The organism is Comamonas sp. CMM03 (assembly GCF_019218715.1).
Classification (GTDB): Bacteria; Pseudomonadota; Gammaproteobacteria; order Burkholderiales; family Burkholderiaceae_C; genus Comamonas; species Comamonas terrigena.
The window spans coordinates 509,677-695,483 of the sequence record NZ_JAHUXB010000003.1; the positions used below are offsets into that span (position 1 = coordinate 509,677).

Below are 185,807 nucleotides of genomic sequence, written 5' to 3' on the forward strand. Positions count from 1 at the left end.
GACGCAAGATCAGCAAGGTGGTGCTGGATCTGGGCAGCGGCGTGCAGGTGCAGGTGGATCTGACTGTGCGCTCGCGGCGCAGCTACAAATCCTTTTTGCTGGGCGAGCAGGTCATGGTGGGTTGCAGCCTGGAAGGCATGACCGACGAGGTGCAGACCGCGCTGGCGCGCATCATGCAGGAGCGCCGGGTCTAGGGCTGCCAGGCTGCGGCATGGGTGCCGTGGCGCTGTATGCGCATGCAAAAAGCCAACCTTGCGGTTGGCTTTTTTTCGTGGCGCGCAAGGGCGCGGGCCCTTGCCGAACTGCGCAGCTTATTGCAGCAGCGAAGCCACCATCTGGCTCATGCTGGAGGATTGTTTCAGCATGGCGGTGGAAGCTTGCATCAGCATTTGCTTGCTGGTCATGTTCGAGGTTTCGGTGGCGTAGTCCACGTCCATGATGCGGCCCTTGGAGGCTTCGGTGTTCTGGATCATGTTGCCCAGGTTGTTGTACACGTGTTCCAGGCGGTTGGCGGCGGCACCGAACGAGGAGCGCAGCGTGCCCACGGCAGCCGAAGCGAGGTCAGCCAGGTTGATGGCGGCGTTGGCGGTGGTGCCGCTCACGGCGCCAGCCTTCAGGTTGGTGATGGCGGTATTCAGTGCCGTCAGATCGGTCGAAGCGTTGAACGCATAGGTTTCGGAGTTCGAAGCGCCGATCTGGAAGGTGGACGCTGCGGTGAAGGTGCCTGCAGCGGAGAACAGTGCCTGGCCACCGAACTTGGTGTTGGCCATGATGTTGTCGATTTCAGCGGACAGTGCCGTGAATTCAGCCTGCATGGCGGTCTTGTCGGCATCGGTGGAGGTGGCGTTGGCTGCCTCGGTGGCCAGATCCTTCATGCGCAGGATCATGTTGTTGACTTCGGCCAGGGCGCCTTCACCGGTTTGGAGCAGGGAGATGCCGTTCTGGGTGTTCTTCTGGGCCACGGACATGCCGCGGGTTTGGGCTTCCAGGCGGGTTGCGATCTGCAGGCCGGCAGCGTCGTCCATGGCGGAGTTGACGCGGTAGCCGGTACCCAGGCGGGTCATGGAAGTGGACAGGGCCTTGTTGGTGTTGCCCAGGGAATTTTGGGTGCTCAGGGCAGCGGCGTTGGTGTGCAGGCTCAGCATGGAGGGGCTCCGTAAATCAATGTCGGTACGACGTTGCGAGCACCACCATGGCGCTCTTGCCTGTACTAAGCGACGGCGCCGTGTGGGAACTTAAATGGCATCTGCAAAAAACTGCGGGCACGGGGCACTGGTGGGCACCGGCCAGGCGGAGGGCGGCGGCAGGTGCAGCCGCAGGCTAGGCGATGCTGGCCTTCAGATAATGGGCCCCGGCGATGGGGTTGTGGTAGTAGGGCGGAATGCTTTCAAAGCCGAGCTCGGTGTAGAGCGCGCGGGCGGATTCCATGTCGTCCAGGGTGTCCAGCAGCACATGGTCATAGCCCATCTGGCGCGCCGCATTGAGGGCGGCTTCGGCCAGTTCACGGCCCAGGCCAAAGCCGCGGAAGGCCTTGCGCACATACAGGCGCTTCATTTCGGCGGCGTTGGGGTAGTCGCTGGTATCGAGCGGGCGCAGTGCGCAGCAACCGGCCAGGGCGCCATCCACATGGGCCAGCAGCAGGCCCCCGCGGGGCGCAGCGTAGTCGCCGGGCAGGGTGGCGAGTTCGCGTTCGAAATCCTGGAATTCCAGGTCAATGCCCAGGCCGCCGGCATATTCCGCAAACAACAGGCGCACAGCCTCCAGATCGTGCGGGGATTCGGCCAGCAACAGGGCCACGGTGGGCTTGTCCACAGGCGGTAGGTGGCGCACAGGCGCCAGGGTTGACAGAGGTCCAGTGTAAACGGCGGCGCAAAGACCGCCTATCGGGGATGGACCCAGGCCGGGGATCCACGCCGCCGGGAATCAGAAACCGGGTGTGCTGCCCAGGCCGTAGACCCACCAGGCCGCCGCGGCGCAGGCCGCGATCAGCAGCAGGGCCAGCAGCCGGGCGGCCAATCCGTCGCGAGAAGCGGCGGTGCCGGCGGGGGCAGGCTGGTTGCCGTGCAGCATGGCCTGCACCAGGGGCTTGCGGCGCACCACGGCATAGAAAGCGACGGCGCACAGGTGCAGGGCCAGCAGGCCCAGCAGCAGCCACTGGCCCCAGTCCTTGTGCCAGCCGGTGGCCCAGGCGACGGTGTCGCCACCGACAAAGCGCGTCAGCGGTCCGGCAAAGGCAATTTCATCGTCGCTGAGCAGGCCGGTGCCCACCTGCAGCCCCAGCACCAGCAGCAGGGCCAGCACCGACAGCGCTCCCAGCGGGTTGTGGCCGACCGTGGTGTCGGCCGCCGGCTGGCGCAGGTAGCGCAGCAGGCGCGCGGGCCCGGGAATGAAGGTGGCAAAGCGTGACCAGTGGCCGCCCACCACGCCCCAGAGGATGCGAAACACCAGCAGGGCCAGCACCACGTGGCCCAGGCGCAGGTGCCATTCCATGGCATTGCCGCCGACTTTGGCTGTGACCACCAGGGCGATCACGCAGGCCGCCAGCAGCCAGTGGAACAAGCGGGTGGGAAGGTCCCAGATGCGGGTGGTTGCATTGCTCATGGACTTCAATGTATGCGGATGCAGGCCGAGGCCGCAGGGAGTCCGCGCAAAAAAGTGCGGCTTTGCGTTGAACGGAGGCACTGCCATACTGGGCCGCAGGCACCTGGTGCCGCGACTGCGTTTCCCCACAACCCAAGGAAAAAAAACCATGAAGAAGATCCTGCCTGCGCTGCTGGTGGCGGCCTCGGCGGCGCTGTTGGCTGCGCCTGCCTCGGCCCAGTTTGCCAAAAGCGAAGACGCCATCAAATACCGCCAGGGCGCTTTGTTCGTGATGAGCCAGCATTTCGGCCGCCTGGGCGCCATGGCGAACGGCAAAGCGCCTTTTGATGCGAAAGTGGCGCAAGAGAACGCCGCGGTGCTGGAAACCATGGCCAAGTTGCCGTGGGCGGCCTTCGGTGACGGCACGGAAGGCGGCAAGGCCAAGCCCGAGGTGTGGAAGGAGAAGGCCAAGTTCACGGAACATGCCGACAAGTTCCAGGCAGAAAGCGCCAAGCTGGTGGCTGCGGCCAAGACCGGGGATCTGGCGCAGCTGAAGAATGCCTTCGGCCCTGCCGCACAGTCCTGCAAGGCCTGCCACGACGCGTTCCGCAACCGTTGAAGCGGCGCGGCGGGTGCCAGGCGACTGGCGCCAGACCGCTGCCCTGCGCGCACAAAAAAGCCAGCACGGGTGCTGGCTTTTTGCATGGCGGAAAGAACCGAGCGCGCGAAGGCTGCGCGGCGCGGCTGGCGGGCCTTCAGGCCTCGGCCAGCAGCTTTTCGATCAGCTTGTGCAGCTCGGCAAAGTCGGGGGCGCCGACATAGGTCTTCACGATCTCGCCGCGCTTGTTGACGATGTAGGTGGTGGGCGTGATGCGGATATCGCCCCAGGCCTTGGCGGCGGCACCGGTGTTGTCCAGCGCCACCTTGAAGGGCAGCTGGCGCGACTGGACAAAGTTCACCACATAGCTGGGGGGGTCGTAGCTCATGGCCACGGCCAGAGTGTCGTAGCCCTTGTCCTTGTACTTGTCGTAGGTCTTGATGATCTCGGGCATTTCCGCCACGCAGGTGGTGCAGCTGGTGGCCCAGAAGTTCACCAGCGTCACCTTGCCCTTGAGGTCTTCGGTGGTGCGGGTGCTGCCGTCGAGCAGCACAAAGGACGACTGCGGCGCAGCCGCGCTATGACCGCCCCAGAACACATAGGCCCCCAGGCCGGCGAATGCGGCAAGCGCCACGCCTGCCATCCAATGTTTGATTGCCATGTTGTGATTGTGTACCAAGCGCCGGAACCGATGCCGGCGTGCAGGTTTGGAGCCTGATCCCGGACAAAAGTTCTGTCAGGGAGAAAGGGGCGAGCCACCCTGTCGGGAGCTGTGTCCGCAGCGCGTGGAAATGCCCGGCAAGCATCGGCTTTCTTGCGCGTTTGTGCGCGTACACAAAACGCGGGGGCTGCCGATAATGGGAGCATGACCACATTCGCTGCCCGTTGCGCTTCTCTTTTTGCGGTGTGCGCTGCTGTTGCTGCGCTTTCGGCCTGTGACCACAAGCCGGAGCTGACCTGGCACGACGTCGTGCTGCGCGATGCGGAACTGCATGCCCGTTTCCCCTGCGAGCCTGATGTGGCCCAGCAGAAAGTGGATTTCGGCATGGAGCAGGGCCCGGTGAATGTGACCATGATGGGTTGCGATGCCGTGGACGCCACCTACGCCGTCTCGCACTGGCTGCTGGACGATGTGCGCCAGGCCGACGATGCACTGGCCTACTGGGAAGCCGCCGTGCTGACCAAGCTCAAGGCCGTGGACAGCAAGGAGGGCAAGAGCGGCGCACCTTTTGTGCCGGTCGGGGCCATGAACCTGTCGCGCTCCATCCGCGCCACGGTGCAGGGGGAAGGGCCGTCGGGCTGGACCATCACCACGCATGGCGTGTGGTTCGCCAAGCAGGAGGGCGACAAGGCCCGCATCTACCACGCGGTGATCTACGCGCCCAAGCCCCAGCACGAAGTGGCCAGCCAGTTCTTCCAGGCCTTGCAACTGCAGAACTGAAGGCTGGAGGCAGTCGAGGACCAGGGTGGTGCACACGGAGGTGCCCGGAGGTACGTCGACGCCTGCGGTCTCAATCCGGCGTTGTGACGGGCGCGGTGCATGCAGGCGCTGGCGTGGTGTGGCCTCGCCGTGCCACGGGAACCATGCATTGTTGTCAGCGCACCACGGACTGTCCCTGTCACGGCCCTGGCGGGCATGCCAGCACCCGTGAGCGGGGTGACCGGGCGCGCCATAATGGTCGGAACAATCGCGCTCCATGAAACCTGTTCGCATTCTCCTCATTGCCCACGCGCCCCTGGCGCACGCCTTGCGCGAAGCGGCACTGCATGTCTTCAATGACTGTGGTGGCGATGTGCTGGCGCTGGACGTGCAGGCCCATGCCGAACCCGAAGACACCCTCCAGAAAGCGCGGGCCCTGTTGCCGGCGCAGTCCGAAGAGGGCCCCCTGCTGGTGCTGACCGACGTCTTTGGCGCCACCCCCAGCAATGTCGCCCTGCGCCTGGTGGAAGGCCGCAATGCACGCGTGGTGACGGGGGTGAACCTGCCCATGCTGCTGCGTGCCTGGTGCTACCGCGCGGAGTCTTTGGAAAACCTGGCCGCCCGTGCGCAAGCCGGCGGCACGCAAGGCATCATGCTGGCCGGTGGTGGCAGCGCGCCCCAAAACCAGCGTCCCCGTTTGCACCATGATTCAGACCACAGTCACCATCAGCAATAAGTTGGGCCTGCACGCCCGCGCGTCCGCCAAGCTCACCAAACTGGCGGGCAGTTTCCCCTGCGAAGTCTGGCTCTCGCGCGGCGAGCGCCGTGTCAACGCCAAAAGCATCATGGGCGTGATGATGCTGGCCGCCGGCCTGGGGGCCGAAGTGGTGCTGGAGACCGATGGCGAGCAGGAGCAGCAGGCATCGGACGCCTTGCTGGCCTTGATCAACGACAAGTTTGGTGAAGGGCAGTGAGTGCTTGCTCTCCATATTGCTGCGGCGCAGCAATATGGAGCAGCACAGGCCAAAGCTTGCCTTGCATCAAGAGAGGCCGACCCGGCGTCTGTGATGTAGGCCGGAATCGCTGGCGCTGGGCTGACAATAGCGGCCTGCGCAACGCGCCTTGCAAGGCGCACCAGAAGAAGGATTGACCGCATGACGTTCGCTATCCATGGCCTGGCCGTTTCCCGGGGAATTGCCATTGGACGTGCCGTCGTGGTGGCCTCCAGCCGCATGGAGGTGCGGCACTATTTCATCCAGCCCGAGCAGGTGGAGAGCGAAATCGCCCGCACCCGCGCCGCGCGCAATGCGGTGGTGACCGAGCTGTCGCGCCTGCTGGAGAGCATGCCGGTGGATGCCCCGGGTGAGGTGGCGGCCCTGCTGGAAGTCCACCTGATGCTGCTGCAGGACGAGCTGATGGTCAACGGCGTCAAGCAGTGGATCACCGAGCGCCTGTACAACGCCGAATGGGCGCTGACCACGCAGCTGGAAGTGATCTCGCGCCAGTTCGACGAGATGGAGGACGACTACCTGCGCGAGCGCAAGTCCGATATGGAGCAGGTGGTCGAGCGCATCCTGCGTCACATGCGCGGCGTGGCCAGCCCGGTCTCGCCCGAGGCCTGCGCCGCCAAACCCCGGCGTGCCCCCGATGCGCAGCAGACACTGTCCGACGACATGACCGATGCCCCGCTGGTGCTGGTGGCCCAGGATCTGTCGCCGGCCGACATGCTGCAGTTCAAGCGCAGCGTGTTCGAAGGCTTTGTGACCGCCGTGGGCGGCAAGACCAGCCACACCGCCATCGTGGCGCGCAGCATGGACATTCCCGCCGTGGTGGGCGCACGCGCCGCCAGCCAATTGGTGCGCCAGGACGACTGGGTCATCATCGACGGTGACGCCGGCATCCTGATCGTCGATCCGTCGCCCATCGTGCTGGAGGAATACCAGTTCCGTCGCCGCCAGATGCTGCTGGAGCGCGAGCGCCTGACCCGTTTGCGGCACACCCCGGCGCAGACGCTGGATGGCCAGACGATCGAGCTGCTGGCCAACATCGAGCAGCCCGAGGACAGCCCCGCCGTGGTCAAGGCCGGCGCCGTGGGCGTGGGGCTGTTTCGCAGCGAATTCCTGTTTATGGGCCGGGGCGGAAAGCTCCCCGGCGAAGAAGAGCAATACCAGGCCTACCGCGCCGCGCTGGAAGGGCTGGAAGGCATGCCGCTGACCATCCGCACCATCGATGTGGGGGCGGACAAGCCGCTGGAAGGCAAGATCAATGCCTCGCTCAACCCGGCGCTGGGCCTGCGCGCCATCCGCTGGAGCCTGGCCGAGCCGGTGATGTTCCGCACCCAGCTGCGTGCCATCCTGCGCGCAGCGGCCCATGGCAAGGTGAACATGCTGTTCCCCATGGTGGCGCACCGCAGCGAGATCACGCAGATCCTGGCCCAGCTGCGGCTGGCGCAGTCCGAGCTGGACGCGCGCGGTGTGGCCTACGGCAAGGTGGAGCTGGGCGCGATGATCGAGATCCCGGCGGCGGCGCTGATGGTGCGCACCTTTTTGCAGTACTTCGACTTTCTGTCCATCGGCACCAACGACCTGATCCAGTACACGCTGGCCATCGACCGCGCCGACGAGGCCGTGGCCGAGCTGTACGACCCACTGCATCCGGCCGTGCTGCAACTGGTGGCCCAGGTGATCCGCGAGGCCAATGCCGCCGGCAAAAGCGTCTGCGTGTGCGGCGAGATGGCGGGCGATGTGGCGTTCACCAAGCTGCTGCTGGGCCTGGGACTGCGCAGCTTTTCCATGCACCCGGCGCAGGTGCTGGCGGTCAAGCAGGAAGTGCTGCGCACCGACACCCGCAAGCTGCATGACTGGGCGCAGGCGGTGCTGGATGCCGACGATCCGACGGCGGCGCTGCAGCAGACCGCAGACAGTCTGACGTCGCTGGCGGCGGTGGTGCCGGCGATGCGCTGAGGCCTGTCCCCGGTGCCTGCGCAAGATGCGCTGTGCGGGGTGTCAGGCAGGCGTGCGGGGGGGGGTGCAGGTGGTGGAAATAAAACACCCTTCAGATAAAAAAAGTGATTGAGATTAATTCGCATTCAATGTTATAGTTCAACCCATGGAAGCAGCCGACACCGTCCTGGTGGGAGCTTGAAGGTCGAGGCGGCTTCCCATGGTTTCATCGTGGGGCGACCTAAGGCCTGTAAAGCCTGAAAGTCGTTTTTTGCCAGCCAGCGGAATGCCCGGTTAGCCACGCAATTTTTTCGCGCTGAAACCCGTGTGATCGAGAATTTTGACTGCGCCTTGCAGGCTGTTGCCGCAAGGCGTCTTTGTTTGTGCAAGGCATTGGTGACGGTGGCGCGCAGCGCGCCGCAACCAGCGTCGCACGGCCGCAGCCCTGCAGGCAGTGCAAGCCTCTGGGCGGCCATCTTCGTATGCCTTGGCGCGGTGCCGCGCGGCCAAGTGCTGCGGGCCTGTTGCCCGCTGCGGCCTAAAAAAAGCCATTGCCCGCGGGCAATGGCTGATCGGCAGATTGGTTGGACGCCGGCAGCGCCGCGGGCTTACACGCCGGCGGCGTGGGCCTGCTGGTCGGCGTGGTAGCTGGAGCGCACCATGGCGCCCACGGCGGCGTGCGTGAAGCCCATCTTGTAGGCTTCTTCCTCGAACATCTTGAAGGTGTCCGGGTGCACATAGCGGCGCACCGGCAGGTGGCTGTTGGTGGGCGCCAGGTACTGGCCGATGGTCAGCATGTCGATGTTGTGGGCGCGCATGTCGCGCATCACCTGCAGGATTTCCTCGTCCGTCTCGCCCAGGCCGACCATAATGCCGCTCTTGGTGGGCACCTTGGGGTGCAGCGCCTTGAACTTCTTGAGCAGGTTCAGGCTGAACTGGTAGTCCGAACCCGGGCGTGCTTCCTTGTACAGGCGGGGCGCGGTTTCCAGGTTGTGGTTCATCACATCGGGCGGTGCCGAGGTCAGGATTTCCAGCGCGCGGTCATCGCGGCCGCGGAAGTCGGGCACCAGGATTTCGATCTGCGTGGTGGGTGACAGGGCGCGGATGTTCTGGATGCATTCCACAAAATGGCCCGAGCCGCCGTCGCGCAGGTCGTCGCGGTCCACGCTGGTGATCACCACATAGTTCAGCTTCAGGGCGGCAATGGTGCGCGCCAGGTTCAGCGGCTCGTCCTTGTCCAGCGGGTCGGGGCGGCCATGGCCCACGTCGCAGAACGGGCAGCGGCGGGTGCACTTGTCGCCCATGATCATGAATGTGGCCGTGCCCTTGCCGAAGCATTCGCCGATATTGGGGCAACTGGCTTCCTCGCAGACCGTGTGCAGCTTGTTGCTGCGCAGAATGTCCTTGATCTCGTAGAAGCGCGTGGTCGGGCTGCCGGCCTTGACGCGGATCCACTCGGGCTTCTTCAGCACTTCGGCCTGCTCCACCTTGACGGGGATGCGCGCCAGCTTGGCGGCCGCCTTCTGCTTGGCCAGCGGGTTGTAGTTTTCGGCGGACTGCGCTTCGCGCACGACTTCGTTGCTGCTCATGGTGTGCGTTTTTTCAGGGGGCGAGGCGGGCAATCAGCTGGTGGCCGAGCACGTGGGCAACCTCGTCCCAGGTTGTCTGGATGCCTATTGTAGAAAGGTCCACTGTGGGCAGCCCTGCATAGCCGCAAGGGTTGATGCGGGAGTAGGGCTCCAGGTCCATGTCCACGTTCAGCGCCAGACCGTGGTAGCTGCAGTGGCGGCTGACCTTGATGCCCAGGGCGGCAATCTTGCCCAGGCCGGTGAAATCGGGTTCGGGCGCGGCGCTGCCGGGCGCGCGCAGCTGGGGGCGCTGTTCCAGCCGGGCGTGGCTGCGCGGGTCGTCCAGGCGCACATAGATACCGGGGGCGCCGGCCACACGGTGGCCGGTCACGCCAAAGTGGTCCAGCGTGCGGATGGCGGCCTCTTCCAGGCGGTAGACATATTCCTTGACGAAATAGCCCAGGCGCTGCAGATCCAGGAGCGGATAGGCCACGACCTGTCCCGGTCCGTGGTAGGTCACCTGGCCGCCGCGGTTGGTGGCCACCACGGGAATGTCGCCTGTATGCAACAGATGGTCGGATTTGCCGGCCAAACCCTGGGTGAAGGTGGCGGGATGCTCGCAGATCCAGAGCTGGTCAGGTGTGTGCGCAGTGCGTGTGCGCGTGAATTCCTGCATGGCCTGCACCGTGGGTGCGTAGGCCGCCCGCCCGATCAGGCGGGCATCCAGCACCGGGGCGCAGGCCACGGCGGCCTGCGCCGTGGCGGTGGTCACAGCACCACCTTGACCATGGGGTGGGAGGTCAGGGCGCGGTAGAGGTTGTCCAGCTGCTCGCGGCTGGTGGCCGTGACGGTGATGGTCACGCCCAGGTACTTGCCGGTGCTGCTCGGGCGCAGTTCCACGGTGGAGGCGTCGAACTGGGGGTCGAACTCTTCGGCCACCTTGGTGATGGCGTGAACGAGGCCGTCCGTCTTGATGCCCATCACCTTGATGGGGAAAAGCGAGGGGTATTCGATCAGCGAATCCTTGCGCGGATCCTGTTCGTCTGGCGTGCTGTTGTCAGTCATAGTGCGTTATTCCCAGTTGTAAGCGGCGCAAGCACAGGGCTTTGCTTGGCTATGGGCGGCATTGTGCGGTATCGTTGCGCCCGTTTTCCGGGCAGGGTTGGCTTACAGCCGGCTGGCTGCACACAAATTCCCGAGTGCAAGAGGGTTCGCCCTAACGAATCGGACGGGTTTCTACTTATAATCAGAGGCTTTGTGAAAAAGTTTAGGTCTGCTGCGGGCGCTCCACGATGAAAAAAAATGCACCCTGGCAGGACGAACTTGAGGCCGAAGAAGAGGATTTCAAGCCTCTGAGCCCGGAAGAGGCGCAGGCCTGGCGTCGGCGCAATCCGTCGCTGTCGGTCTGGCGCATTGTGCTAGGCCAGGTGGCAGTCGGTGTGCTGGTGGCTGTGCTGGCATGGTGGATCAGCGGTCAGGCCCGTGTGGGCTGGTCGGCCGCGTACGGCGCCCTGTGCGTCGTGGTCCCGGCGGTGGTCTTTGCGCGTGGCGTCACGCGCGGTGGTCCGGCCGCTGGTGCAGGTTCCGCGATGACGCGCCTCTTTGGATGGGAATTGGTCAAGCTGGTGTTGTGCGTTGCCATGATGGCCGCCGCGCCGAGCTTGGTGAAAGACCTGAGCTGGCTGGCACTGCTCGCCGGCATGGTCGTAGTGATGAAAACGTATTGGATCGCGCTGCTGGTGCGATCCGGTGTCCGAAAAACTGAAGTTTGAGAAGAGAGTTGACGATGGCCGCTGATGCGAACGCCCCAACTGCAAGTGAATACATCGTTCACCACTTGCAACACCTGCAAAACATCAAGCAGAAGTCCGTCATCGATTTCTCGGTAGTCAACTATGACTCCGTCGCGGTCGCTGCCATCCTGGGCCTGCTGGGCATCTTCGTGATGTGGCTGGCCGTGCGCAAGGCCACCTCCGGTGTGCCGGGCCGCTTCCAGGCTGCGGTGGAAATGCTGGTCGAAATGGTGGACAACCAGGCCAAGGCCAATATCCACAACGCCCAGTCGCGCAAGTTCATCGCTCCGCTGGCACTGACCGTGTTCGTCTGGATTTTCCTGATGAACGCCATGGACATGCTGCCCGTGGACCTGCTGCCCGTGCTGTGGCAAGGCGCTACCGGTGACCACCACGCCTACCTGCGTGTCGTGCCCACCGCCGACCTGTCCACCACGCTCGGCCTGTCGTTCGCCGTGCTGGTGCTGTGCCTGTACTACAGCGTCAAGATCAAGGGCCTGGGTGGCTGGGGCCACGAGCTGGTGACCGCTCCCTTCGGTACCTCCAAGAATCCCGTCTTCGCCCTGATCCTGGGCGTGGTCAATCTGCTGATGCAGATCATTGAATACGTTGCCAAGACCGTGTCGCATGGCATGCGACTGTTTGGCAACATGTACGCTGGTGAGTTGGTGTTCATGCTGATTGCCCTGATGGGTGGCGCAGCGGCTATGTCGCTCTCTGGTGCGTTGCTCCCTGTGGGGCACATCATTGCAGGCACGATCTGGGCGATCTTCCACATCCTGGTGATCACCCTGCAGGCCTTCATTTTCATGATGCTGACGCTGATTTACCTCGGCCAGGCTCATGAAGCTCACTGACCCTTCCCCTTTCAACCTTTCAACTTTCCTTTAATCTCTAGGAGTCATCATGGAAAACATTCTCGGTCTCGTCGCTCTGGCTTGTGGTCTGATCGTTGGTCTGGGTGCTATCGGCGCTTCGATCGGTATCGCTCTGATGGGCGGCAAGTTCCTGGAATCCTCGGCTCGCCAGCCTGAGCTGATCAACGAACTGCAAACCAAGATGTTCATCTTGGCCGGTCTGATCGACGCTGCTTTCCTGATCGGTGTGGCTATCGCTCTGCTGTTCGCTTTCGCCAACCCCTTCGTCCTGGCCTAAGCTCCGATCAACGCCCTAGATAGAAAGGTGTTGCCGTGAGTATCAACGCGACCCTGTTCGTTCAGGCCATTGTTTTCCTGATCCTGGTGCTGTTCACGATGAAGTTCGTGTGGCCCCCGATCGCGAAGGCACTGGATGAGCGAGCCCAGAAAATCGCCGATGGCCTCGCTGCTGCCGACAAGGCCAAGTCCGAACTGACCGCTGTGAACAAGCGCGTCGAGCAGGAACTGAGCCAGACGCGCAACGAGACAGCATCGCGGCTTGCGGACGCCGAACGCCGCGCCCAGGCCATCATTGAAGAGGCCAAGGCCCGCGCGACAGAAGAAGGCAACAAGATTGTTGCCGCTGCCCGCGCCGAAGCTGAGCAGCAAGCCGTTGCCGCCCGTGAAGCCCTGCGCGAGCAAGTGGCTGCATTGGCTGTGAAGGGTGCCGAGCAAATCCTCCGCAAGGAAGTGAACGCCGGCGTCCATGCTGATCTGCTGAACCGCCTGAAGACAGAGCTGTAAGGAAAGCAAAATGGCAGAACTCGCCACCATTGCCCGCCCTTACGCCGAAGCATTGTTCAAAGCCAGCGCCGACAAGGGCGCTGATTTGGGCAGCACTGTCGCTTGGGTGGAGGAATTGGCGGCGATTGCCGCCGATCCGCAATTGCGCCAACTGGCCGACAACCCCAACGTGTCGAAGACGCAAGTGTTCGATCTGATCGCGGGTGTGGCCAAGTCGGCATTGCCCGAGGCCGCACGCAACTTTCTGCGTGTGGTCCTCGAAAACGGCCGTCTGGACGCGCTGCCCGAAGCGGCAGCACAGTTCCGCAGCCTCGTGAACAGCAAGAGCGGCTCTTCGGACGCCGTGGTGTTCAGCGCTTTCCCCATTGCGGATGCAGCGCTGGCCGAGCTGGGCGCTTCGCTGGAAAAGCGCTTTGGCCGCAAGCTGAATCTCACTGTGAAGCCGGATGACTCGCTGATCGGTGGCGTTCGCGTCGTGGTGGGCGACGAGGTGCTGGACACCTCCGTCAAAGCCCGTCTGGAACAAATGAAAGCGGCCCTCATCGCGTAATGCGCGCTTGAGGTCTCGGCTAAACACAAGAAAGAAGGAAAGAGTCATGCAACTCAATCCCGCAGAAATTTCTGAATTGATCAAGAGCCGCATCGAAGGTCTGGCTGCGAGCACCGACGTCCGTAACCAAGGCACCGTGGTGTCGGTGACCGACGGTATCGTGCGCGTGCACGGCCTGTCCGACGTGATGGCTGGCGAAATGCTGGAATTCCCCGCTGGCGCCGATGGTCAGGCTTCGTTCGGCCTGGCGCTGAACCTGGAACGCGACTCCGTGGGCGCCGTGATTCTGGGTGCTTACGAGCACATCAAGGAAGGCGACGTCGTCAAGTGCACGGGTCGTATTCTGGAAGTGCCCGTGGGCCCCGAACTGGTCGGCCGCGTGGTGAACGCCCTGGGTCAGCCTATCGATGGCAAGGGCCCCATCAACGCCAAGATGACCGACGTGATCGAAAAGGTTGCGCCTGGTGTGATCGCACGTCAATCCGTGGACCAGCCGCTGCAAACCGGTATCAAGTCCATCGACTCGATGGTGCCCGTGGGCCGTGGCCAGCGTGAACTGATCATTGGTGACCGTCAGACCGGCAAGACCGCCGTTGCCATCGACGCGATCATCAACCAAAAGGGTCAAGGCGTTACCTGCATCTACGTGGCAATTGGTCAGAAGGCTTCTTCGATCAAGAACGTGGTGCGTGCCCTGGAACAAGCTGGCGCGATGGAATACACCATCGTGGTGGCTGCGACCGCTTCCGAATCCGCTGCCATGCAGTACGTGTCGGCCTACTCCGGCTGCACGATGGGCGAATACTTCCGCGACCGCGGTGAAGACGCCCTGATCGTTTATGACGATCTGTCCAAGCAAGCTGTGGCTTACCGCCAAGTGTCGCTGCTGCTGCGCCGTCCCCCAGGACGTGAAGCTTTCCCTGGCGACGTGTTCTATCTCCACTCGCGTCTGCTGGAGCGTGCCGCTCGCGTGAACGCCGACTACGTCGAAGCTTTCACCAAGGGTGAAGTGAAGGGCAAGACCGGTTCTCTGACCGCTCTGCCTATCATCGAAACCCAAGCCGGTGACGTGTCCGCCTTCGTGCCTACCAACGTGATCTCGATCACGGACGGCCAGATCTTCCTGGAAACCAACCTGTTCAACGCTGGTATCCGTCCCGCTATCAACGCCGGTATCTCGGTGTCCCGCGTGGGTGGTTCTGCACAGACCAAGCTGGTGAAGGGCCTGTCCGGCGGTATCCGTACCGACCTGGCACAGTACCGTGAACTGGCTGCGTTCGCGCAGTTCGCTTCCGACCTGGACGAAGCCACCCGCAAGCAGCTGGACCGCGGTGCCCGCGTGACCGAACTGCTGAAGCAAGCCCAGTACAGCCCGCTGTCCACTGCGCTGATGGGTGTGTCGCTGTTTGCCGTGAACAAGGGTTTCATGGACGACATCGAAGTCAAGCAAGTGCTGCCTTTCGAAGCTGGTCTGCACCAGTTCCTGAAGTCCAGCCACGCTGCCCTGCTGGACCGTCTGAACGAAAAGCGTGCTTTCGACAAGGAAGGCAAGGACGAGGCCGAATTGACCGCTGCCGTCGCTGCGTTCAAGAAGTCGTTCGCTTAAACCGGACGAGGAGCCATCATGGCAGCAGGTAAGGAAATACGCGGCAAGATCAAATCGGTGGAAAACACCAAGAAGATCACCAAAGCCATGGAAATGGTGGCTGCATCCAAAATGCGCAAGGCGCAGGACCGGATGCTGGCTGCCCGTCCATACAGCGAAAAAATCCGCAACATTGCAGCCAACCTTGGTCAAGCCAACCCTGAGTACGTGCATCCGTTCATGCAAGTGAACGATGCCAAGAAGGTCGGCGTCATCGTGGTGACGACCGACAAGGGCCTGTGCGGCGGCATGAACACCAACGTGTTGCGTGCCGTCACGACCAAGCTGCGTGAACTGCAGGATGCGGGTATTACGACAGAAGCAGTGGCCATTGGCGGCAAGGGACTGGGTTTCCTGAACCGTGTCGGTGCCAAGGTGGTTTCCCACGCTACAGGCCTGGGTGACACGCCGCATCTCGACAAGCTCATTGGGCCTGTCAAGGTGCTGCTGGACCAATATGCTGAAGGCAAGCTGAGCGCGGTGTACGTGGCGTACACCAAGTTCATCAACACCATGAAGCAAGAGTCGGTGGTGGAGCAGCTGCTTCCCCTGTCGTCCGAAAAAATGCAAGCCGAGAAGACGGGTGCATCGTGGGAATACATCTACGAACCTGACGCCCAGAGCGTCATCGACGAACTGCTGGTTCGTTACGTGGAATCCCTCGTGTACCAGGCGGTGGCGGAAAACATGGCGTCCGAGCAATCGGCGCGCATGGTGGCCATGAAGGCCGCAACCGACAATGCCGGCAACGTCATCAGCGAGTTGAAGCTGGTCTACAACAAGACGCGTCAGGCAGCGATTACGACCGAGTTGTCGGAAATCGTGGCAGGCGCCGCCGCTGTGTAAACGGCTTTAACGCACAAACAGATTGGAGCAAAGAATGGCTCAAGTACAAGGCAAGATTGTTCAATGTATCGGCGCCGTGGTGGACGTGGAGTTCGCCCATGGTGAAGTGCCCAAGGTCTACGATGCGCTGAAGCTCGAAGGCTCGGCCCTGACGCTGGAAGTTCAGCAACAGCTGGGCGACGGCGTGGTGCGTACCATTGCGCTGGGTTCTTCGGACGGTATCAAGCGTGGCCTGATGGTCACCAACACGGGCAACCCCATCACCGTGCCCGTGGGCAAGGCCACTCTGGGCCGCATCATGGACGTGCTGGGCAACCCCATCGACGAGCGCGGTCCCGTGGACCAGACTCTGACGGCTGCCATCCACCGCAAGGCTCCTGCGTACGACGAACTGTCGCCTTCGCAGGAACTGCTGGAAACCGGCATCAAGGTGATCGACCTGGTCTGCCCCTTCGCCAAGGGCGGTAAGGTGGGCCTGTTCGGTGGTGCCGGTGTGGGCAAGACCGTGAACATGATGGAACTCATCAACAACATCGCCAAGGCCCACAGCGGTCTGTCGGTGTTCGCTGGTGTGGGTGAACGTACCCGTGAAGGTAACGACTTCTATCACGAAATGTCGGACGCCGGCGTGGTGAACCAAGAGTCTCTGAACGACTCCAAGGTTGCCATGGTGTACGGCCAGATGAACGAGCCCCCAGGAAACCGTCTGCGCGTGGCGCTGACCGGCCTGACCATGGCTGAAGCGTTCCGTGATGAAGGCAAGGACGTGCTGTTCTTCGTGGACAACATCTACCGCTACACCCTGGCCGGTACCGAAGTGTCCGCTCTGCTGGGCCGCATGCCTTCCGCCGTGGGCTACCAGCCTACCCTGGCCGAAGAAATGGGCAAGCTGCAAGAGCGTATCACCTCCACCAAGGTGGGCTCGATCACCTCCATCCAGGCCGTGTACGTGCCTGCCGATGACTTGACCGATCCTTCGCCTGCCACGACCTTCGCTCACTTGGACTCCACCGTCGTGCTGTCCCGTGACATCGCTTCGCTGGGTATCTACCCTGCCGTGGATCCCCTGGACTCCACCAGCCGTCAGCTGGACCCCCAAGTGGTGGGTGAAGAGCACTACAACGTGGCCCGCTCCGTGCAGGGCACGCTGCAGCGCTACAAGGAACTGCGCGACATCATCGCCATTCTGGGCATGGACGAACTGGCACCGGAAGACAAGCTGGTGGTGGCACGTGCCCGTAAGATGCAGCGTTTCCTGTCGCAGCCTTTCCACGTGGCTGAAGTGTTTACCGGCGCTCCCGGCAAGTACGTGCCTCTGTCTGAAACCATCCGCGGTTTCAAGATGATTGCCAACGGCGAAGCCGATCACCTGCCCGAACAGGCCTTCTACATGGTTGGCACCATCGACGAAGCCTTCGAGAAGGCCAAGAAGCTGGCCGCCTAAGGTGAACTGCGGGCACGGGACGCGTCAGCGTCTCCTGCCTGTTCACCCCAAGCCCAGATTCCCACCTTTTCCTAGGAGCAAAGATGAACACCATCCACGTTGATGTGGTCAGTGCCGAAGAGTCCATCTTCTCCGGTGAAGCGCGCTTTGTCGCCTTGCCCGGTGAAGCGGGCGAGTTGGGCATTTATCCCCGCCACACACCGCTGATCACCCGCATCAAGCCGGGTTCGGTGCGCATCGAAATGCCGGACGGCAGCGAAGAATTCGTCTTCGTGGCCGGCGGCATTTTGGAAGTGCAACCCAACTGCGTGACCGTGCTGTCCGACACCGCGATCCGCGGCAAGGATCTGGACGACGAGAAGGCTCAGAAGGCCAAGGCTGCTGCCGAGGAAGCCCTGAAGAACGCCAAGAGCGAGCTGGACCTGGCCAAGGCCCAGTCCGAGCTGGCTGTCATGGCGGCCCAGATCGCTGCCCTGCGCAAGTTCCGCCAAAAGCGCTGATCTCCCGCGGGAGTTCTGCATGAAAGCCACCGCAAGGTGGCTTTTTTATTGCCGTGGCGTGGTGCCGGTGGACAACAGGTGCTCCGGCCTGACTGAAACGGGCTTTTCAGCGCCGGCGTGCGGCTGCGCAGTGCAGTCGCAGTTCCGGGTGGGGTGCGTTGCGGCAGTTGAAAAACTATTTTCTTTCCAGGCCCGGCCCCAAGGATGTGGATATGCGGTGCAGCGGTCGTCTGGTGCAATGGAATGAGGCCCGGGGTTTTGGCTTGGTGCAGATCGATGGCAGCGGCGAGCGGGTGTTTGTGCACATCAGCGCCTGGCAGCCCCGGCCCGCTGCGCAGCAGCGCCCGCAGGTCGGCATGCCGCTGACCTTTGCGCTGGGCATGGTGCAGGGCAAGCCGCGGGCCCTGGCCGTGGCATGGCAGGAGCCCCATCGGCGCGCGCCGGTGCAGGGTCGGGCCCGGGCGGCAGGCGCCACGGCGGTACCGGGGCAGGTGCGGCGATCGCAAGGGGCACGCACGCCAGCCCACCACCGTGGCGTTTCTATGCCGCTGCTGGTCTTGGTCCTGTGGTGGGTGGCGGTCGCAGCGGTGTGGGGGGTGTCCGAATGGGTGGTGTTGGCCTATGCGGGGCCGAGCCTGTGGTGTTTCGGCGCCTACTGGCATGACAAGCACCAGGCGCAGTCGGGGGGCTGGCGTACGCCCGAAGCCACCTTGCATGCCCTGGCGCTGCTGGGAGGCTGGCCGGGCGCTTTGCTGGCCCAGCAGTGCTTGCGGCACAAGTCGAGCAAACCGGAATTCCGCCAGGCGTTCTGGGCCACGGTGGTGCTGAACATGCTGGCATTCACCGGTTTGCATGCACCCGCAGTGCAGGCGTGGCTGCTGCAGCGCTGAGGCGCAGCAGCGCAGCGCGTGACAGATCTGGCGCCGTGCCGCAGGTGGGCCGCTGCTGAAACTCGGTGTGGCCGCTTACATATCCTTGAAGAACCGGCCTTGGACCACCGGCGTATCGGGCAGGCTGGCGTCATGGCCGGTGTGGTGCGCGGCGTCGGCGGGGAAGTGCACCGCCAGCAGGTCGGAGACGCGCAGCAAGGCGGTTTCCATTCCTTGCGCATAGGCATCGCGGCGGAAATCCTGCTGCATGCCCTCCAGCACGGCCTGCCAGCTGGCGGCCGGCACGGCGCGGTGCAGTGCGCGGTCGGCCACGATCTCGATGGCGTGGTCTGCCATCAGCAGGTAGATCAGCACGCCGTTGTTCTGCTCGGTGTCCCACACGCGCAGCTTGCCGAACAGCGCCACACCCCGCTCGCGCGCCGTCGCGTCGCGCCAGATGTAGCTATAGGGCAGGCCGCCTTCCACGCACAGGCGCACCTGGCCGCTGTGGCGCGCTTCGCTGGCGGCCACCTGGCGCTCCAGGCGCAGCAGGACTTCGGGCGGGAAGGCGCGGCGAACCTGGCCCTCGGTCCAGCGGTGGTGCAGCAGGCGCTGCAAACGGTTCCACAAGCCTGCCATGTCACCAACTCCCCGAGGCGCCGCCGCCCCCAAAACTGCCACCACCGCCGGAGCTGAACCCTCCGCCGCCACCGAAACCGCCACCGCCGCCAGAGCCTCCGCCCCAACCACCGCCACCGATGAAGGGGCCGCCTCCACCGCCCCCGCCCCCGCGGCTGTTGGACAACAGGGTGAACAACAGGGCCAGCACGCCGGCACCGCCAGCCAGCAGCAGGCTGGTGGTCAGCACATAGGCCAGGAAGCCAGTGCCGCCACCCATGATGACGGCCCCCAGTTTGTTGCCGAAGATGCCGCGCACGATGGGGCCGGCGACCATTACGCCGAAGAACAGGAAGATGGCCAACTCTTCCAGGTCCCAGCCCCGGTCTTGCTGGCGTGCGGGTTGGCTGGGGGCCGGGAGGGCTTCACCGGCGATGCGCGCAGCGACCTGGTCCAGCGCGGCCAGAATGCCGCCGGCGTAGTCGTTCTGGCGGAAATGCGGGGCCATCTGCTGGTCGATGATGCGGGCCGCCGCCAGATCGGGGATGGCGCCTTCCAGGGCACGCGCTACCTCCATGCGCATGCGCCGGTCGTTCTTGGCGACCACGATCAGCAGGCCATCGCCCACGTCCTTGCGACCGATCTTCCAGCTGTCGGCCACGCGCCAGGCGTAGGCCGCAATGTCTTCCGGTGCCGTGGTGGGCACCATCAGCACGACCACCTGGGAGCCGGATTTTTCCTCGATGCCCCGCAGCCGGTTTTCCACGGCCAGGGCCTGCTCGGCCGACAGGGTCTGGGTCTGGTCCATCAGCCGTGCCGTCAGGGCGGGCACGGGCTGCAGCGGCTGCGCGACGGCAGGCTGCCACAGCAGTGCAAAGACGAGGAGGAAGAGAGCGCCCAGCGCGCGCCTGCAGTGCGTCAGAGGCATGGTGGATCCCGCTCCGGACGGCTGCACTTACTTTTTGCCGCTGGAGAAGTCCACCGTGGGAGGACGCGAGATTTCGGCCTCGTTCTGCACCGTGAAGTTGGGCTTGGGCTTGTAGCCAAACACCATGCCGGTCAGGTTGGTGGGGAAGCTGCGCGCCAGCACGTTGTAGTCCTGCACGGTCTTGATGTACTGGTTGCGGGCCACGGTGATGCGGTTTTCCGTGCCTTCCAGTGTGACGCGCAGGTCACGGAAGCCCTGGTTGGCCTGCAGCTTGGGGTATTGCTCGGCCACCACCATCAGGCGCGACAGCGCGCCGGACAGCTCGCCCTGGGCCTGCTGGAATTTGTTGAAGGCCTCGGGGTCGTTGATCAGCTCGGGCGTGGCCTGGATGGAGGTGGCCTTGGCACGGGCCTCGATCACCTTGGTGAGCGTGTCCTGCTCGAAGCTGGCTTCACCCTTGACCGAGGCCACGATGTTGGGCACCAGGTCGGCGCGGCGCTGGTACTGGTTCAGCACCTCGCTCCAGGCGGATTTGGTCTGCTCGTCCAAACGCTGGAAATCGTTGTAGCCGCAGCCGCTGAGGCCAAGGGCAAGGGCGAGAATGGCAAGCAGACGTTTCATGGCAGACCTCGTAGGCAATGTTCAGCAAAAGGCGCAAAGAAGCACAGATTGTGCAACAGAGCGACCGTTGGTCGGTGTAGGGCAGCAGGCACAGCGTGCGAGAGCACAGCGGCGTAGGGCCCTGCACAAAATCCCTGGGTTCTGGTGCACGGGTATGCTCCGCACATGCAGGCGCCCACTATCATGACGCATTCAGGCTGCTTGTTGGTTGCGCAGAGGTGTGCGGGGCCGGGGTGAACGGAAGAAGGAAGCGTTGCGCTATGGATGACATCGTGAAGCAGGCCCTGGCTAAATGGCCCAACGTGCCCGATTGCTACGGTTGGCTGGCCCTGGACGCGCGCGGGCGCTGGTTCCTGCGTGACCACGCCACCCAGGCATGCGGCTTTTTCCCCAGCAGCAAGGGATCGCTGCTGCAGCATGAAAAGCTGCTCGACTTCATCGGCCGCAATTACGAGGTGGATGCGCGGGGCTGCTGGTATTTCCAGAACGGGCCGCAGCGTGTGTATGTGGAGCTGGAAGACACGCCGGTGGTGTGGCGGGTGGACGAGGATGGCAGCGTGCGCACCCACACCGGTCGGTCGGTCCAGCCGCAGCGCTGCCTGGTGGACGAGCAGGGCCATGTCTATCTGGTGGCCGACGGTGTGCTGGGCCTGGTGCACACGCAGGATGTGATGCGCATGGCGGCATTGATTGAAGCCGGGCGCTGGGAGCCGCACGAGGTGTGCAGTGCAGCCCTGGAGGCCCAGTTCCGGTTTGTGCGCAGCCCGCAGCAGCTGGTGGCCGACGCACCCTCCGCAGCGGCCTGATCCACCCAGGGGGCGCCCAAGAGCGTGCGCCCGGGCGGGCAGACCGGAGTGCGCCGGAGCAACAAAAAAGGACCGCAGCGCGGTCCTTTTTTGATGGGCGGAGCACAGAGGGCTTACTTGGCCTCGGCGGTCTCTGCCGCTGCAGCGGGAGGCTGGGGCTCGTCGAACTTGCCGCCGCCGGCATTGGCCATGAACGCCACGCCGCGTGCAATTTCCAGGTCATTGAAATCACCGCCACCTTGCGGTGCCATGGCGCCCTTGCCCTTCAGTGCCGACTGGACCAGGGTCTCAAAGCCCTGGGCCAGACGAGGGCCCCAGGCGCCGGCATCGCCGAACTTGGGCGCGCCCGAAACGCCGGTGGCGTGGCAGGCTGCGCACTGGCCCTTGTACACATCTTCACCGCCGCGCAGGGGACGGTTGGCATCGCGGATCTCGACGGAGCCGATCTTCTGGATGCGCATGGCCTGCGCCATATCGTGGTTGCCTGCCCCCGGGCCGGTCTTGTTGGAAGAACTCACGAATTGCACCAGGCCGATGATGACGAACACCGGGATGACAAACGAGAAAAAGACCGCGATCAGCAATTGCTTGGGATTTTTGACCGGGCCCGTATGGGCTTCTTCGTGGGAGGTGGCGCTCATGAAGACCTCAATTTTTGTGTGGGCTTAAAGGAACTGCGGATTATATCGACCGCCTATGCGCTAGCCACTGGCAACGCCACGGGTTGACGCGGTGGCCGCACTTGTCGTGAGGTAGATCAAGAAGCCGGCATCTGGGCCATAAAACAACAAGGCCCTGGCGGGTGCCAGGGCCTTGTCGGGGCCTGCCTGCGGGCAGGCTGTGCAGTGGCGCTGCTGCGCCTTATTGCGCCGGTGCTGCAGCGGCGGGGGCTGCTGCGGTCTGGGAGGCTTCGGTCCAGCCGCCGCCCAGCGCCTTGTAGAGCAACACCTGGTTCTGCAGCTGTGCCAGTCGCACCTGCACCACAGCCTGCTCCAGCGTGAACAGGGAGCGCTGGGCATCCAGCAGATCCAGGTAGCTGGCCACCCCGTTGGTGTAGCGCAGATTGGACAGATTCAGGCGCGAGGACTCGGCTTCCAGCTGGGCTTGTTGGGCGCGCAGCTGTTCCACCAGGGATTCGCGGCTGACCAGGGCATCCGAGACTTCGCGGAAAGCGGTCTGGATGGCCTTTTCATACTGCGCCGCTGCAATCTTCTTGCTGGTTTCAGCCACCTCCAGATTGGCCTGGTTGCGGCCTGCCGTGAAGATCGGCAGGTAGATGGACGGCGCAATGCTGAACGTGGTGGAGCCGGACTTGAACAGGTCGGACAGCTCGGTGTTGGCAAAGCCGGCGGCGGCGGTCAGCGACACGTTCGGGAAGAACAGTGCGCGGGCCGCACCGATGCTGGCGTTGGCGGCCACCATGCTCTGTTCGGCCTGGCGAATGTCCGGGCGGCGCAGCAGCAGATCGGAAGGCAGGCCCGCAGGCACATCGGCCAGCGCCGGCAGATCGGCCAGCCGCTTGCCTTGCAGGCTGGCCAGCAGCTCGGCAGGCACCTGCTGCCCCACCAGCAGGGTCAGCGCATTGATGTCCAGATCGCGCTGGCGGGTCTGCTGGGCCAGTGTGGCGCGGGCATTCTCGGTCAGCGAGCGGGCTTGCTGGAAGTCCAGTTCCGACGAGGCGCCCGCATCGAAGCGCAGCTTGGCCAGGCGCACCGATTCTTCGCGCGTCTGCAGCGTGCGCTGCGAGATGGCGCGCAGTTCCTCATCGGCCTGCAGGCCCAGCCAGGCATTGGCGACCGCGGCCACCAGACTGATCTGGGTCGACTTGCGGCCTTCTTCCGTGGCCAGGTACTGGGCCAGGGATTGCTCCTTGAGGCTGCGGATGCGGCCCCAGAAGTCAATCTCCCAGCTGGGCATGGACAGGCCCACCATGTAGGTGTTGACGTAGCCGGAACCGTCGGTGCTGGCAGCACGGGACCCTTGGGCGGCCACCCCCAGCTCCGGAAACTGCGCGGCGCGCTGGATCTGGTACTGGGCGCGGGCCTGCTCGATATTGAGCACGGCCACGCGCAGGTCGCGGTTGTTGTCCAGCGCCAGGGTGATCAGCTGCTGCAGACGGGCGTCCGCGAAGAAGTTCTGCCACGGAATGTCGGCCGCAGCCGTGCTGGTGCTGGCGGCGTTGGCGGCCGGGTAGCTGGCAGCCACGGGCGCCGCCGGGCGCTCCAGTTGCGGGATGAAGGAGCAGCCGGAGGCCAGCAGCGCGCTGACCAGCAGGGTGGGAACAAGTCGCTTAGTCATGGTGAGAGCCTCCGTCAGTCACCGCAGCGGTGGATGCGGGAGGGGTCTTGTCTTGGTCGAGCTTCTGGCCAAACAGCTTGAAGACGCCGATGAAGAAGATGGGCACCAGGAAGATCGACAGCGGCGTGCCGATCACCATGCCCCAGAACACGCCGGTACCGATTTCACGCTGGCTGGCCGCGCTTGCACCGGAGGCGATGTACAGCGGCACCACGCCCAGAATGAACGCCAGGGACGTCATCAGAATCGGGCGGAAGCGCAGATGGGCGGCTTCCAGCGCCGCGTCGTAGGCACTCATGCCCTGGGCGTGCAGGTCCTTCGCAAATTCCACGATCAAGATCGCGTTCTTGGCGGACAGACCGATCACGGTGATCAGCGCCACCTGGAAGTAGATGTCGTTGGGCATGCCGCGGATGAACATCCCGGCCAGCGCACCCAGCACACCGAGCGGCACCACCAGCATCACGGACAGCGGAATGCTCCAGCTTTCATACAGCGCAGCCAGGCACAGGAACACGGCCAGGATGGAGAAGGCGTACAGCAGCATGGCCGAGGAGCCGGACTTCTTTTCGTCCAGCGACTGGCCGGTCCACTCGTAGCCAAAACCTTCGGGCAGGTCCAGGGCGAGCTTTTCCATCTCGGCCATGGCCTGGCCGCTGGTGTAGCCGGGCTTGGCGGAGCCGGTGATGCTCATGGAGGGGTAGCCGTTGTAGCGGGTCACCTGCATGGGGCCGGAGATCCACTTGGCGCTCACCATGGTGGAGAGCTCCACCAGCTTGCCATCCGCATTGGGCACGGTCAGACGCATCACGTCTTCCGGCTGCATGCGGCGGTGGGCATCGGCCTGGATGGTCACGCGCTGCATATAGCCCTGGTTGGGGAAGTCGGTGGAGTTCGACGAACCCAGGGCCGTGGCCAGCGTGGACGCCAGATCTCCCATGCTGACGCGCTGTGCATACACGGCGTCGCGGTTGATGTTGACCTGCCACTGTGGCGCATCGTCCACGCCGTCAAAGCGCACACCGGTCAGGATGGGGCTCTGGTTGGCCTTGCCCATCAGCATGTTGCGCGCTTCCAGCAGGGCCGCGTGGCCCTTGGCGCCACGGTCCAGCAGGCGGAACGTGAAACCATCGCTGTTGCCCAGTTCCGGAATCGACGGCGGCACCAGGGTGTAGATGAAGCCGTCGCGCAGCGCCATCATGGCACCCATGGTGCGGCCGGCAAACGATTGCGCATCCGAGCCCGCACCACTGCGCTGCGACCAGTCCTTGAGGGTGGTGAACGCCAGACCCATGTTCTGTCCCTGGCCGGAGAAGCTGAAGCCCAGAATGCTCACGATGTGGTCGGTTTCGGGCTGGCTCAGCACAAACTTTTCCAGCTCGGCCACGGCATCACCGGTACGGTCCAGCGTGGCGCCGGGCGGCAGCTGTGCCAGCGAGATCACATAGCCCTGGTCTTCCGTCGGCAGGAAGGCGCTGGGCAGCTTCATGAACATGAAGGCCACACCGGCGATCACCAGCAGATAGACCACCACGGCCTGGAACGAGCGCTTGACCACGGAGTTCAATGCACCGTGGTAGCGCTTGGTGCCGGCGTCAAACTTGCGGTTGAACCAGTTGTAGAAGGGGCCCAGCGGGCCGGTCTTCTTGTCATGCGCATGGCCCTTGGGGATGGGCTTGAGCATGGTCGCGCACAGCGCGGGGGTCAGCGTCAGCGCAAAGAAGCCGGAGAAGAAGATGGAGATGGCCATCACCAGCGAGAACTGGCGGTAGATGTTGCCGGTGGCGCCGGAGAACATGGCCAGCGGCAGGAACACGGTGACCAGAATCACCGTGATGCCGACCACGGCGCCCTGGATCTGGCCCATGGCCTTGATCGTGGCTTCCTTGGGCGGTATGCCTTCCTCGGCCATGATGCGCTCGACGTTCTCCACCACCACGATGGCATCGTCCACCACGATACCGATCACCAGCACCATGGCGAACATGGCCAGGATGTTGATGGTCAGCCCCGCAGCCAGCATGACGCCGAAGGTCCCCAGCAGGGCGATGGGCACCACGATGGTCGGGATCAGGGTGTAGCGGATGTTCTGCAGGAAGACCAGCATCACGATGAACACCAGCACGATGGCTTCGAGCAGGGTGTGCACCACTTTCTCGATCGAGATCTTGACGAACTTCGAGGTGTCGTACGGCGCGGACCAGTTCACGCCCGGGGGCAGGAAGGGCGCCAGCGTGTCCATCTTTTCATAGACCAGCTTGGCCGTGGCCATGGCGTTGGCGGTGGAGGTCAGCTGCACCGCCATGGCGACGGCAGGCTTGCCGTCCAGGCGCGAGTTGAAGGCATAGGACTCGGTGCCCAGCTCCACGCGGGCCACGTCCTTGATGCGCACGGTCGAGCCGTCGGCGTTGGAGCGCAGCACCACGTTGCCGAATTGCTCGGGCGTCGTGAGCTGGCCGGGGACCACGATACTGGCGCTCATGGTTGTGCCGGGGACGTTGGGGGTGTCACCCAGTGCACCGCCGGAGATCTGCTGGTTCTGTGCGGCGATCGCGGCATTCACCGAGGCAATGGGCAGGCCATAGCCTTGCAGCTTGATGGGGTCGACCCAGATGCGCATGGCGCGGCCGGCCGCGAACAGCTGGGCCTTGCCCACGCCTTCCAGGCGCTGGACTTCGGGCAGCACGTTGCGGTTGACGTAGTCGGCAATGTCGTCGCGCGACGTTTCCCCGGACTCGGCTTGGAAGGCCAGAATCATCAGGAAGTTGCTCATCGCCTTGTCGACCTTCACCCCCAGTGCCTGCACCACGCTGGGCAGACGGGGCTCGGCCCGCGCCAGGCGGTTCTGCACGTCCACCTGGGCCAGGTCGGCATTGGTGCCGGGCTTGAAGGTGAGGGTCAGGGTGCCCTGGCCCCCGGCGGGGGCCTTGCTTTCCATGTACATCAGGCCGGCGGCACCGTTCATCTCACGTTCAATGAGCTGAAGCACCGAATCGGTCATGGTCTCGGAGGTGGCTCCGGGGTAGGTGGCCGTGACTGTGATCGTGGGCGGTGCCACGGACGGGAACTGCGCCACTGGCAGCTGGGTGATCGAGATGATGCCGGCCAGCACCACAAAGATCGCAATCACCCACGCAAAGATAGGGCGGTGGATAAAAAACTTCGACATAGAAATCTGTCCCGTTTATTGGGCCGCCGCAGGCTTGGCGTCTGCGGCAGCTTCCGGCTTGGCGGCGGGGGCTTTGTCTGCGGCCGGAGCGGCTGCTGCGGGAGCGGCCTTGGCGTCGGCTTGCCATGGCACCGGGGTCACTTTCTTGGCACCCATGCCGACCTTGATCACGCCGTCCACCATGACTTTTTCGCCCTCTTTGAGGCCACCCGTCACGATCCAGTTGTTGCCTTGTGAACCATTGATCTGCACGGGACGCGGGGCCACGGTGCCGTCTTCCGCCACCACCAGCACGAAGTTACCCTTTTCATTGCGGGTCACGGACTGCTGGGGAATGACAGCGGCGTTGTCCACCTGGGCCTGTTCCAGCTGCACGCGCACATACATGCCGGGCAGCAGCAGACCATTCGGGTTGGGCAGCTCGGCACGGACGCTGACCTGGCCGGTGTTCTCGTCCACGGTCAGATCGGTGAACAGCATGCGGCCGGTGTGGCCGTATTCCTTGCCGTCTTCGGTGAAGACATGGACCTTGGCGGCGTTCGCGCCGTCACGGGTGAGCTTGCCGGCGGCCAGCGCTTCCTTGAGCCGCAGGATGTCGGTCGAAGACTGCGTCAGGTTGACGTACAGCGGATGGATCTGCTGGATGGTGGCCAGCTGGGTGGCTTCGCCCTGGCCGACCAGCGCGCCCTCGGTCACCATGGCGCGGCCAATGCGGCCGGCGATGGGGGCGGTGACTGTGGCATAGCCCAGGTTGACATTGGCGTTGGTCACACCGGCCTTGCCGGCGGCCACTTGGGCCAGTGCCGCTTTTTCGGCCGCGATCGCGGCGTCGTAGTCCTGCTTGCTGATGGCATTGGCTTCCACCAGGGGCTTGTAGCGGCGTGCGGTGGCGGCCGCCTGCACCAGGCTGGCTTCGGCCTGGGCCAGGGTGGCTTGCGCGCTTTGCAGATTGGCCTGGTAGGGCGTGCTGTCGATCTGGAAGAGTTTCTGGCCGACCTTGACGTCCGAGCCTTCCTGGAACAGGCGCTTTTGCAGGATGCCGGCCGCGCGTGCGCGGACCTGGGCGGTGCGGAAGGCTTCCAGGCGACCGGGCAGATCGGTCACCAGGGGAACGCTGCCCAGCTTCACGGTCACCACACCGACTTCCGGAGGCTTGGCCTGTGCGGCTGCTTGCGCATTCTGCGCACCGTCATTTTTGTCGCCACATGCAGCCAGGCTCAAGGCCGACACCACTGCCACGCCCAGGGCGATGGCGCGCAAACGGGCGTGGGGGGCGAAGAGGGGGGCCTTGGCCGCACGGCTTGCTTCATACACGGGATGCATGAAAGTCCTTCCGGTAGTTTGTTGGATGCAAAAAAGGGCGCGATGCCTGTGCGTCGCGCCAAAAACAGAGTCTCATGCCCTGGAAATCGATGTCGCAATTATACATACATCCATGAATGTATAATGACACTTGAGGCTGCTGACAGCATCCTCCGAGTCTGTGGGATGAATGTCAAACCCTGTGTGGGAAGGAGTACAGCGTGGCGCGTCGGACAAAGGAAGATGCTTGCGCGACCCGCAACAGTCTGCTGGATGCGGCGGAGCAGGTGTTCTATGAGCAAGGGGTGGCGCGCGCCTCGCTCAATGAAATAGCGCAGCGCGCGGGGGCCACGCGGGGCGCGGTCTATTGGCACTTCAAGGACAAGCTGGATCTGTTCTACGCCATGCTGGAGCGGGTCACGCTGCCGCTGGAGCAGGCCGCCTATGGCGAGGATGTGGGTGGCGCCCGGCTGGAAGGCCTGGCGCGGGTGCGGCATGTGATTGCGTCCGTCTTTGTGCGGCTGGAAGAGGATTCGCAGACCCGCAAGGTGTTCGAGGTGCTGCTGCACAAGGTGGAATACGTAGGGGAGCTGGTGTCCGTGCAGGAGCGCAATGTACAGGCGATGGCAGAGTTCGGCGCCAAGCTGGAAGCCGCGCTGGTGCATGCGCAGGGCGAGCAGCAGATCGAGCTGCCGGTCAGTGCGGGCGAGGCGGCGCTGGCTTTGCGCTGTCTGTTTGATGGGGTGATCCAGAGCTGGCTGCTTTCGCGCGGCGGTTTTGGGCTCTCGGCAGTGGGCATGCGCGCCGTGGATGCGTACCTGCGGGGTCTGGGGTTTGCCTTGGCTGCGTGATGCTGCGCTGACTGCGTGGGAAAGTCATGCCACAATAGCGGGCTTGAGACGTTGAATTGTGTCTGTAGCGGCTGTAGCTCAGTGGATAGAGTATTGGCCTCCGAAGCCAAGGGTCGTGGGTTCGATCCCCGCCAGCCGCGCCATCTTCTGCTGCACTTTGTGTGGGGAGGAGGAAGAAAAAATCACCGATTTCTTTTTGCGAGAAAAAACGGTGCTACAATTCAAATCTCTTCGGAGGGGTGCCCGAGTGGCTAAAGGGGGCAGACTGTAAATCTGTTGGCTTACGCCTACACTGGTTCGAATCCAGTCCCCTCCACCAGTAATGGTTGCAAGAGATGTGTCGCCTAGGGCGATGCGCGCAAACGCAAGGTTTGCGGGAGTAGTTCAATGGTAGAACCCTAGCCTTCCAAGCTAATGACGCGGGTTCGATTCCCGTCTCCCGCTCCAGGTTTGAAATTCCAACATTGCGCATTCGTGCGTGGTGTTTGCCCATGTGGCTCAGTGGTAGAGCACTCCCTTGGTAAGGGAGAGGTCGGCAGTTCGATCCTGCCCATGGGCACCATCTTTCTGGTGCTTCTTTCAGATGGTAGCGCCCAGAGCAAGTTAGAGCATTTGATTTTTTTCGGAGTCGAAAAAATGGCAAAAGAAAAGTTCGAGCGCACCAAGCCCCACGTGAACGTGGGCACCATCGGTCACGTGGACCACGGTAAGACCACCCTGACGGCTGCTATCGCTACCGTTCTGTCGAAGAAGTTTGGCGGCGAAGCCAAGGCCTACGACCAGATCGATGCTGCACCCGAAGAAAAGGCCCGCGGTATCACCATCAATACCGCTCACGTCGAGTACGAAACGGCTAACCGCCACTACGCTCACGTGGACTGCCCTGGTCACGCCGACTATGTGAAGAACATGATCACCGGCGCTGCCCAGATGGACGGCGCTATCCTGGTGTGCTCGGCCGCTGACGGCCCCATGCCCCAGACCCGCGAACACATCCTGCTGTCGCGTCAGGTGGGCGTGCCTTACATCATCGTCTTCCTGAACAAGGCTGACATGGTGGACGACGAAGAACTGCTGGAACTGGTCGAAATGGAAGTGCGCGAGCTGCTGTCCAAGTACGACTTCCCCGGCGACGACACCCCCATCATCCGCGGCTCTGCCAAGCTGGCCCTGGAAGGCGACCAATCCGACAAGGGTGAACCCGCTATCCTGCGTCTGGCCGAAGCTCTGGATAGCTACATCCCCACGCCTGAGCGTGCTGTGGACGGTGCTTTCCTGATGCCCGTGGAAGACGTGTTCTCGATCTCCGGTCGTGGTACCGTGGTGACCGGCCGTATCGAACGCGGCATCATCAAGGTCGGCGAAGAAATCGAAATCGTCGGTATCAAGGACACCCAGAAGACCACCGTCACGGGCGTGGAAATGTTCCGCAAGCTGCTGGACCAAGGTCAAGCTGGCGACAACGTGGGTCTGCTGCTGCGCGGCACCAAGCGTGAAGACGTGGAACGTGGCCAAGTGCTGTGCAAGCCCGCTTCGATCAAGCCCCACACCCACTTCACCGCTGAGGTGTATGTGCTGTCGAAGGACGAAGGCGGTCGCCACACTCCTTTCTTCAACAACTACCGTCCCCAGTTCTACTTCCGTACCACCGACGTGACCGGTTCCATCGAGCTGCCCGCCGACAAGGAAATGGTGATGCCTGGTGACAACGTGTCGATCACTGTGAAGCTGATCGCCCCCATCGCCATGGAAGAAGGTCTGCGTTTCGCTATCCGCGAAGGTGGCCGTACTGTGGGTGCAGGCGTGGTTGCTACCATCCTGGCTTAAAATTTAAGGGTTTAGGGGTATAGCTCAATTGGCAGAGCGTCGGTCTCCAAAACCGAAGGTTGTAGGTTCGATTCCTACTGCCCCTGCCACCTCTAGGTGGTAAAGATAAGCCCGCCAGACTCTGGCGGGCTTCAGTGTCTTGTGCTCGGCCATTGTGCTGTGCGAATGAAGATTAGGTATGGCTACATCGCAAGTTGAAACAGTAAGCTCTGGCGCCGACAAGGCCAAGCTGGCTGCAGTGCTGGTTCTGGTGATTGCATCCATCGCCGGCTTTTATTTTCTGGGCGCCCAAGGCCCTGTTGCGCAATGGGGCGTGCTGTTGGTCGGCCTGGTGGCCGCTGCGGCCGTGTTCCTGGTCTCCGAGCAAGGCAAGCAGTTGATTGCGTTTGCCAAGGATTCTTGGAAAGAAGTCAAAAAGGTTGTCTGGCCCTCGCGCAAAGAGACCTTGCAGATGACGCTTTATGTGTTCGCCTTTGTGGTGATCATGGCTTTGTTCCTCTGGTTGACCGACAAGACCGTGGAGTGGGTGTTGTATGACCTCATTCTGGGCTGGAGAAAATAATGACTGATGCGATGGACGCAGGTGCATCGGGCGCTCAAGTGGCGCCCGCTGCTGCAGTGAATCCTGATTTGCGCTGGTATATCGTGCATGCCTATTCGGGCATGGAAAAAGCGGTGGAGCGCAACATCACGGAGCGCATTCAGCGTTCTGGTATGCAGGAAAAATTCGGCCGTATCCTGGTTCCCACCGAAGAAGTGGTGGAAATGAAGAATGGCCAGCGCAAGACCACCGAGCGTCGCCTGTTCCCGGGTTATGTGTTCGTCGAGATGGTGATGGACGACGACACCTGGCACCTGGTCAAGCACACCAGCAAGGTGACCGGCTTTGTGGGAGGCGCCAAGAACCGCCCTGCACCGATCTCGGAAGAGGAAGTGCAGAAGATCGTGAGCCAGATGCAGGAAGGCTCCGACAAGCCGCGCCACAAGATCGAGTTCATGGTGGGCGAGCTGGTGCGTGTCAAGGAAGGTCCGTTCACGGACTTCAACGGCACGGTCGAAGAAGTCAATTACGAGAAGAACCGCCTGCGGGTGTCCGTGGCGATCTTCGGTCGCTCCACTCCGGTGGAACTGGAATTTGCGCAGGTCGAAAAGACCTGATGCCGATCGCACGTTGTGGGACTCGCGTGCTGAAATAAGAGTCCTTTAACACGGGGAGCCATGTACTGCATGGCGCTATACCCGTAAGGAGTAAATCCATGGCGAAGAAAATCGTCGGTTTTATCAAGCTGCAAGTGCCAGCTGGTAAGGCCAATCCTTCCCCTCCCATCGGTCCTGCGCTGGGTCAGCGCGGCCTGAACATCATGGAATTCTGCAAGGCATTCAATGCGCAGACCCAAGGTGTTGAGCCCGGTCTGCCTCTGCCTGTGGTGATCACGGCCTTTGCTGACAAGAGCTTCACGTTCGTCATCAAGACCCCTCCCGCCACCGTGCTGATCAAGAAGGCCATCAAGCTGGACAAGGGTTCTTCGAACCCTCTGAAGGCCAAGGTCGGCAAGATCACCCGCGCTCAGCTGGAAGAGATCGCTCAGACCAAGCTGAAGGACATGAATGCCGCTAACGTTGACGCCGCCGTGCGCACGCTGGCTGGTTCTGCCCGTTCGATGGGCGTGATCGTGGAGGGTTTGTAAAATGGCCAAGTTGACCAAGAAGCAAAAAGCTCTCCAAGGCAAGGTGGACTCCACCAAGCTGTACGCCTTCGGCGAAGCCGTGGTGCTGGTGAAGGAAGCTGCAACCGCCAAGTTCGATGAATCCATCGATGTGGCCGTGCAACTGGGCGTGGATGCCAAGAAGTCGGACCAAGTGGTGCGCGGCGCTGTCGTGCTGCCTCACGGTACCGGCAAGACCACCCGTGTGGCCGTGTTCGCACAAGGCGCCAAGGCTGAAGAAGCCAAGGCCGCTGGTGCTGACATCGTCGGCATGGACGATCTGGCTGCCCAAGTCAAGGCTGGCGACATGCCCTTTGACGTGGTGATCGCTGCTCCCGACGCTATGCGTGTCGTGGGTCAGCTGGGTCAGATCCTGGGCCCACGTGGCCTGATGCCCAACCCCAAGGTGGGTACTGTGACTCCCGACGTCGCTACGGCCGTGAAGAACGCCAAGGCTGGTCAGGTGCAGTTCCGCGTGGACAAGGCTGGTATCGTGCACTCGACCATTGGCCGCCGCTCGTTCGACAACGACAAGCTGCAAGCCAACCTGGCCGCCCTGGTGGACGCGCTGAACAAGGCCAAGCCTGCTTCCAGCAAGGGTCTGTACCTGCGCAAGGTGGCGGTTTCCTCTACGATGGGTGTGGGTGTTCGCGTCGAGCCCCAATCCATCGCAGCGTAATTCGCTAAAATCTTCTGCCCGGATTTGTCCGGGCTGATGTGGTGGGCTGTCCATGTGCGCATGGACAGGTCATCCAAGACCGCTGGTGTGGCTTGCCACTTAATTGCATAGCCAGCGCAGATGGCGATCCCGCTGCAGATGGATGAATGTCCTCTAACAGTTGGTCGCTGCAACAAGAGCGCGCACAAGGGGCTTGCCCTGCGTGCGCATTTGAAGGAGTAGACCTTGAGTCTTAATCGCAGTGAGAAAGAAGCGGTCATCAACGAAGTGACCAGCCTCGCCGCTAAAGCTCAAACGCTTGTGATCGCGGAATACCGTGGCATCACGGTCGCCGACATGACCAAACTGCGTAGCGAAGCGCGCAGCAAGGGTGTGAGCCTGAGCGTGTTGAAGAACACCCTGGCCCGCCGTGCTGTCGCCGGTAGCGCGTTTGAAGTGGTGGCTGACCAGATGACTGGTCCCCTGATCTATGGCTTCTCTGAAGACGCAGTGGCTGCCGCCAAGGTGGTGGCCGACTTCGCGAAGACCAACGACAAGTTGGTGATTCGCGGTGGCGCGTTTTCGGGCAAGGCCCTGGACGTGAACGGCGTGAAGCAGCTGGCAAGCATCCCCTCGAAGGAAGTGCTGCTGGCCCAAGTGTGTGGCTTGCTCATGTCGCCTATGTCGCGTACAGCCGTTGTGCTGGGTGCGCTGGCGGCAAAGAAGAGCGAAGGCGCAGAGCAACCTGCCGCCGAAGAAGCCGCTGCAGCTTAATTGCGGCAACAAACAACCAACAAATTGTTAGGAAATTAACATGGCATTCGATAAAGACGCATTCTTGACCGCCCTGGACAGCATGACTGTTCTGGAACTGAACGACCTGGTCAAGGCAATTGAAGAAAAGTTTGGCGTGAGCGCTGCCGCTATGGCTGCTCCTGCTGCTGCTGGCGGCGGTGCTGCTGCTGCTGCTGAAGAAAAGACCGAGTTCAACGTGGTGCTGGCTGAAGCCGGTTCCAACAAGGTTGCCGTGATCAAGGCCGTGCGCGAAATCACCGGCCTGGGTCTGAAGGAAGCCAAGGACCTGGTCGACGGCGCTCCCAAGAACGTGAAGGAAGGCGTGGCCAAGGCCGACGCTGAAGCCGCAGTGAAGAAGCTGACCGAAGCTGGTGCTAAGGCTGAACTCAAGTAATTGAGTCCAATCCTGAGGCTGGAGTGCTCGCAAGGGCCTCCAGCCTTTGGTGCTTGTGGAACTGGCTTCCAGAGCACACCAGAAAACGGGCAAATCGCCTTTTTTCTAGTGTCTTCTGACAACCCGACAGCAGAAGATGCCTTGGTTCGGGCGATGTGCAACGCATCGCCGTCCGCCATGGTTGGTAGTGGCCAACCGCCAAGCCGGCAAAAGGAGCGCGCCCTTCTTGCCGGACAGTGTCGTCGCAGACCCAGGACTCAAGTCTTTGCCCGGAGATCTCATGGCCTATTCTTACACCGAACGTAAGCGAATTCGCAAAAGTTTCGGCAGCCGCGATAGCGTGCTCGAAGTGCCTTACCTGCTGCAGATGCAAAAAGATGCATACACCGCATTCCTGCAGTCAGACGTAGCCCCCAAAAAACGCACCATTGAAGGCCTGCAAGCGGCTTTCAACTCTGCTTTCCCCATCGTCTCCCACAATGGTTTTGTGGAGATGAAGTTTGTCGAGTACAACCTTGCCAAGCCCGCTTTCGACGTGCGCGAGTGCCAGACCCGTGGTCTGACCTTCGCCTCGGCCGTGCGTGCCAAAGTGCAGTTGATCATCTATGACCGCGAGTCCTCGACTTCGCAGTCCAAGGTGGTCAAGGAAGTGAAGGAGCAAGAGGTCTACATGGGCGAAGTGCCCCTGATGACCGACAAGGGCTCGTTCATCATCAACGGTACCGAGCGTGTGATCGTCTCGCAGCTGCACCGTTCGCCTGGCGTGTTCTTCGAACACGACAAGGGCAAGACCCACAGCTCGGGCAAGCTGCTGTTCTCGGCGCGCATCATCCCTTACCGCGGCTCTTGGCTGGACTTCGAGTTCGACCCCAAGGACCTGCTGTACTTCCGCGTGGACCGTCGTCGCAAGATGCCCGTGTCCATCCTGCTGAAGGCCATCGGCCTGACCCCCGAGTCCATCCTGGCGAACTTCTTCGTCAACGACAATTTCCGCCTGATGGACAGCGGCGCACAGATGGAATTCGTGGCCGACCGCCTGAAGGGTGAAGTCGCACGTTTCGACATCACCGACAAGTCCGGCAAGGTCGTCGTGGCCAAGGACAAGCGCGTCACGGCCCGCCACACCCGCGAACTGGAACAATCCGGCACCAAGTACATCAGCGTGCCCGAAGACTTCCTGATCGGTCGTGTGCTGGCCAAGAACATCGTGGACCCGGACACCGGCGAAATCATCGCCAAGGCCAACGAAGAGCTGACCGAAGCCCTGCTGAAGAAGCTGCGCAGCGCCGGCATCCAGGACATCCAGTGCATCTACACGAACGAACTGGACCAGGGCGCCTACATCTCGCAGACCCTGCGCACGGATGAAACCGCCGACGAGTTCGCTGCACGTGTGGCGATCTACCGCATGATGCGTCCCGGCGAGCCTCCCACCGAGGACGCCGTGCAGGCCCTGTTCCAGCGCCTGTTCTACAACGCCGACACCTACGATCTGTCGCGCGTGGGCCGCATGAAGTTCAACGCCAAGGTAGGCCGCGACGATCCGACAGGCCCCATGGTGCTGTCCAACGAAGACATCCTGGCCGTGGTCAAGATCCTGGTGGATCTGCGCAACGGCAAGGGCGAAGTCGACGATATCGACCACCTGGGCAACCGCCGCGTGCGTTGCGTGGGCGAACTGGCCGAAAACCAGTACCGCACCGGTCTGGCACGTATCGAAAAGGCTGTGAAGGAACGTCTGGGTCAGGCAGAGCAAGAGCCTCTGATGCCCCACGACCTGATCAACTCCAAGCCCATTTCTGCGGCGCTGAAGGAGTTCTTCGGTGCATCGCAGCTGTCGCAGTTCATGGACCAGACCAACCCTCTGGCCGAAATCACCCACAAGCGCCGCGTGTCGGCCCTTGGCCCGGGCGGTTTGACCCGCGAACGTGCCGGCTTTGAAGTGCGTGACGTGCACGTGACCCACTACGGTCGCGTCTGCCCCATCGAAACGCCTGAAGGTCCGAACATTGGTCTGATCAACTCGCTGGCTCTGTACGCCCGCCTGAACGAATACGGTTTCATCGAAACCCCGTATCGTCGCGTGGTGGACGGCAAGGTCACGATGGAAATCGACTACCTGTCGGCCATCGAAGAAGGCAAGTACGTGATCGCCCAGGCGAATGCTGAACTGGACGCCGAAGGCCGTCTGGTGGGTGAGCTGGTGTCGGCCCGTGAAGCCGGTGAGTCCACACTGCTGTCCCCCGAGCGCGTGCAGTACATGGACGTGTCGCCTGCACAGATCGTGTCGGTGGCCGCCTCGCTGATTCCGTTCCTCGAACACGATGACGCGAACCGCGCATTGATGGGTGCCAACATGTCGCGCCAGGCCGTGCCTGTGCTGCGTCCTGAAAAGCCCATGGTCGGTACCGGTATCGAACGCGTTGCCGCGGTCGACTCGGGCACCGTGGTGACGGCCACCCGCGGCGGTATCGTGGATTACGTCGATGCAACCCGCATCGTGATCCGCGTGAACGACGAAGAGGCTGTGGCTGGTGAAGTGGGTGTGGACATCTACAACCTGATCAAGTACCAGCGTTCCAACCAGAACACCAACATCCACCAGCGTCCCGTCGTCAAGCGCGGCGACAAGCTGGCCAAGGGTGACGTGATCGCCGACGGCGCATCGACCGACCTGGGCGAAATCGCCATCGGCCAGAACATGCTGATCGCCTTCATGCCCTGGAACGGCTACAACTTCGAAGACTCGATCCTGATCTCCGAACGCGTGGTGTCCGAAGACCGCTACACCTCGATCCACATCGAGGAACTGGTGGTGATGGCACGCGACACCAAGCTGGGCGCGGAAGAAATCACCCGCGACATCCCCAACCTGTCCGAGCAACAGCTGAACCGCCTGGACGAGTCCGGCATCATCTACGTGGGCGCGGAAGTGCAACCCGGCGACACGCTGGTGGGCAAGGTCACTCCCAAGGGCGAGACCACGCTGACTCCGGAAGAGAAGCTGCTGCGCGCCATCTTCGGCGAGAAGGCTTCCGATGTGAAGGACACCTCGCTGCGTGTGGACCAGGGTTCGTCCGGCACCGTGATCGACGTTCAGGTCTTCACCCGTGAAGGCATCCAGCGCGACAAGCGCGCTCAGCAGATCATCGATGACGAGCTGAAGCGTTTCCGCCTGGACCTGAACGACCAGCTGCGCATCGTGGAAGCCGACGCGTTCGACCGTATCGAAAAGCTGCTGATCGGCCGCGTGGCCAACGGCGGCCCGAACAAGCTGGCCAAGGGCGCCAAGCTGGACAAGGCCTATCTGGACGGCGTGGAGAAGTTCCACTGGTTCGATATCCGTCCTGCAGAAGACGAACTGGCTGCGCAACTGGAATCCATCAAGAACGCCCTGGAGCAGACGCGCCACGAGTTCGACCTGGCTTTCGAGGAAAAGCGCAAGAAGCTCACGCAAGGCGACGAGCTGCCTGCTGGCGTGCTGAAGATGGTCAAGGTGTACCTGGCCGTCAAGCGTCGCCTGCAGCCTGGTGACAAGATGGCCGGCCGCCACGGTAACAAGGGTGTGGTTTCCCGCATCGTGCCCGTGGAAGACATGCCTTACCTGGCTGACGGCACCACCGCCGACATCGTGCTGAACCCGCTGGGCGTGCCTTCGCGTATGAACATCGGTCAGGTGCTGGAAGTGCACTTGGGCTGGGCCGGCAAGGGTCTGGGCCAGCGCATTGGCGACATGCTGCAGGCCGAAGCCAAGATGGCCGATCTGCGCGCCTTCCTGGAAGAGGTCTACAACAGCCGCGGTCGCAAGGAAGACCTGTCGCTGCTGAGCGATGACGAAATCCTGCGCATGGCCAACAACCTGAAGACCGGTGTGCCTTTCGCCACCCCGGTGTTCGACGGTGCTTCCGAACAGGAAATCAAGGACATGCTGAAGCTGGCATATCCCGATGAACTGAAGGAGCGCAAGGGGCTGACCGACAGCCGCACCCAGGCCTACCTGTTCGACGGCCGTACCGGCGAGCAGTTCGAGCGCCCGACCACCATCGGCTACATGCACTACCTGAAGCTGCACCACTTGGTCGACGACAAGATGCACGCACGTTCCACGGGTCCGTACTCGCTGGTGACGCAGCAGCCTCTGGGCGGTAAGGCCCAGTTCGGTGGCCAGCGTTTCGGTGAAATGGAAGTGTGGGCGCTGGAAGCTTACGGCGCCGCCTACGTGCTGCAGGAAATGCTGACCGTGAAGTCCGATGACGTGGTGGGCCGTACCAAGGTGTACGAATCCATCGTCAAGGGCGAGCACGCCATTGAAGCCGGCATGCCTGAATCGTTCAATGTGCTGGTCAAGGAAATTCGTTCCCTGGGCCTGGACATCGAACTCGAGCGTTCCTGAGACCTTGTAAAAAACGTGAGCGCCTTCTGCGCATGAACAAAGGATCTGCATCGATCGAATTGAGGATTCGATGCAGATCCCGCAGAGGCAGCTATTAATTTGGATGAAAGGGAAAGAGTCTATGAAATCGTTACTCGACCTGTTCAAGCAATTCACGCCGGATGAGCACTTCGATGCCATCAAGATCGGCCTGGCTTCGCCCGAGAAAATTCGTTCCTGGTCTTTCGGTGAGGTGAAGAAGCCCGAGACCATCAACTACCGTACGTTCAAGCCCGAGCGCGATGGTCTGTTCTGCGCCAAGATCTTTGGCCCGATCAAGGACTACGAGTGCCTGTGCGGCAAGTACAAGCGTCTGAAGCACCGCGGCGTGATCTGCGAGAAGTGCGGCGTGGAAGTGACCCAGACCAAGGTGCGCCGTGAGCGCATGGGCCACATCGACCTGGCTGCACCTTGCGCCCACATCTGGTTCCTGAAGTCCCTGCCTTCGCGCCTGGGTCTGGTGCTGGACATGACGCTGCGCGACATCGAGCGCGTGCTGTACTTCGAAGCCTATGTGGTGACCGATCCCGGTATGACCCCGCTGAAGAAGTTCAGCATCATGTCCGAAGACGACTACGACGCGAAGCAGCGTGAATTCGGCTACGACGAGTTCACCGCCAAGATGGGCGCCGAAGGTATCAAGGACCTGCTGGAAGGCATCGATATCGACAGCGAAATCGAGCGTCTGCGTGGCGATCTGACCGGCTCCGAAGTCAAGGTCAAGAAGAACGCCAAGCGCCTGAAGCTGCTGGAAGCGTTCAAGAAGTCCGGCATCAAGCCCGGCTGGATGGTCATGGAAGTGCTGCCCGTGCTGCCTCCCGACCTGCGTCCGCTGGTGCCGCTGGACGGCGGCCGCTTTGCGACCTCCGACCTGAACGACCTGTACCGCCGCGTCATCAACCGCAACTCGCGTCTGCGCCGTCTGCTGGAGCTGAAGGCTCCCGAGATCATTGCGCGCAACGAAAAGCGCATGTTGCAGGAAGCCGTGGACAGCCTGCTGGACAACGGCCGCCGTGGCAAGGCCATGACGGGCGCCAACAAGCGTGCCCTGAAGTCGCTGGCCGACATGATCAAGGGCAAGAGCGGTCGTTTCCGCCAGAACTTGCTGGGCAAGCGCGTGGACTACTCCGGTCGTTCCGTGATTACCGTGGGTCCTTACCTCAAGCTGCACCAGTGCGGTCTGCCCAAGCTGATGGCGCTGGAACTGTTCAAGCCTTTCATCTTCTCCCGTCTGGAGCAGATGGGCATTGCCACGACCATCAAGGCCGCCAAGAAGGAAGTGGAATCCGGCAGCCCCGTGGTGTGGGACATTCTGGAAGAGGTCATCAAAGAACACCCGATCATGCTCAACCGTGCGCCTACGCTGCACCGTTTGGGTATCCAGGCGTTCGAGCCCATCCTGATCGAAGGCAAGGCCCTGCAACTGCACCCGCTGGTCTGCGCGGCATTCAACGCCGACTTCGACGGTGACCAGATGGCTGTGCACGTGCCCCTGTCCGTGGAAGCACAGATGGAAGCCCGCACGCTGATGCTGGCCTCCAACAACGTGCTGTTCCCCGCTTCGGGCGAACCCTCCATCGTTCCTTCCCAGGACGTGGTGCTGGGTCTGTACCACGCGACCCGCGACAAGATCAACGGCAAGGGCGAAGGCATGGTGTTCATGGACACCAACGAAGTCCAGCGCGCGCTGGATTCCGGTGAAGCCGAGCTGCATGCCAAGATCAGCGTGCGTCTGCCCCAGTGGACCAAGGACAAGGAAACCGGCGAATTCGTCAAATCCGTGAGCCTGGTGCACACCACGGTGGGCCGTGCCCTGCTGTCGGAAATCCTGCCCAAGGGCCTGGACTTCAGCAACATCAACAAGGCGCTGAAGAAGAAGGAAATCTCCAAGCTCATCAACGCTTCGTTCCGCAAGTGCGGTCTGAAGGCCACCGTGGTGTTTGCCGACAAGCTGCTGCAGAACGGTTTCCGTCTGTCGACGCACGCCGGTTTCTCCGTGGCCATCGACGACATGCTGGTGCCCCCGCAAAAGGCCGACATCCTGGCCCGCGCGGAAGCTGAAGTGAAGGAAATCGAGCAGCAGTACGTCTCCGGTCTGGTGACGGCTGGCGAGCGCTACAACAAGGTGGTGGACATCTGGGGCAAGGCCGGTGACGACGTGTCCAAGGTGATGATGGACCAGCTGAAGGTCCAGAAGACCACCGACCGCGACGGCAACCAGGTGGACCAGGAGTCGTTCAACGCCATCTACATGATGGCCGACTCCGGTGCCCGGGGTTCTGCAGCGCAGATTCGCCAGCTGGCCGGTATGCGTGGCCTGATGGCCAAGCCTGACGGCTCCATCATTGAGACGCCTATTACCGCGAACTTCCGCGAAGGCCTCAATGTGTTGCAGTACTTCATCTCGACCCACGGTGCCCGTAAGGGTCTGGCCGACACGGCGTTGAAGACCGCGAACTCGGGTTACCTGACCCGCCGTCTGGTGGACGTGACCCAGGACCTGGTCGTGAACGAGCAAGACTGCGGCACCTACAACGGTTATCTGATGCGCGCCATCGTCGAAGGCGGTGAAGTGATCGAATCCCTGCGCGACCGCGTGCTGGGCCGTTCGACCGCCGAAGACGTGCTGCATCCCGAAACCCGCGTGGTGCTGCTGCCCGCCGGTACGCTGCTGGACGAAGACACGATCGAAGAGCTGGAAGCCCAGGGCGTGGACGAGATCAAGGTGCGTACGGCGCTGACCTGCGAAACCCGTTTCGGCCTGTGCGCAACCTGCTACGGCCGTGACCTGGGTCGCGGTGGCCTGATCAACATGGGCGAAGCGGTGGGCGTGATCGCTGCGCAGTCCATCGGTGAACCCGGTACCCAGCTGACCATGCGTACGTTCCACATCGGTGGTGCGGCTTCGCGTGCAGCCGTGGCCTCGAGCGTGGAAGCCAAGTCGAACGGTTCGATCAGCTTCAACCCGACCATGCGCTATGTGAGCAACACCAAGGGTGAGCTGGTCGTGATTTCGCGTTCGGGCGAGATCGTGATCTCCGAAAACGGCCGTGAGCGTGAGCGTCACAAGGTGCCTTATGGCGCCATCCTGACCGTCAAGCCCGATGAAGCCATCAAGGCCGGCAAGATCCTGGCGAACTGGGATCCGTTGACCCGCCCCATCATTACCGAATACGCCGGTCAGGTGAAGTTCGAGAATGTGGAAGAAGGCCTCACCGTGGCCAAGCAGGTCGACGAAGTGACGGGTCTGTCCACCCTGGTGGTGATCGACCCCAAGCGCCGTGGTTCTGCCAAGGTGGTGCGTCCCCAGGTCAAGCTGATCGATGCCAACAACCAGGAAGTCAAGATCCCTGGTACCGACCACGCCGTGACGATCGGCTTCCAGGTCGGCGCGCTGATCCAGGTGCGTGACGGTCAGGACGTGGGCCCCGGCGAAGTGCTGGCCCGTATCCCTGTGGAAGGTCAGAAGACCCGCGACATTACCGGTGGTCTGCCCCGTGTGGCCGAGCTGTTCGAAGCCCGTACGCCCAAGGACAAGGGCACGCTGGCCGAGATGACCGGCACGATCTCCTTCGGCAAGGAAACCAAGGGCAAGATCCGCCTGCAGATCACCGATCTGGAAGGCAAGGTCTGGGAAGAGCTGGTGCCCAAGGAGCGCAACATTCTGGTCCACGAAGGCCAGGTGGTGAACAAGGGTGAATCGATTGTGGACGGCCCGGCCGATCCGCAGGACATCCTGCGCCTGCTGGGTATCGAAGAGCTGTCGCGCTACATCGTGGACGAAGTGCAGGACGTGTACCGTCTGCAGGGCGTGAAGATCAACGACAAGCACATCGAAGTGATCGTGCGCCAGATGCTGCGTCGCGTCGTGATCGAGAACCCTGGCGATACCACCTACATCCAGGGTGAACAGGTCGAACGCTCCGAAGTGCTCAACACCAACGAAGCGGCGCAACGCGACGGCAAGATCCCTGCCACGTACTCCAACGTGCTGCTGGGTATCACCAAGGCTTCGCTGTCGACCGACTCCTTCATCTCTGCGGCTTCCTTCCAGGAAACCACCCGCGTGCTGACCGAGGCTGCCATCATGGGCAAGCGCGACGAGCTGCGCGGTCTGAAGGAAAACGTCATCGTGGGTCGTCTGATCCCCGCTGGTACCGGTCTGGCCTACCACCAGGCACGCAAGGCCAAGGACGCCATGGACGAGGCCGAGCGCCGCGCCATCGCCGAAGCCGAAGCGGCCGAGCTGGCTGGCGTGACGGCTGACGAGTCCGTCGCAGGTGACGACAGCGCCGCGTAAGCGCGCGCTCTTGCGTCACTGACCACGCTCCCCGCTTGCTGCAAGGCAGGTGGGGAGCGTTTTTATTTGGGCGGCGCTGGCAGGGGCCGGCGCCGTACACATGGCGTGTAATTTCATGACGACTTCATCTGCTTCCCGCGCTGCTGGAAAACCGGCGCAGCCCGTGGCCTTGTCACGGCTGCTGGACCAGGTGGCGCAGGCCCTGCAGGCCATCCGCGCCGGACAATCGGGCACCGGCCTGCTGCAGGCCGTACCGGCCGCGCTGCGCCCGGGTGTCCAGGCGCTGCTGTTCCAGGTGCTGCGCAATCTGGGCCGGGCCCAGGCCTTGCGCGCCCAGCTGGCGCCCAAGGCCCCGGCCCCCAAGGTGGATGCCTTGCTGTGCACGGCACTGGCGCTGGCGTGGAATGAAGCCCAGGCACCGTATGCGCCCTTCACGCTGGTCAACCAGGCGGTGGAAGCGGCCAAGCGCGGTCCCGCTGCACGGCAGGCCGGCTTCATCAATGCCTGCCTGCGCCGTTTTCTGCGCGAGCGGGATGCGCTGGTGGCGCTGACCGACGCGGACCCCCAGGCCCGCTGGAACCACCCCCGCTGGTGGATCGAGCGCCTGCAGCGCGAATACCCCGCGCAGTGGCAGCAGATTCTGGAAGCCAACAACGCCCATGCGCCGATGGCGCTGCGGGTGCATGCCCGGAAATCGACGCCTGCGCAGTACCTGAGCGCCTTGCAAGCCGTCCACTTGGAAGCGACGGTGTTCGGCGCGCATGGCGTGCAGCTGGCCAAGCCCCAGCCGGTCGATGCCTTGCCCGGCTTTGCCGAGGGCGTGGTGTCGGTGCAGGACGGTGCCGCACAGCTGGCTGCGCCCCTGCTGCTGCAAGGTCTGGAACTGTCCCGGCCCTTGCAGGTGCTGGATGCCTGCGCCGCGCCGGGGGGCAAGACGGCCCACCTGCTGGAGCTGGGGGGCGAGGCCCTGCAGGTCACCGCCCTGGAAGTCGATGCGCAGCGTGCCGAACGCATTCACCACACGCTGGCGCGGGTGGGCGCGCAGGCCAAGGTGCTGGTGGCCGATGCCGGCCAGCCCGCACAGTGGTGGCAGCAGGCCAATGGAAGCCAGAAGTTCGACGCCATCTTGCTGGACGCCCCATGCACCGCATCGGGCATCGTGCGGCGCCACCCGGACGTGCGCTGGCTGCGCCGCGAAAGCGATGTGGCGCAGCTTGCGGCCATCCAGACGCAGCTGCTGGACACCCTGTGGCCCTTGGTGCAACCCGGTGGACGGCTGCTGTATTGCACCTGCTCGGTGTTCAAGGCCGAGGGGGATGCGCAGGTCAAAGCGTTTCTTGCACGCAACACTGATGCCACACATCAGCCATCGCCTGGGCATTTAATTCCCGGAACCACACCGATCCGCGATGCACTCCCGGACAATGGTGCAGGTGACCATGACGGCTTTTTCTACGCCCTGTTTACCAAGGCGCTCTGACCTTGTCGCCGCGCTGCAGCTGTGCGGTGCACTGCTGCTGGCGTTGGCCCTGTTCTGGGCGTTGCCCGGCGCGCAGGCCCAGACACTGGCCAGTGCGACCAGTACCGAGCTGCTGCTGGAGCCCGCGGCCGACACGGCCGTGCCGGTGGATGGGCTGTTGCTGCGCCCGGCGGGCGACAAGCTGCAGCTCAGCGCATCCCTGCATTTCGAGCTGCCTTCCCTGGTGGAAGACGCCTTGTACAAAGGCATTCCGGTGCACTTTGTGCAGGAAGTGCGCATGGTCAGCGAGCGCTGGTACTGGAGCGACAAGGTGGTGGCCGAGGTGGAGCGCCACATGCGACTGAGCTACCAGCCGCTGACGCGCCGCTGGCGCCTGTACACCGGTGCATCCCCGTTGAGCGAGCGGGGGCAAGGCGGTGTCTCCCTGGGTGTGACCTTTGATACGCTGGAAGACGCGATGTCGGCGCTGCGGCGCATTACCCGCTGGAATGTGGCCGAGCTGTCGCAGCTGCCCTCCAGCGGTGAGCTGCAACTGGAGCTGCAGATGCGCATCGACACGGCGCAGCTGCCTCGGCCGCTGCAGATCGGCAATCTCGGGCGCTCCGGCTGGAGCATGCTGGTATCCCGCAGCAAGCGTGTGGACGCGCATGAATGGCGATGACGACTGAATCCGGTGCGCCGGCGGCCCTGCCGGCCGGCAAGCATGCCCCCAGCGCCCGTACCGTGCGCTGGACCGTGGGAATTGTGGCCGCCGTCATGTGCGCCATCGGCATGGTGCTGCTGTTCCTGCTGACGCTGGCCACCAACAACCGGGTACTGTACGAGCGCCACTACCAGTGGCTGTTCGGCCTGAACGTGCTGGTGGCGGGCATTTTGCTATGCGTGCTGCTGTGGATGGCGGTGCGCCTGCTGGTGCGCTGGAGGCAGAAGAAATTCGGCAGCCGGCTGCTGCTCAAGCTGGCGGCGGTCTTCGGCATTGCGGGCCTGGTGCCGGGCCTGCTGATCTATGTGGTGTCCTACCAGTTCGTCTCGCGCTCCATCGAAAGCTGGTTTGACGTCAAGGTGGAAGGGGCACTGTCCGCCGGCGTCAGTCTGGCCAGCGTGACGCTGGAGACGGTGGCCCAGGACATGGCCAACAACACGCGCACGGCCAGTGCGCAGCTGGTCCAGGTGCCGGATGCGGCAGCAGGGCTGATCCTGGAGCGCATCCGCGACCAGCTGGGGGCCAGCGATGTGGTGCTGTGGAACAGCAACGGCAAGGCCGTGGGCACGGCAGGGCAGTCCTTGTTTGCGCTGCAGCCCGAGCGGCCCAGCAGCCAGCAGCTGCGGACCGTGCGCAGCCAGCGGCCGCTGGCCACCATCGAAGGCCTGGACGATATCAACCCCAACGATGCCCAGGCGGTGCAGCAGGTGCGGGTGCGCACGCTGGCGCTGGTGAGCAACCCCAGCGTGGGCCTGCTGGAAGAGCCCCGCTATCTGCAGGTGGTGCTGCCCTTGCCCCAGGCCCTGGTGACCAATGCACTGGCCGTGCAGGGGGCCAACCGGGAATACCAGGAGCGTGCGCTGGCCCGTGAAGGCCTGCGCAGCATGTACATCGGCACCTTGACGCTGTCGCTGTTCCTGGCCGTGTTCGGCACGGTGGTGCTGGCGGTGCTGCTGGGCAACCAGCTGGCCCGTCCGCTGCTGCTGCTGGCCCAGGGCGTGCGCGATGTGACGCAGGGCGATCTGCGGCCCAAGGCCGTGCTGCAGACCAATGACGAGCTGGGGGGACTGACCCGCTCGTTTGCGCTGATGACGCAGCAACTGGCCGATGCCCGCACGGCGGTGGACAAAAGCATGGTGGAGGTGCAGTCCGCGCGCACCAACCTGCAGACCATTCTGGACAATCTGACGTCCGGGGTGCTGGTGCTGGATGCGCAGGGCCGCGTGCTGTCGACCAACCCGGGGGCGACCCGGATCCTGCGCCTGCCGATGGCGGCGCACCTGGGGGATGCGCTGAGCGAGCTGCCGGGGCTGCAGGGCTTTGCGGCCATGGTGCAGGAACAGTTTGCGCTGTTCCTGGGCGAGCAGGGCGCCTCCATGGGGCGCGAGCGCTGGCAACTGGTGTTCGAGCTGGGCGCTGGCGACCAGGCCGATGGCCCGCGTGCCGGCGAAGTGCTGCACGACAAGACCAGCCTGGTGGTGCGCGGGGCCGAGCTGCCCGGCCAGCGCCGGCTGCTGGTGTTCGACGATATTTCCGAAATCGTCTCGGCCCAGCGTTCCCAGGCCTGGGGCGAAGTGGCCCGGCGTGTGGCGCACGAGATCAAGAATCCGCTGACTCCGATCCAGCTGTCGGCGGAACGCCTGGACATGAAGCTGTCGGGAAAGCTGCCGGAAGCCGAACAGGCGCTGCTGCAGAAATCGGTGCGCACCATCGTTGAACAGGTGGGCGCGATGAAGCGGCTGGTCAATGAATTCCGCGACTATGCGCGCCTGCCCGCGGCCGAGCTGCAGGCGCTGGACCTGAACGGCCTGGTGCAGGATGTGATGCACCTGTACGGCGAAGAAAATGCCCGCGTCCCGGTGAAGGTGGAGCTGGACCCCCAGTGCCCGCGCATTGCCGGCGATGCGCAGCAGCTGCGCCAGGTCATCCACAACCTGTTGCAAAACGCCCAGGACGCGACCGAGCAGCACGCCCAGAATCTGGGCGTGGCACCACCGCCGGTGCGCATCAGCACCCAGTGGCTGGAAACCGCACGCCGGGTGCGGTTGACCATCAGCGACAGCGGCGGGGGCTTTCCTCCCCATATCCTGCAGCGTGCCTTCGAGCCCTATGTGACGACCAAGGCTCGGGGTACGGGTTTGGGCTTGGCCGTGGTCAAGAAAATTGCAGATGAGCATGGGGCTCGCATCGATTTGGCCAACCGCACCGAAGAGGGCGTGGCGCAAGGTGCACAAGTGTCGCTATCATTCGTCCCTGAAAACAACGCTGCGGCGTCAGAAGGGATGGCGACCGCGCACCGCAGTACATAGGCTTCAAGACACATGGCAAACATACTGGTGGTCGACGACGAACTGGGGATCCGCGATCTGTTGTCGGAAATCCTCAACGACGAGGGTCACAGTGTGGACCTGGCGGAGAACGCGACCCAGGCCCGGGAGGCCCGCAACGCGAGTTCGTACGATCTGGTCCTGCTGGACATCTGGATGCCCGATACCGATGGCGTTTCCCTCCTCAAGGAGTGGGCCACGGCCGGGCAGCTGACCATGCCCGTCATCATGATGAGTGGCCATGCCACCATCGATACGGCCGTGGAAGCCACGCGCATCGGGGCGCAGTCCTTCCTGGAAAAGCCCATCACCTTGCAGAAGCTGCTCAAGGCGGTCGAGCAGGGGCTTGCCAAGGCGGGCAGCGCGCCTGCGCCTGCCGCCTCGGCATCCACGGTGTATGTCGAACGCCGCGACATGGCCGGCAGCGACCTGCCGGCATCTGCCGCTGTGCCCAGCATGGTGGCGCCCCTGTCCAGCCGCGCCGGCCTGCATGACGCGGCACTCAGCGCGCACCAGGGCTTCGATCTGGACCGCCCCTTGCGTGAGGCGCGGGATGGTTTCGAGAAGGCCTATTTCGAGTTCCACCTGGCACGCGAAGGCGGCTCGATGACCCGTGTGGCCGAAAAGACCGGGCTGGAACGCACCCACCTCTACCGCAAGCTGCGCCAGCTGGGCGTGGACCTGGGCCGCAACAAGCGCAATGGTTGAAGAATTTGGCGCAACTTTCCTGGTGGCCCCAAATTTGTGTATATAATCGAGAGCTTCAGGCCCGGTAGCTCAGTCGGTAGAGCAGAGGATTGAAAATCCTTGTGTCGGCGGTTCGATTCCGTCCCAGGCCACCAAAATTGAAAAAGCGGACGGTGCAAACCTTCCGCTTTTTTCATGCCGAAGTCCGCGTTGCGCAGTCCTGTGCATTGCGCGGGAAACTGGCCGAAAAGGCCTTCGGCAGGCCCTATAATTGCCCAGATGCGGCCCGGTAGCTCAGTCGGTAGAGCAGAGGATTGAAAATCCTTGTGTCGGCGGTTCGATTCCGTCCCAGGCCACCAGATACAAAGCCCCAGATCAGCCATGGTCTGGGGCTTTTTGCATGGCGCCTTCCGTGGCCCCGGACGGTGGCGGCCTCGTAAATCTCCGGTAAACGGTGTCGTATCGGTGCTGAAGCCGGGTGTGCCTCCAGGGGTAAATACTTAAAATAAGAATAATTATTATTTGCAGTTTGTGAGGAATGGTCGTGCAAGTGCAGCCACACCAGGGGGCCGGGTTGGGCCATCGAGGAATGACGGTGCCACGCCGGGTGCGCGGAGGCCTGCGGTGAGCGCCCCGGCCGGCAAGCAGGTGCCGCTGGCGCCGATGTGGCGCTACCGTGGGGAAGTGTTGCTGCGCGCGGTGTTCGCGCTGGGCGGGGGCTATGCCCTGAGCGCAGCCTGGGCCGCCGCAGCCGGTCTGGCTGCCGTGCAATGGCTGTCCATGTCCCGGATGGATGCCGTGATGTGGTCCACCGTGCTGTCGTTCGTGGTGTATGCCGTGGTGGTGCTGTGGGCGTTTGCCTGCGGCAGCACGCGCAAGGTGTGCGCCGCCATCGGCGGGGGCACCGCGCTGCTGGTGGCCGCCGCGTGGCTGCTGTCGGGAGGTCAGGCATGAGGCTGGACGGTAAACCCGAAGGACTGCGCCAATCGATGTCGTGGTTCCATACCTGGAGCGGACTGCTGCTGGGCTGGTTGCTCTATGCGGTGTTCTTCACCGGCACCTTGAGCTACTTTGTGGACGAGGTGAACGACTGGATGCGCCCCGAGCTGCATGTGTCCGTGCCCCAGGCCGACACGGCGGAAAAAGCGCTGGCGGGCATGCAGAAGCTGGCGCCGGATGCCAGCACCTGGACCATCAGCCTGCCCAGCGTGCGGCAGACGGCGGTGGCCGTGTCCTGGCGCCCGCAAGGGGCTCCGCAGGGACGTGAAGGGCTGCAGCGGGCCTATCTGGATGCGGCCACGGGGGAGGTGATTCCCGTGCGCGAAACACGTGGCGGCAGCTTTCTGTACCGCTTCCATTTCGAGCTGTATGCCATGCCCCGGATCTGGGGGCGCTGGATTGTGGGCATCGCCACATTCGTGATGCTGGTGGCCATCCTCAGCGGGGTGATCACGCACAAGAAGATCTTCACCGATTTCTTCACCTTCCGCCCGCGCAAGGGACAGCGCTCCTGGCTGGATGCGCACAATGCCACGGCCGTGCTGGCGCTGCCGTTTCACATTGTCATCACGTTCAGCGGCCTGCTGCTGCTGATGACCATGCTCATGCCCTGGGGCGTGCATGCCGTGTATGACGGCGACACGCAGCGCTTCAACGCGGAACGGCGCGGCGTGGTGCAGAACGCGCCACCGCAAGGCGGCGCCCGCGAAGCCGGGCGCGAGGGCCGCGAAGGGCGTGCAGGACGTGCGGGGCAGGCGGACGCCGGTCCGGTCGCACTGGCGCCCCTGGCCCCCATGCTGCAGGCCGCGCAGGCCCAGTGGCAGGGGCGCAGCGTGGCCGCCATCACGGTGCAGAACCCCCATACCGCCCGTGCCAAGGTGGAGCTGCGGGAAGAAGGCTCCTCCAGCCTGAGCAACCGCGGCAGCGGCCAGCGCCTGGTGTTTGACGGAGTGACCGGCCAGCTCCAGGAGGCGCCCGCGCCGCGCGTGCCGTCGGCCATCAACACCTTCATCGGCAGCGTGTCCGGGCTGCACCTGGGGCGCTTTGCCGACCCGGCCGTGCGCTGGCTGCTGTTTCTGTCCGGGGTGGTGGGCACGCTGATGGCGGCCACCGGCATGGTGCTGTGGGTGGTCAAACGCCTGCCGGAACGCCGCAAGCGCGGTTTCACGCCCAGGGGCCATCGCCTGGTGGAGGTGCTGAATGTGGCCTCGATCGCCGGTCTGTCCGTGGCGGTGGCGGGCTACTTTGTGGCCAACCGCTGGGTGCCGGTCGGCATCGCCGAACGCGCGGAAGCCGAGATCCACTGGTTCTTCGGCATCTGGCTGGCCTGCCTGGTGTATGCGGCGCTGCGCCCCCATGCCAAGGCGTGGCTGGAACAGCTGGCGCTGGCGGCAGTGGCATTTGCCGCACTGCCGCTGCTCAATGCCGCCACGGGCGGCGCAGGCCTGTGGCACACGCTTGCCCGCGGGCAGTGGAGCGTGGCCGGCTTTGATTTGATGATGTGGGCGCTGGCGCTGCTGCACGCCGCGGTGGTCTACCAGCTGTGGCGGCGCCAGCGTGCGGCGCAGCCGGCCAAGCCCGCAGCGGTGGCATCGGGTGGTTCGGCACTGCCCAAGACTGCGCTGCAGGCACCGGAGCAACAGCCATGAACACCTGGATCGCGTTGTTGTGGGGCGTGCCTGCGTTTGCGGCCCTGAGCCTGGCCATGGAGCGCCACCATGAGCAGATGCTGGGAGAAGAGCTCGGCGTCCGCGGCATGTGGCTCTGGCGGGCGGTCGGTACCGCCTTGCTGCTGGGCTCGCTGCTGGTGTGTCTGCACGGCTGGGGCGCATCGGTGGCGGTGGCCGCATGGCTGGGGGTGCTGACGTTCGCGGCCCTGTTCACCGGCCTGATGCTGACCTATGCACCGCGCCAGCTGCGCACCGTGGCCACGGTCTGCACCGTACTGGCCGTAGCGGGGCTGGGTCTGCTGCGCTGAGGCGCTGCTGCAGGGCAATGGCCGGGGGCGGTGCGCTGGCGCATCCGGCCCGGCCGGCGCGTGGGACACGGTAAGCTCTCGGCTTTGACCAGCAGGCAGGGGCCTGCTGGCATCTGCAGGAGAGCATGTGGCAGCAGCGCAGCAAGCACCAGACACAGCATGGCAGCCGGGCCTGATCGCCCTGCACGGCAACCAGACCGAGGCCCTGGCCGATACGGTGCTGGCGTGGCTGGCGGCGCACCCGCTGCAGGCGCTGGAGCCCGAGACCGTGCTGGTGCAAAGCAATGGCATGGCCGAGTGGTTCAAGATGCGCATGGCCGACACGTTGGGGGTCTGTGCCGCCGCGCGGGTCGAGCTGCCGGCGCGCTTTGTCTGGCGCAGCTACCGCCAGATCCTGGGCAAGGAGGCAGTACCCCGTGAATCGCCGCTGGACAAGACGCCGATGATCTGGCGGCTGATGCGCCTGCTGCCCCAATGCCTGGCGCTGCCGGAATTCGCCCCCATTGCCAACTTTCTGCGCCCCGGCGAACCCCAGCGCCTGCTGCAGCTCGCCGAGCGCCTGGCCGATCTGTACGACCAGTACCAGATCTACCGTGCCGACTGGCTGGAGGCCTGGGCTGCCGGGCAGGATGTGCTGCGCAACCCTGGCCGCCCGGATGTGCCCGTGCCCGCCGTGCAGCAATGGCAGCCGGCGCTGTGGCGTGCAGTGCTGGCCGAGCTGGAGCCACATGAACGTGCCGCCACCCGCCCGGCGCTGCTGGCGCGGGTGCTGGGCGCATTGCAATCCGGCCAGCCGCCGGTGAGTCCGCTGGCGCGCCGTGTGGTGGTGTTCGGCATGGGCCAGATGCCGCTGTCGCTGATGCAGTTCCTGAGCGGGATTGCGCAGCACAGCCAGGTGCTGATTGCGGTGCCCAATCCCTGCCGTTTTCACTGGGCCGATGCCATCGACGGGCGCGAGCTGCTGCGCCAGGAACGCCGTCGCCATGCGCACAAGGGCGGGCGCGATCTGGCGCAGATCCCGCTGGAAGCCATGCACGCCCATGCCCATCCGCTGCTGGCCGCGTGGGCCCGGCAAAGCCGGGACTATGTGCGCCAGCTCGATGCCTTCGATACCACCAGCAGCACCGCCGCCCAATGGAACTGGCCGCGGGTGGATGTGTACGACGAAGCCGACGCCCAGGATCTGGCCCAGGCACCGCTGCTGACCCAGGTGCAGCAGCGCATCCGCGACCTGGTACCGCTGGCGGAGCACCCGCCGCTGGCGATTGCGGCCAGCGACCGCTCCATCGTGTTCCACACAGCGCACGGCCTGGTGCGGGAGCTGGAGGTGCTGCACGACCAGTTGCTGCAGCTGCTGGCCCAGCCGCCGGGTGCAGGCCAGGCCGCGCTGGCACCACGCGATGTGGTGGTCATGCTGCCGTCGATTGAAGAGGCCGCGCCGGCGGTGCGCGCCGTGTTCGGCCAGTACGGCCGCCACGATGCGCGCCATATACCGTTTGACATTGCCGATGTGGGGGCCCGCGCCAGCAGTCCGCTGGTCACGGCCCTGCAATGGCTGCTGCACCTGCCACAGCAGCGCTGCCGTCTGAGCGAGCTGTGCGACCTGCTGGATGTGCCGGCCGTGGCCGACCGCATGGGGCTGGCGGCCGATGCACTGCCCCAGCTCACGCAGTGGATGGCCGGGGCGGGCATCCGCTGGGGGCTGAACCATGCCCAGCGTGCCCAGCTGGGGCTGCAGGCCTGCGGTGACCCCAACAGTGCCTGGTTTGGCTTGCAGCGCATGCTGCTGGGTTACGCCAGCGGCGGGGCCGTGGATGTACCGGCCCAGGCATTCTCCGGGATCGAGCCCTACGATGAAGTGGGGGGGCTGAGCGCCGAGCTGGCCGGCAGCCTGGCCAGCCTGCTGCAGCGCATGCTGCAATGGTGGCAGACGGCGCAGCAACCCGCCGCGCCGGCGGTGTGGGCCCAGCGCTTTCGCATGCTGCTGGAGGACTTCTTCCGCAGCCGCAGCGATGAAGACCAGGCCTTGCTGGCCGCGTTGGACCAGGCCCTGGTGCGCTGGCAGACCGCGTGCGAGCAGGCCGGATTCGAGGCCGACCTGCCGCTGGTGGTGGCGCAGGAGGCCTGGCTGCAGGCGCTGTCCGAGCCGGCGCTGGAACAGCGCTTTCGCGCCGGTGGCGTCACCTTCTGCACGCTGATGCCGATGCGCGCCATCCCGTTCGAGGTGGTGTGCCTGCTGGGCATGAACGACGGCGACTATCCGCGCCGCGCCAGCCGGTCCGATTTCGACCTGATGGCCCAGCCCCAGCAGCAACGCCCGGGCGACCGCGCCCGGCGCGACGACGACCGCCAGCTGATGCTGGATGCACTGCTGTCCGCACGCCGCATGCTGTACATCAGCTGGGCCGGGCGCCATGTGCGCGACAACAGCGAGCAGCCGCCGTCGGTGCTGGTATCCCAGCTGCGGGACTACCTGGCACAGGGCTGGCAGGGCGATGCCGCGGCGCAAGGGGATTTGCTGGCGCAGCGTACCCGGCAGCACCCGTTGCAGCCGTTCAGCCGCCGGTATTTCGAGGACGGCTCGCCGCTGCACACCTATGCCCGGGAATGGCATGCGGCCCATGCCGCGGACAGTGCCGCCACGGCACCCGGCATGCCGCCGCTGGAGCTGGACCCGGACGTGCCCTTGAATCTGGCGCGCCTGGCAGACTTTCTGCGCCACCCCGCCCGGGCGTTTCTGCGCCACCGGTTGTTGGTGCGCTTTGAGCAGGAAGACAAGGTGGTGGTGGACGACGAACTGTTCCAGGTGGACGGCCTGACCGCCTACCAGCTGGTGCAGCAGCTGCAGCAGGATGTGGTGGCCCTGATGGCCGGTGCTGCACCGGTGGATGTGCCGCAGCAGGTGGCCCGGCAGGTGCAGCGGCTGGCACGTGCCGGTCGCCTGCCACTGGCGGGGCTGGGCGCGCGGGAGGCCGAAGCCCTGCAGCAGCAGGTCATTCCCTCGCTGCGCTGCTGGCAGGCTTTGATGCAGGACTGGCCGCAAACCGCGCCCCGGCAGCGGGTGCTGCTGCGCGAAGGCGAGGTGGTGCTGGACGACTGGCTGGACGGCCTGCGGCAACGGCCCGATGCCATCTCCCTCGGGGACGGCGAACGGGGCGGGCATTTCGACCAGGCCTGGTTTGCCATGGACCCGCGCACGCTGCTGGACAAAGAGGGGGCGGTGCGGCCCGACAAGCTGCTGGGCTTTTATGTGCGCAGTCTGGCGCTGTCGGCCACGGGCAGCCCGGCGCTGGGCTGTGTGGTGGCCCGCGACACGGTGCTGTGGGCACTGCCCATGGCCCAGGCCGACGCCCAGGCCCGGCTACAGCAGCTGATGCAGCTGTGGCTGCAAGGCCAGAACGCCCCGCTGCCCTTGCCCCTGCGCACCGCCATGGCGGTGGCCGCCGGCGATCTGCAGGCGGCCGAGCAGGCCTATGCCGGCAGCCATGTGCTGGACGGCGAATGCCAGGGCCCGAGCTGGGCGCGCTGCTACCCGGGCTGGGACGATCTGCTGGCCAGCGGGGCGCTGGACACCCTGGCGCTGGCCGCCTATGGGCCGCTGCTGGACTGGAGCAGCACCTGCCTGTGGGTTGATAGAGGCACACATGGCGTGCACGCTGGGGAGCCGTCCGCATGAGCACCGTGAACGCCTCTTACACGTCCAGCGGCCATGTGCTGGACGCCATCCGCTTTCCGCTGTGGGGCTCGCGCCTGATCGAGGCCAGCGCCGGCACCGGCAAGACCTGGACCATTGCCGCGCTGTATCTGCGCCTGGTGCTGGGCCATGGCGGAGAGCAGGGCTTTGTGCGGCCGCTGATGCCGCCCGACATTCTGGTGATGACCTTCACCCGGGCGGCCACGCGCGAGCTGTCGGACCGCATCCGGGCGCGCCTGATCGAGGCCGTGCAGTGCTTCCGCGGCGAGGCCGAACCGGCAGCGCACGACCAGTTCCTGCGGGAGCTGCGCGACGCCTATCCGCAAGGGGCCGTGCGCGAGCAGGCGGCCTGGCGGCTGGACATGGCGGCGCAGTGCATGGATGACGCGGCCATCCACACCATCGATGCCTGGTGCCAGCGCATGCTGCGCGAACACGCGTTCGACAGCGGCAATCTGTTCGATGAGGTGCTGGAGCCGGATGAAAGCCAGCGCCAGATCGAAGCCGCCCACGATTACTGGCGCCAGCAGTGCTACCCGCTGTCGGGCGAGTTGCTGGAACAAGCCCTGGCCGTGTGGCCCCATGTGGGCGCACTGGTGGCCGATATGCAGGCCTTGCTGCGCGAGCCCGTGCCACCGGCGGCCGGGGCGGGCACGCTGGCGGCCTGCATTGCCGCTGCCCAGGCGCAGCAGACACAGACCTTGCAGGCCCTGGCCGCCGGCTGGGAGCAAAAAGCTCAGGACCTGGAAGACTGGCTGGACGGCCAGCTGGCCCACCACAAAGCCGCCTGGAACGGGCTGAAGCTCAAGCCGGCCAACTACAAGGGCTGGCTGCAGACCGTGCGCCGCTGGGCTGCCGCGCCCCACCCGGATCTGGCGGCGCAGCTGAAAACCGGGGCCACCCGGCTGGTGCCCGCCGGTCTGGAGGAGGCGCGCAAAAGCGATACGCCGGTGGATCTGCCGCCGGCATCGCAGGAACTGGCCGAGGTGCTGCAGGCCCTGGCGCAGCTGCCCAGCCTGCGCAGCAGCTTGCGCCTGCATGCGGCGGCCCAGGTGCAGCTGCGCCTGCAATGGCTCAAGCAGCAGGCCGGCACCTTCGGCTTTGCCGACATGCTGCAGCGCCTGGACACGGCACTGGCCGGCGACAACGGCCCGGCGCTGCGCGCCAGCATCCAGGCCCAGTACCCGGTGGCGCTGATCGACGAGTTCCAGGACACCTCGCCGCTGCAGTACCGGTTGTTCGACCAGATCTACCGCACCCGGGACAACAGCGCAGACAGTGCGCTGCTGCTGATTGGCGATCCCAAGCAGTCCATCTACGGTTTTCGCGGTGCCGACATCTACAGCTACCTGCAGGCGCGGCAGGCCACGGCCGGGCGGCACTATGTGCTGGGCACCAACTACCGTTCCACCCAGGCGCTGGTGCAGGCCATCAACCACTGGTTTGCCGGTGCGGAGCAGCGCCCGGGCGAGGGTGCTTTCATGTTCCGCACCAGCAGCGCGCAGAACCCGCTGCCGTTCGAGCCGGTGGCCGCCCAGGGCCGGCGTGAGGTGCTGATGCAAGGCCCGGTCCCGATGCCCGCGCTGACCGTGGTCTGGGATGGCGAGGTTAGCGCGGAGCCGCTGAGCAGCGATGCCATCCGCCGGCGTTTTGCCGTGCATTGCGCCGACCAGATCGTGCGCTGGCTGATGGATGCCTCCACCGGCTATGCCGAGGGCACCCAGCCTTTGCAGCGCCTGCGCCCGGCCGATATTGCGGTGCTGGTGCGCACCGGCAAAGAGGCGGCAGCCGTGCGCCGTGCGCTGGCGCAGCGCGCCGTGGCCTCGGTCTATCTGTCGGACCAGGATTCGGTGTTCGCCAGCGACGAGGCACAGGACCTGCTGTACTGGCTGCGTGCCGTGGCTGCCCCACTGGATGCCCTGGCCGTGCGCGCCGGCCTGGCCACCCGGCTGATGGGCTGGTCGCTGGAAGCCCTGGCCCAGCTGGCCGCCGATGAAGAGGCTTTCGACGCCCACAGCGAACAGCTCAAGGAGCTGCATGGCATCTGGCTGCGCCAGGGGGTGCTGGCCATGCTGCGGCAGACGCTGTACCGCTTCCAGCTGCCGGCCCGCTGGCTGGCCGGCCTCGGGGGCGAGCGGCGGCTGACCAACTACCTGCACCTGGCCGAGCTGCTGCAGACGGCCAGCGCCCAGCTGGAAGGCGAACAGGCCCTGATCCGCTGGCTGGCCACCGAGGTCGACAGCCCGGGCGGCGGCGGTGAAGCGCAGATCGTGCGGCTGGAAAGCGATGCCGATCTGGTCAAGGTGGTGACCGTGCACAAGAGCAAGGGGCTGGAGTATCCCGTGGTCTGCCTGCCGTTCGCGGGCAGCTTCCGTGCGGTGGAAAAGCGGGGCACGGCCTATCTGTCGCTGCCGGTGCAGGGCGAAGCCGGGCCGGCGCGGGAACTGGTGCTGGACTTTGACAGCACCCAGCTGGCCCAGGCCGACAGGGAGCGCCTGCGCGAAGACCTGCGCCTGCTGTACGTGGCGCTGACCCGGCCACGCCATGCGCTGTGGATGGGCATGGCGCCGATGAAACGCGGCAATGGCAAGGCCTGCGTCAACGAACAGGGTGCGGCCGGCTATGTGCTGGCCGGCGATGCCGTGCATTCCGTGCAAGGCTGGCGTGCCCAGCTGCAGGCCCTGGCACAGGGCTGCCCGGAGATCCGCGTGGTGGATGCCCCGGCCGAGCTGCCGGCGGTGCAGCGCTGGCAGCCTCCAGCGGCTGCGCCGGCCTTGCGCCCGGCGCAGCCGTATGCGGCGGAATTCGACCGCCGCTGGGGCATTGGCAGCTTTTCGGCGCTGACCCGTGCCATGGCCGCCGCCAGCGTGCCGGTGCTGCCGGTGGTGGCGCTGCACCCGGCCGATGACGAAGTGCCGTCCACGGCCGGCGATGCCACGCCACCGCCATCCGACCTGGGGCTGGAGGGGCTGCCGTTGCCTTCCGCCGACACCGGTACCGCCGCCGTATGGCACCGCTTCATGCGCGGCCCGGTGGTGGGAAATTTTCTGCACGACCAGCTGGAATGGCTGGCTGGCGAAGGTTTTGCCCTGCCGCCAGCGCCACCTGACGAGGGCGCTGCGCCGGACGAGCTGGAAACCCGGCTGTTGCGCCGCTGTGAACGCGCCGGCCGCAAGGACCAGGGGCTGGATGTGCTGCGCTGGCTGCGTGCCGTGGTCCACCAGCCGCTGGTGCCGCTGCCGGTCAGCCTGGTGCAGCTGGGTCAGGAAGGGACGGTGCTGGCCGAGATGGAGTTCTGGCTGCCAGTGCAACAGCTGTCGGCGCCGCGCATCGACGCCCTGTGCCGCCAGTTCATCCTGCCCGGGATGGAGCGCCCGGCGCTGCCGCAGCGCGAGCTGCACGGCATGCTGATGGGCTTTGCCGACCTGGTGTTCTGCCATGCGGGCCGCTACTGGGTGCTGGACTACAAAACCAACCACCTGGGGGCGGACGCCCGCGCCTACAGCGCCGAGGCCCTGGCGCAGGCCATGCTGGAGCACCGCTATGACGTGCAGGCTGCGCTCTACCTGCTGGCGCTGCACCGCTTGCTGCGCAGCCGCCTGGGCGATGCCTATGTGCCGGCGCAGCAGCTGGGCGGGGCCCTGTATTACTTTTTGCGCGGCATCGATGGCGTGACACAAGGCATGCAGGTGCTGCCGCAGTCCCCGGATCTGCTGCGCCTGCTGGATGCGCTGGATGCCGAGCTGGGCGAGGAGGTGCAGCCATGAAGGCCAAACGCGTGCGCGATGTGCAGACCCTGGACCTGTTTGCAGCGCCGGAACTGAGCGTGGCCGACAGCCTGACGGTGCTGGACCGTTTCAGCGATGCCGGCCTGCTGCGCCGGCTGGATACGGCCCTGGCCCGCTTTGTGCACAGCCAGGATGCGGCGGCCGAGCCGGCCTTGCTGGTGGCGGCCGCCGTGCTGGCGCAGATGGAAGGGCGCGGCCACAGCTGCCTGCCGCTGCAGGCGCTGGTGCAGGCCCCCAACAGCGTGCTGGCCTGGCCGGCCGAGGCACTGGCGGCGCAGCAGGCGCTGTGGGCCCAGCTGCCCTCGGATGTGGCGCCGTGGCTGGCGACGCTGGCGCGCAGCCCGGTGGTGCGCGTGGTGGGGCGCGACGCCGATGCCGGCCAGCCCCTGGTGCTGCTGCCCGGCGCCGAGCCGCTGCTGTATCTGCGCCGCTACTGGGATTACGAACGCACCGTGGCCGAGCACCTGGCCCGCCGCACGGCGGTGGAAGCCCAGGCCGTGGACGACACGGCTGTGCGCCACTGGCTGGACCGGCTGTTCGGGCCGCCGCAGCCGCAGGCACCCCTGGACTGGCAGAAACTGGCCTGTGCGCTGGCGCTGCGCGGGCGGCTGTCGGTCATCACCGGGGGGCCGGGCACGGGCAAGACCTATACCGCCGCGCGCCTGCTGGCGCTGCTGTTTGCCACGGCGCCCGACGCGCAGCAGCTGCGCGTGGCGCTGGCGGCGCCCACGGGCAAGGCGGCCGCGCGGCTCAAGCAGTCCATCGATGCGGCACTGCTGCAGTTGCACGACGCGGTGCAGCCCGGGCTGGATCTGAAGACGCTGGTGCAGCGCATGGGCGCTGCCCGCACCTTGCACGCGCTGCTGGGCGCACGGCCGGACACGCGGCATTTCCGCCACCATGCAGGCCACCCGCTGGATGTGGATGTGCTCATCGTCGATGAGGCGTCCATGGTGCACCTGGAAATGATGGCGGCGGTGCTGCAGGCGCTGCCGCCCACCGCGCGGCTGGTGCTGCTGGGCGACAAGGACCAGCTGGCCTCGGTGGAGGCCGGCGCCGTGCTCGGAGACCTGTGCCGCGGCGCGCAGGACGGCGGCTACCTGCCCGACACCGTGGCCTATGCCCAGCGCGTGGCGGGGCAGACCATTGCACCCGCCTTCACCACGGCACAGGCCGCCATGCCCCTGGCCCAGCACACCGTCATGCTGCGCGAAAGCCGGCGTTTTGGCGGGCCTATCGGCCAGCTGGCGCTGGCCGTGAATGCGGGCGATGCGGCGCAGGCGCAGCACCTGCTGCTGGAGCAGACCCGCAGCGGGCTGGACGGTGCGCTGTGGGCCCACCAGGGCGGTCCGGCCACGGCCATTGCCGCCATGGCGGTGCAGGGCCGGGGTACGCAGGCCGGCTATGCCGCCTACGCCCGGCAGCTGCAGGCCGGGCGTGCCGCGCGCTGGGACAATGAGGCCGCGTACCAGGACTGGGTGCGCTCGGTGCTGGCGGCGTTCGACCGCTTTCGCCTGCTGTGTGCGGTGCGCGAGGGCGACTGGGGCGTGGCGGGACTGAACCGTGCCATCGAACAGGTGCTGGAGCGGCAGGGCCTGCTGCGCAAGGATGGCGAGTGGTACCTGGGCCGCCCGGTGATGGTGACGCGCAATGACGCGCAGCTGGGCGTGTCCAACGGCGACATCGGCATGGCCCTGCCCAGCTGGGCCGATCCTTCGCGCTTGCGCGTCTACTTCGCGCAAGGCGAACAGTTGCATGCGGTCAGCACCGCGCGGCTGGCGCAGGTGGAGACCGCGTTTGCGATGACAGTGCACAAAAGCCAGGGCTCGGAGTTCGAACACACGGCCCTGGTGCTGGCCGCGCAGGGCGGCCATGTGCTGAACCGCGAACTGGTCTACACCGGCATCACGCGTGCGCGCCAGGCGTTTTCGCTGTGGTCCGAAGGGGCAGGGCTGCTGGCATCGGCCATTGGCAGCCCCACCCAGCGCAGCAGCGGCTTGCTGCGGTTTCTGGGGGCCCCGCCGGCTGCGTGAGTGCAAGGCGGGTGCAGGCATGCACCGCCTGCAGTCCTGTGGGGCGGAATGCAGAGCGTCCGCAGGCCGCCGCGGGGTCAGTGGGCGTAGACCGCGTCCCAGCTGGTGAAGCCTTTGACTTCGATGGGGTTGCCGCTGGGGTCGTAGAAGAACATGGTCCACTGCTCGCCGGGTTCGCCTTCGAAGCGCACCTGGGGCTCCAGCACAAACTGCGTGCCGGCGGCCTTCAGGCGCTCGGCCAGGGCCAGCCATTCCGGCTTGAGCAGGATCACGCCCAGGTGGGGCATGGGCACCATGTGGTTGCCGACCTTGCCGGTGTTGGCCACCGCAAAAGGCTGGCCCAGGTGCAGCGAGATCTGGTGGCCAAAGAAATCGAAATCGACCCAGGTGTCGGTGCTGCGGCCTTCGCGGCAGCCGAGCACGCCGCCGTAAAAGCGGCGCGCGGCGTCCAGGTCGGTCACATGGTAGGCAAGGTGAAACAGGCTTTGCATAGTGGGCCGAAGATAGCACCCCCGGCCGGGCCTGCCGGGCAGATCTTGTCATGCCGGTGTCAACTGGCTTGGGGTCGTGCAGGTGCTGCTGCACCCCTGGGCGCAGGGCGGCAGGCCCTGCTGCGGCGAGCGCCCGGCATGCCCCGCACGCCCGTGCGGAGGGCCCCGGGGCGCGCTGGGCCGTTGCGGGTCAGGCCAGCGTGTAGGCGGTCTTGACCGTGGTGTAGAACTCCTGGGCGTAGCGGCCTTGCTCGCGCGGACCGTAGCTCGAGCCCTTGCGGCCGCCAAACGGCACGTGGTAGTCGACCCCGGCCGTGGGCAGGTTGACCATCACCATGCCGGCCTGGCTGTGGCGCTTGAAGTGGGTGGCGTACTTCAGGCTGGTGGTGGCAATGCCGGCCGACAGCCCGAAAGGCGTGTCGTTGGACACGGCCAGGGCTTCGTCGTAGTCCTTGACGCGGATCACGCTGGCCACCGGGCCAAAGACCTCCTCGCGGTTGATGCGCATGCCAGCCTCGGTGTCCACGAACAGCGTGGGCGCCATGTAGAAGCCGTCCTTGCCGCTGCCCGTGTGGCAGGCCACGCGGCTGCCGCCGGCCGCCAGGCGCGCGCCTTCGGCCTTGGCGATTTCCACATACGACAGGTCCTGCTCCAGCTGGGCCTGGCTGACCACCGGGCCCATGTCGGTGCCGGCGGCGCGCGCATCGCCGACCTTGATCTTGGCCATGCGTGCCTGCAGGGCTTCGATAAAGGCGGGGTAGATCTTGTCGGTCACGATCAGGCGGCTGGATGCCGTGCAGCGCTGGCCGGTGGAGTAGAAGCCGCTTTGGGCCGACAGTTCCACGGCCTGGTTCAGGTCGGCATCGTCCAGCACGATCTGGGGGTTCTTGCCGCCCATTTCCAGCTGCACCTTCTTGCCGTTCTTCACGCAGGCTTCGGCAATGCCGCGGCCCACGCCCACCGAGCCGGTGAAGCTGATGGCCGCCACGCCAGGATGGTTGACCAGAGCCTCACCGATCACGCGGCCGCGGCCCATGACCAGGTTGAACACGCCGGCGGGGATACCGCTGCGGTGGATGATGTCGGCCAGGGCCCAGGCGCTGCCGGGCACCAGGTCGGCCGGCTTCAACACCACGCAGTTGCCAAAGGCCAGGGCCGGGGCGATCTTCCAGGCGGGGATGGCGATGGGGAAGTTCCAGGGGGTGATCAGGCCGACCACACCGATGGGTTCGCGCGTGATCTCCACGCCGATGCCGGGGCGCACCGAAGGCACGGTCTCGCCGGACAGGCGCAGGCATTCGCCAGCAAAGAACTTGAAGATCTGGCCGGCGCGGCCGACTTCGCCAATCGCTTCGGGGCGGGTCTTGCCTTCTTCGCGGGCCAGCAGCTCGCCCAGCTCTTCCTTGCGTGCCAGGATTTCGCTGCCGATCTTGTCCAGCGCGTCGGAGCGGGCCTGGATGCCCGAGGTGGACCAGGCCGGGAAGGCGGCCACGGCGGCGGCCACGGCGGCCTGCACGTCCTGCGCATCGCCCTGGGCGTAGTCGCCGACCACATCGGACAGGTCGCTGGGGTTGGTGTTGGGGCTGTAGGTGGCGGCGGCCGTCCATTGGCCGTTGATGAGGTTGTCGTAGCGGGACATGGGGTTCTCCGTAAGAAAAAGAGGCAAAGGGCAGGGCGGTAGCCGCTGGCGCGGTCCAGGTGGGGGCGCCAGGCAAGGGCCGCCCCGCAGCGTTGGCGCCGTCCCCCTCCCGCGCAGCGAGAGAGGGGGAAGCGGCGCCAGCCGCTCAGGGGGTGCTTAACGCACCATGCAGGGCCGCTTGTTGTCGAACTTCCAGCCGGGGATCAGGTACTGCATGGCAATGGCGTCGTCGCGTGCACCCAGGCCGTGCTGCAGATACAGGGCGTTGGCGCGCTGCAGCGCGGCGCGGTCCACGGTCACCCCCAGACCCGGGGTCTGGGGCACTTCGACGAAGCCGCCACGGATCTGCAGCGGGTTCTGCGTGAGGTACTGGCCGTCCTGCCAGATCCAGTGCGTGTCGATGGCCGTGACCTTGCCGGGCACGGCGGCGGCCACGTGGGTGAACATGGCCAGCGAGATGTCGAAGTGGTTGTTGGAGTGCGAGCCCCAGGTCAGGCCCCAGTCGCGGCAGGTCTGGCCCACGCGCACGGAGCCGGCCATGGTCCAGAAATGGGGGTCGGCCAGCGGGATGTCCACGGACTGCAGCGACAGGGCATGCACCATCTGGCGCCAGTCGGTGGCGACCATGTTGGTGGCCGTGGGCAGACCGGTGGCGCGACGGAATTCGGCCATGACTTCACGGCCCGAGAAGCCGCCTTCGGCGCCGCAGGGGTCTTCGGCATAGGCCAGCACGCTGTGCATGTCGCGCATCAGGCGGATGGCATCCTTGAGCAGCCAGCCGCCGTTGGGGTCCAGGGTGACGCGGGCTTCGGGGAAGCGCCGGGCCAGCGCGGTCACGGCTTCGACCTCCTGCTCTCCGGCCAGCACGCCGCCCTTGAGCTTGAAATCGTTGAAGCCATAGCGCGCATGGGCGGCTTCGGCCTGGCGCACGATGGCCTCGGGGGTCATCGCCGTCATGTGGCGCACCTGGGTCCAGCTGTCCGTGCCCAGCGTGTCTTCGCCGGGTTTCACATAGGGCAGGTCGGTTTGGTCGCTGGGGCCCACAAAGAACAGATAGCCCAGCATTTCCACGCGGTCGCGCTGCTGGCCTTCGCCCAGCAGGGCGGCGACGGGCACGCCCAGGTGCTGGCCCAGCAGGTCCAGCAGCGCGGATTCGATGGCCGTGACCGCATGCACGCCGATGCGCAGGTCGAACGTCTGCAGACCGCGCCCGCCGGTGTCGCGGCCTTCCAGGGATTTCTGCACCGCCTGCAGCAGCTGCAGGTGCTGGCCGATGGAGCGGCCGATCAGCACCTGCTTGCTGTCCTCCAGCGCCTGGCGAATGCCTTCGCCGCCGGGGACCTCACCCACCCCGGTGTGGCCTGCGCTGTCGTGCACCAGCACGATGTTGCGGGTGAAGTAGGGCGCGTGCGCGCCGCTGAGGTTCATGAGCATGCCGTCGCGGCCGGCGACGGGGATGACTTCGATCTCGGTGATGGTCGGGGTAGTGGACATGGAGGGCTCTTCAACAGACGCAGGGAAAAAAGGGACCGCAGGACATCACTGTGCGGCGGACCAGGGCACCTCGGCTGCGGGGCGCCCTGTGGCGATGAATTGGTCCAGGTTGTGCAGCACGAGGTCTGCCATGGCGCGGCGGGTTTCGTGCGTGCCGCTGGCGATGTGCGGAGCCAGCACCACGTTGTCCAGGGCCAGCAGCGCGGGCAGGGGGTGGGGCTCGTCCTCGAACACGTCCAGTCCGGCGCCGGCGATGCGCTGGTGGGCCAGGGCATCGGCCAGGGCGGCCTCGTCCACCACGCTGCCGCGGGCCACGTTGACCAGGAAGCCTTGCGGACCCAGGGCAGCCAGCACCTCGGCATTCACCAGGTGGCGCGTGCCTTCGCCGCCGGCGGCGGTGATGACCAGGATGTCGGCCCAGCGTGCCAGCTCCAGCAGCGAGGGCAGGTACAGGTGGGGCGAGCCTTCGACCGGGCGGCGGTTGTGGTAGGCCACTTCCATGTCGAAGCCTGAGGCACGCCGCGCCACGGTGGAGCCGATGCGGCCCATGCCGAAGATGCCCAGGCGCTTGCCGCTGGCGCGCGTGCGGATGCCGAAACGGCCCTGGCGCCAGTCACCGCGGCGCACGAAGCGGTCGGATTCGCTGAGGCCGCGGGTCGCATCCAGTAACAGGGCAAAGGCCAGGTCGGCCACGCAATCGTCCAGCACGCCGGGGGTGTAGCCCACGCGCGCGCCGCGTTGCAGCAGGGTGTCCTTGTCCAGGGAGTCGAAGCCCACGCCGAAGCTGCTCACGAACCTGAGGTTGGGCAGGGCCTGGACCACGCGGGCGGGCAGGCCCATGGCGGCCGAGGTGACCGCATATTCGAACTGCGCGCCGTGCTCGGCCAGGAAACGGTCGGGATCGGCCTGCTGGGACAGGATGTGCACGTCGTAGCGCTGGGCCAGTTCGGTGTCAAGCTGGGGCAGCGGCATCTTGCCGTACTGGAGAACGCGTGGTCGGGAGAGCGCCATGCCGGGGAATCCTTGAGATGGTTTGGCAGCGCCGGGTCAACGGTGGGCTGCCACGGTGAGAGGGGGCGGCCAGAAGCCGCCCCGTGGTGGTGCGCTCGATCTGGCCGTTCAATCGGCGGTGATCTTGCGGGTTTGGATCAGCTGCTTCCAGCGCTCGTTTTCCTGGGCTTGGAAGCGGGTGAACTCCTCGGGAGTGTTGCCCACGATTTCCAGCCCCTGCTCCATGAAGCGCTTGCGGAGTTCGGGCTGCTGCACGGCCGCGATGGCCGCCTTGGCCAGCTTGGCCTTCACGTCCGCCGGCAAGCCCTTGGGCGCGGCCATGCCCTGCCAGGAATACACCTCGGCGCCTTTGACGCCGGCCTCGGCCAGGGTCGGCACATCGGGCAGCACCGGAGAGCGCTGGGTACCGGTCACGGCAATGGCGCGCAGCTTGCCGCTGCGCAGGTGCGGCAGCACCGCGTTGACGTTCTGGAACGAGAAGTCCACCTGGCCGCCCAGCAGGTCGGTGATGGCCGGAGCGCCGCCCTTGTAGGGCACGTGCATGGCTTCGGTGCCGGTCTGCTGCCAGAACAGCTCGGCCGACAGGTGGTCGGAGGAGCCGTTGCCGGAGCTGGCGAAGCTGAGCTTGCCGGGCTGGGCCTTGAGGGCGGCAATGACCTCGGCCACGGTGCGCGCCTTCTGCGATGTGCTGGCGACGAGGACGTTGGGCGCCTGCACCGGGATGGTGATGTAGTCGAAATCCTTGGTGGCGTCGTAGGGGACGTTCTTGATCAGGTGGGGCGCCACCACAAACGGGCCCAGCGAGGCGACGAGCAGGGTGTAGCCGTCGGCCGGGGCGCGCTTGACGGCGCCGGCACCGATGGTGCCGGTGGCACCGGGGCGGTTTTCCACCACAAAGGGCTTGCCCAGCTGTTCACCCATGCTCAGGGCCACGGCACGGGCCACCATGTCGGTGGAGCCGCCGGCGGGGAAGGGCACGATGACGTTGATGGGCTTTTCGGGGAAGTTGCCGGAGGCCTGGGCGGTGAGCGAGAGCGCGCAGCCCAGCGCAATCAGTATTTTTTTCATGTCTTTGTCTCCTGGGGCCGGCGGCTGCACGCAGCCGCCGGGGCCGGTTTATTGGGGACCGAGCTTGTCGATCAGGGCCTTGAGCTCTTCCATCTCATGGGGCTTGAGGTCCGACAGCGGCGCGCGCACGGGGCCGGCATCATGGCCGACGATCTTGGCGCCGGCCTTGATGATGCTGACGCCGTAGCCTTCCACGCGGTTGCGGATCTTCAGGTAGGGCATGAAGAATTCCTTGAGCAGCTTGTGCTGCGTGGCCTGGTCGTCGGTGCGCACGGCTTCGTAGAACTGCATCGCCGTCTTGGGGATGAAGTTGAAGACGGCCGAGGAGTACACGGGCGTGCCCAGCGCCTTGTAGGCGGCGGCATAGACTTCGGCCGTGGGCAGGCCGCCCAGGTAGGCGAAGCGGTCGCCCATCGCCATGAAGATGGAGGACATGGTTTCGATATTGCCCATGCCGTCCTTGAAGCCCACCAGGTTGGGGCAGCGCTCGGCCAGGATGGCCAGCGATTCGGGCGTGAAGCGGGTGCGGTCGCGGTTGTAGACGATGACGCCGAACTTCACGCTCTTGCAGACCTGTTCCACATGGGCGATCAGGCCTTCCTGGCCGGCTTCGGTCAGGTAGTGGGGCAGCAGCAGGATGCCGTGGGCACCCAGGCGCTCGGCTTCCTGGGCGTGGGCGATGGCGGTGCGGGTCGGGCCGCCGGCGCCGGCAATGATGGGCACCTTGCCGCGGCAGGTGTCCACGGCGGTCTTGATGATCTGGCCGTATTCCTCGCCGTACAGCGAGAAGTATTCACCGGTGCCGCCGGCGGCGAACAGTGCGCTGGCACCGTAAGGGGCCAGCCACTCGAGACGTGCGGCATAGCCCTTGGCATTGAAGTTTCCCTGGGCGTCGAAGTCCGTCACGGGGAAGGACAGCAGGCCGGAGCTCATCACGTTTTTGAGGTCTTGGGGAGTCATGGTCATCCTTGAAAAAGCAGACAAAAAGATCTGGCAGCTCAATCGAGCTGCAGTTGCGCGGTTTGCACCACGGTGCGCCAGCGGGCACGCTCGGCGTTGAAGAACTTGTCGGTTTCGGTGGGGGTCATGGTGACCACCTCGGCGCCCTGGCCGGTCAGGCGGGCACGGACTTCAGGGGAGCGGATGGCGGTCAGCAGCACCTGGTTCACGCGCTGCACCACGGCTTCCGGTGTCTTGGCCGGCAGGACCACGCCCTGCCAGGTGCCGGACGCAAAGCCCTGGGCCCCTTGTTCCGCCAGGGTGGGCACATCGGCAATCAGCGGCATGCGGGTGCTCTTGGAAATGCCCAGCAGCTTGAGCTTGCCGCTTTGCACATGCGGGTAGGTGGCCAACATGCCGTTCATCAGCACCTGGGTCTGTCCGGCCACGGTGTCCTGCACCGATTGCACGCCGCCCTTGTACGGCACATACACCCATTTGGCGCCGGTGAGGCGGGCCAGCTCCACGCCCGCCAGATGGGGGGCGCTGCCGTTGGCGGTGACGGCGAAATTCAGGTCCTGCTTCTTGGACAGTGCGACCAGCTCCTGCAGATTGCTGGCCTGCACCGAGGGGTGGACGACCAGCATGTGGGGCGAGTAGGCCAGCATGGCGGCGCCACGCAGGTCCTTGGACGGGTCGAAGCTGAGCTTGGTGTAGACCGCCGGGGAAATGGCCAGGGCCCCCAGGTCGCAGAGCAGCCAGGTGTAGCCATCGGGCTGTGCACGGGCGACGAATTCCGCGCCCAGATTGCCGTTGGCGCCGGGCTTGTTTTCAATCACCACGGTCTGCTTCAGTTCCTGCGAAATCAGCTGGCCGATGGAGCGGGCAATGATGTCGGAGCTGCCGCCTGGCGGGTAAGGCACCACCAGCCGGATCGGCTTGCTGGGCCAGTTATCGGCAGCCAGCAAAGGGCTTGCCAGCAGGCTTGCTGCTGTCAGTGCCAGCAGTGAGCGCAGAACGCGAGAGCGACGGACCATGGTGCTTGTCTCCTTTTTGTGGTCAGTCATCATACAACTCAAGACGGTGTGCTTCCAAGCGGTTTGGTACTAGGGGAAACACGGAATCGGCGGGTGTGCCGCGGGGTGGTGCACGCAGACGGGGCTGCGGGCGACGTGCCCCGTCCGGTGCGGGCTGCGGGTCAGGTGTCGGAGGGCAGGTTGGCGGCCTGGCTCAGGCGCTGGGCCAGGCGCAGGCGTTCGCGCGAATTGGTCAGGTGGATGCGCATGGCGGCGCGGGCCGAGTCTGCATCCTGGCGCTCGATGGCGGAAAAGATTTCCTCATGCTCCCGGTTCACGCGGCGCAGGTAGTCGGGGTCGCGCGGGGAGGTGTGGATGGAGGTGATGCGGTTGCGCGGAATCAGCAGGGTGCCGAAGTGTTCCAGGATGTCCCGGAAGTAGCGGTTGCCGGTGGCCTGGGTGATGCTCAGGTGGAAGGCCAGGTCATGCTCCACCGTGTCGTTGCCTTGTGCGAAATGGTATTCAAAGGCCTGCAGCGCTGCGCGCATGGCCTCCAGGTCCTGCGGCTGGCGGCGTTGTGCCGCCAGGCCTGCAGCCTCGGTTTCCAGGCTGATGCGCAGCTCCAGCACGGCCAGCACGTCGACCGATTCGCTGAGTTCGTGGGCGCTGAGCACGGGGCCCGGGTTGTGCTGGGCCGGCAGCACAAAGGTGCCGATGCCGTGGCGGGTTTCGACCAGGCCCGCCGCCTGCAGCTTGGACAGCGCTTCGCGGACCACGGTGCGGCTGACATCGTAGTTGCGCACCAGCTCGGACTCGGTGGGCAGCTTGTCGCCCTCGCGCAGCAGGCCCTGCCGGATCTTGTGGCCGAACTCCTCCGACAACAGGCTGGCCAGGTTGCGGTTGCCACGCCCGGCCTTGCTGCGCAGGGCGGCGCCCTCTGGCAGAACCGAAGGGGGGGAGGCTTGGGGTAATTCCGATGTCAGGCTGCGCATGGCCATGATGATAATCGTTTTATGTTGTATGACAACGTACTACATGGCCGCGCCATCCGGCGTGCCGCAGGGCCGTAACGGACCGGACCCTGGCGTGCAGCACCGGGCCTGCGAACACGCAGGCCGGTCAGGCCGCACTTCTTCTTTGTGAATGGAAAGATTCTGATGGGGCAAGCTCTCTATATCCGCATGCATGCGCAAGACAATGTGGCGATTGTCGTAAACGACGGCGGTTTGCCTGCGGGGACGGTGTTTGACGACGGCCTGACCCTGGTGCAGAAGGTGCCGCAGGGCCACAAGGTGGCGCTGGTGGACCTGGCCAAAGGCGCTGCGGTGCGGCGCTACAACGTCACCATCGGCTATGCCAGCCAGGATCTGCCGCGCGGCAGCTGGGTGAACGAGCAGGTGCTGCAGATGCCGGAGGCCCCCGAGCTGGAAGGCCTGCCCATGGCCACGGTGCGCCCCGACCCGCTGCCGCCGCTGGAGGGCTACACCTTTGAAGGCTACCGCAACGCCGATGGTTCGGTGGGGACGCGCAACATCCTGGCCATCACCACCACGGTGCAGTGCGTGGCGGGGGTGGTCGATGTGGCGGTGCAGCGCATCAAGGCGGAACTGCTGCCTCGGTATCCGCAGGTCGATGACGTGGTCGGGCTGGAGCACACCTACGGCTGCGGCGTGGCCATCGACGCGCCGGATGCGGTGATTCCGATCCGGACCCTGCGCAACATCAGCCGCAACCCCAATTTCGGGGACGAGATCATGGTGGTCAGCCTGGGTTGCGAAAAGCTGCAGCCCGAGCGCCTGCTGCCCGCCGAAGCTCCGCTGCGGCCCATGCCGCACCCGGGCGTGGCGTCCGCGGCCGGGGCTGCTCCTGCGCCTGTGCTGGATGTGGTCTGTCTGCAGGCGGAAGAGCACACCGGCTTCATGAGCATGATCGACAGCATCGTGCGCCAGGCCGACGTGCACCTGCAACGGCTCAACCGGCGCCGCCGCGAGACGGTGCCGGCCAGCGAGCTGGTCGTGGGCGTGCAGTGCGGCGGCAGTGATGCCTTCAGCGGCGTCACGGCCAATCCGGCCGTGGGCTTTGCCTCCGACCTGCTGGTGCGCGCCGGTGCCAGCGTGATGTTTTCCGAAGTGACCGAAGTGCGCGACGGCATCGACCAACTGACCGCGCGGGCCAGCAGTCCCGCCGTGGCCCAGGCCATGGTGGACCAGATGGCCTGGTACGACGCCTATCTGGCGCGTGGCCGGGCGGACCGCAGCGCCAACACGACCCCCGGCAACAAGAAGGGCGGCCTGTCCAACATCGTGGAAAAGGCCATGGGCTCCATCGTCAAGTCAGGGTCCGCGCCCATCAGCGGGGTGCTGGCGCCCGGCGAGAAGCTGCAGCAAAAAGGGCTGATCTATGCCGCCACTCCGGCCTCCGACTTCATCTGCGGCACCTTGCAGCTGGCGGCCGGCATGAATCTGCACATCTTCACCACCGGCCGCGGCACGCCCTATGGCCTGGCAGCCTGCCCGGTGATCAAGGTCGCCACGCGCAGCGATCTGGCGCGCCGCTGGCACGACCTGATGGACGTGAATGCCGGGCGCATCGCCGAGGGCAGCGAGACCATCGAGAGCCTGGGCTGGGAGCTGTTCCACCTGATGCTGGAGATCGCCAGCGGCAAGAAGACCTGGGCCGAGCACTGGAAGCTCAGCAACGCGCTGGTGCTGTTCAACCCGGCCCCTGTGACCTGAGAGCGAGAGGGAGCCGGGCAGCGCGTTCCGGCCCCGCTGAACCCCTGCACGCCGGAATCCACCGGCGGCATTTTTACCAAGGAGACAACTCATGCAACGTCGACAGCTTTTGAAGGCGGCCGCTGCCCCGCTGGTGCTGGCGGGCCTGCCCGCTGCGGTCCAGGCCCAGGGCAATTGGCCCGCCGCAAAGAACATCACCTACATGGTGCCGTTTGCCACCGGTGGCACCACCGACACCCTGGGCCGCCTGATTGCCCAGCAGCTGGGCCCGGCGCTCGGCACCACGGTGATCGTGGAAAACCGCGGCGGCGCCGGCGGCAGCGTCGGTTCGGAACTGGCGGCACGGGCCCAACCCGACGGCTACACGCTGCTGGGCGGCACCATCAGCTCGCATGCCATCAACATCAGCCTGTATCCCAAGCTGGGCTATGACCCGGTGAAGTCCTTCACCCCCATCACCCTGATCGGCACCAACCCCCTGGTGCTGGTGGTGGCCGCCAACAGCCCCTACAAGAGCCTGCAGGACGTGCTGGAAGCCGCCAAGAAACGCCAGGGCGGGCTGTCGTCCGCATCGGCCGGTGCCGGCACATCGCAGCATCTGGCGCTGGAGATGCTGGGCTGGAAGTCTGGCGTCAAGTTCACCCACGTGCCCTACAAGGGCAGCGGCCCGGCCATCCAGGACGTGATGGGCGGGCAGGTGGACATGATGTTCGACACCACGGTGGTGGCGGCCCCGCACATCCAGAGCGGCAAGCTGCGTGCGCTGGCCGTGACATCGAAGCAGCGCCTCGAGGCACTGAAGGACGTGCCGACCGTTGCCGAGTCGGGCGTCAGCAGCCTGGCCAATTTCGAGGTCACCTCCTGGCAGGCGCTGTTTGCCCCCTCCGGCACACCGGATGCCATCGTGCAGAAGCTGCACCAGGAAGTGGCCAAGATCATTGCCACGCCCGACATGAAGGCCCGCCTGAAAACCATGGGCATGGAGCCATCCACCCTGAGCCCGGCGCAGATTGCCGAATTCCAGAAGACGGAAGTGGCGAAATGGGCCGCCGTCATCAAGGAAGCCAAGGTGAAGGTGGACAGCTAAGCCACCACAGGGGGACAGGCACCTCCTGCGGCCCGTCGAGGCCCGAGGCGTCCGTCGCTGCCTTGGGGGTCCGGGATACCGGGACGCCGCTGCCGGTGCCGCAGCAAGCACAGGCTGGGGCGATCCCGTGTCGCCCCGCCGGGGGGCTTGCCTACAATGTCGCCATGCGCCCTCTTGCCCCTCATGCACTGCACCGCTGGACCCGTTGGGTGCTGGCGGCATGGCTGTGTGTGGCCTTGGGCGCTGCGCTGTCGCCGCTGGCCCGGGCGCAGGCCGGGGCGGGCGCGCTGGAGCCGCTGTGCGGCCTGGACGGTGCACGGCACTGGGTGGCCAGCCCGGCAGCGCAGCTGCTGGGTGACGATGCCGCGGCCACCGGGCACGGCCTGGATTGCCCGCTGTGTCTGCCGCTGCTGGCGCCACCACCGCCCGTTACCGGCCAGCCCGCCGCGCTGGCGCCGGGCATGGCCCAGCCAGCGGGCCTGCGCTCCATTCCCTGGGTCTACCGCGTCGCCGCCGCGCTGCCGGCCAGAGGGCCGCCGCATTCCTGAGCCATTACCGCAACCCGCGCCGCTGCCATCCGCCGGATGGCGTGCACTGCCACTCACCCTGAAAGGCATGCCGCGGCGCAGTGACTTTTGTCTGCAGGCGCGCGCGCACCACGCTGCCGCAGCGGACCCTGTATTCCCTGTTTGGAGCTTTTGAATGTTTGCAACCTCTTTGACCCGCCGCGTGGCCCTGGCCGCCGGCCTGCTGGCTACCACCTCTCTGGCCTGGAGCCACGCCGATGCCGCCCATGTGACGGCGGAAAATGCCTGGGCCCGCGCCAGCGTGCCGGGGCAGCAGGCCACGGGCGCTTTTGTGCGCCTGACCGCCAAGGAGCCGCTGCGCCTGGTCGGCGTGGAAACCCCGGCTGCCGCCGTGGCCGAAGTGCACGAGATGAAGATGGAAGGCGATGTGATGCGCATGCGTGCCATCGACAGCCTGGACCTGCCCCAGGGTGTGGCCGTGGAGCTCAAGCCCGGCGGCTACCACATCATGCTGCAGCAGCTCAAAGCCCCGCTGCTCAAGGACACGCAAGTGCCCATCACCCTGGTGTTCAAGGACGGCAAGGACGCCGTCTCGCGCCTGAGTCTGCAGGTGCCGGTGCAGGCCATGGCCCCCAAGGGCGCCGCGGCAGCGCCGGCGGGCCATGCCGGCCACGGCGGACACCAGCATTGAACGGGTGCCCCCTTGGCAGCGCGGATTGCTGCAGCCAGGGTGGGGGTACACAAAGAAAAAGGGGCTGAGGCCCCTGTTTCTTTGTGCGCAGTTTCAGTGGTCCTGCTGTTCGGCAGGGTTGGCCAGCACCGGCTGGTTGGCCGTAGGGCGCTGCATGGCCAGCAGCTCGCGCTTGGTGGACTGGATGTGTTCTTCCAGGTACTGGACCACGGTCGCGGTGTCATGGCGGCGGCAGGCGGCCACGATCTTGTAGTGGTCTGACTGTGGACCTTCCTTGCCCGTGGCCTGCGAGATCAGCACATGGGTGTAGCGGTCGGTGTTCAGGCAGAACTCTTCGATCAGCTGGTGCAGGCGCCGGTTGTTGGAGGCTGCCGACAGCGCCAGATGGAAGCGTCTGTTGTATTCACCCCACGCCTGCGCCGTGGTGGCGGCGTCATAGGCCGCCAGGATCTGCTCCATGGCCTGGAAGTCGCGTTCCACCATGTTCGGCACGCCCAGCTTGGCGGCGTGGCATTCCAGCGCAATGCGGATGTCCAGCATGTCGCAGATCTGCAGCAGGCTCATGCCTGCGACCACGGCCCCCCGGTTCAGCTGGTGAGTGACCAGTCCCTCCGCTTCCAGCTGGCGCAGTGCCTCGCGCACGGGGATGCGGCTGGCGTGGAAGCGGGTGGCAAGAGCATCCTGCTTCAAAGGCTGACCAACAGGCAATGCGCCGCTCAGGATTTCGTAGCGGAGCTGATCGCGGATGGTCTGGTGCAGGGCTTTGGCGTTGCGTGTCATGGGAATTTTTGGCTTTTTCGGGTTCAACCCTATCAGATGCGTATTGTGCCAATGGATACTTGTTTGCATAATTGGATCCAATCTTGTTTTGTTTGGATCACTTCTTCTATGTCTTGTATCAACTCCAGCTATATCGCCGTCAATGAACCGGTGTTGTCGTACCTGCCGGGATCGGCTGAGCGCACGCAGCTGCAGGCCGCGCTGGAACAGCAGCACGCCCAGTGCATGGACATTCCGCTGGTGATCGCCGGCCGCCACCAGCAGCGCAGCGACACCGTGGAGGTTGTCAGCCCCCATGCCCACCAGCACCAGCTGGCCCGCCTGAGCCAGGCCTCCCCCGCCGATGTGGAGCAGGCGGTGCAGGCCGCGTGCGCGGCACAGCGGGATTGGTCGCAGTGGAGCCTGGATGCACGCTGCGAAGTGTTTCTGAAGGCCGCCGACCTGCTGGCCGGCCCCTGGCGCCAGAAGCTCAATGCCGCCACCATGCTGGGCCAGAGCAAGACGGTGCAGCAGGCCGAAATCGATGCCGCCTGCGAGCTGATCGACTTCCTGCGCTTCAACGTGCAGTTCGCCCAGGAACTGGTCGCGCAGCAGCCCCTGTCCAGCCCCGGCGTGCGCAACCGCATGGACTGCCGCCCGCTGGAAGGCTTTGTCTACGCCATCACCCCGTTCAACTTCACGGCCATCGGCGGCAATCTGGCGACGGCCCCGGTGCTGATGGGCAATACCGTGGTGTGGAAGCCATCGGCCACGGCATCGCTGAGCAATTACCTGTTCATGGAACTGCTGGAAGAAGCTGGTCTGCCGCCGGGCGTGATCAACTTCGTGCCCGGCGATCCCCAGGTGGTGAGTGGCGCCGTGCTGTCCAGCCCGCATCTGGCAGGTATCCACTTCACCGGCTCCACAGCAGTGTTCGACAGCCTGTGGCAGCAGACGGCGCAGCATCTGCCGCACTACCGTGCCTATCCGCGCCTGGTGGGCGAGACCGGCGGCAAGGACTTTGTGCTGGCCCACCCCTCGGCCGACGCCGCGGCACTGGCCGCCGCCCTGGTGCGCGGTGCGTTCGAGTTCCAGGGGCAGAAGTGCAGCGCCGCCTCGCGCGCCTACATCCCGTCCTCGCTGTGGCCCCAGGTCAAGGAGCGCATGCTGGCCATGCTGGCCGAGATCCGCATGGGCGATGTGCGCGACTTCAGCAACTTCATGGGCGCGGTGATCGACCGCAAGGCATTCCAGCGCATCAAGGGCTACATCGACGCTGCCCGGACCGACAGCCGCTGCCAGCTGGTGGCTGGCGGCACGGCGGATGACAGCGAAGGCTTCTTCGTCGCCCCCACGGTGATCCAGGTCAGCGATCCGCAGCATGCGCTGATGCGCGAGGAAATCTTCGGCCCCGTGCTGGCGGTCTATGTCTTCGACGACGGGCAATGGGATGCCGTGGTGCAGCTGGTGGACCAGACCAGCCCCTATGCGCTGACGGGCGCCGTGTTTGCGCGCGACCGCCAGGTGCTGGCGCAGCTGGGCCAGGCCTTGCGTTTTGCCGCCGGCAACTTCTACATCAACGACAAGCCCACGGGCGCCGTGGTGGGGCAGCAGCCCTTCGGTGGTGCGCGCCGCAGCGGCACGAACGACAAGGCTGGATCGGCCTGGAATCTGCTGCGCTGGGTGTCACCACGCACGGTCAAGGAGACGCATCTGCCCCCCACGGGCCATGCCTATCCCCACATGCAGCGCTGAGCGCAGATCGCTGAGGTGGCATGTGTCTTGCGGGGTACATGCCATGCGAACCGGGTCAGGCATATTCGCCTGCCATTTATCTGAAGGAGGAGTAAACATGACGTTCAAAATGCACAGTTTTTACGCAGCCGCGGCCCTGCTGGGCACGCTGTCGGTCACCCCTGTGGTGCAAGCCCAGGAAACAGTCAACATGGGGGCCGTGCTGTCGCTGACTGGCGCCAATGCCACCGTGGGCGAAGACGTGCGCCGTGCAGTGATGCTGGCGGTGGACAAGGTCAACGCCGACGGCGGCGTGCTGGGCAAGAAGTTCGGCGTGATCGTGGAAGACTCGGGCGGCAACCCGACCACGGCGTTGAACGCGGCACGCAAGCTGGCCAGCGTGGACAAGGTGCCGGTGGTGATCGGCGAATACTCTTCCGGCATCACGCTGCCCATGGCGCAGTACCTGGTCAAGGAAGGCGTGGGCCATATCAACGTGGCCAGCACCAGCACCAAGGTGCGCGAACTGGGCGCTTCCTCCTTCAACCTGATCGGTCTGGAAAACCTGGGCAACCAGTTCTCGGCCGCCGACACCTGGGCGCTGGGCTACCGCAAGGTCGCAATGATCGCCCCCAACAACGCCTACGGCCAGGGCGTGGCCCACGGCTTCAAGCAGGAATTCGAAAAGCTGGGCGGCAAGGTGGTGACCGAGCTGCTGTACACCGCCGGCCAGTCCACCTACCGCCGCGAACTGCAGCAGGTGTCGCGCTCCGCGCCGGATGCCTATATCTACACGGCCTACGGCCAGGAATCGGCGGTGCTCAACCGCGAAGCCTATGAGCTGGGCCTGCGCAAGAGCCCCTGGTACGCCATCCTGCTGTCCATGAGCCTGTCCGACACGCCGGCCAACATCGCCAATGGCCAGCTGGGCATGGAAGTGGGCAATGTCTACGGCGATGCCGGCAAGGCCTACCAGGCCGCTTTCAACGCCAAGTACAAGGAAGGCACCAAGACTTCCTACACCGGCTACGCCTATGACGCGGTGCTGATGACGGCCGCCGCCATGAACAAGGCCAAGTCCACCGACACCGACAAGGTGCAGGCCGCGCTGAAGGACCTGGGCAAGGGCGGTTATGTGGGTGTGACCGGTCCCATCGTGTTCGATGCCGAGCGCCAGCGCATCGACCCGCCCTACGCCAAGCTCAAGTACGACGGCAAGGTGGTGCCGCGCTGATCCGCTGATGGTCTGAACCCTCTGCCGGCTCCGATGCGTCGGAGCTGGCGGACTGTTTCTCTCTGGATTCTCAAGATGCTTCAATTTCTGGTGGACACGCTGCTGCGTGCTTCGGACCTGGCGCTGATCGCCCTGGGCCTGAGCATGGTGTACGGGCTTGTCAAATTTCCCAACATCGCCCATGTGCAGTACGCCATGTTCGGTGCGTACGTAACCTATGCCATGCATGCCAGCGGCGTACCCCTGGTGCTGGCGATTGCCATTTCCTGTGCCGTGACCGGGGCCCTGACCCTGGGACTGCACCTGCTGGTGTTCCGCCGCCTGCTGCGCGCCGGACCCGCGATTGCCATGATCGGCTCGCTGGCCGTGGCCATGCTGGTGGTGGCGTTCATGCAGGGTTTTGCGGGCTCGTTTCCGCGCATGTTCAACCTGCCGCTGACGGAGCCCATCCTGATCGGTGAGGCCCGCGTGACCGCCACGCAGCTGTACTTTGTCGGTACCACCGTGGTGTTGCTGCTGCTGTTTGCGATGCTGCTGTTCTTCACCCGCACCGGACGCGCCATGCGGGCACTGGCCAGCAACCCGGCACTGGCCGCGGCCTCCGGCCTGAATGCCGAGGGCATCACCCGCGGCGTGGCGTTTGCCAGCGGGGCGATTGCCGGTCTGGGCGGCAGCATGCTGGCCCTGTCCACCGGTGCCCACATCAACCTGGGCTACGACCTGCTGCTGCCGGTGTTTGCCGCCGCCATCCTGGGCGGGCTGGGCAACCCCCTGGGGGCCGTGGCCGGCGCACTGCTGATTGCCGCGACGGAAACCGCGGTGACGAATATCGATTTTGGCGGCCTGGTGGGCGGGGATCCGCTGTTCATGCCGGTGGCCTACATCAGCGCAGCCTCGTTCCTGATTCTGCTGCTGGCGCTGCTGTTCAAGCCCTATGGCCTGTTCGACCGGGAGGTGCGTCGTGTTTGATTTTCTGATTTCTTCGGTCACGGTGGCCGGTATCTATGCGCTGATGGCGCTGGGCCTGAACCTGCAGGCCGGCTATTCGGGGCTGCTGAACTTCGGCCACATCGCCTTCGCCGGCATTGGTGCCTATGCCACGGGCATCGCCATCCAGTCGGGCTGGGGCGGTTTCTCGGGAGCTGCCATCGGCGTGTGCGTGGCCATGGCGCTGGGCTGGTGCATTGCCCGCCTGGGGCGCAATCTGGCGTCGGACTACTGGGGCATTGCCACGCTGGCGATTGCGGAAATTCTGCGCACCGCTGCCACCAACGAGGTGTGGCTGACGGGGGGCGCGCAGGGCATCAGCGCCATCCCCTCGCTGTTCGACGGCCTGGGCCGTCCCTGGAACGCCATCGCCTTCCTGGCACTGGTGCTGCTGGCGGTGCTGGTGTTTGCGCTGGCCTGCCGCCGTGTCGGCAACGGCCGCTTCGGCCGCGCACTGCGCCTGATGCGGGAAGAACCGCAGCTGGCGGCTTGCATGGGCTATGACCTGCGTTCGCTCAAGTCGCGCGCCATCATGTCCGGTGCCGCGCTGACGGCCCTGGCCGGCTCGCTGTATGCGCACTACATGAGCTTTGTCGGTCCCGACTACATGCTGGCATCGGAAACGTTCTGGCTGTGGACCATGCTGATGATCGGCGGTCTGGGCAACACCGCCGGGGTGCTGGTGGGTGTGGTGGTGGTGCAGGGCGCGTATGCGCTGGTGCCGTTCGCCAAGGACTACTTCGGCTTCAGCTCCGACATCTCGGGCGCGCTGCGTCTGGGTCTGATTGGTTTTATCTTGCTGGCCAGCCTGATGTGGCGCAGCCAGGGCCTGGTGCCTGAGAAGGTGCGAAAGATCGCATGAGTTCCCTGCTACAAGTTCAATCGCTGGCCAAGGCCTTTGGCGGCAACAAGGTGCTGGAGGATGTCAGCTTCGACATCGCTGCCGGTGAAATCGTCGGCCTGCTGGGCCCCAATGGTTCGGGCAAGAGCACCTTGCTGAACACCGTGACGGGCTTCGAGCGCATCGACCGCGGCAGCATCACGCTGGAGGGCCGGCGCATCGATGCGCTGTCGGCCTACCGCATCGTCGAGTCGGGCCTGGGCCGCACCTTCCAGCTGCCTTCCATGCCCACCAAGATGTCGGTGATGGAGGTGGCCATGGCCGCGGCCACCCAGCACCATGGGTTCTGGGAGACGCTGCTGAACACCGTGGGTGCCCGGGCGGCCGAAAAGGCCGCACGCGACAAGGCGGCGGCGCTGCTCGACGAGCTGCTGCTCAGCCATGTCAAGGATCTGCCGGCGTCGGGCCTGTCCGGCGGGCAGAAAAAGCTGCTGGGCATTGTCTGCGCTCTGATGGGCGACCCGCGTCTGCTGATGCTGGACGAGCCCACGGCAGGGGTGCACCCTAATTTGCGCAACGACATCGTGCAGGTGCTGCGCCGCCTGAACCACAAAGGCATGACGGTGGTGATCGTGGAGCACGACATGCACTTCATCCGCGAAGTCTGCACCCGCTGCATCGTGCTGGACCGTGGCCATATCGTGGCCAGCTGTCGCCCGGACGAGCTGTCGTCCAACGAGCGCGTGCTGCAGGCCTATCTGGGTGGCGGCCATACGCCCAAGACCGAACCCCGTGCGGAAGTGGAGGGCGCATGATCGAGATCGACAATGTGGTGGCGGGCTACACCGCCGAAGTGGATATCCTCAAGGGCATGACGCTGCAGGTGCAGCGCGGCGAAATCGTCACGCTGCTGGGGCCCAACGGCTGCGGCAAGTCCACGCTGCTGAAATCCATCGCCGGCTTTCTGCGTCCGCGCTCGGGCTCCATCGTGCTGGAGAGCAAGGATGTGTCCCAGGTGCCGGTGCACCAGAAGATCCAGAAGCAGGGTCTGGGCTTTGTGCCGCAGACGGAGAACGTGTTCAGTTCGCTGACCATCCGCGAAAACATGCAGGTGGGCGGGCATTTCATGTCGGACGCCGACTGCAAGCAGCGCATGCAGGAGCTGTGCACGCTGTACCCGGTGCTGGAGCGCAAGTTCAACGCACCGGCGTCCTCGATGTCGGGCGGTGAGCGGCAGATCCTGGCGCTGGCGCGTGCGCTGATGCCGCGGCCCCGCCTGCTGCTGCTGGATGAGCCCTCGGCCGGCCTCTCTCCGAAGATGCTGCAGGAAGTGTTCAAGGCCATCGTGCAGGTGCGCGACAAGGAAGGCGTGACCATTCTGATGGTGGAGCAGAACGCCATGGAGGCCTTGCGCATGTCCGATCGGGCCTATGTGCTGTCCATGGGCACGGTGGCACTGACCGGGGCCGCCAACTCGCTGATGAGCGACCCGCAGGTGCGCGAGCTGTACCTGGGAGGCCGCGCCGCCTGATCCGGCGGTGTGACCGTGGCCCGTCCGGAGGGCGGGGTGTCTATCTTTTCGATGGGTGACATGCATGTTCCAACACCTCTCTCTCCGGTCCCGCCTGGCCGCCGCCATGGGCTTTCTGGCGCTGCTGCTGGCCGTGCTCGGGGCCCTGGGCCTGTACAGCCTGCGTGACAGCAACCTGGCCCTGCAGTCGCTGGTGGAGCAGCAGCTGCAGCCCATGCAGCAGCTGGCCCAGGTGACCAAATCACTGGACATGGGCAAGTTCGGGGTGGTCTCGGCCATTGCCGATCCGATCCAGATCGACAGCGACATGGATGCACTGGAGGCGCAACTCCAGGACAGCGCCTCCACCTGGGAGGCGTTTGCCTTGGCCCTGCGCGATGGGCAGGAGCAGGAACTGGCCCAGCAGTTTGCCGCAGCGCAGCAGGAATTTCTGCAGCAGGGGGTGCGCCCGGCGGTGGCCGCGCTGCGCAGCATGAATCTGCCGGGGGCGACCGAGCTGTACACCCAGTCCCTGGCCCCGCGCTACCCGCCGGCACGGACGGCGCTCGATGCGCTGATGGCGCTGCAGCGCCAGCGGGGCGAAGCCCTCTACCGTGCCACGCAGCAGCACTACCAGCAGGTGTTCTGGCTGTCGGTGGCGGCCATGTGCCTGGGCCTGCTGGTGGCCGGCGTGGCGGGCGTGACCCTGGTGCGTGCCATTGTGCGGCCCTTGGCCCAGGCCGTGCAGGCGGCCCAGCATGTGGCGGCCGGTGATCTGAGCCAGGACATTCCCACCAGCCCGGCGCGCCATGAGACCGGACAGCTGCTGCAGGCCCTGCAGCAAATGAACCTGCGGCTGCGCCACATCGTGGGCGAGGTGCGGCAGGGGACCGATGCCATGGCCCTGGCGTCCCAGGAAATCAGCAGCGGCAACCGGGATCTGTCGCAGCGCACCGAATGCCAGGCGGCCGCCTTGCAGCAGACCACGGCCTCCATGCACGATCTGAACGAAGCCGTGCAGCGCAATGCCGAACATGCCCAGCAGGCCAGCGCGCTGGCTGCGTCGGCCACCCAGATCGCCAAGCAGGGGCGCAGCGAGGTGGACGCCGTGGCCCAGGCCATGGGCCATATCCAGGGGGCCTCGCAGCGCATCGTGGACATCACCGCGGTGATCGACGGCATTGCCTTCCAGACCAATCTGCTGGCGCTCAATGCGGCGGTGGAGGCTGCGCGCGCCGGCGCGCAGGGCCGGGGCTTTGCCGTGGTGGCGGCGGAGGTGCGGGAGCTGGCCCAGCGCAGCGCCGTGGCCGCCAAGGAAATCAAGGGACTGATCCAGCACTCCGTCCACGAGGTGGAGCAGGGCCGGGCCCGGGTGGCGCAGGCGGGCGGCACCATGGCCACGGTGGAAGGCCGCGTGCAACACATGGCGGCCCTGGTCCAGGACATTGCCCAGTCCAGCCAAGCGCAGAGCGCTGGCCTGGGACAGCTGCACCAGGCGATTGCACAGATGGACGACACCACCCAGAAGAACGCCGCGCTGGTGGAGCAGGCGTCTGCCGCCGCCCTGGCGCTGCAGCAGCAGGCCAGCGCGCTGGTGGACACGGTGCGGGTCTTCCGGCTGGACGGTGTGGCCGTCCCCGCCACCCGGGCCCTGCCTGCCGCCGAGCGGACTTTGCTGCTGGCCTGAGCACCGTTGGGCGTGCGGCGGTGGGTCCTGTGCAACGCTGCGCGGCAGTTGCTATCCGAGTGCTGGGAGCTGGAGTAAGCTGTACCGGACAAAACGGTGTGCCGCGCGGCGGCGCTCCGTGCTCCACGACCAGCATTTCTGAGGACGGCCATGAGCGACCACACTCCCTTCGGTTTCGGCAAATTCATCCCCGGTTTCGACTTTCTGCAAAACCTGAGCAAGACCGGGCAATCTTCGGCCGGCATGCCACCGCTGTCGCACTGGGTGGCGCCCACGGTCAGCATCGAGGAAATCAGCAAGCGCATTGAAGAGCTCAAGGCTGTGCAGTTCTGGCTGGAGCAGAACAGCCGCGCGCTGGCGGCGACGGTGCAGGCGCTGGAAGTGCAGAAGATGACACTCAGCACCCTGCAGGGCATGAACGTCAGCATGGCCGATCTGGCCAAGACCTTCACCGGCAAGGCGGCGGACAAGACCGCCACGGCGCAGCCCAGCGGCAATGCCGACTGGCCCATGTCGTCGTCGGCGGCCAAGGCGGCCAAAAGCGAAGCCCCGGAGGCAGACCCACAGAACACGGCTGCTGCCTCCGACGCCCATGCCGCGGCGCAGCCCGGCGCAGCGCAGGCCGATGCATCTGCGCCACCTCCCGGCGCCGGGTCTGCCGGTCTGGGGGACCCCATGCTGTGGTGGGGCGCGCTGTCGCAGCAGTTCCAGCAGATCGCCGCCACCGCGCTGCAGGACCCGGCGCAGCAGCAGGCCATGGCCCAGGCCACCCACATGGCCACGGATTTCACCAAGGCGGCCATGAATGCAGCCAGCAGCATGGTGCGCCAGGCCAGCGAAGGGGTGAAGGCCGCTTCCAGCGCCGCCGCCCAGACCACGGCGAAGGCGGCCAAGCCGGCGGCCAGCCGCAGTGCTGGCGCACCGCCGGCCACCGCGCGCAGCGCTGCCGCGAAGAAGGCGCCCGCAGCCAAGAAAGCGCCTGCGGCCAAAAAGGCAGCACCTAAAAAGGCAGCACCCAAAGCGGCACGTACCGCGGCGCCCCAACCCGCGGCCAAGCCTGCCGCTCCCGCGCGCAAGCGCAGCCGCTAAGGACAGGGACGGACTCCATGGCGTTTTTTCCCTGTGCCCATGCCAGCCACGCCCAATGGCAGCAAGCGCTGTCCCAGGTGGTGGCACAACTGCGGGCGCAAATGGCCATGCAATCGGGCCAAGCCTGGCCCGCACTGGGCCTGATGTATCTGACCACACCCTATGCCACGCATGCGGCGGACATCCTGGCCGCCGTCGCCAAGGAACTGCCCGAAGTCAGCCACTGGAGCGGCATGGCGGCCCCGGCCATTCTGGGCGGCGACATGCGCTACGCCGGCGAGCAGGGGGCCCTGGCCGTGATGCTGCCGCTGCTGGGCACGGCGGACTTCCGCCAGTTCTCCGGCCTGCAGCCGATTGCCCGGGTCGAGGTGGAAGGTTTCGAGGTGCACAGCGTGCTGGTGCACGGCGACGGGCGCATGCCCGAGCTGGAAGAGCTGCTGCTGGAGCTGGCTTCGCACACCGCCAGTGGCGAGATGATGGGGGGCTTCGGTTCCGACCGGCGCTGCGGCATCCAGCTGGCCTGGAGCCGCAAGCTGCCGGTGGCCCATGACACCGGTCTGCTGTCCGGCGGGCTGTCGGGCGTGGCATTTTCCGACCAGGTGCACACCCTTTCGCGCGTGGTGCAGGGCTGCAAGCCCATTGCCCCGCCGATGGAGATCACCGAGGCGCGCGACCATGTGATCCTGGGGCTGAACGGCCGCCCGGCGCTGGACGTGCTGATGCAGACCCTGGATGTGCAGCTGGAGGTGGATGCCCAGGCCGCCATCAGCCGCGTGCGCAACACGCTGCTGGCGCTGTCGCTGGACACCTACACGCCGCATGGCAGCAGCATCGATGTGCGTTCGCGCGTGCGCCCGATCGTGGGCCTGGACCCGCTGCGCCGCGGCATCGTGCTGGACGAGACGGTGGACAAGGGCATGCATGTGGCGTTCTGCGAACGCAGCAGTGCGGCGGCCTGGTCCGAGCTGCGCCGCGCCTGTGCCGAAATCCAGGAAGAGCTGGCGCCGGACATCCCCTGGCCCCAGGCCGGCGTGCCCGCGCCGGCGCGCATGGTGCGCGGCGCCATCTATGTGCGCAGCCACCTGCGCGGAGGCACGGCGGCCACCAACGAAGCCGATGCCGAGCTGCAACTGATCCGCCATGCGCTGGGGCCGATCCCGCTGGTGGGATTTGTGACCGCCGGGGAAATCTCCGGCCGGGAAGTCCACGGCATGAGCGGCCAGCTGACGGTGTTCACCCAGCCGCTGGTGTAAGCAGCTTCCCCCCACGACGCAACGCCCCTTCACGGGGCGTTGTGCTGTCAGGGTGGGATATCAGTGCGGGATGTCAGCGGTGGCCGTAGTACGGGCGGTGGTGGCGCGGGGCCTTGACCCAGTGGCCGGGAATCCAGACATAACGGTGCCCTTGCCAGCGCCAGTGGCCGCCCACCCAGGCATGGCCGACACGGGGGCGATGGCGTTCATAACGGGGCGGCGGAGGGGGCGGACGGTGCATGTGGCGGCCGTCATGGCGCACTTCCACGGCCAGCGGGGCGCCAGGGGCTGCGCGGTACACCGGCTGGGCCGAGGCGAGTGCCGCCGTCAGCGCCAGGGCGGCGCCCAGCAGCAGGCGGGTGGTCAGGGCAGGGGTGTGGGACATGAGCGGCTCCTCTTGCGCGTGGTTTGCAGTGCCTCCAGCATCGGGGGGCTGCGTCAAGCGGGGATCGCTGCTGTGCAAAGCTGTGTGAAGCTGCGTAGGCAAATGCACGGACAGTGCGGTTACGTGTCCGCCTTGCAGAGGCCCCTTCAGCGGCGCAGGGCCGTGAAGGCCGTGAACTCCCAGCTGCGCATGCCCAGCACCAGGGTGTAGCCCTCGCGCTGTTCGGGCAGCAGGCGCTGGTCCTGCAGATGCTGTTGAGAAAAATCGTGCGCCAGGCGCTGGATGCGGTCCACAAAGCTGGGTGCCAGCGCGCGCGAGATGTTGCCATGCACCATGAGCATGGTCTCCCCCGGCTGGTCGAAGCTGCCGCCAAAGTAGTCCAGCACCGCATGCTCGCGGAAATACTCCATCACCGGTCCGCGTGCCCGCCAGCGGAAGGTCTTGGCCAGGCGCAGGCGGTAGCGGTTGCCGGGGCGCAGCTCAATGATGCCGATGCGGTCCAGCTGGGCCAGGTAGCGTATGCCTTCGGCTTCCGTCATGCGGTAGGTGGCGGTGATCTGCTCCAGCGTCCACTGGCTGAGCACGCAGATGGCCATCAGCAGCAGCTTGCGGTCGGCCACCACGGCGGTTTCCTGCTCGGGCGTCATCTCCTGCAGCAGCGGCTGACTGTCGGCCACGCGCCGCGCCAGGTCGGCAAAGTCGACCCCCAGCGCGCGGCAGATGGCATCGATGCGGGACAGGGGCATATCGCCCTTGGAGAGCATGCGCTTGACGCTGGATTCGGCCATGTCGAGGTGGCGCGCCAGGTCGGCATAGGTCATGTGCGCGGCCTTCAGCTCTTTCTTCAGCGCGTGGATTAGGTCGATGGTGGTGCTCATTGGTATCGATTATGGATACCGCCGGTGTGACGGTCCGGTGCCGCGGCCGAAATGCGGCGCCCTGCGACTGCGTGGCGCTGACACTGGCGTGGCTGCAGCACCATGATTTTTATCGTAAATAATGCAGCGCAGAGGGGCCCGTCAGGGCCCCATGAACGTGAATCCATGTACCAACCGGACCTGTGAACAGGTGCCAAAGAGGGTGAGATGCAACAGCCGGACCATGACCACCACGCGCCATCGGAACCCCATCCCAACCAGTTTGCCTTGCTGGGTCAGCGGCGCTTTGCCCCCTTCTTCTGGACGCAGTTCTGTGGTGCGGCCAACGACAACCTGTTCAAGTTCGCCTTCACGGTGATGGTGACCTACCAGCTCAGCGTGGGCTGGTTGCCGCCCGCCATGGCGGGGCTGGTGATCGGGGCGCTGTTCATCCTGCCGTTCCTGCTGTTTTCGGCGACCTCGGGCCAGCTGACCGACAAGTGGGACAAGACGCGCATGTTCCGCTTGGTGAAGAACCTGGAGATCGCCATCATGGCCATCGCCGCCTGGGGCTTCATCACGGCCAATGTGCCGGTGCTGCTGGGCTGCGTGTTTCTGATGGGCCTGCACTCCACGCTGTTCGGCCCCGTCAAGTTCGCCTACCTGCCCCAGGTGCTGAACGACCGCGAGCTGACCGGCGGCAATGGCATGGTGGAAATGGGCACGTTTGTCGCCATCCTGCTGGGCAATGTGGCCGGCGGCCTGCTGGTGGCCGTGCCGGAGGTGGGCCACACCCAGGTGGCGGTGGTCTGCGTGGCCCTGGCGCTGGTCGGGCGGCTGTGCGCCCAGTTCATTCCGCATGCGCCGGCCACCGATCCGGGCCTGGTCATCAACTGGAACCCGTTCACCGAAACCTGGCGCAATCTGCAGCTGGCACGCCAACAGCCGGTGGTGTTCCGTTCGCTGCTGGGCATCAGCTGGATGTGGTTCTTCGGCGCCGTGTTTCTGGCCCAGTTCCCCAGTTTTGCCAAGGAAGTGCTGCACGGTGACGAACATGTGGCTTCGCTGCTGCTGGTGATCTTCTCCATCGGCATCGGCGTCGGCGCGCTGCTGTGCGAGGTGTTCAGCCGCCGCCAGGTGGAAATCGGCCTGGTGCCGCTGGGCGCCATCGGCATGAGCGTGTTCGCCATCGATCTGTACTTTGCCGCACACGCACTGCCGCCGTCCGACCTGATGGGCGTGGGCACCTTCTTTGCGCAGAGCGTGCACTGGCGCGTGATGTGGGATCTGGGCATGCTGGCGCTGTCGGCCGGCATCTACAGCGTGCCCATGTACGCGCTGATCCAGATGCGCAGCCAGCCCACGCACCGCGCCCGCATCATCGCGGCCAACAACATCCTCAACGCGCTGTTCATGATTGCCTCCAGCGTGCTGGCCGGGGCCTTGCTGGCAGCCGGGGCCAGCATTCCCCAGGTGTTCCTGCTCACCGGCATTGCGAACGCGCTGGTGGCGTTCTACGTGTTCCTGCTGGTGCCGGAGTACCTGCTGCGCTTTGTGGCCTGGGTCATCACGCACTTTGTCTACCGCTTCCGGGTGCGCGGCGCGGACCATATTCCGGCCCACGGCGCGGCGGTGCTGGTGTGCAACCACGTGAGCTTTGTCGATGCCATTTTGATGATGGCGGCCAGCCCGCGCCCCATCCACTTTGTGATGGACCACCGCATCTTCCAGACGCCGGTGCTGGGCTGGCTGTTCAAGCTGGCCAAGACCATTCCGATTGCACCGCAAAAGGAGGATGCTGCCACCTACGAGGCCGCGTTCGCCCGCGCGGCCCAGGTGCTGCGCGAAGGCGATCTGCTGGCCATCTTCCCGGAAGGCTCCATCACTGCCGATGGCCAGCTGCAGCCCTTCAAGCCCGGCATCCTGAAAATCCTGGAACAGGCCCGGGCCGATGGCCTGGAGGTGTCCGTGGTGCCCATGGCGCTGACCAATCTGTGGGGCTCCTACTTCAGCCGCATCGAGGTGCGTGGCGGCAGGAACGTGGCCATGGTGCAGCCGCTGCGCCGGGGGCTGTTCAATGCGGTGGGCTTGGAAGTGGGTGACGCCGTGCCGGCCGCGCAGGTCACGCCCGAAGGCCTGCGCACCCGGGTGGCAGCGCTGCTGGCGCGCTGAGGCCGGGGCGGCGCGGCTGCTTACGGCAGCAAATGGATGTCACCCAGGTAGGCCAGTCCTTCGCCGTGGGTGTTGTCGGCGTCGGCGGAGACGGTGATCGCCGTCAGCGCCGGCATGCCCTGGGGTGATTCGTCCCCGAAGGCGCGGGCGTAATCGGCCGCCAGGTCCCGCTTTTCTTCCTGCCAGCGTCCCAGCGGGGCATTGCTGCCATGCAGCACCAAGTAGCGCAAACGGTGGGTGAAAGGGCTGTGCAGCACGCTGCCCGCGGGCGATGTCCCATCCCAGACGTAGCACAGGGTCTCGGTTGGAATGGGTTCGCCAGTGGCGATCTGGCCCAGGTGCAGCTTGGTGCGCTCGCTCCAGCTGAGCTGCCGCGCATCGAAATCAAAAGACACGCACAGCTTGAGTGCCGCATCGTCCCCGGCGCGCTGGCGCAGGTCTGCGCCCTGCACCGGCTGGTCGACGCGCCAGCGCCAGTGCAGCTGGCGGGCGGAGCTGCCCGGGCTGCTGATCGCCAGCACCAAATTGCCATAGGCATCCTGGGTGCGCACCCGCAGCACCTGCTGGCCGTCCAGCGGCGCCACGCTGAAATCCGTGGGCTTCTTGCGCGGCAGGCTGGCGAAATGCCAGGGTGCCGGCACCGCGCCGGCGGCCATGGCCGAGAACGCGGGCACCACCGGTGGTGCGGTCTGCGCCCGGCTGTGGGCGGCCATCCCCAGGCCCAGTGCCAGTACCATCGGCGCCCAGGACGGCATGCGCCGGCTGCGATGCAGCCAGCGCAGTCGCACAGACAAGGAAATGCAGGGGCCTGACGGAGACATGGCAGACAGCTTAAGCGATGCAAAAGCGGATTTTAGGTATTCCGAAGCGGCGCTGTGCCGCAGAATCGTTGCTGAAAGTATCGCCATAAAGTACCCAAAGAAGCGTGCCGTGTGCTGGTGGCACAAATATGGCGTGCCGCAGGCGCGGTCTGGCGATGATTCGCCGCACTGCAGCAGCCGTTGCATGCAGATCACTTTCAAGGAGACTTTCGTGCACATCCCTACCGCTTTCACCCGCCGTATCACTGCCGCCTGGGGCCGCAGCCTGCGCCACAGCCTGTGTGCACTGGGCATGGCCGGCGCACTGTGGGGTGGCGCGGGTGCCGCCCATGCCCAAAGCGATACCTCGCTGGTGCTGTCGGCCCTGCCGCTGGCGTCGATGGTGGCCGTGGCGTCCCAAGGCGGCGCGTCCGAATACGTGCTGGCTGCGCCGCTGCTGGTGTCCGGCGTCGGTGCCTCGCTGCTGGTGGAAGGGGTGGAGGCATCGGCCCATGGCGTGGTCTACGTGGTCAAGAACGTGGCCACCGGCGCCTCGGCGGTGCTGGAGGTGTCGGGCAATGCGGTGGGGGCTGCCTCGGTGGGCGTGGGCACGGTGATCCAGAGCAGCGCCATTGGTGCGGGCGTGGTGTTGTCGGCCGCCGGCAAGGTGCTGGCCTTCATCCCCAACGCGGTGGGCAAGGCGCTGCTGCACAACGAGCGTCTGTAAGCCAGCCATCGACCGAGCCGGAGTTTCTGCCATGCATCCACTGCACTGTTCCCTTCCCCGCCTGACCAGCCTGCTGTGCCTGGCGCTGGCCACCCTGGCGGGCAACGCCCATGCCGGCCGCAACTGCGACGCCAAGCCGCTGAACGTGGAGACCCTGACGCAGGGCCTGAACCTGGCGCAGCGCACGGCGCAGGTGCTGGAAGCGGAGTACCAGAAGAACGGCAGCAAGGTGCTGCTGCTGGCCCGGGCGGGCCAGGACCTGTCCAGCTACCAGCTGCAGTACTCCCACTTCGGCTGGGCCTACCGCACGCCGGAAGGGCCGTGGCGGGTGGCGCACAAGCTCAATATCTGCGGCACTGCCGATGGCTGGGTCTACCGCCAGGGACTGGGCGAGTTCTTTCTGGACGATCTGTGGCGCTATGTGGCCGCCGTGCAGGTGCCCACCCCGGCCGTCCAGCAGGCGCTGTGGAGCTACCTGACCGCACCGCAGACCGTGCTGCGCATGCAGCACCAGCCCTACAGCATGGTCAGCTACGCCTGGGGGCAGAAGTACCAGCAGTCCAACCAATGGGCCATCGAAAGCCTGGCCGCCGCGATGGAGCCGGCCACCGTGCAGCAGCGCAGCCAGGCCCAGGCCTGGCTGAAGTTCAAGGGCTACGAACCCAGTACGTTGACCATCCGCTCCTGGACGCGCCTGGGCGGGCGCATGTCGGCGGCGAACATCGCTTTTGACGACCACCCGAACGACCAGCGCTTCACCAGCCGCATCCAGACCGTGACGGTGGATTCCGTCACCCAGTGGCTGCAGCGTGCCCAGCTGGCAGGTGCGCCGCGTGTGGTGCAGTAGAGTGGTGATTAAACTGGTGTTTCGCGCCGCTGCAGCGCGCACAAGCAGCTATTGAATCAGGAGTTTCCATGAGCAAGTCTTTGCGGTTGCCCGAGAAATGGTTCCGCCGCGGCCTGTGGCTGGTGGCGGTGGTGTTTGCCTCGTTTCTGATCGGCCTGGGCGGGCTGGTGGTGGGCAATCTGCCGCAGGCGGAGCGTGTGCAGGAGGTGGAAGACTTCATTCCCGCGGCCGATGCCGAGCGGGTGCGGGCCGCGTTGCGTCAGGCCCAGGCGGTGGAGCGCCAGGCGGACAAGGCGCGCGACACGGCGCGGCTGAAATACGACGCCGAGAAGGCCCGCTATCAGTCGGCCCGCGAATCCTTCGACAACTGGGTGGCCACGCGACGCGCGACCGAGCGCCCAGAGCAGGACAGCGAGCTGATTGCCCGTACCCAGGCGCTCGACAAGATCAAGCAGGCGGAAAACCAGGCCCGCCAGTTGCTGGAGCAGGTGGAGCAGACCAGCCTGGCAGCTTCGCAGAACGTGTCCGCCGCAGACAACGAATGGCGGGAGCTGCGCGATGCCGCCTATCCGGACTGGCTGGCCCGGCAGCGGGAGGTGGAGCTGCGCGTGTTCCTGTACCGCCTGGCCATCACCTTGCCCTTGCTGGTGGCGGCCGGCTGGTTGTTCGCCAGGCAACGCAAGAGCACCTGGTGGCCCTTTGTCTGGGGCTTCATCTTCTTTGCGCTGTTTGCCTTCTTTGTGGAGCTGGTGCCCTACCTGCCCGACTACGGCGGCTATGTGCGCTACATCGTGGGCATTGTGGTCACGGTGCTGCTGGGGCGCTATGCCATCCTGGCGTTGAACCGCTACCTGGAAAAGCAGAAGCTCCAGGAGGCACTGCCCGAAGTGCAGCGCCGCGTGGAGCTGGGCTATGACGTGGCGCTGGGCCGGCTGGCCAAAAGCGTGTGCCCGGGCTGCGAGCGGCCGGTGGACCTGAAGAACACCGAGATCGACTTCTGCCCCCACTGCGGCATCGGCCTGTTTGACCACTGCGGCCACTGCAACACCCGCAAGAGCGCTTTCAGCCGCTACTGCCATGCCTGTGGCACGCCGGCGAAGGAAACGCCTTCGGCGCTGGGCGTACCACCCGGGATGGCAGGGCCGGGCCACAGCGCGCCGCCGTCCAGCACCTGATCACCGACCACCTGGTTGGCGGCCCGCCGGTCCGGTTGCCCGGACGCGGCTGCGGCATGGCGCGTGTGGCGCGCGCCATGCTTTTCCACTGGGACAGAGTCCCCAGAGTCAGACGCCGCGGCTGCGGTCCTGGGCGAACTTCTGGCGGAATGCGGCGAAGGTGCCGGCGTCCAGCGCATCGCGCACTTCCTGCATCAGGTTCAGGTAGTAGTGCAGGTTGTGGATGGTGGTCAGCATCGGGCCGAGCATTTCGCCGCAGCGGTCCAGGTGGTGCAGATAGGCGCGGCTGAAACCATCGCGGCCGCCGTCATCCCAGCTCACGCCGCTGGTGCCTGCGCAGGCGTGGCAGGTGCAGGTGGTGTCGATGGGCTGGTGGTCCACCTTGTGGCGGGCATTGCGCAGCTTCAGGTCGCCATAGCGCGTGAAGATGGTGCCGTTGCGCGCATTGCGCGTGGGCATCACGCAGTCGAACATGTCCACGCCATCGGCCACGCCCTGTACCAGGTCTTCCGGCGTGCCCACGCCCATCAGGTAGCGCGGCTTGTGGGCCGGCAGCAGGTGGGGGGTGTGGGCCATGATCTCCAGCATCTCGTCCTTGGGCTCGCCCACGGAGACGCCGCCCACGGCGTAACCGGGGAAGTCCATCTCGACCAGCGCCTGCAGCGATTCCTCGCGCAGATTGGTGTACATGCCGCCCTGCACGATGCCGAACAGGGCGTTGGGGTTGCCCAGGCGCTCGAACTCCTGCTTGGAGCGCAGGGCCCAGCGGCGGCTCATCTCCATGGACTTGCGCGCTTCGGCCTCGGTGGTCTTCTTGCCGTTGGTCTCGTACGGCGTGCATTCGTCCAGCTGCATGACGATGTCCGAATTCAGGATCGTCTGGATCTGCATGCTGACTTCGGGCGACATGAAGAGCTTGTCGCCGTTGACGGGGCTCTGGAAGTGCACGCCCTCTTCGGTGATCTTGCGCATGGAGCCCAGCGACCAGACCTGGAAACCGCCCGAGTCGGTCAGGATGGGCTTGTCCCACTTCTCGAAGCCATGCAGACCGCCGAAGGACTTCATGATGTCCAGGCCCGGGCGCATCCACAGGTGGAAGGTGTTGCCCAGGATGATCTGCGCGCCCATTTCTTCCAGGCTGCGCGGCATCACGCCCTTGACGGTGCCATAGGTGCCCACGGGCATGAAGATGGGGGTCTGGACCTTGCCGTGGTTCAGGGTCACGGTGCCACGGCGTGCGTGGCTGGTCGGATCGGTCTTGAGAAGGTCAAACTGCAGCATGATGGCGCGCATTGTCCCAGATGGATGACACCGGTGTTTGCTCTGGCATGGGTTGTGCCGGAATCTGCAGGGTGTCTATAGTGGGGACAAGTGGTCAATCGATCGACAAGGAGGTAGTGCAATGACAAGAATACTGGTGGCTGTGGACGGCTCCCCTTATGCGCTGGAAGCCGTGCGCCATACGGTCGCGCTGGCGCGCAGCGGTTTGCGCGCCACGGTGGTGCTGGCCCAGGTGCAGGAGGAGGCTTCGTTCCTGGAACTGGCCACCCAGGACGGGGATGCGATTGCCAATGCGGCCATGGAAGCCGGTGCCCATCTGGCCGCGCCGGCAGTGGTGGAGCTGCAACTGGCGGATGTGCCCCACGAAGTGGAAGTGGCGCTGGGCGAACCCGCTCCCACCCTGGTGGACATGGCCGAACGCCTGCAGTGCGACCAGATCGTGATCGGTGCGCGGGGCATGGGGGCCTTGCGCGGGGCGCTGATGGGCTCCGTGTCGCAGTACGTGCTCAAGCACAGCCCGATGCCGGTCACCGTGGTGAAGCCGCGCGTGGATGAGGCGCGGGACGTGCTGGGTGAAGAAGGTGCCCAGGTCATGGCCGACGGGGTGACGCCGCTGTCCATCCAGGCCGGCCTGTAAGCGGCCGGACCGGGCAGCCGCCCTGCCAGAAAGAACGGGACCGCGGTCCCGTTTGGTTTTTCAGAGGGTCGGCCTCAGGCCGCCTGGCGCCGGAAGGGGTTGGCACCCTGGCAGCTGGATTGCAGCTTGCCATGGGGCAGAGTGGCCAGGCGCTGGAACATGCGGCGGCAGTAGCCGCGTATCCACAGGCATTTGTTGATTTCGTCCACCGGCAGGGGGCCGGAGATCACGATGATATCGTCGGCTTCGTCCCAGAGACCTGCCGAGCGCAGGCGCCGCCGCATGGTCAGGGCCCAGGAATGGATGCGCAGCGGGTTGCCGTGCTGGTGCACCTCGCCGGTGTGCATGTCAAAGGCAATGGCCACATCTGCGGTTTTCAGCTTGAAGCGGCGCTCACCTGTGACTGCGCTGGGTTTTTCGCGCATGTCATACAGGTAGTAGTTGCCTGCCTTGAGCTGATATTGCAGATCCATGGTGGTCCTCTGGGAAGCGCATTGTCAGCGAAACACCGGCAGCAGAACCTGCGATGAAACAGGGATTGATGCCTTTAATCGAATATGCCCAGTGCATTGCACTTGTGCATGTGGCGCATTCTGAGGGGCAGATCTGCTGCCGTGCAAGAACGTTCGCCCAGAGAAATCGGAAACAGTCTGTGATTCTGTACGAAGGCCAGGACCGGCGGTAACCCAGCGTCCTGGCCTAAGTGGTTGCTCAGAAATCCAGCAGGCTCAGGCCCACGCTGAACACGGTCCGCTTGTAGTTGTAGTCGATCAGGCTGTCGCCATAGCCGCTGAACAGCTGCACATGCAGGCGCAGATTGCTCTTGCCGCCATTCCAGCCTTCGCCCAGGGTCCGCAGCCATTCGACGCGGCCGGACCCCTTGCCCTTGCCCAGCGAGCCCCGCGCGGTCACGCCCAGGTAGTTCTGATCGTTGACATTCCAGCCCAGCTTGACTTCGCCCCGGCCGATGTAATTCTGGATGCCCGGGTTGTCGTCATCGCCCGAGCCTTCGGGAATGCGTTTCCACAGACGGGCGTTCACCTGCCAGCGTTTGCCCAGCTCGGCGCCGGTCATCAGGTACCAGCGGTTCCAGCTGCGCGACAGCGGCTCGCTCTGGCCGTTGGACTGGTGCACCAGGCCCACGCCGCTGTAGCGCCAGCGCCAGCCGAACGGCAGCTGGGCGTCGGTGGGGTAGACGTAGAAGATCTCCGGCTCGTGGTCAGTGGTGCGGAACGGGCGGGAGATGTCGCCGTTGAACACCTGCCAGTAGGACTGCTGGGTGTAGCCCACCCACAGCGAGTCCTTGCGGCCCGTGCTGGAGTCGGTCAGCAGGCCCGAGGCGATCTTGGTGCGGGCCGACAGCTGGATGCGCATTTCCTGGGTCTTGTACGGCTGCTCGGTCGAGGCAGCCTTGCCGGGCGAACTGGGCTGCTCGTTCACATGGTCGGCCGTGGTCAGCGACACCGACATGGGCCGGTAGCCGCGGAAGCTGAACGTGCCGCAGTCCGAGCCGGGTTCCAGCTCGAAGAAGCGCGACATTTCGCTGTAGCGTGGATCGCGGCAGCCGCCGTTGGTGGGCTGCAGCCCTTGGCCGGAGACATCGGCCACCACCATCGGCTCCTGGGCGGCCTGCTGCACGGTCTGCTGGACGCCCTGCTGCGGCGCAGCCGCCTGCTCCTGGGCACTGGCCGCCGGGGCATGGAACATGGTGGCGGGGGGCGGGGTCAGCGGTTGCTGCTGCTGCGCCCAGCCGTCAAAGCAGGCCAGACGGGCCTGGTTGTCGGTGGTGGCAGCGCATTGGCGCCAGGCATCGCCGGTCAACGGCTCAGCGGCCTGGGCCGGAGCCGGCAGGCCCCAGGCCCCGCAGATGGCCAGCGTGGCCAGGGCCGTGGCGCCTGGCAGCGCGCGGGAGAGAGTGTGTGGGGTTGCCTGCATGGTCAGAAAATTCCAGGGTTCAGGGCGAGCGCTTGCGCAGCACAAAAGGCTGGGGCGGGGCGTCATCGCCGGCTTGGTAATCACCGCGGATCTCGCGGGCACAGCTGTCCTCACTCACCTCGCCCAGCCAGGTGCCGCTGATGTTGATGCCGTTGGCCGATTCCTCCAGCGTCACGGCGCCACGGTTCACATCGCCCACCATGGCATGGCGGGTGCCGGCGCGCTCGACCGTGCCTTTGACCGTGCCTTTCCACTCGGGGTGGGGGCCCAGTTGCAGCAGGGCGGCATCGGGCTGGCCGGCCACGGTGGCCGTCCATTCGCCTTGCAGCTGCGCCGCGCCCATGTCCCAGGCATCCGGGCAGCCGGCTGCATCGGAGGCACTGTTCTGGGCCTGTGCGACGGAGGCCAGCGCGCCGGCAGCGATGAGGACAAGGGTGCGCAGGCGCGGGGGTACAAACGGAATCAGGGGCATGGGTTCACAGGGCGGTGTCATGGCGCCGGGTGCTGCACGGTGGAGCGCGCGGCAAATTCCGCGCGCAGCTTGCGCAGTTTTTCGCGCGGGTCTTCCTTGGCGGTGGCCGCGTCCAGGTTCATTTCCTTGATGAAACGGCTGGGTTGGCACTGCACCATGTCGCGGCCCTTCTTGCGGCGCTTGGTCCAGCTGACGGCCAGCGTGCGCTGGGCGCGGGTGATGCCCACGTACATCAGGCGACGCTCTTCCTGCAGGCGGGCGGCAATGTCGTCGCTCACCTTTTCCTGCTTGCCGTTGTCGTCGTCCAGCTTGAAGGGCAGCATGCCTTCGGTCACGCCGACCAGCACCACATGCGGCCATTCCAGGCCCTTGGAGGCGTGCAGCGTCGACAGGACCACCATGTCCTGTTCCTTCTCGCGCTCGCTGATGGTGGAGAGCAGGGCAATGTTCTGGGCCACTTCCAGCAGGCTCTTGACTTCGGTCTGGGTGGTGGTGCCGGCCGCGTCTTCGATCTGGCCGCCAGCGCGCTGGCTCATCCAGTCGCAGAACTCCAGCACATTGCTCCAGCGGGCAGCGGCCACGGATTCGCTGTCCTCGCTGTCGTACAGGTGCTGCTCGTAGCCGATCTCCTTGAGCCAGTCGAGCATGAAGGTCCGGCTGGCCTCGGCGCCCAGCGTGTGGCGGGCCCGGTATTCCAGGTCGTTGAGGTAGCGGCCGAACTCGAGCAGGCTTTCGTGCGCCTTCTTCGGTACCACGGCTTCGAGCATGTGGCTGAACAGTGCGCCGAACATCGACAGCTTGTGCTGGCCGGAGAATTCGCCCAGCTTGCCCAGCGTGGTGTGGCCGATGCCGCGGCGCGGGGTGGTGATGGCGCGCAGGAAGGCCGGGTCATCGTCGTTGTTGATCCACAGCCGGAACCAGGCGCACAGGTCCTTGATTTCGGCCCGGTCGAAGAAGCTGGTGCCGCCCGAGACCTTGTACGGGATGTTGGCCTTGCGCAGCGCCTTTTCAAACGGCTTGGCCTGGTGGTTGGCGCGGTAGAGGATGGCGAAATCCTTCCACGCCGGCTGCGGGTTGGCGCCCGCGCGCAGGCTCTGGATGCGGGCCACGGCGCGTTCGGCCTCGTGTTCTTCGGTGTCGCAGTCGACCACGCGCACCGGCTCGCCCTCGCCCAGTTCCGAAAACAGGGTCTTGGGAAACAGCTTGGGGTTGGGGCCGATCACATTGTTGGCGGCACGCAGAATGGCCGAGGTGGAGCGGTAGTTCTGCTCCAGCTTGATGAGCTTGAGGTGGGGGTAGTCGATGGGCAGCTTCTTCAAGTTGTCCAGTGTGGCGCCGCGCCAGCCGTAAATGGACTGGTCGTCGTCCCCCACAGCCGTGAAATGCGCGCGCTCGCCCACCAGCATCTTCAGCAGCTCGTACTGCGTGGCATTGGTGTCCTGGTACTCGTCGACCAGCACATGGCCCAGGATGCGCTGCCATTTCTCGCGCACCTCGGGGTGGCCGCGCAGCAGGCGCATGGGCATGCCGATCAGGTCGTCAAAGTCGACGCTCTGGTAGGCGGTCAGGCGCTCTTCGTAGCGCTGCATGATCAGGGCGATGCTGCGCTGGTGGTCGTCCTGGGCCAGGGCCAGGGCCTTGCGGCTGTCCCAGCCGGCGTTCTTCCAGTTGCTGATGGTCCATTGCCACTGGCGGGCGGTGGCCACGTCGGTGGTGCCGCCGGCGCAGTCCTTGAGGATGCCGGTCACATCGTCGGCATCCAGGATGCTGAAGCTGGGCTTGAGCCCCAGTGCATGGCCGTCTTCGCGCACCATGCGCACCCCGAGGGCGTGGAAGGTGCAGACCAGCACATCCTTGGCCTGGCGGCCGATCAGTCCGGCCGCGCGCTCGCGCATTTCGGCCGCGGCCTTGTTGGTGAAGGTGATGGCCGCAATGCGCCGCGGGGCCATGCCGTTCTCGATCAGCTTGGCAATCTTGTGCGTGATCACCCGTGTTTTGCCCGAGCCGGCACCAGCCAGCACAAGGCAGGGCCCTTCGGTGTAGTGGACGGCTTGGAGTTGGGCCAGGTTCAGACCAGCGGACATGAATGCAGAACGACGTCGCCTCGGCGGGCGGAATCATTAAAGGTGGTTGGACGCAAATGATACGGAGTTGGGTGCGAGAGCATGGCGCGGCTTTCCGGATTTCTTCTGCAGATCAGTGTTAATCAAGGTATTCGTCTGTAAATGCATGCAGTGCCGGGGAAGGCGCTAGCCGCGGGGCAGGCGTTCCTGGGGCCAGAGCATGCAGGGCCTGCTGCGGACGCTGCGCCTGCTGTGCCAACAGATATCTTGTGCAAGGTTTTCACCATGGCGGGCGATCGGTGGACAAGGCGCTTGCCGCCCGCCGGGCGGCCTGTCCGGACACCGCCGCAGCGCCCGCGGCACCCGGCCACGGCCTTGTGCTTTGCGGGACACCGGATTTTTCCGGGGCTGCATCGTGCTGCGGTGCAGCGACAATCCTTGCCTGTGCTGTCCGTTCTGATCGTTACCTTTCCCTTCTTCGCCCTGGTGCTGTGTGGCTATATCGCTACGCGGGGCGGTGTGCTGCCGCTGTCGGCCATTTCGGGCCTGAACACCTTTGTGCTGTTCTTTGCCCTGCCATGCATGCTTTACCGCTTCGGGGCGCAAACCCCGATTGCCCAGCTGCTGGATCCGGTGGTGGCCGGGGTGTACCTGCTGTGCGGGCTGGCGCTGGTGGCCGCCACCCTGGCGCTGACGCTGCGGCGCTGGGGCTGGAACGACGCCGCCTTTGGCGCGCTGGTGGCCGCTTTTCCCAATTCCGGCTTCATGGGCGTGCCGCTGCTGGTGGCACTGCTGGGCGAGGGCAGCGCCGGTCCGGTGATACTGACCATGGCGCTGGACATGGTGATCACCACCTCGCTGTGCATTGCACTGTCGCGGCTGGGCGAGGGGGAGGGCGGGGCCGTGCAGGCGCTGCGCAAGGCACTCAGGGGCATGCTGTCCAACCCCATGCCCTGGTCGATTGCGCTGGGGGCCGTGGCATCGGCCCTGGCGTTCGAGCTGCCCGGCCCCATAGACAAAACCGTGGCCATGCTGGCGGGCGCTGCCTCGCCGGTGGCGCTGTTCACCATCGGGGCGGTCCTGGCGCGTTCGCAGATGAACCTGCACGAACAGCTGGCCCCGCGCGACTATGTGCCGATTGCACTGGTCAAGCTGCTGGTGCACCCGCTGCTGGTGTGGTCCGCCTGCCAGGCGGCCGTGGCGCTGGGCCTGCCGCTGTCGACCGAGGCCATGGTGGCGCTGGTGCTGGTGTCCGCCCTGCCCAGTGCCAGCAATGTGTCGCTGCTGACCGAGCGTTTTGGTGCCCATGGCGGGCGCGTGGCGCGCATCATCCTGGTCAGCACCGCGCTGGCGTTTGTCACGTTCTCGGCGGCAGTGACCTGGCTGGCGCCGGCCGCGTAGGCGGGCAGCCCAGACAGAACCGGTCTTTTCCGTCTTGCCGCGCTTGGGAGGCGAGGGGCCTCGCTTTTCGGGGAGGCCTCCGGACCCCGGCGGAGCGCGGTGAAAAAACATCGGCCGGTGCAGACGCCGCTGGCACCGGCCGATGGGGATGGCTCCGCTGGCGGGGCCGGAAGCCCGGACCTGCTCTGAGGCAGTGCCTGAGCGCGGTCCGGTCTGCGGGCCGTGGCGCCGCTCAATATTCCCAGAACATCCGTTGCAGCGTCTTGGTGTCGGCGCCCCGGGTCAGGGCCAGCATGGTCAGGATGCGTGCCTTTTCAGGGCGCATGTCGTGGGCGACGACCCAGTCGTACTTGTCGTCGGGCTGCTCGGCGTTGCGCAGCACAAAGCCGTAGGGCACGCGGGAGGAGCGCACGATGATGGTGCCCTTGGCACGGGCATCCTGCAGCGGCTTGACCATGCGGTCAGCCACCGAGCCGTTGCCGGTGCCGGCATGGATGATGGCCTTGGCGCCACCGGCCACCAGCGCATTCACGGCCGTGGGCTGGACGGTGCCGTAGGCGTAGACGATGTCCACCTGGGGCAGCTGTGTGATGTTGTCGATGTTGAACTCGGACTGGTTGGTGTGGCGCTTCACGGGGGCGCGGAACCAGTAGTTCTTGCCTTCCACAACCATGCCCAGCGGGCCCCACTGGCTCTTGAAGGCACCAGTCTGGATGTTGATGTCCTTGTTCACATCGCGGGCAGTGTTCAGCTCGTCGTTCATCGTGACGAGCACGCCCTTGCCGCGCGCATCCTTGGACGCTGCCACGCTGACGGCGTTGACCAGGTTCAGCGCGCCGTCGGCGGACAGGGCCGTGCCGGGGCGCATGCTGCCGACCACGGCGATGGGCTTGTCGGTGTGCACCACCAGGCTCAGGAAATAGGCGGTCTCGGCCAGGGTGTCGGTGCCGTGGGTGACCACGATGCCGTCCACATCGCCCTGCTTGGACAAGGCCGATACGCGCTTGGCCAGGGCCAGCAGGTTGTCGTTGGTGAAGCTTTCGGAAGCGATCTGGAAGACCTGTTCACCGCGCACATTGGCCACCTGGGCCAGTTCGGGCAGGCCAGCCAGCAGCTTGTCTACCGGCACCTTGGCGGCCGTGTAGGTGGCGCTGTTGATGGTGGAGGCGCCGGCACCGGCAATGGTGCCGCCGGTGGCCAGCACCACGACATTGGCCTTGGGTCCGGCCGCAACGGGCTGGGTCGCAGGTGCCGCCGGGGCGGCAGGGGCCGGTGCGGCAGCCGGGGCTGCAGCCATGGGGGCCGCGGTGGAGCTGGACTGGGTGGCGCATCCGGCCAGCAACAGTGAAGCCGTGACCACGGAGGCGGCGGCCAGACGGTGCAGGGTGAAGCGGGCAGTACGGGGAGCAAGACGCATGGACAATCCCTGGGTTGTGGTGAGTGGTTGCACACCTTGCGCGCGCCGCCGCCGGGCAGCAATGGGGCTAATCCGGACTTGCCAGCGGCGCCGCACAGCCATGGTACGGCGCGCGCACGGTGCAACAGCCTCTCTGCACGTTCTGTGCCGGGGATGTGAGGCTGGGCGTGAAATCTGCCTTGGGGGATTGCCTGGTGTGCTCTGGCCGCTCTCAATATAGGAGTGCTCGGCGCGCCGTTTCGCACACCGCGCTGACGCAGCCCGGGGCCCCGGGCGCAGGTGACGGTACCAGAGGAGGTGTTACAGGCTTTGCGGGTCCACATCCACCAGCCAGCGCACCAGGCTTTTGTGCTGGGGCTGGCCGCGCACCCAGTGCAGCCAGGGCTGCCAGGCATGCAGGAAGCGCTGCAGCGCGCGGCGGTCTGTGGCTTCGATCAGCATCTGCGCCCGTTCGACATCGGCCACGCGCTGCATGGCCATGGGGATGGGCGGGTACAGAAACACATCGTCCAGATGGGGCAGCTCGCCCTGGCGTGCCGCATCGCTGGCGGCGCGCAGAAAGTCCTGGGCGGCCTCCTGGGTCCGGGCGTCGGCGCGCACCAGGGCCTGGAAGGCGAAGGGAGGCATGCCCGCATCCTCGCGCTCGCGCAGCTGGCGCTGGGCAAAGCGCGGGTAGTCGTGCTGGCGCAGCGCCTGGAACACCATGTGCTCCGGATCCTGGGTCTGCACCCACATCTCGGGCCGACTGTCCTGGGCGGCGACATACGAGCCATCGCGCCCCGCGCGGCCGGCGGCCTGCATCAGCAGGCAGAACAGGCGCTCCGGCGCACGGAAATCGCTGCTGAACAGGGCTCCGTCGGGCTGTACGGCGGCCACCAGCGTGATGCGGCGGAAGTCGTGGCCCTTGGCGACCATCTGCGTGCCCACCAGCACATCGATCTCGCCGCTGTGCACCTGGTCCAACTGCTGCTCCAACGCGCCCTTGAGCCGGGTGGTGTCGGCGTCGATACGGCCCACGCGGGCCGGGTTGCCGTCGGGGCGCTGCACATTGCGCAGCAGCCGCTCCAGCTCTTCCTCCAGCTGCTCCGTGCCCTTGCCCAGCGGCAGGATGTCGGGGTTGCCGCATTCCGGGCAGGCATGCGGCACGCGCTGGGTAAAGCCGCAGTGGTGGCAGCGCAGCGTGCGGTCGCCCTTGTGGAACACCTGGTGGGCGCTGCAATGGGGGCAGTCACTCTTCCAGTTGCAGTCGGCGCAGAACAGCACCGGAGCAAAGCCCCGGCGGTTGAGCAGCACCAGCGCCTGCTCGCCGCGCTGCACGCGTTCGGTGATGGCCGCGATCAGCGGCGGGGAGAACACCGCTTTGCGGGGCTGCTGGCGCATGTCCACCAGGCGCACGCGCGGCAGCTCGGCCGCGCCAATGCGGCTGGGCATGTGCAGCCGCAGGTAGCGGCCCGGTCCGCCGCTGTCGGCGGGCTCGCTGGCGTGCCAGCTCTCCAGCGACGGGGTGGCGCTGCCCAGAATCACCTGGGCGCCCTGGGAACGGGCCCGCCACACGGCCAGGTCGCGGGCGGAATAGCGCGCCCCCTCCTGCTGCTTGTAGCTGGGATCGTGCTCTTCGTCGACCACGATGACCTGGAGCCCCGGCAGGCTGGCGAACACCGCCATGCGCGTGCCCAGCAGCACGCGGGCCTGGCCGGTGTGGGCCGCCAGCCAGCTTTTCAGGCGCTGCGGGTTGGTCATGCCGCTGTGCATGCTGACCACGGCCTGCGGGCCGAACTGCGGGGCAAAGCGGGCCGTGAAGCGTTCCAGCAGCTGGGGAGTGAGGTTGATTTCCGGCACCATCACCAGCGCCTGGGTCGGAAAGCCGGTGTCGGTGGCGGCCAGCAGCGCCTGCTGCACGCGCTGCATATAGACCTCGGTCTTGCCACTGCCGGTGGCGCCGTACAGCAGAAAGGGGCCGGGGTGCTGGTCCATCTGGGCGCACACGCCCTGCTGCTCGGCGCTGAGTGCAATCGTAGGGGGCAAGGCGGGCGCTGGCGCTGCGGCGTCGGCCACGGCCTGGGCATCCAGCGCGGCCTGGGCCTTTTTGCTGAGTTTCTTGGACTTGGGCGCCAGCCGGCGGGCCAACTGTTCGGCCGTCATGTCCTTGAGGGCAGGGGGCAGGCCGGTCAGCGCAATCTCGCCCAGGCTGCGCTGGTAGTACTGGGCGGCGAACGCCACCAGGCGGCGCCAGCGGGCGTCCAGCGGAGGCAGGCCATCGAGCACGCTGCGCACGGACTTGAGCTGGGCATTCGGCACCGGCTCGGCATCGGCCGGGCTGTCCCAGACCACGCCCAGCAGCTCCCGGTTGCCCAGCGGCACCCGCACCAGCGTGCCGGGGGGCAGGGCGGTGGTGTGCGTGTAGGTCAACAGCCCGCCCACACCGCTGTGTACCGGCGTGTGCACGGCCACCTGGACCCGGAACACGGGGGCGGAATCAGGGGATGGAGAGGCGGAATCGGGCGGAAGCGGCATGCAGCAAGGATTTCCACAGGGCACGCCCGGTGTGATGCGGGTTTCTGTGGATAACTTTGTGGGGATTATCTGCTGGAACGCAGTGGCAGCCCGTCGATGTGGAACAGGCTGCGGTTACCACGTAAGCATAGAAAAAATTTATATTTAAACAAAAACAATGGCTTATAACGACTTTGCGTCATGTGGCGCTCAGCAAAAGCAGAGCAGGCCAGCCCATGCCTGCCTGCCCGCTTCTGTGCATAAGTGGGATGTGCAAATCCGTCAAGGGCTTACCAAAGAGCGAAAAACAACGCCGCCGGCAGGTGCCTGGATGCGTCTTCGTCGCCATTGGCGGGTAATGCAAGTGGGTACTTGCAATTTGCCCGCTGTTGTAAACATTTTCTGACACTCGGCAACAAAAAAGCCGTGGCGTCACCACGGCCGGATGGCACCCCCACAGGGGCAGGGGCTCAGCCTTGGCGCAAGGTGCGCGAGTGGCTGTGCACCGCTTCCACCAGCGCGGCCACATGTTCGGGCGGGGTGAACTGGCTAATGCCATGGCCCAGGTTGAAGATGTGGGTGGGGCCGGTGGTGGTCTTGTCGGTATGGGGTTTGCCAAAACTGTCCAGCACGGCACGCGCCTGGGCGGCCACCTGCTCGGGCGGGGCAAACAGCACGTTCGGATCGATATTGCCTTGCAGCGCCTTGCCGGGGCCGCCGACTTCGCCGCCGACGATGGCACGGGCCTGGCCCAGGTTGGCGGTCCAGTCCAGACCCAGCACTTCGCAGTCCAGCGCGTTCATCTGGTCCAGCCAGATGCCGCCGCCCTTGGTGAAGACAATGCGCGGCACGTCCTGGCCGTCCACACCGGTGCGCTTGAGCTGGCTGAGCACGCGCTTGGTGTAGGCCAGGCTGAACTGCTGGAACATGCCGTCGGCCAGCACGCCGCCCCAGCTGTCAAAAATCATCACTGCCTGGGCGCCGGCGTCGATCTGGGCATTCAGGTACAGGGCCACGCTGTCGGCATTCACTTCCAGGATGCGGTGCATCAGGTCCGGGCGGGCGTACATCAGGCTCTTGACCAGGCGGTAGTCGTCGCTGCCGCCGCCTTCCACCATGTAGCAGGCCAGCGTCCAGGGGCTGCCGGAAAAACCGATCAGCGGCACGCGGCCATCCAGCGCCTTGCGGATGCTGGTGACGGCATCGAACACATAGCGCAGCTTGTCCATGTCGGGCACGGCCAGCTGGGCCACGGCCGCTTCATCGCGCACCACCTTGGCGAACTTGGGCCCCTCACCCTGGGCGAAGGTCAGGCCCAGGCCCATGGCGTCAGGCACGGTGAGGATGTCGCTGAACAGGATGGCCGCATCCAGCGGAAAGCGTTCCAGCGGCTGCAGCGTGACTTCGGTGGCGTAGTCCACATTGGTGGCCAGGCCCATGAAGCTGCCGGCCTGGGCGCGGGTGGCGCGGTATTCGGGCAGGTAGCGGCCGGCCTGGCGCATCAGCCACAGCGGTGTGTAATCGGTGGCCTGGCGGCGGCAGGCGCGCAGAAAGGTGTCGTTCTGAAGGGGGGCAAAAGACATGAAAAGGCTCACACGGGTGGGTTGGCATGCGGCAGCAAAGGCGCACACCAGCGTGCCGGGGCCGGGCAGCGCGTTGGCAGCGCCCGGCAAGGCAGGTATACGGGGGGAGCGGGCAGTGTACCGGATGCCTTTTGCACGCACCGGCATGCCGCACTGTGGCAGCAGGGTTCCCGCGCCGAAGCTGACGCAGCGCAAACCGCGGGGTGCGGGGGAGCCGGCAGCAGGGGGGAGGGGTGCGCGCGGCGGCGGGCTTGGGTAGGATGCGCTGCTTTGTGACGAACGAGCCACTGCACCGTGACCCTGCCCGAGACCTTGCACATTCCTGCCTTCCAGAGCTTCACGCTGGCCATCCTGCTGTTCTTCGTGGGGCAGAAGCTGGCGGCCGCCTGGGAGCCGCTGCGCCGCTACAACATCCCCGAGCCGGTGGTGGGTGGTTTCCTGTGCGCCTGCGTGGTGGGGCTGGCCTATGGCGTGCTAGGGCTGCGCATTGAGTTCGATCTGCAGGTGCGCGACCAGCTGCTGCTGTACTTCTTTGCCGGCATCGGTCTGAAGTCCGACCTGAAGACGCTCAAGGAAGGCGGCAAGCCGCTGGCCATTCTGCTGGTGCTGGCGTCGGGCTTCATCGTGCTGCAGAACGTGCTGGGCATGGGACTGGCCGGACTGTTCGGGCTGGATCCGCGCGCCGGGCTGATGACCGGCTCCATCGCACTGACCGGTGGCGTGGCCACCACGCTGACCTGGGCTCCGCACTTCATTGACCAGCTGCAGATCGCCAATGCCATGGAACTGGGCATGGCCACCAATATGGTGGGGCTGATTGCCGCCTGCAGCATTGGCGGCCCCATTGCCGGCTGGCTGATGCGCCGCCATGCCATCCGTGGCAGCGATGCCCGGCCGCTGGATGTGGGCGTGTCCAACAAGCAGACGGCGGTCACGCTGGACTACTACGGCGTGCTGCGCGCCTGGCTGTGGCTGAACATGGCGCTGATGATCGGCGGTGTGCTGACCCCGCTGTTCCAGGAAATCGGCCTGCAGCTGCCCATGTTCGTGGGCTGCCTGATCGGCGGCATCGTGCTGCGCAACACGGCCGGGCGCTGGATGCTGGGCCGCAAGCAGCACAAGCTGGGCCAGTTCCATTGGCAGAGCATGCGCCAGGGCCTGGCCATGATCTCGGACATCTGTCTGGGCCTGTTCCTGACCATGGCGCTGATGGGCCTGCAGCTGTGGGTGCTGCAGGGGTCCCTGGGCTTTGTGCTGACGGTGCTGGTGCTGCAGGTGCTGATGGCCATTTTCTTCACCGCCTTCGTGGTGTTCCGCGCCATGGGGCGCGACTACGAGGCGGTGGTGATCTGTGCGGGCTTTGGCGGCATCACGCTGGGCTCCACCGCCACGGCGGTGGCAAACATGACGGCCGTGGCACGCAGCCATGGCGCGGCGCACCGGGCCTTCATCGTGGTGCCGCTGGTCTGCGGCTTCTTTGTGGACATCATCAACGCCCTGGTGGTGCAGTTCATGGCGCGCTGAGCGGGCGTGCACGGCGGCAGTGACATGCCGTTGTCACGCGACCATCACGGGGATGACATATGCGGCGCGCACACTGCGTGCTGTGAGACGGAGCGAGCCAACAGGGACGGCAGTGCGGACAACCACTGCCGTGACAGACCCGGCTTCGGACTCACACGAATTCCCCGCAGGGGGTGGAGGCCGCATGGACAGCATCAGCATTCCCGACGTGGGCGCACTGGGCAGCAGCCCGCTGTCGTCCACCCCTGTTCCCCAGAACCGCAGCGTCGCCAGCCCGGCACTGAGTGTGGGCTGGGCTCGCCATCTGGACGAGGTGCGTGCCGCCCAGCGCCTGCGCCACCAGATCTTTGCCGGCGAACTGGGTGCCAGGCTGCCCACCGACCAGCCCCACAGCCTGCCGGGCCACGATGTGGACCATTTCGACGATTTCTGTGAACACCTGCTGGTGCGCGACCAGGTCACGCAGAAGGTGGTGGGCACCTACCGCCTGCTGACCCCCAGCCAGGCCCGCCGCGCCGGGGGGCTGTACTCCGAAGGCGAGTTCGACTGCAGCGCGCTGGCGCCCTTGCGCAACGACATGGTGGAACTGGGCCGCAGCTGCGTGCACCAGGACTACCGCAGTGGTGCTGCCATCCTGGCGCTGTGGGGCGCGCTGGCCGACTTCATGCAGCGCAACCGGCTGCAGTCCATGGTGGGCTGTGCCAGCCTGCCGTTGCACCACCCCGGGCTGACCTATGGCGAAGGCGCCGCGCGCATCTGGGCGCAGCTGCCGGCCAAAAGCCATTGCCAGCCGCAGTGGCAGGTGCGCCCGCTGCTGGCGCTGCCCCTGCGCGAGGCCGAGATTGCGGCCCAGCCCCAGCCGGTGGTGGAGCTGCCGCCGCTGGTGCACGGCTATCTGCGCATGGGGGCACGGGTGCTGGGGGCTCCGGCGTGGGACCCCGATTTCCAGACCGCCGACCTGCCCATCATGCTGCAGATTGCCGATCTCCCTGCGCGCTACCGGCGCATGCTGGGCTGCTGAATCCCCTTGACCGGTGGCTGGGGCGCTCCCGCGGGGCGCCCCTTCTGCGTTGGGAATCCATCGGGCGCTCCGCACCCCTTGGGCTGTCGTGCCGGGTCAGGTGCCTCTGTCTCACGCCGCAGCGCCGAGCAGGCGGCGGTGTTCCAGCTTGATGCAGGCGTCCTGCACCACCATCAGCCCGGCCTGCGCGGCCAGGGCTGCGGCTTCGGCGTTGACAACGCCCTGCTGCAGCCACAGGCAGCGCGCGCCCACGGCCACGGCTTCCTGGGCAATGGGGCCGATGGCCTCGCTCTTGCGGAAGCAATCCACGATATCCACTTCCAGGCCTTCGGCGGCCAGGCCGGCAGCGGCCTCCGTGACGCTGGCGTAGACACGCTCGCCCAGAATCTGGCCGCCCGCGGCGGCGACCACGGGGTTGACGGGAATCGTGCGCAGGCCGTGCTGCTGCAGGTAGGCGGCCACCTCGTGGCTGGGGCGATCGGCCTGGGGCGACAGGCCCACGACGACGATGGTGGGGGCGGCCTGCAGCAGGTCCCGCAGGGCGGTGTCGGATGCGGTGGTGATCATGGGCACAGTGTGCGGCATCTGGCGCCGCCCGTCTGTCACCCACGGACGCAGTGCCCGGGGGCGCTTGCCAAGCACTCCCCAGCGACCCCTGTCCGGCAGGCTCAGACCCCGTAGTGGTAACGGTCGCGGTTCAACGGGTCTTCATCGGCGGGCGCCAGACTCACCAGGCCCAGGCTGCTGAGCAGCAGCACCACCAGACCGAAGAGGTAGACCGCCACCGCCAGACCCAGGCTCAGCGGGTAGACCGTCTGCAGCAAGCGGCAGGCATCGCCCATGCCGGACAGCAGGCTGCACTGCTGCAGCGCCGGCATGTGCATGTACCAGACCACGGCAAGCAGCAAGGCCGCTACCGTGAGCAGGGCGCCACGCCAGTGCAGGCCGCCAAACAGCGTGGCCAGCAGGCACAGCGGCACCGCCGCACCCCAGGCCAGCATCAGCAGCCAGGCGGTCATGGGCGAGTGGGCCAGCATGCGTTCCAGCAGCTCCCAGTGCGGCAGCGTGTGCAGCAAGGTCAGCAGGTTCCACACCGTGGGCAGCACCGCCACACTGGCCAGCAGGCCGAACACGGCGGCGCCGCACAGCAGCACGCGCTGGCGCGGCGTGCGCCGGGGAGTGGGGATCAGGACGGAAAGCTGGATGCTGGTCATGGCAATCTCCTCGCGGCGGGACGTACGGCGGGGGATGCCGCCACTGCGCCTGCGCACTGTCTGGAGCCAGTCTAGGGGGCTTGGCCTGCTGCTGCGTGTAGGCCAAGTTGGTCCGTTGGGCGGATTGATTAGGGGTTAACCCTTGGTCTCCGAGAGCGCCGCCACCGGCCGCGGCGACGGGCGGCCTGATCCACGGCGCACGTTGTTGTCCCCTGACCGCAAGGAGGCACTCACGTCGCGGCGCAGTGCATGTGGCATGGGCCCAGGCGGCGGCGGGCTTCTCCGCCTGGACGGGAGCGGTGACGCGTTTACAGCGCTGCCAGGGCCTGTCGCACTTCGGTGGTGGACAGCAGCTCGGTCAGCACCTGCGGGGCCTTGCCCGGCGCGTAGAGCACATAGACCGGCACGCCGCTGCGGCCCAGGCGGGCCAGCTCGGCCGTGATGGCCGGGTCGCGCCGTGTCCAGTCGGCACGCAGCAGCTGCACCTGGCGCGCGGCAAAGTCGGCCAGCACCTCCGTGTCGGACAGCGTGGTTTTCTTGTTGAACTGGCAGGTCACGCACCAGGCCGCGGTGAAATCCACAAACACTGGCTGGCCGGCGGCCTGCAGGCTGGCGACCCGCTCGGCGCTCCAGGGCTGCCACAGTGCGGTGCTGTGGCCTGCGGAAGCCGATGTGGCGGCCTCCACCGGCTGCACCACCAGGCGGCCCGCCGTGGGCAGCAGCCACACGGTCAGGGCCAGCACCAGGGCGCCCAGCGCCCAGCGGCTGCGGCCCTGCAGCGTCAGCGCCCACACCAGGGCGGCCAGCAGCAGCAGCAGGCCCAGCAGCGCGGCGCTGCCGTCGATACCGCTTTGCTGGCCCAGCACCCAGACCAGCCAGACCACGGTGGCGAACATGGGAAAAGCCATGGCGCGGCGGAAGGTGTCCATCCACGCGCCGGGGCGGGGCAGCCAGCGCAGCAGCGCAGGCACCCAGCCTACGATGACAAAAGGCAGGGCCATACCCACGCCCAGGGCGGCAAACACCGTCAGCGCCTGCACGGCCGGCATGCCCACGGCAAAGCCCAGCGACGCCCCCATGAAGGGAGCGGTGCAGGGAGAGGCGATGGCCACGGCCAGCACGCCCGACAGGAACGCATCCACCACCGGGTGGCGGGCCTGGGCGCTGGCCCAGCGGCTGGGCAGCAGCATACGCAGCTCGAACAGGCCCGCCAGGTTCAGGCCGATCAGCGTGAACAGCGCGGCCAGCAGGGCCACCACGGCCGGGGACTGCAGCTGGAAACCCCAGCCCAGTTGGTCCCCCGCCGCGCGCAGGCCCAGCAGCAGGCCGCCCAGGGCCAGAAAGCTCAGCACCACGCCCGCACCATAGGCCAGGCCGGCGGTACGGCGCGCGGCCGGGGCGGTGCCAGGTTGGGCCAGGGCCAGCAGTTTGATGGCCAGCACGGGGAAGACGCAGGGCATCAGGTTCAGGATCAGGCCGCCGATCAGACCGCCCAGCACGGCCAGCCACAGACTGGACGCGCTGGCTGTGGGGGCCGGTGCCGCGGGCGTGGCCGCGTTGCGGTTGGCCTCCAGTGCCGCCGCCAGCGCCGGGGAGACGGTGGCCAGCTGCACGGCTTTCCACTGGCCTTCGACCGGTGCCTCCATGCGCCATGCCTGGGTGGGCGGGGCATGGGCCACATCGCTGCCCGCTGTGGGCAGGCCGAGCACCACCGGCAGGCTGGCGGGGGTGTCGCCGCGCATCTCGGACAGCGGCAGCTCGGCCGTCCAGGTGGCGCCCTTCCAGGCCTGGGTCCAGTCCTTGCCCAGTTCGGCGGCATGGCGGAAGGTGTCGCTGGATTCCGGGTAGAAGGCCAGGGTCTGGCCCTGGGCGGTGGCGGGCAGGCCGTTCACCTGCAGTTGCAGGCGCTCGCCGCCGGGCAGCACGGTGAAGCGGGCCTCGCCTTGCAAGGCCTGGGGGGCCTGCCGGGCAGCTGCCGCAAAGTCGGCGGCCGCCATGGCCACGCTGCCCTGTGCGGGAAGGTCCAGCGTGAAGCTGCCGTCCTCGGGAATGCATTCCACCCGGCATACCAGCCAGCTGGCCTGCAGCTGGATGCGGACCATGCCCTGGGCGTCCGGCGCAAAGCCGGCCGCGACGGTGGCGGGCACGGGCAGCAGCACCGTGCCTTCATAGCCGTAGTTCAGCAGATCGCCGACGCGGATCTGCTGGGGCATGGGCCAGGCAATGTCGCCGGCGGTGATGCCTGCCGGCAGTTGCCAGGTCAGCTGGGTGGCCAGGCCGGAATCGCCGGCGTTCTTCCAGTAGGTGTGCCAGCCCGGTTGGTGGTGGATGCGCAGCCCCAGGGTCAGAGGCTGACCGGGGGCAATGCCCTCGGGCGCCAGCGCCACCAGTTCGGCCCGCACCCGCGGGGTTTCCACCGTCGCCGATGCGCCGGGCGCTGCCGTGGCGGCCTGGGCCGATCCCAGCTTGAGCTGGATCTGTGCCTGCGCGCTGCCCGAAAACAGGAGCAGACATGCCAATGCCAGTGCGCTTAGAAACGCAAAAAAAGCAGTGAGACGAAGGCGGGGGAGCAGGGCGGTGGAGGGCAAAACGGGCATGGCGGAAGTTGGAGGCGCAGACGCCATTTTGGTTCCTGCGCAGAAAACCGGTCGCCGGGCGGCCCTGCCGCACCGGTGCCCGTGCTGATATTGCGTTGCAGCAGCCATCTGCGCCAGGGCGCTGGCGGCGGTCAGCGGTTGGCCTCGGGCTCGTCCCCACCCAGGCTGCACACGGGTGTCGGCGGCTGGCCGCCCACCTCGGCCGGTGTGGCCTGGGGCGCGGCCGGCCCGTCGGGCAGCATATGGGCCTGGCGCCAATGGCCCCAGCGGTAGTAGGCCAGACTCAGCAGCATGGCGCACAGCGAGCTGATGGGAAAGCTCCACCAGATGGCATCCACGCCCAGCCAGGGCTGCATCCACTGCGCCACGGGGACGCGCACGCCCCACAGTGCCAGACCCAGAATGACCAGGGGCGGAATCACCGCGCCGGTGGAGCGCACCACGCCCGACAGCACAAACGTCACGCCAAAGAACACAAAGGAGCCGATGGCGATGTGGTTCAGGTGGCGCGCCGGCTCCAGCGCCGCGCTGCCGGCCGGCAGAAACCAGCCCAGCACCAGCCGGTCGGCCAGCACGATCAGTGCAATCAGCAGACCGGTCATGCCCACATTGGCCCAGACACCGGCGCGGGCCGTGCCGTCCACCCGGTCCCAGCGGCGCGCACCCACGTTCTGTGCCGCCATGGACGAACAGGCCGCCCCGATGGCCATGGCCGGCATCTGCACATAGGTCCACAGCTGCAGGGCGGCGCCGTAGGCGGACGACAGCTCGACTCCGTGCAGATTGACCAGGCGCATCACCATGATCATGGACAGGGATATCAGCACGATCTGCGCCCCCATCGGCAGCCCCTTGATGATGAGGGTGCGCACGATGGTGGGCTGGGGGCGGAACAGGTGCAGCTCGCTGCGGCCTATCCACAGCGGGTGGCGGCGGCGGTACAGCCACAACAGCATGGCCACAAAGCTGATGGCATTGGCCACCAGCGTGGCCGTGGCAGCGCCGGTGATGCCCATGCGCGGCACCGGCCCCCAGCCAAAGATCAGCAGCGGGTTCAACAGCACATCCAGCACCACCACCAGCAGCAGGAACAGGAAAGGCGTGCGCGTGTCGCCCGCGCCGCGCAGCACGGCGGAGACAAAGGCAAACAGATACAGCAGCGGCATCGCCAGGAAGATGATGCGCAGATAGCTCTCCGCCAGCGGCAGCGCGGCTTCGGGCGTGTCCATCCACTGCAGGATCAGCCGCGACAGCGGAAAGCCCACCACGGCGATCAGCACCGACACCGCGCCAAAGAAGCTGGCGCTGGTGCCCATCACCGCCCGGGCCTGGGCCAGGTTCTTGGCCCCCATGGCCTGGGCCACCAGGATGGTGGCCGCCATGCCCACGCCAAACACCAGACCGATCAGCAGAAACAGGATGTTGTTGGCGTTGGCCGTGGCCGTCAGCGCCGCTTCGCCCAGGTACTTGCCTACCCACACGGCATTGACCGAGCCGTTGAGCGACTGCAGCACATTGCCCGCCAGAATCGGCAGCGCAAACGCCACCAGGGTGCGGGCGATGGGGCCTTGGGTCAGGTCGCGGATGGGAGCACGGTGCGGTGTGGATGCCATGCCGCATTGTGGCGGGCAGCGGCCGGCTGTCCAGCCGCCCTGTGACGCAGACCTGTCCGCGGGACGCGCACCATCGGCGATGGACCGCTTCCCGCCGGGGCCCGTGCGGATTCCGGTGGCCTGCTGGCCCACTGCATGCCCCTCGCATGCCTTCAGCTTGCCCTGCGCAGGGCTGTCGCCAGAGCCGGGCGCCAAGCCTCTAAGATGCGGCCATGGCCTCCCGCACTTCCACACCCCAGACTGCCGCACCCGATTCCTCCACCATGCCGCGCTGGCCCGCCCGCCACTGGGCCCAGGTGTCGGCGCGCGACTTTGCGCTGGCGCAGACCAACGGTCTGGCGGCCGCCACCGTGGCCGTGCTGCCCGTGGGCGCGGTGGAGCAGCATGGCCCGCACTTGCCGCTGTCGGTGGACAGCACCCTGGTGGACGGCATGGTGGCCGCGGCACTGCCGCACCTGCCAGCCGACACCCCGGTGCTGGTGCTGCCCACGCAGCAGATCGGCCTGAGCCTGGAGCACGAAAGCTATGCCGGCACCCTGGGCCTGTCGCCTGCCACGCTGCTGGCGCTGTGGACCGAGATCGGTGCCTGCGTGGCCCGTGCCGGCGTCAAAAAGCTGCTGATCTTCAATGCCCACGGCGGCAATGTCAGCAGCATGGACATCGTCGCGCGCCAGCTGCGCATGCAGTGCGGCCTGCTGGTCTACCACAGCAGCTGGTTCAACTTGCCGCTGCAGGGCAGCGACCAGGCGTTCAGCGTCCATGAGCACCGCTTTGGCGTGCACGGCGGGGAAATGGAGACGTCCATGCTGCTGCACCTGGCGCCCGAGCGGGTGCGCATGGAGCATGCACAGAACTTCAGCTCCACCTCCGAGCAGCGCGCGCAGCACTACCCCATTCTGGGCAACGGCAAAAGCGCCAAGCTGGGCTGGGCCATGCAGGACTACAACCCTTGCGGGGCCGCCGGCAATGCGGCCGCGGCCGATGCCGCGCGAGGCAAGGCGCTGGTGACCGCCGTGGGCGTGAGCCTGGCGGCGTTGCTGGAGGAGATGCACCGGCTGCCTGCGAGCACCGTGGGGGCGGAGCCAACGCCGCTGGGGTGAGGCGGCTGTTGCACAGCTTGGCTTGTGCTGCTTGATCGATGTGGTTTGGATCGCTGCTTGTGCGCTTGCACGTGGCGTTGGAGCCAGTTTCTATTCAGCTTCTGCTGTGGCTTTGTTTGCCGAGGCCGGGAATTCGCCCCGGCGGGCGACCTCCTTTCATTTGCGTCGCCAAATGAAAGGGGGCAAAGCAAAGGCGAGCCTGCCGGCGGCTGCGCCGTGTAACTCACTTTGCGCCTGCGGCGCTCCGTTCGAACAGACGCGGCGAGTCAGTTGAGAAAACCGAAGAGGGTGCGTGCCAGTCCTCCGCTGTGCGGCGGACTGGCACGCGGGGTTGTGTTCAGGACGGGTTTCGATCTGTTGCGGACGTTCGTCCTGAGTCTTCGGGTATCGGCGTTGCAGCGGTTACGGCCGCTCAGTTTGAAATATCGGGTTCACCATTTGGGTCAAAAGCGGAATGTCAGAAAACAAACAGCCCAATAGAACCGATAAAACCAAACTAATGCAGACTACCGATTGCGCGGAGCATAGGCCGCCTTTTCTTGAAGTTGTTTGACTTTCTTGTCTAAGGACCATGCCGCCATTTTTTGCTGCTCTTCTTCAAATCTCTCTAGATGGCCCCAGTAATCCCGATGATGTGCCTTATTAGGCGATTCGATAATGTCTTCAATGATGGCAGCAAGCTGTTGAAGCGCAGACTTCCTACGGTATAGAACAACTACGTCCAAACCGGCTATTTCTGATGTCAGACCCACATTAACCGCGTCGTTATCACGATTTAGAGCGGTGCACCACTGACCGTGCGCGAGCTTGTTTCTTAAAAGGCTTGGATCAAAAATGAACTGGTCAATCAAGCGTTCAAGCCGCTGTTTAACATTGTGTCCGTGGTTGCTTTTAGCGCCTTGGACACTATGCATAGCCAACTCGACACATTTGATCCATCCATGTTTAACACCACTAGCTTTTATGGCCTGTTTAACCTGCTGAATTTCATCGAGAGCTAATCCTTTGGGAGTGTGAAGAATTTTCGAAAAAAGAGCCTCAGCGAGGGCGCAATAGACAAGTGCAAGAATCTTGGTGTGGATGTGAACTGCCACACTATTTTTCGTTAGTAGAAGAGCATTTACTTGACGGTTAATATGCGTCCAAGAGCGCTCCAACTCTTGCACGTTCTTCGTTTGAGCACGAAAAATTTCTACCCGCTGTACTTCTTGCATGTGTTCCTCGGTAGATAAAGGGCACTGTCGACAATGCCCTTTATCTACCCGGAATCGAACCGGGATTTCCGCCAAAAAAGGCGGCGTCCTACCAAATTAGACGACAGATCCATGTGTATTTTTACATGAGAGCAATCAATATTGCAAGCGTACTAAAACATGGGAATGACGGCTTGTGGCCGATTCCCGACAGCGTTGAATAAGCAAACCCAGAATCCGAACAGCGGCAGGTTCGTCACAGCGTTTGTGCTCCCGCGTGCCAGCCGCAGCGCAGCTGCGCACTGGCACGCCTTGGTTCCACTGACTCGCCGCGTTGGTCCGAACGGAGCGCCGAAGGCGCGCAGTGAGTTATGCGGCGGGTATTCAAAGCGCGCTCTTTCCCCACTTTCTCGCGCGCCAGCGAGAAAGTGGGTCGCCCGCCGGGGCGAAATCCCGGCCTCGGAATCACGCTGCACGACGAGGACTGAAGTCGACTCCAATCAGAGCGTCTGATAGCGGCCCGTGCGCTCCCGCGCAGCACAATCTGCCTATTGGAATCACGCCGCCACCGGCCCCGCCTTTCCGTTTTCCACCACAAACTGCGCCAGGGTGTAGACCGGGCTGTCGGCGTTCAGCGGGTCGGCCACGGCGCGCAATTGGGTGCGCAGGGTCTGGGGGGTGATGTCCACCAGGCTGTAGCCGCGTTCTTCGCAGCGGGCCAGCAGCACCTGGGGGTTGTGGGCGCGCAGGGCGTCCACCTTGTCCTGGGTGGTGCCGCTGCGCGAGCTGATGGAGGTGCCGCAGAATTCGCTGGCCAGCACGGGGTTGTCCTTGTCCAGCGGCCGGTCGACCAGGGTGGGGACGGCGCAGACATAGTTCTGGTGGATGTCGCCGCCCAGCAGCACGCTGTTGTGCGGGGCGGCGTCGGCGATCTGCCGGGTCAGGCGCTGGCGGGCCGCCGGGTAGCCGTCCCAGCTGTCGGTGGACTGGGTGCCGCTGGGCCGGCGGCGGGCGGTGAACAAGGTGGTCTGGGCGACCACGCTCCAGCGCGCGGCTTTCGCGCGGTGGCGGCTGTCGGCCTGCAACTGGCGGCCCAGCCAGGCTTCCTGCTCCCGGCCCAGAAAGCTGCGGGCGGGGTCGAACAGCTCCGGGCAGCGGTCCGCGTGCACGCTGCCGCTGTCGGCCTTGCCCGGTGTGCGGCAGGCCTGCGGGCTGCGGTACTGGCGGCCGTCCAGCAGGTGGAACCGGGCCAGCGATCCCCAGTGCAGACTGCGGTATAGCTGCAGCCCCTGCATGCTGCGCTGCAGTGCCCCGGCGCGCAGCGGCATGTTTTCATAGAACGCCTGCCAGGCGGCCATGCGCCGGGCCAGAAAGGCGGTGGCATCGCCCAGGCCCTGGTCGGCCGCATAGTCGTTTTCCACCTCGTGGTCGTCCCAGATCACGCTCCAGTTGCACTGGGCGTGGGCGGCCTGCAGCAGCGGATCGCTTTTGTGCAGCGCATAGCGGTCACGGTAGTCCTGCAGGGTGCGGGCCGTGCGCAGCGGCTGGGGACGGGCCAGGCCTTCGGTCTTGGCGGGCTGGGCGTACTCGTAGATGTAGTCGCCCAGGAACAGCACCAGGTCCGGCTGGTCCTGCACCACGGAACGCCAGGCGGCATAGTGGCCGTGCTCCCAGCGCTGGCAGGAGGCAAAGGCCAGGCGCAGCCGCTGCACTGCCGCGCCGGGCGCTGGCGCGGTGCAGCAGTGCCCGGTGGTGCTGGTGGCATCGCCCTGCATGAAGCGGTAGAAGTAGCGGCGCCCTGCTGCCAGCCCGTTGACCTGCACATGCACGGCATGGCCCCATTCCGGCAGAGCCCGGGTCTGGCCGCTGGCGGCGATGCGGCGAAAGCCCGGGTCGTGGGCCAGCTCCCAGCGCACGGTCAACGCCGGCAACTGCGGCGCATCCGCCTGGCCCAGCCAGCGGGCGGGCGGCGTCAGCCGGGTCCAGAGCAGCACGTTGTCGGGCTGGGGGTCGCCACTGGCCACGGCCAGGGTGAACGGGTCGTGGTCGGGGTGAGCGATTCCGCTGGCAGGGGCGCTGCGGGCCCAGGCGGGCAGCAGCCCCAGTGCGCCGCCCAGGCCGGCGGCCTGCAGCAGTTGGCGGCGGGTGGGTGGCGGGCAGACAGAAAGAGGGTGGGTCATGGCGGGCCGGTCACGCGTTCTGGTGCCGTGCGGGTGGCGTTTCCGATGGCGATGGCCGTTCACGTGGTCGGGCCGGTGCGGCTGTGCGCCTGCGGGCCCGTGCCGCCATGGACCATGGGTTGAATGGTCTCAGCAGAAAGTATCCATGCCGCGCGGCAGCAGGCGCAGGTGGGTGAACTGCCAATGGTGCAGCGCCTCGCGCAGGATCAGCAGGGCTGCAGCCCCGTACGGATCGCCGGGCAGGTCCTGGTCCGTGCCGCCGTAGTGGCGGCTGGACTGGGCCACCAGGCGCTCGAACAGCGCCTCGACGGCCTCGCGCGTGACGGCGGGTGGCGCGCAATCGGGGGCGGGCGGGAGCATGCCCAGCTCCGGATCGCCGGCGGCCTGGCGGGCGATCTGCAGCAGCAGCGGATCCCGCGTGGCCAGCACGGTGTGGGGCGGAACCAGGCGGGCCAGCGGCATCACGGCGTCTTCCACCACCATGATGCCAGCCTCCAGCTGGGCGGGCGTGGGCATGTCGCGCTTGAAGGTGCGCTGCGTCAGCATGTGCAGGCCCAGGTGCATGTAGTGCACCACCGGCGTGGGGTGGCCCTGGTTGCCTTCGCTGACCAGCAGGTAGCAGGCGGAATCGCCCACATCGAACAGGGCCACCGCTTCGTGGGCCTGCACCGCCGGCCCCAGCAGTGCGCGCAGCTGCTGCATGGTGGCGACCGTGGGCGTGGGGTCGAGGGAGGGGTCTTGTTCGGGGCGGAGAACGGTTCCGGACATGGCGCGCAGGCTCCGTGGCGGTGCAAAACCCCGGTTGTAAGCCAATCGGCAAAGCCCTACGCCCAGGGTAGGGCGCAGACCAGGGAATACGCCCAGGGACATGCCCGGGCCTGCGTCAGGCGAAGGTGGCCCAGTCGCGGGTCTGCGGCGTATCCAGGTGGTTCAGCGTGTTGAAGGTCTGCAGCATCATGCGTTTGGGGCTGATGCTGAACTCCGTCACCGCGCTGTTGCGGATGCGCATGTTCAGCGCAATGCTGGCTTCGGGCGTGGTGCCCAGGACCTGGGCCACGGCGGCGGAAATGGGGCCGCCGCTGCTGACCACCAGTACATTGCCGCCCGCGTGCTGCTGGCGGATGCGCTCCAGCGTGCTGCGGATGCCGGCGGAGAAGTCGTCCCAGCTGGGCATGCCGGCAGGGGTGATGACACCGCTCATCCACTGGGCCAGTGCATCGCATAGCAGGCGGAAATGGTGGCGGTAGCGCTCGGGGGTGTCGGCCTTGCCCAGCGGTTCGGGGTGGATGCAGCGGATCAGCGCGTGGCTGTCGTATTCGTTGAGGGCCGGAAGTGCCTCGGCGGCAGGCAGGCCCGGCAGCTGGCGGGCAATGCCTTCCAGCGTCTGGGCGTGGCGGCGCAGCGTGCCGGTGAACACGGCGTCGAACGGCTGACAGCGTTCCTGCCAGTACTGGCCCAGGCACTCGGCCTGCTCCATGCCCCGGGGGCTGAGCTGGTCATAGTCGTCGGCCCCGAAAGATGCCTGGCCGTGGCGTACAAGGTAGAGGGTTCCCATGCCGCGCATTGTGGGCAGGCGGCTGGCGCGCACATGTCGTGCGGGCGACGCGAAAGCCGTGCGCTGTCGCCTGCGCGTCCGGTGCGCCCGGGGAGCTGGGCCGCCCGTCGGGAGGCCGGGCCTGTGTTTACAGCAGGACCTGGCCTTGCACGCAGGTGACCGTGTGCCCGCCCACCCACAGAGCGCCGCTGGCATCGGGGGCGATGGCGATCTCGCCCGCACGGCCCACGCACACGCCCTGGTTGGCGGTATAGGGTGCCTGCAGCCAGCCCTCGGCGGTCAGCCACTGTGCCAGGGCTGCGTTCAGGCTGCCAGTGACCGGGTCTTCCATGGCCTGGGAGGGGACCAGGCCGCGCACTTCCAGCTGTACGCTGGCGGCGGCTGGCGCAGTTTCACCCACGCGGCTGCCGGCAAAGGCCCGCGCTTCGCGGCTGGAGCGGCCGATCAGGGCGCCGGCATCTTCCTGCGGGTAGCGGGCCGCCAGGCCCAGTTTCTGGCCGGTGGCCGCCAGGCGCGGCCAGTCCGGCTCCAGGGCCAGCAGGGTGTCGGGATCGTCCAGCAGCACGCCCATCCAGGGGCTGCCGTTGTACAGCTGCTGGGCGGCCAGCACCTGGGCGGGCTCCAGGCCCAGTGCCGCCGTGACCTGGGCCAGCAGGGCCGGGTCCACCGCCTGGCGCTGGAGTGCCGGGGCGCAGAACGCCAGGCGCTGGTCGCGCCGGGCAATCTGCACCAGGCCCTGTTGGCATTCCTGCAGCACATGGCTGCTGCTGTGTGGCTGGCCGCCCTGGGCCAGCCAGGCATGGCAGCTGCCCAGCGTGGGGTGGCCGGCAAAGGCCAGTTCGCCCCGGGGCGTGAAGATGCGCAGGCGGTAATCGGCCCCTTGCGCCGCCGCTTCGGCACTGGGGGGCAGCACGAAGGTGGTTTCGGACAGATTGGTCCAGCGGGCGAACTGCTGCATCTGCGCGTCCGACAGGCCGGCGGCATCCAGAACCACGGCCACCGGGTTGCCCTGGTAGGGAACGGCAGTGAAGACATCGACGGTCATCAAGGGGCGGGAGCGCAGGGCGGAGGCAGGCATGGCGGCAGGCAAGGGCAGAAAAGAACAACGCGGTGCAGGCTGTGGCTGAATGGGTTCAGGCAGCCCGGCACCGCGCCGGAGGTGCCACGCACGGGGCGTGGCGGCACACAGGCGCTCAGGCCTGGGATTGTGCGCGGATGGCGTCCGCCAGGGCGGCGATGCCCTGGTTGATCTGCTCGGCCGACACGGTCACATAGGACAGGCGCAGGGTGTTGGTCTGGGCGTCACCGGCATAGAAAGGCGCGCCGGGCACAAAAGCCATCTGGCGCTCCACAGCCTTGGCCAGCAGGGCCTGGGCGTCCATGCCCTGGGGCAGCTGGACCCACAGGAACATGCCGCCGACCGGGCGGGTCCACTGCACGTCCAGGCCGGCCATTTCGCGCTCCAGCGCGGTCAGCATCACATCGCGCTGGGCCTTGTACATGGCACGGATGGTGGGCACATGGCGGTCCAGGAAGCCGTCCTTGATGACTTCGGCCACCACGCGCTGGTTGAAGCTGGGGGTGTGCAGGTCGGCGGCCTGCTTGGCCTGGGTCAGCTTGCCGTAGACCGACTTGGGCGCCACGATGAAGCCAATGCGCAGGCCGGGGGCCAGCACCTTGGAGAACGAGCCCATGTAGATCACGCCTTCGGGGTTGCGCGCGGCCAGGGGCAGGGGGGGCTCGCCTTCGTACCAGAGGTCACCGTAGGGGTTGTCTTCGATCAGCGGAATGTCCAGTTCCTTGGCCTTTTCCACCAGGGCCTGGCGGCGCGCTTCGCTCATGGTGCGGCCGGTGGGGTTCTGGAAGTTTGGCAGCACGTAGGCGACGCGGGCCTTGTCGGCACCGCTGCCCACCTTGGCGGCAAAGTCGTCCACCAGCATGCCTTCGTCATCGCTGTCCACGCCCTCGGCCACCGGCTCCATGGGGGTGAAAGCCTGCAGGGCGCCCAGGTAGGTGGGCTTTTCGACCAGGATGCGGCTGCCTGCGTCCAGGAACACCTTGCCGATCAGGTCCAGCGCCTGCTGGCTGCCGGTGGTGATCAGGATCTGCTCGGGGTCGACATTCCAGGGCAGGAAATCGGCAATCGCCTGGCGCAGGGCCGGCAGGCCTTCGGTGGTGGAGTACTGCAGAGCGGCGGCGCCGTCACGCTGCATCACGGTCTGGCAGGCGGCGGTGAACGCGTCCAGGGGGAAGGCCTTGGGGGAAGGCAGGCCACCGGCCATGCTGATGATGCCGGGGCGGTCGGTCAGCTTCAGAATTTCGCGGATCGCGGAGGAATTCATCTTGGCGGCACGTGCAGCCAGGGTCCAGTTCGTCATAACTCAATCTCAAAAATCGGCGCACGCCCTGTGCGGGCGCGTTGCGGCGGAAGGAGCATGCCGTTGTGCAGCATGTGCCGGCGAGCAGTGCGAGCGCTGGCATCGGCAGGCGCAGGCAGGGACGGTCGGCAGGAAACAGGGGGGCACAGCCTTTGGGGATAACGCAGGCTGCGGATGAGAGCTATTGTGGGGGGGCGGATGGCATGGCTGGGAAAGTTGGGGAAAAAAACTGTGTGCAGTCTGGGGGTGTCAGGCACCAAATTGGGGAGGGGATAGGAGTCCGGCTCAGGCCCGCAGCATCCACGCCGCGGTCAGCACCAGCAGCGCGGCCATGCCACGGTTGAACCACAGCAGCCGCCGGCCCTGGGCCAGCCAGCCGCGCAACAGCGCACCGATGCAGGCGTAGAGCAGGTTGCTGGCAAAGGCATAGCAGACCATGACCGGCAGCACCACGGCCAGGCGCTGCAGGCCATCGGGCTGGCCGGCCACCCAGCCGGCGACGATGGTGAGCGCCAGCAGCCAGGCCTTGATGTTGACGAACTGCAGGGCCACGCCCTGCCAGAAACCGACGTGCAACTGTTCGCTGCGGGCCTGGGCCAACTGGCCGCTGTTCCACAGCCGGAATGCCAGCCATAGCAAATAGGCAATGCCCACGCCCTGGATCAGCCAGCGCAGCGCCGGGGCGGCCGTGACCATGGCGCCGATGCCGGCAGCGCACAACAGCAGCAACATGCTCCAGCCGCAGGGCACGGCCAGCACAAAGCGCATGCTGCGACGCAGGCCGAGGTTGGCGGCCAGGGCGGTGGACAAGGTGGTGTTGGGGCCGGGGCTGAAGCTCATGGCCGAGGCCAGCACCAGCAGGGCGGTGAATTCGTGCAAAGGCATGGGAGACGGGAACAATCCGTGCCACTGTAGGCGCGGGCGTGCCGTTTGCCTACGGCGCTATCCCTAGGGTGCAGCCTTGGGTGTGGGGGGGCATGCGCTGCGGCAAAGCCAGAAAAGGTGCTGCTGAAGCGGCTGTCCGGGCTGGTTGTCCGGTCCCGTTCGCCCACATGGGCACCGGCGCTCATTGAAGCCACGGCGCAGTGGGCGTACCGCTGCGCTGGCTGTGTCGTGCTTTTCGGCACAGTGCCGCAGAAGGGGCTGTTTTTACAGTGCCAGGCGCTCGGCCGGCCATTCGCTGATGGTGCGCAGCAGCGTGCGGTTCACATGCTCCAGGTCGATGTCGTAGCGTGCACACAGCTCGCGCACCACGGGGCCGTCTTCCTTTTCCAGCGCCTTGGCCAGCAGCAGGCTCGGGGCGTAGGGACCGTCTTCCTCCACCGCGGCTTCGTGGATGCGCTCGGACAGCGGCAGGCGCTGCAGCGTCTGGCTCAGCGGCTCGTCCAGCAGCTCGTCCAGGCGCGAGAACAGGCCGCACAGATAGACCTCGCTGCGCAGCTCCTGGCTGACGCCGGGGTCCAGCAGGCGTTCGGTCAGCTGGGCACGCATCACGGTGGCGGCGCGGATGGGCTGCAGGTCCTTGTCGGCGCTGGCCTGGGTCAGCTGGTTGGCCAGCCACTGCTTGAGTTGGCTGTAGCCCAGCATCACAAAGCCCATGCGCAGCGAGTCCACCCCCGAGCGCAGGGCCAGCGAGGCCGAGTTGGTGAACACCATGAAGCGGTAGGCCAGCATGGGGTCTTCGCTCAGGATCTGCTCGAAGGTTTCAAAGGATTCGTCCGCATCCACGGCCTTGAGCAGGCGCATCACATGGTCGTGGCTGGGGGCCAGCGCCCGTTCGCCGCGCAGCTTGTGCTGCACGTCTTCCGACGGCCAGCCCGCAATGGCAGCAGCGCGGTGCTGGTCCAGGCAGCGGTGCATGATGGCGCGGCTGTGCAGCTCTTCATACATCTGGCCGTCCAGCAGCGCCAGATGTTCGGGAGCCGGTGCGCCGGGCGACAGCTGCATCAGCTGGATGGCATCCTGCGGTGCCAGGCGCAGCATGCTGCTTGTGAACCAGCGGGCGCTGTCGGCATCGGGCAGGTCGTTGAGCGCTCCGCGCCACACCAGGCGCACACCGCGCGCCTGGGCACGCTGCACCAGGTCGTAGAGCGCGGAATCGGCCAGCCATTCGCCGCGCACTTCGATCAGCTGCTGCGCATCGCGTACGGTGTGCTGCAGCAGCAGACCCAGCAGGTGGCGCGACTGGGGCGACAGAATGAGCCGGGGCGCCGTGGGCGCCGCCATTTCCTGCAGCATGCGCAGGAAATGCGGGACATCGGGCTGGTCGTCGCCGCCCTCGTGCATGAAAAGCTGCACACCCACCAGTTTGCGGGCGGCATTCCACAGTGGGCGGTAGCCCAGGGCCAAAGAGGTGAGCGCAGTCTGAACCATGCAGCGATATTAGGCCGAAGCCCGCCCCGTCAGTTGATGAAATTGAACAGCGACAGCTTCTGGATGGAAGCGTAGGACTGCATGGCAGCCGACACCGTCAGCTGCTGGTTCTGCAGCAGGGACAGCGCAGCAATGTATTCCGAGTCGTTCATGTCTTCGGCTGCGGCGCGCTGGCCTTCCATCTGTTCGTTGCGCGCCAGCAGGGTCTTGCCGATGCGGTCGGACTGTTGCATCAGATCGCCGGCATAGCTGCGCACCGTCGAGACACGGTTCATGGCGGTGTCGATTTCGGCCTGCACCTTGGCCAGGCCATGGGCCAGTTCGCCGAAGGCGGTGGTGCCATCCATCTTGCCGCTGTTGCGGGAGGCGGCAATGGCGCTGTCCAGTACCGAGAACAGGTCGGTGCGTTCGCTTTGCTTGACGGTGAAACCGTCGCCGTTGGCCGGCACGCCGGTGATGGTCAGGTCCATGCCGCCCACGCGGATGGCGTCCCCCGACTTGTAGGCCAGGTTGGTCATGGGGTTGCCGGCCGTGTCATTGACCGGGTTGCCGGCGCTGTCGACCACGCTGTAGGTGGTGGTGCCGCTGGCATCGACCGAGAACTGGATGGTCTGCGGGCCCACGAAGGCGGCGGCGGCCGAAGGGTCCTTGATGGTGCCGACATTGCTCCAGGCCTTGCCGGTGTTGGGGGTGTAGGTGGGCGGGGTGGTGGCCGGGGTCACTTCCACGCCCAGTTCCACGGCCAGCACGCCGTTGCCGGTGGAGCCGCTCATGAAGGCCAGGGCGCCGTCCAGGGTGCTGGCGATGCCGTAGTCGCTGCTCGACTGCTGGCCGGCCTGGCCGTCGTACTGGTACTTGCCGGAGATGACCTGCTCCTGGCTGTCCAGGCCGCGGAACAGGGGCAGGCCGTTGCTGTCCTTGCGGTTGGCGTAGCCCAGGATCTGGTTGCGCAGGCTTTCCATCTGCTGCACCAGGGCATCGCGTTCGGTCTGGGTGAAGCTGCCGTTGCCGGCCTGCACGGTCAGGTCGCGAAAGGCCTGCAGCGCGTCCACCATTTCGCCCAAGGTCGATTCGCCATAGGTGATGGTGGCTGTCTGCGCGTCCAGCGCGCGCTGGTCGGTGTCCAGGCGCGACAGACGGGTGCGTGCACGTTCGGCCTGGGCGGCGCCGACGGGGTCGTCGCTGGCGCGCAGGACTTTTTTCTTGGCCGAGACATGCTCGATCTGGTCGGCCAGCTCTTTTTGCTGCTTGCTCAACATGTTCACGGTGTTCGCGTACATGGTGGCCGTGCTGTAACGGTTGACGTTCGCCATGGAAAGCTCCTACAGAATCAGTGGTTGACGGCGTTGAGCACGCTGTCAAAAAGGCTTTGGGCGATCTGGATCACCTTGGCCGACGCCTGGTAGGCCTGCTGGAACTGCAGCAGGCGGGCCGCTTCCTCGTCCTGGTTCACGCCGGAGACTGCGGTGCGTTCGTTTTCCAGGCTGGCCGCCACATTGGCTGACAGCTCGGCGGCGTACTGGGCGCTTTGGGTGCGGGTGCCGACCACGGCCATGGCCGAGGAGAAGCCGTCGGTCAGCGTGGTGCCGTTGTCGAAGATCTTGGCATCGCGCAGATCCAGGAAGGCCGTGGCATTGCCGGAGTTGCGCTTCCAGGCGTCGCCCAGCGCGGGTTCCAGGGCATTGCTCACCTGCACGGTGTCGCCGGTCTTGGGCGTGCCGTTCAGCGTGATCTGCCAGCCGTCGATGTTGATGGGCTTGCCCGATTGGTAGGGCTGGGGGCCCGACAGGTTGCCGGGGTAGTCGTAGGTGATGGCGCCCGTGCCGGGATCGACCGTGAAGGTGATGGCCACCGGGGTGCCGATGGGCGGCACACCCGTGCCCGTGGACTTGAGCTGCAGCAGTTGCAAGGTGCCCTGGTTGTCCTGGCTGATGGCCGCCGACACCGGGTTGGACACGGCCAGATCGTCGGGCGTGTAGACCAGGGCCTTGATGTCGCTGGCAGCGGAGCTGAAGGGCTTGAACAGAATGCTCTGGCCTTGTGCTCCCGAATTGGCATCAGCATCCAGCGAGAAGGTCAGTCCGTCGACCGTGAAGGTGGAGGAACCGGCGGTGGGGCCGGCGGCATAGCCCAGTGCGGGGTCGGTCAGGGCACGGGTCTTGCCGTCCGACAGGCGCACGATCTTGGTGTCGGCCGGGTGGCTGGCACCGAACACGATTTTGTAGTCCGAGGCCACCAGGGCATGGGTGTCGGTGAACGCGACCGAGGCCGAGGGCGTTCCCAGGTCATAGCCGGGGATGTTGCTGTAGCCCGGCATGCTGGTGGGCAGGGCAAACAATTCGGTGCCGGGCACGCCGCTGAGTGTCAGGCCCAGCTGGTTCTGCTTGTTCAGCTCGGTCCCGATGGACAGCGCCAGGCGGCCCATCAGGTTGCGCCCTTCGACCAGATCTTCGTTGTTGAACTTGAGCAGGCCCGCAATCTCGCCGCCCGCCACCATGCCTGCCGTCAGTTCCACCTTCTCGCCATTGGGCTGGCTGAAGTACAGCGACAGCTTGCCGCTGCCGGGGTAGTTGGTGGATTCGCTGACGCTCAGCTGCGCGGCGCTGGCGCCCAGCACCAGGGCCTGGCTGCCACCCACGAACAGGTTGATGCTGCCGTCATCGGCCGCCACCTGGGTGGTCTTGACGTACTGGTTGATCTCGCGGACCACCTGGTCGCGCTGGTCCAGCAGGTCGTTGGGGCTGTGGCCGGCGGCCAGGGCACGGCTGATCTGGGTGTTGAGCGTGGCCACCTGGGTGGCCAGGCTGTTGACCACGATCACATCGTTGCCGATCTGCTGCTTGGTGACATAGTCCTGCTCTTCCAGCGCCGTGGAGGAGGCGCGAAAGCGCGATGCCAGCTCGGACATGCGGGTGAGCACCACATTGCGTGCCGTGGAGTCGGTCGGCGAGGTTTCCAGGTCGGCAAACGCATTCATCATGTTGGTGATGGCGGCACCCAGGCCTGCGTCACCGCCGGCGTAGACGTCCTGCATCTGCGTCAGCGACTGGGAGCGTGCGGCATCGGCGGCGCTGGCGGCGTTGGCCGCGTTGGATTGCTTGTTCAGCAGCTCGCTGTAGTTGCGCATCACCGTGGCGACGGACACGCCGTTGCCGATGTAGCCGTTGCCCCGGTTCTGGCCGGCGACGGTCTGCAGCGCCACGGTCTGGCGCGAATACCCCGGCGTGTTGACGTTGGCAATGTTGTGGCCGATGGTCTGCAGGGCAGCCTGGTTGGCCGTCAGGGCCGAGACTCCGACATTCAGTAAGCTCATGTTGGCGCTTCCTTAAGCTTGGTTGCTGCGCTGCACGGCCACGGCACTTTCGATGGCGCGGGTCAGCTTGTTGGCGTATTGGGGATCGGTGGCGTAGCCCGCTTGCTGCAGGGCCTTGGCGTAGGCATTGGCCGAGCCGGCGCTGGCCACGTTCTGGGCCTGTTCGTAGCGCGGGTTCTCGGTGATCAGGCGGGCGTAGTCGCGGAACGAGTCTTCATACGAGTCGTAAGCGCGGAACTTGGCCTTGACCTTGCGGGGCACGCCGTCGATGTATTCGGTGGTGGTGACTTCGGCCACCTTGCCGTTCCAGCCCTTGCCGGCCTTGATGCCGAACAGGTTGAAGGAGTTGCTGCCGTCGGCGTTGCGGATGGCGCTCTTGCCCCAGCCGGTTTCATGGCCGGCCTGGCCCACCATGAAGCTGGCGGGAATGCCGCTTTCCTGGGCCACGCGCTGTGCGGAGGGCAGGTGCGCCTGGACAAAGCTGTCGCGTCCCTTGGGGGGCGGCGCATAGGCGTCCACCGCCGGGGTGCTGCCCTTGCTCCAGCTGCTGCCGCTCAGGCTGGTGGCGGCCCGGCTCTGGCTGGCAAAGCTGAGGGTGGACGTCATGCTGAAGTTGCGCTGCGCCAGGGCGTTGTCATCGCCCAGCAGGCTGGACAGCTCGCCGGTCACATTGGCGGCGGCGAGGTTGTCCTTGCCGATGGAGCGCGAGATCTGGGCCGTGATGGCATCGCTCAGGCCCCGGGGCATGCCGGACATGGCGACCGACATCTGCTGGTCGTACATGTCGTTGGCCAGGCTGGTGGCCGAGTTGTCCAGCAGGCCCGACTTCATGGTCGCGTCGCGCATGCTCTTGATCATCTCGCGCATGAACAGCGATTCGAGCTGCTTGGCCGCTTCGCGTGCGGCCTTGGGGTCATTCGACTGGGTCTTGAGCGAGTTGAGGGACTGGACGTCGCTGACCAGCGCGTTCTGGGCGTTGAAGGAGAGGGAGCTCATATCACCTCCAGTTCGGCGTTCAGTGCGCCGGCGGACTTGATGGCCTGCAGGATGGCCAGCAGATCCTGGGGAGTGGCCCCCAGGGCGTTGAGGGAGCGCACCACGTCGGACAGCTGGGGCGAGGCGGGCATGTTGATGACCTTGCCCGGCTCTTGCGAGACCTGGATGGAGGCTTTTTCCGCCACCACCGTCTGGCCTTGCGAGAACGGGCCTGGCTGGCTGATGACGGGGGTGGAATTGATGGTGATGGCCAGGTTGCCGTGGGCAATGGCGCAGGGGCCCAAGGTCACGGCCTGGTTCATCACGATGGAGCCGGTGCGGGCGTTGATGACCACCTTGGCGGCCGGCTTGCTGTTTTGCAGCGTCAGCTCTTCGATGTCGGCAATGAAGCTGACCCGGGCGCCCGACAGCTCGGGGGCGCGCACTTCCACGGTACGGCCATCCAGCGCTGTCGCGGTGCCCGCGCCGTGGCGGTTGTTGATGGCCTTCACGACCTGGCTGGCCATCTGAAAATCCGAGGCGTTCAAGCCCAGGCGGATGGTGCTGCCTTCGTTGAGCGGCGTCGGGATGGCGCGTTCCACCTGGCCGCCCAGCGGAATGCGGCCGGCGCTCAGGTGGTTGATCTGGACCTTGGAGCCGGCCTGGGAGGCCCCGGCACCACCCACCACCATATTGCCCTGGGCCAGCGCGTAGATTTCGCCGTCGGCACCGCGCAGCGGGGTGACGATCAGCGTGCCGCCCTTGAGCGACTTGGCGTTGCCCATGGAGGACACCACCACGTCAATCTGCTGGCCGGGCTGGGAGAAGGGGGGGAGCTCGGCGGTGACGATCACGGCCGCCACGTTCTTGAGCTGCAGACTGTTCATGTTGGCAGTCGCCGGCAGCGTGATGCCCATTTGCTGGAGATAGTTCGCCAGCGTCTGCGTGGTGTAGGGCATCTGCGTGGTCTGGTCGCCCGTGCCATCGAGGCCGACCACCAGGCCATAACCGGTCAACTGGTTGCTGCGTACGCCTTGCACGGCAGCCACTTCCTTGATGCGCACGGCCTGTGCGGGCGGTGCCAGCATGCTGCCGCACAAGGCAGCGAGCAGGAAAATGCCGTGAGCTGTGCGGAACTTGGGAAGTGTGGACAGTACTTTCATACTGCCCAATTCTGGAGAGGATCAGAACGGCATAAAGTTCAAAAAGAACGAGGACAACCAGCCAATTGACTGGGCTGATCCCTGCTGGCCGCGGCTGCGCGACTCCACGCGCACATTGGCCACCTGGGTGGAGGCAATCACGCTGTTGGGCTGCAGCATGTAGGGGTCCACGGTGCCGGTGAAGCGCAGCACATCGACGTTGTGGTTCACGCCGATCTGCTTCTCGCCCGCCACGATCAGGTGGCCGTTGGGCAGCACATCGATGACGGTGGTGGTGATGGAGCCGGTGAAGGCGTTGGCGCTTTCGGTGCCGCCGGCGCCGGAGAACTTGTTGTCGCTTTCCATGCCGGCGCCGAGCTTGCCCAGAATGCTGGCGCCGGGCTTCATGAACGGAATGGCGCTGACGCTGGAGTTCATCTCGTTGCTGCGGTTGACGCTGGACGACTGCTTCTGGCTGGCGGTGACCTTTTCCGTGATGGCAATGGTCACGATATCGCCCACCAGGCGGGCCTTGCGGTTTTCAAACGGCGGGCGGTAGCGGTTGCTCTGGAACAGGCTGCCGGTCGTGGTCGCAGACGGAGCGGGCGCGGTGATGGCGGCGGCCGTCAGCGGCTGGGTGGGCAGACCCATTTCCACCGGCGGCGGATCGTTGAAGGCGCAGCCGCTCAGGACCAGGGTGGCGCCGATCCAGATGCTGGTGCGCAGGGGCGGGCGGCCAGGGGTCGGGCGGTGCGACAGCAGCGAAAAACGGGAGGGCGTGGTCATGGCAGGTATTCCATTCGCAAAATCAGGAGTGGCTTGAGCAAGCACCACAAGGTTTTCAAGGTGGACTTCACCTGAAAACCTTGCTGGATAAGCTGAAGCAGCTCACTTAATAAGAGAGCTTGAGAATCAGAGCTGCGAGAGCTTGGCCAGCATCTGGTCACTGGTGGAGATGGCCTTGGAATTCATTTCGTAGGCACGCTGGGTCTGGATCATGGCCACCAGTTCTTCCACCACGTTCACATTGGACGATTCCAGAAAGCCCTGCATCACCGTGCCCAGATTGTTGGAGCCGGGTGTGCCCGCCTGCGGCGTGCCCGAGGCCGGGGTTTCACGGAACAGGTTCTCGCCCAGCGGCTCCAGGCCGGCGGGATTGATGAACGATGCCGTATTCAGCTGGCCGATCTGCTGGGGGGTGGCGCTGCCGGACACCGTCACTTCCACCAGGCCGGTCTTGCTGATGCTCAGGCGGGTGGCGTTGGCAGGCACGGTGATGCCGTCCAGCAGCGGGTAGCCGCCGGCGGTGACCAGCTGGCCGGTGCCGTTCTTGCTGAAGGTGCCGTCACGGGTATAGGCCGTGGTGCCGTCAGGCATCTGGATCTGGAAGAAGCCGTCGCCGCTGATGGCCACATCCAGGTCCTTGCCGGATTCCAGCGGCGTGCCCTGGGTGAAGTTGCGCGTGGTGGCCACGGTGCGCACGCCCAGGCCCAGGTGCATACCGGTGGGCAGGGTGTTCTGCTCGTCGGCCTGGGAACCGACCTGGCGCAGGTTCTGGTAGATCAGGTCTTCGAACACGGCGCTCTGGCGCTTGTAGCCGGTGGTCGAGACGTTGGACAAGTTGTGCGAGACCACGTCCATGTTGGTCTGCTGGGCCTGCATGCCGGTCTTGGCAATCCACAGGGAATTCATCATGGCAAGGGTTCCTTCCGTATTCGGTGTGTGGGCTGCGCGCGGATCAGCCGTTCATGCTCAGCAGCTGGCTGGCCGTCTTGTCATTGCTTTCGGCCGTTTGCAGCATCTTGATCTGCTGCTCGAACTGGCGCGAGGCGGCGATCATGCCCACCATCTGTTCGACGGCGTTCACGTTGGAGCCTTCCAGGGTGCCGGCCACCAGACGGGCATTGCCGTCGTTGGGCAGGTCGCCGTTCACACCACGGAACAGACCGTCATCGCTGCGCTTGATGGCCTGGTCGGCCGTGGGGGTGACCATCTTGAGGCGGCCTATGCTCATGGGTGGCTGGTTGGGCAGCGTGGCCACCACGGTGCCGTCGGCACCGAAGTTGAGCTTGGCGTTCTGGGGAATGTCGATGGGCGTGCCGCCATCGGACAGCACGGGCAGGCCGGTGGCGGTGACCAGCTGACCCTGCTCGGTCACTTCCAGTGCGCCGTTGCGAGTGTAGGCCTCCATGCCGTCCATGCCCTGCACGGCAAACCAGGCGTTGCCACGGGCCATGAGGTCGGTGTTCTTGCCGGTGGTCATGGCCGGGCCGGGAGTTTCCAGGTGGCCGGACGTGGCGTCCAGCGCAAACACGCGGGTGGTGGAGCCCTGGCCTTGCACGGGGACCGAACGGAATGTGGTCATTTCCGAACGGAAGCCCGTGGTCGAGGCATTGGCCAGGTTGTTGGACAGCACCGCCTGCCGCTGGGCAGCGGCGTTGGCACCGGTCATGGTGGTGTAGATGATGCGGTCCATTACAAACTCCTAGTTGCGCGTGTCGGGTTGCGCTTAGCGCAGGTTGACCAGGGTCGAGAAGATCTGGTCCTGGGTCTTGATGGTCTGGGCGTTGGCCTGGTAGGCACGCTGCGCGGTCATCATGTTCACCAGTTCGGCCGTCAGGTCGACGTTGGACTCTTCCAGCGCATTGCCCTGGATATCCCCAAAGCTGCCGCTGCCGGCCGATCCATAGACGGCGGGGCCGGAGTCATTGGAGGCGAGCCAGTTGTTGTTGCCGTCGGGGATCAGGCCCTGGGAGTTCGTGAACTTGGCCAGGGCGATCTGGGCTTCGGCGCGGGTGACGCCGTTGGAGTAGGACGCCATCAGCGTGCCATCCTTGGAGACGTTGACGCTGGTCAGCTCGCCGGAGGCATAGCCGTCCTGCGTCAGCTTGGCCACGGACCAGGCGCTGCCGAACTGGGTGGCCTTGGTCAGGTCCATCTTCACCGCGAAGGGGCTGGCGGCACCCGTGGTGGGGTTGATGGTCAGCTCGAACGGGTCGGTGGGCGCTGCGGGGGGCGCGGGCGTGGCGCTGGCCAGGGTGCCGTCGGTGTTGAAGGTCAGCGTGCCGATGGGGGCGGTGGAGGTGAGGCTGTCATAAACCTCCCAGCTGTTGGGGCCGGTCTTCTCGAAGTACACCGATGCAGGGTGGGCCACGCCCAGGCTGTCATAGACCTGCAGCGAGGTGCCGTAGGTGGCGCGCGGTGTGGGTTCGATGGGAGGCGTGGCCGTGGCATCGCCTGCCGCCAGGTTGGCGCGTGCATCCAGGTTCAGGATGCCCGCCACGCTGGTGGTCTGCTTGGCAGGAATGGGGGCGCCGGTGGGGAAGGTCAACTCGGTCAAGGCCACGCTGTTGCGCTGGCCGGTGATGGGGTCCACGGTGTAGCCCATGACCTTGTCGCCGTTCACGGTCTGCAATTCGCCGTTCTTGGTCAGCTGGAAGTTGCCGGAACGGGTGTAGGCCATGCCGCTGGAGGTGTTGACCACGAAGAAGCCGTCGCCGTTGATGGCCATGTCCAGACCGTTGTTCGTCGGAACGATCACGCCCTGGCTGAATTGCTGCGACACGGCGGCCACGCTCACGCCGATGCCGGCGTTGCTGCCGCTGGCGGCGCCCATGGCGCTGGCCACCATTTCATTGAACTCGGCACGCGAGGACTTGAAGCCGGAGGTGTTGCTGTTGGCGATGTTGTGGCCGATGACGTCCAGGTTCTTGCTGGAGGCGTTCAGGCCGGAGAGACCGTGATAAAAACCCATGGTGTGTGCTCCTCGAAGAGATGTGATTCCCGGTCTTAGAAGACCGACTTGACGCCGCTGTAGTCGACGGTGGCACCGCTGCCCAGCTCCAGCATCAGCTTGCCGTTGCTCACCGTGGCGGCGACGACGTTGCTGGCGGTCAGTGGCGTGACCTTGACGGTGCTTTCCGCGTTGGAAGCCTTCACGCTGTATTGCAGCTGCGACTTGTCGCCGGTGTATTTGCTGCCGTCCCAGGTGAAGTAGTTGCGGCCGGCATCCAGGCCGGTCATCTCGACCGTGTCCACCAGCTCGCCCGAGGCGTTGGTGATGGTCACGGTCACGTTCGCCGCCTTGCCGGCCAGCTCGAAGGCGGCTGTGGCTTGGCCTTCTTCGGTCACCGCCAGGCCATTACCCTCGGTCAGCACGGTGTGGCCAATCAGGCTGCTGCCTTGCAGCATCTGCATCTGGTTGAACTGGCTGGTCACGCTGGAGACGGTGTCGTTGAGCTTTTCGATGCCGCTCACCGTGCTGATCTGCGCCATTTGCGAGGTCAGCTGGGCGTTGTCCATGGGGTTGGTGGGGTCCTGGTTCTTCAGCTGGGCCACCAGCAGGGTCAGGAACTTGTCCTGCATTTCCTGCGCGGAGGTCGCGCCGGAGCTGCTGGAAGAGGAAGAAGAGCTGTTGGAGCTGACGCCGTTGATCATGGGGTCCTACTTTCTGGTGCTGCGGGCGGTTACTGGCCCAGCTGCAGCGTCTTGAGCAGCAGCGTCTTGGCGGTGTTCATCACTTCCACGTTGTTCTGGTAGGAACGGGAAGCGGAAATCATGTTGACCATCTCGTCCACGGCATTGACGTTGGAGTGGGTCACATAGCCTTGTTCATCGGCCAGCGGGTGTTCCGGGTTGTGCACGCGGCGGCCGGGGGTGTTGTCTTCCTCCACACCCACCACTTTGACGCCGGCCGAGCCGTCCTTGCCCATGGGGGCGGTCTGGAAGACCACTTCGCGGGCCTTGTAGACATCGCCGTTGGGGCCGGCGACGGCATCCACGTTGGCCAGGTTGGAGGCCACGACGTTGAGGCGTTGCGACTGGGCGCTGATGGCGCTGCCCGAGACGCTGAAGATGGAGAACATGGACATGGTGGGTTCCTATTCCTGGCGGTGCGTGGATTACTGGCCGGTGATGGCGCTGAGCATGGTCTTGGACGAGCCGTTCAGGAAACGCAGCGTGGCTTCGTAGCGCACGGAGTTGTCCACGAAGTTGGCGCGTTCGCGGTCCAGGTCCACGGTGTTGTTGTCCATGCTGGGCTGCGAGGCGATGGAGTAGCCCAGCGTGGAATCCTGGTTGTGCCCGGTCTTGGCGGCAGGCAGCGGAATGTGCTGGGCGTGGCTGACGCTGCCGGCGCGCTGCTGCTGCATCTGGGCGGTGGGCTGTTCGGTGGCCTCACGCAGGGTCTTGCCAAAGTCGAAGTCGCGTGCCACGTAGCCCGGTGTGTCGGCATTGGCGATATTGCTGGAGAGCATGCGCTGACGCTCGGCGCGCAGCACCAGTGCGTTGCTGTGGAAATTCAATCCGCCGGTCATTTTGTCGAGCATGTGTTCCTCTCGCTTGCAATAGATGGCATCCATGCATCGACAGGACGCAGGAAGTGGGCTGATTATGGAAATCGGGTGGTTTTTCTAAAGCGCGAAGAACTGGGGGTTGGGCCGGCAGTTCCAGGGTTTGCGCGCAGGCATCTGGCTCTACATTGCTGGCATCGCCTCGAAAGGGTTCGGGGCTGTCTGATATGAAAGCCTGTTCCTGATGTCCATTGCCCGCCGTGCTGCCGTCTCTGTCGCCACTTTCTGCCGCAAGCAGGGCGTGCTTGCGGCGGCGTGCGCGCTGGCAGCGGTGTCAGTGCACGCTCAGAGCGTGGAGCAGGTCAGCCAGCAATGGCTGAACAACGCGCTGGCGCAAGGCAGCGCTTCGCCGCAGGAAATGCCTTTGCGCCTGGAGGTGGAGCTGGGCAGACTGGATCCCCGCCTGAATCTGGCGCCGTGCGCCCGCATGGAGCCTTATCTGCCCAACGGCTCCAAGCTGTGGGGGCGTACCCGCATCGGTATCCGCTGCCTGGAAGGCAGTCGCCTGTGGAATGTGTTCATGCCTGTCACGGTCAAGGCCTGGGGTCCTGCCTGGGTGCTGACCAACAATGTCACCCTGGGGGACGTGCTGAGTCCCCAGGACGCCATGCAGTCCGAGGTGGACTGGGCGGCGGAAACGGCCGCCGTGATCGCCTTGCCGGACGACTGGGTCGGGCAGAGCGCGGCCCGCTCCCTGAGTTCAGGGCAGACCCTGCGACAGGGCATGGTCCGGGCGCCGCAGCTGTTCAAGGCGGGATCGCCGGTCAAAGTGGTGGCTGGCGGCACAGGATTTCAAGTGACTTCGTCTGGCCAGGCACTTTCTGCCGGAGGGCAGGGGCAAGCCGTACGCGTTCGCATGGATAATGGCCGGATTGTCTCCGGTACGGTCAATGCGAGAGGGGAAGTCGTCGTCAACCAGTAGGTTGACGCCGTTTCGAAAAGAAACACTCAAGTTTTCCGGCACCCCGCCGATAGACTGGATATCAAGCCCGCAAGCGGGCACTGGAGCACACATGAAGGTCGGACAAAACGCAGAGCGGCTTGCACAGCTGCAACAAACCCAGATTCAAGCCGCGGCAGACAAAAAGGCCGGTACGGCCGGTGAAGCCCTGCAGCGCACCACCCAGACCGCCGCGGCCGGCGTGCCGGTGACGGTGTCGGATTCGGCGCGTTCACTCGATGTGAATGCCAAAAACCAAGGCGACATTGATGTTGCCAAGGTGCGCGCCATGCGTGAAGCCATTGCCAACGGCACGTTCTCGGTGAATGCTGGCGCCGTGGCCGACAAGCTGCTGGGCGATGCCAGCGACTTCCTGCGCCCTGTCTCCCGCTGAGATCTTCGCCCACCGGCGGCTGCGGCCCGCTCTTGCATGTTCTGCCTTCCGACCTTCGGCAGACCTGCATCGGCGGGCTTTGGCATTTCTGGCCCGGTGCCGCACAATGCATCCATTTTCTGACGGACGGAATATCGCGCTATGCAACTTGAAGAAGCCTTGAACCATGTGGAAAGCCAGGTCCAGCTGATGGCCGCCTCGTTGACCGGCCAGGAAGGTGTGCCCGCTCCCGATGTGGTGAGTGAGCGCTTGCGCAGCTGCATGGTGGCTTTTTCCGGTCTGGCGCAGAATTTCACGCCGGAGCAGTTCACCCCGGCATTGCGCCAGCGCATGCAGGTGATCTCCCAGACCCTGGCCCTGCAGCGCGAACATCTGGTGCGCATGGGCGCCATCACGGCACAGCAGGCCCAGGTCCTGGTGCCGCAGCAACGCGATGGCCACACCTACGGGGAGATGGCGTCGACGGCCGCACCGCAAGGCGGACGGGCGGCGGTTTCCAAGCTTTACCACATCAGCGGCTGACGCTTTCTGCTCCTGAAAACGCAAAAGCCAGCGCATGCGCTGGCTTTTTTGTGGGCGGCTGCTTCAGCCTGTTCAATGGCTGGAGTTCGTTTTGAGGTGGGGCAGCTTGCTGCATTGGACTGCAATGCAAGCGTTCCCCCAAGGGACGGGGTGTTCAGTGGGGGCGCATTTTAGTGCGCAGGCGGGCGATGGCCTGGCTGTGCAGCTGGCAGACACGGGACTCGGTGACTTCCAGCACGGCGGCAATCTCCTTGAGATTCATGTCGTGCTCGTAGTACATGCCCATCACGTATTTCTCGCGCTCCGGAAGGCCTTCGATGGCTTGCACCAGGGCGGTGCGCAGCCGGTGGTCGCGCAGCATGGCCATGGGGTCGCTGCTGCTGTCGGCCACATAGCGGTCCAGATAGCCTTCGTCGTCATCCTGGCCGGGGGACAGGTCTTCCAGGTAGAACAGCTGCGTGCCGCGCACCTTGCCCAGCAGGCTTTGGTATTCGTCCAGCGGCAGGTCCATGGCTTCGGCGATTTCAGACTCGCGGGGCGTGCGGCCCAGCCGCTGCTCCAGGCGGCGGATGGTGACTTCGATGTCTTTCTGCCCTTTGCGCGAGCTGCGGCTCATCCAGTCGCTCTCGCGCAGCTCATCGAGCATGGCGCCGCGGATGCGCTGGCTGGCAAAGGTCTCAAATTGCACGCCCTGGGCACTTTCGTAGCGCGACAGCGCTTCGGCCAGACCGATCATGCCCACCTGGATCAGATCGTCCAGTTCCACGTTCGGAGGCAGCTTGGCGATCATATGGTGCGCAATACGACGCACCAGCGGGGCGTGCTGGCGGATCAGCGCGTCACGATCAAGCTGGCCATGGGCGGTGTACATCGGGTCAATGGCTCCAATCGGTAGGCTGGGCGGCGGCCTGCTGCGGCATTCCCACCGCTTCGGCTTGCTCCAAGCATTGTAGCGACCAGCGCTGCAGTTGCCGGGGGTTATCGGGGTTCAGTTGCATGACGAGGGGCTCGACATGCAGGTGGTGCATGGCGCACTGCACCACGGCCTGCAGATTGCGGGCGAACCCGGTGTCCGGCGACATGGAAACCAGTTTGGCGGTCAGCCCCGTGTGCATCAGCATGTGCTTGAGCGCGCGGTAGCTGCGCAGCACGCTGCGGCCCTGGGAGGGCACCATCAGCAGCGGGGACTGGCTGGCGCCGTGCAGCACCGGGCTCAGGATCTGTTCCGGGGCAATGATGATGACCAGCGCATGGTTGCGCAAGTGGCGGTGCAGCAGGTCCAGGGCGCGGCAGCCTTGCTGGCGGGCACGGTGGGCCAGTTGCAGCAGGCCGCGGGCGGCCGGCAGGGTAGCCACGCTGTGGGCGCCTTCGGTGCCCACGGGCAGGGCGCCAAAGCCGCTGCCGCTGTGGGGCTGCAGCAGATCCTGCAGGCCCGGCGCATCGGCCGTTTCCTGCTCGGTGCCGTCCAGCACGATGACCGGATAGCCCTGTTGTTGCAGGTGGGTGCAGGCGCTCCACAGGGCCTGGGTACCTGCCAGATCACCGCCTGGCAGCACGCTCAGCACGCGCAGCGGGTTGGCGGCGGCCTGCCACTGCAGGCCGGAACCTTGGTGGCTGCTGCTCTCAAGCATGCAGGCCTCCGGCGCTGCGGGGCGATTCCGCAAAGAAGAAGTCCAGATCCAGGGCCGAGGGGTCGAAGGCCGAACGGGTGTGGGCGCGCATCGACGAGGCGATCAGTTCCTGGGCGTTGGCGCGCTCGAAGTCTTCGGGCACGCGCTGGCCGTTGGTGATGCCGCGCAGCTGCATCTGGTGGCGCACCAGGGCGTCCAGGGCCGGGCCCAGCTTCACGGCTTCGTCCACCTTGGACAGGATGGTCTGCTTGCAGCCGTTGCGCTTGAAGGCGCCCAGCGATTCGTCCAGCGTATCGCCCTGGCTGCCGGCGTTGACCACCAGCAGGCGTTGCACACCCGGCAGGTCCAGCACGTCCAGGATGTCGTCCTTGCGCGGATCGCGCGGGGCCACGCCGGTGGTGTCGATCAGGACCATTTTCTTGCCGGACAGCAGGCTCAGCAGGTCTTGCAGTGCGGCCTTGTCATGGGCCAGGTGGGCCACCACACCCAGCATGCGGCCGTAGGCGCGCAGCTGTTCGTGGCCGCCGACACGGTAGGTGTCCAGCGTGATCAGGCCGACATTGTGGGCACCGTGCACCTGGGCCGCCAGGGCGGCCAGCTTGGCGGCCGTGGTGGTCTTGCCCACGCCGGTGGAGCCCACCAGGGCGAACACGCCACCGGTTTCGTAGATGGAGGCCTGCTTGGCGTCGGTGTGCAGATTGCGTTCCAGCACGTTCATCAGCCACTTCAGGGCTTCGGCCGGGCCGGCGTTCTGGGGCATGCGCTCGAGCAGGGTGCGGCCCAGCGTGGGCGAGTAGCCGGCGCGGATCAGCTTGACCATCAGGTTCGAGTGCAGCGGGCTCTGGCGCGTCTGGTTCAGCCACGACAGGGTGTTGAAGCGCTCTTCAATCAGGTCCTTCATGGACTGCAGCTCGCCCATCACCTGGGTGTTCAGTGCAGGGGCGGCCGGGGCGGGCTTGCGCGCCTCGACCGGCAGTTCAATCGCCATGCCGCGCAGCGGGTTGTGCTTGACCACCGTGGGGGTGGTGGGCAGTGGTGCGGTGTCGCGCACCGCATCCAGGCGGTTCTTGCGGGCAAAAGTGGGCAGTGCCGGCACTTCTTCTTCCATCTGGGCGTCGGGGCCGCGGCGGCGCAGCATGCGTTCGCGCACATAGTCCTGGAAGGACAGGGTGCTCATGCTCAGCTGTTCGGTGTCTTCCGCCACGGATTGCTTGGCCGATGCCTGCAGCGCCTTGGGAGGGCGGGTCTCTTCGGCGTCGCGGGCCTGGATGGCTGCCTGCAGGCGGTTGCTGGTGCGGTTGCCCTGGTCCAGCTTGCCCAGGCCGTCTTCCGACGTGGCCATGACTTCCACGCCGGTCGAGGTGGCGCGGTTGGCAAGGATCAGTGTGCCTTCCCCAAAGACGGCCCGCGCTTTGGCCAGGGCCTCACGGGAGGTGGGGGCGGTAAAGCGTTGGATGTTCATGCGGATGCACCTTTAAGAATGGGACCAATGCGGATGGTGTGCGTTTCGGGGATCTCGCTGTGGGCGAGCACCTGCAGTCGAGGAGCGACACGGCGCACCAGCTTGGCAATGGTGTTGCGAATGGAGTCGGGAACCAGCAGGCAGGCGGGCATGCCCATTTCTTCCTGGCGGTTGGCCACTTCGGCGGCGCGCTGGGTCAGGACATCGGCGACGCCGGGGTCCAGCGAAGGCGCTGCGGGGTTGGCCAGGGCCTGGACCAGCAGGCGTTCCAGGCCGGGCTCGATGGCGATCACGTTCAGTTCGCGGGTCGGGCCGTAAATTTGTTGGACGATGGCGGGCGACAGCGCAATGCGCACGCGGCGGGCCAGTTCCATGGGGTCCTGGGTCGAGCCAGCATGCTCTGCCAGCGTTTCGATGATGGTGCGGATGTCACGGATGTGCACCGAGTCCTCCAGCAGCAGCTGGAGTACTTTTTGGAACGTCGTGATGGACACCATTTTGGGAATGACTTCTTCGATCAGCTTGGGTGCCAACTTGGCAACATGCTCCACCAGCTGCTGCACCTCAGTGCGGCTGAGCAGCTTGGAAGCCTGGACTTGCATCAAGTGTGACAAATGCGTCGCCATCACGGTTTCCGAATCAACGACGGTAAAACCGGCCATTTGCGCCGCTTCCTTTTGGCGCTCATCGATCCAGTGGGCCGGCAGTCCGAATGCGGGGTCGGTGGTGGGGGTGCCGATCAGCGGCGTGCTGATGCCGCCCGGGTTGATGGCCAGGTACATGCCGGGGAAGGCTTCGCCTTCGCCCACCATCACGCCACGCAGGGTGATGCGGTAGGCGCTGGGCTTGAGCTCCAGGTTGTCGCGCACATGCACGGCCGGGGGCAGGAAGCCCACTTCCTGGGCAAACTTGCGGCGCACGCCCTTGATGCGGGTCAGCAGGTCGCCCTGGCGGTTCTTGTCCACCAGCGCAATCAGACGGTAGCCCAGCTCCAGGCCCAGCAGGTCCACGGGCTGCAGATCGTCCCAGGTGGCTTCGCTGTCTTGCTGGGTGGCGGCCACGGCGGCCTGCTTCTGGGTGGCGCCGGCTGCCTGTTCGGTCTTTTGCTGTTGCTTGCGGTGGGCCAGCCAGGCGGCGTAGCCGAAAGCCGAGCCCATGGCCAGGAACACGACGTGGGGCATGTTGGGGATCAGACCCAGCAGCACCAGAATGGCGCCAGTGATGCCCAGCGCACGGGGCGAGGCAAACATCTGGGTGGCAATCTGCTTGCCGGTGTCGCCGTCCTTGCCCACGCGGGAGATCACCATCGCCGAGGCCACGGAGATCAGCAGGCCGGGAATCTGGGCGACCAGCGCGTCACCGACGGCCAGCAGGATGTAGCTGTTGGCCGCGTCACCCGCCGACAGGCCGTGCTGGGCCATGCCGATGATGAAGCCGCCGATGATGTTGATCACCAGAATCAGGATACCGGCCACGGCATCGCCGCGCACAAACTTGGAGGCACCGTCCATGGAGCCGAAGAAGTTGGCTTCTTCGCCCACTTCGGCACGGCGGCGCTTGGCTTCGGCTTCGTCGATCAGGCCGGCGTTCAGGTCGGCATCCACGGCCATCTGCTTGCCGGGCATCGCGTCCAGGGTGAAGCGGGCCGAGACTTCGGCAATCCGCTCGGCACCCTTGGTGATCACCACGAAGTTGATCACCACCAGGATGGCGAACACGATCAGACCCACGGCAAAGTTGCCACCGATCAGGAAGTGGCCGAAGGCCTCGATCACCGCACCCGCCGCGCCGGGGCCGGTATGGCCTTCCATCAGCACCACCCGGGTGGAGGCCACGTTCAGCGACAGGCGCATCAGCGTGGTCAGCAGCAGCACCGAGGGGAAGGCCGCAAAGTCCAGTGGCTTGATCATGTAGGCCGCCACCATCATCACCATCAATGCAATGGCGATGTTCAGCGTGAAGAAGGTGTCCAGCAGCCAGGGCGGAATGGGCAGCACCATCAGCGCCAGGATGGCAATCACCAGAATCGGGGCCGACATGCCTTGCAGCGCATTGCCATGCTTGCCAGCCATCTGCTGGATGTTCTTGATCATTGCGGTGCTCATGGTGCGGTGCTTTCCGTGGTGGATTCAGGGGCGGTGCGCAGCTTGGTGTGCGGGTCCAGTTCAGGCGGGACCGGCGGTTGCACCAGTTCACCCGGGGGCGGGGCTTCGCCGCGCAGCGAGGCCTTGAGACGGTAGACATAGGCCAGCACCTGGGCCACGGCGGTGTACAGCGTGGACGGGATGGCCTGGTCGAGTTCGGCGTTGGCGTAGAGCGCGCGGGCCAGCATGGGCGATTCGAGCACTGGAATGTCGTGGGCCTTGGCCACTTCGCGGATCTTCAGTGCCACCAGATCGGCGCCCATGGCGATCACCTGGGGGGCGGCCATGGTGGCTTCGTCGTAGCGCAGGGCCACGGCGTAGTGGGTGGGGTTGGTGACCACGAAGTCGGCCTTGGGCACGCGGGAGACGGAGGCGCGGTGCGCCATCTCGCGCTGCTTCTGGCGGATCTTGCCCTTCACTTCGGGGCTGCCTTCGGATTCCTTGTGTTCCTGCTTGACTTCCTGGTGGCTCATCTTCAGGCGGCGCTTGAACAGGAAGTTCTGCAGCGGCACATCGATGATGGCAACCATGAAGACCACCACCAGCATCAAGGCCATGCCGCCGGCAATCCAGTCGCCCACCTTGGACAGGGCCGAGCGGCTGGGCTGCAGGGGCAGGGTGGCCAGCTCGGGAATGCCGGAGCGCAGATAGAACCAGCCCACGAAGGCCAGCACGATGGTAAGCATCACGTTCTTGGCGGCCGTGACCAGCTGCTGCATGGATATCAGGTTCTTGATGCCCGACAGCGGGTTGATGCGGTTGAACTGGGGGGTGATGGGTTTGAAGCTGAGCACCCAGCCACCGGCCAGCACACCGGAAATGATGGAGGCGGCCGAAATCAGCACCCCCAGAATCAGCACCGCCGTCAGAGCGACTATGGAGATGTCCACCAGGCGCTCCACCATCAGCTGGGGCGACAGGATGGTGCTGGCGTTGAAGGACAGCTGGCGGGCCATGGCTTCGTGCATGTGGCCGACCAGGGAAGGACCGCCTGCCAGCACCGCTAGCGCGCCGACACCCATCACCGTCAGGTGACCGAGGTCGCGGGAGCGTGCAGCCTGACCGTCTTTGCGGGTCTTCTGCAGTTTTCGCTCGGTAGCGGGTAGGTTTTTGTCTTGGCTGGATTCCATGGCGGCATGGGGGAATGTCCATGCCATTGTCCGCAGCGGGGTCTGTGGCGATGCCGTGAAAAGCGGGGTCGGGGGCGCGTTATTCCCGGATAGCGGACGCCGAAAACCCGCTGAAGTCTGCTAGCGCCGGCAGGCATGGGCCTGCCGATGGCTTCCCCAACAAGCGCTTTGCGCGCTGCTGCCCCCTCATCCTGGTGAGCGGGAGCGGTGCTGCGCGGCGCAGCCACCGGGGGGGCATGGCCGAGCCCAGCCGAGGGATGGAAAAGCCGGGCGGCGGTGCCGCCGCGGCTCAGAAGCCCAGGCTGGCCAGCAGGTCGTCCACTTCCGATTGGGAGGTGACCACGTTGGGCGTGTTGTCCGGGTCTACCACCGGGCCTTGCAGCGCCGGGTGGCCGTCGGCCGTGAACTCGGCAGCCGGTGCAGCAGGCTCCACCTCCGGGACGGTCGCCAGCACCGCTGCCGCTGCCGGTGCGCTGTGCATGGGGGCTGTCTGCAGCAGCAGCTCGACCAGCTGCTCTTCCAGGCTGGACGTCAGCTTGACCACCTTGGCGATCACCTGGCCGGTCAGGTCATGGAAGTCCTGGGCCATCATGATTTCGGTCAGGCGGCTGTCCAGGCGGGCGTTGGCCGCATCCATGGCTTCCAGGTGGTTCATCACATGGCCTTTGGCCACGGCCGCCACGGGATCGGCCACCAGGGCCTCACGCATTTTCTGCGTCTGCTCCACGATCTGGCTGTGTTCGTCCTTGGCCGTATCCACAATGCCCAGCACCTTTTCCGCCGCTTCGCCAGTCAGGCGAGCGATGTAGGTCAGGCGGCTTTGGGCGTCCGGCAGGGCATCCACGGAGCCCCGGAGACGGTCGGCATAGCCAAGTTCTCGCAGCGAATCGTGCAACTGCCGGGTCAGCAGGCCCAGCTTGTTGTGCACATCCCCCTGGTCGTAACCGCCGGGGAGAGGTGTATTCGGCGCTTCGTCCATGGGCTTACATCCCCATCTTTTTCAGCACCAGATTGACTTTTTCTTCCAGTGTGGCCTTGGTGAAAGGCTTGACGATGTAACCGGCAGCGCCACCCTGGGCGGCCGCCACGATGTCTTCCTTGCGGGCTTCGGCGGTCACCATCAGCACTGGCAGGTGCTTGAGCTTCTCGTCAGCCTTGATTTCGGTCAGCAACTGGAACCCGTTCATATTGGGCATGTTGATGTCGGTCACCACGAAGTCAAACTTGCTGTTGCGCAGCTTGTGCAGGGCTACCACGCCATCTTCGGCCTCATCGGCTTCGGTGAAGCCGCTTTCCTTGAGCAGGTTGCGCACGATACGGCGCATGGTGGAGAAGTCGTCAACGATCAAAAAGCGAAGGGGATTGGCCACGTGAGGACCCTTTCGGTCGAAATAGCTCTGTTATCAATGATGTGCCGGTGCGCATACTAAGCGACAAATTGTCACAAAGATGGCGTGCCCGGTACAGGATTGTCCTGCTTATCGGCAGGTTCAATAGGTTCCTTGACCGCATGTTTGCCCAACAGCCGTTCTTCGGCCTCATGGGTCAGTACGGTGATGGTGATGCGGCGGTTCTGGGGCGCGCGCGGTTGGTCCGGGTACAGCAGGTCGCTGGCCGCCAAGCCCACCACGCGGGCCAGTTTGTCGTCAGGCATGCCGGATGACACCAATTCGCGGCGCGAGGCATTGGCGCGGTCGGATGAGAGTTCCCAGTTGCTGTAACCCCGCTGGCCGTTGCCATAAGGGGCGGCGTCGGTGTGGCCGGCCAGGCTGATGCGGTTTTCCACCCCGCCCATGGCCGTCCCCACTTCGCGCAGGATGTCGCGCATATAGGGCTTGAGGATGGCGCTGCCGATGTCGAACATGGGGCGGTTCTGTTCGTCCACAATCTGGATCTGCAGGCCGTCGGGGGTGACGTCGATGCGGATCTGCGACTTGTATTCGTTCAGCGTGGCATTGCTGCTGATCATGGCGTCGATCTTGGCGCGCAGGGATTTGATGCGCTGGGCATCCTGCTGCGCGCGGATCTGGCGCGATGTGCTGTCCATCTTGCGGCGGTCGTTGTTTTCGTCCGCGTCGGAGCGGCGGATCTGACCGTGCACCTTGGCCAGGTCGTTGCCACCGCCGGGAATGATGCTGGAGCTGTTGCCCGAGCCGTCGCCGCCGGCCATCGAGACCTTCAGCGGCGAATTGAAATAGGCCGCAATCCCCTGCAGATCGCCTTTGGCCGTCGAGCCCAGCAGCCACATCAGCAGGAAGAAGGCCATCATGGCCGTCATGAAGTCAGCGTAGGCAATCTTCCAGGCACCGCCATGCGCGCCGTGGGCGGCTTTCTTGACGCGCTTGATGATGATGGGCTGGAGTTTTTTTTCGGTTGCCATGTGCGTGGGCCTTCTTCTTTACCGCTGGAGGCTTACTTCTGGCCCTTGACGTGCTCTTCCAGCTCCACAAAGCCGGGTCGTTCGGTCGAGAACAGCACCTTGCGGCCGAATTCAATGGCCGTGGGCGGGTTGTAGCCTTGCATGCTGGCGATCAGCGTGCACTTCACGCATTCCAGCTCCTTGGAGCCGTCCTGGAAAATCTGTTCGATCACGCCGGCCAGCGGTTCCACCAGCGCATAGGCCAGCAAGATACCGAGGAAGGTCCCCACCAGGGCGGAAGCGATCATGCCGCCCAGCACGGACGGGGGCTGGCCCACGGAGCCCATGGTGTTCACCACTCCCAGCACGGCGGCCACGATACCGAAGGCAGGCAGCGCACCCGCCAGGCGTTGCAAGGCTGCAACAGGACGGTGGTTTTCCTGGTGGTGGGCCTCGATCTCGTTCTCCATCAGCGTCTCAATTTCGTGCGAATTGAGGTTGCCAGAGACCATCATCCGCAGGTAGTCGGTGATGAACTCCACCAGGTGGTGGTCGGCCAGGATGTCGGGGTACTTCTGGAACAGCGGCGATTCGTTGGGCTCTTCCACGTCGGATTCGATGGCCATCAGGCCTTCCTTGCGGGCCTTCTGCAGCAGGTCATACAGCAGGGCCAGCAGGCTCATGAACCGGGCCTTGGTGTACTTGGAGCCTTTGATGGCCAGCGGAATGGCGGCAGCCGTGGCCTTCAGCACCTTGGGCTGATTGCTCACGATGAAGGCGCCAAACGCCCCGCCACCAATGGTGGCCATTTCAAAAGGCAGCGCCTTGGCCAGCACGGACATATTGCCACCGTGCAGGGCGTAGACACCGAAGATGCAGCCGAAGGCCACGAGGTAACCGATGAGGACAAGCATGGGGAGGATTCTGTCAGTCAGCAGGCCGAGCTAAGGGGGAAGAAGCGGCGGAAAAATGCGCATCTTCGGCGCTTGGAGAGGATCTTATCGAGGGAGACTTGGCTAGGCTAGAAGTGTATTCTGGTCAACAGATATTTCGATTTCTTTCATCACTTGCTATATGACAACGCTTGACCAAGCTGTGGTTGCTTCCGAGCCGGCGCCGGCCCTCTCCCATGTGCTGCATGACATCAATGTCAGGCTGATCGGGCAGAACAAGTTCCTGCCGGCGCTGACCGAGCTCATGTGCCTGGCCAAGGACCATGTGATGAGTGCCCACCTGTGGGTAGCAATCGGTGTGGTTTATGTGCGGATGTCGAATTGGTCGGCTGCCATCGGGGCGCTGGAAACGGCGATTGCGCTGGATGAACGGGTGCCGGGCGCCCACCAGTTGCTGGCGCTGGCGGTGTTCAGCATTGGCCGGCGGGAGCAAGCCTGCCAAATGGTCGATGAGGCCTGCAAGCGCTCTTCGGAAAACAACGCCTGGCTGCTGCGTGCTTATATCCACGCCCATTCCTCCCGCAGCCCAGAACTGGCACTGAAGGTGGCTCAGGATTGGGGGCGCCGCTTTGCCGATCCGCTCACGCGCAAGGCCAAGCCCCTGGTGGTGCGGGATCGTAGTCCCCGGAAAAAACTAAAAATCGGTTACGTCACTGCCGATTTCCGAGAGCATTCGGTGGCGTTCTTTATGTTGCCGGTACTGAAATTTCATAATCAGGATGAGTATGAAATTCATGTGTACTCCAACGGACCTTGGGACCATTACACGCCGCAGCTGCGGATGCATGTCCGGTATTGGGAAGACGTGATGGCGCTTTCTGACAAGGAGCTCCATCAAAAAATCCGGGATGATGAAATCGATGTGCTGGTCGATTTGTCAGGCTTTACACATGGGCACAGGTTGGGAGTGTTCGCGCAGAGAGCGGCTCCTGTCCAGGTGACATGGGTGGGCTATATCCAGCCATTGGGCATGAAGGCGATGGACTACCGCCTGGTGGCTTCGGGTTTGGTCCACCCTTCCCTCGCTCCTTATTACTCCGAGACCCTGTTTCAACTGCAGGCATCAGCCTGCTACGAGCCGCCCTCCTACTCGCCCTTGTGCGAAGTCCCGCCGATGGTGCGCAATGGCTATCCGACGCTGGTGTCGCCCAATAGCTCGGCCAAGATTACCGACCAGATGTTGCGGCTGTGGGCCCGTATTCTCCATGAGCGCACGGATGCACGGCTCATCATCATGGTCAAGGAGGGGGATGCCGATGCCGCACAGGCCGATATGCAGCCGCGTGTGGAAGCGGCGGGATTTCCGCTGGACCGGGTATCGGTGATGCACCAACAGCCACTGCACCATTTCATGGAAGTGGGGCATATTGCCGACATCATGCTGGATACGGCTCCCATATCCGGCGGTACGACCACCTTGCATTCCTTGTGGATGGGGATGCCTGTCGTTACCCTGGACGCTGAACGGGGGGTGGACGCCTGCAGTGCCTATGTGCTGCGTGAGTTGGGGCTGGAGGCGGAGATTGCACAGACCGAAGAGGAGTATGTGCAGATTGCCATGCGTTTGATGGCTGACCCGGAGCGGTTGTACGTACAGCGTGAAAACATTCGCGCACATATGGGCTCCAGCATTTTCATGGACTACGCCGCTTATGCGGCCGACGTGGAGAAAAGCTTCCGCATCATGTGGCTCAACTGGTTGCGCGGAGACAAGCGCGATTTGAGCCTGGATGTGGACGTCGACGCCGAGATGGCCCTTGCCGAAGGACGTGCCCCATGACTGCGGCGCATGCCGTTCCCACAGGAGTAGATATGCCTGAGCCAATTCCTCTGCTGGTGCCTTGTGTGCCCGCACCGCATGAGCTTCTTCCTTGGCTGGAGCGCATGCATGCTGCGCGCCATTACTCCAATTTCGGGCCATTGGTGTGCGAGCTGGAAGCGACATTTGCAACGCAATTTCAAGTCGCGGGCGCACAGGTCACCACAGTCGCCAATGCCACCCTGGGGTTGGAGCTGGTGCTGCAGGCCCTGGATCTTCCTGCAGGGTCGCGGATTTTGCTGCCGTCCTTCACTTTTGTCGCAACGGCCACCGCCGTGCTGCGTGCAGGCCATGTCCCTGTGTTGGCCGATGTGGATGCAGACAGCTGGATGCTGACCCCTGATATTGCCAGTGCCGCCCATGCCTCCATGCCGGTCGCTGCGGTGGTGCCTGTGGCGACCTTTGGCATGCCGCATGACATGCAGGCATGGCAGCAGTTTGAAGCGCAGACCGGTTTGCCCGTGGTGATCGACGCCGCTGCTGCCTACGGAAGCCAGTGGTTGCACAACGGAGAGGGTACGCTGGTTTTCAGCCTCCACACCACGAAAAGCATGCCGGCGATCGAAGGCGGCCTGGTGGTTTCCTCCCGACCTGGGCTTACGACCAAGGTGCGGCAGCTTTCCAATTTCGGTATCAACCTGGAGCCGACGGCAGGGGTGCCTGTCGGCACATTGGCCGGCGCAGGAACCAATGCCAAGATGAGCGAGTACCATGCTGCGGTAGGCTTGGCTTCGCTGCAGCAGTGGGAGCGCCATGCGCAGGATCGCAAGGCGCTCCAGGCCGATTTAATGCAATTCCTGAACCAGTGCAGCGGTCACAACCTGCAGTGGCAGGGCGATGGTACGGGTGGGCCGCTGAAGGCGCCCACATTGTTGTGCCCGCGGCTGCCCAGCGCACACATTCGCAGCCAACTGGAGCAGATCTGCGCACAGGAAAAAATCACCGTGCGCCGGTGGTACCAGCCTTTGCTGGAGCATATGCCGGCACTGCATTCGCGTTGTCTGGCACTGCCGACGCCCGTGGCCCACCAACTGGCCGATACCTTGCTGGGATTGCCCTTCTTCTTAGGGATGACGGCAGCACAGCGTGAACGCGTGGGCAATGCCGTGGCCCGTGTGCAGTGGTCGCGGCCTGCAGGGCGCCTGACGGCATGCGTTGCCCACCCCGTACCGTTGGCCGCGTGATGCCTAGCGGCTGCCGCGCTCGCACACCAGCATGATGCTGGAACAGAGATCGGGGTACTGCTGGCCAAGCTGGTAGCAGCCTTCCAGGTATTCCTTGGAAATAATGTCGGTTTGCAACAGGCGGTCCCACTGGAAGTTGGCCAGAGCCTTGAAGAAGATGCCCGACCGATGGACGACACGCAGTCCGGCGCGAGAGGCGTCGCGCTCCAGCGTATCCAGCGCGTAGGTAATCCGGTGGCCGTGCTCGGCTTCGGCCGGGGTCACTGCCGCATTGTGCGAGATCAGCCCCATCTTGACGGCAATCTGGCGCGAGGGCGCATTGGCATTGGGGCAGACCAGGAAAAACCGCCCTGTTTCACTGAGCCATTCATGGTTCACCCGCTGCAAGACCTGGACCGGATCATCGAGGTGTTCCAGTACATGGGTCATCACGATATTGTCGTACTGGCGTGGCAGGTCGATATTTTCAAACATGCCCTCGAATTGCTGGATCCGATTTCCCAGACGCTCTTGGGCAATCGCAATTGCATCGGAGGATGCCTCCACGCAGGTCACATCCTCAAAATGCTGCAGCAGGCGCTCGGTAAATTGCCCCTGGTAGCTACCGAGTTCAAGGAGATTGCCCTTCTTGAAATAGGGCGAGAAAGCCTTGATCATGTAAGGGTGCATGACATCAAAGTCAAAGCTGTACGCATATTTCTCATGCGTCGCATTGTTCTTGTCATTCAACTCACGGTTGTAATCGCGCACATTCGTCATTTTCAATTCTCCAGTACAGCCAGGCCAAATCCTCGACGGCCAAATTCATTGCCGTTGTAGATGAGGTATATTTTCCCATCGCATTCGAAAAGATGTGGGTAGCACTGCATTTCTGAATCCCAGCCTTCGTCGGAAAGATCAATGCCAGCATTGGCATCGTCACGCACCCAGTGGATCAGATCCAAGGAGTACGCGTAACCCAGGCGATAGCCGCGGCCGCTCTCCTTGCGAAAGCCATGGGCTTCGCGGTAACAGAAATACATATGGTATTTCCCCGCATGAAATATCACGGTGGGCAGCGCCTGGCATTCATTTTCATCCAGCTTGGATTCAATGATGTGTTTTCCGTCTCGGTTCCAATGCAGTCCGTCGGGTGAGGTGGCCTGCGCTATTTTGTAGACGCGTTCATGTTGGCCGCTGTCAGCAAACTTCAGCCATTTCGTGCCATAGATGTACCACATGTAGAAGGTATCACCGTAGCGCTGCACAAAGGCATCTGCGACCAGAAACGGCTCATGCAGTGTCGCTGCAACAATGGGGCCGCCCAGCCCAATGCGCGAAAAAGTCTGCCCCTCATCATGGCTGATGGCTAATCCGATGGCCGCGTCGACAGGAACGGATGATTTACGGTTGCATCCCGTGGTGTAGGCAAGAACACGGTCTCCATCCTTTAATACATTGAATGGAAAAATACCATGCTCATCGAAGCACCCCAACTTCCCCAGTGGGATGACGGTATGCTGTGAGGTGCCAATAATATCCTTCATGTCCCGAGAGAAATCCACATATGCCACATGGCTGAGGTATTTTCCCGATGCATCCTTCTCCCTGGTGGAATAATAAATGCGGACCCTGTCCTGCAGAACAAGAGATTGCGGAGCTTGCGAAAATTCAACGCAGTTGTTGGGTATTTGATGCTCGACGGGATCAAATATTTTCCCTAGTTTTTTCCAGCGCATGCTTAACTCCAGATGCTTTGTTTGTCGAGAACGGCCAATCCAAAGCCTGAGCGCCCCATGCCATTGCCTTGGTACAGCATGTAGATGGACCCATCCAGTTCGAACACATGGGGATAGTTGATCATTTCAGAATCCCAGCCTTCGTTGGATAGCGGGATATCGATCAGATCGTCATTCCGTGTCCAGGTTTCCATATCTGGCGACGAGGCATAACCTATGCGATAGCCGCCTTCACGGGATGTGTAGTTGTAGATGTCGCGATAGGAGAAAAACATGTGGTATTTGCCATCGCGGTATATCACATCAGGGCATGCCTGACATTCATGCTCCCCCAGTTTGTTGGGGATCAGGTCGCGGCCCACCTTGTTCCATTGAATACCGTCAGTGGATGTGGCCATGCGTATCTTATAAATAGGCTCTTTTTTGCTGTTTTCTGTGATTCGCCATTCTTTACCGGCGACATACCATAACTGCCATTGCCCCTCGAAGCGGCGAATACGTGGGCTGCCCAATAAAAAAGGCTCGTCCGGTGTGTAGGGGAGGACTGGGCCTTCGCCGAGGCGGTGAAAGCTGTCGCCGCCATCCTGGCTGACGGCCAGGCCAATGGTGGCATTGAACGGGACGGACTCGCAACGCGAAATCCCAGCGTAGTAAGCGCGTATTTCGTTTTGGTGGGAAATGACGGAAACCGGGTAAGTGCCGTGCTCGTCAAAGGTCCCTACCTTGCCCAGTTCCAGTACGGGGGTTGCACTGATCTTGAGAATGTTCAGAAGATTTTTTCTGTCCAAATCAAGATAGGCGATGTGGCTTTGGTATTTCCCGTCGGCACTGGGTGCGGGGCGTGTGCAAAAGAATACCCGGACCGTATGCGGATTGATTATGGTAGCTGGAGATTGTGCAAACTCGTGCATCCAAGCCGGAGATGCCATGCATTGCGGATCAAATATCCTGCCTAGTTTCTTCCAGTGAAACATATTTCAATATTCTCTCTGATTGTGTGAATGGCGGAAATCAGGATAGTCGGTGGTACTTCAGCATGGCACTGACATCTTGAACAGGGTTGAACATCAGTACGTCGACGATACTCAGCCAAGGCACAAAATCGTGATGGTTCTGAGGGTAAGGATGCAGTTCAGATTGGATGAACTTCAATTGTATTCCGCGGGCTTCGAATGCATCCCGGGAATACAATTCCACGCCTCCAATGGGATTGATATAGGTGGTGGCGTGGGTGGCTTGGCACATCGCCAAGACCCTGTCCTGTGATTTCAGGTCGTGATCAATAGGCAGAGCCGATGAATCCTGTATGCGTGTCGGAATTCCTATATGCTTGCATACGGCCGTGATGGAGTTTTTCAAGAAATAAAAAAGATTGCTGGAGTCATACAAAAGAATATCTTGAATGAGTGCAATGGTTTCTTGAAAATAAGGTGCTTTGCCATAAGCTCCTATGAACTGATTGAGCAGCTTCTTCCTGTCGAAGCTCTCAGATAATTCACGATGCACAATGTCCAGTGCATCGGAGTCTTTGCGCAAAGGCAAGGAGAAGGTGGCGGCCTCTCCATTGGAGAGCAGTCGGTTTCTATTGATCCAGCCTTTTTTGGTGTATTTGATGTTGTCGTAGACAATAAACTCATCCACGGCCGCGATGAGCTGAAAATATCCAATATATGGAAGAAAGTACGGCTGCATGATTCCCAGTGTCATGCCGCCCACATGCTGGAGATGGGGCATGCCAGGGCGAGAAGAGGCGCTGTCAGGCATTCAGGTGCACCCTATGGCTATGGAAGTCATAGAACTATTTTTCTTGCAGTACATAAACGCCAAGCCAGGAAGCCGTGACCCCGCATCGTCCTCTGGAAAAGCGCCACATGCCATCCAGTGCTGCAACGGTGCAACGGGTGAGAAAGGGCATGAGTCCTGTTTTTTTATAGAAAGAGCGCCAGTATCGAGGACGGTATGGATCTTTGAAGAAATAAATATCTTCTAACTGCAGGAGCTTGATTTCCTGGTAAGAATTGGGCATGCCTGTTGCACCAAATGCGTGGCGAAAACTCTGCGGGAGATACGGGCGGATATGGGTGAAGTCATGATAAAACCTCTCGCCGTGGGTGGGGCTGAGGACAATGAGCTTCCCGTGGGGCGATAATTTTTGGCAAAGCTTGGGAATGAGCCCATGCAGTTCATCTGGCGAGAGGTGCTCTATCAGGTGGCTGAGGAATATGATGTCGTACGGTGGAGTGTCGGTGCTGAAAAAGTATTCAGGGTCGTAGGCCGATTGACCTTTTTGCACGGCACGTTGAATATATTCAGGATTGATATCGACGCCGCTTGCATCCATGCCAAGGCTGCAAAACAGATCCAGAAATTTCCCTGTGCCACATCCGTAGTCCAGGATGCGCAATGTGGCGGATCCTTGCTTCTTGAAATCGTGCATCAACTGGGTGACGCGTGCGAATTCAAGGCTCTGATAGTGGGCCGGCGTGCGGAGGTTCATCGTGTGCTGCCTGGAACCAGCTGCTTGATCAGCAAACCGTGGCCGTTGAGGTTGTGGACGAAAAATGCATCCAGCTGATTCCGGGCAATGGAATTCACAAAATCCGTAATGCCCTCACAGCCGAAGAAGCCATAATCATCAAATACCACCACACCGCCAGGCTGGACTCTTGGCCAAATGACATCAAATGCCTCACTGGCGGAGCCGCGCGTGTCCACATCGATGTGAGCGAGGCTGATTTCTTTGGGGAGTTGATCGAATGTGTGGTCCGGGAATATGCCAGGATAAATGTCGCACTCCAGTTGCATGCTGCTGAACAGCGATTCGACCAAATTCTGGTGCGTATCAGAATGCTCGTTGCCGGTGTAAAGCGTGTCGTGCTGCGTGTCTGATTTGGCGACACCGGTAAATGTGTCGAAAAGCGCGATGCGCTTTTGCGCGCCAGCCGCCAGCAAGGCGCCTGTACCTCCCCGCCATACACCGATTTCCACCAGATCGCCAGGGATGTGAGCGCATTGCCTTGCCAGTGTGTACAGCTCGTGGCAACGGTAAATGTCCACCATGGTGTGGCCCTTCACACGCTCGTGCAAGGCTGAAAAAACGGAATCATCCAGCCATGGTGAATAGCTGGCATATGGGATGACTTGGGTATGTGTCAACCCTGCTTTCAGTGAAGAAAATTTGGTTTTTCTCAGGCGATCCAGTACATCTTTGCGTTCCTGACGCAGAACGGCAAGAAACTCTTCAGGACGGGTAAAAAGCTCAGACATAGGATCAATTAATTGATGAAAAATTCCAGTGCATCCACATCCAGAACGGGGATTGCCTGCTTCTTGGCGACGTCAAGCCGCTCCAGGAAGGCGTTGTCGATGAAAATGGAATGCGGCTCGATGAAGTCTGCTTTGGATTCTTCATTCTGGAGATGAATGATTTTCTTGAACAGACTGGGCGGAATATGTGTGCGCTGCAGCGTCGTTTCCACATCGCCTGCGTGGCGGGTGATGAGGAAAATCTCTTTTCCCTTGGCGTGTTCTTGATACACAAAGGCCATGGCACGCGGAACGGCGGCACCATCAATGATCAAGGTGTCATCGAGATCGATGAAGATCTTGTCGTAATGGAATTCCAAACGGGCCTTGGTGGTGATATTGCGATCGATCACTTGGACAAAGCGGTGATCGAGCGTCTGCAATCTGCGGCCCATGAAGTCCTGTACCGCCATCAAAGGCAGGTTGACACCCCGGGCACGGGCTGCGGCCGTGGTGCTGGCAACGCGGCAGGAGACTTCCAGCAACTTCCAGTGTCCTGACAGATCCTTTTTGACTTGAAAGAACCAGGGGCCGCGCATGGACAGCCGTGCGTTGATGCCGTGGGCAATCTCACGCAGTTCTGCACTGGCCTCCAGTAGCTCGGAGCGCATGGTGATGCCGGCTCGCACACGCTCTCGGGTGCGTGGCCCGATCCAGATCAGTTCCTTGGTGAAGCTGGTGAAGCAGTCGACAGAAAGTTCTTGCCCCGGGAGATATTCCACCAGCAAAGGGTCTTCGATCCTCGCCATTGCGGCCTTGGCCTCGGAGGCCGTGTGGGCAATGCTGAAGCCTTGTCCACCTTGCCCGCAATCGGGCTTGATGGCCGCGGGCCAATGTGCTACATCGGCGGGGTCGGCGTAGACCGAGGGGGTGGCTGGCAGGTCTGCGAGGGCCTGGTAGGTCAGGCTCTTGCGGCGGGTGACACGGCTGGTATCCGGATCGCCGTTGACCAGGTGAAAACCCATGGTCGCGGCACGCTCCGACAAATAGGTGTGCACGGTGTCATGGGTGGCAAATACCAGATCTATTTGGAGATCTGAGAGCAGCTGGCTCCAGGCCGCATCAAATGCTGGGTCTGCAATATTGGGGAGATCGCCAAAATAGTTGGCGAATAGAAATCGTCCATGGTCGTCAATACTGGATGCGCCATATAAATCGACGTGGAGCGAGTAACGAAGCGCTTGGTGTATTTCAGATGCACCCTCTGAGCCACAAGGAAAAACAAGTACACGGATTTTTTTCATGGTTCAGAGTGCATCCATTTGCATCCCATGAGATTCAACTTCCAATGGTTTGGGCACTGGTAAAAATAAACCGCAATGCCCAGCAATCACGCTGAGAACATTGCGGCCTAGGCATCCAATCTCAGAGAAGGATTGCTTGCTTTTTATTTTTGCAGCAATTGCAGAACGTTCTGCGGGATCTGGTTGGCTTGCGACACCATGGCAGTGCCCGCTTGCTGCAGGATCTGGGTGCGGCTCAGATTGGCTGTTTCCTTGGCGAAGTCGGCATCCATGATACGGCCGCGGGCAGCGGACAGATTTTCGACCTGGATGTCGATGTTGTTCACTGCGTTTTCGAAGCGGGTCTGCACCGCACCCAGGGTAGCGCGTGCGCCATTGACCTGATCGACGGCGCTGTCGATCTTCTTCAGGGCCACCCAGGCGCCGGCTTGGGTGGTGACATCGATTTGTTCGATGCCCTTGTCGTTGATGACCGACGTTGCCGCGGCCGTGCCGCCTGCCATGTCGAAGTCTGCCTTGACGATGCCTGTCGCTGCGGCAGAGAAATTCGCAGACAGAGTGACTGCCACGGGTTCGCCGTTGGAGTCCAGCTTGCCGGACATCAATTCCACCTTGTAGGTTTCCGTGCCCTCGATCTTGGTCAGGTAGGCGGTCACGCCGGTGTCGGCCGTCTTGTTGTTGATGGCCGTCACCACCTGGCCCAGGCGCTCTTGCGGATTCTGGGCGGCCTTGATCGTTTCCAGGGTGACGGTGGTCGCATTCGGAGCAGTTCCCACCGTGATGGAGGCGAAGTCTGCAGCGCTCGCGGTGGCAGGGTTTGCCGGGATGGAGGTGCTGATGTCGGTGATGGAGGCCAGATCCACGACCGAGTTCGTGGCGGCGTAAGACGTGGTGGACAGCTGCGAAGCGCGGGTGTCTGCCAGTGCGCCCAGGGTCACGTTGTCACCGGAGTTGGCGCCCACTTGGAACACGGCGCCTGCAAACGAGCCGTCCAGAATCTTCTGGCCGTTGAAGTTGGTCTGCTTGGCCACACGGTCAATTTCAGCCGACAGCTGGCTGACTTCGGCCTGCAGGGCCTTGCGGTCGCTGTCGCTGTTGGTGGCGTTGGAGGCTTGCACGGCCAGCTCACGCATGCGCTGCAGCATATCGCCCACCTTGCCCAGCGCACCTTCTGCCGTCTGTGCCAGCGAGATGCCGTCGTTGGCATTGCGCGAGGCCACGCTCAGGCCGCGGACCTGGGTGTTCATGCGTTCGGCGATGGCCAGACCGGCGGCATCGTCCTTGGCGCTGTTGACACGCAGGCCTGAGGACAGACGTTGCATGGTGGTGTTCAGCGAGCTACCCGAGAGGGTCAGGTTTCGCTGCGCATTGATCGAAGCAATATTGGTGTTGATAGTTGCGGCCATTGCTGTTCCTCTAGTGAAAGGGCGGGTTGCATCGCATCGCTACTGAAACCGTGGGCACAAATAAGCGACAGGCAACGCTAGCGATGGGGGAATTCTTCTATGGAGGGCGGCTCGGTATAGCGGGAATAAACGCAGCAATCACCGCGCTTCTCGGTCTTTCGTGGCGGAGGCGGGGCAGAAGAGGGGGCGGGGGCTCTAGAGGGAGCAAAGCGGCCTTCGCAGGCGGATGCGAAAAAAAGCTAAAGAAATTTCCAGGGGGCCCGATAACAGTTTTGTACGGAGCAAGCACGCAGCCTCAAGGGGGTGCAAAGGTCCACAGAGACAACCGCAAGCACCGGCAAAAGCAAACGTTCATCAACTATCGCCTGGATAAAAGGAATCGCATCATGGCCATGACCATCAACACCAACACCGTTTCGATCAACGCCCAACGCAACCTGGGCCTGTCCGGCAGCTCGCTCGGCACCGCCATGCAACGTCTGTCCTCGGGCCTGCGTGTCAACAGCGCCAAGGACGATGCCGCCGGTCTGGCCATTTCCCAGCGTATGAGCACCCAGGTGCGTGGCCTGACCGTGGCTGCCCGCAATGCCAACGACGGCATCTCGCTGGCCCAGACGGCTGAAGGTGCACTGGGCAAGGTGGGTGACATGCTGCAGCGTATGCGTGACCTGGCTGTGCAGTCCAGCAACGCGACCAACAGCAAGAGCGACCGCGAAGCCCTGCAGGCCGAGCTGAGCCAACTGCGTGACGAAGTGGATCGCGTGGCCAAGACCACGACCTTCAACGGCGCCAAGCTGCTGGACGGCAGCTTCACCGGCGGCGTGTTCCAGGTGGGTGCTAATTCCGGCGACAACATCACCGTGGGTGCCCTGAGCAACACCAAGGTGACCGAGCTGGGCAATTCGGTGTACGGCTCCGGCTCCACCACTGCAGCGACCGCAGAGGCTCTGCAAACCACCTTGGCGGGTAACGGTACGGTTGCTGCCGCAGACGTGACGATTGGTATCCGAGGTGCCGATTCGACCACGGTGCACACAATCACCATCAAGGCCGATGCCAACATGACCAAGGAGCAGGCGCTGGGCAAGACGATCGAGGCGATCAACTCCAAGACGGCTGACACCGGCGTGACGGCTTTCCTGGAAGAGGATGCTGCTGGTGTCATGCAGATCCAGATCCGTGCGACCGCGGAACAGGCTGGTAATGCCACGGGCGTTGCCATCACCTACAGCACGGGGACCAATGTGACCGGTACCGGTGCGAACTTGGTGGCCGCTGCAAGCGTGACCGATGCAGGCGACAAGGGTATCGACCAGCTGGACATCAGCACCCAGTCGGGCTCTTGGGAAGCGCTGCAGCGTATCGACGGTGCCATCGACTCCGTGAGTTCCGCCCGGGCCGGTCTGGGTGCCATCCAGACCCGCTTTGAGAAGTCGATCGAGAACATCGAGTCGATGAACGAAAACCTGACAGCTGCCCGTGGTCGCATCATCGATGCCGACTTCGCCAGCGAAACCGCTGCCCTGAGCCGCGCTCAGATCCTGCAGCAAGCGGGTACCGCCATGGTGTCCCAGGCCAACCAGCTGCCCCAGCAAGTGCTGAGCCTGCTGAAGTAAGAGGCACCGTACCCAGGGACACGCGAACCGCGGAACTCTGGGTACAGCGTTTGAATGAATAACCCCGTGCCCTGCACTCCCCTCTCTCGCAGGGCATGGATCCGGAATTACGGGCAGACCAACTGCCTGAAAACAAGGTGTCAATCGTTCTTGGGCTTGAGCAAGTGAGACCGTTTGGCGCTATCCATCACTGTGTGAGCGTTAGAAAAGAAGGGGAAATCAAATGGCAATGACCATTAACACCAATGTTGTGTCCATCAATGCACAACGTAACCTGGGTCTGTCTGGCAATTCGCTGTCGACCTCCATGCAACGCCTGTCCTCGGGTCTGCGTGTGAACAGTGCCAAGGACGATGCCGCTGGTCTGGCCATCTCCGAACGCATGAGCACCCAGGTTCGTGGCCTGACCGTGGCTGCCCGCAATGCCAACGACGGCATCTCGCTGGCACAAACCGCAGAAGGTGCGCTGGGCAAGGTGGGCGACATGCTGCAGCGTATGCGTGACCTGGCTGTTCAGTCCAGCAACGCCACCAACAGCAAGAGCGACCGCGAAGCCCTGCAGGCCGAGCTGAGCCAGCTGCGTGACGAAGTGGACCGTGTGGCCAAGACCACGACCTTCAACGGCGCCAAGCTGTTGGACGGCAGCTTCACCGGCGGCGTGTTCCAGGTGGGTGCCAACTCCGGCGACAACATCACCGTGGGTGCCCTGAACAACACCAAGGTGACCGAGCTGGGCAATTCCATCTACGGTTCCGGTGCGACGGCCGCTACGGCGACCGATGCCCTGCAGACCATCCTGGCTGGTGGCGGCACTGTGGCTGCTGCAGACGTGACCATCGGTATCCGTGGCGCCAATTCGACCGCCGTGCAGACTGTCACGATCAAGGCCGATGCCAACATGACCAAGGAACAGGCTCTGGGCAAGGCGATCGAAGCGATCAACTCCAAGACTGCTGACACCGGCGTGACGGCTTTCCTGGAGGAAGATGCCGCTGGCGTGAAGCAGATCCAACTGCGTGCGACCGAAGACACCTCGGGAACCGCTACGGCCGTGGCAGTCACCTACAGCTCGGGCACCAACACGACCGGTACGGGCAACAACCTGGTGGCCGCTGGTACCCTGACGGAAGCCGGCGACAAGGGCATCGACCAGATCGACATCAGCACCCAGTCGGGTTCTTGGGAAGCCATGCAGCGTCTGGACAAGGCCATTGACAGCGTGAGCTCTGCACGTGGCCAGCTGGGCGCCCTGCAGACCCGCTTCGAGAAGGCTGTCGAAAACATCGACATCCAGAACGAAAACGTGACGGCTGCCCGTGGTCGCATCATCGATGCCGACTTCGCTTCCGAAACTGCCAACCTGAGCCGCGCTCAGATCCTGCAACAAGCCGGTACCGCCATGGTGGCCCAGGCCAACCAGCTGCCGCAGAACGTGCTGAGCCTGCTGCGTTAATCAGCCAGGCAGCAGCCATGACCTGTGATGGGCCATGGTTGCTGGCTGAATGAAAGTTTGCTTTGATGACCGCCATGGATTCATGGCGGTCTTTTTTTTGGCCAGCTGGGGCTGGCCGGTGCGTATGGCTCTTGTGGTGCCGGGATCCGACAAACGGCAGTCGAAGGCCCTCAACTATCGGAAAAACCGGCCGATATCTCAAATAGGCAAGGTGTAGGGGCTGCGGGTCAGACGTACTGTCCGGTGCTCTCCGTTTAATTCGGCCTTTTGTATTCCGGCAAGAGGTTACACAATACGGGCAGTTTCAGATCTGTGCAGACCGGCACGGATCAGCAAGGAGTATGCAATATGGGCGTTTCATCCGTAGGTATCGGCAGCGGGCTGAAGGTTGACGAGATCGTCTCTCAGCTGGTGGAGCTCGAGAAAAAACCACTGGAAACGCTGCAGTCGAAGGCGGAAATCATCAGCGCCAAGATCTCGTCCTATGGGCAGATCAAGTCGCTGATGGATGACCTCAATACCGCCGCCCGGGATTTGACCCTGGACCGCACCTGGGGTGCTTCCAAGGTGTCGTCCTCCGGTTCTGCTGCCACGGGTGCCATGACTGGGCTGGCCGCCGCCGGCTCCTACAACGTCAATGTGCTGCAGCTCGCGCAGAGCCAGACCTCGGTGACCGCCAAGCTGGCCAAGGGCGCCACGATGGACGTGTCGGGGGTCATGCGTTTCAAGATTGGTAACCTGGAAACCAAGACCTTTGACCTGACCATCAATGCTTCGGATTCGCTGCAGAACGTGGCGGACAAGATCAACGGCGATACCAATATCAGCAAGTCCGTCGTGGCCACGGTTATCAAGGACAGCTCGGGCAAAGAGCAGCTGATGATCCGTTCGCGGGAAACCGGCCTGGACAGCAAGTTTGAGGTCAGCTTAGGCTCGGGCGTCGATGCCAATGGCGACTTGGAGGCGTTTGGTGCGTTGGATACCGGCAATCTGGTGACATTGGCGGGCGCAGGTGGCGTCACGACCACGCAGGCCGCCAAGAACGCCGAGATGGAACTCAACGGTGTGAAGCTGGAGTCGAACACCAACACCTTTGCCGAGACCATCCCGGGTCTGTCGATCTCGGTATCGGCAGTGGGAACCTCGCTGCTGACGATCGCGCCTGACAAGGATGCGGTGCAGGCCAGCATCCAGAAATTTGTGGATGCCTACAACGCGGTGAACGATCTGCTGTCGCAGTCGACCAAGAGCGTGCGTACCGCGGATGGCAAGACGGATGACGCCGCCATCAAGGATGGCAGCGGATTGCTGCAGGGAGATAGCAGCACGGTGAGCCTGCAGAACTCCTTGCGGATGATGCTGCAGCGCGTTTCCAGCAACGCGACAGGGGCCTACACGCGCCTGTCCGAAGTCGGCATGCAGATGCAGCAGGGCGGCAAGCTGACCGTGGATACGGAAAAGATGACTGCCGCGCTGAAAGATGTGGATTCGCTCAAGAGCCTGTTCACTGCCAAGGCCGATGCGCAGGGCGCGGGCGGCGGGGTGGCCACCAATTACAAGACGTTCACCGACGAGCTGCTGGCTTGGGAGGGGACGCTCAACAACAAGACCGACGCCTTGCAAAAACAGCTGGATAACAACGGTGACCAGCAGGACAAGGTGAATGCCCGGGCTTCGACGCTTGAGACCCGTCTGCGTGCACAGTACAGCGCGCTGGATGTGAAGATGGCATCGCTCAACGCTTTGGACTCCTACGTCAGCCAGATGGTGACGACGTGGAACAAGTCGAGTGATTGAGTTGGCTGGGCCAGCGGTTTTATTGCCAACAAATTAGGCGCACAAGGAATTACATGTTTTCGTCCACAGGTTTCAGCAAAGCGAATGCCTACCGCCAGGTAGGGGTGCACTCCGGCGTTGAAGATGCCTCCCCGCATATGCTGATTCAGATGCTGTTCGATGGCCTGTTCCAGTCGCTGAATGCGGCGCGTGGCGCCATAGAGCGAGGGGATATCGAGGAGAAGGGGCAGCTTATCTCCCGGTCCGTCCGCATCCTGCAGGAAGGGTTGATCATGGGCCTGGACATGGAAAAAGGCGGCGAACTGGCTGCAAATCTGCGCTTGCTCTATGACTACTGTGTGGCACAGTTGACCAAGGCCAATCTGCGCAGCGATGCCTCGCTGGTGGAAGAGGTGATCGGTGTTTTGCAGCCTGTGGCACAGGGATGGAAAGAAATTGGTTCTCAGGTGGATACAGTCGCACGTGGAGACTGAGATGGAGATGCAGTTGTTGGATTACTACAAAGCAATCGAAGCGAAGAGCGCAGACATGCTGCAAGCAGCCCAGTCTCATGATTGGGATGCGGTGGTCGACTGCGAAAAAGCCTGTGGCGTGCTGATCAATGAACTGCGTGTCCAGGCTGAGCAGAACGTGCTGTCCGTCGTGGAGCGCAAGGAAAAGACGCGCATCATGCAGCGCATTCTGCGCAACGATGCGCAGATCCGCATCCTGGCCGAGCCTTGGTTGGCGCAGCTGGACCATCTGGGCAAGGTGCCGGCATCGGTGATGCACTGAGATCCTGTTTGATTCGACGAGCCGCAAGGCCCGCATGCCGAGAGGTCTGCGGGCCTTGTTGCATGGGCGCCAGGCTGGCTGTTGGTGGCCAGCTGCCGGAAGAGGTGGTGGAATGTCGGCTGATGAATTGGCGAATTGGTGTGCCGCGGGATGCCAGGGTGTGTGGCTGGGGTCAATAGCTGCGTGTTCTTTGCAGTGCGGCTTCCTGTGCCGCCACATCCGGGCTTTGGAAGATGCCTGTCCTTGGGTAGTCGGGATGGTGCAGTGCAGCAGGCGTTTTCCAAGGACAAAAAAAAGCCACAGATTGCTCCGTGGCTACTTGAAGTGTGAACTGTGAAGAGGAAAGGGGTGAATGCATGCGGTCGGCATGCATTCGAATGGGGTTATTACACCTGCATGTTCATTACATCGGTGTAGGCCTGGACCAGGCGATTGCGTACGTGTAGCGTGGCCTGGAAGCCGATTTGTGCTTTTTGCATGGCCACCATGGTTTCTTCCAGGCTGACCGACGGATTTTCCAGCTGCACTTCTTTTTGCAGGTGGGAAGAATGGTTCTGCGAGGCGCTGACTGAGCGCAGCGCGCTTTCCAGCTCCGTGCTGAAGCCGTTGCCCTGGGCTTCGGCCTTTTGCAGAGGTTTGGTCAGGCGGGCGGTCAGATCGCCGCCGGCAGAGACGGGTGAGGTCGCGCTATGAAGACGGAGGTCCATGGTGGGTTCCTGATGGTGACTTGAAGATGGGGCAATCGTAGGCGGGTAGGGAAAGTGCATCTGGGGGAATAAAGCGGGAAAGCCGCGCCTTATTGGGGGAACGCCGGCGGGGGGATTTCGCATACTCGGCACCACGTTGGGCTCCGTGTCGGGCCCGCACTTTCTGTTTGTGGAAGAACCCATGTCCGCTGTCGCACAAGTCCCTGTTGCCGAGAACCCGCCTCCCGCAGTCACGCAGGCGCCTGCCAGTTGGCAGCAGCGCATCAGCGACATGGACCGCGGCCAGCGCCTGCGCTGGGGTGCGGTTGCCGCTGTGGCCGTGGCCGCTGTGGCTGCGGCCTTCTTCTTCAGCCGCCAGCCGGATTACCGGGTGCTGTTCTCCAACCTCAGCGACAAGGATGGCGGCGCCATCGTGGCGCAGCTGGCGGGCATGAACGTGCCTTACAAGTACACCGAAGGCGGTGGCGCCATCATGATTCCGGCCGACCGCGTGCATGACGTGCGCCTGAAGCTGGCCACGCAAGGCCTGCCCAAGGGTTCGGTGTCGGGCTTTGAGATCATGGAGGGCAGCAAGTTCGGCATCACCCAGTTCCAGGAGCGTGTGAACTACCAGCGCGCGCTGGAAGGCGAGCTGACACGTTCCATCCAAGGCCTGTCGGCGGTGCAGAACGCCCGTGTGCACCTGGCCCTGCCCAACCAGAATGGTTTTTTCCGTGAGCAGCAAAAGCCTTCGGCTTCGGTGCTGCTGACGTTGTACCCCGGCCGTGTGCTGGACCGCACCCAGATTGCGGGCATCGTGCATCTGGTCTCGTCCAGCGTACCGGAGCTGCTGCCCACGGCGGTCAGCGTGCTGGATGACAGCGGCAAGTTGCTGTCGCAGGCACCGGATGGCAAGGACAGCCCGGTCGATCTGCAGCAGCTGATGTTCCAGCAGCAGCTGGAAAAGCAATACACCCAACGCATTCTGGACATCCTGGAGCCCGTGGTGGGCAAGGGCAATGTCAAAGCCCAGGTGACGGCCGAGCTGGACTTCTCGCAGTCCGAGTCCACCACCGAGCAGCACAACCCCAACCAGGGCCAGGCTCCCAGTGCGGTGCGCAGCCAGCAGGTGGTGGAAAGCACCGGTGAGCAAAAGCCCCAGCCACCGACTGGCGTGCCCGGCGCCACCAGCAACCAGCCGCCCCAGCAGAACCAGGCGCCGATCAACAGCAACAATGCTCCGGTGCTGCAGGCTGCCAATGGCACGCAAAAGGCCGATTTCATGACCATCCCCGGCAGCAAGCGCGAGTCGGTGACCAATTTTGAAGTGGACAAGACCGTCAGGGTCACCCGCAACAGCACCGGTGGCATCAAGCGCATGACGGCCGCAGTGGTGGTCAATTACCTGCCCGTGGCGGCCGCCGAAGGCGAAGGTGCTGCGGCACCGAAGGCGCTGCCGGCAGAGCAGCAGGCCCAGATGCTGGCCCTGGTGCGCGAGACCATTGGCTACAACGCCGATCGCGGGGACTCCGTCAACCTGATGAACGCACCTTTCCGTGTGGAAAAGGTGAATGTTGAAAACCTCCCGCTGTGGCGCCAGCCTGAAACCATTGAGCTGGCCAAGACCCTGGCCTGGCCTGTGGGTCTGGGTGTGGCCGCTGCCGTGGTCCTGCTGGGTCTGCTGCTGCGCCGCCGCAAGCAGAAGAAGCAGGAAGCGACTGCCGTGGATCTGCTGGCTGCCGAAGAGCTGGAACGCCCCGCATTGGCCGCGCCGCTGAAGCCGGGAGAGCCTTCGCCCGAGCAGATTCGACTCGAGCAGGCGCGTGCCCTGGCCAAGCAGAACCCGATTGCGGTGGCCAACATCGTCAAGACCTGGATCAGCGGCGAGGCGTCCTGAAGCGACTCCTTGATTCCACACCACATACAAAGAGAATCTTATGGATGACCGTGGCCTGAACGACGCCGCCATTTTGTTGATGTCCCTGGGCGAGGAGGAGGCGGCCGAGGTGTTCAAACACCTGTCTCCCAAGGAAGTGCAGAAGCTGGGTGAAACCATTGCCCGCATGCGCGCCGTGTCCAAGGAAAAAGTGGATTTCGTGATCGCCCGCTTCACGGACGATTGCGCAGCCCAAAGCCTGCTGGTGGAAGATGCCAGCGGCTATGTGAAGTCGGTGCTCCGGCGCGCGCTGGGCGACGACAAGGCCGCCCTGCTGCTGGACCGTATCCTGCAGGGTGGCGACGTCTCGGGCATTGAAAGCCTGAAGTGGATGGACCCGGTGTCCGTGGCCGAACTGCTGCGCAACGAACACCCGCAGATCGTGGCGGCCATCCTGGTCCACCTGGAGCATGAACAGGCGGCGGCCGTGCTGATGCAGTTGCCCGAACGCCTGCGCAGTGAAGTGATGCTGCGTGTGGCCACGCTGGAAGGTATCCAGCCCTCGGCCCTGAAGGACCTGAACGAGGTGCTCTACAAGGTGCTGGCAGGTGGCGACAAGATCCGCAAGACATCGCTGGGCGGTGTGAAGACCGCTGCCGAAATCATCAACCAGCTGGGCGGCAATGCCGATGTGGCGGTGCTGGACACCATCCGCAACTACGACGCCGACCTGGCGCAGAAGATCATGGACAAGATGTTCGTGTTCGACGACCTGGTCAAGCTGGATGACCGCTCGCTGCAGCTGGTGCTGCGCGAAGTGCCGTCCGAGACCCTGATCGTGTCGCTCAAGGGCGGCTCGATGGAGGTGCGCGACAAGATTCTGGCGAATATGTCCATGCGTGCTTCGGCAGCCCTCAAGGAAGACCTGGAGTCCCGCGGCCCCATGCGCCTGTCGGAAGTGGAAGCGCAGCAGAAGGAAATCCTGAAGGTGGTGCGCCGTCTGGCCGAAGAAAACCAGATCACCATCGGCGGCGGTGCCGAAGACAGCTTCGTGTGAGGACGTGGTCATGACAAGTTCCACCCACCACTACGCACGTTTCATCCCCAGCGAAGAGATCGATGCCCAGTCTGTGCGCCACTGGCAGTTCGGCGATGTGCAGAAATCCGCGCCGGGCGCGGCGCTGCAGCCCCTGCACGAGCTGGCCACGCTGACGGACCTGCTGCCACCCCCTGCCCCGCAAGGCATGGCGGCGCAGGCACTGGCCGAAGACGCGGTGGTGGCGGAAGAGGAAAACGCCGTCCAGCTGCGCGAAGAAGAGGTGCATGCCCAGCTGGAGCAGGCACGCCAGGAGTCGCATGACGCAGGCTATGAGGCCGGCATGCAGGCTGGCCATGGACTGGGGCTGGAAGAGGGCAAGCAGCAAGCGGGCGCCGAATGGCAGCACCGTTTTGATGATTACATGGCCCAGCAAGGCCGCCAGGCGGCCGAACAGCTGCAGGCCGTGCTCCAGGCTGCACAGCGTGACGTGCAAGGCATGCAGCAGCACATGGCACCTGACGTGTTGCAACTGGCCTGCGACATTGCGCGCCAGGTGGTGCGGCAGGAGTTGCGCAGCAATCCCCAGGCCTTGCTGCCGGTGGTGCGTGAGGCGCTGGACATGATGTCGGCTGAATCCAAGCCCGCCACGGTGCGCCTGAATCCCCAGGATTGGGAGCGCCTGCAGGAGCCGCTGAAGGCCGCACACCCGCAACCCAAGATCGAATGGCTGGCGGATGCCAGCGTGAAGCCGGGCGACTGCCTGGTGGAAAGCGCTGGCGCACAAGTGGATGGCAGCCTGGAGCGCCGCTGGCAGCGTGCCGTGGCCGCGCTGGGTCTGGTGTCTACCTGGTACGACGGAGCACCTGCCCATGGCCAATGACACCGATATGCCCGTGGCCGATCAGTTGCAGCGGTTCTTGCAACTGGGCCGTGAGCGGCTCAAGCAGCCATTGCCGCTGCACAGCCACGGCACCCTCACCCGCTTGACGGGCCTGGTGCTGGAAGCGTCGGGCCTGCGCGTGCCGGTGGGCTCGCAATGCCATCTGCAGATGCCCGGGCAGGAACCGGTGCTGGCCGAGGTGGTGGGTTTTGCCGGCGATCGCGCTTTTCTGATGCCGGCGGGGGACATCCAGGGTCTGTCTTGCGGTGCGACCGTGACACCGGCCGAGCCCTATGTGCCGCCGTTGCAGCTGAGCGACACCGAAGTGCCGGTGCTGGCCAAAGGCGTGCTGCGGCTGCCCATGGGGGATGGCCTGCTGGGGCGGGTGGTGGATTCGCAAGGAGTTCCGCTGGACCATGCCGGACCGCTGGCGAATGTGCAGGCCGAGACCCTGGACCGCGAACCCATCAATGCCATGGAACGTGCCCCGGTGCGCGAAAGCCTGGACACCGGTGTGCGGGCCATCAACGCCCTGCTGACCGTGGGGCGAGGACAGCGTTTGGGTCTGTTCGCCGGTTCGGGCGTCGGCAAATCGGTGCTGCTGGGCATGATGGCCCGCTATACCAAGGCCGATGTCATCGTGGTGGGCTTGATCGGCGAACGGGGCCGCGAAGTCAAGGAATTCGTGGAAGATATTCTGGGTGCGCAGGACCGCTCGCGCGCCGTGGTGGTGGCCGCGCCGGCCGATGCGCCGCCGCTGCTGCGCATGCAGGGCGCCAATTACGCCACCGCCATTGCCGAGCATTTCCGTGACAAGGGCCAGCATGTGCTGCTGCTGATGGATTCGCTCACCCGCTACGCCCAGGCGCAGCGTGAGATTGCCTTGGCGATTGGCGAACCACCGGCCACCAAGGGCTATCCGCCGTCGTGTTTTGCCAAGCTGCCCGGCCTGGTGGAGCGCAGCGGCAACGGCCTGCATGGCGTGGGCTCGATCACGGCGTTCTATACCGTGCTGTCCGAAGGCGACGATCAGCAGGATCCCATTGCCGATGCGTCGCGCGCCATTCTGGACGGACACTTTGTGCTGTCGCGTGCGCTGGCGGAACAGGGGCATTACCCGGCCATCGACATCGAGCAATCCGCGTCGCGGGTCATGCACAACGTGGTCACGCGTGAGCACTTCGATCTAGCTAGGCGGTTTAGGGCTGTCTATTCCTGCTATCAAAAGAGTAGGGATTTGATACAAGTAGGGGCTTATATGAGTGGTTCCGATCCCGCGGTGGATGAAGCCATTCGACTGCAGCCCTCCATGGTGCAGTTTCTGCAGCAAACCATGTTTGAGGCGGCGCCCATGGAACAGAGTCTGGTGGACATGGCTGCGGTCCTGGAACAGCAGTGAGCAAATAAAGGGAGATGCTGATGTCATCACTTCACGCTTTGATGGTGGCCATTGAAATGGCCACGCGCAAACGCGATGAGGCCCGCCAGGCCTTGCGCGAGCGCCAGCGTGCGCATGCGGCTGCGCAGTCCCAGATGGAGCAGCTGGAAAGTTACACGGAAGAAATGCGCCAGCGCTGGGCGCCGCAGGAAGGTGCTGAACTGAAGCTGGAGGTGATGTACCACCACGAGCAGTTCATGGCACGGCTGCAGCATGCGATCGGCTTGCAGACCCGGGTGATGCAGGACCAGGCGATCCGCCTGGAGGCTGCCCAGAAGGCCCTGATGGCCACCGAGCTGCGCCTGTCCAGCCTGAACAAGGTGGTGGAGACGCGCCGCCGTGACATTGCCCTGGCGCAGCTGCGCCGGGAACAGAAGCAAACGGACGAGCGGGCTGCGCTGCAGTTCATCGGCCGCACTTTCGGCATGCAGTTCCAGGAGGCCTGAGCATGGAGACATTGCCATCCACACCGGCCGCCGGCAAACGCGCCACGGCCGCAGAAGGACTGGCGGCCCTGCAGCGCAAGCCACGGGCTGCAGAGGGTGACAGCAACAGCGCGGGGCAGACCTCTGCCGCCGGCTTTTCCCGGCTGCTGCAGGCTGCCGCACAACCGGAAGCCAGCGATGCGGCGTTGACGGACTTGGGCGCAACAGGGGCGGACCCCAGCCTGCGACTGGGGCTGCCGCAACCGGATGCTGCGGTGGAGGGAGATGCGACGTCCATGACCCTGATGGTGGGCGATGCGGCCTGGACGGTGCAAAGCCTGGTCGGGCAGACGGCCCGCATGGACCAGTCCGCCGATGTGGCGGTGCGCAATGGCTCCCACCTGCAGACGCGGATGGATGCGGGCGACCCCTTGGGGTTGATGCGCAGTGCGGCCCAGAGCGCGCTGGGTGCTGCGTCCCAGGTGCCGGTGGTGGCGCAGGGCGTGGCCCAGGCATTGGGTGGCGGCGTGATGCAGGCGGTGGCACAAGGCGATGTGGCCGGGGCTGCCGCATGGAATGCCGTCAGCGATACCACACAGTCCGTGGTGGATGCCATGGCCGATGCCGTGAAGTCTGACGACGGCGACGCGCTGTCACGCGGCGAGCGCGGCAGCGAAGGGCGTGTCAGCCTGCAAGGCCAATGGACGGCCACCGACCGCCAGGCACAGCCTGCCGAGGTGATGCAGCGCCTGCTGGGGCAGATGTCGCAATTTCTGTCGGCCACGGGCGCTACCGAGGCCGCGGGGCTGCGCCGTGCCGGCAGCAAATCGGTCGATGATGCGGCCGCTTCTGCCCAGGATGCTGCCGCCGTGCCTCCAGGCGCCGGGATTGGCGCTGGAACAGGGCGCTTGCAGGACAACGCTGTGGCGCAGGCCGCAGCCGGCCAGCAGGCGTCCAACGGAGATGCGCAGGGTGCGCAGGCCGAGCCGGACATGGCGTTCTGGATGAATTCCCGCCAGCAACGCGCCGAAGTGGTGCTGGACCGGGACGGCGCGCCGGTCCGCGTGCAGGTCACCATGGAAGGCAGTACCGCCCATGTGACGTTCCGCAGTGACGAGCAGGCCACCCGGTCCATGCTGGATGCCAGTGTGGCCCAGCTGCGTGACATGCTGGCCGCCCAGGGGGTGGAGCTGGCAGGGGTGCAGGTGGGGGCACAGGGCAGTGGCAGCTCGCAAGGCGGTTCCTCTGGTGCGCAGGAGGCTTTCATGCCCGAGGGCGCGCGCCGCGTGCGGTTGCCATCGCAGGCGGGGGCCGAGCAGACGCCCGGCCTGCAGCGTGCGGGCAGTGGCAGCCGCCAGGGGGTCGATATTTTTGCGTGAACGGCAAAAAACACGCTCTGTATACAAGAGCGAAGCCACCAGGGGCGCCGAGTGCGCCCCTTGTCACGTCTGCTGCACTGCAAGGCCATATCAGCCGGGATTCACGGCGGCGCGGGTGCTGCAATGCAACAAAAAAGACGGTTTTCTGCCCATTGGAGCGGAACACCGGGCGTGAGCGGCAGGGATTGGGCGATGTTTCGGCGCTTTATTCTGGCTATGATTTCGACCGTGCCCGGAATAATTGGCACCCAAAGGCCCGTATCAGGCCTGAGCCAGCGTAGTGCGGCGCCCTGTCCAATGGCCGGATCAGTCTGACAAATCAGGCTGTGAAGTCTGCGCAGGGCGATGTCACCCGCCGGCTCGGCGCCGGGCAGTCCCATTTTCCACGCAAGGAATCACACGTGTCCGCCACTTCTTCTGCAGCATCTCCTGGCAAAGAACCTGCCAAGAGCAAAAAACTGATCGTGATCGGTGCCGTTGTCGCTTTGCTGGTGATCGTCGCGGCCGCGCTGGGCCTGTTTCTGGTGAACAAGCAACGCCATGCCGCCGATGATGATGCGCAGGAGTCGAAAGCCGCCGCCGTGCTGGTGCCGACTTTCCTGCCCATGGAAAACATGGTCGTGAATCTGGCCGATACCGGCGGTGACCGCTTTGCGCAGATCGGCATCACGCTGGAGCTGCAGGATGAAAAGACCTCGGCCTCCGTCAAGCAGTACATGCCCAGCATCCGCAATGGGGTGTTGATGCTGGTGTCGCAGCGCACGGCCGAAGAGCTGCTGCGCCGCGAAGGCAAGGAAAAGCTGGCGGCCGACATCCTGGCCGAAGTCTCGCGTCCGCTGGGCGTGCGCCCAAGTGCCGCACGCGTCGAGCATGACGCCGACGATGGCGAGGAAGAAGAGCGTCCCCGTCGCCGTGCCAATCCGGTGCGCCGCGTGCTGTTCTCCAGCTTCATCATTCAGTAAGCAAGCGCGGGAGTACAGGGCATGAGTGATTCTTTTCTCTCGCAAGAGGAAGTTGACGCCCTTCTGGAAGGGGTGACCGGCGAGAGCCAGAAGTCAGACGCTGGCGACGTCGATGAAGCCAACGTACGCAACTACGACATCTCCAGCCAGGAACGCATCGTCCGCGGACGCATGCCGACCATGGAAATCGTGAACGAGCGTTTTGCGCGCAACTTCCGTATCGGCCTGTTCAACTTCATCCGCCGCAGCCCCGAAGTTTCGGTGGGCACGGTGAGCGTGCAGCGTTACAGCGCTTTCCTGCGCCGTCTGGCGGTGCCGACCAATTTCAACATCGTGGCCATCCGCCCCTTGCGCGGCAATGGCCTGGTGGTCTGCGATCCCTCGCTGGTGTTCGGCATCATCGATACGCTGTATGGCGGCGCAGGCCGTCTGCAGACCCGTATCGAGGGCCGCGATTTCTCCGCCACCGAGCAGCGTGTGATCAACCGCCTGGTGGATGTGATCTGCGAGGAATACAAAAAGGCCTGGCACGGCATCTATCCGCTGGAGCTGGCCTACCAGCGCTCGGAAATGCAGCCGCAGTTCGCGAACATCGCCACGCCCAGCGAAATCGTGGTGTCCACCGCGTTCCAGCTGGAAATCGGCGACATCTCCGGCTCCATCCACATGTGCTATCCGTATGCCACATTGGAGCCGATTCGCGACATCCTGTATTCGTCCACGCAGGGCGACTCCATGGAAGTGGACCGCCGCTGGGTCAAGGTGCTGACGCGGGAAATCCAGTCGGCCGAAGTGACGCTGGTGGCCGAGCTGGCCCGCGCCGATGCGACCGTGGAGCAGCTGCTGGCCATGAAGCCGGGCGACTTTATCGAATTGGACCGTGAGCCACGTATCAAGGCATCGATCGGCGGTGTGCCGGTGTTCGATTGCCAGTACGGGACTTACAACAACAAATACGCCATCCGCGTGGAGCAATGCCTGCGCGGGGTGGATGCAAACTGGACGGGAGATAAGAATGGCAACTGACCAAAATACCGATGCCGCAGGCGCGGGCGCAGGCGATGATCCGTTTGCCGATTGGGCCGAAGCACTGGGCGAACAGAAAAAGGTCGATGACCAGCAGTCCGTGCTGGATGCCGAACAAGGGGGGCCGCTGAGCGGCGAACCTGCTTTTGCCCGCGGCACGGAAGTGCCGGTCAACGACATCAACATGGTGCTGGACATCCCGGTCCAGCTGTCGGTGGAGCTGGGCCGCACCAAGGTGCCCATCAAATACATCCTGCAACTGGCCCAGGGGTCGGTGGTGGAACTGGACGCGCTGGCCGGTGAACCCATGGACGTGCTGGTCAATGGCTACCTGATCGCCCAGGGCGAAGTGGTGGTGGTGAACGACAAGTTCGGTATCCGCCTGACCGATGTGGTCACGCCGTCCGAACGCCTGCGCCGCGTCAGCCGTGGATAACTCGGCGACCGCGTCCGTCTCCAGCTTCCAGACCATTGCGGTGCTGGTGCTGTTCATCGCCGTGATGGCGGTGTTGCCCTGGTTGCTGCGCCGCTGGCAGCAGCGCCAGATGGTGGCGCGGGGCGGGCAGGGCGTGCAGACCCAGGTGCTGTCCACGGTGGCACTGTCCCCCGGCCAGCGCATTGTGGTGGTCGAGGTAGGCCAGGGCGGGCACAGCACGCGCCTGGTGCTGGGTGTCACGGCCCAGAACATCCACTGCCTGCATGTGCTGGGCAGCGCCGTGCCGGCGGGCGCAGCGGATGCGGCTGCGGCTTCCTCCGCCTCGTTTGCTGGCGCCATGGAACAACTTCAGCAGACCAGCAGCCAGCCGGCTGCCAGCACACACCCTTGAAGCCCGCGGCGGCGCAGCCTGCGCTGCCGGGTGCACAACCTGATTTCTTTCTGGACCCCCTTCCATGTCTCGCACTTCCCTTTTGGCCAAGCTGGCAGCCTGCGCGCTGACCTGTGCGGTGGTGCCGCAGATGGCCTGGGCGCAGAACGCGCCCAGCCTGCCGCTGCTGGTGGGTTCGGGAGGTGGCGGCACCAATTTCTCGGTGCCCATCCAGACCCTGCTGTTCTTTACGGCACTGTCCTTTCTGCCGGCGATCCTGCTGATGATGACGGGCTTCACCCGCATCGTCATTGTGCTGAGCCTGCTGCGCCAGGCGCTGGGCACGCAGTCCTCCCCGCCCAACCAGGTGATCATCGGCCTGTCGCTGTTCCTCACGCTGTTCGTGATGGGGCCCACGCTGGACCGGGTCTATGAGGATGCCTACAAGCCTTACAGCAGCGGCGCCATCACCTTCGAGGCGGCGGTGGGCAAGGCCGAGCTGCCGATGCGCGACTTCATGCAGCGCCAGACCCGCCAGTCCGACTATGCGCTGTTCGCCCGCCTGGCCAAGCTGCCGGCGGACACCAAGATTGAAGATGCGCCTTTCCGCGTGGTGGTGCCGTCGTTCGTGATCAGCGAGCTCAAGACCGCGTTCCAGATCGGGTTCATGATCTTCATTCCCTTTCTGATCATCGACATGGTGGTGTCTTCCATCCTGATGTCACTGGGCATGATGATGCTGTCGCCCGTGCTGGTGGCGCTGCCCTTCAAGATCATGCTGTTCGTGCTGGCGGATGGCTGGAATCTGCTGATCGGTTCGCTGGCTTCCAGCTTCGCCATCTAGAAGGAGCGTCCATGAATGCCCAGTCGGTACTGACCTTTGGCCGCGAAGCCCTGACCTTGCTGCTGATGATTTCCCTGCCCGTGCTGCTGACGGTGATGGCCGTAGGTCTGGTGGTGAGTATTTTCCAGGCGGTGACGCAGATCAACGAAAACACCTTGTCCTTCGTGCCCAAGCTGGTGGCGGCGGTGCTGGTGTTCCTGGTTGCCGGGCCGTGGATGCTGAGCACGGTGGTGGACTTCATCCGCCGCACCATCGAAAACATTCCGCTGGCGCTGGGCTGACGCGCAGCGGCTCCCGGTTTCGGCACATATTCACAGGCGGCACACGGTGTTTGGCTTTTCCGAGCAGCAGATCATGGCCTGGCTGTCGCCGATCATCTGGCCGTTTCTGCGCACGCTGGCCATGTTCTCGGTGGCGCCGGTGTTCTCGCAACGAGCCATCCCGGCGCGGGGCAAGGTGGCCATGGCCTTTGTGGTGGCGCTGGGCGCCCAGGCCACGCTGATCGACCAGCCGGTGGTCAGCGTCAACTCCCCGGATGCGCTGGGCACGGTGCTGCAGCAAGTCGGCGTGGGGCTGGCTATCGGTTTTGCCGCACGCCTGGCCATCGCGGCCGTGGAAGTGGCCGGTGAACTGGTGGGCCTGCAGATGGGCCTGAACTTTGCCTCTTTCTTCGATCCGGTCAGCAATGCGCAGCTCAGCGCCATCTCGCGTTTTCTGGTGCAGATCTTCACGCTGCTCTTCATTGCGATCAACGGCCACCTGGTGGTACTGATGGCGGTGATCAAGAGCTTTGACGCCTTCCCGGTGAACGGGCATTTCATGCAGTCGGTCTCCCAGATGCGCATCCACGAGCTGGGCAGTGCCATTTTTTCCAGCGCGTTGTGGATCGCCTTGCCCATGATGGCGCTGCTGTTGTTCGTGAACCTGACCATGGGCATCATCTCGCGCATTGCGCCGCAGATGAATATTTTTGCCGTGGGCTTTCCCGTCACGCTGACGGTGGGCATGCTGGGCATCACTGCCACGCTGCCGATGATGGAGCAGCCGCTGCTGCGCATGTTCGAACAGGCCCTGGGCGTGTTTGGCGCGGTGTCGTTCTAGGCGTGGCGCTGCGCTGAGCGGCGCACGGCGGGACGCTATCAGCGCTGCGGGCGCGCGCCGAAACAGAACGGCATGCTTTTCTCATGCATCCGCAGTGCCTGCGGTGAGGCTGCCTGTTTTTTGAGCAGATCTGGCAGCGGGTGCGGGCCAGGTGCACCGCTGCAGCATTGTCGGCAGTGGCTCAGACCAGGTTGTTGCGGATGGCGTAGACCGTCAGCTCGGCATTGTTGGCCAGTTGCAGCTTTTCCAGCACGCGGGCGCGGTAGACGCTCACCGTCTTCGGGCTGAGCATCAGCTCTTCGGCGATATCGGTCAGCCGCCGGCCAGTGGCAATTTTCTGCAGCGTCTGCATCTCGCGTTCGGACAGGGTTTCGTGCAGCACCTCGGCCTGGGGCTGGGCCACGCTCTCGGCCAGCATCTGTGCGACTTCGGCTGTCAGGTATTTGCGCCCCTGCATGACCATGCGCACGGCCTCGATCAGCTGCACCGGATCGCCCGCCTTGTTGGCATAGCCCTGGGCCCCGGCCTTGAGGCTGCGCAGCGCGTACTGGTCTTCGGGGTACATGGAGACCATGATGACCTTGATCTCCGGGTGCGTCTCACGCACGCTGGCCAGCACTTCCAGTCCGTTGCGACCGGGCATGTTGATGTCCAGCAGCAGCACTTCACAGGCGGCGGTGCGCAGGGCCTCGCGCAGTTCGGTGTAGCTGGCGGCCTCGGCGGTGACGCGGATATCGGTGGCTTCCTGCAAGGTGTCCCGGATGCCGCGGCGCAGCACGGCATGGTCGTCGCATAGCACTACTTGGATCAAAGCATTTCCTTGGCAAATTCAGCACCAGACGCCGATGGTAGTGGGATGGAGACAATGATGCTGCTGCCTTTCCCTATTTGGCTGCTGACATCCAGCCATCCCCCCACGGTGCGGGCGCGTTCGGCCAGGCCGCGCAGGCCGAATGCCTTGGGCTTGTCGCGCTGGGCAGGAGCGATGCCGCAGCCGTTGTCGCGCACCTCGACCGTCAGCACGCCCTCGGCATCCGACATCTCGATGTGCACGGCCGTGGCCTGGGCGTACTTGGAGACATTGGTCAGCGCCTCCTGGGTGGTGCGGTAGGCGACGAGCTGGATGTTGGACGCCAGATTGTTGTGTAAAGGCGACAATCTCAGCGCCACGGGAATGCCGGTGCGGCGCTCGAACCCTTCGGCCAGCCACTGGATGGCGGCGGCCAGGCCCTGGTCCAGCACCGGGGGGCGCAGGTCCAGCATGATGCGCTGGCTGGCGCCCAGCGCATGCTGCAGCATCTCCAGTGCGGACTGGGCGTGCTGCACCACCTGGGGCTGGGTGGCGGTGTTGCGTGCAATCCATGACAGGTCGAACTTCACGGCGGTGAGCGCACCACCGATGTCGTCATGAATTTCCCGGGCGATGGCGGTGCGCTCCTGCTCGATCGAGGTCTGCAGGTGCTCCGTCAGCTCTGCCAGACGCCGTTCCGAGGCTGCCAGCTCGGCGGCTGCCAGCTCGCGCGCGCGCCGGGCCTCGTGCACTTCCAGGGCCCGCTCCAGCACGTGGGGCAGCCGCGCCATATCGTCCTTGAGCAGGTAGTCGGAAATCCCCAGGCGGATGGCGTCGACAGCCGCCGCCTCGCCAATGGCCCCGGACAGCAGCACAAAAGGAGGGCAGGGTGATATCTGTTGTGCGCCTTCCCAGGCGTCGATGGCGGTAAACCCGGGGAGGTAGTAGTCCGCCAGTACCAGATCATAGGGACGGGCGGCCAGTGCCTCCAGGAAAGCCGAAAGCTGATCGACGCAATCGATCTGGCAGACCCGTTGCGCACGGCGCAAAGTCAGTGCTGCCAGACGTTGATCGGCTTGTGAATCCTCAAGGTGGAGGATCAGGAGGGGTCTATCTGTTGGATCAGGACCCAGAAGGGGCGCTATCATAGGATACATCTTGGAACAAACGTGCAGGCTGGCGGTACGCTACAGCTCTGAAGTTAGGGCTCATTCCCCTGCACGTCCACAGCAGAGCCACAAGGTGATGCGCCTGCGCAGGTGCCCACCGGGTGAACTCCTGTCCAAGCTTTGCACCTGCCCCTGAATGGAGAAACGATGCATTCAACGCTATCACCGACCGGAGAACCTGCTGTTCAGGTGCCTGTCATGGTTGCGGCGGAATTGCAGGATTCCCTGTTGGTCGTCATGCGCGACCTTCATCGACTGGAAGGGCTCCTCAATCATGCCACGTCCAATTTGCTGGAACGGTTTTCTGAAGCCAACGGCCTGCTCTCGGGTACCGGCGCAGTGGACCGCAACGAGCTCGAAGCCGCCCGCCATGCGTTGCGCAGTGCCGTCACGGAACTGCAATTCCATGACATGGCCACCCAGTTGATCTGGCACACCACCCAGGTGTTGCAGGGGTGTGCATTCCGGCTTGCGGCGGAAACCATGGGCGTGGAAGAAGGGGAACTGCCTTCGGAGCCTGCACAATCCATGATGCCGGAACGCCCTAACCCTGTGACCCAAAGCGAAATGGACGCGGGTTCGGTGGATTTGTTCTAAGACGCTGTCCTGTTTACTAATTCCAAAGTCAGTTGGAGCCCATACATGCAATCGATCCTCGCTGTAGATGACTCACCATCCATGCGCAAGATGGTGTCGTTCACCCTGTCCGGCGCAGGCTACAAAGTCGTCGAGGCCGTGGACGGCATGGACGCGCTGGAAAAAGCAGAAGCACAACAGATAGATCTTGTGTTGGCTGACCAGAACATGCCACGTCTGGATGGCATTGGCCTCACCAAGAAACTGCGCGAGCATCCGCGCTTCAAGAACACCCCGATTCTGATCCTGACCACCGAGTCCAGCGACCAGATGAAGCAGGCTGGGCGCGCAGCTGGCGCTACCGGCTGGCTGGTCAAGCCGTTCGATCCGAACCGCCTGATCGAAGTCATTCAAAAAGTAATCCGCTAAGCAGCGGCGCAGCAGGCGATCACAGGAGCCTACATGGTGGACACTCATACAGATGCTGGGGGCGGGGCGGATTTCGACCTGACCCAGTTCTATCAGATCTTTTTCGAAGAAGCCGGGGAAAACCTCGACCAGATGGAGCAGATGCTGCTCAACCTGGACTTGTCGGCCGCCAACGACGAAGAACTCAACGGCATCTTCCGTTGTGCGCATTCGATCAAAGGGGGCTCTGCCACCTTTGGCTTCTCCGATGTGGCCGAGCTGACCCACAAGATGGAGTCGCTGCTGGACCGCCTGCGCCGCCACGAAATCACGCCCATCCCCGAGATGGTGGATGTGTTGCTGGAATCGGCCGATGCCTCGCGCAGCCTGCTGGCTCGCCACCAGGCGGGCGGCGAGGGCGAAGCCCTGTCGACGTCCGATCTGGTGCGCCGCATCACGGAACTGGCCGCCGGCAACGGCGCGGTGGCAGCCCCTGTGGTGGCGGTCCCGGTGGCACCACCGCCTCCCGCGCCGGCCCCGGTGGCCGCCGTCCCGGTGGGCGGTACCCGTGCGCTGGAGATTCGCATCGGCCCCATGGACAATCTGGATCTGGCCGATGCCATCAAGGAGCTGTTCCGCGATATCCCGGGCCTGGGCACCATCGAAGACCTGCCTTGTACCGATGCCGGCTGTCGCCTTTTCGGTGTGCAGACCCAGTCCACCGATGAGGACCTGCTGGACCTGTTCGCTTTCCACGTCGCCAAGGAGCAGGTGCAGATCCGCGGCCAGGCCTCCCAGGTGGCCCCGGTGGCTGCGGCTGCTGCGCCGCAGGCGGTGGCCGTGGAAGCAGCCTCTGCACCGGTGGAAGCCGCTGCGCCGCTGGCCGCCGACATGGTGAGTGGTAATTTCGGCATCTTCCCGGGTGCGCCCGGCGATCCGGAAACACGTCCCGCGCTGGCACCAGCCAAGGCCTCTGCCGCGGCCAAGCCGGCCGTGGCGGCCACCATGGAGTCCACCAGCATCCGCGTGGCCCTGGGCAAGGTCGACCAGCTGATCAACCTGGCCGGCGAGCTGGTGATCACCCAGGCCATGCTGGCGCAGAACAGCCGCACGCTGGACCCGGCCGCCAACCAGCAACTGCTGGCCGGTCTGGCGGATCTGGACCGCAACACGCGTGACCTGCAGGAATGCGTGATGTCGATCCGCATGATTCCCATGTCCACCGTCTTCAGCCGTTTCCCGCGCATGCTGCGGGACCTGGCCAACAAGATGGGCAAGAAGTTCGACCTGGTGTTGCAGGGCGAAGCCACTGAGCTGGACAAGGGCCTGGTGGAAAAGATCACCGACCCGCTGACCCACCTGGTGCGCAACTCGCTGGACCATGGCATCGAAATGCCCGAGCAGCGCATTGCGGCCGGCAAGTCCGAAGCGGGTACGCTGACCCTGGCGGCTTCCCACCAGGGCGGCTCCATCGTCATCGAAGTGCGCGATGACGGCCGTGGCATGAACCGCGAAAAGATTCTGCGCAAGGCCCGTGAGCGCGGCATGGATGTGTCGGACAGCCTGCCCGATGCCGATGTCTGGCAGCTGATCTTTGCCCCCGGCTTCTCCACCGCCGATGTCGTGACCGATGTGTCGGGCCGCGGCGTGGGCATGGACGTGGTGAAGAAGAACATCACCGCGCTGAACGGTACCGTGGAAATCGACTCGGCCGAAGGCGTGGGCATGCGTGTGGCGATTCGCCTGCCGCTGACCCTGGCCATCATGGACGGTATGTCGGTGGGCGTGGGCCAGGAGGTCTACATCCTGCCGCTGTCTTCGGTGGTGGAGTCCTTCCAGGTCAATCCGAACGATGTGAACACCGTGGCCCAGGGCTCCCAGCTGGTCAAGGTGCGCGACGAGTACATGCCCGTGATCGCCATGGAAAAGACGTTCCGTGTGCCGCGCGCCGAAGGGGAAAAGAGCAGCGACATCATGGTGGTGGTCGAGTCCGACGGCAGCCGGGTGGCATTGCTGGTGGACGAACTGCTGGGGCAACATCAAGTGGTGGTGAAGAACCTGGAGTCCAATTACCGCAAGGTGCCGAATGTGTCGGGTGCCACCATCCTGGGTGATGGCACCGTGGCCTTGATCCTAGACACCATCAGCATGGTGAACCGGGCGCGTTACTGATACCGGATTGCAGGCGATCCACAACTAGCAAAGGCCAGGCCCCCAGCGGGCCGCCAGGAGAATTGAAATGAATGTGATGGGCAAAAATACCGAGTCTGCGGCCACCGGCACCCGCGAATATCTGACCTTCCGTCTGGGTCAGGAGGAATACGGCATCGACATCCTCAAGGTGCAGGAAATCCGCGGCTACGAACAACCCACCCGCATTGCCAATGCACCGGAATTCATCAAGGGCGTGGTGAATCTGCGCGGCACCATCGTGCCAATCGTGGACATGCGCCTGAAGTTCAACTGCACGGAAGTGGAATACAACAGCTTCACGGTGGTCATCATCCTGAACCTGCGCAACCGCGTGGTCGGCATTGTGGTGGACTCCGTGAGCGATGTGATGGAGCTGGCGCCGGACGCCATCCGCGCGGCACCCGATATCGAAAGCGCCATCGACAACGGCTGTATCCTGGGCCTGGGCTCGGTGGGCGAGCGCATGCTGATCCTGCTGGACATCGAAAAGCTGATGTCCAACGTGGACATGGGCCTGGTGGCCCCGGCCGAGTAAAGGGCGCTGCGGCGAATTAGCTAGCCAACGGCCCGCCCTGTGGGGGGCTGTTGAATTTGAACGCCTTGCGGGCGTTGGGATTTTTTGACCCTTTCATCCATGCGTACTTCTGCTTCTTCGTTGTCCACGGATGCCGGGTCGGCATCCGGCATGCCGGCCTCCATGGGGGGCGGGGCTGCGCAGCGCGAGTTCGCCTGGACCAATGCCGATTTCACCCGCGTGCAGGCGCTGATCTACAAGCACGCCGGTATCAGCCTGCACGATGGCAAGCACGCCATGGTGTACAGCCGCCTGTCGCGCCGCCTGCGCGATACGCGGCTGGACAGTTTTGACGACTACCTGTCCTGGCTGGAAAAGCAGCCAGGCGATGCCCCGGAATGGCAGGAATTCGTCAATGCGCTGACCACCAATCTGACCTCGTTCTTTCGCGAGCAGCACCATTTCGAGATCTTTGCGCAGCACCTGCGCAGCAAGCAGCAGCCGTCGTGGAAGGTCTGGTGCAATGCCGCATCGACCGGGGAGGAGCCTTATTCCATCGTGATGACGGCCCAGGAAGCGCTGGGTGCCAATGCGCAGTTCAAGCTCACGGCCAGCGACATCGATTCCAAGGTGCTGGCCACGGCATCGAACGGTGTCTACCGCCTGGACAATGTGAAGAACCTGAGCCAGGAGCGTCTGCGCCGCTTCTTCATGAAGGGCAAGGGGGCCAACGAAGGCATGGTGCGCGTCAAGCCGGAGCTGCGCCGCATGATTGACTTCATGCAGGTCAATCTGATCAAGGACGACTGGCCCTTCCAGGAATCCTTCGATGTGGTGTTCTGCCGCAACGTGATGATCTACTTTGATGCGCCCACGCAGCGCCGTGTGCTGGAGAAGATCCACCGCGTGCTCAAGCCGGGTGGCATGCTGTTTGTGGGGCATGCCGAGAATTTCAGCGAATCGCGCGACCTCTTTACCTTGCGCGGCAAGACCGTGTACGAGCGTCGCTGAACGGGCTGCGCCGGTTATTGGAACAAAGGTCCACCATGAATCCTCTGCGAAAAGGCGTACCGATGTCGTCCAATCCCTTGGGGGGCGGCTTTGGCTCGTCCCTTGCCTTTGGTGAGCGCCGGGGTCCCGTGCCCAAGATGGCGCCGCCGAGTGCCCCGGTGTTCCACCGGTCGGCGGCCGCACAGCCGCCCGCGCCGCCGTCGTCACTGGAGGCGCTCAAGCGCCGCACGCCCAAGCCGGGCGAGGCCTCGTTCTTCTATTTCGATCCGCATTTCCAGTTCAACGCCGTCAAGGTGTTGCCGGGCGAGTATTTCGTGACGGGCGAGAACATGGCCATCGTCACGGTGCTGGGCTCGTGCATTGCTGCCTGCCTGTGGGACCGCACCCTGAACATCGGTGGCATGAACCACTTCATGCTGCCCGATGGTGATGCCGGCGATGTCTCCGGCCGCTACGGCTCGTATGCGATGGAACTGCTGATCAACGAGATGATGAAGCTGGGCGCGCGCCGCGAGACCATGCAGGCCAAGATCTTTGGCGGCGGTCAGGTGATGGCCAACTTCACCACCATGAATGTGGGTGAGCGCAACACCGATTTCGTCACCCAGTATCTGAATACCGAGCGCATCCCCATCGTCTCCGAGGATGTGCTCGACATCTATCCACGCAAAGTGGTCTACTTTCCGACCACCGGCAAGGCCCTGGTCAAGCGCTTGGCGCATGCCCACCCCGAAGAGCTGGTGGCGCAGGAACGTCGCGGCAATGCGGCCACGGTGGCGCAGTCCAATGCCGGCGGCAGCGTAGACCTGTTTTGAGAGAGGTTTGAGGGAATGAGCAAGAAGATCCGTGTGATCGTGGTCGACGACTCCGCGCTGGTGCGCAGCCTGCTGGCCGAGATCATCAACCGACAAAGCGATATGGAGTGCATCGGCACGGCCAACGACCCGTTGATTGCCCGCGAAATGATCCGCGAACTCAATCCTGATGTGATCACGCTGGACGTGGAAATGCCACGCATGGACGGTATCGACTTTCTCGGCCGCCTGATGCGCCTGCGCCCCATGCCGGTGCTGATGATTTCCACGCTGACCGAGCGCGGTGCCGAAGTGACCATGCGCGCGCTGGAACTGGGTGCCGTGGACTTTGTGGCCAAGCCCCGCGTGGGGGTGGCCAATGGTCTGCAGGACCTGGCCAACCAGATTGTGGACAAGATCCGCGTAGCGGCGGTGGCCCAGGTGCACCGTGCGGTGCCCGCGGCCCGCCCGGCCATGGCGCCTGCGGCCAAGGGGGCTGCACCGGGTGTGGCGCCCGCTCCCGTGTCGTCGGCCTCCTTGCTGGGCCGTCTGTCCACCGAAAAGGTGATTGCCATTGGTGCCTCCACCGGGGGGACCGAAGCCATCAAGGAAGTGCTGGTGCAGATGCCGGCCGACTCCCCGGCCATCGTCATCACCCAGCACATGCCGCCGGGCTTTACCACCAGCTTTGCGGCACGCCTGAACGGGCTGTGCCAGATCACGGTGAAGGAAGCCGTGCAGGGCGAACGTATCCTGCCCGGTCATGCCTATATCGCTCCGGGCGGCAAGCAGTTCTCCATTGCCCGCAGCGGCGCCAACTATGTGGCCGTGGTCAATGATGAGCCGCCGGTCAACCGGCACAAGCCTTCCGTGGAAGTGCTGTTCAAGTCCGTCGCCGCCTGCGTGGGTCGCAATGCCTTTGGCGTGATGCTGACAGGTATGGGGGCCGACGGTGCCGCCGCAATGCGCGAGATGAAGGACGCCGGCAGCTACAACTATGTGCAGGACGAAGCCAGTTGCATCGTCTTCGGCATGCCGCGCGAAGCCATTGCCCATGGTGCCGCCGATGAAGTGCTGCCGCTGACGCAGATTGCCAGCGCCTTGCTGGGCAAGCTGCGCACTTCGCCCGACCATGTGCGCCACCGTATCTGAGGTGGGCGCCAGCCGGCTGGCTGCCTAGGGGCGCAGCAGCCGACACACAAAAAAAGGGAGCTGTATCAGCTCCCTTTTTGCATGCACGGCGCCGGATCGCCGTCGCCTTGCGGGTGTGTCAGGCGGACAGCAGCTCCCAGCGCTCCAGTGCCGCCATCAGTGCCGCTTCGATCTCTCCATCCCGCAGCTGCAGTTGCACCGCACGGGCGTTGTCGGTGGCATACAGGCTGCCATCGGCCAGGGTGGCCTGGATGGTGGCTTGCTCCGTTTCCAGTGCCGCAATCTGCGCCGGCAGCTGTTCCAGCTCGCGCTGTTCCTTGTAGCTGAGCTTGCGCTTGGCGGCGGGAGCGGCGGCCGGGGCTGAGGTGCTGGCGGTGGCAGCTTCCTTGGCGGGGGCGGGTTTGGAGGCTCCGGCCTTGGCCGCCTGTTCGGCCGCCGCCTTGCTGCGCTTGGACTGTACCAGCCAGTCCTGCACGCCACCTTCGTACTCGCGCCACTGGCCATTGCCTTCGGCGGCAATGGTGCTGGTGACGACGTTGTCCAGGAAGGTCCGGTCGTGGCTGACCAGGAAGACGGTGCCGTCGTAGTTTTGCAGCAGGTCTTCCAGCAGCTCCAGTGTGTCGATGTCCAGGTCGTTGGTGGGTTCGTCCAGCACCAGCACATTGGTGGGGCGGGCGAACAGCCGTGCCAGCAGCAGGCGGTTGCGTTCACCGCCCGAGAGGCTGCGTACAGGCGAGTTGGCCCGGGCCGGGGAGAACAGGAAGTCCCCCAGGTAGCTTTTCACATGCTTGCGCTGGTTGCCGATCTCGATCCACTCGCTGCCGGGGCTGATGAAGTCTTCCAGCGTGGCATCCAGGTCCAGCGCATTGCGCATCTGGTCAAAGTAGGCCACGGTGATGTTGGTGCCCTGGCGCACCGTGCCCCAGGGGCTTTCGCCGGGCTCGGGTGCAGGGGCGTTGGCGGGGGCCGGGTCGGGCTGCAGCTGGCCCAGGATGAGCTTGAGCAGCGTGGTCTTGCCGGCGCCGTTGGGGCCCAGCAGGCCGATCTTGTCGCCGCGCAAGATGGTGGCACTGAAATCATCGACGATCACGCGGTCGCCAAAGGCCTTGCTCACGTGGGTCAGCTCGGACACCAGCTTGCCGCTTTTCTCGCCGCTGCTGACATCCATCTTCACGCTGCCCTGGGCGGTGCGACGGGCCGCATGTTCGCTCCGCAGTTCCTGCAGGCGCACGATGCGTGCGGTGGCACGGGTACGGCGGGCTTCCACGCCCTTGCGGATCCAGATTTCTTCCTGGGCCAGCAGCTTGTCGGCCTTGGCATTGATCACGGCTTCCTGTGCCAGCTGTTCCGCCTTGTTGGTCACATAGGCCGCGAAGTTGCCGGGGTAGGAGGTCAGCTCGCCACGGTCCAGCTCGACGATCCGGGTGGCCACGTTGTCCAGGAAGGAGCGGTCGTGGGTGATGAGCACAATCGCCCCCTTGAACTCCTTGAGCAGACCTTCCAGCCATTCGATGGAGTCCAGATCCAGGTGGTTGGTGGGCTCGTCCAGCAGCAGCACATCGGGTTGTGTCACCAGGGCCTGGGCCAGTGCCACGCGCTTGCGCACACCGCCCGACAGATTGCTGATCAGCGCATCGGCCTTCAGGTGCAGGCGTTGCAGGGTTTCCTCCACGCGCTGCTCCCAGTTCCAGGCATCTTGCGCCTCGATGCGGGACTGCAGGGCGTCCAGATCCACGCCGTCGGCGCCGGACAGGTACTGATCGCGCAGTGCAGCCACTTCCGCCAGCCCGGTGGAGGCGGCCTGGAACACCGTGTGCTCCGGCTGCAGATCGGGTTCCTGTGCCACATAGGCAATGCGCACGCCCGTCTGCACTTGCAGATTGCCGTCGTCCGGGTGGGCCAAGCCTCCCAGAATCTTCAAGAGCGAAGACTTTCCAGCGCCGTTGCGGCCGATCAGCCCCACGCGTTCATTGGTTTCCAGGGAGAAGCTGGCGTGATCCAGCAGTGCCACATGCCCGAAAGCGAGCTGTGCGTCCAGTAAGGTGATGAGTGCCATGTTGCCGCCATTATCCAAGGCAGCGCGCAGCGCTGCCTTGGAAAGGCTGTGGCCGGGCTGCACCAGGATGGTGAGAATTCGGGATAACCCGGAAATCCCGTGCTATGATCCGTTTCCTGCCAAGTTGCAAGCCATCGGTAAGCAACGGGAGGAAGCAAAAAAATTTCCGAAGTTCTTCAAATTTCGGCATACAATGCAAGGCTTCGCTGCTGAGAGCTACCGGCTCCGGCGGTCAGGTAGATCAAAAAATTCTTTGATCTACACGATGAAAGTTGTGCTACAATACAAGGCTTCGCTGATCACAGCGGACTGAATTCAAAACAGAAGTTCTGGTTTGAATCGCATCATTAAAAATGTACAGCCGATAAGCGTGGGCGTTTGAAGGCGATTGCCAAATGTTCTTCGGAACTAAACAAACGCTCACAAAAACAGTAATGAGGAAAGAGAAATCTTT

General features: G+C 64.5%; 167 protein-coding genes, 7 tRNA genes and 1 pseudogene (1 of these 175 running past the window's edge). 97 read left to right on the plus strand and 78 right to left on the minus strand.

The window, feature by feature from the left end; genetic code table 11:
* Nucleotides 1-194, plus strand: the 3' end of a protein-coding gene (locus KW830_RS13085) for a PilZ domain-containing protein (RefSeq protein WP_218333392.1). The gene continues 550 nt to the left of window position 1, outside the view; the window shows 194 of its 744 coding nt (coding positions 551-744); its start codon lies beyond the left edge, outside the window; its stop codon occupies nt 192-194.
* 117 nt (nt 195-311) lie between these two features.
* Here KW830_RS13085 and KW830_RS13090 read toward each other — a convergent pair whose 3' ends face one another.
* The 3 genes from KW830_RS13090 to KW830_RS13100 form a co-directional block, all read right to left on the minus strand.
* A complete protein-coding gene (locus KW830_RS13090; protein WP_066541889.1) occupies nt 312-1,145 on the minus strand; it encodes a flagellin in 834 nt (277 codons plus the stop codon).
* Nucleotides 1,146-1,320: 175 nt separating this feature from the next.
* Entirely contained in the window at nt 1,321-1,812 is a 492-nt protein-coding gene (locus KW830_RS13095) for a GNAT family N-acetyltransferase (protein WP_066541887.1), read from the minus strand.
* A 111-nt stretch (nt 1,813-1,923) separates the two neighbouring features.
* Nucleotides 1,924-2,601 (minus strand): cytochrome b/b6 domain-containing protein, encoded by a 678-nt coding sequence (locus KW830_RS13100; RefSeq protein ID WP_218333393.1) that lies wholly within the window; start codon nt 2,599-2,601, stop codon nt 1,924-1,926.
* A gap of 148 nt (nt 2,602-2,749) precedes the next feature.
* Between KW830_RS13100 and KW830_RS13105 the strand changes: the two genes are divergently transcribed.
* Nucleotides 2,750-3,199, plus strand: a complete 450-nt coding sequence (locus tag KW830_RS13105; protein WP_218333394.1) for a cytochrome c — start codon at nt 2,750-2,752, stop codon at nt 3,197-3,199.
* A gap of 136 nt (nt 3,200-3,335) precedes the next feature.
* Here KW830_RS13105 and KW830_RS13110 read toward each other — a convergent pair whose 3' ends face one another.
* Complete coding sequence (locus tag KW830_RS13110; protein WP_066541884.1) at nt 3,336-3,839, minus strand: TlpA disulfide reductase family protein; 504 nt, start codon at nt 3,837-3,839, stop codon at nt 3,336-3,338.
* Nucleotides 3,840-4,043: 204 nt separating this feature from the next.
* On the opposite strand from KW830_RS13110, the gene KW830_RS13115 reads away from it, so the two are divergent.
* The 4 genes from KW830_RS13115 (at nt 4,044) to ptsP (ending at nt 7,561) form a co-directional block, all read left to right on the plus strand.
* A complete protein-coding gene (locus KW830_RS13115) occupies nt 4,044-4,619 on the plus strand; it encodes a hypothetical protein (protein WP_218333395.1) in 576 nt (191 codons plus the stop codon).
* A gap of 256 nt (nt 4,620-4,875) precedes the next feature.
* Nucleotides 4,876-5,334 (plus strand): PTS sugar transporter subunit IIA, encoded by a 459-nt coding sequence (locus KW830_RS13120; RefSeq protein WP_218333396.1) that lies wholly within the window; start codon nt 4,876-4,878, stop codon nt 5,332-5,334.
* A complete protein-coding gene (locus KW830_RS13125; RefSeq protein WP_066541878.1) occupies nt 5,303-5,572 on the plus strand; it encodes an HPr family phosphocarrier protein in 270 nt (89 codons plus the stop codon). The genes KW830_RS13120 and KW830_RS13125 overlap by 32 nt, the downstream gene beginning before the upstream one ends.
* A gap of 180 nt (nt 5,573-5,752) precedes the next feature.
* Nucleotides 5,753-7,561, plus strand: coding sequence for a phosphoenolpyruvate--protein phosphotransferase (gene ptsP, locus KW830_RS13130; protein WP_218333397.1), 1,809 nt, complete (start codon nt 5,753-5,755; stop codon nt 7,559-7,561).
* A 587-nt stretch (nt 7,562-8,148) separates the two neighbouring features.
* On the opposite strand, the gene lipA is transcribed toward ptsP, so the two are convergent.
* From lipA to KW830_RS13145, 3 genes are read right to left on the minus strand one after another with little or no spacing between them, the layout of a single operon-like run.
* Entirely contained in the window at nt 8,149-9,129 is a 981-nt protein-coding gene (gene lipA / locus KW830_RS13135; RefSeq protein ID WP_066541875.1) for a lipoyl synthase, read from the minus strand.
* 13 nt (nt 9,130-9,142) lie between these two features.
* Nucleotides 9,143-9,880, minus strand: a complete 738-nt coding sequence (lipB, locus tag KW830_RS13140) for a lipoyl(octanoyl) transferase LipB (RefSeq protein ID WP_066541869.1) — start codon at nt 9,878-9,880, stop codon at nt 9,143-9,145.
* Complete coding sequence (locus KW830_RS13145; protein ID WP_066541867.1) at nt 9,877-10,173, minus strand: YbeD family protein; 297 nt, start codon at nt 10,171-10,173, stop codon at nt 9,877-9,879. Before KW830_RS13145 ends, lipB begins: the two co-directional genes overlap by 4 nt.
* Nucleotides 10,174-10,400: 227 nt before the next feature.
* Between KW830_RS13145 and KW830_RS13150 the strand changes: the two genes are divergently transcribed.
* From KW830_RS13150 to KW830_RS13195, 10 genes are all read left to right on the plus strand, one after another.
* Nucleotides 10,401-10,880 carry an ATP synthase subunit I gene (locus KW830_RS13150; protein WP_066541865.1) on the plus strand — a complete coding sequence of 160 codons (480 nt, stop codon included), beginning with the start codon at nt 10,401-10,403 and terminating at the stop codon, nt 10,878-10,880.
* A gap of 14 nt (nt 10,881-10,894) precedes the next feature.
* Nucleotides 10,895-11,758: a F0F1 ATP synthase subunit A gene (gene atpB, locus KW830_RS13155; RefSeq protein WP_066541863.1), complete on the plus strand. Its 864-nt coding sequence runs from the start codon at nt 10,895-10,897 to the stop codon at nt 11,756-11,758.
* A 49-nt stretch (nt 11,759-11,807) separates the two neighbouring features.
* A complete protein-coding gene (atpE, locus tag KW830_RS13160) occupies nt 11,808-12,056 on the plus strand; it encodes a F0F1 ATP synthase subunit C (RefSeq protein ID WP_011803767.1) in 249 nt (82 codons plus the stop codon).
* 35 nt (nt 12,057-12,091) lie between these two features.
* The gene (locus tag KW830_RS13165) at nt 12,092-12,562 is read left to right on the plus strand and encodes a F0F1 ATP synthase subunit B (protein WP_066541861.1); all 471 of its coding nucleotides are present in this window, start codon (nt 12,092-12,094) and stop codon (nt 12,560-12,562) included.
* Nucleotides 12,563-12,572: 10 nt separating this feature from the next.
* Nucleotides 12,573-13,112, plus strand: a complete 540-nt coding sequence (locus KW830_RS13170; protein WP_066541860.1) for a F0F1 ATP synthase subunit delta — start codon at nt 12,573-12,575, stop codon at nt 13,110-13,112.
* 46 nt (nt 13,113-13,158) lie between these two features.
* Nucleotides 13,159-14,718: a F0F1 ATP synthase subunit alpha gene (atpA, locus tag KW830_RS13175; RefSeq protein WP_066541859.1), complete on the plus strand. Its 1,560-nt coding sequence runs from the start codon at nt 13,159-13,161 to the stop codon at nt 14,716-14,718.
* Between the two features lie 18 nt (nt 14,719-14,736).
* Nucleotides 14,737-15,603 carry a F0F1 ATP synthase subunit gamma gene (atpG, locus tag KW830_RS13180; RefSeq protein WP_066541855.1) on the plus strand — a complete coding sequence of 289 codons (867 nt, stop codon included), beginning with the start codon at nt 14,737-14,739 and terminating at the stop codon, nt 15,601-15,603.
* Nucleotides 15,604-15,637: 34 nt separating this feature from the next.
* Nucleotides 15,638-17,047: a F0F1 ATP synthase subunit beta gene (atpD, locus tag KW830_RS13185; protein ID WP_066541853.1), complete on the plus strand. Its 1,410-nt coding sequence runs from the start codon at nt 15,638-15,640 to the stop codon at nt 17,045-17,047.
* An 83-nt stretch (nt 17,048-17,130) separates the two neighbouring features.
* Nucleotides 17,131-17,547, plus strand: coding sequence for a F0F1 ATP synthase subunit epsilon (locus KW830_RS13190; RefSeq protein WP_066541852.1), 417 nt, complete (start codon nt 17,131-17,133; stop codon nt 17,545-17,547).
* 212 nt (nt 17,548-17,759) lie between these two features.
* Nucleotides 17,760-18,437 carry a cold shock and DUF1294 domain-containing protein gene (locus KW830_RS13195; protein WP_218333398.1) on the plus strand — a complete coding sequence of 226 codons (678 nt, stop codon included), beginning with the start codon at nt 17,760-17,762 and terminating at the stop codon, nt 18,435-18,437.
* A gap of 75 nt (nt 18,438-18,512) precedes the next feature.
* Here the strand turns inward: KW830_RS13195 and KW830_RS13200 are convergent, their stop codons facing one another.
* Genes KW830_RS13200 through KW830_RS13210 form a run of 3 tightly spaced genes read right to left on the minus strand, consistent with a single transcriptional unit; the run spans nt 18,513 to nt 20,583 of the window.
* The gene (locus KW830_RS13200; RefSeq protein ID WP_218333399.1) at nt 18,513-19,055 is read right to left on the minus strand and encodes a TPM domain-containing protein; all 543 of its coding nucleotides are present in this window, start codon (nt 19,053-19,055) and stop codon (nt 18,513-18,515) included.
* A gap of 1 nt (nt 19,056) precedes the next feature.
* Nucleotides 19,057-19,962, minus strand: a complete 906-nt coding sequence (locus KW830_RS13205; RefSeq protein ID WP_218333400.1) for a YgcG family protein — start codon at nt 19,960-19,962, stop codon at nt 19,057-19,059.
* 27 nt (nt 19,963-19,989) lie between these two features.
* Entirely contained in the window at nt 19,990-20,583 is a 594-nt protein-coding gene (locus KW830_RS13210; protein WP_066541843.1) for a LemA family protein, read from the minus strand.
* Between the two features lie 260 nt (nt 20,584-20,843).
* Between KW830_RS13210 and KW830_RS13215 the strand changes: the two genes are divergently transcribed.
* Nucleotides 20,844-21,389 (plus strand): DUF2946 family protein, encoded by a 546-nt coding sequence (locus KW830_RS13215; protein WP_218333401.1) that lies wholly within the window; start codon nt 20,844-20,846, stop codon nt 21,387-21,389.
* A 119-nt stretch (nt 21,390-21,508) separates the two neighbouring features.
* Here the strand turns inward: KW830_RS13215 and KW830_RS13220 are convergent.
* The 4 genes and pseudogenes from KW830_RS13220 to KW830_RS13235 form a co-directional block, all read right to left on the minus strand.
* Nucleotides 21,509-22,030: pseudogene (locus KW830_RS13220) on the minus strand (cytochrome c5 family protein); the annotation flags it as partial.
* A gap of 220 nt (nt 22,031-22,250) precedes the next feature.
* The gene (locus KW830_RS13225; protein ID WP_218333402.1) at nt 22,251-23,687 is read right to left on the minus strand and encodes an efflux transporter outer membrane subunit; all 1,437 of its coding nucleotides are present in this window, start codon (nt 23,685-23,687) and stop codon (nt 22,251-22,253) included.
* Nucleotides 23,680-26,856, minus strand: a complete 3,177-nt coding sequence (locus tag KW830_RS13230) for an efflux RND transporter permease subunit (RefSeq protein ID WP_115594709.1) — start codon at nt 26,854-26,856, stop codon at nt 23,680-23,682. Before KW830_RS13230 ends, KW830_RS13225 begins: the two co-directional genes overlap by 8 nt.
* Before the next feature lie 15 nt (nt 26,857-26,871).
* Nucleotides 26,872-28,179 (minus strand): efflux RND transporter periplasmic adaptor subunit, encoded by a 1,308-nt coding sequence (locus KW830_RS13235; RefSeq protein WP_083520662.1) that lies wholly within the window; start codon nt 28,177-28,179, stop codon nt 26,872-26,874.
* Nucleotides 28,180-28,379: 200 nt separating this feature from the next.
* Here KW830_RS13235 and KW830_RS13240 point away from each other — a divergent pair, with 200 nt between their 5' ends.
* The 27 genes from KW830_RS13240 (at nt 28,380) to recD (ending at nt 60,810) form a co-directional block, all read left to right on the plus strand.
* Nucleotides 28,380-29,009, plus strand: a complete 630-nt coding sequence (locus KW830_RS13240) for a TetR family transcriptional regulator (RefSeq protein WP_066541838.1) — start codon at nt 28,380-28,382, stop codon at nt 29,007-29,009.
* 67 nt (nt 29,010-29,076) lie between these two features.
* A tRNA-Arg gene (locus tag KW830_RS13245) sits at nt 29,077-29,152 on the plus strand.
* Nucleotides 29,153-29,242: 90 nt separating this feature from the next.
* A tRNA-Tyr gene (locus KW830_RS13250) sits at nt 29,243-29,328 on the plus strand.
* Between the two features lie 54 nt (nt 29,329-29,382).
* Nucleotides 29,383-29,456 (plus strand) — tRNA-Gly (locus KW830_RS13255).
* A 40-nt stretch (nt 29,457-29,496) separates the two neighbouring features.
* A tRNA-Thr gene (locus tag KW830_RS13260) sits at nt 29,497-29,571 on the plus strand.
* A 74-nt stretch (nt 29,572-29,645) separates the two neighbouring features.
* A complete protein-coding gene (gene tuf, locus KW830_RS13265) occupies nt 29,646-30,836 on the plus strand; it encodes an elongation factor Tu (RefSeq protein ID WP_192334956.1) in 1,191 nt (396 codons plus the stop codon).
* Between the two features lie 13 nt (nt 30,837-30,849).
* Nucleotides 30,850-30,925: transfer RNA gene (locus tag KW830_RS13270), tRNA-Trp, on the plus strand.
* A gap of 89 nt (nt 30,926-31,014) precedes the next feature.
* Nucleotides 31,015-31,398, plus strand: coding sequence for a preprotein translocase subunit SecE (gene secE / locus KW830_RS13275; protein WP_066541596.1), 384 nt, complete (start codon nt 31,015-31,017; stop codon nt 31,396-31,398).
* Nucleotides 31,398-31,994: a transcription termination/antitermination protein NusG gene (gene nusG, locus KW830_RS13280; protein WP_066541598.1), complete on the plus strand. Its 597-nt coding sequence runs from the start codon at nt 31,398-31,400 to the stop codon at nt 31,992-31,994. Before secE ends, nusG begins: the two co-directional genes overlap by 1 nt.
* 98 nt (nt 31,995-32,092) lie before the next feature.
* Complete coding sequence (gene rplK, locus KW830_RS13285; RefSeq protein WP_066541600.1) at nt 32,093-32,524, plus strand: 50S ribosomal protein L11; 432 nt, start codon at nt 32,093-32,095, stop codon at nt 32,522-32,524.
* 1 nt (nt 32,525) lies between these two features.
* The gene (rplA, locus tag KW830_RS13290; RefSeq protein ID WP_066541602.1) at nt 32,526-33,221 is read left to right on the plus strand and encodes a 50S ribosomal protein L1; all 696 of its coding nucleotides are present in this window, start codon (nt 32,526-32,528) and stop codon (nt 33,219-33,221) included.
* 225 nt (nt 33,222-33,446) lie between these two features.
* Nucleotides 33,447-33,974: a 50S ribosomal protein L10 gene (gene rplJ / locus KW830_RS13295; RefSeq protein ID WP_066541604.1), complete on the plus strand. Its 528-nt coding sequence runs from the start codon at nt 33,447-33,449 to the stop codon at nt 33,972-33,974.
* Between the two features lie 40 nt (nt 33,975-34,014).
* Nucleotides 34,015-34,389, plus strand: a complete 375-nt coding sequence (gene rplL, locus KW830_RS13300; RefSeq protein WP_066541605.1) for a 50S ribosomal protein L7/L12 — start codon at nt 34,015-34,017, stop codon at nt 34,387-34,389.
* Between the two features lie 280 nt (nt 34,390-34,669).
* Complete coding sequence (gene rpoB, locus KW830_RS13305; RefSeq protein ID WP_066541606.1) at nt 34,670-38,782, plus strand: DNA-directed RNA polymerase subunit beta; 4,113 nt, start codon at nt 34,670-34,672, stop codon at nt 38,780-38,782.
* A 121-nt stretch (nt 38,783-38,903) separates the two neighbouring features.
* Nucleotides 38,904-43,121 (plus strand): DNA-directed RNA polymerase subunit beta', encoded by a 4,218-nt coding sequence (gene rpoC, locus KW830_RS13310; RefSeq protein ID WP_218333403.1) that lies wholly within the window; start codon nt 38,904-38,906, stop codon nt 43,119-43,121.
* Between the two features lie 115 nt (nt 43,122-43,236).
* Nucleotides 43,237-44,601: a 16S rRNA (cytosine(967)-C(5))-methyltransferase RsmB gene (rsmB, locus tag KW830_RS13315; RefSeq protein ID WP_218333404.1), complete on the plus strand. Its 1,365-nt coding sequence runs from the start codon at nt 43,237-43,239 to the stop codon at nt 44,599-44,601.
* On the plus strand, nt 44,561-45,262 hold the full coding sequence (locus KW830_RS13320) for a DUF4390 domain-containing protein (RefSeq protein WP_083520657.1): 702 nt from the start codon (nt 44,561-44,563) through the stop codon (nt 45,260-45,262). Before rsmB ends, KW830_RS13320 begins: the two co-directional genes overlap by 41 nt.
* On the plus strand, nt 45,259-47,613 hold the full coding sequence (locus KW830_RS13325) for an ATP-binding protein (RefSeq protein WP_098066025.1): 2,355 nt from the start codon (nt 45,259-45,261) through the stop codon (nt 47,611-47,613). Before KW830_RS13320 ends, KW830_RS13325 begins: the two co-directional genes overlap by 4 nt.
* A gap of 12 nt (nt 47,614-47,625) precedes the next feature.
* On the plus strand, nt 47,626-48,339 hold the full coding sequence (locus KW830_RS13330) for a response regulator (protein ID WP_066541614.1): 714 nt from the start codon (nt 47,626-47,628) through the stop codon (nt 48,337-48,339).
* A 58-nt stretch (nt 48,340-48,397) separates the two neighbouring features.
* Nucleotides 48,398-48,473: transfer RNA gene (locus KW830_RS13335), tRNA-Phe, on the plus strand.
* Nucleotides 48,474-48,601: 128 nt separating this feature from the next.
* Nucleotides 48,602-48,677, plus strand: a tRNA-Phe gene (locus KW830_RS13340).
* Nucleotides 48,678-48,942: 265 nt separating this feature from the next.
* Nucleotides 48,943-49,272, plus strand: a complete 330-nt coding sequence (locus KW830_RS13345; protein WP_098066028.1) for an iron transporter — start codon at nt 48,943-48,945, stop codon at nt 49,270-49,272.
* A 35-nt stretch (nt 49,273-49,307) separates the two neighbouring features.
* Nucleotides 49,308-50,966, plus strand: coding sequence for a PepSY domain-containing protein (locus KW830_RS13350; RefSeq protein ID WP_255578354.1), 1,659 nt, complete (start codon nt 49,308-49,310; stop codon nt 50,964-50,966).
* Nucleotides 50,963-51,295, plus strand: coding sequence for a DUF3325 domain-containing protein (locus tag KW830_RS13355; protein WP_218333406.1), 333 nt, complete (start codon nt 50,963-50,965; stop codon nt 51,293-51,295). Before KW830_RS13350 ends, KW830_RS13355 begins: the two co-directional genes overlap by 4 nt.
* 127 nt (nt 51,296-51,422) lie before the next feature.
* On the plus strand, nt 51,423-54,971 hold the full coding sequence (gene recC / locus KW830_RS13360) for an exodeoxyribonuclease V subunit gamma (RefSeq protein WP_218333407.1): 3,549 nt from the start codon (nt 51,423-51,425) through the stop codon (nt 54,969-54,971).
* Nucleotides 54,968-58,756 carry an exodeoxyribonuclease V subunit beta gene (gene recB, locus KW830_RS13365; protein ID WP_218333408.1) on the plus strand — a complete coding sequence of 1,263 codons (3,789 nt, stop codon included), beginning with the start codon at nt 54,968-54,970 and terminating at the stop codon, nt 58,754-58,756. The genes recC and recB overlap by 4 nt, the downstream gene beginning before the upstream one ends.
* Complete coding sequence (gene recD / locus KW830_RS13370; protein ID WP_218333409.1) at nt 58,753-60,810, plus strand: exodeoxyribonuclease V subunit alpha; 2,058 nt, start codon at nt 58,753-58,755, stop codon at nt 60,808-60,810. Before recB ends, recD begins: the two co-directional genes overlap by 4 nt.
* A 77-nt stretch (nt 60,811-60,887) precedes the next feature.
* On the opposite strand, the gene KW830_RS13375 is transcribed toward recD, so the two are convergent.
* The 8 genes from KW830_RS13375 to KW830_RS13410 form a co-directional block, all read right to left on the minus strand.
* Nucleotides 60,888-61,301 carry a VOC family protein gene (locus KW830_RS13375; protein WP_066541624.1) on the minus strand — a complete coding sequence of 138 codons (414 nt, stop codon included), beginning with the start codon at nt 61,299-61,301 and terminating at the stop codon, nt 60,888-60,890.
* A gap of 190 nt (nt 61,302-61,491) precedes the next feature.
* The gene (locus KW830_RS13380) at nt 61,492-62,940 is read right to left on the minus strand and encodes an aldehyde dehydrogenase family protein (protein ID WP_066541626.1); all 1,449 of its coding nucleotides are present in this window, start codon (nt 62,938-62,940) and stop codon (nt 61,492-61,494) included.
* Between the two features lie 156 nt (nt 62,941-63,096).
* A complete protein-coding gene (locus KW830_RS13385; protein WP_218333410.1) occupies nt 63,097-64,434 on the minus strand; it encodes an enolase C-terminal domain-like protein in 1,338 nt (445 codons plus the stop codon).
* A 45-nt stretch (nt 64,435-64,479) separates the two neighbouring features.
* Nucleotides 64,480-65,445, minus strand: a complete 966-nt coding sequence (locus KW830_RS13390) for a 2-hydroxyacid dehydrogenase (protein WP_192334933.1) — start codon at nt 65,443-65,445, stop codon at nt 64,480-64,482.
* 108 nt (nt 65,446-65,553) lie between these two features.
* Nucleotides 65,554-66,513 (minus strand): tripartite tricarboxylate transporter substrate binding protein, encoded by a 960-nt coding sequence (locus KW830_RS13395; RefSeq protein WP_218333411.1) that lies wholly within the window; start codon nt 66,511-66,513, stop codon nt 65,554-65,556.
* A 48-nt stretch (nt 66,514-66,561) separates the two neighbouring features.
* A complete protein-coding gene (gene kdgD / locus KW830_RS13400) occupies nt 66,562-67,473 on the minus strand; it encodes a 5-dehydro-4-deoxyglucarate dehydratase (RefSeq protein WP_218333412.1) in 912 nt (303 codons plus the stop codon).
* A 38-nt stretch (nt 67,474-67,511) separates the two neighbouring features.
* Complete coding sequence (locus KW830_RS13405; RefSeq protein WP_218333413.1) at nt 67,512-68,489, minus strand: tripartite tricarboxylate transporter substrate binding protein; 978 nt, start codon at nt 68,487-68,489, stop codon at nt 67,512-67,514.
* A gap of 161 nt (nt 68,490-68,650) precedes the next feature.
* On the minus strand, nt 68,651-69,460 hold the full coding sequence (locus KW830_RS13410; RefSeq protein ID WP_218333494.1) for a FadR/GntR family transcriptional regulator: 810 nt from the start codon (nt 69,458-69,460) through the stop codon (nt 68,651-68,653).
* A 165-nt stretch (nt 69,461-69,625) separates the two neighbouring features.
* On the opposite strand from KW830_RS13410, the gene garD reads away from it, so the two are divergent.
* The 4 genes from garD (at nt 69,626) to KW830_RS13430 (ending at nt 73,508) form a co-directional block, all read left to right on the plus strand.
* Complete coding sequence (garD, locus tag KW830_RS13415) at nt 69,626-71,203, plus strand: galactarate dehydratase (protein WP_218333414.1); 1,578 nt, start codon at nt 69,626-69,628, stop codon at nt 71,201-71,203.
* A 91-nt stretch (nt 71,204-71,294) separates the two neighbouring features.
* Entirely contained in the window at nt 71,295-72,290 is a 996-nt protein-coding gene (locus KW830_RS13420) for a tripartite tricarboxylate transporter substrate binding protein (protein ID WP_066541637.1), read from the plus strand.
* Nucleotides 72,291-72,454: 164 nt separating this feature from the next.
* Nucleotides 72,455-72,838 (plus strand): hypothetical protein, encoded by a 384-nt coding sequence (locus KW830_RS13425; RefSeq protein WP_218333415.1) that lies wholly within the window; start codon nt 72,455-72,457, stop codon nt 72,836-72,838.
* Nucleotides 72,839-72,992: 154 nt separating this feature from the next.
* On the plus strand, nt 72,993-73,508 hold the full coding sequence (locus KW830_RS13430; RefSeq protein WP_066541639.1) for a copper chaperone PCu(A)C: 516 nt from the start codon (nt 72,993-72,995) through the stop codon (nt 73,506-73,508).
* Between the two features lie 93 nt (nt 73,509-73,601).
* Here KW830_RS13430 and KW830_RS13435 read toward each other — a convergent pair whose 3' ends face one another.
* Entirely contained in the window at nt 73,602-74,288 is a 687-nt protein-coding gene (locus tag KW830_RS13435; RefSeq protein ID WP_192334912.1) for a GntR family transcriptional regulator, read from the minus strand.
* Nucleotides 74,289-74,396: 108 nt separating this feature from the next.
* On the opposite strand from KW830_RS13435, the gene pruA reads away from it, so the two are divergent.
* The 9 genes from pruA (at nt 74,397) to KW830_RS13480 (ending at nt 84,602) form a co-directional block, all read left to right on the plus strand.
* Nucleotides 74,397-76,022 (plus strand): L-glutamate gamma-semialdehyde dehydrogenase, encoded by a 1,626-nt coding sequence (pruA, locus tag KW830_RS13440; RefSeq protein ID WP_218333416.1) that lies wholly within the window; start codon nt 74,397-74,399, stop codon nt 76,020-76,022.
* Between the two features lie 97 nt (nt 76,023-76,119).
* On the plus strand, nt 76,120-77,235 hold the full coding sequence (locus tag KW830_RS13445; RefSeq protein ID WP_255578355.1) for an ABC transporter substrate-binding protein: 1,116 nt from the start codon (nt 76,120-76,122) through the stop codon (nt 77,233-77,235).
* Between the two features lie 75 nt (nt 77,236-77,310).
* Nucleotides 77,311-78,204, plus strand: coding sequence for a branched-chain amino acid ABC transporter permease (locus KW830_RS13450; RefSeq protein ID WP_066541643.1), 894 nt, complete (start codon nt 77,311-77,313; stop codon nt 78,202-78,204).
* Entirely contained in the window at nt 78,197-79,084 is an 888-nt protein-coding gene (locus KW830_RS13455) for a branched-chain amino acid ABC transporter permease (protein ID WP_066541645.1), read from the plus strand. Before KW830_RS13450 ends, KW830_RS13455 begins: the two co-directional genes overlap by 8 nt.
* Nucleotides 79,081-79,878, plus strand: coding sequence for an ABC transporter ATP-binding protein (locus KW830_RS13460; protein ID WP_218333417.1), 798 nt, complete (start codon nt 79,081-79,083; stop codon nt 79,876-79,878). The genes KW830_RS13455 and KW830_RS13460 overlap by 4 nt, the downstream gene beginning before the upstream one ends.
* A complete protein-coding gene (locus KW830_RS13465; protein ID WP_218333418.1) occupies nt 79,875-80,594 on the plus strand; it encodes an ABC transporter ATP-binding protein in 720 nt (239 codons plus the stop codon). Before KW830_RS13460 ends, KW830_RS13465 begins: the two co-directional genes overlap by 4 nt.
* Before the next feature lie 64 nt (nt 80,595-80,658).
* Nucleotides 80,659-82,260 (plus strand): methyl-accepting chemotaxis protein, encoded by a 1,602-nt coding sequence (locus KW830_RS13470; protein ID WP_218333419.1) that lies wholly within the window; start codon nt 80,659-80,661, stop codon nt 82,258-82,260.
* A gap of 150 nt (nt 82,261-82,410) precedes the next feature.
* Nucleotides 82,411-83,349, plus strand: a complete 939-nt coding sequence (locus KW830_RS13475; protein ID WP_218333420.1) for a PhaM family polyhydroxyalkanoate granule multifunctional regulatory protein — start codon at nt 82,411-82,413, stop codon at nt 83,347-83,349.
* 17 nt (nt 83,350-83,366) lie between these two features.
* On the plus strand, nt 83,367-84,602 hold the full coding sequence (locus KW830_RS13480; RefSeq protein ID WP_218333421.1) for an FIST N-terminal domain-containing protein: 1,236 nt from the start codon (nt 83,367-83,369) through the stop codon (nt 84,600-84,602).
* 73 nt (nt 84,603-84,675) lie between these two features.
* On the opposite strand, the gene KW830_RS21360 is transcribed toward KW830_RS13480, so the two are convergent.
* Complete coding sequence (locus KW830_RS21360; RefSeq protein WP_255578357.1) at nt 84,676-84,987, minus strand: hypothetical protein; 312 nt, start codon at nt 84,985-84,987, stop codon at nt 84,676-84,678.
* Nucleotides 84,988-85,133: 146 nt separating this feature from the next.
* Nucleotides 85,134-85,865 (minus strand): helix-turn-helix transcriptional regulator, encoded by a 732-nt coding sequence (locus tag KW830_RS13490; RefSeq protein WP_066541659.1) that lies wholly within the window; start codon nt 85,863-85,865, stop codon nt 85,134-85,136.
* Nucleotides 85,866-86,072: 207 nt separating this feature from the next.
* Here KW830_RS13490 and KW830_RS13495 point away from each other — a divergent pair, with 207 nt between their 5' ends.
* Complete coding sequence (locus KW830_RS13495) at nt 86,073-88,016, plus strand: MFS transporter (protein ID WP_218333422.1); 1,944 nt, start codon at nt 86,073-86,075, stop codon at nt 88,014-88,016.
* Between the two features lie 20 nt (nt 88,017-88,036).
* Here the strand turns inward: KW830_RS13495 and KW830_RS13500 are convergent, their stop codons facing one another.
* The gene (locus KW830_RS13500; RefSeq protein WP_370626135.1) at nt 88,037-88,804 is read right to left on the minus strand and encodes a DUF3047 domain-containing protein; all 768 of its coding nucleotides are present in this window, start codon (nt 88,802-88,804) and stop codon (nt 88,037-88,039) included.
* A 325-nt stretch (nt 88,805-89,129) separates the two neighbouring features.
* On the opposite strand from KW830_RS13500, the gene KW830_RS13505 reads away from it, so the two are divergent.
* From KW830_RS13505 to KW830_RS13515, 3 genes are all read left to right on the plus strand, one after another.
* Complete coding sequence (locus tag KW830_RS13505) at nt 89,130-89,543, plus strand: hypothetical protein (RefSeq protein WP_218333498.1); 414 nt, start codon at nt 89,130-89,132, stop codon at nt 89,541-89,543.
* Nucleotides 89,544-89,574: 31 nt separating this feature from the next.
* Nucleotides 89,575-90,390 (plus strand): DUF2145 domain-containing protein, encoded by an 816-nt coding sequence (locus KW830_RS13510; protein WP_218333423.1) that lies wholly within the window; start codon nt 89,575-89,577, stop codon nt 90,388-90,390.
* A gap of 68 nt (nt 90,391-90,458) precedes the next feature.
* Entirely contained in the window at nt 90,459-91,565 is a 1,107-nt protein-coding gene (locus tag KW830_RS13515) for a zinc ribbon domain-containing protein (protein WP_255578359.1), read from the plus strand.
* A 108-nt stretch (nt 91,566-91,673) separates the two neighbouring features.
* Here the strand turns inward: KW830_RS13515 and tgt are convergent, their stop codons facing one another.
* The gene (gene tgt / locus KW830_RS13520; protein WP_066541800.1) at nt 91,674-92,846 is read right to left on the minus strand and encodes a tRNA guanosine(34) transglycosylase Tgt; all 1,173 of its coding nucleotides are present in this window, start codon (nt 92,844-92,846) and stop codon (nt 91,674-91,676) included.
* A 121-nt stretch (nt 92,847-92,967) separates the two neighbouring features.
* On the opposite strand from tgt, the gene KW830_RS13525 reads away from it, so the two are divergent.
* Nucleotides 92,968-93,483 carry a universal stress protein gene (locus KW830_RS13525; RefSeq protein WP_066541670.1) on the plus strand — a complete coding sequence of 172 codons (516 nt, stop codon included), beginning with the start codon at nt 92,968-92,970 and terminating at the stop codon, nt 93,481-93,483.
* A 74-nt stretch (nt 93,484-93,557) separates the two neighbouring features.
* On the opposite strand, the gene KW830_RS13530 is transcribed toward KW830_RS13525, so the two are convergent.
* The 4 genes from KW830_RS13530 to KW830_RS13545 form a co-directional block, all read right to left on the minus strand.
* Nucleotides 93,558-93,956: a hypothetical protein gene (locus KW830_RS13530; protein WP_066541671.1), complete on the minus strand. Its 399-nt coding sequence runs from the start codon at nt 93,954-93,956 to the stop codon at nt 93,558-93,560.
* Between the two features lie 238 nt (nt 93,957-94,194).
* Complete coding sequence (locus KW830_RS13535) at nt 94,195-95,418, minus strand: phospholipase A (RefSeq protein WP_218333424.1); 1,224 nt, start codon at nt 95,416-95,418, stop codon at nt 94,195-94,197.
* A 19-nt stretch (nt 95,419-95,437) separates the two neighbouring features.
* Nucleotides 95,438-95,890 carry a hypothetical protein gene (locus KW830_RS13540; RefSeq protein ID WP_218333425.1) on the minus strand — a complete coding sequence of 151 codons (453 nt, stop codon included), beginning with the start codon at nt 95,888-95,890 and terminating at the stop codon, nt 95,438-95,440.
* Between the two features lie 17 nt (nt 95,891-95,907).
* Nucleotides 95,908-97,974, minus strand: a complete 2,067-nt coding sequence (locus KW830_RS13545) for an ATP-dependent helicase (protein ID WP_218333426.1) — start codon at nt 97,972-97,974, stop codon at nt 95,908-95,910.
* A gap of 423 nt (nt 97,975-98,397) precedes the next feature.
* Here KW830_RS13545 and KW830_RS13550 point away from each other — a divergent pair, with 423 nt between their 5' ends.
* The gene (locus tag KW830_RS13550; protein WP_066541674.1) at nt 98,398-99,354 is read left to right on the plus strand and encodes an AEC family transporter; all 957 of its coding nucleotides are present in this window, start codon (nt 98,398-98,400) and stop codon (nt 99,352-99,354) included.
* Nucleotides 99,355-99,586: 232 nt separating this feature from the next.
* Here KW830_RS13550 and KW830_RS13555 read toward each other — a convergent pair whose 3' ends face one another.
* From KW830_RS13555 to hemE, 3 genes are all read right to left on the minus strand, one after another.
* A complete protein-coding gene (locus KW830_RS13555; protein ID WP_083520660.1) occupies nt 99,587-100,651 on the minus strand; it encodes a type II asparaginase in 1,065 nt (354 codons plus the stop codon).
* A 420-nt stretch (nt 100,652-101,071) separates the two neighbouring features.
* Nucleotides 101,072-103,285, minus strand: a complete 2,214-nt coding sequence (priA, locus tag KW830_RS13560) for a primosomal protein N' (RefSeq protein ID WP_218333427.1) — start codon at nt 103,283-103,285, stop codon at nt 101,072-101,074.
* A 449-nt stretch (nt 103,286-103,734) separates the two neighbouring features.
* Nucleotides 103,735-104,847, minus strand: a complete 1,113-nt coding sequence (gene hemE, locus KW830_RS13565) for a uroporphyrinogen decarboxylase (protein WP_218333428.1) — start codon at nt 104,845-104,847, stop codon at nt 103,735-103,737.
* A 294-nt stretch (nt 104,848-105,141) separates the two neighbouring features.
* Here hemE and gltS point away from each other — a divergent pair, with 294 nt between their 5' ends.
* A complete protein-coding gene (gltS, locus tag KW830_RS13570) occupies nt 105,142-106,371 on the plus strand; it encodes a sodium/glutamate symporter (protein ID WP_370626129.1) in 1,230 nt (409 codons plus the stop codon).
* Nucleotides 106,372-106,555: 184 nt separating this feature from the next.
* On the plus strand, nt 106,556-107,392 hold the full coding sequence (locus tag KW830_RS13575; RefSeq protein WP_255578361.1) for a GNAT family N-acetyltransferase: 837 nt from the start codon (nt 106,556-106,558) through the stop codon (nt 107,390-107,392).
* Between the two features lie 111 nt (nt 107,393-107,503).
* Here KW830_RS13575 and KW830_RS13580 read toward each other — a convergent pair whose 3' ends face one another.
* The 4 genes from KW830_RS13580 to KW830_RS13595 form a co-directional block, all read right to left on the minus strand.
* Nucleotides 107,504-107,959 (minus strand): CoA-binding protein, encoded by a 456-nt coding sequence (locus tag KW830_RS13580; RefSeq protein WP_218333430.1) that lies wholly within the window; start codon nt 107,957-107,959, stop codon nt 107,504-107,506.
* A 101-nt stretch (nt 107,960-108,060) separates the two neighbouring features.
* Complete coding sequence (locus KW830_RS13585) at nt 108,061-108,606, minus strand: hypothetical protein (protein ID WP_218333431.1); 546 nt, start codon at nt 108,604-108,606, stop codon at nt 108,061-108,063.
* A 308-nt stretch (nt 108,607-108,914) separates the two neighbouring features.
* A complete protein-coding gene (locus KW830_RS13590) occupies nt 108,915-111,203 on the minus strand; it encodes a protein-disulfide reductase DsbD (protein WP_218333432.1) in 2,289 nt (762 codons plus the stop codon).
* A gap of 131 nt (nt 111,204-111,334) precedes the next feature.
* Nucleotides 111,335-112,816, minus strand: a complete 1,482-nt coding sequence (locus KW830_RS13595) for an MATE family efflux transporter (RefSeq protein ID WP_218333433.1) — start codon at nt 112,814-112,816, stop codon at nt 111,335-111,337.
* A 212-nt stretch (nt 112,817-113,028) separates the two neighbouring features.
* On the opposite strand from KW830_RS13595, the gene KW830_RS13600 reads away from it, so the two are divergent.
* Nucleotides 113,029-113,916 (plus strand): creatininase family protein, encoded by an 888-nt coding sequence (locus tag KW830_RS13600; protein ID WP_218333434.1) that lies wholly within the window; start codon nt 113,029-113,031, stop codon nt 113,914-113,916.
* A 506-nt stretch (nt 113,917-114,422) separates the two neighbouring features.
* On the opposite strand, the gene KW830_RS13605 is transcribed toward KW830_RS13600, so the two are convergent.
* The 19 genes from KW830_RS13605 to flgB form a co-directional block, all read right to left on the minus strand.
* Nucleotides 114,423-115,130, minus strand: a complete 708-nt coding sequence (locus KW830_RS13605) for a hypothetical protein (protein ID WP_218333435.1) — start codon at nt 115,128-115,130, stop codon at nt 114,423-114,425.
* 536 nt (nt 115,131-115,666) lie between these two features.
* A complete protein-coding gene (locus KW830_RS13610) occupies nt 115,667-117,289 on the minus strand; it encodes an alkaline phosphatase (protein ID WP_218333436.1) in 1,623 nt (540 codons plus the stop codon).
* A gap of 129 nt (nt 117,290-117,418) precedes the next feature.
* The gene (locus tag KW830_RS13615) at nt 117,419-118,057 is read right to left on the minus strand and encodes a hypothetical protein (RefSeq protein ID WP_218333437.1); all 639 of its coding nucleotides are present in this window, start codon (nt 118,055-118,057) and stop codon (nt 117,419-117,421) included.
* Nucleotides 118,058-118,172: 115 nt separating this feature from the next.
* Nucleotides 118,173-118,844, minus strand: coding sequence for a histidine phosphatase family protein (locus tag KW830_RS13620; RefSeq protein WP_218333438.1), 672 nt, complete (start codon nt 118,842-118,844; stop codon nt 118,173-118,175).
* Nucleotides 118,845-118,971: 127 nt separating this feature from the next.
* Nucleotides 118,972-119,922 (minus strand): PhzF family phenazine biosynthesis protein, encoded by a 951-nt coding sequence (locus tag KW830_RS13625; protein WP_255578363.1) that lies wholly within the window; start codon nt 119,920-119,922, stop codon nt 118,972-118,974.
* Nucleotides 119,923-120,037: 115 nt separating this feature from the next.
* Nucleotides 120,038-121,222, minus strand: coding sequence for a PLP-dependent aminotransferase family protein (locus KW830_RS13630; protein WP_066541694.1), 1,185 nt, complete (start codon nt 121,220-121,222; stop codon nt 120,038-120,040).
* Nucleotides 121,223-121,507: 285 nt separating this feature from the next.
* Complete coding sequence (locus KW830_RS13635) at nt 121,508-122,107, minus strand: LysE family translocator (RefSeq protein WP_218333439.1); 600 nt, start codon at nt 122,105-122,107, stop codon at nt 121,508-121,510.
* 264 nt (nt 122,108-122,371) lie between these two features.
* Entirely contained in the window at nt 122,372-123,595 is a 1,224-nt protein-coding gene (locus tag KW830_RS13640) for an HDOD domain-containing protein (protein WP_218333440.1), read from the minus strand.
* 29 nt (nt 123,596-123,624) lie between these two features.
* Nucleotides 123,625-124,908 (minus strand): flagellar hook-associated protein FlgL, encoded by a 1,284-nt coding sequence (flgL, locus tag KW830_RS13645; protein ID WP_218333441.1) that lies wholly within the window; start codon nt 124,906-124,908, stop codon nt 123,625-123,627.
* Between the two features lie 17 nt (nt 124,909-124,925).
* The gene (gene flgK, locus KW830_RS13650; protein WP_218333442.1) at nt 124,926-126,908 is read right to left on the minus strand and encodes a flagellar hook-associated protein FlgK; all 1,983 of its coding nucleotides are present in this window, start codon (nt 126,906-126,908) and stop codon (nt 124,926-124,928) included.
* Between the two features lie 12 nt (nt 126,909-126,920).
* Entirely contained in the window at nt 126,921-127,904 is a 984-nt protein-coding gene (flgJ, locus tag KW830_RS13655; protein ID WP_218333443.1) for a flagellar assembly peptidoglycan hydrolase FlgJ, read from the minus strand.
* Entirely contained in the window at nt 127,901-129,046 is a 1,146-nt protein-coding gene (locus KW830_RS13660; protein WP_066541706.1) for a flagellar basal body P-ring protein FlgI, read from the minus strand. The genes flgJ and KW830_RS13660 overlap by 4 nt, the downstream gene beginning before the upstream one ends.
* A gap of 21 nt (nt 129,047-129,067) precedes the next feature.
* Complete coding sequence (locus KW830_RS13665; RefSeq protein WP_083520652.1) at nt 129,068-129,811, minus strand: flagellar basal body L-ring protein FlgH; 744 nt, start codon at nt 129,809-129,811, stop codon at nt 129,068-129,070.
* 126 nt (nt 129,812-129,937) lie between these two features.
* Nucleotides 129,938-130,720 (minus strand): flagellar basal-body rod protein FlgG, encoded by a 783-nt coding sequence (flgG, locus tag KW830_RS13670; RefSeq protein ID WP_066541708.1) that lies wholly within the window; start codon nt 130,718-130,720, stop codon nt 129,938-129,940.
* A gap of 43 nt (nt 130,721-130,763) precedes the next feature.
* The gene (flgF, locus tag KW830_RS13675) at nt 130,764-131,501 is read right to left on the minus strand and encodes a flagellar basal-body rod protein FlgF (RefSeq protein ID WP_066541709.1); all 738 of its coding nucleotides are present in this window, start codon (nt 131,499-131,501) and stop codon (nt 130,764-130,766) included.
* A gap of 33 nt (nt 131,502-131,534) precedes the next feature.
* Nucleotides 131,535-132,779: a flagellar hook protein FlgE gene (flgE, locus tag KW830_RS13680; protein ID WP_218333444.1), complete on the minus strand. Its 1,245-nt coding sequence runs from the start codon at nt 132,777-132,779 to the stop codon at nt 131,535-131,537.
* Between the two features lie 35 nt (nt 132,780-132,814).
* Nucleotides 132,815-133,462 (minus strand): flagellar hook assembly protein FlgD, encoded by a 648-nt coding sequence (locus KW830_RS13685; protein ID WP_066541711.1) that lies wholly within the window; start codon nt 133,460-133,462, stop codon nt 132,815-132,817.
* A gap of 29 nt (nt 133,463-133,491) precedes the next feature.
* Entirely contained in the window at nt 133,492-133,896 is a 405-nt protein-coding gene (flgC, locus tag KW830_RS13690; RefSeq protein WP_066541713.1) for a flagellar basal body rod protein FlgC, read from the minus strand.
* A gap of 30 nt (nt 133,897-133,926) precedes the next feature.
* Nucleotides 133,927-134,352, minus strand: a complete 426-nt coding sequence (gene flgB / locus KW830_RS13695) for a flagellar basal body rod protein FlgB (RefSeq protein ID WP_066541818.1) — start codon at nt 134,350-134,352, stop codon at nt 133,927-133,929.
* Nucleotides 134,353-134,560: 208 nt separating this feature from the next.
* On the opposite strand from flgB, the gene flgA reads away from it, so the two are divergent.
* The 3 genes from flgA to KW830_RS13710 all read left to right on the plus strand — a co-directional run bounded on the left by flgA (nt 134,561) and on the right by KW830_RS13710 (nt 136,232).
* Entirely contained in the window at nt 134,561-135,298 is a 738-nt protein-coding gene (flgA, locus tag KW830_RS13700; protein WP_066541715.1) for a flagellar basal body P-ring formation chaperone FlgA, read from the plus strand.
* Nucleotides 135,299-135,389: 91 nt separating this feature from the next.
* The gene (flgM, locus tag KW830_RS13705; RefSeq protein WP_066541717.1) at nt 135,390-135,710 is read left to right on the plus strand and encodes a flagellar biosynthesis anti-sigma factor FlgM; all 321 of its coding nucleotides are present in this window, start codon (nt 135,390-135,392) and stop codon (nt 135,708-135,710) included.
* Between the two features lie 141 nt (nt 135,711-135,851).
* The gene (locus tag KW830_RS13710; RefSeq protein ID WP_066541719.1) at nt 135,852-136,232 is read left to right on the plus strand and encodes a hypothetical protein; all 381 of its coding nucleotides are present in this window, start codon (nt 135,852-135,854) and stop codon (nt 136,230-136,232) included.
* A 154-nt stretch (nt 136,233-136,386) separates the two neighbouring features.
* On the opposite strand, the gene KW830_RS13715 is transcribed toward KW830_RS13710, so the two are convergent.
* The 9 genes from KW830_RS13715 to motA form a co-directional block, all read right to left on the minus strand.
* Complete coding sequence (locus tag KW830_RS13715; RefSeq protein ID WP_066541721.1) at nt 136,387-137,103, minus strand: RNA polymerase sigma factor FliA; 717 nt, start codon at nt 137,101-137,103, stop codon at nt 136,387-136,389.
* A 4-nt stretch (nt 137,104-137,107) separates the two neighbouring features.
* Nucleotides 137,108-137,863, minus strand: coding sequence for a hypothetical protein (locus tag KW830_RS13720; RefSeq protein ID WP_066541724.1), 756 nt, complete (start codon nt 137,861-137,863; stop codon nt 137,108-137,110).
* A complete protein-coding gene (gene flhF, locus KW830_RS13725; protein ID WP_218333445.1) occupies nt 137,856-139,325 on the minus strand; it encodes a flagellar biosynthesis protein FlhF in 1,470 nt (489 codons plus the stop codon). Before flhF ends, KW830_RS13720 begins: the two co-directional genes overlap by 8 nt.
* Nucleotides 139,322-141,430, minus strand: coding sequence for a flagellar biosynthesis protein FlhA (gene flhA / locus KW830_RS13730; protein ID WP_066541727.1), 2,109 nt, complete (start codon nt 141,428-141,430; stop codon nt 139,322-139,324). Before flhA ends, flhF begins: the two co-directional genes overlap by 4 nt.
* On the minus strand, nt 141,427-142,599 hold the full coding sequence (flhB, locus tag KW830_RS13735; protein ID WP_218333446.1) for a flagellar biosynthesis protein FlhB: 1,173 nt from the start codon (nt 142,597-142,599) through the stop codon (nt 141,427-141,429). Before flhB ends, flhA begins: the two co-directional genes overlap by 4 nt.
* Before the next feature lie 289 nt (nt 142,600-142,888).
* Nucleotides 142,889-143,578: a protein phosphatase CheZ gene (locus tag KW830_RS13740; protein WP_218333447.1), complete on the minus strand. Its 690-nt coding sequence runs from the start codon at nt 143,576-143,578 to the stop codon at nt 142,889-142,891.
* Between the two features lie 4 nt (nt 143,579-143,582).
* Entirely contained in the window at nt 143,583-143,969 is a 387-nt protein-coding gene (gene cheY / locus KW830_RS13745) for a chemotaxis response regulator CheY (protein WP_066541731.1), read from the minus strand.
* 71 nt (nt 143,970-144,040) lie between these two features.
* A complete protein-coding gene (motB, locus tag KW830_RS13750) occupies nt 144,041-144,979 on the minus strand; it encodes a flagellar motor protein MotB (RefSeq protein ID WP_066541732.1) in 939 nt (312 codons plus the stop codon).
* Nucleotides 144,980-145,011: 32 nt separating this feature from the next.
* Entirely contained in the window at nt 145,012-145,872 is an 861-nt protein-coding gene (gene motA, locus KW830_RS13755) for a flagellar motor stator protein MotA (protein ID WP_066541733.1), read from the minus strand.
* 160 nt (nt 145,873-146,032) lie between these two features.
* Between motA and KW830_RS13760 the strand changes: the two genes are divergently transcribed.
* Together KW830_RS13760 and KW830_RS13765 are read left to right on the plus strand one after the other, a co-directional pair.
* Nucleotides 146,033-147,691: a glycosyltransferase gene (locus tag KW830_RS13760; protein WP_218333448.1), complete on the plus strand. Its 1,659-nt coding sequence runs from the start codon at nt 146,033-146,035 to the stop codon at nt 147,689-147,691.
* Nucleotides 147,598-148,914 carry a DegT/DnrJ/EryC1/StrS aminotransferase family protein gene (locus KW830_RS13765; RefSeq protein ID WP_227657850.1) on the plus strand — a complete coding sequence of 439 codons (1,317 nt, stop codon included), beginning with the start codon at nt 147,598-147,600 and terminating at the stop codon, nt 148,912-148,914. Before KW830_RS13760 ends, KW830_RS13765 begins: the two co-directional genes overlap by 94 nt.
* A gap of 3 nt (nt 148,915-148,917) precedes the next feature.
* Here the strand turns inward: KW830_RS13765 and KW830_RS13770 are convergent, their stop codons facing one another.
* From KW830_RS13770 to KW830_RS13805, 8 genes are all read right to left on the minus strand, one after another.
* Complete coding sequence (locus KW830_RS13770) at nt 148,918-149,673, minus strand: bifunctional 2-polyprenyl-6-hydroxyphenol methylase/3-demethylubiquinol 3-O-methyltransferase UbiG (protein ID WP_066541739.1); 756 nt, start codon at nt 149,671-149,673, stop codon at nt 148,918-148,920.
* Between the two features lie 2 nt (nt 149,674-149,675).
* Nucleotides 149,676-150,632: a hypothetical protein gene (locus tag KW830_RS13775; RefSeq protein ID WP_066541742.1), complete on the minus strand. Its 957-nt coding sequence runs from the start codon at nt 150,630-150,632 to the stop codon at nt 149,676-149,678.
* A gap of 2 nt (nt 150,633-150,634) precedes the next feature.
* Nucleotides 150,635-151,606, minus strand: a complete 972-nt coding sequence (locus KW830_RS13780; protein WP_066541743.1) for a glycosylase — start codon at nt 151,604-151,606, stop codon at nt 150,635-150,637.
* Between the two features lie 37 nt (nt 151,607-151,643).
* Nucleotides 151,644-152,396 carry a WbqC family protein gene (locus KW830_RS13785; protein WP_218333449.1) on the minus strand — a complete coding sequence of 251 codons (753 nt, stop codon included), beginning with the start codon at nt 152,394-152,396 and terminating at the stop codon, nt 151,644-151,646.
* A 34-nt stretch (nt 152,397-152,430) separates the two neighbouring features.
* Nucleotides 152,431-153,129 (minus strand): bifunctional 2-polyprenyl-6-hydroxyphenol methylase/3-demethylubiquinol 3-O-methyltransferase UbiG, encoded by a 699-nt coding sequence (locus tag KW830_RS13790; RefSeq protein WP_218333450.1) that lies wholly within the window; start codon nt 153,127-153,129, stop codon nt 152,431-152,433.
* On the minus strand, nt 153,126-153,899 hold the full coding sequence (locus tag KW830_RS13795) for a TylF/MycF/NovP-related O-methyltransferase (RefSeq protein ID WP_218333451.1): 774 nt from the start codon (nt 153,897-153,899) through the stop codon (nt 153,126-153,128). The genes KW830_RS13790 and KW830_RS13795 overlap by 4 nt, the downstream gene beginning before the upstream one ends.
* An 8-nt stretch (nt 153,900-153,907) precedes the next feature.
* Nucleotides 153,908-155,182 carry an ATP-grasp domain-containing protein gene (locus KW830_RS13800; RefSeq protein WP_218333452.1) on the minus strand — a complete coding sequence of 425 codons (1,275 nt, stop codon included), beginning with the start codon at nt 155,180-155,182 and terminating at the stop codon, nt 153,908-153,910.
* A gap of 143 nt (nt 155,183-155,325) precedes the next feature.
* On the minus strand, nt 155,326-156,588 hold the full coding sequence (locus tag KW830_RS13805) for a flagellin (protein ID WP_066541748.1): 1,263 nt from the start codon (nt 156,586-156,588) through the stop codon (nt 155,326-155,328).
* A 386-nt stretch (nt 156,589-156,974) separates the two neighbouring features.
* Between KW830_RS13805 and KW830_RS13810 the strand changes: the two genes are divergently transcribed.
* The 5 genes from KW830_RS13810 (at nt 156,975) to KW830_RS13830 (ending at nt 162,228) form a co-directional block, all read left to right on the plus strand.
* Nucleotides 156,975-158,204 (plus strand): flagellin, encoded by a 1,230-nt coding sequence (locus KW830_RS13810; protein WP_066541750.1) that lies wholly within the window; start codon nt 156,975-156,977, stop codon nt 158,202-158,204.
* A 223-nt stretch (nt 158,205-158,427) separates the two neighbouring features.
* A complete protein-coding gene (locus KW830_RS13815; RefSeq protein ID WP_066541751.1) occupies nt 158,428-159,657 on the plus strand; it encodes a flagellin in 1,230 nt (409 codons plus the stop codon).
* A gap of 348 nt (nt 159,658-160,005) precedes the next feature.
* Nucleotides 160,006-161,454: a flagellar filament capping protein FliD gene (fliD, locus tag KW830_RS13820; RefSeq protein WP_218333453.1), complete on the plus strand. Its 1,449-nt coding sequence runs from the start codon at nt 160,006-160,008 to the stop codon at nt 161,452-161,454.
* Nucleotides 161,455-161,507: 53 nt separating this feature from the next.
* Nucleotides 161,508-161,927: a flagellar export chaperone FliS gene (gene fliS, locus KW830_RS13825; RefSeq protein ID WP_218333454.1), complete on the plus strand. Its 420-nt coding sequence runs from the start codon at nt 161,508-161,510 to the stop codon at nt 161,925-161,927.
* Between the two features lies 1 nt (nt 161,928).
* Nucleotides 161,929-162,228 carry a flagellar protein FliT gene (locus KW830_RS13830; protein ID WP_218333455.1) on the plus strand — a complete coding sequence of 100 codons (300 nt, stop codon included), beginning with the start codon at nt 161,929-161,931 and terminating at the stop codon, nt 162,226-162,228.
* A gap of 386 nt (nt 162,229-162,614) precedes the next feature.
* Here KW830_RS13830 and fliE read toward each other — a convergent pair whose 3' ends face one another.
* On the minus strand, nt 162,615-162,935 hold the full coding sequence (gene fliE, locus KW830_RS13835; RefSeq protein ID WP_066541758.1) for a flagellar hook-basal body complex protein FliE: 321 nt from the start codon (nt 162,933-162,935) through the stop codon (nt 162,615-162,617).
* A 181-nt stretch (nt 162,936-163,116) separates the two neighbouring features.
* Here fliE and fliF point away from each other — a divergent pair, with 181 nt between their 5' ends.
* From fliF to fliR, 13 genes are all read left to right on the plus strand, one after another.
* Nucleotides 163,117-164,811, plus strand: coding sequence for a flagellar basal-body MS-ring/collar protein FliF (fliF, locus tag KW830_RS13840; protein ID WP_066541824.1), 1,695 nt, complete (start codon nt 163,117-163,119; stop codon nt 164,809-164,811).
* A 40-nt stretch (nt 164,812-164,851) separates the two neighbouring features.
* Nucleotides 164,852-165,847: a flagellar motor switch protein FliG gene (gene fliG, locus KW830_RS13845; RefSeq protein ID WP_066541760.1), complete on the plus strand. Its 996-nt coding sequence runs from the start codon at nt 164,852-164,854 to the stop codon at nt 165,845-165,847.
* A 10-nt stretch (nt 165,848-165,857) separates the two neighbouring features.
* Entirely contained in the window at nt 165,858-166,709 is an 852-nt protein-coding gene (locus tag KW830_RS13850; RefSeq protein WP_218333456.1) for a FliH/SctL family protein, read from the plus strand.
* A 7-nt stretch (nt 166,710-166,716) separates the two neighbouring features.
* The gene (gene fliI, locus KW830_RS13855; RefSeq protein ID WP_066541826.1) at nt 166,717-168,108 is read left to right on the plus strand and encodes a flagellar protein export ATPase FliI; all 1,392 of its coding nucleotides are present in this window, start codon (nt 166,717-166,719) and stop codon (nt 168,106-168,108) included.
* A 20-nt stretch (nt 168,109-168,128) separates the two neighbouring features.
* Entirely contained in the window at nt 168,129-168,593 is a 465-nt protein-coding gene (fliJ, locus tag KW830_RS13860) for a flagellar export protein FliJ (RefSeq protein ID WP_066541831.1), read from the plus strand.
* A 2-nt stretch (nt 168,594-168,595) separates the two neighbouring features.
* The gene (locus tag KW830_RS13865; protein WP_218333457.1) at nt 168,596-169,951 is read left to right on the plus strand and encodes a flagellar hook-length control protein FliK; all 1,356 of its coding nucleotides are present in this window, start codon (nt 168,596-168,598) and stop codon (nt 169,949-169,951) included.
* Between the two features lie 401 nt (nt 169,952-170,352).
* A complete protein-coding gene (gene fliL, locus KW830_RS13870; protein ID WP_066541832.1) occupies nt 170,353-170,913 on the plus strand; it encodes a flagellar basal body-associated protein FliL in 561 nt (186 codons plus the stop codon).
* A 21-nt stretch (nt 170,914-170,934) separates the two neighbouring features.
* Complete coding sequence (fliM, locus tag KW830_RS13875; protein WP_066541766.1) at nt 170,935-171,939, plus strand: flagellar motor switch protein FliM; 1,005 nt, start codon at nt 170,935-170,937, stop codon at nt 171,937-171,939.
* On the plus strand, nt 171,929-172,375 hold the full coding sequence (gene fliN / locus KW830_RS13880) for a flagellar motor switch protein FliN (protein WP_066541768.1): 447 nt from the start codon (nt 171,929-171,931) through the stop codon (nt 172,373-172,375). The genes fliM and fliN overlap by 11 nt, the downstream gene beginning before the upstream one ends.
* Nucleotides 172,368-172,766: a FliO/MopB family protein gene (locus KW830_RS13885; RefSeq protein WP_370626130.1), complete on the plus strand. Its 399-nt coding sequence runs from the start codon at nt 172,368-172,370 to the stop codon at nt 172,764-172,766. Before fliN ends, KW830_RS13885 begins: the two co-directional genes overlap by 8 nt.
* A 64-nt stretch (nt 172,767-172,830) precedes the next feature.
* Nucleotides 172,831-173,589: a flagellar type III secretion system pore protein FliP gene (gene fliP / locus KW830_RS13890; RefSeq protein WP_066541770.1), complete on the plus strand. Its 759-nt coding sequence runs from the start codon at nt 172,831-172,833 to the stop codon at nt 173,587-173,589.
* 11 nt (nt 173,590-173,600) lie between these two features.
* The gene (gene fliQ / locus KW830_RS13895) at nt 173,601-173,870 is read left to right on the plus strand and encodes a flagellar biosynthesis protein FliQ (protein WP_066541772.1); all 270 of its coding nucleotides are present in this window, start codon (nt 173,601-173,603) and stop codon (nt 173,868-173,870) included.
* Nucleotides 173,871-173,943: 73 nt separating this feature from the next.
* Nucleotides 173,944-174,690, plus strand: coding sequence for a flagellar biosynthetic protein FliR (gene fliR / locus KW830_RS13900; protein ID WP_255578398.1), 747 nt, complete (start codon nt 173,944-173,946; stop codon nt 174,688-174,690).
* A gap of 181 nt (nt 174,691-174,871) precedes the next feature.
* On the opposite strand, the gene KW830_RS13905 is transcribed toward fliR, so the two are convergent.
* Both KW830_RS13905 and KW830_RS13910 read right to left on the minus strand, forming a co-directional pair.
* A complete protein-coding gene (locus KW830_RS13905) occupies nt 174,872-175,501 on the minus strand; it encodes a response regulator transcription factor (RefSeq protein ID WP_066541774.1) in 630 nt (209 codons plus the stop codon).
* Nucleotides 175,498-176,628: a histidine kinase gene (locus KW830_RS13910; RefSeq protein ID WP_066541776.1), complete on the minus strand. Its 1,131-nt coding sequence runs from the start codon at nt 176,626-176,628 to the stop codon at nt 175,498-175,500. Before KW830_RS13910 ends, KW830_RS13905 begins: the two co-directional genes overlap by 4 nt.
* A gap of 168 nt (nt 176,629-176,796) precedes the next feature.
* Here KW830_RS13910 and KW830_RS13915 point away from each other — a divergent pair, with 168 nt between their 5' ends.
* From KW830_RS13915 to KW830_RS13945, 7 genes are all read left to right on the plus strand, one after another.
* Nucleotides 176,797-177,246 carry a hypothetical protein gene (locus KW830_RS13915; RefSeq protein ID WP_066541778.1) on the plus strand — a complete coding sequence of 150 codons (450 nt, stop codon included), beginning with the start codon at nt 176,797-176,799 and terminating at the stop codon, nt 177,244-177,246.
* A 45-nt stretch (nt 177,247-177,291) separates the two neighbouring features.
* Nucleotides 177,292-177,654, plus strand: coding sequence for a response regulator (locus KW830_RS13920; protein ID WP_066541780.1), 363 nt, complete (start codon nt 177,292-177,294; stop codon nt 177,652-177,654).
* A gap of 33 nt (nt 177,655-177,687) precedes the next feature.
* The gene (locus KW830_RS13925) at nt 177,688-179,805 is read left to right on the plus strand and encodes a chemotaxis protein CheW (protein WP_218333459.1); all 2,118 of its coding nucleotides are present in this window, start codon (nt 177,688-177,690) and stop codon (nt 179,803-179,805) included.
* 67 nt (nt 179,806-179,872) lie between these two features.
* Nucleotides 179,873-180,361, plus strand: coding sequence for a chemotaxis protein CheW (locus KW830_RS13930; RefSeq protein ID WP_066541784.1), 489 nt, complete (start codon nt 179,873-179,875; stop codon nt 180,359-180,361).
* A gap of 150 nt (nt 180,362-180,511) precedes the next feature.
* Nucleotides 180,512-181,351: a CheR family methyltransferase gene (locus tag KW830_RS13935; RefSeq protein ID WP_225608903.1), complete on the plus strand. Its 840-nt coding sequence runs from the start codon at nt 180,512-180,514 to the stop codon at nt 181,349-181,351.
* A gap of 137 nt (nt 181,352-181,488) precedes the next feature.
* Nucleotides 181,489-182,166 carry a chemoreceptor glutamine deamidase CheD gene (gene cheD / locus KW830_RS13940; protein ID WP_218333502.1) on the plus strand — a complete coding sequence of 226 codons (678 nt, stop codon included), beginning with the start codon at nt 181,489-181,491 and terminating at the stop codon, nt 182,164-182,166.
* A 15-nt stretch (nt 182,167-182,181) separates the two neighbouring features.
* A complete protein-coding gene (locus KW830_RS13945) occupies nt 182,182-183,297 on the plus strand; it encodes a chemotaxis response regulator protein-glutamate methylesterase (RefSeq protein ID WP_218333460.1) in 1,116 nt (371 codons plus the stop codon).
* 118 nt (nt 183,298-183,415) lie between these two features.
* Here KW830_RS13945 and KW830_RS13950 read toward each other — a convergent pair whose 3' ends face one another.
* Nucleotides 183,416-185,353 carry an ATP-binding cassette domain-containing protein gene (locus KW830_RS13950; RefSeq protein ID WP_218333461.1) on the minus strand — a complete coding sequence of 646 codons (1,938 nt, stop codon included), beginning with the start codon at nt 185,351-185,353 and terminating at the stop codon, nt 183,416-183,418.
* Between KW830_RS13950 and KW830_RS13955 the strand changes: the two genes are divergently transcribed.
* Entirely contained in the window at nt 185,352-185,666 is a 315-nt protein-coding gene (locus KW830_RS13955) for a hypothetical protein (RefSeq protein ID WP_218333462.1), read from the plus strand. The genes KW830_RS13950 and KW830_RS13955 overlap by 2 nt on opposite strands.
* Nucleotides 185,667-185,807 lie beyond the last annotated feature (141 nt).

What these genes read in the sequence shown, in the direction of transcription:
- KW830_RS13090 (WP_066541889.1), bottom strand. Translation starts at nt 1,145, where the DNA reads ATGCTGAGCCTGCACACCAACGCCGCTGCCCTGAGCACCCAAAATTCC.
- KW830_RS13100 (WP_218333393.1), bottom strand. Translation starts at nt 2,601, where the DNA reads ATGAGCAATGCAACCACCCGCATCTGGGACCTTCCCACCCGCTTGTTC.
- KW830_RS13105 (WP_218333394.1), top strand. Translation starts at nt 2,750, where the DNA reads ATGAAGAAGATCCTGCCTGCGCTGCTGGTGGCGGCCTCGGCGGCGCTG.
- KW830_RS13110 (WP_066541884.1), bottom strand. Translation starts at nt 3,839, where the DNA reads ATGGCAATCAAACATTGGATGGCAGGCGTGGCGCTTGCCGCATTCGCC.
- KW830_RS13115 (WP_218333395.1), top strand. Translation starts at nt 4,044, where the DNA reads ATGACCACATTCGCTGCCCGTTGCGCTTCTCTTTTTGCGGTGTGCGCT.
- KW830_RS13120 (WP_218333396.1), top strand. Translation starts at nt 4,876, where the DNA reads ATGAAACCTGTTCGCATTCTCCTCATTGCCCACGCGCCCCTGGCGCAC.
- KW830_RS13125 (WP_066541878.1), top strand. Translation starts at nt 5,303, where the DNA reads ATGATTCAGACCACAGTCACCATCAGCAATAAGTTGGGCCTGCACGCC.
- ptsP (WP_218333397.1), top strand. Translation starts at nt 5,753, where the DNA reads ATGACGTTCGCTATCCATGGCCTGGCCGTTTCCCGGGGAATTGCCATT.
- lipA (WP_066541875.1), bottom strand. Translation starts at nt 9,129, where the DNA reads ATGAGCAGCAACGAAGTCGTGCGCGAAGCGCAGTCCGCCGAAAACTAC.
- KW830_RS13145 (WP_066541867.1), bottom strand. Translation starts at nt 10,173, where the DNA reads ATGACTGACAACAGCACGCCAGACGAACAGGATCCGCGCAAGGATTCG.
- KW830_RS13150 (WP_066541865.1), top strand. Translation starts at nt 10,401, where the DNA reads ATGAAAAAAAATGCACCCTGGCAGGACGAACTTGAGGCCGAAGAAGAG.
- atpB (WP_066541863.1), top strand. Translation starts at nt 10,895, where the DNA reads ATGGCCGCTGATGCGAACGCCCCAACTGCAAGTGAATACATCGTTCAC.
- atpE (WP_011803767.1), top strand. Translation starts at nt 11,808, where the DNA reads ATGGAAAACATTCTCGGTCTCGTCGCTCTGGCTTGTGGTCTGATCGTT.
- KW830_RS13170 (WP_066541860.1), top strand. Translation starts at nt 12,573, where the DNA reads ATGGCAGAACTCGCCACCATTGCCCGCCCTTACGCCGAAGCATTGTTC.
- atpA (WP_066541859.1), top strand. Translation starts at nt 13,159, where the DNA reads ATGCAACTCAATCCCGCAGAAATTTCTGAATTGATCAAGAGCCGCATC.
- atpG (WP_066541855.1), top strand. Translation starts at nt 14,737, where the DNA reads ATGGCAGCAGGTAAGGAAATACGCGGCAAGATCAAATCGGTGGAAAAC.
- atpD (WP_066541853.1), top strand. Translation starts at nt 15,638, where the DNA reads ATGGCTCAAGTACAAGGCAAGATTGTTCAATGTATCGGCGCCGTGGTG.
- KW830_RS13190 (WP_066541852.1), top strand. Translation starts at nt 17,131, where the DNA reads ATGAACACCATCCACGTTGATGTGGTCAGTGCCGAAGAGTCCATCTTC.
- KW830_RS13195 (WP_218333398.1), top strand. Translation starts at nt 17,760, where the DNA reads ATGCGGTGCAGCGGTCGTCTGGTGCAATGGAATGAGGCCCGGGGTTTT.
- KW830_RS13200 (WP_218333399.1), bottom strand. Translation starts at nt 19,055, where the DNA reads ATGGCAGGCTTGTGGAACCGTTTGCAGCGCCTGCTGCACCACCGCTGG.
- KW830_RS13205 (WP_218333400.1), bottom strand. Translation starts at nt 19,962, where the DNA reads ATGCCTCTGACGCACTGCAGGCGCGCGCTGGGCGCTCTCTTCCTCCTC.
- KW830_RS13210 (WP_066541843.1), bottom strand. Translation starts at nt 20,583, where the DNA reads ATGAAACGTCTGCTTGCCATTCTCGCCCTTGCCCTTGGCCTCAGCGGC.
- KW830_RS13215 (WP_218333401.1), top strand. Translation starts at nt 20,844, where the DNA reads ATGGATGACATCGTGAAGCAGGCCCTGGCTAAATGGCCCAACGTGCCC.
- KW830_RS13225 (WP_218333402.1), bottom strand. Translation starts at nt 23,687, where the DNA reads ATGACTAAGCGACTTGTTCCCACCCTGCTGGTCAGCGCGCTGCTGGCC.
- KW830_RS13230 (WP_115594709.1), bottom strand. Translation starts at nt 26,856, where the DNA reads ATGTCGAAGTTTTTTATCCACCGCCCTATCTTTGCGTGGGTGATTGCG.
- KW830_RS13235 (WP_083520662.1), bottom strand. Translation starts at nt 28,179, where the DNA reads ATGCATCCCGTGTATGAAGCAAGCCGTGCGGCCAAGGCCCCCCTCTTC.
- tuf (WP_192334956.1), top strand. Translation starts at nt 29,646, where the DNA reads ATGGCAAAAGAAAAGTTCGAGCGCACCAAGCCCCACGTGAACGTGGGC.
- secE (WP_066541596.1), top strand. Translation starts at nt 31,015, where the DNA reads ATGGCTACATCGCAAGTTGAAACAGTAAGCTCTGGCGCCGACAAGGCC.
- nusG (WP_066541598.1), top strand. Translation starts at nt 31,398, where the DNA reads ATGACTGATGCGATGGACGCAGGTGCATCGGGCGCTCAAGTGGCGCCC.
- rplK (WP_066541600.1), top strand. Translation starts at nt 32,093, where the DNA reads ATGGCGAAGAAAATCGTCGGTTTTATCAAGCTGCAAGTGCCAGCTGGT.
- rplA (WP_066541602.1), top strand. Translation starts at nt 32,526, where the DNA reads ATGGCCAAGTTGACCAAGAAGCAAAAAGCTCTCCAAGGCAAGGTGGAC.
- rplL (WP_066541605.1), top strand. Translation starts at nt 34,015, where the DNA reads ATGGCATTCGATAAAGACGCATTCTTGACCGCCCTGGACAGCATGACT.
- rpoB (WP_066541606.1), top strand. Translation starts at nt 34,670, where the DNA reads ATGGCCTATTCTTACACCGAACGTAAGCGAATTCGCAAAAGTTTCGGC.
- rpoC (WP_218333403.1), top strand. Translation starts at nt 38,904, where the DNA reads ATGAAATCGTTACTCGACCTGTTCAAGCAATTCACGCCGGATGAGCAC.
- rsmB (WP_218333404.1), top strand. Translation starts at nt 43,237, where the DNA reads ATGACGACTTCATCTGCTTCCCGCGCTGCTGGAAAACCGGCGCAGCCC.
- KW830_RS13320 (WP_083520657.1), top strand. Translation starts at nt 44,561, where the DNA reads ATGACGGCTTTTTCTACGCCCTGTTTACCAAGGCGCTCTGACCTTGTC.
- KW830_RS13325 (WP_098066025.1), top strand. Translation starts at nt 45,259, where the DNA reads ATGACGACTGAATCCGGTGCGCCGGCGGCCCTGCCGGCCGGCAAGCAT.
- KW830_RS13330 (WP_066541614.1), top strand. Translation starts at nt 47,626, where the DNA reads ATGGCAAACATACTGGTGGTCGACGACGAACTGGGGATCCGCGATCTG.
- KW830_RS13350 (WP_255578354.1), top strand. Translation starts at nt 49,308, where the DNA reads ATGTCGTGGTTCCATACCTGGAGCGGACTGCTGCTGGGCTGGTTGCTC.
- KW830_RS13355 (WP_218333406.1), top strand. Translation starts at nt 50,963, where the DNA reads ATGAACACCTGGATCGCGTTGTTGTGGGGCGTGCCTGCGTTTGCGGCC.
- recB (WP_218333408.1), top strand. Translation starts at nt 54,968, where the DNA reads ATGAGCACCGTGAACGCCTCTTACACGTCCAGCGGCCATGTGCTGGAC.
- recD (WP_218333409.1), top strand. Translation starts at nt 58,753, where the DNA reads ATGAAGGCCAAACGCGTGCGCGATGTGCAGACCCTGGACCTGTTTGCA.
- KW830_RS13375 (WP_066541624.1), bottom strand. Translation starts at nt 61,301, where the DNA reads ATGCAAAGCCTGTTTCACCTTGCCTACCATGTGACCGACCTGGACGCC.
- KW830_RS13380 (WP_066541626.1), bottom strand. Translation starts at nt 62,940, where the DNA reads ATGTCCCGCTACGACAACCTCATCAACGGCCAATGGACGGCCGCCGCC.
- KW830_RS13385 (WP_218333410.1), bottom strand. Translation starts at nt 64,434, where the DNA reads ATGTCCACTACCCCGACCATCACCGAGATCGAAGTCATCCCCGTCGCC.
- KW830_RS13390 (WP_192334933.1), bottom strand. Translation starts at nt 65,445, where the DNA reads ATGGCGCTCTCCCGACCACGCGTTCTCCAGTACGGCAAGATGCCGCTG.
- KW830_RS13395 (WP_218333411.1), bottom strand. Translation starts at nt 66,513, where the DNA reads ATGAAAAAAATACTGATTGCGCTGGGCTGCGCGCTCTCGCTCACCGCC.
- kdgD (WP_218333412.1), bottom strand. Translation starts at nt 67,473, where the DNA reads ATGACTCCCCAAGACCTCAAAAACGTGATGAGCTCCGGCCTGCTGTCC.
- KW830_RS13405 (WP_218333413.1), bottom strand. Translation starts at nt 68,489, where the DNA reads ATGGTCCGTCGCTCTCGCGTTCTGCGCTCACTGCTGGCACTGACAGCA.
- KW830_RS13410 (WP_218333494.1), bottom strand. Translation starts at nt 69,460, where the DNA reads ATGCGCAGCCTGACATCGGAATTACCCCAAGCCTCCCCCCCTTCGGTT.
- garD (WP_218333414.1), top strand. Translation starts at nt 69,626, where the DNA reads ATGGGGCAAGCTCTCTATATCCGCATGCATGCGCAAGACAATGTGGCG.
- KW830_RS13420 (WP_066541637.1), top strand. Translation starts at nt 71,295, where the DNA reads ATGCAACGTCGACAGCTTTTGAAGGCGGCCGCTGCCCCGCTGGTGCTG.
- KW830_RS13425 (WP_218333415.1), top strand. Translation starts at nt 72,455, where the DNA reads ATGCGCCCTCTTGCCCCTCATGCACTGCACCGCTGGACCCGTTGGGTG.
- KW830_RS13430 (WP_066541639.1), top strand. Translation starts at nt 72,993, where the DNA reads ATGTTTGCAACCTCTTTGACCCGCCGCGTGGCCCTGGCCGCCGGCCTG.
- KW830_RS13435 (WP_192334912.1), bottom strand. Translation starts at nt 74,288, where the DNA reads ATGACACGCAACGCCAAAGCCCTGCACCAGACCATCCGCGATCAGCTC.
- pruA (WP_218333416.1), top strand. Translation starts at nt 74,397, where the DNA reads ATGTCTTGTATCAACTCCAGCTATATCGCCGTCAATGAACCGGTGTTG.
- KW830_RS13445 (WP_255578355.1), top strand. Translation starts at nt 76,120, where the DNA reads ATGACGTTCAAAATGCACAGTTTTTACGCAGCCGCGGCCCTGCTGGGC.
- KW830_RS13450 (WP_066541643.1), top strand. Translation starts at nt 77,311, where the DNA reads ATGCTTCAATTTCTGGTGGACACGCTGCTGCGTGCTTCGGACCTGGCG.
- KW830_RS13460 (WP_218333417.1), top strand. Translation starts at nt 79,081, where the DNA reads ATGAGTTCCCTGCTACAAGTTCAATCGCTGGCCAAGGCCTTTGGCGGC.
- KW830_RS13465 (WP_218333418.1), top strand. Translation starts at nt 79,875, where the DNA reads ATGATCGAGATCGACAATGTGGTGGCGGGCTACACCGCCGAAGTGGAT.
- KW830_RS13470 (WP_218333419.1), top strand. Translation starts at nt 80,659, where the DNA reads ATGTTCCAACACCTCTCTCTCCGGTCCCGCCTGGCCGCCGCCATGGGC.
- KW830_RS13475 (WP_218333420.1), top strand. Translation starts at nt 82,411, where the DNA reads ATGAGCGACCACACTCCCTTCGGTTTCGGCAAATTCATCCCCGGTTTC.
- KW830_RS13480 (WP_218333421.1), top strand. Translation starts at nt 83,367, where the DNA reads ATGGCGTTTTTTCCCTGTGCCCATGCCAGCCACGCCCAATGGCAGCAA.
- KW830_RS21360 (WP_255578357.1), bottom strand. Translation starts at nt 84,987, where the DNA reads ATGTCCCACACCCCTGCCCTGACCACCCGCCTGCTGCTGGGCGCCGCC.
- KW830_RS13490 (WP_066541659.1), bottom strand. Translation starts at nt 85,865, where the DNA reads ATGAGCACCACCATCGACCTAATCCACGCGCTGAAGAAAGAGCTGAAG.
- KW830_RS13495 (WP_218333422.1), top strand. Translation starts at nt 86,073, where the DNA reads ATGCAACAGCCGGACCATGACCACCACGCGCCATCGGAACCCCATCCC.
- KW830_RS13505 (WP_218333498.1), top strand. Translation starts at nt 89,130, where the DNA reads ATGGCCGGCGCACTGTGGGGTGGCGCGGGTGCCGCCCATGCCCAAAGC.
- KW830_RS13510 (WP_218333423.1), top strand. Translation starts at nt 89,575, where the DNA reads ATGCATCCACTGCACTGTTCCCTTCCCCGCCTGACCAGCCTGCTGTGC.
- KW830_RS13515 (WP_255578359.1), top strand. Translation starts at nt 90,459, where the DNA reads ATGAGCAAGTCTTTGCGGTTGCCCGAGAAATGGTTCCGCCGCGGCCTG.
- tgt (WP_066541800.1), bottom strand. Translation starts at nt 92,846, where the DNA reads ATGCTGCAGTTTGACCTTCTCAAGACCGATCCGACCAGCCACGCACGC.
- KW830_RS13525 (WP_066541670.1), top strand. Translation starts at nt 92,968, where the DNA reads ATGACAAGAATACTGGTGGCTGTGGACGGCTCCCCTTATGCGCTGGAA.
- KW830_RS13530 (WP_066541671.1), bottom strand. Translation starts at nt 93,956, where the DNA reads ATGGATCTGCAATATCAGCTCAAGGCAGGCAACTACTACCTGTATGAC.
- KW830_RS13535 (WP_218333424.1), bottom strand. Translation starts at nt 95,418, where the DNA reads ATGCAGGCAACCCCACACACTCTCTCCCGCGCGCTGCCAGGCGCCACG.
- KW830_RS13540 (WP_218333425.1), bottom strand. Translation starts at nt 95,890, where the DNA reads ATGCCCCTGATTCCGTTTGTACCCCCGCGCCTGCGCACCCTTGTCCTC.
- KW830_RS13545 (WP_218333426.1), bottom strand. Translation starts at nt 97,974, where the DNA reads ATGTCCGCTGGTCTGAACCTGGCCCAACTCCAAGCCGTCCACTACACC.
- KW830_RS13555 (WP_083520660.1), bottom strand. Translation starts at nt 100,651, where the DNA reads ATGGCTGCAGCCCCGGCTGCCGCACCGGCCCCTGCCGCCCCGGCGGCA.
- priA (WP_218333427.1), bottom strand. Translation starts at nt 103,285, where the DNA reads ATGCCGCTTCCGCCCGATTCCGCCTCTCCATCCCCTGATTCCGCCCCC.
- hemE (WP_218333428.1), bottom strand. Translation starts at nt 104,847, where the DNA reads ATGTCTTTTGCCCCCCTTCAGAACGACACCTTTCTGCGCGCCTGCCGC.
- KW830_RS13575 (WP_255578361.1), top strand. Translation starts at nt 106,556, where the DNA reads ATGGACAGCATCAGCATTCCCGACGTGGGCGCACTGGGCAGCAGCCCG.
- KW830_RS13580 (WP_218333430.1), bottom strand. Translation starts at nt 107,959, where the DNA reads ATGATCACCACCGCATCCGACACCGCCCTGCGGGACCTGCTGCAGGCC.
- KW830_RS13585 (WP_218333431.1), bottom strand. Translation starts at nt 108,606, where the DNA reads ATGACCAGCATCCAGCTTTCCGTCCTGATCCCCACTCCCCGGCGCACG.
- KW830_RS13590 (WP_218333432.1), bottom strand. Translation starts at nt 111,203, where the DNA reads ATGCCCGTTTTGCCCTCCACCGCCCTGCTCCCCCGCCTTCGTCTCACT.
- KW830_RS13595 (WP_218333433.1), bottom strand. Translation starts at nt 112,816, where the DNA reads ATGGCATCCACACCGCACCGTGCTCCCATCCGCGACCTGACCCAAGGC.
- KW830_RS13600 (WP_218333434.1), top strand. Translation starts at nt 113,029, where the DNA reads ATGGCCTCCCGCACTTCCACACCCCAGACTGCCGCACCCGATTCCTCC.
- KW830_RS13605 (WP_218333435.1), bottom strand. Translation starts at nt 115,130, where the DNA reads ATGCAAGAAGTACAGCGGGTAGAAATTTTTCGTGCTCAAACGAAGAAC.
- KW830_RS13610 (WP_218333436.1), bottom strand. Translation starts at nt 117,289, where the DNA reads ATGACCCACCCTCTTTCTGTCTGCCCGCCACCCACCCGCCGCCAACTG.
- KW830_RS13615 (WP_218333437.1), bottom strand. Translation starts at nt 118,057, where the DNA reads ATGTCCGGAACCGTTCTCCGCCCCGAACAAGACCCCTCCCTCGACCCC.
- KW830_RS13620 (WP_218333438.1), bottom strand. Translation starts at nt 118,844, where the DNA reads ATGGGAACCCTCTACCTTGTACGCCACGGCCAGGCATCTTTCGGGGCC.
- KW830_RS13625 (WP_255578363.1), bottom strand. Translation starts at nt 119,922, where the DNA reads ATGCCTGCCTCCGCCCTGCGCTCCCGCCCCTTGATGACCGTCGATGTC.
- KW830_RS13630 (WP_066541694.1), bottom strand. Translation starts at nt 121,222, where the DNA reads ATGACGAACTGGACCCTGGCTGCACGTGCCGCCAAGATGAATTCCTCC.
- KW830_RS13635 (WP_218333439.1), bottom strand. Translation starts at nt 122,107, where the DNA reads ATGCCTTTGCACGAATTCACCGCCCTGCTGGTGCTGGCCTCGGCCATG.
- KW830_RS13640 (WP_218333440.1), bottom strand. Translation starts at nt 123,595, where the DNA reads ATGGTTCAGACTGCGCTCACCTCTTTGGCCCTGGGCTACCGCCCACTG.
- flgL (WP_218333441.1), bottom strand. Translation starts at nt 124,908, where the DNA reads ATGGCGAACGTCAACCGTTACAGCACGGCCACCATGTACGCGAACACC.
- flgK (WP_218333442.1), bottom strand. Translation starts at nt 126,908, where the DNA reads ATGAGCTTACTGAATGTCGGAGTCTCGGCCCTGACGGCCAACCAGGCT.
- flgJ (WP_218333443.1), bottom strand. Translation starts at nt 127,904, where the DNA reads ATGAGCTCCCTCTCCTTCAACGCCCAGAACGCGCTGGTCAGCGACGTC.
- KW830_RS13660 (WP_066541706.1), bottom strand. Translation starts at nt 129,046, where the DNA reads ATGAAAGTACTGTCCACACTTCCCAAGTTCCGCACAGCTCACGGCATT.
- KW830_RS13665 (WP_083520652.1), bottom strand. Translation starts at nt 129,811, where the DNA reads ATGACCACGCCCTCCCGTTTTTCGCTGCTGTCGCACCGCCCGACCCCT.
- flgG (WP_066541708.1), bottom strand. Translation starts at nt 130,720, where the DNA reads ATGATGAATTCCCTGTGGATTGCCAAGACCGGCATGCAGGCCCAGCAG.
- flgF (WP_066541709.1), bottom strand. Translation starts at nt 131,501, where the DNA reads ATGGACCGCATCATCTACACCACCATGACCGGTGCCAACGCCGCTGCC.
- flgE (WP_218333444.1), bottom strand. Translation starts at nt 132,779, where the DNA reads ATGGGTTTTTATCACGGTCTCTCCGGCCTGAACGCCTCCAGCAAGAAC.
- KW830_RS13685 (WP_066541711.1), bottom strand. Translation starts at nt 133,462, where the DNA reads ATGATCAACGGCGTCAGCTCCAACAGCTCTTCTTCCTCTTCCAGCAGC.
- flgC (WP_066541713.1), bottom strand. Translation starts at nt 133,896, where the DNA reads ATGTCCATGTTCTCCATCTTCAGCGTCTCGGGCAGCGCCATCAGCGCC.
- flgB (WP_066541818.1), bottom strand. Translation starts at nt 134,352, where the DNA reads ATGCTCGACAAAATGACCGGCGGATTGAATTTCCACAGCAACGCACTG.
- flgA (WP_066541715.1), top strand. Translation starts at nt 134,561, where the DNA reads ATGTCCATTGCCCGCCGTGCTGCCGTCTCTGTCGCCACTTTCTGCCGC.
- flgM (WP_066541717.1), top strand. Translation starts at nt 135,390, where the DNA reads ATGAAGGTCGGACAAAACGCAGAGCGGCTTGCACAGCTGCAACAAACC.
- KW830_RS13710 (WP_066541719.1), top strand. Translation starts at nt 135,852, where the DNA reads ATGCAACTTGAAGAAGCCTTGAACCATGTGGAAAGCCAGGTCCAGCTG.
- KW830_RS13715 (WP_066541721.1), bottom strand. Translation starts at nt 137,103, where the DNA reads ATGTACACCGCCCATGGCCAGCTTGATCGTGACGCGCTGATCCGCCAG.
- KW830_RS13720 (WP_066541724.1), bottom strand. Translation starts at nt 137,863, where the DNA reads ATGCTTGAGAGCAGCAGCCACCAAGGTTCCGGCCTGCAGTGGCAGGCC.
- flhF (WP_218333445.1), bottom strand. Translation starts at nt 139,325, where the DNA reads ATGAACATCCAACGCTTTACCGCCCCCACCTCCCGTGAGGCCCTGGCC.
- flhA (WP_066541727.1), bottom strand. Translation starts at nt 141,430, where the DNA reads ATGAGCACCGCAATGATCAAGAACATCCAGCAGATGGCTGGCAAGCAT.
- flhB (WP_218333446.1), bottom strand. Translation starts at nt 142,599, where the DNA reads ATGGAATCCAGCCAAGACAAAAACCTACCCGCTACCGAGCGAAAACTG.
- KW830_RS13740 (WP_218333447.1), bottom strand. Translation starts at nt 143,578, where the DNA reads ATGGACGAAGCGCCGAATACACCTCTCCCCGGCGGTTACGACCAGGGG.
- motB (WP_066541732.1), bottom strand. Translation starts at nt 144,979, where the DNA reads ATGGCAACCGAAAAAAAACTCCAGCCCATCATCATCAAGCGCGTCAAG.
- motA (WP_066541733.1), bottom strand. Translation starts at nt 145,872, where the DNA reads ATGCTTGTCCTCATCGGTTACCTCGTGGCCTTCGGCTGCATCTTCGGT.
- KW830_RS13760 (WP_218333448.1), top strand. Translation starts at nt 146,033, where the DNA reads ATGACAACGCTTGACCAAGCTGTGGTTGCTTCCGAGCCGGCGCCGGCC.
- KW830_RS13770 (WP_066541739.1), bottom strand. Translation starts at nt 149,673, where the DNA reads ATGACGAATGTGCGCGATTACAACCGTGAGTTGAATGACAAGAACAAT.
- KW830_RS13775 (WP_066541742.1), bottom strand. Translation starts at nt 150,632, where the DNA reads ATGCGCTGGAAAAAACTAGGGAAAATATTTGATCCCGTCGAGCATCAA.
- KW830_RS13780 (WP_066541743.1), bottom strand. Translation starts at nt 151,606, where the DNA reads ATGTTTCACTGGAAGAAACTAGGCAGGATATTTGATCCGCAATGCATG.
- KW830_RS13785 (WP_218333449.1), bottom strand. Translation starts at nt 152,396, where the DNA reads ATGCCTGACAGCGCCTCTTCTCGCCCTGGCATGCCCCATCTCCAGCAT.
- KW830_RS13790 (WP_218333450.1), bottom strand. Translation starts at nt 153,129, where the DNA reads ATGAACCTCCGCACGCCGGCCCACTATCAGAGCCTTGAATTCGCACGC.
- KW830_RS13795 (WP_218333451.1), bottom strand. Translation starts at nt 153,899, where the DNA reads ATGTCTGAGCTTTTTACCCGTCCTGAAGAGTTTCTTGCCGTTCTGCGT.
- KW830_RS13800 (WP_218333452.1), bottom strand. Translation starts at nt 155,182, where the DNA reads ATGAAAAAAATCCGTGTACTTGTTTTTCCTTGTGGCTCAGAGGGTGCA.
- KW830_RS13805 (WP_066541748.1), bottom strand. Translation starts at nt 156,588, where the DNA reads ATGGCCGCAACTATCAACACCAATATTGCTTCGATCAATGCGCAGCGA.
- KW830_RS13810 (WP_066541750.1), top strand. Translation starts at nt 156,975, where the DNA reads ATGGCCATGACCATCAACACCAACACCGTTTCGATCAACGCCCAACGC.
- KW830_RS13815 (WP_066541751.1), top strand. Translation starts at nt 158,428, where the DNA reads ATGGCAATGACCATTAACACCAATGTTGTGTCCATCAATGCACAACGT.
- fliD (WP_218333453.1), top strand. Translation starts at nt 160,006, where the DNA reads ATGGGCGTTTCATCCGTAGGTATCGGCAGCGGGCTGAAGGTTGACGAG.
- fliS (WP_218333454.1), top strand. Translation starts at nt 161,508, where the DNA reads ATGTTTTCGTCCACAGGTTTCAGCAAAGCGAATGCCTACCGCCAGGTA.
- KW830_RS13830 (WP_218333455.1), top strand. Translation starts at nt 161,929, where the DNA reads ATGGAGATGCAGTTGTTGGATTACTACAAAGCAATCGAAGCGAAGAGC.
- fliE (WP_066541758.1), bottom strand. Translation starts at nt 162,935, where the DNA reads ATGGACCTCCGTCTTCATAGCGCGACCTCACCCGTCTCTGCCGGCGGC.
- fliF (WP_066541824.1), top strand. Translation starts at nt 163,117, where the DNA reads ATGTCCGCTGTCGCACAAGTCCCTGTTGCCGAGAACCCGCCTCCCGCA.
- fliG (WP_066541760.1), top strand. Translation starts at nt 164,852, where the DNA reads ATGGATGACCGTGGCCTGAACGACGCCGCCATTTTGTTGATGTCCCTG.
- KW830_RS13850 (WP_218333456.1), top strand. Translation starts at nt 165,858, where the DNA reads ATGACAAGTTCCACCCACCACTACGCACGTTTCATCCCCAGCGAAGAG.
- fliI (WP_066541826.1), top strand. Translation starts at nt 166,717, where the DNA reads ATGCCCGTGGCCGATCAGTTGCAGCGGTTCTTGCAACTGGGCCGTGAG.
- fliJ (WP_066541831.1), top strand. Translation starts at nt 168,129, where the DNA reads ATGTCATCACTTCACGCTTTGATGGTGGCCATTGAAATGGCCACGCGC.
- KW830_RS13865 (WP_218333457.1), top strand. Translation starts at nt 168,596, where the DNA reads ATGGAGACATTGCCATCCACACCGGCCGCCGGCAAACGCGCCACGGCC.
- fliM (WP_066541766.1), top strand. Translation starts at nt 170,935, where the DNA reads ATGAGTGATTCTTTTCTCTCGCAAGAGGAAGTTGACGCCCTTCTGGAA.
- fliN (WP_066541768.1), top strand. Translation starts at nt 171,929, where the DNA reads ATGGCAACTGACCAAAATACCGATGCCGCAGGCGCGGGCGCAGGCGAT.
- fliP (WP_066541770.1), top strand. Translation starts at nt 172,831, where the DNA reads ATGTCTCGCACTTCCCTTTTGGCCAAGCTGGCAGCCTGCGCGCTGACC.
- fliQ (WP_066541772.1), top strand. Translation starts at nt 173,601, where the DNA reads ATGAATGCCCAGTCGGTACTGACCTTTGGCCGCGAAGCCCTGACCTTG.
- fliR (WP_255578398.1), top strand. Translation starts at nt 173,944, where the DNA reads ATGGCCTGGCTGTCGCCGATCATCTGGCCGTTTCTGCGCACGCTGGCC.
- KW830_RS13910 (WP_066541776.1), bottom strand. Translation starts at nt 176,628, where the DNA reads ATGATAGCGCCCCTTCTGGGTCCTGATCCAACAGATAGACCCCTCCTG.
- KW830_RS13915 (WP_066541778.1), top strand. Translation starts at nt 176,797, where the DNA reads ATGCATTCAACGCTATCACCGACCGGAGAACCTGCTGTTCAGGTGCCT.
- KW830_RS13920 (WP_066541780.1), top strand. Translation starts at nt 177,292, where the DNA reads ATGCAATCGATCCTCGCTGTAGATGACTCACCATCCATGCGCAAGATG.
- KW830_RS13925 (WP_218333459.1), top strand. Translation starts at nt 177,688, where the DNA reads ATGGTGGACACTCATACAGATGCTGGGGGCGGGGCGGATTTCGACCTG.
- KW830_RS13930 (WP_066541784.1), top strand. Translation starts at nt 179,873, where the DNA reads ATGAATGTGATGGGCAAAAATACCGAGTCTGCGGCCACCGGCACCCGC.
- KW830_RS13935 (WP_225608903.1), top strand. Translation starts at nt 180,512, where the DNA reads ATGCCGGCCTCCATGGGGGGCGGGGCTGCGCAGCGCGAGTTCGCCTGG.
- cheD (WP_218333502.1), top strand. Translation starts at nt 181,489, where the DNA reads ATGGCGCCGCCGAGTGCCCCGGTGTTCCACCGGTCGGCGGCCGCACAG.
- KW830_RS13945 (WP_218333460.1), top strand. Translation starts at nt 182,182, where the DNA reads ATGAGCAAGAAGATCCGTGTGATCGTGGTCGACGACTCCGCGCTGGTG.
- KW830_RS13955 (WP_218333462.1), top strand. Translation starts at nt 185,352, where the DNA reads ATGTTGCCGCCATTATCCAAGGCAGCGCGCAGCGCTGCCTTGGAAAGG.
- KW830_RS13950 (WP_218333461.1), bottom strand. Translation starts at nt 185,353, where the DNA reads ATGGCACTCATCACCTTACTGGACGCACAGCTCGCTTTCGGGCATGTG.